Origin of the sequence: Pseudomonas sp. P42, assembly GCF_017973755.1 — a bacterium.
Taxonomy (GTDB): Bacteria; Pseudomonadota; Gammaproteobacteria; order Pseudomonadales; family Pseudomonadaceae; genus Aquipseudomonas; species Aquipseudomonas iridis.
On sequence record NZ_JACOPU010000002.1, the window covers coordinates 397,836 to 626,362 of the forward strand.

Annotated in this window: 200 protein-coding genes, 6 tRNA genes, 12 pseudogenes and 1 riboswitch (2 of these 219 cut by a window edge); of the genes and pseudogenes, 110 read left to right on the forward strand and 108 right to left on the reverse strand. The window is 57.5% G+C overall.

Features of this window, described 5'->3' with window-relative positions; genetic code table 11:
• From aspS to nadA, 16 genes are all read left to right on the forward strand, one after another.
• On the forward strand, positions 1-131 hold the 3' end of the coding sequence (aspS, locus tag H8B20_RS06705; RefSeq protein WP_150592862.1) for an aspartate--tRNA ligase. 1,645 nt of this gene lie to the left of the window's left edge; 131 of the gene's 1,776 nt are visible here — the last part of the coding sequence; its start codon lies beyond the left edge, outside the window; it ends in the stop codon at positions 129-131.
• A gap of 133 nt (positions 132-264) precedes the next feature.
• Positions 265-1,011: a YebC/PmpR family DNA-binding transcriptional regulator gene (locus tag H8B20_RS06710; RefSeq protein WP_042560640.1), complete on the forward strand. Its 747-nt coding sequence runs from the start codon at positions 265-267 to the stop codon at positions 1,009-1,011.
• Positions 1,012-1,169: 158 nt separating this feature from the next.
• The gene (gene ruvC / locus H8B20_RS06715) at positions 1,170-1,697 is read left to right on the forward strand and encodes a crossover junction endodeoxyribonuclease RuvC (protein WP_007912737.1); all 528 of its coding nucleotides are present in this window, start codon (positions 1,170-1,172) and stop codon (positions 1,695-1,697) included.
• A 115-nt stretch (positions 1,698-1,812) separates the two neighbouring features.
• Positions 1,813-2,421 carry a Holliday junction branch migration protein RuvA gene (ruvA, locus tag H8B20_RS06720; RefSeq protein WP_042560639.1) on the forward strand — a complete coding sequence of 203 codons (609 nt, stop codon included), beginning with the start codon at positions 1,813-1,815 and terminating at the stop codon, positions 2,419-2,421.
• The gene (ruvB, locus tag H8B20_RS06725; RefSeq protein ID WP_115146137.1) at positions 2,422-3,483 is read left to right on the forward strand and encodes a Holliday junction branch migration DNA helicase RuvB; all 1,062 of its coding nucleotides are present in this window, start codon (positions 2,422-2,424) and stop codon (positions 3,481-3,483) included.
• 127 nt (positions 3,484-3,610) lie between these two features.
• On the forward strand, positions 3,611-4,078 hold the full coding sequence (gene ybgC / locus H8B20_RS06730) for a tol-pal system-associated acyl-CoA thioesterase (RefSeq protein WP_042560637.1): 468 nt from the start codon (positions 3,611-3,613) through the stop codon (positions 4,076-4,078).
• On the forward strand, positions 4,068-4,763 hold the full coding sequence (gene tolQ, locus H8B20_RS06735; RefSeq protein ID WP_008080223.1) for a protein TolQ: 696 nt from the start codon (positions 4,068-4,070) through the stop codon (positions 4,761-4,763). Before ybgC ends, tolQ begins: the two co-directional genes overlap by 11 nt.
• A 23-nt stretch (positions 4,764-4,786) precedes the next feature.
• Positions 4,787-5,239 (forward strand): protein TolR, encoded by a 453-nt coding sequence (gene tolR / locus H8B20_RS06740; protein ID WP_161806672.1) that lies wholly within the window; start codon positions 4,787-4,789, stop codon positions 5,237-5,239.
• Positions 5,239-6,318 (forward strand): cell envelope integrity protein TolA, encoded by a 1,080-nt coding sequence (tolA, locus tag H8B20_RS06745; protein ID WP_210622691.1) that lies wholly within the window; start codon positions 5,239-5,241, stop codon positions 6,316-6,318. Before tolR ends, tolA begins: the two co-directional genes overlap by 1 nt.
• Positions 6,319-6,335: 17 nt before the next feature.
• A complete protein-coding gene (tolB, locus tag H8B20_RS06750; protein WP_080896057.1) occupies positions 6,336-7,616 on the forward strand; it encodes a Tol-Pal system beta propeller repeat protein TolB in 1,281 nt (426 codons plus the stop codon).
• Positions 7,617-7,668: 52 nt separating this feature from the next.
• Positions 7,669-8,166 (forward strand): peptidoglycan-associated lipoprotein Pal, encoded by a 498-nt coding sequence (gene pal, locus H8B20_RS06755; protein ID WP_003178634.1) that lies wholly within the window; start codon positions 7,669-7,671, stop codon positions 8,164-8,166.
• Between the two features lie 6 nt (positions 8,167-8,172).
• On the forward strand, positions 8,173-9,009 hold the full coding sequence (ybgF, locus tag H8B20_RS06760) for a tol-pal system protein YbgF (protein ID WP_047302758.1): 837 nt from the start codon (positions 8,173-8,175) through the stop codon (positions 9,007-9,009).
• Between the two features lie 179 nt (positions 9,010-9,188).
• Positions 9,189-9,836, forward strand: a complete 648-nt coding sequence (queE, locus tag H8B20_RS06765) for a 7-carboxy-7-deazaguanine synthase QueE (protein WP_210622692.1) — start codon at positions 9,189-9,191, stop codon at positions 9,834-9,836.
• Position 9,837: 1 nt separating this feature from the next.
• Entirely contained in the window at positions 9,838-10,530 is a 693-nt protein-coding gene (gene queC / locus H8B20_RS06770; protein WP_042560633.1) for a 7-cyano-7-deazaguanine synthase QueC, read from the forward strand.
• Between the two features lie 62 nt (positions 10,531-10,592).
• Positions 10,593-10,668, forward strand: a tRNA-Lys gene (locus tag H8B20_RS06775).
• A 271-nt stretch (positions 10,669-10,939) separates the two neighbouring features.
• Positions 10,940-11,998: a quinolinate synthase NadA gene (gene nadA / locus H8B20_RS06780; protein ID WP_042560632.1), complete on the forward strand. Its 1,059-nt coding sequence runs from the start codon at positions 10,940-10,942 to the stop codon at positions 11,996-11,998.
• Positions 11,999-12,125: 127 nt separating this feature from the next.
• Here the strand turns inward: nadA and H8B20_RS06785 are convergent, their stop codons facing one another.
• The 12 genes from H8B20_RS06785 to arcD (H8B20_RS06840) all read right to left on the reverse strand — a co-directional run bounded on the left by H8B20_RS06785 (position 12,126) and on the right by arcD (H8B20_RS06840) (position 26,948).
• Complete coding sequence (locus H8B20_RS06785; protein ID WP_210622693.1) at positions 12,126-12,614, reverse strand: RDD family protein; 489 nt, start codon at positions 12,612-12,614, stop codon at positions 12,126-12,128.
• Between the two features lie 97 nt (positions 12,615-12,711).
• The gene (locus tag H8B20_RS06790) at positions 12,712-12,924 is read right to left on the reverse strand and encodes a cold-shock protein (RefSeq protein WP_003227496.1); all 213 of its coding nucleotides are present in this window, start codon (positions 12,922-12,924) and stop codon (positions 12,712-12,714) included.
• 404 nt (positions 12,925-13,328) lie between these two features.
• Positions 13,329-14,453, reverse strand: coding sequence for a glycine cleavage system aminomethyltransferase GcvT (gene gcvT, locus H8B20_RS06795; RefSeq protein WP_210622694.1), 1,125 nt, complete (start codon positions 14,451-14,453; stop codon positions 13,329-13,331).
• A gap of 139 nt (positions 14,454-14,592) precedes the next feature.
• Complete coding sequence (locus H8B20_RS06800) at positions 14,593-15,969, reverse strand: L-serine ammonia-lyase (protein ID WP_047302751.1); 1,377 nt, start codon at positions 15,967-15,969, stop codon at positions 14,593-14,595.
• 205 nt (positions 15,970-16,174) lie between these two features.
• Positions 16,175-19,027 carry an aminomethyl-transferring glycine dehydrogenase gene (gcvP, locus tag H8B20_RS06805; RefSeq protein ID WP_210622695.1) on the reverse strand — a complete coding sequence of 951 codons (2,853 nt, stop codon included), beginning with the start codon at positions 19,025-19,027 and terminating at the stop codon, positions 16,175-16,177.
• Positions 19,028-19,038: 11 nt separating this feature from the next.
• Positions 19,039-19,422, reverse strand: a complete 384-nt coding sequence (gcvH, locus tag H8B20_RS06810; RefSeq protein ID WP_042560627.1) for a glycine cleavage system protein GcvH — start codon at positions 19,420-19,422, stop codon at positions 19,039-19,041.
• Between the two features lie 429 nt (positions 19,423-19,851).
• Positions 19,852-21,360, reverse strand: a complete 1,509-nt coding sequence (locus tag H8B20_RS06815) for a sigma-54-dependent transcriptional regulator (protein ID WP_150592874.1) — start codon at positions 21,358-21,360, stop codon at positions 19,852-19,854.
• Positions 21,361-21,606: 246 nt separating this feature from the next.
• Positions 21,607-21,969, reverse strand: a complete 363-nt coding sequence (locus H8B20_RS06820; protein ID WP_042560624.1) for a DUF5064 family protein — start codon at positions 21,967-21,969, stop codon at positions 21,607-21,609.
• Between the two features lie 62 nt (positions 21,970-22,031).
• Positions 22,032-22,961, reverse strand: coding sequence for a carbamate kinase (arcC, locus tag H8B20_RS06825; protein WP_042560623.1), 930 nt, complete (start codon positions 22,959-22,961; stop codon positions 22,032-22,034).
• Positions 22,962-23,149: 188 nt separating this feature from the next.
• Positions 23,150-24,160, reverse strand: coding sequence for an ornithine carbamoyltransferase (locus tag H8B20_RS06830; protein WP_042560622.1), 1,011 nt, complete (start codon positions 24,158-24,160; stop codon positions 23,150-23,152).
• A gap of 69 nt (positions 24,161-24,229) precedes the next feature.
• On the reverse strand, positions 24,230-25,486 hold the full coding sequence (arcA, locus tag H8B20_RS06835) for an arginine deiminase (protein ID WP_210622696.1): 1,257 nt from the start codon (positions 25,484-25,486) through the stop codon (positions 24,230-24,232).
• 34 nt (positions 25,487-25,520) lie between these two features.
• Positions 25,521-26,948 carry an arginine-ornithine antiporter gene (gene arcD, locus H8B20_RS06840; protein WP_210622697.1) on the reverse strand — a complete coding sequence of 476 codons (1,428 nt, stop codon included), beginning with the start codon at positions 26,946-26,948 and terminating at the stop codon, positions 25,521-25,523.
• 421 nt (positions 26,949-27,369) lie between these two features.
• Here arcD (H8B20_RS06840) and arcD (H8B20_RS06845) point away from each other — a divergent pair, with 421 nt between their 5' ends.
• Positions 27,370-28,797, forward strand: a complete 1,428-nt coding sequence (gene arcD / locus H8B20_RS06845) for an arginine-ornithine antiporter (RefSeq protein WP_042560619.1) — start codon at positions 27,370-27,372, stop codon at positions 28,795-28,797.
• A 161-nt stretch (positions 28,798-28,958) separates the two neighbouring features.
• Here arcD (H8B20_RS06845) and H8B20_RS28225 read toward each other — a convergent pair whose 3' ends face one another.
• The 8 genes and pseudogenes from H8B20_RS28225 to gap form a co-directional block, all read right to left on the reverse strand.
• Positions 28,959-29,714, reverse strand: coding sequence for a methyl-accepting chemotaxis protein (locus H8B20_RS28225; protein ID WP_395599692.1), 756 nt, complete (start codon positions 29,712-29,714; stop codon positions 28,959-28,961).
• Positions 29,715-29,816: 102 nt separating this feature from the next.
• Positions 29,817-31,163, reverse strand: a pseudogene (locus H8B20_RS28230) (methyl-accepting chemotaxis protein); the annotation flags it as partial.
• Between the two features lie 149 nt (positions 31,164-31,312).
• Entirely contained in the window at positions 31,313-31,708 is a 396-nt protein-coding gene (locus H8B20_RS06855; RefSeq protein WP_210622699.1) for a YbaN family protein, read from the reverse strand.
• Positions 31,709-31,875: 167 nt separating this feature from the next.
• Positions 31,876-32,472, reverse strand: a complete 597-nt coding sequence (locus tag H8B20_RS06860; protein WP_042560616.1) for a biliverdin-producing heme oxygenase — start codon at positions 32,470-32,472, stop codon at positions 31,876-31,878.
• Positions 32,473-32,584: 112 nt separating this feature from the next.
• On the reverse strand, positions 32,585-35,170 hold the full coding sequence (locus H8B20_RS06865) for a TonB-dependent receptor (RefSeq protein ID WP_210622700.1): 2,586 nt from the start codon (positions 35,168-35,170) through the stop codon (positions 32,585-32,587).
• 122 nt (positions 35,171-35,292) lie between these two features.
• Positions 35,293-36,258 (reverse strand): FecR family protein, encoded by a 966-nt coding sequence (locus tag H8B20_RS06870; protein WP_210622701.1) that lies wholly within the window; start codon positions 36,256-36,258, stop codon positions 35,293-35,295.
• Positions 36,259-36,359: 101 nt separating this feature from the next.
• A complete protein-coding gene (locus H8B20_RS06875) occupies positions 36,360-36,887 on the reverse strand; it encodes an RNA polymerase sigma factor (protein ID WP_042560613.1) in 528 nt (175 codons plus the stop codon).
• Positions 36,888-37,088: 201 nt separating this feature from the next.
• On the reverse strand, positions 37,089-38,090 hold the full coding sequence (gene gap, locus H8B20_RS06880) for a type I glyceraldehyde-3-phosphate dehydrogenase (RefSeq protein ID WP_047300149.1): 1,002 nt from the start codon (positions 38,088-38,090) through the stop codon (positions 37,089-37,091).
• Between the two features lie 220 nt (positions 38,091-38,310).
• On the opposite strand from gap, the gene edd reads away from it, so the two are divergent.
• The 11 genes from edd to H8B20_RS06935 all read left to right on the forward strand — a co-directional run bounded on the left by edd (position 38,311) and on the right by H8B20_RS06935 (position 51,934).
• On the forward strand, positions 38,311-40,137 hold the full coding sequence (gene edd, locus H8B20_RS06885) for a phosphogluconate dehydratase (protein WP_042560612.1): 1,827 nt from the start codon (positions 38,311-38,313) through the stop codon (positions 40,135-40,137).
• Positions 40,134-41,084: a glucokinase gene (locus H8B20_RS06890; protein ID WP_210622702.1), complete on the forward strand. Its 951-nt coding sequence runs from the start codon at positions 40,134-40,136 to the stop codon at positions 41,082-41,084. Before edd ends, H8B20_RS06890 begins: the two co-directional genes overlap by 4 nt.
• A 166-nt stretch (positions 41,085-41,250) precedes the next feature.
• Positions 41,251-41,982: a response regulator gene (locus tag H8B20_RS06895; protein WP_042560610.1), complete on the forward strand. Its 732-nt coding sequence runs from the start codon at positions 41,251-41,253 to the stop codon at positions 41,980-41,982.
• The gene (locus H8B20_RS06900; protein ID WP_200612271.1) at positions 41,972-43,441 is read left to right on the forward strand and encodes an ATP-binding protein; all 1,470 of its coding nucleotides are present in this window, start codon (positions 41,972-41,974) and stop codon (positions 43,439-43,441) included. The genes H8B20_RS06895 and H8B20_RS06900 overlap by 11 nt, the downstream gene beginning before the upstream one ends.
• 185 nt (positions 43,442-43,626) lie before the next feature.
• On the forward strand, positions 43,627-44,886 hold the full coding sequence (locus H8B20_RS06905) for a D-mannose isomerase (RefSeq protein ID WP_210622703.1): 1,260 nt from the start codon (positions 43,627-43,629) through the stop codon (positions 44,884-44,886).
• Positions 44,887-45,005: 119 nt separating this feature from the next.
• The gene (locus H8B20_RS06910) at positions 45,006-46,307 is read left to right on the forward strand and encodes an ABC transporter substrate-binding protein (protein ID WP_042560607.1); all 1,302 of its coding nucleotides are present in this window, start codon (positions 45,006-45,008) and stop codon (positions 46,305-46,307) included.
• Positions 46,308-46,453: 146 nt separating this feature from the next.
• On the forward strand, positions 46,454-47,362 hold the full coding sequence (locus tag H8B20_RS06915; protein WP_042560606.1) for a carbohydrate ABC transporter permease: 909 nt from the start codon (positions 46,454-46,456) through the stop codon (positions 47,360-47,362).
• A complete protein-coding gene (locus H8B20_RS06920; protein WP_042560605.1) occupies positions 47,355-48,200 on the forward strand; it encodes a carbohydrate ABC transporter permease in 846 nt (281 codons plus the stop codon). The genes H8B20_RS06915 and H8B20_RS06920 overlap by 8 nt, the downstream gene beginning before the upstream one ends.
• Before the next feature lie 2 nt (positions 48,201-48,202).
• Positions 48,203-49,363 (forward strand): ABC transporter ATP-binding protein, encoded by a 1,161-nt coding sequence (locus tag H8B20_RS06925; RefSeq protein ID WP_042560604.1) that lies wholly within the window; start codon positions 48,203-48,205, stop codon positions 49,361-49,363.
• A 193-nt stretch (positions 49,364-49,556) separates the two neighbouring features.
• Entirely contained in the window at positions 49,557-50,906 is a 1,350-nt protein-coding gene (locus H8B20_RS06930; RefSeq protein ID WP_210622704.1) for a carbohydrate porin, read from the forward strand.
• A gap of 173 nt (positions 50,907-51,079) precedes the next feature.
• Complete coding sequence (locus H8B20_RS06935) at positions 51,080-51,934, forward strand: D-hexose-6-phosphate mutarotase (protein ID WP_210622705.1); 855 nt, start codon at positions 51,080-51,082, stop codon at positions 51,932-51,934.
• 147 nt (positions 51,935-52,081) lie between these two features.
• Here H8B20_RS06935 and H8B20_RS06940 read toward each other — a convergent pair whose 3' ends face one another.
• Entirely contained in the window at positions 52,082-52,942 is an 861-nt protein-coding gene (locus H8B20_RS06940) for a MurR/RpiR family transcriptional regulator (RefSeq protein WP_171057240.1), read from the reverse strand.
• 226 nt (positions 52,943-53,168) lie between these two features.
• On the opposite strand from H8B20_RS06940, the gene zwf reads away from it, so the two are divergent.
• From zwf to H8B20_RS06960, 4 genes are all read left to right on the forward strand, one after another.
• Positions 53,169-54,635: a glucose-6-phosphate dehydrogenase gene (gene zwf / locus H8B20_RS06945; protein ID WP_210622706.1), complete on the forward strand. Its 1,467-nt coding sequence runs from the start codon at positions 53,169-53,171 to the stop codon at positions 54,633-54,635.
• Positions 54,622-55,335 carry a 6-phosphogluconolactonase gene (gene pgl / locus H8B20_RS06950; RefSeq protein WP_210622707.1) on the forward strand — a complete coding sequence of 238 codons (714 nt, stop codon included), beginning with the start codon at positions 54,622-54,624 and terminating at the stop codon, positions 55,333-55,335. The genes zwf and pgl overlap by 14 nt, the downstream gene beginning before the upstream one ends.
• 17 nt (positions 55,336-55,352) lie before the next feature.
• Positions 55,353-56,018, forward strand: coding sequence for a bifunctional 4-hydroxy-2-oxoglutarate aldolase/2-dehydro-3-deoxy-phosphogluconate aldolase (locus H8B20_RS06955; RefSeq protein ID WP_042560599.1), 666 nt, complete (start codon positions 55,353-55,355; stop codon positions 56,016-56,018).
• 312 nt (positions 56,019-56,330) lie between these two features.
• Entirely contained in the window at positions 56,331-57,056 is a 726-nt protein-coding gene (locus H8B20_RS06960) for an intradiol ring-cleavage dioxygenase (protein WP_210622708.1), read from the forward strand.
• Between the two features lie 5 nt (positions 57,057-57,061).
• Here the strand turns inward: H8B20_RS06960 and H8B20_RS06965 are convergent, their stop codons facing one another.
• Together H8B20_RS06965 and H8B20_RS06970 are read right to left on the reverse strand one after the other, a co-directional pair.
• Positions 57,062-58,243 (reverse strand): aminotransferase class V-fold PLP-dependent enzyme, encoded by a 1,182-nt coding sequence (locus H8B20_RS06965; protein ID WP_210622709.1) that lies wholly within the window; start codon positions 58,241-58,243, stop codon positions 57,062-57,064.
• 31 nt (positions 58,244-58,274) lie between these two features.
• The gene (locus H8B20_RS06970) at positions 58,275-58,511 is read right to left on the reverse strand and encodes a DUF3820 family protein (protein WP_003227425.1); all 237 of its coding nucleotides are present in this window, start codon (positions 58,509-58,511) and stop codon (positions 58,275-58,277) included.
• 204 nt (positions 58,512-58,715) lie between these two features.
• Here H8B20_RS06970 and H8B20_RS06975 point away from each other — a divergent pair, with 204 nt between their 5' ends.
• Positions 58,716-59,183 (forward strand): ferritin-like domain-containing protein, encoded by a 468-nt coding sequence (locus H8B20_RS06975; RefSeq protein ID WP_047300134.1) that lies wholly within the window; start codon positions 58,716-58,718, stop codon positions 59,181-59,183.
• 87 nt (positions 59,184-59,270) lie between these two features.
• Here the strand turns inward: H8B20_RS06975 and H8B20_RS06980 are convergent, their stop codons facing one another.
• Complete coding sequence (locus tag H8B20_RS06980) at positions 59,271-59,741, reverse strand: MaoC family dehydratase (RefSeq protein WP_003227420.1); 471 nt, start codon at positions 59,739-59,741, stop codon at positions 59,271-59,273.
• A 42-nt stretch (positions 59,742-59,783) separates the two neighbouring features.
• Complete coding sequence (locus H8B20_RS06985) at positions 59,784-60,728, reverse strand: alpha/beta hydrolase (protein WP_210622710.1); 945 nt, start codon at positions 60,726-60,728, stop codon at positions 59,784-59,786.
• A 199-nt stretch (positions 60,729-60,927) separates the two neighbouring features.
• Here H8B20_RS06985 and fadD2 point away from each other — a divergent pair, with 199 nt between their 5' ends.
• Together fadD2 and fadD1 are read left to right on the forward strand one after the other, a co-directional pair.
• A complete protein-coding gene (fadD2, locus tag H8B20_RS06990; RefSeq protein ID WP_210622711.1) occupies positions 60,928-62,616 on the forward strand; it encodes a long-chain-fatty-acid--CoA ligase in 1,689 nt (562 codons plus the stop codon).
• A 348-nt stretch (positions 62,617-62,964) separates the two neighbouring features.
• Positions 62,965-64,662, forward strand: coding sequence for a long-chain-fatty-acid--CoA ligase FadD1 (gene fadD1 / locus H8B20_RS06995; RefSeq protein WP_042560593.1), 1,698 nt, complete (start codon positions 62,965-62,967; stop codon positions 64,660-64,662).
• Between the two features lie 170 nt (positions 64,663-64,832).
• Here fadD1 and H8B20_RS07000 read toward each other — a convergent pair whose 3' ends face one another.
• The gene (locus tag H8B20_RS07000; RefSeq protein ID WP_042560592.1) at positions 64,833-65,210 is read right to left on the reverse strand and encodes a hypothetical protein; all 378 of its coding nucleotides are present in this window, start codon (positions 65,208-65,210) and stop codon (positions 64,833-64,835) included.
• A gap of 195 nt (positions 65,211-65,405) precedes the next feature.
• Here H8B20_RS07000 and H8B20_RS07005 point away from each other — a divergent pair, with 195 nt between their 5' ends.
• The 3 genes from H8B20_RS07005 (at position 65,406) to def (ending at position 67,254) form a co-directional block, all read left to right on the forward strand.
• A complete protein-coding gene (locus H8B20_RS07005) occupies positions 65,406-65,597 on the forward strand; it encodes a CsbD family protein (protein ID WP_042560591.1) in 192 nt (63 codons plus the stop codon).
• Between the two features lie 164 nt (positions 65,598-65,761).
• A complete protein-coding gene (locus H8B20_RS07010) occupies positions 65,762-66,718 on the forward strand; it encodes a YihY/virulence factor BrkB family protein (protein WP_200612258.1) in 957 nt (318 codons plus the stop codon).
• On the forward strand, positions 66,715-67,254 hold the full coding sequence (gene def / locus H8B20_RS07015) for a peptide deformylase (protein ID WP_042560589.1): 540 nt from the start codon (positions 66,715-66,717) through the stop codon (positions 67,252-67,254). Before H8B20_RS07010 ends, def begins: the two co-directional genes overlap by 4 nt.
• 125 nt (positions 67,255-67,379) lie before the next feature.
• Here the strand turns inward: def and H8B20_RS07020 are convergent, their stop codons facing one another.
• Positions 67,380-67,790: a GNAT family N-acetyltransferase gene (locus tag H8B20_RS07020; RefSeq protein ID WP_210622712.1), complete on the reverse strand. Its 411-nt coding sequence runs from the start codon at positions 67,788-67,790 to the stop codon at positions 67,380-67,382.
• Between the two features lie 754 nt (positions 67,791-68,544).
• Here H8B20_RS07020 and H8B20_RS28235 point away from each other — a divergent pair.
• Positions 68,545-69,321 (forward strand): annotated as a pseudogene (locus H8B20_RS28235) (PAS domain-containing protein); the annotation flags it as partial.
• Between the two features lie 114 nt (positions 69,322-69,435).
• Positions 69,436-69,864, forward strand: a pseudogene (locus tag H8B20_RS28240) (methyl-accepting chemotaxis protein); the annotation flags it as partial.
• Positions 69,865-70,038: 174 nt separating this feature from the next.
• On the opposite strand, the gene H8B20_RS07030 reads toward H8B20_RS28240, so the two are convergent.
• Complete coding sequence (locus H8B20_RS07030) at positions 70,039-70,479, reverse strand: PACE efflux transporter (protein WP_042560586.1); 441 nt, start codon at positions 70,477-70,479, stop codon at positions 70,039-70,041.
• A gap of 122 nt (positions 70,480-70,601) precedes the next feature.
• Between H8B20_RS07030 and H8B20_RS07035 the strand changes: the two genes are divergently transcribed.
• Positions 70,602-71,474 (forward strand): LysR family transcriptional regulator, encoded by an 873-nt coding sequence (locus tag H8B20_RS07035; RefSeq protein ID WP_210622714.1) that lies wholly within the window; start codon positions 70,602-70,604, stop codon positions 71,472-71,474.
• Between the two features lie 251 nt (positions 71,475-71,725).
• Here H8B20_RS07035 and gntR read toward each other — a convergent pair whose 3' ends face one another.
• Complete coding sequence (gene gntR, locus H8B20_RS07040; RefSeq protein ID WP_210622715.1) at positions 71,726-72,757, reverse strand: HTH-type transcriptional regulator GntR; 1,032 nt, start codon at positions 72,755-72,757, stop codon at positions 71,726-71,728.
• A 216-nt stretch (positions 72,758-72,973) separates the two neighbouring features.
• Here gntR and H8B20_RS07045 point away from each other — a divergent pair, with 216 nt between their 5' ends.
• Both H8B20_RS07045 and H8B20_RS07050 read left to right on the forward strand, forming a co-directional pair.
• Positions 72,974-73,507 (forward strand): gluconokinase, encoded by a 534-nt coding sequence (locus H8B20_RS07045; protein ID WP_042560583.1) that lies wholly within the window; start codon positions 72,974-72,976, stop codon positions 73,505-73,507.
• An 82-nt stretch (positions 73,508-73,589) separates the two neighbouring features.
• Entirely contained in the window at positions 73,590-74,942 is a 1,353-nt protein-coding gene (locus tag H8B20_RS07050) for a GntT/GntP/DsdX family permease (RefSeq protein WP_210622716.1), read from the forward strand.
• Positions 74,943-75,118: 176 nt separating this feature from the next.
• On the opposite strand, the gene alaC is transcribed toward H8B20_RS07050, so the two are convergent.
• Positions 75,119-76,336 (reverse strand): alanine transaminase, encoded by a 1,218-nt coding sequence (gene alaC, locus H8B20_RS07055; RefSeq protein ID WP_210622717.1) that lies wholly within the window; start codon positions 76,334-76,336, stop codon positions 75,119-75,121.
• A gap of 138 nt (positions 76,337-76,474) precedes the next feature.
• Here alaC and H8B20_RS07060 point away from each other — a divergent pair, with 138 nt between their 5' ends.
• From H8B20_RS07060 to H8B20_RS07070, 3 genes are all read left to right on the forward strand, one after another.
• Positions 76,475-77,137 (forward strand): LysE family translocator, encoded by a 663-nt coding sequence (locus H8B20_RS07060; protein WP_042560580.1) that lies wholly within the window; start codon positions 76,475-76,477, stop codon positions 77,135-77,137.
• 68 nt (positions 77,138-77,205) lie between these two features.
• On the forward strand, positions 77,206-77,691 hold the full coding sequence (locus H8B20_RS07065; RefSeq protein ID WP_047299591.1) for a GyrI-like domain-containing protein: 486 nt from the start codon (positions 77,206-77,208) through the stop codon (positions 77,689-77,691).
• A 325-nt stretch (positions 77,692-78,016) separates the two neighbouring features.
• Positions 78,017-78,505 carry a GNAT family N-acetyltransferase gene (locus tag H8B20_RS07070; RefSeq protein WP_210622718.1) on the forward strand — a complete coding sequence of 163 codons (489 nt, stop codon included), beginning with the start codon at positions 78,017-78,019 and terminating at the stop codon, positions 78,503-78,505.
• Positions 78,506-78,617: 112 nt separating this feature from the next.
• On the opposite strand, the gene H8B20_RS07075 is transcribed toward H8B20_RS07070, so the two are convergent.
• Positions 78,618-79,223, reverse strand: a complete 606-nt coding sequence (locus H8B20_RS07075; RefSeq protein ID WP_210622719.1) for a pyridoxamine 5'-phosphate oxidase family protein — start codon at positions 79,221-79,223, stop codon at positions 78,618-78,620.
• 19 nt (positions 79,224-79,242) lie between these two features.
• On the reverse strand, positions 79,243-79,728 hold the full coding sequence (locus tag H8B20_RS07080) for a GNAT family N-acetyltransferase (RefSeq protein ID WP_042560576.1): 486 nt from the start codon (positions 79,726-79,728) through the stop codon (positions 79,243-79,245).
• A gap of 141 nt (positions 79,729-79,869) precedes the next feature.
• Here H8B20_RS07080 and H8B20_RS07085 point away from each other — a divergent pair, with 141 nt between their 5' ends.
• The 3 genes and pseudogenes from H8B20_RS07085 to H8B20_RS07095 all read left to right on the forward strand — a co-directional run bounded on the left by H8B20_RS07085 (position 79,870) and on the right by H8B20_RS07095 (position 81,917).
• Positions 79,870-80,295, forward strand: coding sequence for a YybH family protein (locus tag H8B20_RS07085; protein WP_210622720.1), 426 nt, complete (start codon positions 79,870-79,872; stop codon positions 80,293-80,295).
• A gap of 40 nt (positions 80,296-80,335) precedes the next feature.
• Positions 80,336-80,674: pseudogene (locus tag H8B20_RS07090) on the forward strand (YciI family protein); the annotation flags it as partial.
• Positions 80,673-81,917 carry an RNA polymerase sigma factor gene (locus tag H8B20_RS07095; protein WP_210622721.1) on the forward strand — a complete coding sequence of 415 codons (1,245 nt, stop codon included), beginning with the start codon at positions 80,673-80,675 and terminating at the stop codon, positions 81,915-81,917. The pseudogene H8B20_RS07090 and the gene H8B20_RS07095, both read left to right, overlap by 2 nt.
• A 131-nt stretch (positions 81,918-82,048) precedes the next feature.
• Here H8B20_RS07095 and H8B20_RS07100 read toward each other — a convergent pair whose 3' ends face one another.
• Positions 82,049-82,903: a LysR family transcriptional regulator gene (locus H8B20_RS07100; RefSeq protein ID WP_150592921.1), complete on the reverse strand. Its 855-nt coding sequence runs from the start codon at positions 82,901-82,903 to the stop codon at positions 82,049-82,051.
• An 89-nt stretch (positions 82,904-82,992) separates the two neighbouring features.
• On the opposite strand from H8B20_RS07100, the gene H8B20_RS07105 reads away from it, so the two are divergent.
• Positions 82,993-83,430 carry a multidrug/biocide efflux PACE transporter gene (locus H8B20_RS07105; RefSeq protein ID WP_047299578.1) on the forward strand — a complete coding sequence of 146 codons (438 nt, stop codon included), beginning with the start codon at positions 82,993-82,995 and terminating at the stop codon, positions 83,428-83,430.
• 54 nt (positions 83,431-83,484) lie between these two features.
• Here H8B20_RS07105 and H8B20_RS07110 read toward each other — a convergent pair whose 3' ends face one another.
• Both H8B20_RS07110 and H8B20_RS07115 read right to left on the reverse strand, forming a co-directional pair.
• Positions 83,485-84,987, reverse strand: coding sequence for an inorganic phosphate transporter (locus H8B20_RS07110; protein WP_401188769.1), 1,503 nt, complete (start codon positions 84,985-84,987; stop codon positions 83,485-83,487).
• A 290-nt stretch (positions 84,988-85,277) separates the two neighbouring features.
• Positions 85,278-86,300 (reverse strand): transporter, encoded by a 1,023-nt coding sequence (locus tag H8B20_RS07115; RefSeq protein ID WP_210622723.1) that lies wholly within the window; start codon positions 86,298-86,300, stop codon positions 85,278-85,280.
• Between the two features lie 274 nt (positions 86,301-86,574).
• Between H8B20_RS07115 and H8B20_RS07120 the strand changes: the two genes are divergently transcribed.
• Complete coding sequence (locus H8B20_RS07120) at positions 86,575-88,197, forward strand: methyl-accepting chemotaxis protein (protein ID WP_210622724.1); 1,623 nt, start codon at positions 86,575-86,577, stop codon at positions 88,195-88,197.
• Positions 88,198-88,333: 136 nt separating this feature from the next.
• Here the strand turns inward: H8B20_RS07120 and H8B20_RS07125 are convergent, their stop codons facing one another.
• Positions 88,334-88,639: a PepSY domain-containing protein gene (locus H8B20_RS07125; RefSeq protein WP_210622725.1), complete on the reverse strand. Its 306-nt coding sequence runs from the start codon at positions 88,637-88,639 to the stop codon at positions 88,334-88,336.
• A gap of 162 nt (positions 88,640-88,801) precedes the next feature.
• Positions 88,802-89,929 carry a glycerophosphodiester phosphodiesterase gene (locus H8B20_RS07130; protein ID WP_210622726.1) on the reverse strand — a complete coding sequence of 376 codons (1,128 nt, stop codon included), beginning with the start codon at positions 89,927-89,929 and terminating at the stop codon, positions 88,802-88,804.
• Between the two features lie 222 nt (positions 89,930-90,151).
• Here H8B20_RS07130 and H8B20_RS07135 point away from each other — a divergent pair, with 222 nt between their 5' ends.
• The gene (locus H8B20_RS07135; RefSeq protein ID WP_115146165.1) at positions 90,152-90,478 is read left to right on the forward strand and encodes a DUF2025 family protein; all 327 of its coding nucleotides are present in this window, start codon (positions 90,152-90,154) and stop codon (positions 90,476-90,478) included.
• 192 nt (positions 90,479-90,670) lie between these two features.
• Here the strand turns inward: H8B20_RS07135 and H8B20_RS07140 are convergent, their stop codons facing one another.
• The 5 genes from H8B20_RS07140 to H8B20_RS07160 form a co-directional block, all read right to left on the reverse strand.
• Entirely contained in the window at positions 90,671-91,369 is a 699-nt protein-coding gene (locus tag H8B20_RS07140; RefSeq protein WP_210622727.1) for a CTP synthase C-terminal region-related (seleno)protein, read from the reverse strand.
• A 112-nt stretch (positions 91,370-91,481) separates the two neighbouring features.
• Positions 91,482-92,012, reverse strand: coding sequence for a DUF1003 domain-containing protein (locus H8B20_RS07145; RefSeq protein WP_210622728.1), 531 nt, complete (start codon positions 92,010-92,012; stop codon positions 91,482-91,484).
• A gap of 183 nt (positions 92,013-92,195) precedes the next feature.
• Complete coding sequence (locus H8B20_RS07150; RefSeq protein ID WP_210622729.1) at positions 92,196-93,515, reverse strand: methyl-accepting chemotaxis protein; 1,320 nt, start codon at positions 93,513-93,515, stop codon at positions 92,196-92,198.
• A gap of 177 nt (positions 93,516-93,692) precedes the next feature.
• The gene (locus H8B20_RS07155; RefSeq protein ID WP_210622730.1) at positions 93,693-94,769 is read right to left on the reverse strand and encodes a diguanylate cyclase; all 1,077 of its coding nucleotides are present in this window, start codon (positions 94,767-94,769) and stop codon (positions 93,693-93,695) included.
• Between the two features lie 155 nt (positions 94,770-94,924).
• Positions 94,925-95,533 (reverse strand): TetR/AcrR family transcriptional regulator, encoded by a 609-nt coding sequence (locus H8B20_RS07160; RefSeq protein WP_210622731.1) that lies wholly within the window; start codon positions 95,531-95,533, stop codon positions 94,925-94,927.
• Positions 95,534-95,748: 215 nt separating this feature from the next.
• Here H8B20_RS07160 and H8B20_RS07165 point away from each other — a divergent pair, with 215 nt between their 5' ends.
• Positions 95,749-96,804: an MBL fold metallo-hydrolase gene (locus H8B20_RS07165; protein WP_210622732.1), complete on the forward strand. Its 1,056-nt coding sequence runs from the start codon at positions 95,749-95,751 to the stop codon at positions 96,802-96,804.
• Positions 96,805-96,871: 67 nt separating this feature from the next.
• Here H8B20_RS07165 and H8B20_RS07170 read toward each other — a convergent pair whose 3' ends face one another.
• Together H8B20_RS07170 and H8B20_RS07175 are read right to left on the reverse strand one after the other, a co-directional pair.
• Positions 96,872-97,189, reverse strand: a complete 318-nt coding sequence (locus H8B20_RS07170; protein WP_210622733.1) for a helix-turn-helix domain-containing protein — start codon at positions 97,187-97,189, stop codon at positions 96,872-96,874.
• A 93-nt stretch (positions 97,190-97,282) separates the two neighbouring features.
• Positions 97,283-98,050 (reverse strand): AraC family transcriptional regulator, encoded by a 768-nt coding sequence (locus H8B20_RS07175; RefSeq protein ID WP_210622734.1) that lies wholly within the window; start codon positions 98,048-98,050, stop codon positions 97,283-97,285.
• 112 nt (positions 98,051-98,162) lie between these two features.
• On the opposite strand from H8B20_RS07175, the gene H8B20_RS07180 reads away from it, so the two are divergent.
• Together H8B20_RS07180 and H8B20_RS07185 are read left to right on the forward strand one after the other, a co-directional pair.
• Positions 98,163-98,978 (forward strand): sulfite exporter TauE/SafE family protein, encoded by an 816-nt coding sequence (locus H8B20_RS07180; RefSeq protein ID WP_210622735.1) that lies wholly within the window; start codon positions 98,163-98,165, stop codon positions 98,976-98,978.
• 63 nt (positions 98,979-99,041) lie between these two features.
• Complete coding sequence (locus H8B20_RS07185; protein ID WP_210622736.1) at positions 99,042-100,238, forward strand: hypothetical protein; 1,197 nt, start codon at positions 99,042-99,044, stop codon at positions 100,236-100,238.
• Between the two features lie 3 nt (positions 100,239-100,241).
• On the opposite strand, the gene H8B20_RS07190 is transcribed toward H8B20_RS07185, so the two are convergent.
• From H8B20_RS07190 to H8B20_RS07235, 10 genes are all read right to left on the reverse strand, one after another.
• A complete protein-coding gene (locus H8B20_RS07190) occupies positions 100,242-101,231 on the reverse strand; it encodes a hypothetical protein (RefSeq protein ID WP_210622737.1) in 990 nt (329 codons plus the stop codon).
• 180 nt (positions 101,232-101,411) lie between these two features.
• Positions 101,412-101,645, reverse strand: coding sequence for a DUF7683 domain-containing protein (locus tag H8B20_RS07195; RefSeq protein ID WP_210622738.1), 234 nt, complete (start codon positions 101,643-101,645; stop codon positions 101,412-101,414).
• A 61-nt stretch (positions 101,646-101,706) separates the two neighbouring features.
• Complete coding sequence (locus H8B20_RS07200; RefSeq protein WP_095191659.1) at positions 101,707-101,937, reverse strand: DUF7683 domain-containing protein; 231 nt, start codon at positions 101,935-101,937, stop codon at positions 101,707-101,709.
• The gene (locus H8B20_RS07205; protein ID WP_210622739.1) at positions 101,934-103,130 is read right to left on the reverse strand and encodes a colicin E3/pyocin S6 family cytotoxin; all 1,197 of its coding nucleotides are present in this window, start codon (positions 103,128-103,130) and stop codon (positions 101,934-101,936) included. Before H8B20_RS07205 ends, H8B20_RS07200 begins: the two co-directional genes overlap by 4 nt.
• A 179-nt stretch (positions 103,131-103,309) precedes the next feature.
• Positions 103,310-104,023, reverse strand: coding sequence for an HNH endonuclease (locus tag H8B20_RS07210; protein ID WP_210622740.1), 714 nt, complete (start codon positions 104,021-104,023; stop codon positions 103,310-103,312).
• Between the two features lie 116 nt (positions 104,024-104,139).
• Complete coding sequence (locus tag H8B20_RS07215) at positions 104,140-104,673, reverse strand: BRO-N domain-containing protein (RefSeq protein ID WP_210622959.1); 534 nt, start codon at positions 104,671-104,673, stop codon at positions 104,140-104,142.
• Positions 104,674-105,219: 546 nt separating this feature from the next.
• Entirely contained in the window at positions 105,220-107,709 is a 2,490-nt protein-coding gene (locus H8B20_RS07220) for a TniQ family protein (protein WP_210622741.1), read from the reverse strand.
• Positions 107,702-108,658: a TniB family NTP-binding protein gene (locus tag H8B20_RS07225; RefSeq protein ID WP_181643072.1), complete on the reverse strand. Its 957-nt coding sequence runs from the start codon at positions 108,656-108,658 to the stop codon at positions 107,702-107,704. Before H8B20_RS07225 ends, H8B20_RS07220 begins: the two co-directional genes overlap by 8 nt.
• 264 nt (positions 108,659-108,922) lie before the next feature.
• Entirely contained in the window at positions 108,923-110,812 is a 1,890-nt protein-coding gene (locus tag H8B20_RS07230; RefSeq protein ID WP_181643073.1) for an integrase catalytic domain-containing protein, read from the reverse strand.
• Positions 110,799-111,137: a hypothetical protein gene (locus H8B20_RS07235; protein ID WP_210622742.1), complete on the reverse strand. Its 339-nt coding sequence runs from the start codon at positions 111,135-111,137 to the stop codon at positions 110,799-110,801. Before H8B20_RS07235 ends, H8B20_RS07230 begins: the two co-directional genes overlap by 14 nt.
• 1,211 nt (positions 111,138-112,348) lie before the next feature.
• Here H8B20_RS07235 and H8B20_RS07240 point away from each other — a divergent pair.
• On the forward strand, positions 112,349-113,227 hold the full coding sequence (locus tag H8B20_RS07240; protein ID WP_181643075.1) for a hypothetical protein: 879 nt from the start codon (positions 112,349-112,351) through the stop codon (positions 113,225-113,227).
• Positions 113,228-113,268: 41 nt separating this feature from the next.
• Here the strand turns inward: H8B20_RS07240 and H8B20_RS07245 are convergent, their stop codons facing one another.
• Positions 113,269-114,225 carry a DNA-binding protein gene (locus H8B20_RS07245; protein WP_210622743.1) on the reverse strand — a complete coding sequence of 319 codons (957 nt, stop codon included), beginning with the start codon at positions 114,223-114,225 and terminating at the stop codon, positions 113,269-113,271.
• A 177-nt stretch (positions 114,226-114,402) separates the two neighbouring features.
• Here H8B20_RS07245 and H8B20_RS07250 point away from each other — a divergent pair, with 177 nt between their 5' ends.
• Together H8B20_RS07250 and H8B20_RS28120 are read left to right on the forward strand one after the other, a co-directional pair.
• Entirely contained in the window at positions 114,403-115,317 is a 915-nt protein-coding gene (locus H8B20_RS07250; RefSeq protein ID WP_181643077.1) for a site-specific integrase, read from the forward strand.
• Positions 115,318-116,118: 801 nt separating this feature from the next.
• Positions 116,119-116,370 carry a BPSL0761 family protein gene (locus H8B20_RS28120; RefSeq protein ID WP_338104089.1) on the forward strand — a complete coding sequence of 84 codons (252 nt, stop codon included), beginning with the start codon at positions 116,119-116,121 and terminating at the stop codon, positions 116,368-116,370.
• A 266-nt stretch (positions 116,371-116,636) separates the two neighbouring features.
• Here the strand turns inward: H8B20_RS28120 and H8B20_RS07255 are convergent, their stop codons facing one another.
• Positions 116,637-117,020, reverse strand: a complete 384-nt coding sequence (locus H8B20_RS07255) for a hypothetical protein (RefSeq protein WP_210622744.1) — start codon at positions 117,018-117,020, stop codon at positions 116,637-116,639.
• Positions 117,021-117,152: 132 nt separating this feature from the next.
• Positions 117,153-118,004 (reverse strand): annotated as a pseudogene (locus H8B20_RS07260) (IS3 family transposase); the annotation flags it as partial.
• Between the two features lie 276 nt (positions 118,005-118,280).
• Between H8B20_RS07260 and H8B20_RS27800 the strand changes: the two are divergent.
• Positions 118,281-118,676, forward strand: a complete 396-nt coding sequence (locus H8B20_RS27800; RefSeq protein WP_338104080.1) for a HAMP domain-containing protein — start codon at positions 118,281-118,283, stop codon at positions 118,674-118,676.
• 372 nt (positions 118,677-119,048) lie between these two features.
• Positions 119,049-120,242: a GGDEF domain-containing protein gene (locus tag H8B20_RS07270; protein ID WP_181643079.1), complete on the forward strand. Its 1,194-nt coding sequence runs from the start codon at positions 119,049-119,051 to the stop codon at positions 120,240-120,242.
• Positions 120,243-120,273: 31 nt separating this feature from the next.
• Here H8B20_RS07270 and H8B20_RS28455 read toward each other — a convergent pair whose 3' ends face one another.
• The gene (locus H8B20_RS28455) at positions 120,274-120,513 is read right to left on the reverse strand and encodes a hypothetical protein (protein ID WP_475492985.1); all 240 of its coding nucleotides are present in this window, start codon (positions 120,511-120,513) and stop codon (positions 120,274-120,276) included.
• A 107-nt stretch (positions 120,514-120,620) separates the two neighbouring features.
• The gene (locus H8B20_RS07275; RefSeq protein ID WP_210622745.1) at positions 120,621-120,872 is read right to left on the reverse strand and encodes an efflux RND transporter periplasmic adaptor subunit; all 252 of its coding nucleotides are present in this window, start codon (positions 120,870-120,872) and stop codon (positions 120,621-120,623) included.
• 124 nt (positions 120,873-120,996) lie between these two features.
• Between H8B20_RS07275 and H8B20_RS07280 the strand changes: the two genes are divergently transcribed.
• Positions 120,997-121,476, forward strand: coding sequence for an IclR family transcriptional regulator domain-containing protein (locus H8B20_RS07280; protein ID WP_185160042.1), 480 nt, complete (start codon positions 120,997-120,999; stop codon positions 121,474-121,476).
• 140 nt (positions 121,477-121,616) lie between these two features.
• Here H8B20_RS07280 and H8B20_RS07285 read toward each other — a convergent pair whose 3' ends face one another.
• Both H8B20_RS07285 and H8B20_RS07290 read right to left on the reverse strand, forming a co-directional pair.
• Positions 121,617-122,162, reverse strand: a complete 546-nt coding sequence (locus H8B20_RS07285; RefSeq protein WP_181643081.1) for a cysteine hydrolase family protein — start codon at positions 122,160-122,162, stop codon at positions 121,617-121,619.
• 97 nt (positions 122,163-122,259) lie between these two features.
• Positions 122,260-123,150 carry an MBL fold metallo-hydrolase gene (locus H8B20_RS07290; protein WP_181643082.1) on the reverse strand — a complete coding sequence of 297 codons (891 nt, stop codon included), beginning with the start codon at positions 123,148-123,150 and terminating at the stop codon, positions 122,260-122,262.
• A gap of 133 nt (positions 123,151-123,283) precedes the next feature.
• On the opposite strand from H8B20_RS07290, the gene H8B20_RS07295 reads away from it, so the two are divergent.
• Complete coding sequence (locus H8B20_RS07295; protein WP_181643083.1) at positions 123,284-124,312, forward strand: GlxA family transcriptional regulator; 1,029 nt, start codon at positions 123,284-123,286, stop codon at positions 124,310-124,312.
• 14 nt (positions 124,313-124,326) lie between these two features.
• Here the strand turns inward: H8B20_RS07295 and H8B20_RS27805 are convergent.
• Positions 124,327-124,915 (reverse strand): annotated as a pseudogene (locus tag H8B20_RS27805) ((Fe-S)-binding protein); the annotation flags it as partial.
• On the opposite strand from H8B20_RS27805, the pseudogene H8B20_RS07305 reads away from it, so the two are divergent.
• Positions 124,892-125,170, forward strand: a pseudogene (locus H8B20_RS07305) (EAL domain-containing protein); the annotation flags it as partial. The pseudogenes H8B20_RS27805 and H8B20_RS07305 overlap by 24 nt on opposite strands.
• A gap of 97 nt (positions 125,171-125,267) precedes the next feature.
• Here H8B20_RS07305 and H8B20_RS07310 read toward each other — a convergent pair.
• Complete coding sequence (locus tag H8B20_RS07310) at positions 125,268-126,581, reverse strand: sensor histidine kinase (RefSeq protein WP_181643084.1); 1,314 nt, start codon at positions 126,579-126,581, stop codon at positions 125,268-125,270.
• Positions 126,582-126,802: 221 nt separating this feature from the next.
• Here H8B20_RS07310 and H8B20_RS07315 point away from each other — a divergent pair, with 221 nt between their 5' ends.
• The 3 genes and pseudogenes from H8B20_RS07315 to H8B20_RS07325 all read left to right on the forward strand — a co-directional run.
• A complete protein-coding gene (locus H8B20_RS07315; protein WP_058419427.1) occupies positions 126,803-126,982 on the forward strand; it encodes a CsbD family protein in 180 nt (59 codons plus the stop codon).
• Between the two features lie 586 nt (positions 126,983-127,568).
• Positions 127,569-128,537 carry a hypothetical protein gene (locus tag H8B20_RS07320; RefSeq protein WP_181643085.1) on the forward strand — a complete coding sequence of 323 codons (969 nt, stop codon included), beginning with the start codon at positions 127,569-127,571 and terminating at the stop codon, positions 128,535-128,537.
• Positions 128,538-128,697: 160 nt separating this feature from the next.
• Positions 128,698-129,189: pseudogene (locus tag H8B20_RS07325) on the forward strand (IS66 family transposase); the annotation flags it as partial.
• 871 nt (positions 129,190-130,060) lie between these two features.
• Here the strand turns inward: H8B20_RS07325 and H8B20_RS28250 are convergent.
• The 19 genes and pseudogenes from H8B20_RS28250 to paaF all read right to left on the reverse strand — a co-directional run bounded on the left by H8B20_RS28250 (position 130,061) and on the right by paaF (position 150,548).
• Positions 130,061-130,657: a methyl-accepting chemotaxis protein gene (locus tag H8B20_RS28250; RefSeq protein ID WP_414704591.1), complete on the reverse strand. Its 597-nt coding sequence runs from the start codon at positions 130,655-130,657 to the stop codon at positions 130,061-130,063.
• Positions 130,649-131,416, reverse strand: a pseudogene (locus H8B20_RS28255) (PAS domain-containing protein); the annotation flags it as partial. The pseudogene H8B20_RS28255 and the gene H8B20_RS28250, both read right to left, overlap by 9 nt.
• Before the next feature lie 368 nt (positions 131,417-131,784).
• Positions 131,785-133,352: pseudogene (gene tnpC / locus H8B20_RS07335) on the reverse strand (IS66 family transposase).
• A 61-nt stretch (positions 133,353-133,413) separates the two neighbouring features.
• A complete protein-coding gene (tnpB, locus tag H8B20_RS28260) occupies positions 133,414-133,647 on the reverse strand; it encodes an IS66 family insertion sequence element accessory protein TnpB (RefSeq protein WP_414704590.1) in 234 nt (77 codons plus the stop codon).
• 78 nt (positions 133,648-133,725) lie between these two features.
• Positions 133,726-134,082: a transposase gene (locus H8B20_RS07345; protein ID WP_181643089.1), complete on the reverse strand. Its 357-nt coding sequence runs from the start codon at positions 134,080-134,082 to the stop codon at positions 133,726-133,728.
• A gap of 1,968 nt (positions 134,083-136,050) precedes the next feature.
• Positions 136,051-138,117, reverse strand: a complete 2,067-nt coding sequence (gene paaZ / locus H8B20_RS07350) for a phenylacetic acid degradation bifunctional protein PaaZ (RefSeq protein ID WP_210622746.1) — start codon at positions 138,115-138,117, stop codon at positions 136,051-136,053.
• 58 nt (positions 138,118-138,175) lie between these two features.
• Positions 138,176-139,822, reverse strand: a complete 1,647-nt coding sequence (locus tag H8B20_RS07355; RefSeq protein ID WP_181643091.1) for a cation acetate symporter — start codon at positions 139,820-139,822, stop codon at positions 138,176-138,178.
• Positions 139,819-140,127, reverse strand: coding sequence for a DUF485 domain-containing protein (locus tag H8B20_RS07360; RefSeq protein WP_181643092.1), 309 nt, complete (start codon positions 140,125-140,127; stop codon positions 139,819-139,821). Before H8B20_RS07360 ends, H8B20_RS07355 begins: the two co-directional genes overlap by 4 nt.
• A 79-nt stretch (positions 140,128-140,206) precedes the next feature.
• Positions 140,207-141,283, reverse strand: coding sequence for a 1,2-phenylacetyl-CoA epoxidase subunit PaaE (gene paaE / locus H8B20_RS07365; protein ID WP_181643093.1), 1,077 nt, complete (start codon positions 141,281-141,283; stop codon positions 140,207-140,209).
• A 34-nt stretch (positions 141,284-141,317) separates the two neighbouring features.
• A complete protein-coding gene (gene paaD, locus H8B20_RS07370; protein WP_181643094.1) occupies positions 141,318-141,851 on the reverse strand; it encodes a 1,2-phenylacetyl-CoA epoxidase subunit PaaD in 534 nt (177 codons plus the stop codon).
• Entirely contained in the window at positions 141,838-142,599 is a 762-nt protein-coding gene (gene paaC, locus H8B20_RS07375; RefSeq protein WP_181643095.1) for a 1,2-phenylacetyl-CoA epoxidase subunit PaaC, read from the reverse strand. Before paaC ends, paaD begins: the two co-directional genes overlap by 14 nt.
• Positions 142,600-142,607: 8 nt before the next feature.
• Positions 142,608-142,889, reverse strand: a complete 282-nt coding sequence (gene paaB, locus H8B20_RS07380) for a 1,2-phenylacetyl-CoA epoxidase subunit PaaB (RefSeq protein WP_007943393.1) — start codon at positions 142,887-142,889, stop codon at positions 142,608-142,610.
• Positions 142,890-142,916: 27 nt separating this feature from the next.
• Complete coding sequence (paaA, locus tag H8B20_RS07385; protein ID WP_181643096.1) at positions 142,917-143,906, reverse strand: 1,2-phenylacetyl-CoA epoxidase subunit PaaA; 990 nt, start codon at positions 143,904-143,906, stop codon at positions 142,917-142,919.
• Positions 143,907-144,354: 448 nt separating this feature from the next.
• Entirely contained in the window at positions 144,355-145,680 is a 1,326-nt protein-coding gene (gene paaK / locus H8B20_RS07390; protein WP_210622747.1) for a phenylacetate--CoA ligase PaaK, read from the reverse strand.
• A gap of 98 nt (positions 145,681-145,778) precedes the next feature.
• Positions 145,779-146,990 (reverse strand): 3-oxoadipyl-CoA thiolase, encoded by a 1,212-nt coding sequence (gene pcaF, locus H8B20_RS07395; protein WP_181643098.1) that lies wholly within the window; start codon positions 146,988-146,990, stop codon positions 145,779-145,781.
• Positions 146,983-147,432: a hydroxyphenylacetyl-CoA thioesterase PaaI gene (paaI, locus tag H8B20_RS07400; protein WP_181643099.1), complete on the reverse strand. Its 450-nt coding sequence runs from the start codon at positions 147,430-147,432 to the stop codon at positions 146,983-146,985. The genes pcaF and paaI overlap by 8 nt, the downstream gene beginning before the upstream one ends.
• Positions 147,425-148,942 (reverse strand): 3-hydroxyacyl-CoA dehydrogenase PaaH, encoded by a 1,518-nt coding sequence (gene paaH / locus H8B20_RS07405; protein WP_181643100.1) that lies wholly within the window; start codon positions 148,940-148,942, stop codon positions 147,425-147,427. Before paaH ends, paaI begins: the two co-directional genes overlap by 8 nt.
• A 3-nt stretch (positions 148,943-148,945) precedes the next feature.
• Positions 148,946-149,737, reverse strand: coding sequence for a 2-(1,2-epoxy-1,2-dihydrophenyl)acetyl-CoA isomerase PaaG (paaG, locus tag H8B20_RS07410; RefSeq protein WP_181643101.1), 792 nt, complete (start codon positions 149,735-149,737; stop codon positions 148,946-148,948).
• A gap of 37 nt (positions 149,738-149,774) precedes the next feature.
• Entirely contained in the window at positions 149,775-150,548 is a 774-nt protein-coding gene (gene paaF, locus H8B20_RS07415; RefSeq protein WP_181643102.1) for a 2,3-dehydroadipyl-CoA hydratase PaaF, read from the reverse strand.
• 348 nt (positions 150,549-150,896) lie between these two features.
• On the opposite strand from paaF, the gene paaY reads away from it, so the two are divergent.
• From paaY to feaR, 3 genes are all read left to right on the forward strand, one after another.
• Positions 150,897-151,493, forward strand: coding sequence for a phenylacetic acid degradation protein PaaY (paaY, locus tag H8B20_RS07420; RefSeq protein WP_181643103.1), 597 nt, complete (start codon positions 150,897-150,899; stop codon positions 151,491-151,493).
• Positions 151,494-151,635: 142 nt separating this feature from the next.
• Positions 151,636-152,559 (forward strand): phenylacetic acid degradation operon negative regulatory protein PaaX, encoded by a 924-nt coding sequence (paaX, locus tag H8B20_RS07425; protein ID WP_181643104.1) that lies wholly within the window; start codon positions 151,636-151,638, stop codon positions 152,557-152,559.
• Between the two features lie 93 nt (positions 152,560-152,652).
• Positions 152,653-153,564: a transcriptional regulator FeaR gene (gene feaR / locus H8B20_RS07430; protein WP_181643105.1), complete on the forward strand. Its 912-nt coding sequence runs from the start codon at positions 152,653-152,655 to the stop codon at positions 153,562-153,564.
• An 18-nt stretch (positions 153,565-153,582) separates the two neighbouring features.
• Here the strand turns inward: feaR and H8B20_RS07435 are convergent, their stop codons facing one another.
• The 7 genes from H8B20_RS07435 to H8B20_RS07465 form a co-directional block, all read right to left on the reverse strand.
• Complete coding sequence (locus H8B20_RS07435) at positions 153,583-154,104, reverse strand: cytochrome C (protein ID WP_181643106.1); 522 nt, start codon at positions 154,102-154,104, stop codon at positions 153,583-153,585.
• A gap of 97 nt (positions 154,105-154,201) precedes the next feature.
• Entirely contained in the window at positions 154,202-154,723 is a 522-nt protein-coding gene (locus H8B20_RS07440; RefSeq protein WP_181643107.1) for a methylamine dehydrogenase light chain, read from the reverse strand.
• Positions 154,724-154,742: 19 nt separating this feature from the next.
• Positions 154,743-155,363 carry a methylamine dehydrogenase accessory protein MauD gene (mauD, locus tag H8B20_RS07445; RefSeq protein ID WP_181643108.1) on the reverse strand — a complete coding sequence of 207 codons (621 nt, stop codon included), beginning with the start codon at positions 155,361-155,363 and terminating at the stop codon, positions 154,743-154,745.
• Between the two features lie 3 nt (positions 155,364-155,366).
• Positions 155,367-155,906, reverse strand: coding sequence for a MauE/DoxX family redox-associated membrane protein (locus H8B20_RS07450; protein ID WP_181643109.1), 540 nt, complete (start codon positions 155,904-155,906; stop codon positions 155,367-155,369).
• Between the two features lie 11 nt (positions 155,907-155,917).
• Positions 155,918-157,066: an amine dehydrogenase large subunit gene (locus H8B20_RS07455; protein WP_181643110.1), complete on the reverse strand. Its 1,149-nt coding sequence runs from the start codon at positions 157,064-157,066 to the stop codon at positions 155,918-155,920.
• A 194-nt stretch (positions 157,067-157,260) separates the two neighbouring features.
• Positions 157,261-159,387, reverse strand: coding sequence for a methyl-accepting chemotaxis protein (locus H8B20_RS07460; protein ID WP_181643111.1), 2,127 nt, complete (start codon positions 159,385-159,387; stop codon positions 157,261-157,263).
• A gap of 59 nt (positions 159,388-159,446) precedes the next feature.
• The gene (locus H8B20_RS07465) at positions 159,447-160,769 is read right to left on the reverse strand and encodes an alginate export family protein (protein WP_181643112.1); all 1,323 of its coding nucleotides are present in this window, start codon (positions 160,767-160,769) and stop codon (positions 159,447-159,449) included.
• 286 nt (positions 160,770-161,055) lie between these two features.
• Here H8B20_RS07465 and H8B20_RS07470 point away from each other — a divergent pair, with 286 nt between their 5' ends.
• Complete coding sequence (locus H8B20_RS07470; protein WP_181643113.1) at positions 161,056-161,445, forward strand: c-type cytochrome; 390 nt, start codon at positions 161,056-161,058, stop codon at positions 161,443-161,445.
• A 46-nt stretch (positions 161,446-161,491) separates the two neighbouring features.
• Positions 161,492-162,982 carry an aldehyde dehydrogenase family protein gene (locus H8B20_RS07475; RefSeq protein ID WP_181643114.1) on the forward strand — a complete coding sequence of 497 codons (1,491 nt, stop codon included), beginning with the start codon at positions 161,492-161,494 and terminating at the stop codon, positions 162,980-162,982.
• An 819-nt stretch (positions 162,983-163,801) separates the two neighbouring features.
• Here the strand turns inward: H8B20_RS07475 and H8B20_RS07480 are convergent.
• The 3 genes and pseudogenes from H8B20_RS07480 to H8B20_RS07490 form a co-directional block, all read right to left on the reverse strand.
• Positions 163,802-164,049: pseudogene (locus tag H8B20_RS07480) on the reverse strand (transposase domain-containing protein); the annotation flags it as partial.
• Between the two features lie 553 nt (positions 164,050-164,602).
• Positions 164,603-165,382 (reverse strand): SIR2 family NAD-dependent protein deacylase, encoded by a 780-nt coding sequence (locus tag H8B20_RS07485; RefSeq protein WP_181643115.1) that lies wholly within the window; start codon positions 165,380-165,382, stop codon positions 164,603-164,605.
• A 60-nt stretch (positions 165,383-165,442) separates the two neighbouring features.
• A complete protein-coding gene (locus H8B20_RS07490) occupies positions 165,443-165,949 on the reverse strand; it encodes a hypothetical protein (RefSeq protein WP_181643116.1) in 507 nt (168 codons plus the stop codon).
• Positions 165,950-166,042: 93 nt separating this feature from the next.
• On the opposite strand from H8B20_RS07490, the gene H8B20_RS07495 reads away from it, so the two are divergent.
• On the forward strand, positions 166,043-166,276 hold the full coding sequence (locus tag H8B20_RS07495) for a helix-turn-helix domain-containing protein (RefSeq protein WP_181643117.1): 234 nt from the start codon (positions 166,043-166,045) through the stop codon (positions 166,274-166,276).
• A 346-nt stretch (positions 166,277-166,622) separates the two neighbouring features.
• Here the strand turns inward: H8B20_RS07495 and H8B20_RS07500 are convergent, their stop codons facing one another.
• Both H8B20_RS07500 and H8B20_RS07505 read right to left on the reverse strand, forming a co-directional pair.
• Positions 166,623-167,873 (reverse strand): ribonucleotide-diphosphate reductase subunit beta, encoded by a 1,251-nt coding sequence (locus H8B20_RS07500; protein ID WP_042560552.1) that lies wholly within the window; start codon positions 167,871-167,873, stop codon positions 166,623-166,625.
• Positions 167,874-168,423: 550 nt separating this feature from the next.
• The gene (locus H8B20_RS07505) at positions 168,424-168,684 is read right to left on the reverse strand and encodes a DUF2790 domain-containing protein (RefSeq protein ID WP_042560551.1); all 261 of its coding nucleotides are present in this window, start codon (positions 168,682-168,684) and stop codon (positions 168,424-168,426) included.
• Positions 168,685-169,148: 464 nt separating this feature from the next.
• On the opposite strand from H8B20_RS07505, the gene acs reads away from it, so the two are divergent.
• The 7 genes from acs (at position 169,149) to argR (ending at position 177,215) form a co-directional block, all read left to right on the forward strand.
• The gene (gene acs / locus H8B20_RS07510; RefSeq protein ID WP_210622748.1) at positions 169,149-171,104 is read left to right on the forward strand and encodes an acetate--CoA ligase; all 1,956 of its coding nucleotides are present in this window, start codon (positions 169,149-169,151) and stop codon (positions 171,102-171,104) included.
• Positions 171,105-171,832: 728 nt separating this feature from the next.
• Positions 171,833-172,606 carry an ABC transporter substrate-binding protein gene (locus H8B20_RS07515; RefSeq protein WP_042560549.1) on the forward strand — a complete coding sequence of 258 codons (774 nt, stop codon included), beginning with the start codon at positions 171,833-171,835 and terminating at the stop codon, positions 172,604-172,606.
• Positions 172,607-172,697: 91 nt separating this feature from the next.
• Positions 172,698-173,387 (forward strand): ABC transporter permease, encoded by a 690-nt coding sequence (locus H8B20_RS07520; protein ID WP_007912702.1) that lies wholly within the window; start codon positions 172,698-172,700, stop codon positions 173,385-173,387.
• Positions 173,384-174,082, forward strand: coding sequence for an ABC transporter permease (locus tag H8B20_RS07525; protein ID WP_042560548.1), 699 nt, complete (start codon positions 173,384-173,386; stop codon positions 174,080-174,082). The genes H8B20_RS07520 and H8B20_RS07525 overlap by 4 nt, the downstream gene beginning before the upstream one ends.
• Before the next feature lies 1 nt (position 174,083).
• Positions 174,084-175,196, forward strand: coding sequence for a M14 family metallopeptidase (locus tag H8B20_RS07530; RefSeq protein ID WP_115146177.1), 1,113 nt, complete (start codon positions 174,084-174,086; stop codon positions 175,194-175,196).
• A 27-nt stretch (positions 175,197-175,223) separates the two neighbouring features.
• The gene (locus H8B20_RS07535; protein WP_003227281.1) at positions 175,224-175,988 is read left to right on the forward strand and encodes an ABC transporter ATP-binding protein; all 765 of its coding nucleotides are present in this window, start codon (positions 175,224-175,226) and stop codon (positions 175,986-175,988) included.
• Between the two features lie 246 nt (positions 175,989-176,234).
• Entirely contained in the window at positions 176,235-177,215 is a 981-nt protein-coding gene (gene argR, locus H8B20_RS07540; protein ID WP_210622749.1) for a GlxA family transcriptional regulator, read from the forward strand.
• Between the two features lie 10 nt (positions 177,216-177,225).
• Here the strand turns inward: argR and H8B20_RS07545 are convergent, their stop codons facing one another.
• Positions 177,226-185,013 (reverse strand): leucine-rich repeat domain-containing protein, encoded by a 7,788-nt coding sequence (locus H8B20_RS07545; RefSeq protein ID WP_210622750.1) that lies wholly within the window; start codon positions 185,011-185,013, stop codon positions 177,226-177,228.
• 304 nt (positions 185,014-185,317) lie between these two features.
• Here H8B20_RS07545 and H8B20_RS07550 point away from each other — a divergent pair, with 304 nt between their 5' ends.
• The 7 genes from H8B20_RS07550 (at position 185,318) to astE (ending at position 193,164) form a co-directional block, all read left to right on the forward strand.
• Positions 185,318-186,538, forward strand: coding sequence for an aspartate aminotransferase family protein (locus tag H8B20_RS07550; protein WP_210622751.1), 1,221 nt, complete (start codon positions 185,318-185,320; stop codon positions 186,536-186,538).
• 202 nt (positions 186,539-186,740) lie between these two features.
• Positions 186,741-187,760, forward strand: a complete 1,020-nt coding sequence (gene aruF, locus H8B20_RS07555) for an arginine/ornithine succinyltransferase subunit alpha (RefSeq protein WP_042560545.1) — start codon at positions 186,741-186,743, stop codon at positions 187,758-187,760.
• Positions 187,761-187,812: 52 nt separating this feature from the next.
• Positions 187,813-188,838, forward strand: coding sequence for an arginine N-succinyltransferase (gene astA / locus H8B20_RS07560; protein WP_042560544.1), 1,026 nt, complete (start codon positions 187,813-187,815; stop codon positions 188,836-188,838).
• On the forward strand, positions 188,835-190,304 hold the full coding sequence (astD, locus tag H8B20_RS07565) for a succinylglutamate-semialdehyde dehydrogenase (protein WP_210622960.1): 1,470 nt from the start codon (positions 188,835-188,837) through the stop codon (positions 190,302-190,304). The genes astA and astD overlap by 4 nt, the downstream gene beginning before the upstream one ends.
• Positions 190,305-190,446: 142 nt before the next feature.
• Entirely contained in the window at positions 190,447-191,793 is a 1,347-nt protein-coding gene (gene astB, locus H8B20_RS07570; RefSeq protein ID WP_042560542.1) for an N-succinylarginine dihydrolase, read from the forward strand.
• A gap of 57 nt (positions 191,794-191,850) precedes the next feature.
• Positions 191,851-192,141, forward strand: a complete 291-nt coding sequence (locus tag H8B20_RS07575; protein WP_042560541.1) for a topoisomerase II — start codon at positions 191,851-191,853, stop codon at positions 192,139-192,141.
• Between the two features lie 12 nt (positions 192,142-192,153).
• Complete coding sequence (gene astE, locus H8B20_RS07580) at positions 192,154-193,164, forward strand: succinylglutamate desuccinylase (RefSeq protein ID WP_210622752.1); 1,011 nt, start codon at positions 192,154-192,156, stop codon at positions 193,162-193,164.
• Positions 193,165-193,304: 140 nt separating this feature from the next.
• Here the strand turns inward: astE and H8B20_RS07585 are convergent, their stop codons facing one another.
• Positions 193,305-193,814 carry a 6,7-dimethyl-8-ribityllumazine synthase gene (locus tag H8B20_RS07585; RefSeq protein ID WP_115146184.1) on the reverse strand — a complete coding sequence of 170 codons (510 nt, stop codon included), beginning with the start codon at positions 193,812-193,814 and terminating at the stop codon, positions 193,305-193,307.
• Positions 193,815-193,917: 103 nt separating this feature from the next.
• Positions 193,918-194,090, reverse strand: a riboswitch (FMN riboswitch).
• Between the two features lie 198 nt (positions 194,091-194,288).
• On the opposite strand from H8B20_RS07585, the gene ltaE reads away from it, so the two are divergent.
• From ltaE to H8B20_RS07625, 8 genes are all read left to right on the forward strand, one after another.
• On the forward strand, positions 194,289-195,293 hold the full coding sequence (gene ltaE, locus H8B20_RS07590) for a low-specificity L-threonine aldolase (RefSeq protein ID WP_042560538.1): 1,005 nt from the start codon (positions 194,289-194,291) through the stop codon (positions 195,291-195,293).
• Between the two features lie 146 nt (positions 195,294-195,439).
• Positions 195,440-198,058 (forward strand): alanine--tRNA ligase, encoded by a 2,619-nt coding sequence (alaS, locus tag H8B20_RS07595; RefSeq protein ID WP_210622753.1) that lies wholly within the window; start codon positions 195,440-195,442, stop codon positions 198,056-198,058.
• Positions 198,059-198,148: 90 nt separating this feature from the next.
• Positions 198,149-199,390: an aspartate kinase gene (locus H8B20_RS07600; RefSeq protein WP_042560536.1), complete on the forward strand. Its 1,242-nt coding sequence runs from the start codon at positions 198,149-198,151 to the stop codon at positions 199,388-199,390.
• 187 nt (positions 199,391-199,577) lie between these two features.
• Entirely contained in the window at positions 199,578-199,766 is a 189-nt protein-coding gene (csrA, locus tag H8B20_RS07605; RefSeq protein ID WP_002554426.1) for a carbon storage regulator CsrA, read from the forward strand.
• Positions 199,767-199,828: 62 nt separating this feature from the next.
• Positions 199,829-199,919 (forward strand) — tRNA-Ser (locus H8B20_RS07610).
• Positions 199,920-200,026: 107 nt separating this feature from the next.
• Positions 200,027-200,103, forward strand: a tRNA-Arg gene (locus tag H8B20_RS07615).
• A 71-nt stretch (positions 200,104-200,174) separates the two neighbouring features.
• Positions 200,175-200,251: transfer RNA gene (locus tag H8B20_RS07620), tRNA-Arg, on the forward strand.
• Between the two features lie 72 nt (positions 200,252-200,323).
• Positions 200,324-200,400, forward strand: a tRNA-Arg gene (locus H8B20_RS07625).
• A 19-nt stretch (positions 200,401-200,419) separates the two neighbouring features.
• On the opposite strand, the gene H8B20_RS07630 is transcribed toward H8B20_RS07625, so the two are convergent.
• Entirely contained in the window at positions 200,420-200,938 is a 519-nt protein-coding gene (locus tag H8B20_RS07630; protein ID WP_210622754.1) for a cell envelope protein SmpA, read from the reverse strand.
• Between the two features lie 321 nt (positions 200,939-201,259).
• Between H8B20_RS07630 and mgtE the strand changes: the two genes are divergently transcribed.
• Complete coding sequence (gene mgtE / locus H8B20_RS07635) at positions 201,260-202,702, forward strand: magnesium transporter (protein WP_042560534.1); 1,443 nt, start codon at positions 201,260-201,262, stop codon at positions 202,700-202,702.
• A 121-nt stretch (positions 202,703-202,823) separates the two neighbouring features.
• Here the strand turns inward: mgtE and H8B20_RS07640 are convergent, their stop codons facing one another.
• Complete coding sequence (locus H8B20_RS07640; RefSeq protein WP_003178899.1) at positions 202,824-203,150, reverse strand: Arc family DNA-binding protein; 327 nt, start codon at positions 203,148-203,150, stop codon at positions 202,824-202,826.
• Between the two features lie 388 nt (positions 203,151-203,538).
• On the opposite strand from H8B20_RS07640, the gene phnN reads away from it, so the two are divergent.
• Positions 203,539-204,108: a phosphonate metabolism protein/1,5-bisphosphokinase (PRPP-forming) PhnN gene (phnN, locus tag H8B20_RS07645; RefSeq protein ID WP_210622961.1), complete on the forward strand. Its 570-nt coding sequence runs from the start codon at positions 203,539-203,541 to the stop codon at positions 204,106-204,108.
• Here phnN and H8B20_RS07650 read toward each other — a convergent pair.
• Both H8B20_RS07650 and H8B20_RS07655 read right to left on the reverse strand, forming a co-directional pair.
• The gene (locus tag H8B20_RS07650; protein WP_042560533.1) at positions 204,083-204,262 is read right to left on the reverse strand and encodes a PA3371 family protein; all 180 of its coding nucleotides are present in this window, start codon (positions 204,260-204,262) and stop codon (positions 204,083-204,085) included. The two genes, phnN and H8B20_RS07650, sit on opposite strands and share 26 nt — an antisense overlap.
• A gap of 20 nt (positions 204,263-204,282) precedes the next feature.
• A complete protein-coding gene (locus tag H8B20_RS07655; RefSeq protein WP_210622755.1) occupies positions 204,283-204,519 on the reverse strand; it encodes a hypothetical protein in 237 nt (78 codons plus the stop codon).
• A gap of 295 nt (positions 204,520-204,814) precedes the next feature.
• On the opposite strand from H8B20_RS07655, the gene H8B20_RS07660 reads away from it, so the two are divergent.
• Together H8B20_RS07660 and H8B20_RS07665 are read left to right on the forward strand one after the other, a co-directional pair.
• Positions 204,815-204,891, forward strand: a tRNA-Arg gene (locus tag H8B20_RS07660).
• Positions 204,892-205,031: 140 nt separating this feature from the next.
• A pseudogene (locus H8B20_RS07665) lies at positions 205,032-205,405 on the forward strand (c-type cytochrome).
• A gap of 66 nt (positions 205,406-205,471) precedes the next feature.
• Here H8B20_RS07665 and H8B20_RS07670 read toward each other — a convergent pair.
• On the reverse strand, positions 205,472-206,848 hold the full coding sequence (locus tag H8B20_RS07670; protein ID WP_210622756.1) for a lysozyme inhibitor LprI family protein: 1,377 nt from the start codon (positions 206,846-206,848) through the stop codon (positions 205,472-205,474).
• A gap of 218 nt (positions 206,849-207,066) precedes the next feature.
• Here H8B20_RS07670 and H8B20_RS07675 point away from each other — a divergent pair, with 218 nt between their 5' ends.
• The 4 genes from H8B20_RS07675 to H8B20_RS07690 all read left to right on the forward strand — a co-directional run bounded on the left by H8B20_RS07675 (position 207,067) and on the right by H8B20_RS07690 (position 212,278).
• A complete protein-coding gene (locus H8B20_RS07675) occupies positions 207,067-208,671 on the forward strand; it encodes a tetratricopeptide repeat-containing response regulator (protein WP_115146189.1) in 1,605 nt (534 codons plus the stop codon).
• Positions 208,668-209,360: a sensor histidine kinase gene (locus tag H8B20_RS07680; protein WP_210622757.1), complete on the forward strand. Its 693-nt coding sequence runs from the start codon at positions 208,668-208,670 to the stop codon at positions 209,358-209,360. Before H8B20_RS07675 ends, H8B20_RS07680 begins: the two co-directional genes overlap by 4 nt.
• 200 nt (positions 209,361-209,560) lie before the next feature.
• A complete protein-coding gene (locus H8B20_RS07685) occupies positions 209,561-210,802 on the forward strand; it encodes a glutamine synthetase family protein (protein WP_210622962.1) in 1,242 nt (413 codons plus the stop codon).
• Positions 210,803-210,871: 69 nt separating this feature from the next.
• The gene (locus tag H8B20_RS07690) at positions 210,872-212,278 is read left to right on the forward strand and encodes an MFS transporter (RefSeq protein ID WP_210622758.1); all 1,407 of its coding nucleotides are present in this window, start codon (positions 210,872-210,874) and stop codon (positions 212,276-212,278) included.
• Positions 212,279-212,343: 65 nt separating this feature from the next.
• Here H8B20_RS07690 and H8B20_RS07695 read toward each other — a convergent pair whose 3' ends face one another.
• From H8B20_RS07695 to flgA, 4 genes are all read right to left on the reverse strand, one after another.
• On the reverse strand, positions 212,344-213,090 hold the full coding sequence (locus tag H8B20_RS07695; RefSeq protein WP_115146191.1) for a flagellar brake protein: 747 nt from the start codon (positions 213,088-213,090) through the stop codon (positions 212,344-212,346).
• Positions 213,091-213,182: 92 nt separating this feature from the next.
• Positions 213,183-213,650: a flagella synthesis protein FlgN gene (locus H8B20_RS07700; RefSeq protein ID WP_210622759.1), complete on the reverse strand. Its 468-nt coding sequence runs from the start codon at positions 213,648-213,650 to the stop codon at positions 213,183-213,185.
• Between the two features lie 48 nt (positions 213,651-213,698).
• Positions 213,699-214,025, reverse strand: a complete 327-nt coding sequence (flgM, locus tag H8B20_RS07705) for a flagellar biosynthesis anti-sigma factor FlgM (protein WP_042560523.1) — start codon at positions 214,023-214,025, stop codon at positions 213,699-213,701.
• Between the two features lie 161 nt (positions 214,026-214,186).
• Positions 214,187-214,948 (reverse strand): flagellar basal body P-ring formation chaperone FlgA, encoded by a 762-nt coding sequence (gene flgA, locus H8B20_RS07710; protein WP_210622760.1) that lies wholly within the window; start codon positions 214,946-214,948, stop codon positions 214,187-214,189.
• 81 nt (positions 214,949-215,029) lie between these two features.
• On the opposite strand from flgA, the gene H8B20_RS07715 reads away from it, so the two are divergent.
• From H8B20_RS07715 to flgE, 6 genes are all read left to right on the forward strand, one after another.
• Positions 215,030-215,962, forward strand: coding sequence for a chemotaxis protein CheV (locus H8B20_RS07715; protein WP_042560522.1), 933 nt, complete (start codon positions 215,030-215,032; stop codon positions 215,960-215,962).
• A gap of 46 nt (positions 215,963-216,008) precedes the next feature.
• Positions 216,009-216,836 carry a CheR family methyltransferase gene (gene cheR / locus H8B20_RS07720; RefSeq protein ID WP_210622761.1) on the forward strand — a complete coding sequence of 276 codons (828 nt, stop codon included), beginning with the start codon at positions 216,009-216,011 and terminating at the stop codon, positions 216,834-216,836.
• Positions 216,837-217,205: 369 nt separating this feature from the next.
• Positions 217,206-217,616, forward strand: coding sequence for a flagellar basal body rod protein FlgB (gene flgB / locus H8B20_RS07725; RefSeq protein ID WP_042560520.1), 411 nt, complete (start codon positions 217,206-217,208; stop codon positions 217,614-217,616).
• A 3-nt stretch (positions 217,617-217,619) separates the two neighbouring features.
• Positions 217,620-218,063 carry a flagellar basal body rod protein FlgC gene (flgC, locus tag H8B20_RS07730; protein ID WP_042560519.1) on the forward strand — a complete coding sequence of 148 codons (444 nt, stop codon included), beginning with the start codon at positions 217,620-217,622 and terminating at the stop codon, positions 218,061-218,063.
• 15 nt (positions 218,064-218,078) lie between these two features.
• Positions 218,079-218,807, forward strand: a complete 729-nt coding sequence (flgD, locus tag H8B20_RS07735; protein WP_210622762.1) for a flagellar hook assembly protein FlgD — start codon at positions 218,079-218,081, stop codon at positions 218,805-218,807.
• A gap of 30 nt (positions 218,808-218,837) precedes the next feature.
• Positions 218,838-220,172: a flagellar hook protein FlgE gene (flgE, locus tag H8B20_RS07740; protein ID WP_210622763.1), complete on the forward strand. Its 1,335-nt coding sequence runs from the start codon at positions 218,838-218,840 to the stop codon at positions 220,170-220,172.
• 461 nt (positions 220,173-220,633) lie between these two features.
• Here the strand turns inward: flgE and H8B20_RS07745 are convergent, their stop codons facing one another.
• Entirely contained in the window at positions 220,634-223,528 is a 2,895-nt protein-coding gene (locus H8B20_RS07745) for a ribonucleoside-diphosphate reductase subunit alpha (RefSeq protein ID WP_210622764.1), read from the reverse strand.
• A gap of 771 nt (positions 223,529-224,299) precedes the next feature.
• Between H8B20_RS07745 and H8B20_RS07750 the strand changes: the two genes are divergently transcribed.
• Together H8B20_RS07750 and H8B20_RS07755 are read left to right on the forward strand one after the other, a co-directional pair.
• Complete coding sequence (locus tag H8B20_RS07750; RefSeq protein WP_042560515.1) at positions 224,300-225,022, forward strand: response regulator; 723 nt, start codon at positions 224,300-224,302, stop codon at positions 225,020-225,022.
• Positions 225,019-226,629: an ATP-binding protein gene (locus H8B20_RS07755; protein ID WP_210622765.1), complete on the forward strand. Its 1,611-nt coding sequence runs from the start codon at positions 225,019-225,021 to the stop codon at positions 226,627-226,629. The genes H8B20_RS07750 and H8B20_RS07755 overlap by 4 nt, the downstream gene beginning before the upstream one ends.
• Before the next feature lie 511 nt (positions 226,630-227,140).
• On the opposite strand, the gene H8B20_RS07760 is transcribed toward H8B20_RS07755, so the two are convergent.
• Entirely contained in the window at positions 227,141-227,866 is a 726-nt protein-coding gene (locus H8B20_RS07760; RefSeq protein ID WP_210622766.1) for a 4'-phosphopantetheinyl transferase family protein, read from the reverse strand.
• A gap of 149 nt (positions 227,867-228,015) precedes the next feature.
• On the reverse strand, positions 228,016-228,527 hold the 3' portion of the coding sequence (locus H8B20_RS07765) for a dienelactone hydrolase family protein (protein ID WP_210622767.1). Its footprint extends 280 nt past the window's final position; 512 of the gene's 792 nt are visible here — the last part of the coding sequence; its start codon lies off the right edge, out of view — the gene reads right to left on this strand; the stop codon is at positions 228,016-228,018.

Here is a 228,527-nt window from a genome sequence, read left to right on the forward strand (position 1 = left end):
TCCGTGAAGTGATCGCTTTCCCGAAAACCCAGAGCGCTGCCGACGTCATGACGCAAGCACCGGGTGTAGTGGATGCCAAGGCATTGCGCGAATTGCACATTCGTTTGCGCGAAACGCCAAAGGCTGAGTAAGACGGGCCTGAAGGCGCATCTTCGGATGCGCCTTTTTTCTTTCTTATGGTCTGAAAGCTGTTCAAGATTTTTTGTTTGCCGGCCGCTGCAAGTGCAGGGCGGGCAACGTTTCAAAGAGAATTCGGAGCGAGTTATGGCGGGTCATTCCAAGTGGGCGAACATCAAGCACCGCAAAGAACGTCAGGATGCCAAGAAAGGCAAAATCTTTACCAAGTGGATTCGTGAGCTGACAGTTGCTGCCCGTCAGGGGGGCGGTGATCCGGGTTCCAACCCGCGTTTGCGCCTGGCCCTGGACAAGGCCCTTGGTGCGAACATGAGCCGCGATATCATCGATCGCGCGGTTGCTCGTGGTGCCGGTGCCGCCGACACCGACGACATGGTCGAGCTGAGTTACGAAGGTTACGGCCCGGGCGGCGTGGCGGTGATGGTCGAGTGCATGACCGACAACCGCAATCGCACCGCAGCGGCTGTGCGCCATGCGTTCAGCAAGTGCGGCGGTAACCTGGGCACCGACGGTTCGGTAGCGTACCTGTTCGAGCGCAAGGGCCAGATCTCCTTCGCTCCGGGCGTTGATGAGGACGCACTGATCGAAGCGGCGATGGAAGCAGACGCCGATGACGTGGTTACGAACGAAGATGGTTCGATTGACGTGTTCACTTCGTTCGCCGGTTTCTATTCCGTGCGTAACGCGTTGGAAGCCGCGGGTTTCAAAGGTGATGACGCGGAAATCGTCATGCTGCCGACCACTAGCGCCGAACTGGACCTGGACGGCGCGGAGAAGGTGCTCAAGCTGATCGACATGCTTGAAGACCTGGACGACGTGCAGAACGTTTATTCCAACGCGGATATTCCAGAAGACGTCGCTGCTCAGCTCGGTTAAGAGCGACTAGGCTTTCATGTGGGAGCTGGCTTGCCAGCGATGGCGTCGGCACATCAGAAAATGATGTGGTCTGACACTCCGTCATCGCTGGCAAGCCAGCTCCCACATTTGTTATTTGTTGTACCGAATTTCGTGCTTTTTCCGAACCCGCAGGCGTTATGACTTTAATTCTTGGTATCGACCCCGGTTCGCGCATCACCGGTTACGGCATTGTTCGCGATACCGGACGTGGCGGCTGCATCTACGTCGCCTCTGGCTGCATCCGCACCGGCGCTGGCGAGCTGCATGAACGACTGCAAATCGTCTATCGCGGCGTGCGTGAAATCATTCAGACCTACGGCCCGGTCACCATGGGCATCGAAAAAGTGTTCATGGCGAAAAACGCCGACTCGGCGCTCAAACTCGGGCAGGCCCGTGGCGCGGCGATTGTTGCCGGTGCCGAAGAAAGTCTGGAAATTGCCGAGTACACGGCCACCCAGGTCAAACAAGCCGTGGTCGGCACGGGCGCGGCCAATAAAGAGCAGGTGCAAATGATGGTCATGCACATGCTGAAGTTGACCAGCAAACCGCAAATCGATGCTTCGGACGCCCTGGCCATTGCCATTTGCCACGCTCACACTCGTTCCAGTCTGCTGCCGCATGGCCTGGGAGCGGCACGCAGTCGTGGCGGGCGCCTGCGTCTCTGATAGCATCAGCAATCAAATTTTCCGGAATGCGGGTTTCGCGCCTGGGTCGTCGGCCTGAAACACGCCTTCCGTCAGTCGCCAGCCCACGGCTGGCCAACGCTCAAGGATCTGAAACGTGATTGGACGCTTGCGCGGCACCCTGGCTGAGAAACAGCCGCCGCACCTGATTCTCGATGTAAATGGCCTCGGGTATGAGCTGGAAGTGCCCATGACCACCCTCTATCGCCTGCCGCCGGTCGGTGAACCGCTGACCCTGCACACGCACCTGGTCGTACGCGAAGACGCGCAGTTACTCTATGGTTTCGCCGGCAAGCGTGAGCGAGACTTTTTTCGCGAGTTGATCCGTCTCAATGGTGTCGGGCCGAAATTGGCCCTGGCATTGATGTCGAGTCTGGAAGTCGATGAGCTGGTCCGCTGTGTGCAGTCCCAGGACACGTCGGCGCTGACCAAGGTGCCGGGCGTCGGCAAGAAAACCGCCGAGCGTTTGCTCGTCGAGCTGAAGGATCGCTTCAAGGCCTGGGAAACCTCGCCGGCCATGTTCGCCCTGGTGCCAAACCAGCCGGACGGCCCGGCGCCGGTCAATACCGCCGAGAACGATGCGGTCAGCGCGTTGATTTCCTTGGGTTACAAGCCGCAGGAAGCGAGCAAGGCAATTTCGGCCATCAAGGACAAGAATTTGAGCAGTGAAGACATGATCCGCCGCGCCCTGAAGGGAATGATTTAAGTGATTGAAGCTGATCGTCTGATCGCCGCTGCGCACATTCCGCGTGAGCGCGAAGAAGTCCAGGACCGCGCCATTCGCCCGGTCAGTCTGGCTGACTACATTGGCCAGCCGACGGTGCGCGAGCAGATGGAACTGTTCATTCAGGCTGCTCGTGGCCGTAGCGAATCGCTTGATCACACCTTGATCTTCGGCCCGCCGGGGCTGGGTAAAACCACGCTGGCCAACATCATCGCCCAGGAAATGGGCGTGTCGATCAAGAGCACCTCGGGCCCGGTCCTGGAGCGTCCGGGTGATCTGGCGGCATTGCTGACCAATCTTGAGCCGCATGACGTGCTGTTTATCGATGAGATCCATCGTCTGTCGCCGATCGTCGAAGAAGTCTTGTACCCGGCGATGGAAGATTTCCAGCTCGACATCATGATCGGTGAAGGGCCGGCAGCACGCTCGATCAAACTCGACCTGCCGCCGTTCACCCTGGTCGGTGCGACGACTCGTGCAGGCATGCTGACCAACCCGTTGCGTGACCGCTTCGGTATCGTCCAGCGTCTTGAGTTCTATAGCACCGCGGATCTGTCGACGATTGTCAGTCGTTCGGCGAATATTCTTGGTTTGCCCCTGGACCCGGAGGGCGCCTTCGAAATCGCTCGACGTGCCCGTGGCACACCTCGAATTGCCAATCGATTGCTGCGCCGTGTACGCGATTTCGCTGAAGTACGGGCCAAGGGCCACATCACCAAAGCGGTGGCGGATCTGGCGTTGAACCTGCTGGATGTCGACGAGCATGGTTTCGATCATCAGGACCGGCGCCTGCTGTTGACCATGATCGAGAAGTTCGATGGTGGGCCCGTCGGTATCGACAGCCTTGCAGCAGCCATCAGTGAAGAACGCCACACGATTGAAGACGTGCTGGAGCCGTATCTGATCCAGCAGGGTTACATCATGCGCACGCCAAGGGGCAGGGTAGTGACACGGCATGCGTATCTGCATTTCGGTTTAAACATTCCGTCACGAATGGGTGAGACGCCCGTGGTAGACGAGTTTCTCGATGCCGTGGACGATTAATACACATTTGTTGTCGATTTATTCAGGGTTTGTACTGTCAGAGGACGGTACTTTTGCGGTAAAGCCCTGAAACAACGAAAAACAGTTGTCTGGCCGGATTGGCAACATGAGGAGTAAGCACTAGAGTATGCGCGCGCAAAACGGGCTTGAGCCGTTCGCACATCGTTGTCGCGTTTATTACGAGGACACCGATGCGGGCGGCATCGTGTATTACGTTAATTACCTCAAGTTTATGGAACGGGCTCGAACCGAGCGGCTCCGCGAACTGGGCTTTGCCCAATCGCAGCTTGCCGGGGAGGATCTGTTGTTTGTCGTGCACTCCAGCGAAGCGCGTTACCACGCGCCGGCGCGACTGGACGACGAGCTTCTGGTAAGTGCTGAAGTAATCGAATTGAACCGTGCCAGCCTGCGTTTCAAACAGCAGGTCAGGCGGGCAACGGATAATGTGCTGCTCTGTGAAGGGCAGTTTTTGGTGGCCTGTGTGCGCACTAACAGTTTGAAACCCCGGGCCCTTCCCGAAGACTTGCGTGCGGCTTTCGCCGACGCGGTCGGCCCGGGTAAACACTCAAAGCAGGAGATAAAGCGTGGAAGCTAACGTCGTCGACCATTCCTCCATGTGGAGCCTGGTCAGCAATGCCAGCATCGTGGTGCAGTTGGTAATGTTGACTCTGGTGGCCGCATCGGTGACCTCATGGATCATGATCTTTCAGCGCAGCAACCTGCTGCGTGCCGGTCGACGCGCCCTGGAGAGCTTCGAAGAGCGCTTCTGGTCGGGTATCGATTTGTCCAAACTGTACCGTCAGGCCGGCAGCAACCCTGATCCGGATTCGGGCGTCGAGCAAATCTTCCGCGCCGGTTTCAAAGAGTTCTCCCGTCTGCGCCAGCAGCCAGGTGTCGATCCTGAAGCGGTAATGGAAGGCGTGGCTCGCGCCATGCGTGTGGCCATCTCCCGCGAAGAAGAGAAACTGGAGCAAAGCTTGCCGTTCCTCGCCACTGTGGGTTCGGTCAGCCCGTATATTGGTCTGTTCGGTACCGTATGGGGCATCATGAACTCCTTCCGCGGTCTGGCCAGCGCCCAGCAAGCGACCCTGGCCACCGTGGCTCCGGGTATCGCCGAAGCACTTATCGCCACGGCGATCGGCCTGTTTGCGGCAATCCCTGCAGTAATCGCTTACAACCGTTTTGCTGCTCGCAGCGAAACCCTGCTGGGCCGCTACTACACCTTCGCCGATGAATTCCAGGCGATCCTGCACCGCAAAGTGCACACCAGCGAAGAATAAGCAGGTAATTTCCAATGGCTTTAATCGCTCGAGCTCGCAAAAAGCGCAAGCCGGTCGCCGAGATGAACGTGGTGCCTTACATCGACGTGATGCTGGTACTGCTGGTCATTTTCATGGTGACCGCGCCGATGCTCAATCAGGGCGTGAAAGTTGATCTGCCCAAGGTTTCCAGCGAAGCCTTGCCGCAGGACAACAACACCCAGGTCCTGACCATTTCGATCAAGGCTGACAAGACCTATTACTGGAACCTTGGCAGCGAAGTCGACACCGAGAAGCAACAGGACAGGGCCATGACCCTGCCGCAGATGACCGACGCGGTGACCAAGATTATTCGCGCCGGTACCGAAGGCGGCAAGCGTACCCAGGTCTTCATCCGCGGCGACAAAACCGTCGACTATGGTTCCGTCATGGGCGCCATGGGCGGATTGCAGAAAGCCGGGGTCGGTAACGTTGGTTTGATTACCGAGGCCCCCTGATGCAGCCACTGCGAGAGCCGTCTGCCTCGGAAAGCTACTTCTGGCCTAGTGTTCTGGCGATTGTCCTGCACGTGCTGGTGTTCGGCATGCTGTTCGTCAGTTTCGCCTTTACACCAGAGCTGCCGCCGGCCAAGCCGATTGTCCAGGCGACCCTGTACCAGCTGAAATCGAAAAGTCAGGCAACCACCCAGACCAATCAGAAGATTGCGGGTGAGGCGAAGAAATCCGCCGCGCGCCAGACTGAAGTCGAGCAGATGGAACAGAAAAAGGTCGAGCAGGAAGCGGTGAAAGCTGCGGAACAAAAGAAAGAAGAAGCGGCTCAAAAGGCCGAGGAAGCCAAGAAGGCCGACGAGTCGAAAAAAGCGGACGAGGCGAAAAAGGCTGATGAAGCCAAAAAAGCCGATGACGCGAAGAAGACCGCCGAAGCCAAGAAGGCAGAAGAGAAACAATTGGCTGATATAGCCAAGAAGAAATCTGAAGAAGAAGCCAAAAAGGCTGCTGAAGAAGAGGCCAAGAAAGCGGCCGCTGAAGAAGCGAAGAAAAAGATCGTCGAAGACGCGAAGAAGAAAGCCGCCGAAGACGCCAAGAAAAAGTCTGAAGCTGAAGAGGCGAAGAAGAAAATCGCCGACGAAGCGAAGAAGAAAGCTGCTGCCGATGCTGCGAAGAAGAAAGCGCAGGAAGCGGCACGTAAATCTACCGAAGACAAAAAGGCTCAGGCCTTGGCAGATTTGCTTTCCGACACGCCGCAGCGTCAGCAGGCCTTGGCCGATGAACAGGGTGACGAAGTCGCGGGCAGTTTCGATGACCTGATTCGTGCGCGGGCAGCGGAAGGCTGGGCTCGTCCACCTTCGGCACGCAAAGGCATGACGGTCGTGTTGCAAATCGGCATGTTGCCGGACGGTACGGTGACTACGGTCAGCGTGTCCAAATCCAGTGGCGATGGTCCGTTCGATGCTTCGGCAGTAGCGGCGGTCAAGAATATTGGACGTTTGACAGAAATGCAGGGAATGAAGCCGAGCGATTTCGCTCCGTATCGTTCATTCAAGATGACATTCACACCTGAGGATCTAGCCTTGTGAGAAACCTTCTTCGAGGAATGCTGGTCGTGATCTGCTGCATGGCAGGGATCGCGATGGCTGATGAAAAGAACATTCTGGTCACCAGCGGCAGCGATCGGGCTACTCCGATCGCCGTCGTACCGTTCGGTTTGCAGGGCGGTGCCGTCCTGCCGGACGACATGGCTGAAATCATTGGTAACGATTTGCGTAACTCGGGCTACTACTCGCCGATTCCAAAGCAAAACATGATCAGCCAGCCAAGCCAGGCGAGCGAAATCATCTTCCGTGACTGGAAGGCGGTAGGTGCTCAATACATGATGGTCGGCAGCATCGCACCAGCGGGCGGTCGTCTGCAGGTGCAATGGGCACTGTTCAACGTGGCCACCGAGCAGAAAGTGGCTGACGGCAGTGTTTCCGGTACCACCGAGCAGTTGCGCGATATGGCGCACTACATCTCTGACCAGTCGTTCGAGAAACTCACCGGCATCCAGGGCGCGTTTTCGACCCGCCTGCTGTACGTGACGGCTGAACGCTTCTCCGAGAAGAACACCCGTTACACCTTGCAGCGTTCGGACTATGACGGTGCTCGCGCCGTGACTCTGTTGCAATCGCGCGAGCCGATCCTCTCGCCGCGTTTCGCACCGGATGGCAAGCGCATCGCTTACGTGTCGTTCGAGCAGAAACGCCCGCGTATCTTCATGCAGAACATCGACACGGGTCGTCGTGAGCAGATCACCAACTTCGAAGGCCTGAACGGCGCACCGGCCTGGTCGCCGAATGGTGATCGTCTGGCGTTCGTGTTGTCTAAAGACGGTAACCCGGATATCTACGTGATGAACCTGGCTACGCGTCAGATCAATCGTGTAACAGCGGGCCCAGGTATCAACACCGAACCGTACTGGGGCAAGGATGGTTCGACCATCTACTTCACCTCGGACCGCGGCGGCAAGCCACAAATCTACAAAACCAGCGCCAGTGGCGGTGGTGCCGAGCGTGTAACGTTCGTAGGTAACTACAACGCCAACCCGAAACTTTCGGCAGATGAAAAGACGCTGGTGATGATCCATCGCCAGGATGGTTTCACCAATTTCAAGGTGGCAGCCCAGGATTTGCAGCGAGGTAGTGTAAAGATCCTCACTGATAGCACTCTGGACGAGTCACCCACTGTTGCACCCAACGGCACCATGGTAATCTACGCCACCCGCCAGCAGGGCCGGGGAGTCTTGATGCTCGTGTCCATTAATGGACGCGTTAGGCTCCCGCTTCCTACCGCTCAAGGCGAAGTCAGAGAACCGTCCTGGTCCCCTTACCTGAAGTGAGCGGGCGCTACACGTTTTACTTAACACACTGGGGTTCATTAGGAGTTTCACGATGGAAATGCTGAAGTTTGGTAAATTTGCTGCGCTGGCTCTGGCCATGGCTGTAGCTGTAGGTTGCTCGTCCAAAGGCGGCGACAACGCCGGTGAAGGCGCTGTTGATCCAAACGCTGGTTACGGCGCAAACACTGGTGCCGTTGACGGTTCCCTGAGCGAAGAAGCTGCTCTGCGCGCAATCACCACCTTCTACTTCGAATACGACAGCTCGGACCTGAAGCCAGAAGCCATGCGCGCTCTGGACGTTCACGCCAAAGACCTGAAAGCAAACGGCGCTCGCGTTGTTCTGGAAGGCAACACCGACGAACGTGGTACTCGTGAGTACAACATGGCACTGGGCGAGCGTCGTGCGAAAGCCGTTCAACGCTACCTGGTACTGCAAGGTGTTTCCCCAGCTCAGCTGGAACTGGTTTCCTACGGCGAAGAGCGTCCAGTTGCTACCGGCAACGACGAGCAGTCCTGGGCTCAAAACCGTCGCGTCGAACTGCGTAAGTAATTCGATATGCGAACGTGCCGTCGTGCTGTAACTGTTCTGGCTCTCAGTCTCGCACCGCTTGCGGTGTGGGCTGCGGTTCCTGTGGTCGATGACAACTCCGGTTATAACAATAGCGGGAGCAGTTATCCGCCTGCGGGTTACGGTACGAACGGCGCCTATGCCGGGGGAGCGGCTTCGGCCCCTGCCTCGGCACAAGGCATGCTGTTTAACCAACTGCAACAGATGCAGGATCAGATATCCCGCCAGCAAGGTGTGATTGAAGAACTGCAGAACCAGGTTGCGCGTATGAAGCAAGAATCCCTGGAGCGATACCAGGATCTTGATCGACGCATAGGATCCGGTGTTGCACCTGCCGCGACTCCTGAGAATTCTTCTGCCGGTGGCGATGCAAGTGCTGCTGCCGGTGCTGCCGCTGGCGCCGGGGCTGCTGCCGCCCAGGCACCTGCTGCGGGTAGCGAACCGGCTGATCCGGCCAAGGAAAAGCTGTATTACGATGCCGCTTTCGACCTGATCAAAGCCAAGGATTTCGACAAGGCCAGCCAGGCTTTCTCGGCATTCCTGCGCAAATACCCGAACAGCCAGTACGCGGGCAACGCCCAGTACTGGTTGGGCGAAGTGAACCTGGCCAAGGGTGATCTCCAAGGTGCAGGTCAGGCTTTCGCCAAGGTTTCGCAGCTGTATCCCAAGCACAACAAGGTGCCGGATTCGCTGTACAAGCTGGCTGATGTAGAGCGCCGCCTCGGTCACACCGACAAGGTGAAAGGGATTCTGCAACAGGTGGTGGCCCAATATCCGGGTACATCCGCCGCTCAGTTGGCGCAACGCGATTTGCAGCGCATGTAAGCCTGAGCTTTTCAGGTGCTGCACCCGTTTAGAAGAAACCCGCGCCTGTCGCGGGTTTTTTCGTTAGAATTCACGCCCTTTTTCTGAAACACGCTTCTTGTGGTCCGCGCGTTGGCGCGATTGCCTGAAGTGCCTGACGGAGGCGGACAGCCTGTTTAGCTGTTACGCCCGTGGCGACTATGCAAGACACATTGAGAATTACCGAAGTTTTCTACTCTTTGCAGGGGGAAACGCGGACTGCCGGGCTGCCCACTGTTTTTGTGCGCCTGACCGGTTGCCCATTGCGTTGCCAATACTGCGACAGTGCCTACGCGTTCAGTGGCGGCACCGTCCGCACGCTCGACGATATCCTCGAGCAAGTGGCCGGGTTTCGTCCGCGTTACGTCTGTGTCACCGGCGGTGAGCCGTTGGCGCAGCCGAACGCCATTCCCTTGCTCAAACAGCTGTGTGATGCCGGTTATGAGGTCTCGCTGGAAACCAGCGGTGCTCTCGACATTTCGGCGGTCGATCCGCGCGTCAGTCGCGTGCTTGATCTGAAGACACCGGGTTCGAAAGAAGCCCATCGCAACCTTTACGAAAATATCGAACTGCTGACGCCCAACGATCAGGTGAAGATTGTCATCTGCTCGCGGGAAGACTACGACTGGGCGGTGTCCAAGCTGATCCAGTACGGGCTCGACCGGCGTGCCGGCGAAGTTCTGTTTTCTCCAAGTCACCATGACCTCAACGCAAGGGAACTGGCGGATTGGGTGGTGGCGGACAACCTGCCAGTGCGGTTGCAACTGCAGCTGCATAAATATCTATGGAATGATGAGCCGGGGCGCTGAAATGACTGAACAACTGAACACAACCGAAAAACGTGCGGTGATCCTGCTGTCCGGTGGTCTGGACTCGGCAACGGTCGTGGCCATGGCCCGCGCTGAAGGCTACGCCTGCTACACCATGAGTTTCGATTACGGCCAGCGCTCCCATGCTGAATTGCATGCCGCTGCCCGCGTTGCTCGCGACCTGGGTGTGGTCGAGCACAAGGTGATCGGCATCAACCTGAATGGCATGGGCGGCTCGGCACTGACCGACACCAGCATTGATATCCCTGAAGAGCTGGGTGAAGGCATCCCGGTCACTTACGTGCCGGCACGCAACACGGTGTTCCTGTCACTGGCGTTGGGTTGGGCAGAGGTGCTTGGCGCACGCGACATCTTCATTGGTGTGAACGCGGTGGACTACTCCGGCTATCCGGATTGCCGTCCCGAGTTCATCGAGTCGTTCGAGCGCATGGCCAATCTGGCGACCAAGGCCGGCGTCGAGGGTGATGGTTTCCGCATTCAGGCACCGCTGCAGAACCTGAGCAAGGCGCAGATCGTCCAGGCGGGCGTGAAGCTGGGCGTTGATTACGGGCTGACTGTTTCCTGTTATCAGGCCGATGATGAAGGCCGTGCCTGCGGTAAATGCGATAGCTGCCGCCTGCGCGCAGAAGGCTTCGCAGCGGCCGGTGTGAGCGATCCAACACCTTATTTTTGATTATTTTCAAAAAGGTGTTGAATAGTCCTTAAAAATCAGTATTATACGCGCCACCACACAGCGGGTCGTTAGCTCAGTTGGTAGAGCAGTTGGCTTTTAACCAATTGGTCGTAGGTTCGAATCCCACACGACCCACCATTTTTGGCGGTTTAGAAAATCCGGAAGGCCCACGCAAGTGAGGATTTCCGGGTTTTTTTTTGCCTGTGATTTGGACGTGCGTTGTTCCAGTGCAAGTTGCGCTGACGCAGGTCAGAATCATCTTTTGTATCCCCGGGATATTCTGTAGCCTTGCGCAGCTTCAACGCTGTCCGTGCCTGATAAAACTCACTCTCCCGGCGGTACCCTCAAGCGGTCCGGAGCCGGGTGTATACTCGACTTTCGCGCGAAAGCGCCTGCAGGTCTTGCGAACATGACGCAGATTTCCGAACGCCTTCTGGTTCAAGCCCACCTCGACGCCAAACAGCCCAAACCGCTGACTGCCGAGGAAGAGGCTTATTACCGTTCCGCCATCGCCGCCGAGCTCAAGGCTCAGGACGCGGTGCTGGTTGCCCACTTCTATTGCGATCCGGTGATTCAGGCCTTGGCCGAAGAAACCGGTGGCTGTGTATCCGACTCTCTGGAAATGGCCCGCTTCGGCAATGCCCATCCGGCCAAGACCGTGGTAGTCGCCGGCGTAAAGTTCATGGGTGAGACCGCCAAAATTCTCAACCCGGAAAAACGCGTGCTGATGCCAACCCTGGAAGCGACGTGCTCGCTGGACCTGGGCTGCCCGGTTGACGAATTCTCGGCGTTCTGCGATCAGCACCCGGAGCGCACGGTGGTGGTCTACGCCAACACCTCCGCTGCCGTCAAAGCCCGGGCCGACTGGGTGGTGACGTCGAGTTGTGCACTGGAAATCGTCGAAAGCCTGATGGACAACGGCGAGACCATCATCTGGGGGCCTGACAAGCATCTGGGCACCTACATTCAGCGCAAGACCGGCGCGGATATGTTGCTGTGGGACGGAGCCTGCATCGTCCACGAGGAGTTCAAGTCCAAGCAGCTTGAAGACATGAAGGCCTTGTACCCGGACGCCGCCATTCTGGTGCACCCCGAGTCGCCGACTGCCGTGATCGAACTGGCAGATGCCGTGGGCTCCACCAGTCAATTGATCGCCGCGGCGCAGTCCCTGCCGAACAAGACCCTGATCGTTGCCACCGACCGCGGCATCTTCTACAAGATGCAGCAGCTGTGCCCGGACAAGGTCTTCATCGAGGCGCCAACCGCCGGTAACGGCGCCGCGTGCCGCAGTTGCGCACATTGTCCGTGGATGGCCATGAATACCCTTGAGCGTACGCTCAAGAGCTTGAAGGAAGGGACGAACGAGATCTTTGTTGATCCGGCGTTGATTCCGCAGGCGATTCGACCTTTGAAGCGGATGCTGGATTTCACCCAGGCGGCGCGGATGAAGCTGGCCGGTAACGCCTGAGATCTATAAGCAAAGCACAAAACCTGTGGAGCGAGCCTGCTCGCGAAGGCGGTGTGTCAGTTCAAGTCGACTGACACACCGCCTTCGCGAGCAGGCTCGCTCCCACATTGGTTTGTGGTGTGAAGAGTTACTTGGTCTTCTTCGGAACCCGCACCACGCAGGTGTCCGAGTAGATGTCATGCCACGTGCGCTTCTGCTTGTCGTACAGCGACCAGAAGAAACCCAGCCCCACGCACAACCACGACGCAATCGACACCATAAACCGCAGCAACGCCTGCCACAGGCTGATTGCGGTGCCATTGGCGTTCTGCACGCGAATGCCCCACACCTGCATGCCGAGCGTCTGCCCACCATGGGTCCAGAACTTGGCGAAGAATCCAAACAACACCAACAGCAGCACGGTCGAGTACAGCGGATCACCGTCGAGCTGTCCGGCGTCGGTCAACACCCGCAGGCGTTCTTCACCGATGATCAAACCCTGGATGAGCTTGTAAACGAAGCCGGTCACGATCAGCAGGGCGGTGCACAACAGAAAGTCGTAGAACATCGCGGCCAGACGACGGCCGAGGCCAACGGCAGGAAAATCGCCCTGGGGAGTGAGCAGGTTTTTCGACATGGCAGCCTCTGGACGCTTTAAGGAATTGCCATTTTACGGATTCGCGCGCACAAAAAAGCCCCTGATATCAATATCAGGGGCTTTTTCGTTACACAGATCAGGCTTCTGCTTGTACTTCGTCAGCCTGCATGCCTTTTTGGCCTTGCACCGCAACGAAGGTCACTTTCTGGCCTTCTTTCAGGCTCTTGAAGCCGTTGCCCTGAATGGCGCGGAAATGCACGAACAGATCCGGACCGCTTTCTGGAGTGATAAAACCAAAACCTTTCTCGTCGTTAAACCACTTGACGGTACCGCTCTGACGTGTGGACATTTCTTATTTCCTTTGACGCAATAAATTAATGACAGCCTCTTTCTCATGAAAGAGTACTGGGGCTGGTTGCAGGAGAGTAAGAAGACGTCGAACGGGATGTAGCTAACTTGTAGGCTACTGCCCAGGTCACGATTCCAAGCTGACCCATGCAAACACAGTGGGGAAACTCTACGCCAACTACCGGAGAAAAAACAAGCCCCTTGCAGGCCCGGTTTTGCTGCGCTTGATGGCACTTAGTCAATCCACTAGTGCGGGCTTAGACGATTAGCTTGTTCAAATGTTTTCGAAGGTTATAAGTAAAGTTCATATTCGAATCGGTTGTTAGGAACTGCACTGTTTTATGGCGATTGCGTTACACATTAGTGCACGCATAACGCAATCGCGTTACTTATAGAAACAGTCAATCAACCACGGTAGTAGCGTTGTGGAACAAATGGCATTTTGCTTACAAGCATTTGCACCTTTTTCCCACGAACGATTGCCCACACTGGCGTATCTAGCGAGACATAAGCACTGTCGAGGTAACCCATTGCCAATGGCCCGCCCAGCGTCGGACCGAAGCCGCCACTGCACACCCTACCGATGATGTCGCCGGCTTCGTTGACGATTTCCGTGCCTTCGCGCACTGGCGTGCGTTCCTGCGGCAGCAGGCCGACGCGTTTGCGTGCGACGCCATTTTGTTGTTGGGCGAAGATAGGTTCTGCCCCCGGGAAACCGCCGGCCCGTGCGCCATCGGCGCGGCGTGGCTTGGACATCGCCCACAGCAGGCTGGCTTCGATGGGCGTGGTTTCGGTGTTCATGTCGTGGCCGTACAGGCACAGACCGGCCTCCAGGCGCAACGAATCGCGAGCGCCGAGGCCGATGGCCGCTACTTCAGGTTCGGCGAGCAGGGCGCGGGCGAGTTTTTCTGCGTCGGCGGCCGGCACCGAGATTTCGAAACCGTCTTCACCGGTGTAACCGGAACGGCTGACGAAGCAATCCACGCCGAGTAGCTGCACGCGGTTGAATTGCATGAAGGTCATCTTCGCCACTTCCGGAGCAAGACGCGCCAGTGCTGTTACCGCCGCAGGACCTTGCAGCGCAAGCAGTGCGCGCTCCTCGAACAGCGCCGTAATGGTGCACTGATCGCCAATGTGTTTCTGCAGATGCGCCAGGTCCTGAGCCTTGCACGCGGCGTTAACTACCAGGAACAGTTCATCATTGCCGAGGTTGGCAACCATCAGGTCATCGAGAATGCCGCCGTGCTCATTGGTGAACATCGCGTAACGCTGCATGCCCACCGGCAAGTCGATGATGTCTACCGGCACCAGGGTTTCCAGGGCTTTGGCGGCATTCGCGCCGGTCAGGTGGATCTGGCCCATGTGCGAGACATCGAACAGCCCGGCCTGCTCACGGGTGTGCTGGTGCTCTTTCATCACGCCGAGGGGGTATTGCACCGGCATGTCGTAGCCGGCGAACGGCACCATACGGGCGCCGAGTTCGATGTGCAGGGCGTGCAGCGGGGTTTTCGACAGTTGTTCGGTGGACATGCGTGGCTCCTTGAATAACGGGTCAGGATCAAAAGCCCCTCACCCCAGCCCTCTCCCGGAGGGAGAGGGGGCTAAGTACGATCCTCTCCCAAAGGAAGAGGGCATCAAATTCACTTTCTCCTGACGGAGACGACGTCAATCAGCATTCGATAATGTTGACCGCCAGACCGCCGCGGGCGGTCTCTTTGTATTTGCTTTTCATGTCAGCGCCGGTCTGGCGCATGGTGCGGATGACCTTGTCGAGAGAGACGAAGTGTTGTCCGTCACCCCGCAGTGCCATGCGCACCGCATTGATCGCTTTCACCGAGCCCATGGCGTTGCGCTCGATGCACGGCACTTGAACCAGCCCGCCAATCGGGTCACAGGTCAGGCCGAGGTTGTGTTCCATGCCGATTTCCGCCGCGTTTTCGACTTGCTGCACGCTGCCGCCGAGGACCTCACACAACGCACCCGCCGCCATTGAACAAGCCACGCCGACCTCGCCCTGACAACCGACTTCGGCGCCGGAGATCGAGGCGTTTTCCTTGTACAGAATGCCGATTGCCGCCGCCGTGAGCAGAAAACGCACAACGCCGTCGTCATTTGCACCGGGAATAAAGCGAATGTAGTAGTGCAGCACCGCCGGGATGATCCCCGCTGCGCCGTTGGTAGGCGCGGTCACTACGCGCCCGCCATTGGCGTTTTCTTCGTTGACCGCCAGCGCGTATAGGTTGACCCAGTCGAGTACCGACAGCGGATCACGCAGCGCGGATTCCGGGTTTTTGCACAGTTGCCGATGCAGCGCCGCCGCACGGCGTTTGACCTTCAACCCTCCCGGCAAAATGCCCTCGTTGCGGCAGCCGGCGTCCACGCAATCCTGCATTACTTGCCAGATTTTCAGCAGGCCCGCGCGGGTTTCCGCCTCCGGACGCCAGGCGCTTTCGTTGGTCAGCATTACCTGGCTGATCGACAGGCCATACGTGCTGCAATGAGCGAGCAAGTCCTTGGCGCTTTTGAAGGGGAACGTCAGTGGGGTGACATCTTCGACAATGCGGTCAGCGCCGGCCGCGTCCTCGTCGACAACAAAACCTCCGCCGACCGAGTAGTACTCGCGGCTGCGGATCTGAATCCCCGCCGCGTCGAACGCACGGAAGATCATGCCGTTGGGGTGATAAGCCAGCGGCTTGCGGATCATCGCCAGATGTTCTTTCTCGTTGAACGCAATGCTGTGTTCGCCGAGCAGATTCAGGCGTGCGTTGCTGCGAATTTCTTGTAAACGCGCGGCGACGGTTTCGGTATCAACGGTGTCGGGGTGTTCACCTTCGAGGCCTAGCAACACGGCTTTGTCGCTGCCGTGACCTTTGCCGGTGGCGCCGAGAGAACCGTACAACTCGACGCGAACGCTGGCGGTAGCAGTCAGCAGGTTTTCACGACGCAAACCCTCGGCGAAACGCGCAGCGGCGCGCATCGGGCCGACGGTGTGGGAGCTGGAGGGGCCGATGCCAATCTTGAACAGGTCGAACACGCTTAACGACATGAGTGGTTCTCCGGTTTCTTGTTATAGGAATTGGCGAAACATCAGGCTTGGTACATCCCCCTGTGGGAGCTGGCTTGCCAGCGATGGCGGTGTATCAGGCAACAAAAATGGAGACTGATCCACCCTCATCGCTGGCAAGCCAGCTCCCACAGGGATTTGTGGTGTTCTTGAAAGTGGGGGCAGGTACGCCTGCCCCCTCATTCTATTAAGCGTAGCTTTCGATCGACGGGCAGGCGCAGACCAGGTTGCGATCGCCGAACACGTTGTCGACGCGACCGACCGGTGGCCAGTATTTGCCTTCGATCAACGAGGCCACCGGGTAAACGGCTTGCTCGCGGCTGTACGGGTGAGTCCACTCGCCGACCAGTTCCGCTGCGGTGTGCGGAGCGTTTTTCAGCGGGTTGTCTTCCTTGTCCAGTGTGCCGTTTTCCACTGCGCGGATTTCTTCGCGGATGCGGATCATGGCGTCGCAGAAGCGGTCGAGTTCTTCCCTGGATTCGCTTTCGGTCGGCTCGATCATCAGCGTGCCGGCCACCGGGAACGACATGGTCGGGGCGTGGAAGCCGAAGTCGATCAGGCGCTTGGCGACGTCATCAACGCTGATGCCGCTGCTGTCTTTCAGCGGACGCAGGTCGAGGATGCATTCGTGCGCCACCAGACCGTTGCTGCCGGTGTACAGCACTGGGTAGTGCTCTTCGAGGCGACGGGAAATGTAGTTGGCATTGAGGATCGCCAGTTGCGAAGCGCGCTTCAGACCGGCGCCGCCCATCATGCGGATGTACATCCAGGTGATCGGCAAAATGCTTGCGCTGCCGAACGGTGCCGCGCAGACCGCGCCTTCCTTGCGTTCCATCTGGCCGTGGCCTGGGAGGAATGGCGTCAGGTGCGATTTGACGCCGATCGGGCCGACGCCCGGGCCGCCACCGCCGTGGGGAATGCAGAAGGTTTTGTGCAGGTTCAGGTGCGACACGTCGCCGCCGAACTTGCCTGGCGCGCAGAGGCCGACCATCGCGTTCATGTTGGCGCCGTCGATGTACACCTGGCCGCCGTTGTCATGAATGATCCCGCAGATTTCGCGGATGCCTTCTTCGAACACGCCGTGGGTCGACGGGTAAGTGATCATCAGCGCGGCGAGATGATCGCGGTGCTCGATGGCTTTGGCGCGCAGGTCTTCGATGTCGACGTTGCCACGAGCATCGCACGCGGTCACGACCACGCGCATGCCGGCCATGTTGGCAGTAGCCGGGTTGGTGCCGTGGGCGGATGACGGGATCAGGCAGATGTCGCGACGGTCATCGCCACGGCTCTGGTGATAGGCGCGGATCGCCAGCAGACCTGCGTATTCACCTTGCGAACCGGCGTTCGGTTGCAGCGAGATCGAGTCATAACCGGTGGCGGCGCAGAGCATCGCTTCCAGTTCATCGGTCAGTTGCTGATAACCGGCACTTTGTGCGGCTGGCGCGAACGGGTGCAGGGCGCCGAACTCGGCCCAGGTCACCGGGATCATTTCGCTGGCGGCGTTGAGTTTCATGGTGCACGAGCCCAGCGGGATCATGGTGCGATCCAGTGCCAGGTCCTTGTCCGCCAGTTTGCGCAGGTAGCGCATCAGCTCGGTTTCGGAGTGATAACGGTTGAACACCGGGTGGCTGAGGATCGGCGACTGGCGCACCAGCGCAGCAGGAATGGTGCTCTGCACGGTGGCGGCGAGGGCGGCGAAGTCCGGCAGGGTTTTGCCGTCGGCGAAGACGCTCCACAGGGTTTCGATATCAGCCTGAGCGGTGGTTTCGTCAACCGACAGACCCAGACGCTGGGCGTCAATGACGCGCAGGTTGATCTGCTGGGCGTGAGCCTTGTCGTGCAGCGCAGCGGTTTGCGCGCCGGTAGCCACTGTCAGGGTGTCGAAGAAGCTTTTCTGCTCGACATTCAGACCCAGCGCAGTCAGGCCCTTGGCCAGAATCGCGGTCAGGTGATGGATGCGGTTGGCGATCTGCGTCAGGCCTTTCGGGCCGTGATACACGGCGTACATGCTGGCGATGTTGGCCAGCAGCACTTGCGCGGTGCAGATGTTCGACGTGGCTTTCTCGCGGCGGATGTGTTGCTCGCGGGTCTGCATTGCCAGGCGCAGGGCAGGCTTGCCGAAACGGTCAACCGAAACGCCGACCAGACGTCCCGGCATGTCGCGCTTGAACGCATCTTTGGTGGAGAAGTAAGCCGCGTGCGGGCCACCGAAGCCCAGCGGCACGCCGAAGCGTTGTGCGGAACCGATGGCAACGTCAGCGCCGAACTCGCCCGGGGCAGTCAGCAGGGTCAGGGCGAGCAGGTCGGCGGCTACGGCAACCAAGGCGTTGGCGGCGTGGAAGCGCTCGGTCAGTTCGCGGTAGTCGAACACATCACCGTTGCTGGCCGGGTATTGCAGCAATGCGCCGAAGAATGGCGTTACATCGGTCAATGTGTGCTCATCGCCCACGACCACTTCAATGCCCAGCGGCTCGGCACGGGTGCGCAGCACGTCGAGGGTTTGCGGGTGGCTGTGGATCGAGGCGAAGAATTGGTGGCTGCCCTTGTTCTTGCTCAGGCGTTTGCAGAAGGTCATCGCTTCGGCAGCGGCAGTCGCTTCGTCGAGCAGGGAGGCGTTGGCGATCGGCAGGCCGGTGAGGTCGCTGATCAGGGTCTGGAAGTTCAGCAGCGCTTCGAGACGGCCCTGGGAAATTTCTGGCTGGTACGGGGTGTAAGCGGTGTACCAGGCGGGGTTTTCCAGAAGGTTGCGCAGGATCGGCGACGGCGTGTGGCAGTTGTAATAGCCCTGGCCGATGTAGGTCTTGAACAGCTGGTTCTTGCCGGCGATGCCCTTGATCATGGCCAGTGCATCGGCCTCGCTCAGGCCATCGTCCATGCCGAGCACGCTGGTGCCCTTGATGCTTTCCGGGATGACGCTGGCGCTCAGGGCTTCGAGCGAGTCGAAGCCGAGGCTGTTGAGCATGGCTTGCTCGTCACCGGCGCGCGGGCCGATGTGACGGGCGATGAATTCGTTGGCGGTGCCCAGGTTTACTTGTGTCATGTCGGTTCTCCTCAGGCTTCGGCTTGGGCTTTGATCAGACGGTCGTAAGCGTCTTGATCAAGCAGTTTGCCGACAGCGGCGGCGTCGCTTGGTTTGAAGCGGAAGAACCAGCCTTGGCCCAGTGGATCTTCGTTGACCAGCTCAGGGCTGTCTTCCAGCGCCGGGTTCACTTCCAGCACGTCGCCGTCGAGGGGCATGTACACGCCGCTGGCAGCTTTCACCGATTCGACGGTGGCGGCTTCGGCGCCTTTTTCGTAAGCCTGCAGTTCAGGCAGTTGCACGAATACCACGTCGCCCAAGGCGTTCTGCGCGAAAGCGGTGATGCCGACAGTAACGCTACCGTCAGCTTCGGCGCGCAGCCATTCGTGATCTTCAGTAAAACGCAACTCGCTCATGGAAACTCCTCAGGGACCAGACTCGTCTGGTGGACGCGGTGGAAGGCTTGGGCCGGGAAGCCCTTATTTATGAGGAATTAATTAGCAAGATCGCGGCCAATGTAAATTTATCTATATAAAACAATGGCTTATTGATTTTTGATGGTGTGGCTGAGGGCGTGCGTGTAGCGAAATCGCTACAGCATGAGGTGAGGAAAAAAGCTGAACGGGATCAAAGCCTTGCACAGCGGTGACGGGAGGAGGGTGTAGCGATATCGTTCCGCTGTAGCGCTTTCAGTACAGATGGAGGTCGTTTTTGAACGGATTTCGAATACGTCACATTCCCTGTGGGAGCTGGCTTGCCAGCGATTGCGGTGGATCAGTCACCCTCAATCGTGGCCATGCCGACGTCATCGCTGGCAAGCCAGCCCCCACAGGTATGCGGTGTTCTCAGGATTTGTTGGGGATGCCGTACTTGCGCAAACGATGGGCGATGGCGGTGTGCGACGTTTGCAGGCGGCTGGCCAGTTGGCGGGTCGAGGGGTAGCTGGCGTAGAGTTTTTCCAGCAGCGATTTCTCGAAGCCTTCGACCGCTTGTTCAAGGCTGTCGACATCACTGTCGGCCTGGCGCGCAACGGACGTGCCGGCGATGTCGAGGTCGCCGATGTCGACCAGGCTGCTTTCGCAGATCGCGGCAGCGCGGAAGATCACGTTCTGCAGCTGCCGCACGTTGCCCGGCCAGCGATTGCCGAGCAGTGCCGGGTAAGTGCCGGGTGCGAGGCGGCAAACCGGGCGCTGAATCTGCGCACACGCCTGCTGCATGAAATAACGCGCCAGCAACAGAATGTCCTGACCGCGTTCGCGCAGCGGCGGCACCTCAACATTGAGCACGTTAAGGCGGTAGAACAGGTCTTCGCGAAACGAACCTTCGCTGACCATTTTTTCCAGGTCGCGGTGGGTCGCGCTGAGAATTCGCACGTTGACCTTCACCTCACGGTCACCGCCGACCCGACGGAAGCTGCCATCGTTGAGAAAACGCAGCAATTTGGCCTGCAAGTACGGTGACATCTCGCCGATCTCGTCGAGAAATACCGTGCCTTGGTTGGCCAGTTCCATCAGCCCCGGTTTGCCGCCGCGCGCCGCGCCAGTGAAGGCGCCGGGGGCGTAGCCGAACAGTTCGCTCTCGGCGAGGTTCTCTGGCAGCGCCGCGCAGTTCAGTGCCAGGAACGGCGCACTGTGCCGCGCACTGATCGCGTGGCAGGCACGGGCGACCAGTTCTTTACCGGTGCCGGTTTCGCCCTGGATCAGCAGGGGCGCATCAAGGGCGGCAACGCGCTGCGCACGAGCCTTGAGGGTGCGGATCGCCGGGGATTCGCCGAGTAGCGCGTCGAAACCTTCAGCGTGGTCGTGGTGCAACGCCGAGAGCTGTTCGCCGATGCGGTTCGGTTGATACAGCGTGAGCAGGGCGCCAGCGTCGGTGATCGGCGTAGCGTCGAGCAACAGCGTCTGGCCGTTGACGGTGATCTCGCGCAGCGGCAGGCGAAAACCGTGTTCGAGCAGGGTCTCCAGCAGACCGGGATCGTTGAACAGCTCAGAAACGCCTTCGCCCGCCGGCTCACGCCCGTACAACGCGATCAATGCCGGGTTGGCCAGCAGTACTTTGCCCGCACTGTCGAGGGCCAGCACCGGGTCGGTCATCGCCGCGAGCAAAGCATCGAGTTGCAAGTGCCTACGCTGGCCGGGGAGGATGTCGACCACCGTTACCGCTTCCACGCCGAGCACGCGAAACAGCGCATCTTTGAGTTCTTCGAGCACTTGCGGGCTCAGGGTCGGGGCGTCGATGTAGACGTTCGGCGGGATCATCTCCACGGCATCCAGATTAAGGTTGCGCCCACCGAGAATGGCCAGTACTTCCTGGGTGATGCCGACGCGGTCGATGAAGCTGACGTGGATACGCATGGGACGGTTTCGGGTTCTGGAGTGCGGAGGGGGGCAAGTATGCCTTAAATCAAAAGCACCCTCACCCCAGCCCTCTCCCGGAGGGAGAGGGAGCCGATTGTGGGATGCTCACGAGGTACGCCGACTTGAAAATACGCTTGTGAATCCACAATCGACTCGGTCTTTCAGGTCGATGTCTGCCGTCAGACACCCCAATCAGTCCCCTCTCCCTTTGGGAGAGGGTTAGGGTGAGGGGCTTTTGAAGGTTTACTCAAAATGCTCAAGATTGACCGGATCGCCGGATTTCATATCCAGCTGCTTGCGGATGTCTTCAAACATCATGTCGTAATGCTTGTGAACCGAGCCGATCTGGCTGTGAGTCTTGGGAATGCCGTACTTCTCGGCGATTTTCGTCACATTGTTGGCAAAGTTGTAGGCCTCCTCTTTGGGCAGGAAGAAGGTCTCTTTCATGTCCTTGCCCTGAAGGTTGCCATGCATCGTGAACTGGATGCCTCTGCCTTTTTGAGGATCGGTGAACACCTCGTAGTCGAGGTGCACGTTGTAACTGACGTCGTCCGGGGTCAACGCGTGCCGCTCAATGTGCAAGTGACCAGGTTCAAACTGGGCCATGGATTTCTCCTTTCAAGGCATGGGAGAAGGGCAGACCCTGGGCCTGCCCCCGGCGTTTCTGATTATCGATAGGTGATACCGGGTTTCGCCGTGCTGATCCGCGTACCGGCTGTGCCCTGGACAATCGCTTCGATGTCCGCCAGCGAACCGATCACCGCGACCTTGCCAGTATGGCGCGCGAATTCGCAGGCTGCCTGAACCTTTGGTCCCATGGAGCCCGCGGCGAAGCCCAGGCGTTCGAGTTCATCCGGGTGGGCCTCGGCGATGGCTTTCTGCGTTGGCTTGCCGTAATCGATGAACGCGGCGTTGACGTCAGTGGCAATCACCAGCAAATCCGCCTCAAGCTGTTCTGCCAGCAGCGACGAGCACAAGTCCTTGTCGATCACCGCTTCGATGCCCTTGAGGTTGCGGTTTTCGTCGTACATGGTCGGAATCCCGCCGCCACCGGCGCAGATGACGATGCTGCCCTTGTCCAGCAGCCACTTGATCGGACGGATTTCGAAGATGCGTTTTGGTCGTGGACTGGCGACCACACGGCGGAACTTGTCGCCGTCCGCAGCGATGGCCCAGCCTTTTTCGGCGGCAAGTTTTTCTGCCTCGGCTTTCTCGTAGACCGGGCCGATCGGTTTGGTCGGGTTCTTGAAGGCCGGGTCATTGGCGTCGACTTCGACCTGGGTGAGCAGGGTGGCGAACGGTACTTCGAAGTCCAGCAGGTTGCCCAGTTCCTGTTCGATGATGTAGCCGATCATGCCTTCGGTTTCGGCACCGAGCACGTCCAGCGGGTAAGGGGTGACGGAGGTATAGGCCGCTGCTTGCAGCGATAGCAGGCCGACTTGCGGGCCATTGCCGTGGGCGATGACCAGTTGGTTGCCGGGATGGATCTTGGCGATTTGCTCGGTGGCGATGCGGATGTTGGCGCGCTGGTTGTCAGCGGTCATCGGCTCACCACGGCGGAGCAGGGCGTTACCGCCCAACGCTACGACGATACGCATGGTGCATGTCCTTTTGAGCAGAGAAGTTTTGACCGACGCAATCTTTCTATGTGTACTCGATCCATGTGGGAGCTGGCTTGCCAGCGATGGCGTCACCACGGGTTGTCTGAAAGCCCGGGTTGATCCCATCGCTGGCAAGCCAGCTCCCACAGGATCGGTGATCCTGCAGGAAAGATTGCGTCAGGCTTTTAGATATCCGCCAACGCCGACACGATAATCGCCTTGATCGTGTGCATGCGGTTCTCCGCTTGCTCGAAGGCGATGTTGGCCGGGGATTCGAAGACTTCTTCCGTTACTTCGACGCCATTGGCCAGGTGCGGATAGCGCGCGGCGATGTCTTTGCCCACCTTGGTTTCGCTGTTGTGGAACGCCGGCAGGCAGTGCATGAATTTGACCCGTGGATTACCGGAGGCTTTCATCATCTGCGTGTTGACCTGGTACGGCAGCAGTTGCTCGATGCGCTCGTCCCACGCTTCTACCGGTTCACCCATCGACACCCAGATGTCGGTGTGGATGAAGTCGACACCCTTGACCGCTTCTTTCGGGTCTTCGGTGATGGTGATGCGCGCGCCGCTTTCTTCGGCGAACTCTTTGCATTGAGCGATGAAGTCAGCGTGTGGCCACAGGGCTTTCGGCGCAGCGATACGCACGTCCATGCCGAGTTTGGCGCCGATCATCAGCAGCGAGTTGCCCATGTTGTAGCGGGCGTCGCCGAGGTAGGCGTAGCTGATGTCATGCATCGGCTTGTCGCTGTGTTCGCGCATGGTCAGCACGTCAGCGATCATTTGCGTCGGGTGGAATTCAGCGGTCAGGCCGTTGAACACCGGGACGCCGGCGTACTTGGCCAGCTCTTCGACGATTTCCTGTTCAAAGCCACGGTACTCGATGGCGTCGAACATCCGGCCGAGGACGCGGGCGGTGTCTTTCATGCTTTCTTTGTGGCCGATCTGGGACGACACCGGGTCGATGTAGGTGACGTGAGCCCCCTGATCGTGGGCCGCGACTTCGAACGCGCAACGGGTGCGGGTCGAGGTTTTTTCGAAGATCAGCGCGATGTTCTTGCCTTGCAGGTGTGGACGTTCGGTGCCGGTGTACTTGGCGCGTTTGAGGTCGCGGGACAGGTCGATCAGGTAATTCAGTTCGCGAGTGGTGTGGTGCATCAAACTCAGCAAACTGCGGTTGCGCATATTAAAAGCCATGATGGATCTCCTTCGGTATCGGTTATCCCCCTGGCCGCACGTTGTAAGTGCCGGCCAGGGCTCAGAGGTTTAGTAATCGATTGGGTCGCGGATGATCGGGCAGGTCATGCAGTGGCCGCCGCCACGGCCACGGCCCAATTCACCGGCGCTGATGGTGATGACCTCCACGCCTGCCTTGCGCAGCAGAGTGTTGGTGTAGGTGTTGCGGTCGTAGCCGATGACCACGCCCGGTTCCACGGCCACCACGTTGTTGCCGTCGTCCCATTGCTCGCGTTCGGCGGCGAAGCTGTTGCCGCCGGTTTCCACCACGCGCAGCGCTTTGAGATTGAGCGCGGCCGCGACGGTGTCGAGGAAGCTGGTTTCTTCGCGGCGAATGTCGATGCCGCCCTGTTTGCTTTCATCAGGTCGCAGGGTGAACGCGACGATCTGGTTGACCACTTCCGGGAAAATCGTCACGAGGTCGCGGTCGCAAAAGCTGAACACGGTGTCCAGGTGCATCGCGGCGCGAGACTTCGGCAGGCCGGCAACGATGACTTTCTCCACGGCTTTGTTCTTGAACAGATTCAGCGCCAGTTGACCGATGGCCTGACGGGATGAGCGTTCGCCCATGCCGATCAACACCACGCCGTTGCCGATTGGCATGACGTCGCCGCCCTCAAGGGTGGAGTTGCCGTGGTCCTTGTCCGGGTCGCCGTACCAGATCTCGAATTCGGCGTTGGTGAACTGCGGATGGAATTTGTAGATGGCGGTGGTCAGCAGGGTCTCCTGGCGACGCGCCGGCCAGTACATCGGGTTCAGCGTCACGCCGCCGTAGATCCAGCACGTGGTGTCGCGGGTGAACTGGGTGTTCGGCAGCGGCGGCAAAATGAAGCTGGAGTGGCCGAGGAAATCGCGATACATCTCGATGATCTTGCCGCCGAAGCTGTCCGGCAGATCATCGGCGGACACGCCGCCAATCAGGAATTCGGCGATGTGCCGTGGCTCAAGGCTTTTCAGCCAGGACTTCACTTCGCTGATCAGGCCCAGGCCGACCGAATCGGCGGTGACCTTGCGATCGAGAATCCAGTCCAGCGCTTCGGGAATGGCGACGATGTCGGTCAGCAGGTTGTGCATTTCCAGCACGTCGATCCCGCGCTCACGCATCTTGGTGACGAAGTCGAAGTGGTCGCGCTTGGCCTGGGCAACCCACAGCACATCGTCGAACAGTAATTCATCGCAGTTGTTCGGGGTCAGCCGCTGATGGGCCAGACCTGGGGAGCAAACCATGACTTTGCGCAGTTTGCCGGCTTCGGAATGGACGCCGTACTTAACTTTTTCCGTGGTCATTGCAGTGATCCTCCAGAGATAAAACCTTTGGCAATTACAGAGTCAGGAAGCCGTCATACAGTCCGTAGGCAGCCACCAGGGCGCCTGCGACCACTGCGGCGAAAATCAGCTTCTCGACGTTGGTGAAAACCGGTTGTTTGAGTTCGAGCTTGGCCTTGGCGAACAGGATCGCGCCGGGCGCATAGAGCAGGGCCGAGAGCAGCAGGTACTTCACGCCACCGGCGTAAAGCAGCCACACCGCGTAGATCAGGGCAATGCCGCCGATGATCAGATCCTTGCGCCGCTCGGCCGCAAAACCTTCATAGCTTTCACCGCGCACTGCCAGCAGCAGGGCGTAGGCGGCCGACCACAGATAGGGCACCAGAATCATCGACGTGGCGAGGTAGATCAGCGACAGGTAAGTGCTGGCCGAGAACAGGGTGATGACCAGGAAAATCTGCACCATCGCGTTGGTCAGCCACAGGGCGTTGACCGGTACGTGGTTGGCGTTTTCCTTGCGCAGAAACTCCGGCATGGTGTGGTCTTTGGCGGCGGCGAACATGATCTCCGCACACAGCAGCACCCACGACAGCAGCGCCCCCAGCAGCGAGATGATCAGACCGACGCTGATCAGCGCTGCGCCCCACGGACCGACCACGTGCTCAAGCACGGCCGCCATCGACGGGTTCTGCAATTTGGCCAGTTCTGGCTGAGTCATGATGCCCAGCGACAGCACGTTCACCAGCATCAAAAACAGCAGCACGGTGATGAAGCCGATCACGGTGGCTTTACCCACGTCGGAGCGTTTTTCAGCGCGGGCCGAGAAAATGCTCGCGCCCTCGATGCCGATGAACACCCACACAGTGACCAGCATCATGTTGCGTACCTGGTTCATCACGCTGCCCAGATCCGGGTTTTTCAGGCCCCAGATGTCGGCGGTGAAGATGTCCAGTTTGAAGGCGAAGACGGCGATCAACACAAACAGCACCAGCGGCACGACTTTGGCGACGGTGGTCACGAGGTTGATGAACGCCGCTTCCTTGATCCCGCGAAGTACCAGGAAATGCACCGCCCACAACAGAATCGAAGCACCAATGACCGCAGCAACCGTATTGCCTTCACCGAAAATCGGGAAGAAATACCCCAGGGTGCTGAACAGCAGAACGAAGTACCCGACGTTGCCCAGCCATGCACTGATCCAGTAGCCCCAGGCGGAAGAGAAACCCATGTAATCGCCGAATCCGGCCTTGGCGTAGGCGTAGACACCGCCGTCCAGGTCAGGCTTGCGATTGGCGAGGGTTTGGAAGACAAAAGCGAGGGTGAGCATGCCGACAGCGGTGATCGCCCAACCGATCAATACCGCGCCGACGTCGGCACTGGCGGCCATGTTTTGTGGCAAGGAGAATATCCCGCCACCGATCATTGAGCCGACGACTAATGCAACCAGTGCGCCGAGTCTTAGTTTTCCGGGAGCTTCAGACATTGCATGACTCCATTGCAGGAAGAGATCACAGCGTAGTTCCGTTGTCTGTTCAAATAGCTGACATAGATCAGTTCATGGTCACATTCCATTGTTAATGAATGACTTAGGGAATCGCTTCAGGCATAAAGCGACCGTCTGCAAGGCCCGTTCTAGAAGGGTTTTCGCGATGTGGTTGGGAATGGCTATTATTACTTTGGAGTTATGACGCTAGTTCTTTTTCCGGGTTTGGCAAATTTTTCCCTTCTGTTTTCAGTACAGAATTGATTTATCAGGATCAGCGCACAAAACTGTCTTAACGTGGTAGGCATTAGCTTTATCCGCTATATATTTATTGGCTTTAACTGATAGGCGTCATCCTGTTTTATTCATCTAATTAATTGTTGTTATAAATAATCGCTCACCACATTAGAGGGAGACTGGAATGTCGCAACCGACGCAAAAGCTGCGCCTTGGTGCGTTGATCGCCCTGGTGGTGGGGTCGATGATTGGCGGCGGAATTTTCTCGCTGCCGCAGAACATGGCGGCACGCGCCGATGCGGGGGCGATCCTGATCGGTTGGGGGATTACTGCCATCGGCATGCTGACCCTGGCCTTCGTGTTTCAAACCCTGGCCAATCGCAAGCCCGAGCTGGATTCCGGCGTCTACGCCTACGCCAAGGCCGGGTTTGGCGACTACATGGGCTTCTCGTCGGCCTGGGGTTACTGGATCAGCGCCTGGCTGGGCAACGTCGGTTACTTCGTTCTGCTGTTCAGCACCCTCGGTTATTTCTTTCCGGTGTTCGGCCAAGGCAATACGCCGATCGCCATTGGCTGCGCGTCGGTGCTGCTGTGGGCTGTGCACTTTCTGGTGATGCGCGGGATCAAGGAGGCGGCGTTCATCAACCAGGTGACCACCGTGGCCAAGATCGTGCCGCTGATCATGTTCATCGTCATCGCCGCGCTGGCGTTCAAGGCTGACATCTTTACCCGCGACATCTGGGGCCGCAGCAACCCGAGTTTCGGCGGGGTGATGGATCAGGTGCGCAACATGATGCTGGTGACGGTGTTCGTCTTCATCGGCATCGAGGGCGCCAGCGTGTACTCGGCACGAGCGGAAAAACGCAGCGATGTCGGGCGTGCCACGGTGATTGGCTTCATCGGCGTACTGGCGCTACTGGTGCTGGTCAACGTGTTGTCACTGGGGATCATGAGCCAGCCGGAACTGGCCAACCTGCAAAACCCGTCGCTGGCGGCGGTGCTTGAGCACATCGTCGGGCCGTGGGGGGCGCTGGCGATCAGCATCGGTTTGGCGATCTCGCTGCTCGGGGCATTGCTGTCGTGGGCGTTACTCTGTGCCGAAATCCTTTTCGCCACGGCCCGTGACAAAACCATGCCGGCGTTCCTGAAAAAGGAAAACGCCAACCATGTGCCGGTCAACGCGTTGTGGCTGACCAACGTGATGATTCAGATATTCCTGCTGATCACGCTGTATTCCGCCGGCACTTACACCAGCCTGATTTATCTGGCGTCATCAATGATTCTGGTGCCGTACCTGTGGTCGGCGGCCTACGCGGTGTTATTGAGCGGGCGCGGCGAAACCTACGAACATGCCTCGGCCGAGCGCACCAAAGATCTGCTGATTGGCGGCATCGCTCTGAGTTATGCGGTGTGGTTGTTGTATGCCGGCGGGATGAAATATCTGCTGCTGTCGGCGTTGCTGTATGCGCCGGGGGTGATCCTGTTTGCCAAAGCCAAACATGAGCAGGGCGAGCCGCTGTTCACCACGGTCGAGAAAGGTATTTTTACCTGCGTGATCATTGGCGCGGGGTTGGCGGCTTATGGGTTGTACAGCGGTGTGTTGTCGCTGTGAGAACGCTCCCCTCACCCCAGCTCTCTCCCGGAGGGAGAGGGAGCCTTCGACCCTGTGGGAGCTGGCTTGCCAGCGATAGCGGTGCGTCAGTCGACCTCTGTATCAACTGACCCGCCGTCATCGCCGGCAAGCCAGCTCCCACAGGGACTTGAGGTGATCCACTAGACGCGGAACTGATCCATCAACTTCATCTGCTGACTGGCCAGCGCATTGAGCTGGCTGCTGATCGCCGCCGACTCCGTCGCTTGCCCGGTCAAGGTTTCAGTCACCGTACGAATCGCCGAGACGTTACGGTTAACCTCTTCAGCCACTGCGCTCTGCTGTTCGGCGGCGCTGGCGATTTGCAGGTTCATGTCGCTGATCACGGTTACCGCATCACTGATCTTGCCCAGCGCATCCACGGCCTGGCGGATCTGCCCGGCGTTGTTGTGCGCCTGGGTCTGGCTCGAATGCATGGTCGCAACCACGCCGCGAGTGCCGGTCTGAATCTTCTCGATGACGATGCGAATTTCTTCCACCGAATCCTGCGTACGCTTGGCCAGGTTGCGCACTTCATCCGCAACCACGGCAAAACCGCGACCGCTTTCACCGGCGCGGGCGGCTTCGATGGCGGCGTTGAGCGCCAGCAGATTGGTCTGTTCGGCGATGCTGCGGATCACTTCCAGTACCGAACCAATCTGCTCGCTATTGACCGCCAGTGCTTCGACTTCGGTTACCGCTTTGCTGACTTCATCGGCCAGTTGATTGATGTCGCGGGTGCTGCGCTCGATGATCGACATGCCGTCCTTGGCCGACTGGTCGGCACCTTTCGCAGCGTTGGCCGCGTTCGATGCGCTGTTGGCGACATCGTGGGCGGTGGCGCTCATTTCGTTGGAAGCGGTGGCGACCTGGTCGATTTCGCGGAACTGCACCTGCATGCCTTCGCTGGTCTGACGGGCGATTTCCGAAGACTGGTCGGCAGTGCCGCGAGCCTCGGTGATGCTCTGTTTGATCTGGGCGATGGTCGGTTGCAGCTTGTCGAGGAAGCGGTTGAACCAGTTCACCAGTTCGCCCAGTTCATCCTTCTTGCTGTAGTTCAGGCGTTGCGTCAGATCACCTTCACCGCTGGCGATGTTTTTCAGCATCTCGGCGACGCTGTTGATGGGACGAGTGACGCCGGAAGCGGTGAGCCATATCAGCAGCAGGCCAATCAGACCCGCGACCACAGCCACTGCCAGCGCAGTGATTACACCGGTTTGCTGTGCTTCGTCGAGCACCGCTTGCAGCTTGACCGAGTCGGCCAGCAGCACTTGTTTGGGCAGGTCGATGACCACGCCCCAAGCGCGCGAGTTGCCAATCGGATCGACCGGATACACCGCCCGGATCAGGTCGCCCTGTTCAAGGATTTTCGGCGTTGCGCTGCCGAGCAGTTGCAGCACTTCATTGCCATCGGCACCGAGGGTGTCGCTGATCTTTTTGCCGACCTTGGCCGCGTCGGAACTGTCGGCAGCCAACACGCCGCTGCCTGAAACAATCAGCATGTGCCCGGCGTTGTTGAACAGGTAGCGCTGCGACTCGACGGCCGCTCCTTGCAAGGCATCGAGGGCGATATCGACGCCAGCGACCCCGATGGTTTTACCGTCGACGATCAATGGCACGGAAATGGTCGTCATGAGCATTTCCTTGGTGCCCACGGTGTCTGAATACGGGTCGAGCAAGCAGGTGCGCTTGCTGTCGCGAGGGCAGGTATACCAGCTGTTATAGGGCGTACCGCTGACGCTGAGGGTGGTTTTGGTCAGGTCCTCTTCGACCATGATCGTGTTCAGTGATGCGCCACCGGCGCGGCTCCAGTAGGTGGCGAAACGCCCGGCTTCGTTGGACTGACGCGCGGCGTCGTTGACGAACTCGCTGTCCTTGCCATCGAGGCCATCGGGTTCGAAAGCGAGCCAGATGCCAAGCACTTTGTCGTTGCGTTCGAAGGCGGTTTTCAGGCTCAGGTTCAACTCTTCACGCAGGGCACCGGCGTCCAGCGAACGCTTGGCGGCCATCACGCGCATGTCCCTGATCTGGTCAGCGAGGGCGGTGATTACCGACAGGCTTTCGCCGAAGGTTTTCTGCACCCGCACCGCCTGTTCGGCGGCTTTGGCCTGCAGCAAGTCTTGCACACTGGCGGTGAGCATCTTGCTGCTGGAATGGCTGACCAGTTCGTCGTTCTGGTTGGTCTGGTAAATGTTCATGCCGACGATCAGCGCAACCACGCCGATCAGGCACAGGCCGGAGAGCAGAACGATTTTCAGGCGAATGGAAAGAGAGTCGAACATAGGGCGATCTCGCGAATGAATAAACGGGGGGCTGTGGGTACGAGGTACCCGAATCGCCAAATCCATTCAGCGCCATTCAATGCTCATCGGCGTGGAACGAGAGCGCATGAGGTATTTGCCGACGGACGGTCAGTGCTAAACGTTTGCGCAGGGGAATGTGCTGAAAAGGGGATTAATTACAGGGATGTTTCAGCTGTGAGACGCAGTGCGTTGTATCAGGAAGGATGTGCGCGGGACTCGGGCCGCGACCAGATCCACAGATTGCCCAACCCCATCCCGGCCATTGCCAGATAGATCGGCCAGCCGTGATCGAGCATCACCAGCATCAACGTCGCACACAGCAACATGCTCACCGTGGCGCTGACTTTGGCCTTGCGCGCGATGATCTTGCCGTTGCGCCAGTTACTCAGGATTGGCCCGAACAGCCGATGATTTTCCAGCCAGGCACTCAGGCGCGGCGAACTGCGGGTGGCCGCCCAGGCGGCGAGGAGGATGAACTCGGTGGTCGGCAATCCGGGTACGACAATAGCGATCAGGCCGATGCCGAGGCTGACATAGGCCAACAGACCGAACAGCAGGCGGGCGAGTTTGGAGGAGGCTGGTTGCGGCATGGGCTCGGGATTGCTGTGAGGCGAGATGGGGATCTTACAGACTTGCGTTGTTCCCTGTGGTAGCTGGCTTGCCAGCGATAGCGGTGGGTCAGGCAACATAAATGGAGACTGACCAGCCCTCATCGCTGGCAAGCCAGCTCCCACAGGGTTTTGTGGCGTGTCGGGTATCAGGCCATTTCGGCTTCTGTGGCGTAAGCCTGTTCCAGCAGCACGGTGAAGCGGTTGAACGCATCGAGCGCGCCTTGCTCGACTTCAGCCTCTTCTTCAGCGCTGAACTGCAGCGAGTCGAGAGTACGCACAAAGCGCTTCCAGCCTTCAGCACGGCCACCTTCAGGCTCGCCCAGGTGACGGGCACCAAAGGTTTCACTCAGCTCCAGCGCCACGGCGCGTTTGATCAGGAACGCAGCACCGAGCTTCGAACCTTCAGAAACAAAGATCCAACCCAGTGCACGCGCCTTGCTCGGATTCTTCACCGCACCGGCGACCGGGCCCGGCACTTCGGTGTCGAGATCTGCCAGGTCGGCCTTCGCCGCGTCGGCGCGGCAACGGGCGGGCAGGTCAGGGACGATCCTGATCAGTTCGGCATCGTTGTAGAGCTCAACCAGTTCCGACTGGAACAGGTATTGCGCGACCACGAAACGGGCAAAGTTGGCGCGGGTTTCAAACGGCGCATGGGCTTTGACCAAGGTGTCGAGTTTGCTGTGCGGCTCGTGGGTGATCTGGTTCAGGCGTTGTGAACGCAGGGCTTTTTCCGAAGAGGTCATGACGTGTCCTTGATAAATGAGGCGCTTGATAACGAGACGAACGGGCAAGCGCCGGACAGTAAAAAAAGCCTCACGGCGCGGTGCTTGAACACGCGCAGTGAGGTGGGTGGGGTCAGATGTCCCAGATCAGATTGATCGCGAAGTTGCGACCCGGTTGGGTCAGGCGATCAAGGTTGGCCGGTTGCGTCACCGAAGCTTCGCCGACGCTGTCGTAACCGCGCACGTCATCCCACAGCCAGTATTTCTTGTCGGTCAGGTTGTAAATGCCGCCGCTGACGGTGAAGTCGTTGGTGACTTTGTAGAAGCCGGTCATATCAAGAATGCCGAAACCCGGCGACTTGAACTGGCTGCTGACGCCGTCCGGCGACTTGAAGTTGCTGTCGTCGACGCGATCTTTCTTCTTCACCACGGTCCAGCTCAGCAGGCCACCGTAGTTGTCCTGGTCGTAGCCCAAACCGAACACACCGGTCAGCGGGTTAACGCTGTTGAGCGGCTCGCCGCTGTCGTTGTTGCGACCGTAGGCATAGGCAATCGAGCCTTGGGTGTAGAGGCCCTGCGGTGCGCCGAACGCGTCAAGGTTCAGACGACCTTTGACTTCAGCACCCTTGATGGTCGCGTGCTTGATGTTGCTCGACTGGAAGGTCAGCTCGTTGTAACCCGGCGACACCGCGTCTTCGTTGATGAAGTCGCGGTACTTGTTATAGAACACCGCCACATCGAATGAGCCATGCTCGAAGTTACCGCGCAGGCCGGTTTCGTAGCTTTTGCTTTTTTCCGGTTCCAGGTCCGGGTTCGGCGCGACGTGGTAACCGGTGGTGCCGTTCTCGAAGCGGCCGTACAGGGCTTTCGCGGTGGGCGTGCGGAAACCTTCGGCGTATTGACCGTACCAGGTGTAGTTTTCGCTCAGGGCGTAGGTCAGGCCGAATTTTGGCGAGACTTTGTGCCAGGTCTTGTTCTTGTCGCTGACCGTGCCTTGGCCATCGGCCGCCACGGTATTGAGGAACTCCTGAGTGATCTTCGGCTTGAGCTGGGTGTAGTCGTAGCGCAGGCCTGGCAGGAAGGTCCAGTCATTCCAGCTGATCTGATCCTGGGCGAACAGGCTGTAGGTGTTGATGGTCGGGTCCGGGAAATCGGTGGCCTTCACCAACACGTCAGCGGTACTGGTCGCGCCGATCGCGGTGCAGCCACGGCCAACCGCCAGGCACTTGCCGTCGCCGCTGCGCGAACCGGTGACTTTCTGTTGCTTGATGGTGGTGCCGTAGGTCAGGACGTGATCGGTGTCACCGATGGCAAAAGCCTTGTCCAGTTGCGCGTCGAATACCCACTGTTTTTCTTCGTAAACGGTATCGCGGGTGCGCAGTACTTTTCGGGTGATGGGGTAGTAATACTCTTCGGTGCTCTGGTCTGTCTTGGCGATCTGGTGGTTGAGGCTCCACTTGACGTTGTCCACCAGCAAGCTGTCGAGCGCGAAGCGGTGTTCAAGGCCGAAACGCTCACGGGTAATGGTGTCGTTGCCGGTGCGCCACTGGTACATGCCGCCGGGCAATACGCTGTTGGGGATGGTTGGCGCGCCATTGAAGTACGGGCCGCCGTACGCGCTTTTCTGATCGGTGTCGCGATCATCCTTGTACTTTTCGTAAGTCAGGCCCAGGCGCGAATCTTCGTTGTAGTTCCAGCCGATCTTGGCCAGCACGTTGCTCGCCTTGGCGTCTTCCGGGTTAGCGGCGGTGCGCTCAAGGCCGGTGCCGTTGTGGCTGCCGTAGGAGTCGGTTTCGTGACCGTCGCGCTGGCTGTAGTGCAGCAAACCGTCGAATTGATCGGCACGGCCGGCGACGGTGGCGGATTTCAGCCAGCTCTCATCGGCCGAGCTGTAACCGGTTTTCAGGCGCGCGCCAACATCGTTGCCAGGCTTGATGATGTCGTCCGGATCGAGCGTGTAATAGCTGACGGCGCCGCCAATGGCGTTGCTGCCGTACAGCACCGACGCCGGGCCACGGAGAATCTCGACGCGTTTGACGATTTCCGGGTCGACGTAATTGCGCTGAGTCTTGGCGTACGGACCGTTGAAGAAACCGTCCGGCACTTCGACGCCGTCAACCTGAGTCAGGATTCGGTCGCCGTCGATGCCGCGGATGTTGTAACCGCTGATGCCGCCACGCTGACCGGCGCCGCCGACAGACACGCCCGGCTCATAGCGCACCAGATCCTTGATGGAGTTGACGTTGTTGCGATCGAGTTCTTCACGGGTGTGCACGGTGACAGTGCTTGGCACGCTGTTCACCGACTGTTCCTGGCGGGTGGCGCTGATGGTCACCTGATCCAGATTCAGTGCGCCGCTGCTGCTGCGCTTCTCCAGCACGACGTTGTTGTTGCTCAGCTTGCGGAAGCTCAGGTTGGTCCCCACCAACAGACGCTCCAGAGCTTTTTCCGGTGGCAGTGACCCGCGCACACCCGGCGACGATATGCCCTGACCCAGTTCTGCCGGCAAGCCGATCTGCCAACCCGTCACGGTGGTGAAAGCGTTGAGCGCCGACACCAACGGCTGCTGACTGATGGAGAAAGAGTAATCACCCATGTTGCGCGCCGGTTGCTCGGTCGCAGCCATCAGTGGCGCGGTGCCGGCCATGAGGATGGCCGCGGTCAGCAGCGACAATACGCGGGAAGGGGAAGAAGTCTGGCGGGTAAGGCGAAGGGACATCGATAGCGCTCCGTGTCGCACGAATCTTTATAGTTGCTGATTCTCATCCGAGGATGCGAATCAATTGCATTGGCTATAACTAGACGAACGCGCTCACGCTATCGAGTAAAAATAATTCTCATTTAGTTCAAGATGACCAGCGCCGGGAATTCCTGCAAACGCGCCGAGGTGATGTGCGCGAGAGAACGCACCACGTCGAGCGGCTGATCGAGGCGGTAATTGCCGGTCACGGCAACGTCGGCCAACTGCTCGTTGTTGTTGATGATCCAGCCTGGATAGTAACGGCGCAATTCGGCCAGCACCTGATTCAGCGGGCAGTTCTCGAACACCAGTCGGCCTTGCACCCACGCCAGTTCGGTCGCCGCGTCGAGTTTGGCCGGGCGATCGAAACCGTTGGGGCCGATGCGGATACTTTCTCCGGCAGACAGGCGCATCCGCGCATCGTTGTGGGTGGCGCGCAAATCGACATCGCCACGCTGCACATTGACCTGCGCGATCCCGTCCAGATAGCGCACGGCGAACGCGGTGTCGCGCACGCTGGCCTTGACCGGGCCGGCGTCAATTTCCAGCGGTTGAGTGCGATTGGCTGCGACCTCGAAAAACGCTTCGCCCTGATACAACCGCGCAACGCGCTGCTGATCATCGATGGTGCTGGAGAACGCCGAGTTGGTGTTGAGCAGGACCTGCGAACCGTCCTCCAGTTGCAAGCGCTGACGTTCGCCGACCACGGTCAGGTGATCGGCCTGCAACCGCATCGGCAGGTTGCTGAAACTGAACAGACCAAGCACCAGAGCGGCGGCGGTGGCCAGCGGTTTCCAGTGTGGACGCAGGCGCTGGAGGAAGGTGACTTTCGCGGGTTTCAACGCCAGGTTTTGCGCGCACTGGGCGATTTGCGGACCGTCCCAGATCGCCTGAGCCTTGGCGAACGCCTCGGCATTCAACGGATCCGCCGCCAGCCAGGCATGGAACTGCCGGGTCTGCTCCTCATCCGGGCTGCCGAGCACGATGAGCCAGTCCAGGGCCTGGTCCATTGCCAGTGCGGCATCCTGCGCCGATGAGGGCGAAGGCGAGCGATGGGTGTCCGTCACGGTGTTTCCTCGGGCTTCTGGCGAAGCAGTTTCAAGTTTCAAGCTGCAAGCTGCAAGCCAGACGCGTGAACTGCTTTTCGTTTTTACTTGGGGCGTGAAGCTTACAGCTTGCCGCTGCTGTCGTGTCGTTCGGCGACGCCGATGCAAATGCTCATGATCAGTTTGAGTTCTTTCTGCACGGTGCTGAGGGACACGCTCAGTTCTTGCGCGATTTCCTGATAACTGTGCCCGTGCAGGCGGCTGAGGATGAAGATCTGCTGCTGGCGCGGGCTGAGTTGACTGAGACTCACGTTCAAGCGCTCCAGCATTTGTTCGGCGTGGGCGGCGTCTTCGGCGCTACTGGCCGGGGCGGCGATGCTGTGCACAATTTCTTGCGGCACGTCATCGACCATGGTTCGCGAATGGATCTTGCGTGCACGCAGATGATCGAGCGCAAGATTGCGCGCGGTCTGGAAGACAAAGGGTTCGAGGTGATCGATGGCCCGCTCGTTCAGCGCCCGTGCCACGCGCAGATAGGTCTCCTGCAACAGGTCTTCAGCGGTGCTGTGATTGTTGACCATCCGTTCCAGCGTACGCAGCAAAGAAATGCGCTGGGTGAGGAAGACGTGGTTGAAGCGCGATTGACTCACGGGAGGACCTGATCCATTTCAAGCGAATGATAATGCTTATCATCTAGCTGAATGGTCAAGTATTGATTTTGAATTGGAATAACCGACCTTGTGGGAGCTGGCTTGCCAGCGATGGCGATGGGCCAGGCAATATCCATGTTGGATGTGCCTGCCTCATCGCTGGCAAGCCAGCTCCCACAGGGATCAGGGGTGGGGCGGGGATTACTCGGCGTTACACAGCGCCAGGCAGTTATCCAGCATACGGTTGGAGAAGCCCCACTCGTTGTCGTACCAGGCCAGCACTTTCAGCAGTTTGCCGCTGGATTTGGTGTGGTTGGCGTCGAAGATCGACGACAGCGGGTTGTGGTTGAAGTCGCTGGAAACCAGCGGCAACGTGTTGTAACCAAGAATTTTCGAGTGCTGACTCGCCGCTTTCAGCAAAGCGTTGACTTCTTCGGCAGTGGCCTCTTTCTTCAGCTGCACGGTTAAATCCACCAGCGACACATTGATCACCGGCACCCGCACGGCCATGCCGGTCAGTTTGCCCGCCAGTTCCGGCAGCACCAGGCCCACTGCTTCAGCGGCGCCGGTCTTGCTCGGGATCATGTTCTGCGTGGCCGAACGCGCGCGGTACGGGTCGGTGTGGTAGACGTCGGTCAGGTTCTGATCGTTGGTGTAAGCGTGGATCGTGGTCATCAGACCGCTTTCGATGCCAAGTTCGCGGTGCAGCACTTGCGCCACCGGTGCCAGGCAGTTGGTGGTGCACGAAGCGTTGGAGATGATCTGGTGCGACTGGCGCAGAATGTCGTGGTTCACGCCATAAACGACGGTGGCATCAGCACCTTTGGCCGGGGCCGAGATGATCACTTTGCGCGCGCCGGCAGTAATATGCGCAGCGGCTTTGGCACGGTCGGTAAACAGACCGGTGCATTCGAAGACTACATCGATTTTTTCCGCAGCCCATGGCAGCTCGGCCGGGTTGCGAATGGCGCTCACCGCAATGCGGTCGCCGTTGACGGTCAGGCTTTCGTTGTCATGCGCCACTTCGGCGTCGAACGTGCCATGAACGGTGTCGTATTTGAGCAGATGCGCATTGATCGAGCTGTCGCCCAGATCGTTGATGGCGACAATCTGCAGATCCTGTCGATAGCCTTGGGTATACAGTGCGCGCAGGACATTACGGCCGATGCGGCCAAAACCATTGATTGCAATTCGAAGAGTCATGGAACAGCGCCGCCGTCGTTTTGTTGTTGGAATTACAAGATTATTCGCATAAAAATAGAAAACAAGCCTTTTTAGTGGCAATATTTTGTTTTATCTACAACGAGTGACCTGAATCAACTGGTCCGAATGATCAAGAAAACCGTCCGTCATCCCGAATGTGCGGGCCCTTGATCAGCATAGACAATCAGGTCGCCATTTCCGTTAGCCTGGAGTTCTACACATGCATCCCCGCGTCCTTGAGGTCACCGAACGGCTTATCGCCCGCAGCCGCGCCACGCGTCAGGCTTACCTTGCGCTGATTCGCGGCGCTGCAACTGACGGCCCGATGCGCGGCAAGCTGCAATGCGCCAACTTCGCCCACGGTGTGGCCGGGTGTGGCACTGAAGACAAGCACAGCTTGCGGATGATGAACTCGGCGAACATCGCCATTGTTTCTTCGTATAACGACATGCTTTCGGCACACCAGCCGTACGAGGTCTTCCCTGAGCAGATCAAAAACGCCTTGCGTGAGATCGGTTCGGTCGGCCAGTTCGCTGGCGGCACTCCGGCGATGTGTGATGGCGTGACCCAGGGCGAGCCCGGTATGGAACTGAGCCTGCCGAGCCGTGAAGTGATCGCCATGTCCACGGCGGTGGCGTTGTCCCACAACATGTTCGACGGCGCGCTGATGCTCGGCATCTGCGACAAGATCGTGCCGGGCCTGATGATGGGCTCGCTGCGTTTCGGTCATCTGCCGACAATCTTTGTGCCGGGCGGGCCGATGGTCTCGGGCATATCCAACAAGGAAAAAGCCGACGTTCGGCAGAAGTACGCCGAAGGCAAGGCGACCCGCGAAGAGCTGCTGGAATCGGAGATGAAGTCCTACCACAGCCCGGGCACCTGCACGTTCTACGGCACCGCCAACACCAACCAGTTGCTGATGGAAGTCATGGGCCTGCACTTGCCGGGCGCCTCTTTCGTCAACCCGAATACGCCATTGCGTGATGCGCTGACCCGCGAAGCGGCGCATCAAGTCACGCGTCTGACCAAGCAGAACGGCAACTTCATGCCGATCGGCGAAATCGTCGACGAGAAGTCGCTGGTCAACTCGATCGTCGCGCTGCACGCCACTGGCGGCTCGACCAACCACACCCTGCACATGCCGGCCATCGCCATGGCAGCGGGCATTCAACTGACCTGGCAAGACATGGCCGACCTCTCCGAAGTCGTGCCGACCCTGAGCCACGTTTATCCGAACGGCAAAGCCGACATCAACCACTTCCAGGCAGCGGGCGGCATGTCGTTCCTGATCCGTGAACTGCTGGGTGCCGGCCTGCTGCACGAAGACGTCAACACCGTGCTCGGCCACGGCTTGAGCAAGTACACCAAAGAGCCGTTCCTCGATAACGGCGAACTGGTATGGCGTGAAGGCCCGGTCGACAGTCTCGACGAAAACATTTTGCGCCCTGTGGCACGCGCGTTCTCGCCGGAGGGTGGTCTGCGGGTGATGGAGGGCAACCTCGGTCGCGGTGTGATGAAGGTGTCTGCCGTGGCTCTGGAAAACCAGATTGTCGAAGCGCCGGCCATGGTGTTCCAGGATCAACAGGATCTGGCCGATGCGTTCAAGGCCGGTTTGCTGGAGAAAGATTTCGTCGCCGTGATGCGCTTCCAGGGCCCGCGCTCCAACGGCATGCCCGAGTTGCACAAGATGACGCCGTTCCTTGGCGTGCTGCAGGATCGCGGCTTCAAAGTGGCGCTGGTGACTGACGGGCGCATGTCGGGCGCCTCGGGGAAAATCCCGGCGGCGATCCACGTCAGCCCGGAAGCTTATGTCGGTGGTGCTTTGGCTCGCGTGCAAGAGGGCGATATCATCCGTGTCGATGGCGTCAAAGGCACTTTGGAAATTAAAGTGGACGCCGACGAATTTGCAGCGCGCGAACCCGCCAAAGGCCTGTTGGGCAACAACATCGGCAGCGGTCGCGAACTGTTCGGTTTCATGCGCGTGGCCTTCAGCTCGGCGGAGCAGGGCGCCAGCGCCTTCACTTCTGCCCTGGAGACGCTTAATTGAAACTGGCTTTGGTCGGTGACATCGGAGGCACCAACGCACGGTTCGCGTTGTGGAAAAACCAGCAACTGGAATCGATTCAGGTGCTGGCCACGGCCGACCATGCCGGCCCGGAAGAGGCCATCAGCCTCTACCTTAGCGGGCTCGGTCTGGCGCCGGGCGCTATCGGGTCCGTGTGCCTGTCGGTGGCCGGCCCGGTCAGTGGCGATGAATTCAAGTTCACCAACAACCACTGGCGGCTGAGCCGCGAAGCGTTCTGCAACATTTTGCAGGTCGAGCAGTTGTTGCTGGTCAACGACTTCTCGGCGATGGCGCTGGGCATGACTCGTTTGCAGCCGGGTGAATTCCGTGTGGTTTGCGAAGGCACCCCAGAACCGTTGCGTCCTTCGGTTGTGATTGGTCCGGGCACCGGCCTTGGCGTCGGTACTTTGCTCGATCTGGGCGAGGGTCGATTTGCGGCACTGCCGGGCGAGGGTGGTCACGTTGATCTGCCGTTGAGCAGCCCGCGTGAAACACAGCTCTGGCAGCACATCCACAACGAGATCGGCCATGTCAGCGCGGAGACTGCGTTGAGTGGTGCTGGTTTGCCGCGTGTCTATCGGGCGATTTGTGCGGTAGATGGCCATGAACCGACGCTCGAAACGCCAGAAGCCATTACGGCCGCAGGCCTTGCAGGCGATCCGATTGCCCTGGAAGTGCTGGAGCAGTTCTGCTGCTGGCTCGGCCGCGTGGCCGGTAACAACGTGCTGACCACGGGCGCACGGGGTGGGGTGTTTATCGTCGGTGGGGTGATTCCGCGCTTTGCCGACTTCTTCCTTGAAAGTGGTTTTGCCCGCAGTTTTGCCGACAAGGGCTGCATGAGCGATTACTTCAAAGGCATTCCGGTGTGGCTGGTGACGGCACCGTATTCCGGGCTGGTTGGCGCCGGCGTGGCGCTCGAACAGGCTTGATACCGAGTTGCTCTCATCGCTGGCAAGCCAGCTCCCACAGGTTGTGTGAACGACAAAGATCTTTGTGGGAGCTGGCTTGCCAGCGATGGGGCCATAACAGACAACAAATTTCCAAGGTTCATCAGGCATAATCCGCCCCAATTCCAACAACAAGGATGCCTTCGAAGTGAGCTCAGTCAACAAGTCGATATTGTTGGTCGATGACGACCAGGAAATACGCGAGTTGCTGGAAACCTATCTGACCCGCGCCGGGTTTCAGGTACGGGCCACAGCCGATGGCGCCAGTTTCCGTCAGGCCCTCAACGAGGCGCCGAGCGATCTGGTGATCCTCGATGTCATGCTGCCCGACGAGGACGGTTTCAGTCTGTGCCGCTGGGTGCGTCAGCATCCGCGTCAGGCGCAGGTGCCGATCATCATGCTCACCGCCAGTTCCGACGAGGCCGACCGGGTCATCGGTCTGGAGCTTGGCGCCGACGATTACCTCGGCAAACCTTTCAGCCCCCGCGAACTGCAGGCGCGCATCAAAGCGCTGCTGCGCCGTGCACAATTCGGGCAAGAACGCAGCGGCAGTGAAGTGCTGGCGTTTGACGATTGGCGGCTGGACATGGTCAGTCATCGGCTGTTTCACACCGACGGCGAGGAAGTGATTCTGTCCGGTGCCGATTTCGCTCTGCTGAAACTGTTCCTCGATCACCCACAGGAAATTCTCGACCGCGACACCATCGGCAATGCCACCCGCGGCCGCGACCTGATGCCGCTCGATCGCATTGTCGACATGGCCGTCAGCCGCTTGCGCCAACGTCTGCGTGACACGGAAAAGCCGCCACGGCTGATTCGCACGGTACGCGGCAGCGGCTATCAACTGGCAGCCAACGTGGTTGCCGGCAATGGTCACTGAGTCGCTGCGCCGGCTCGCCAGCAAAGTGCCGGTGCCGCGTTCGCTGCTGGGGCGGATGTTGCTGCTGACCTTGCTCGCGGTGCTGTTTGCGCAGACCTTGTCGAGTGTGATCTGGGTTTCGCAATTGCGCGCCACCCAGCTCGAAGGCCTGGTCACCAGCGCTCGCAGCCTTGCTCATTCGATGACCGCCAGCGTCAGTTATTTTCGTTCGTTGCCGGTGGCCTATCGGCCGCTTGTGCTCGATCAATTGCGCAGCATGGGCGGCACGCGATTTGTCGTAACGCTCAACGACAAGCCGCTGGGCATGGACGTGCTGCCGGTCACTGCGCGTAAAGCCGCGGTGATGAAAGCGGTCGACGAAGTGCTGCGTCAGTCTCTCGGGCAAGACACCGACATCTCTGTGTCTTTCGTCAGTCCCGAGGATCTGCGCATCTTCAACGCCGGGCTGAAACTCGATGAATTACCGCGCTCCTGGGCGCACTACGCCCTGACCCTTGAGCCGGTGAATCCGCCAGTGCTGGTCACGCAGATTCAGATGGCACCAGGCGAATGGCTGTACATCGCCTCGCTGTTGCCCGAGCCCTACACCAGTCTTGAAGAGCAAGGCCTGCCGTCGCAGCAAGTGTGGTTCATCGTCCTCACCAGCGGCTTTCTGCTGCTGTTCATCGGTGTGCTGGTGCACTGGCAGAGCCGGCCGCTCAAGCGCCTGGCCCGCGCCGCGCGGGATCTGTCGCTGGGCGCCGACGTCGAACCGGTGGCCGAGGGTGGCGGCAGTGAAGTGGTCGAGGTCGGCCGCGCGTTCAACACCATGCGCGAGCGCATCAGCCGATACCTGACCGAACGCAGCCAATTGTTCAGCGCGATTTCCCATGACTTGCGCACGCCGATCACCCGCCTGCGTTTGCGCGTCGAATTGCTCGAAGACGAACAGCTGCAAATCAAGTTTGGTCGTGATCTGGATGAGTTGGAACTGCTGGTCAAAGGCGCGTTGCAATGCGTGAAAGACACTGACATCCACGAAAACATTGAACCGGTCGATCTTAACCATGTGCTCGATTGTCTGGTGGAGCCGTATCTGGCGCCTAACGGCAATGGTCGCGTGACCCAGCATGGACGGGCGCTGGCGGCGTATTCGGGCAAACCTTTGGCGTTAAAGCGCTGTATCGGCAACCTGATCGACAATGCATTGAAGTACGGACAGAACGCGCATCTGCACATTGATGACGATGAAAGTGCATTCGTCCTGCACGTCGATGATGAAGGGCCGGGCGTGCCGGAGCAGCGGCTGGAGCAGGTGTTTGAGCCGCACTTCAGGTTGGCGGGGCAGCAGCAGGGTTATGGCCTCGGCCTCGGGATTGCGCGCAATATCGCTCATAGCCATGGCGGTGAGGTGACGTTACAGAACCTGCGTGAGGGCGGGTTGCGGGTGACGTTGCAGTTGCCACGGTCGATGGATTGAGGATCAAAAGATCGCAGCCTTCGGCAGCTCCTACACCGATCCCTGTAGGAGCTGCCGAAGGCTGCGATCTTTTGACTTTGCTTTTCATGTCACGAATCAGTGACAAAACCCGTCCCCTTCGTTACAAGCCCACCCCGGCCCGTTGTTTAGACTCCCCGCAGTCATAACAACAAAAAAGGCCCCCCATGGACCACTTCGAACCCGGCTTCAGCAGCTGGCTCAATGCCCCCGCGCACCAGCAATGGCTTGCCGCCGAAGGCCTGCGCCTGCTGGATTTCGCCAGGGCGTCACGCCTGCCCGAAGGCTTCGGCAACCTCGACGAACGCGGCCGTTTGCCTGCGAACGCACGAGCCGAAACCATGAACACCGCACGCATGACCCACAGCTTCGCCATGGCCCACATTCAGGGTTTGCCGGGATTTGCCGAACTGGTCGATCACGGCATTGCCGCCCTGCGCGGGCCGCTGCGTGATGCGCTGCACGGTGGCTGGTTTGCGGTGGCCGAGCATCGCGATGACAACATGGGCAAGAACGCCTACCTGCACGCCTTCGTTGCACTGGCGGCGAGCTCGGCGGTGGTCGCACGACGTCCCGGTGCGCAGGCGCTGCTGGATGATGCGATCGACATCATCGACACCTATTTCTGGAGCGAAGAAGAGGGCGCCATGCGCGAATTCTTCAATCGTGACTGGAGCGAAGAGGAAGCCTATCGCGGCGCCAACAGCAACATGCACGCGACCGAAGCGTTCCTCGCCCTGGCCGATGTCACTGAAGACCCACGCTGGCTGGTGCGCGCCCAACGCATCGTCGAGCGGGTAATTCATGGTCATGCTGCTGCCAACGATTATCGGGTGATCGAGCACTTCGACCGCGATTGGCAACCGCTGCGCGAATACAACCATGACAATCCCGCCGACGGTTTCCGTCCTTACGGCACCACGCCGGGACACGGTTTCGAGTGGGCGCGGCTGTTGCTGCACCTCGAAGCGGCGCGAGTGCAGGCCGGCATGCTTACCCCCGGCTGGCTCGCCACCGACGCGCAGAAACTCTTCGAGCAAAACTGCCGTTACGGTTGGGATGTCGATGGCGCGCCGGGCATCGTCTACACCCTCGACTGGAACAACGAAGCCGTGGTCCGCCATCGCTTGCACTGGACGCATGCCGAGGCCAGCGCTGCGGCCAGCGCTTTGCTCAAGCGCACCGGCGATGAGCAATATGAAACCTGGTACCGCCTGTTCTGGGATTTTTGCGATGTGAATTTCATCGATCGCTGCGACGGCAGTTGGCACCACGAACTCAATCCGCAAAACATTCCAAGTGCCGATATCTGGCCGGGCAAACCCGATCTGTACCACGCCTGGCAGGCGGTGCTGATCCCGCGTCTACCCTTGGCACCGAGCATGGCCACTGCGCTGGCGCGCTTGTCCCAGAGCATTCCTGTGTAACCATGTGGTGACATTCGCGCGTCCCTTCGTTACCTGCGAGGGGAATCGCCCTGTTTAAACTCCTGTGCAGCGCAAGCACCAGACTTGCAATGCATAACAACAAGAAAGGTACATCTCAGATGAATGCGATTTCTCGCCTCGCTACTGTCATTTCTGTCGCCTCCCTGTTCCCGCTCGCAATTCTGCCTCTCAGTGTTTCCGCTGCCGAATCCAAAGGTTCGGTGGAAGTCGTGCACTGGTGGACCTCAGGTGGCGAAAAAGCTGCCGTTGATGTGCTCAAGGCCCAAGTCGAAAAAGACGGTTTCACCTGGAAAGACGGCGCTGTCGCCGGTGGTGGCGGTGCGACTGCCATGACTGTGCTGAAAAGCCGTGCAGTGGCCGGCAACCCGCCAGGCGTTGCCCAGATCAAAGGCCCGGACATCCAGGAATGGGCGTCGACCGGCCTGCTCGACACCGACGTTCTGAAGGACGTTGCCAAGTCGGAAAAGTGGGACAGCCTGCTCGACAAGAAAGTCTCCGATACCGTGAAGTACGACGGTGATTACGTGGCCGTACCGGTGAACATTCACCGTGTGAACTGGCTGTGGATCAACCCGGAAGTTTTCAAGAAAGCCGGCATCGAAAAAGCCCCGACCACCCTCGAAGAATTCTACGCCGCTGGCGACAAGCTCAAGGCTGCGGGCTTCATCCCGCTGGCTCACGGCGGTCAGCCTTGGCAGGACAGCACCGTGTTCGAAGCCGTTGTGCTTTCGGTCATGGGGGTTGATGGCTACAAGAAAGCCCTGGTCGACCTCGACAACGCAGCGCTGACTGGCCCGGAAATGGTCAAGGCGCTGACCGAGCTGAAGAAAGTCGCGACCTACATGGACGCCGACGGCAAAGGCCAGGACTGGAACCTGGAAGCGGCCAAGGTCATCAACGGCAAGGCCGGCATGCAGATCATGGGTGACTGGGCCAAGTCCGAATGGACCGCCGCGAAGAAAATTGCCGGCAAGGACTACCAGTGCGTAGCGTTCCCGGGCACCGATAAGGCGTTCACTTACAACATCGACTCGCTGGCCGTGTTCAAGCAGAAAGACGCGGGCACCGCGGCGGGTCAGCAGGACATCGCCAAAGTCGTGCTGGGTGAAAACTTCCAGAAAGTCTTCAGCATCAACAAAGGCTCGATCCCGGTACGAATCGACATGTTGAACGACATGGAGAAACTCGGCTTCGACTCCTGCGCACAAACGGCTGCCAAGGACTTCCTGGCGGACTCCAAGTCCGGCGGCCTGCAGCCGAGCATGGCGCACAACATGGCGACCACGCTGGCCGTACAAGGCGCGTTTTTTGACGTAGTCACCAACTACATCAACGACCCGAAAGCCGATCCGGCCGACACCGCCAAGAAACTCGGCGCGGCGATCAAGTCGGCCAAATAACCAAAAGCAGGCTCGATCCTTGTGGGAGCGAGCCTGCTCGCGAAAGCGGTGTGTCAGTTAATCGATGTGTCGACTGATACCACGCCTTCGCGAGCAGGCTCGCTCCCACCAGGGAATGCCTTTGTCATCTTATTCTGGATTTCCCCATGAGTTCTGTTGCTGTGTTCAGCAAAGCCTCGCCGTTCGATGCATTGCAACGCTGGCTGCCCAAACTGGTGCTGGCGCCGAGCATGTTCATCGTGCTGGTGGGCTTCTATGGCTACATCCTGTGGACGTTCGTGCTGTCGTTCACCACCTCGACATTCCTGCCCAACTACAAGTGGGCCGGTCTGGCGCAATACGCGCGGTTGTTCGACAACGATCGCTGGTGGGTCGCGAGCAAGAATCTCGCGATGTTCGGCGGCATGTTCATCGGCATCACCTTGGTGATCGGCGTGTTGCTGGCGGTGTTCCTCGACCAGCGTATCCGTCGTGAAGGCTTTATCCGCACCATTTACCTGTACCCGATGGCGCTCTCGATGATCGTCACCGGTACCGCTTGGAAGTGGCTGCTCAACCCGGGCATGGGCCTGGACAAATTGTTGCGTGACTGGGGCTGGGAAGGCTTCCGTCTCGACTGGCTGATCGACCCGGATCGCGTAGTGTATTGCCTGGTGATCGCTGCTGTATGGCAAGCCTCGGGCTTCATCATGGCGATGTTCCTCGCCGGCCTGCGCGGGGTTGATCAATCGATCATCCGTGCCGCGCAGATCGATGGCGCGAGCATGCCGCGCATCTACTGGAAAGTCGTGCTGCCAAGCCTGCGTCCGGTGTTCTTCAGTGCCGTGATGATTCTGGCGCACATCGCGATCAAGAGCTTCGACCTGGTTGCGGCGATGACGGCCGGTGGTCCGGGTTATTCCTCCGACCTGCCAGCCATGTTCATGTACTCCTTTACCTTCAGTCGCGGCCAGATGGGCATGGGCTCGGCCAGTGCGATTCTGATGCTCGGTGCGATTCTCGCGATCATCGTGCCTTACCTGTACTCCGAGCTGAGGACCAAGCGTAATGACTAGTCTCGCTGCCAAATCCCCCATCAGCCTGAGTCGCATCGCGATCTACGCGGTGCTGATCCTCGCGGTGCTCCTGTATCTGGTGCCGCTGGTGGTCATGCTGCTGACCAGCTTCAAGACCCCGGAAGACATCGGCACCGGCAACCTGCTGAGCTGGCCGACCGTGGTCACCGGCATCGGCTGGGTGAAAGCCTGGGCCACCGTCGACGGCTACTTCTGGAACTCGATCAAGATCACCGTCCCGGCCGTGATCATCTCCACCGCCATCGGTGCGTTGAACGGCTATGTGCTGTCGTTCTGGCGCTTCCGTGGTTCGCAACTGTTCTTCGGCCTGCTGCTGTTCGGCTGCTTCCTGCCGTTCCAGACCGTGCTGCTGCCGGCCTCGTTCACCCTCGGCAAGATGGGCCTGGCGAGCACCACCACCGGCCTGGTGTTCATTCATGTGGTTTACGGCCTGGCGTTTACCACGCTGTTTTTCCGTAACTACTACGTGAGCATTCCCGATGCATTGGTGAAAGCCGCACGCCTTGATGGCGCAGGGTTCTTCACCATTTTCCGGCGGATCATTCTGCCGATGTCGACGCCGATCATCATGGTTTGCCTGATCTGGCAGTTCACCCAGATCTGGAACGACTTCCTGTTCGGTGTGGTGTTCTCCAGCGGTGATTCGCAGCCGATCACGGTGGCGCTGAACAACCTGGTCAATACCAGCACCGGCGCCAAGGAATACAACGTTGATATGGCAGCGGCGATGATCGCCGGCCTGCCGACCCTGCTGGTCTATGTGGTCGCAGGCAAGTATTTCGTGCGCGGGCTGACGGCCGGCGCGGTCAAGGGGTAATCATGGCAACGCTCGAACTTCGCAACGTAAACAAGACTTATGGCCCCGGCCTGCCGGACACCCTGAAAAACATCGAACTGTCGATCAAGGAAGGTGAGTTCCTGATCCTCGTCGGCCCGTCGGGCTGCGGCAAGTCGACCCTGATGAACTGCATTGCCGGGCTGGAAACCATCACCGGCGGCGCGATCATGATTGGCGATCAAGACGTCAGCGGCATGAGCCCCAAGGATCGCGACATCGCCATGGTGTTCCAGTCCTACGCCTTGTACCCGACCATGAGCGTGCGCGAGAACATCGAGTTCGGTCTCAAGATTCGCAAGATGCCGCAGTCGGCGATCGACGAAGAAGTCGCTCGCGTGGCCAAGCTGTTGCAGATCGAACACTTGCTCAACCGCAAGCCGGGCCAGCTCTCCGGTGGTCAGCAACAGCGTGTGGCGATGGGCCGTGCGTTGGCGCGTCGGCCGAAGATTTATCTGTTCGACGAACCGCTGTCCAACCTCGACGCCAAGCTGCGCGTCGAGATGCGCACCGAAATGAAACTGATGCACCAGCGTCTGAAAACCACCACGGTGTACGTGACCCACGACCAGATCGAAGCGATGACCCTGGGCGATAAAGTGGCGGTGATGAAGGACGGCATCATTCAGCAGTTCGGCACGCCAAAAGAGATCTACAACGACCCTGCCAACCTGTTCGTGGCGAGCTTCATCGGTTCGCCGCCGATGAACTTCATCCCGCTGCGTCTGCAACGCAAGGACGGTCGTCTGTTGGCGCTGCTCGACAGCGGCCAGGCCCGTTGCGAACTGCCGATGGGCATGCAGGACGCCGGTCTTGAAGACCGCGAAGTGATCCTCGGCCTGCGCCCGGAACAGATCGTTCTGGCGAACGGCGAGGGCAACGGCCTGCCGAGCATTCGCGCTGAAGTGCAGGTTACCGAGCCGACCGGTCCGGACACGCTGGTGTTCGTCAATCTGAACGACACCAAGGTCTGCTGCCGTCTGGCGCCAGACGTGGCGCCGCAAGTGGGCGAGAGCCTGACGCTGCAATTCGATCCGTCGAAAGTGTTGTTGTTTGATGCCAAGACTGGCGAGCGGTTGGGTGTTGCCGGTCAAGCACAGACCGATGCGCGGTCTGCGAACGTGGCCCAATTCAAAGGCCGGTGAAGAACAAATGTGGTAGCGAGCCTGTTCGCGAAAGCGGTCTGACATCCAGCACTGATGTCGCCTGATACACCGCATTCGCGAGCAGGCTCGCTCCCACAAAGGAGCACGCGGTGGATTGCCTGTAATCCATCGCACTTTATGTAAACCGCGTTAGATAAAAACAGTTAATAACAATAAAGACGAGGATGTAGGGATGAAAATGAAACACGTCAATGCCCGGTTGATCTGCCAAGTGTCAGCTGCGGCAGCACTGGTGCTGGCCGGCAATGCGATGGCGGCGGATGCTTTCAGCTCCGACTCCAAATGGATGACCGGTGACTGGGGTGGCGAGCGGACCAAGCTGATCGAGCAGGGTATCGACATCAAGGCCGACTACGTTGGGGAAGTCGGTGGCAACCTGAACGGTGGCTTCAACGACGACAAGACTGCGCGTTACGCTGACCAGTTCGGTCTGGGCGTGGCACTCGATCTGCAAAAGCTGTGGGGCTGGGACAACACTCAGGCCAAGATCCAGCTGACCAACCGTAACGGCTACAACATCTCCAACGACCGTGTTGGTGATCCGCGTGCCGGCACCTTGAGTTCGTCGCAGGAAGTCTACGGCCGTGGCCACATGGTGCGTCTGACCCAGTTGTGGATTCAGCACCAGTTCTTCGACAACAAACTCGACGTCAAGGCCGGTTACTTCGGTGAAGGCGAAGACTTCAACACCTTCCCGTGCGACTTCCAGAACCTGGCGTTCTGCGGTTCGCAAGTGGGTAACTGGGCGACCAACATCTGGTACAACTGGCCCGTCAGCCAGGCCGCGATCCGTGTGAAGTACAACATCAATGATGAGCTCTATGCTCAGATCGGTGCGTACAACCAGAACCCGTCGCAACTGGAGCACGGCAACGGCTTCAAACTCAGCGGCAGCGGCACCAAAGGCACCGTTTTGCCGGTCGAACTGGTCTGGTCGCCGAAGGTTAACAGCCTGCCGGGCGAATACCGCGTCGGTTACTACAAGAGCACGGCGGACGCTGATGATGTTCGTGAAGACATCAATGGTTTCGACGCTGCCACTACTGGCGACGCCTACAAGACCCACAGCAGCAAAAGCGGTTACTGGTTCGTGGCGCAACAGCAACTCACCAGCCATAACGGTGATGCGACCCGCGGCCTGAACATCGCGGCCAACGCCACGTTCCACGACAAGGACACCAACTTCATCGACAACTATCAGTCGCTGATGTTTGTCTACAAAGGCCCGTTCGACGCGCGTCCCAAGGATGACGTCGGTATCGGCGCGGCGCGTATCCACGTCAACAAGGACGTGAAGCGCAACGCTGAACTGTTGAACGCTTCCAACGGTGTGTCCGACTACGACAATGCCGCGTTCTCGCCAATTCGTGAAACCGAATACAACTACGAGATCAACTACGGCTTCCACGTCACCAACTGGCTGACCGTGCGTCCTAACCTGCAATACATCACACACCCGGGCGGTGTTGATGAAGTGGACAACGCTCTGGTCGCCGGCCTGAAAATTCAGTCGGTGTTCTAACGCGTCTGCGATAAGCTCCTCTCTATGTGCGCATATTTGCGGACAGCGAGGGGCGTTCTCAATTGTTTGTACCCGCCACGGTGGGAAAACCAATTGAGAACGCCCCTTAGGCTGTCCGCTTTTTTTTGGGGCAGGCGCCGCCCTGTGAAAGACGATTTCAGGACTGTGGTCCCATGCATGAGCATCCGCTGCAACGCTTCTTCAAATCCCTGCGCGAGCAACCTGTTTTCGCTTGGGAGCGCTATCAGATGCGCGACGTGTTGGTGATCGATCATCCGCTGTGTCAGGCGGTGTTCAGTCGTCAGGGCGCGCAGTTGCTGCACTTTCAGCCGCGCGGGCAAAAGCCGTGGTTGTGGTGTGCGGCGAAGTGGCCGCATGTGGGTGCGATTCGTGGTGGCGTGCCGGTGTGCTGGCCGTGGTATGGCCGCCATCCAAGCGAGAACGCGTGGCCGTCCCATGGTTGGGCGCGCCTGCTCGACTGGAAGTTGCTAGACAGCAGCAGCGCTGAAGATGGCGTGCGCCTGCACTGGCAATTGCAATTGTGCGACTGGCAGGTTGAGCTCCATGCTCACCTTGGCGAACGCATGGAATTGCGCTTGAGCACCGAGCATCAGGACGACATGGCATGCCAGTTGAGCCAGGCTTTGCACGCTTACTGGCGTATTGGCGATGTCGGTGAGATAGCGCTGTCTGGACTCGAAGGCGCGCAAGGTTATGACCAGTTGAACCGCCAGGCTTGCCAGCAGGAAGGCGAGTTGCGGGTCGACGGCGGCTGTCAGCGGGTGTTCCAGCACGATGGCGAATTACAGCTCAAGGATCACGCCTGGCAGCGCGAGTTGTGCATCGATACGGGTGACAGTGCAGACACGGTGGTGTGGCATCCGGGCTCGCGGCCGTTGCTGGGCGTTAGCTGGGATGAGGTGTTGGAGTTTGTGTGTGTTGAAGCCGCGGCGGGGGGCACCGACAGTCTGCATCTGGCGCCGGGGGAGAAGGCGCATTTGAGTTTGCAGGCGTGGGCGGCTGCCTGAATTTGTACTGTTGCTGCTGGCCCCATCGCTGGCAAGCCAGCTCCCACAGGTTCGGTGGTAGTCATCGATTTTGCGTACGACGCCGACACTGTGGGAGCTGGCTTGCCAGCGATGAGGCCGGATCATTCAATAAAGAATCATCAGACCTCAGTTGAACTCATCCCCAACCGGATACCGGCTCGCATTCAAGCTCTCTTTGATCTTGCGCAGATGCGGCTGGAAATCCACCCCGCGACGCAACGTCATCCCGGTCGCCAACACATCCAGTACGGTCAACTGAATGATCCGCGAAGTCATCGGCATATAAATGTCGGTGTCTTCAGGCAATGGGATGTTCAGGCTCAAGGTACTGGCCTTGGCCAGCGGCGAATTCTCGGCGGTCAAACCCAGCACCGAAGCACCGTTCTCGCGAGCAATGCGCGCCACTTCCACCAGTTCACGGGTGCGGCCGGTGTAGGAGATGATCACGAACAGCTCGCCGGTGTGCGCCACCGAAGCAATCATCCGCTGCATCAACACATCGGCATGCGCTGTCACCGCCAGGTTGAAACGGAAAAACTTGTGCTGCGCATCCAGGGCCACCGGCGCCGAAGCCCCGAGGCCGAAGAAGTGAATCTGCCGCGCCTGAATCAACAGGTCGACGGCACGGCTGATCAGGTTCGGATCAAGCGCCTGACAAGCGCTGTCCAGTGAGGCAATGGCACTGCCGAAAATCTTCTGCGTGTACGCTTCGGGATTGTCATCGGCCTCGACCGCCCGGCTGACATACGCCGCGCCGCTGGCCAGGCTCTGCGCCAGTTGCAGCTTGAGCTCGGGGTAGCCGCTGACGCCGAACGAGCGGCAAAAACGGTTGACCGTCGGCTCACTCACCGACGCAGCCTGGGCGAGGGCGGCGATGCTGAAGCGGGTGGCCTGCTGCGGGTTGAGCAGGATCACTTCGGCGACTTTGCGTTCGGCCTTGTTCAGGTCTTCAAGGCGACTCTGGATCTGTTCCAGTAAATTTCGCACGCGATCCATATGGAATTCCTAATTCACCTGCGCAAAGGTGCGCCGGGCTATGCAAATTGGGCCTTTGATATCGCCCGTAACGGTGGCCTATCCTACTGATGGCTCCGACCGACCACCACTCGGAATCTATATTTTGCGAAAATGTTGTGTTTATTACTACATTTTCCCTTGAGTGATGCCTTGAAAAAAGGTATTTGTAGCTTAACTTGATAAAAGAACAAACATCATGCCTTCGATTACGGTTGAACCGTGCACCTTTGCCTTGTTCGGCGCTCTTGGCGATCTGGCCCTGCGCAAGTTGTTTCCTGCCCTTTATCACCTCGATGGCGCTGACCTGTTGCACGAGGACACGCGCATCATCGCGCTGGCCCGTGAAGACGGCTCCGAGCAGCAGCACCTGGCATTCATCTCCGCCGAATTGCGCCGCTACGTCGGCAACGAGTTGAACGAGGCCGTCGCCGAACGTTTTCTGGCGCGCCTGACCTACCTGCACGTCGACTTCCTCAAGGCTGAAGATTACGTCTCGCTGGCCGAAATGGCCGGCAGCACGCAACGCATGATTGCCTACTTCGCCACTCCGGCGGCGGTGTACGGCGCGATCTGCGAGAACCTGGCGAATGTCGGGCTGGCAGAAAACACCCGCGTGGTCCTGGAAAAACCGATCGGCTCCGATCTGGAATCCTCGCGCAAGGTCAACGACGCCGTGGCGCAGTTCTTCCCGGAGAACCGCACCTACCGAATCGACCACTATCTGGGCAAAGAAACCGTTCAGAACCTGATCGCCCTGCGTTTCGCCAACAGCCTGTTCGAAACCCAGTGGAACCAGAATTACATCTCCCACGTGGAAATCACCGTGGCCGAGAAGGTCGGTATCGAAGGCCGCTGGGGCTATTTCGACAAGGCCGGCCAACTGCGCGACATGATCCAGAATCACCTGTTGCAGCTGCTCTGTCTGATCGCCATGGACCCGCCGGCCGACCTGTCCGCCGACAGCATCCGTGACGAGAAAGTCAAAGTGCTCAAGGCGCTGGCGCCGATCAGCCCGGAAGGCCTGACCACTCAGGTCGTGCGCGGCCAGTACATCGCCGGTTACAGCGAAGGCAAATCCGTACCGGGCTACCTCGAAGAACCGAATTCCAACACCCAGAGCGACACCGAAACCTTCGTCGCCCTGCGTGCCGACATCCGCAACTGGCGCTGGGCCGGCGTGCCGTTTTACCTGCGTACCGGCAAACGCATGCCGCAGAAACTCTCGCAGATCGTCATTCACTTCAAGGAACCGTCGCACTACATCTTTGCCCCCGAGCAGCGCCTGCAGATCAGCAACAAACTGATCATCCGCCTGCAACCGGACGAAGGTATTTCCTTGCGCGTGATGACCAAAGAGCAGGGCCTGGACAAAGGCATGCAATTGCGCAGCGGTCCGCTGCAACTGAATTTCTCCGACACCTGGCGTAGTGCGCGGATCCCCGATGCCTACGAGCGGTTGTTGCTGGAAGTGATGAACGGCAATCAGAACCTGTTTGTCCGTAAAGATGAAATCGAAGCCGCGTGGAAGTGGTGTGACCAGTTGATCGCCGGGTGGAAAAAATCCGGTGACGCGCCCAAGCCGTACGCGGCCGGGTCGTGGGGGCCGATGAGCTCCATTGCATTGATCACGCGGGACGGGAGGTCGTGGTATGGCGATATCTGATGTGAAACTGCCTGCGGGCGTGAATGCCCACGCATTCAAGAGCCCGGTGCTGTTGGCCGAAGGTCTGGCGCTGAATGTGGCCAAGCAACTGAGCGATGCCATTGCTGCACGCGGCAACGCGGTGCTGGTGGTGTCCGGCGGTCGCAGCCCGGTGGCGTTTTTCCAGCATCTGGCCGAGCAGGAGCTGGACTGGTCGAAGGTCGTCGTGACCCTCGCCGACGAGCGCTGGGTGCCGGTTGAACATGCCGACAGCAACGCCGGTCTGCTCAAGCAATATTTGCTCAAGGGCCCGGCCGCCAAGGCGCAATTCCTCAGCCTCTACAGCGCTGCGGCGAATGTCGAGCAGGCTGCCGAACAGGCTGACCGTTTGCTCGCCGAGTTGCCGCCGATTGATGTGCTGGTGCTGGGCATGGGCGATGACGGCCACACCGCGTCGCTGTTCCCCGACAGCCCGAACCTGGCCCAGGCGCTGCAAACCGACGGCTCGCGTCGTTGCTGGCCGATGCTGGCGCCAAGTGTGCCGCGTCAGCGCCTGACCATGAGCCGTGCGCTGCTGGCTTCGGCCAAACACAAGATTCTGTCGATTTCCGGTCAGTCGAAACTGACCACCCTGAATGCCGCGCTGGCATCCGATGACGTCGCGGCCATGCCGGTGCGCGCGTTTCTGCAACCTACGTTAGAGATTTACTGGTGCCCATGAGCCAAGGAACAGCCGCTATGACAACCCCATCCCCGACCGTTTCCATGGCGGACAAAGTTGCCCTGATCGACAGCATCTGCGCCAAGGCACGGATCCTGCCGGTGATCACCATCGCCCGCGAACAGGACGTGCTGCCGCTGGCCGACGCCCTCGCTGCCGGTGGTCTGACCGCGCTGGAAGTCACCCTGCGCTCACAGTTCGGGCTCAAGGCCATCCAGATCCTGCGTGACCAGCGCCCGGAGCTCATGACCGGCGCCGGCACTGTGCTGGATCGCAACATGCTCGCGGCAGCTGAGGCGGCCGGCTCGCAATTCATCGTCACCCCAGGCATTACCCGTGACCTGCTCGAAGCCAGTGTCGACAGCCCGATTCCGCTGTTGCCGGGCATCAGCAACGCCTCCGGGATCATGGAAGGCTACGGTCTGGGTTATCGCCGCTTCAAGCTGTTCCCGGCGGAAGTCAGCGGCGGCGTGGCCGCGATCAAAGCCCTCGGCGGTCCGTTCGGCGAAGTGAAATTCTGCCCGACTGGCGGCGTCGGCCCGGCCAATATCAAGAGCTACATGGCGCTGAAAAACGTCATGTGCGTGGGCGGTAGCTGGATGCTTGATCCTGAGTGGATCAAGAACGGCGACTGGGCCCGCATTCAGGAATGCACCGCCGAGGCGTTGGCGCTGCTGGACTGATCAATACCTGACACTTCGTTGTGTGTTCTACGGCTTTACGGTGCGCTTGGTCGGTGCACCGTTTTTTTTTGCCTGTAGAAAACGGGCGCTCCCTTGTTTAAAAACAGCATCAAAGGATCGCAGCCTGCGGAAGCTCCTACAGGTGGCGTGACAGTTTTTCTGTAAGAGCTGTCGAGTGAAACGAGGCTGCGATCTTTTGATCTTGCTTCTAATGAACCAGGTCATCGGTTACTCAGCGATACATAGTTACCGCACCGCAAATTTTTCGTGGCGCTAACCTTGCGTTCATCCTATGGAAGAGAGGACGTACTCATGGAGCGAGATCTCGCATCAACCGCACAGCAGTCGCTGTATCAACTGGCCCCCGAGCAAATCGCCGGGCCATTCTTTCGCAACCCCAAACTCTTGCGGCGCAACATCAGCGAGGGTGCTGAAGGGTTGCCGCTGATCCTGCGTCTGACCATCGTTGATGCCATGACCGGCGAGCCCGTCAAAGGTGCGCTGGTGGATATCTGGCATTGCAACGCAAGGGACGCGTACTCGGGCTGGAGCCGCCTCAATCCGGACGCGGAAGTCGATGTCGCGGCCATCGGCTCTATCCCGCGCACGGACGATGACACTTACCTGCGCGGCAGCCAGTTCTGTGATCACATGGGCCGCGCCCGATTTACCACCGTCTATCCCGGGTTCTATGCCGGGCGCGCGCTGCACATCCATGTGGCGGTGCGCATCGTTGCCGGTAACGAATACCTGGAGGAGCGCAATGTCGCCTGGGTCGGCCAGCTGTATTTTCCCGAGGTGGTTTCCCGGTCAGTGCTCAATGCCCAGGCCTACCGCGGGCGAGCGTCGTTACCGCTGAACAACGCCGAGGACGTGCTCTATGCCAGCCAGAACGGTGAAGCTTCGACGCTGGCGGTCTGGCCGATCGGTCGAGAGTCGCACGAGGACGGCTTCTTCGGCCACCTGACCATCGGCATCGACACCTTCGCGGTGTCGTCGCAGATCAAACCCGAGGACTTCGACAAGTACACGGTTTGAGCCAGTCAACGCAGCTCGTTGAGCGCGCGGGTCAGTAACTGCATGTCGATGGCGGTGGTGGTCACCCCCGGCGTAATACGGATGCATGGCCCGCACGCGGCGCCGGTGCGCACCACGGTGAACAGCTTGTATTTATTGAGCAGTCGCTCGGCCATCAACTGTTGATCGTCATGGCGGGTGAAGCGCATCGCCGTGATCCCGCAATACAGTCGCGGATCATCCGGGGTCATGACTTCGATACCGGGCAAGTGGCGCACGGCGCTGACCCAAAGATTGCGCAGGTAGTTGAGCCGCGCACCTTTGGCCGCAGCGCCTCCAAGTGAACGGTGTTCCTCGAACACCAGCGGCAAAGTCATCAGCGCCGGGATGTTCGGCGTTCTGTACGACGTGCGTGCGCGGATGTCGTTGCGTGGGTAATGCATCTCGCCCATGTCCGGATCGATATCAGCCAGGCGTTGCGGGGCGATATAGAGAAAGCCGAGGGTCAGCGGCGCGCCGATCCATTTGTGCAGGTTATAGCCGGCGAACGCGATACCCATGGCTTCGAGATCGAATTCCATCTGCCCCAGCGCGTGGGCGCCGTCGAGGATGATATCGACGCCATGTTCCTTGGCCAGCGCGGCAATCGCCTGTACCGGCATTACCAGGCCGGTGCGGTGGGTAACATGGGTCAGCGCCATCAACTTGAGTTTCGGGTGGCGAATGAACGTCTCGCGATACGTCTCCAGCAGGCTGTCGAAACTGGCCGGATGCGCGTGCGCTATCTCGATCACCTCGACGCCGCGATGCCTTGCCAGCCAGCGCATGGCCCCCTTGACCGTGTCGTACTCCAGATCACAGATCAACACCTCATCGCCCGGTTGCAGGCGGTTGTAGTTGCGGATCAGCGATTGCAGGCCTTCGGTGGCGTTGCGGGTGAACGCGATACTCTGCGCACGCACGCCGATCAGCTCGGCCAATTGTGCCCGGATCTCGAGGTTGTCGTGCTGTTCGAAGCGTTGGCGTACATACACCGAGTTGCTGTTGTTGATCATCTCGATGTTGCGCTGATACTCCTCGATCACCGTGCGCGACATGCGCCCGAAGTAACCGTTTTCCAGGTTTATCGGCGCGGATTGAGCGTCGTAGCGATTGCCGAACGTTTGCCAGAAGTCTTCATCACGGGCGCGGCGGGTGTTATCAGGCATGGTCGGCTTAACTCTGATAGAGAAGGGCGCTTCAGTGGCGCGGGGCAGGTTTGCCGTGTTTGGCGCGCAGTGGTTCGAGCAAGTCCGAGAGGCCGTTGTGGTCGATCTCCTGCATCAATGCCAGCAAGCCACCGAGCTCGCCGTGGGGAAACCCCTCTCGGGCAAACCAGTTAAGGTAAGGCCCTGGCAGGTCGGCAATGATCCGGCCCTTGTATTTGCCGAAGGGCATTTCGCGGGTGATCAGCAGTTCGAGTTTTTCTGGATTCATCGGTTTTCGTCTGGATTCAAATCAGATTGAAAAATACAGGCATTCTGCATGCAGGCCAAATGACAGATCATGCAAATTACCGAGATACAGATAGTTCATTTATCTTTAACTTGTTGATTTATAACGTTTTTTAAAAAACAAAAAAGCTGGCACGCACTCTGCAATATCCCTTGCATCTTTCATCAACCCGCAAGGAATTGAAAAATGACCGACGTTAATAAAGAAGCCATCTCTGTACTGAACGACCTGATCGAAACCAGCAAAGACGGTCAGGAAGGGTTCAAGACTTGCGCTGAAGACATCAAGCATCCTGAACTGAAAACCCTGTTCGCGACTCGCTCCGCCGATTGCGCCACTGCCGCTGCCGAGCTGCAAGCTGAAGTTCGCAAACTGGGTGGCGATCCGGAAACCTCCACCAGTGTCAGCGGTGACCTGCACCGTCGCTGGGTCGACGTCAAAGCCATGTTTACCGGCAAAGACGAAGAAGCCGTGCTGAACGAAGCCGAGCGCGGTGAAGACCACGCCCTCAAGGCTTATCGTGAAGCCATCGAAAAAATCAACAAACACAACCTGGTCGGTATTCGTGATCTGGTTGAACGTCAGTACCACGGCGTACAACGTAACCACGACCAGGTGAAAGCCCTGCGTAACCAGGCCCGCGCACGCTCGTAAGCGTCCGTAGGCTGTATAAAAAACGCCAGCTAGCCTGGCGTTTTTTTATGTCTGGGTGGAAAGATTTTCCTGACGCAGCGCAATCAATCAGCCAATGCTGATCGCCGGCAACGTCGGCAGCGTCACCGTCTGCTGCTTGCGCGGCGCCAGAATCTCGGCCTCGCCATCCACGACCAACTCATCACGCTGGTTGAACACGCGAGTGGCAATGCGCACGCGAAACTTTGGCAGCTTCTCGAGAATTTCCAGACGTACAGTCAAGGTATCGCCAATCTTCACCGGCTTTTGAAAGCTCATCTGCTGACCGATATAAATGGTGCCCGGCCCAGGCAGTTCGCAGGCCACCGCCGCACTGATCAGCGCGCCGCTGAACATGCCGTGGGCGATGCGCTCCTTGAACATGCTGGCGGCGGCGAACTCGGCGTCCAGGTGCACCGGGTTATGGTCGCCCGACATCGCGGCGAACAGCTGAATGTCACGCTCTTCGACAGTCTTGCTGTAGCTGGCGGTCTGGCCGACTTCGAGGGCTTCGTAAGGGATGTTGGTAACCTGGGTCATCGGTCTCGATTCCTGTGATGGATTGGATCAATCCACAAAAATTTATTCGCTGCGCTGAGGGCGTGGATGGCTCAGGGTCTGGTCGATCCAGGCCAGCACATCGGCGATCACTTCGTCGCGATTGGTTTCGTTAAACAATTCGTGCCGCGCCTGCGGGTAGATCTTCAGTTGCAGGTTCTGGCTGCCGGCCGAGCGCAATGCATCAGCCAGATCTTTCAGACGTTTGCCATCGCTCACCGGATCACATTCACCACCGATTACCAGCAGCGGCAGGCCCGGAGCGATCTGGGCGAGATTGGACGCTTTGCTGATTTGCTGCAAGCCGCCGAGCAAGTCGATCCACAGCTGATTGGTGCAGCGAAAACCACACAGTGGGTCGCTGGTGTACTTGTCGACTTCAGCCGGATCGCGGCTCAGCCAGTCGAAAGGTGTGCGCACCGGTTTGAATTTTTTATTGAACGAGCCGAACGACAGCCACTCGATCAGCGCGCTGCGTCCCTTGCCGCCCTGGCGCAGCTTCTCCAGACGGGCGATTTGCCGCGCCGCACCATAGAGCGCCACTGGTTGAAAATTCGAGCCACTGAGAATTGCCCCGTGCAGACTGGCGCTGTGATGCAGCAGATAACCCTGGGCGAGGTAACTGCCCATGCTGTGGCCGAGCAGGATGATCGGCACGCCGGGATGCTGCTGGCCGATGTGTTGGTTGAGACTGGCCAGATCACCGACGACTTTGCACCAGCCGTCGTCATCGGCGAAATGTCCGAGGGTGCCGTTATCGGCGGTTTTACCATGGCCGCGAAGATCCGGGGCATACACGCCGTAACCTTTGTCGCAAAACGTGTCGGCTAATCGGGCATATCGAGTGCTGTGTTCCGCCATGCCGTGGGCCAGCAGGATCACCGCTTTGAGTGGCCCGGGCGGCAGCCAGCGATTGACGTACAGGCGGCTGCGGTCACTCGCGTCCAGCCATAAGGTGTCGTGGGTCATGGCGATTCCTTTGCTCAGAGTCGGCACATTGTATAGCGCGTCTGATCAGCCCACGCCACGGCACGAAGATTCACACGATCAATGAGGACCACGCCCATATTTGCCTGAATGGCCATAACTGCTAGTGTCCGTGAAGCTCCGCTTTTTCAGAAATGACAGAAAGCGGCCCGGATCGGCTCAGGTAAAGAGGACAAGAACAATGCAACCTGATTTCTGGAATGACAAACGCCCCGCCGGCGTGCCGCTGGACATCGACATGGGGGAGTTCAAGTCGGTGATCGAGGTGTTCGAGCGTTCCTGCAAGAAGTTCGCGGATCGCCCGGCGTTCAGCAACATGGGCGTGACCTTGACCTACGCCGAGCTTGAGCGCCAGAGCGCAGCCTTCGCCGGTTACCTGCAGGCGCATACCGATCTGGTGCCGGGGGATCGCATCGCGGTGCAGATGCCCAACGTCCTGCATTACCCGATTGCCGTGTTCGGTGCGTTGCGTGCCGGGCTGATCGTGGTCAACACCAACCCGCTGTATACCGCGCGGGAGATGCGCCACCAATTCAAGGATTCCGGCGCGCGAGCGTTGGTCTACCTGAACATGTTCGGCCAGAAAGTCCAGGAAGTGCTCCCCGACACCGACATTCAATACCTGATCGAAGCGAAGATGGGCGACCTGATGCCCACCGCCAAAGGCTGGCTGGTCAACACTGTGGTCAGCAAAGTGAAGAAGATGGTCCCGGCGTATTCACTGCCGCAGGCGATCTCCTTCAAAAGCGCGCTGCGCATGGGCCGCGGTCTGGGCATCAAGCCGCTGAAGGCCGGCCTCGACGATATCGCCGTGTTGCAATACACCGGCGGCACCACAGGCCTTGCCAAGGGGGCAATGCTCACCCACGGCAATCTGGTGGCGAACATGCAGCAAGTGCGCGCCTGCCTTGCGCAACTCGGCCCGGATGGTCAGCCGCTGCTGCGCGAAGGCCAGGAAGTGATGATCGCGCCGCTGCCGCTGTACCACATCTATGCCTTCACCGCGAACTGCATGTGCATGATGGTTTCCGGCAACCACAACGTACTGATCACCAATCCACGGGACATTGGCGGGTTCATCAAGGAGTTGAAGAACTGGAAGTTTTCGGCGCTGCTGGGCCTCAACACCCTGTTTGTCGCATTGATGGAGCATCCGGATTTCAAGACCCTGGATTTCTCCACACTGAAACTGACCAACTCCGGTGGCACGGCGCTGGTGAAGGCGACGGCCGAACGTTGGGAGCAGATCACCGGTTGCCGCATCACCGAAGGTTACGGCTTGACCGAAACCTCGCCGGTGGCCTGCACCAACCCGTACGGCGACCAGTCGCGTCTGGGCACAGTCGGTTTGCCAGTGCCGGGCACGCTGTTGAAAGTGATCAACGATGACGGCGTCGAGCAGCCCATGGGCGAGCGTGGCGAGTTGTGCATCAAAGGCCCGCAGATCATGAAAGGCTATTGGAACAAACCCGAAGCCACCGCCGAAGTGCTGGATGCTGAGGGCTGGTTCAAATCCGGCGACATCGCGGTCATCGATACGGACGGGTTCGTGCGCATTGTGGATCGCAAGAAAGACATGATCATCGTTTCCGGTTTCAACGTGTATCCGAATGAGATTGAGGACGTGGTCATGGCCCACCCGAAAGTCGCCAACTGCGCGGTGATCGGTGTGCCGGACGAGCGTTCTGGCGAGGCGGTGAAATTGTTCGTGGTGGCGCGGGAAAGCGGGGTCAGCCTTGAAGAGCTGAAGGCTTATTGCAAGGAGAATTTCACAGCGTACAAAGTGCCCAAGCACATTGTGTTGCGTGAGTCGTTGCCGATGACGCCGGTCGGGAAGATTCTGCGGCGTGAGTTGCGCGATATCGCATAAAGGGCAAAAGCGCAAAGATCGCAGCCTTCGGCAGCTCTTGCATGGGAATGCGTTTCCTGTAGGAGCTGCCGAAGGCTGCGATCTTTTGCTTTCAAGGCCCAAAATTCAGGGGCTTTAGGGGTGTTCTAGGATTTTTGCTCTAAAATGACTGCTAGAAAGTCTTGAGTCATCAATGTGACTGTAGGGGCCGCTTTTGGCTCTAGTCGACCCTCGGCAAAGCTGCTACTCTCGGCGCGCTTTGTGACTTCTCGGCCTATATACAAGCCAGATTCACCAATACAAAACACACACCAATAATAATCGCATCAAATGCGGTGAAGAATTCGCGTTGCTGAGGAGTGGGCTTCCATGATCGAAGACTTTTGGAAGGATAAATACCCGGCTGGAATTGCTGCCGACATCAATCCAGACGAGTATCCGAACATTCAGGCAGTGTTGAAGCAATCCTGCCAACGCTTCGCCGACAAACCGGCTTTCAGCAACCTGGGCAAGACAATCACCTACGGTGAATTGTATGAATTGTCCGGCGCGTTTGCCGCGTATCTGCAACAGCATACCGATTTGCAGCCCGGTGATCGAATCGCCGTGCAACTGCCCAACGTTCTGCAATACCCGGTGGCCGTTTTCGGTGCCATCCGCGCCGGGCTGATCGTGGTCAACACCAACCCGCTGTACACCACGCGGGAAATGGAACACCAATTCAACGACTCCGGTGCCAAAGCGCTGGTGTGCCTGGCAAACATGGCGCACCTGGCCGAAGCCGTGGTGCCGAAAACCGGCGTCAAACACGTCATCGTCACCGAAGTCGCCGATCTGCTGCCGCCGATCAAGCGCTTGCTGATCAACAGCGTCATCAAGTACGTGAAGAAAATGGTCCCGGCTTATCACTTGCCAAAAGCCGTCAAGTTCAACGACGTGCTGAGCAAGGGCCAGGGTCAGCCTGTGGCTGAAGCCAACCCGCACAGCGGTGATGTGGCGGTGCTGCAATACACCGGCGGCACCACCGGCGTGGCCAAAGGCGCGATGCTGACCCACCGCAACCTCGTCGCTAACATGCTGCAATGCAAGGCGCTGATGGGTTCCAATCTTAACGAAGGTTGCGAGATCCTGATCACGCCGCTGCCGCTGTACCACATCTACGCGTTCACCTTTCATTGCATGGCGATGATGCTGATCGGCAACCACAACATCCTGATCAGCAACCCGCGCGACTTGCCGGCGATGGTCAAGGAACTGTCGAAGTGGAAGTTCAGCGGTTTCGTCGGCCTGAACACGCTGTTCGTGGCGCTGTGCAACAACGAAGGTTTCCGCAAGCTGGATTTCTCGGCGTTGAAAGTCACCCTGTCCGGCGGCATGGCCCTGCAACTGGCCGCTGCCGAACGCTGGAAAGCGGTCACCGGTTGTGCGATCTGCGAAGGTTACGGCATGACCGAAACCAGCCCGGTGGCCACGGTCAACCCGATCCAGCACATCCAGATCGGCACCATCGGCATTCCGGTGCCATCGACCCTGTGCAAGGTCATCGACGATGCCGGTGTCGAGCAGCCGCTGGGTGAAATCGGCGAGCTGTGCGTCAAGGGCCCGCAGGTGATGAAAGGTTACTGGCAGCGTCAGGACGCCACCGATGAAATGCTCGACAGTGACGGCTGGCTGAAAACCGGTGACATCGCGCTGATACAGCCGGATGGCTACATGCGTATTGTCGATCGCAAGAAAGACATGATTCTGGTCTCCGGTTTCAACGTGTACCCGAACGAGCTGGAAGACGTGCTGGCAACCCTGCCGGGCGTGTTGCAGTGTGCAGCCATCGGCGTGCCGGATGAGAAGTCGGGCGAGGCGATCAAGATTTTCATCGTCGCCAAACCAGGCGTGACGCTGACCAAAGAACAGGTGATGGAGCACATGCGCGCCAACGTCACCGGTTACAAGGTGCCGCGCTCGGTGGAGTTCCGCGATGCGCTGCCGACCACCAACGTCGGCAAGATCCTGCGCCGCGAACTGCGCGACGAAGAGCTGAAGAAGATCAAGGCGAAAAACGCCGCGTAAACAAAAAGCCCCGCAGATGCGGGGCTTTTTGTTGGTGCAGACTGTAGATGTGCGTTGCCTGTGATGGCGTCTTCGCGAGCAGGCTCGCTCCCACTTTTGACCGTATTTCAACTGACGGAGCGCGGTTGAATGTGGTAGCGAGCCTGCTCGCGAAGCTTTGGCTTTTTCTGTTACTGACGAAACGGCGCGAAATTCACGTTAGTCCCCGTCGGACGCATGTCCTGCAGATACGAATCCTTGTCCGCACTCAATTCCAGGCTCAACGCAGCCTTGCGCTTGCCTTCGTTACGAATCACCAGCCCTTCGAGCTTCTCACGCAGAAATACGGTCGGCACTTTCAGGTGCAGCAGTTCGTCGGTAGCCGGTGTGTGCATCAGCAGGTGAATCCACTCGTACTGACCGACGGCCAGACGCGCCACCGGCAGGTCGAACCACCAGATGTTGCGGTTACGGTTCAGTTCGGCGAAGTGGCAGTTGTTGACGCCGAGCACGGCACCGCCCAGTTCCTGGTTTCTACGGGCAATGGCCAGCTTTTTATCGAGTTTCATAACATTCCTGCGGGATCGGTTCTCTGGCGCACGGCGCCCATAGGTGCGCATTCTCGGGGCTGGGCGAGCAAACATAAAGCCCAACCTGCACGCCGCGACGAAATGAGCCGCTAAAAATAAATGAAACTTGGCGCAAAAGCGGCCTGTCAATGATTACGTAATGACTTTCCCCTAACTGCACCAAGGAGAAACACCATGAGTAGCACAGGCGATAAAGTAAAAGGCATGGCCAACGAAGCAGTCGGCAACGTCAAGCAAGGCATCGGTAAAGCTACCGACAATGACAAAATGCAGGTCGAAGGCAAAATCCAAGAGAAGAAAGGCGAAGCCCAGCAAGCTGTTGGCAAAGCCAAAGACGCAGTGAAGAACACTGTCGACAAGGCGTAATCCGGCCTTGAACGTAGGACACGAGCGGCCATCCAAGGATGGCCGTTTTTGTGTCAAAAGACTGCGGTTATCCTGCAAGGGTCGCCAAACAGGCTACCGTGATGTAAAAAACGGCCCCTGAGTCGCCACGACTTCAACCTGTATTGCGGCGAAAGGAGACGCGAATGATTTTTCCGGACATGAAAGGTCTGCCCCTGCACCGGGTGATGGTGCGCACGGTCACTGAATTCATCGACGACGAGATGTCGACCTACGCCTCGGCACTGGCCTACCAGATGCTGTTCTCGCTGTTCCCGTTCATCCTGTTTCTGATTGCCCTGATCGGTTTCCTGCACCTGCCGGACTTCTTCTCTTGGCTGCGCCTGCAGTCGGAGCTGGTGCTGCCGCCACAAGCGCTGGAGCAGGTCAACCCGGTGATTGATCAGTTGCAGCAGTCCAAGGGCGGCTTGCTCTCGGTGGGTATCGTCATTGCCTTGTACACCGCGTCTGCCGGTGTGCGCCTGATGATGAGCGCAATGAACGCCGCTTATGACGTTGTCGAAGGCAGACCTGTCTGGAAGCGCTTCCCGTTGTCGATCGTCTACACCGTCGGCATTGCCGGCATGTTGCTGGTGGCGGCGGCGCTGATGGTGCTCGGGCCGCAGGTGATGGGCTGGATCGCCGCGCAGGTGGGGCTTGAGGAATTCATCGTCACCCTGTGGACCATCGCGCGCTGGCCGGTCATCGTGATTCTGATGATGGTCGCCGTGGCACTGATCTACTACGTGATGCCGGACGTCAAACAGGAATTTCGCTTCATCACGCCGGGTTCGGTATTGGCCGTGGTGGTGTGGATCATTGCCTCGTTGGGCTTTGCGTTTTACGTAAAAACCTTCGCCAACTACAACGCGATGTATGGCAGCATCGGGGCGATCATTGTGCTCTTGCTGTACTTCTACATTTCCGCTGCGGTGCTGCTGCTCGGCGCGGAGATGAATGCGGTGATCGAGCACATGTCGAGCGAAGGCAAGGACGCGGGCGAGAAAGTCCCCGGCGAACTCGATGAAACTCCCAAACAACACGTCTCGGGCCTGGGTCGCGATCACTCGATCAAGCCGGACACTGACGAAGCCAGATCATGATTCGTGAAATTCTTAAAATGGGCGACGAGCGCCTGCTGCGTATCGCCCCCCCGGTTCCGCCCGAAATGTTCGACAGCCCTGAGCTGTGGCAACTGATCGACGACATGTTCCAGACCATGGAAAGCGTCGGCGGCGTCGGCCTGGCCGCGCCGCAGGTCGGTGTCGATCTGCAACTGGTGATCTTCGGTTTCGAGCACAGCGAACGTTACCCGGACGCCGAAGCGGTACCGCAAACCATCCTGATCAATCCGCTGATCACGCCGCTCAATACGTTGACGGAAGAAGGTTTTGAAGGCTGCCTGTCAGTGCCCGGTTTGCGGGGGGCGGTGGATCGCTTTCAGCTGATTCGCTACGAAGGGTTTGATCCGAAGGGCGAGCCGATTGTGCGGGTCGCTTCAGGTTTTCATGCACGGGTGGTGCAGCATGAATGCGACCATTTGATCGGCCGGTTGTACCCGTCGCGGATTACTGATTTCAGCAAGTTCGGTTTTACCGAAGTGATGTTCCCCGACCTTGATCCCGCAGCGGACGAATAAACCGAGTCCACAAATAATCCCCTGTGGGAGCGAGCCTGCTCGCGAATGCGGTGCATCAGTGACAGAAACTGGTCTGGTGCACCGCTTTCGCCAGCAGGCTCGCTCCCACATTGGTTTTATCAGTTTCAAGGGTTCAACCCCATCGCAATCATCGTTTTGCTCCGCGCATACCGGCTCAACCGTTCCGCCATCGCCTGGGGCAGGGCGGGGTCGACACTGAACCCGCGTCGCTCATAAAACCCGCGCAAATCCGGATGGCAGAACAGCCACACCGGCTCTGTCACATCCTTCACCGCAATGCTGATCAACTGCGCAGCAACTCCCTGCTCACGGCATTGCGGATCAACAAACAACCCCGTCAACCAATGCCCACCCGCCACCGGCCGCAGGCATAGCGCCGCAACAATGTCGCCACGTCGCGCCACCCACAGCTGCGCCTCGCGCACGGCTTTCATCGAAGATTGGTGGCGGCGGTAGAACTTGTTCATCAAGGGCCATAACGATTCGTCGAGCAGGCTGTACTGGGTGTCGGGCATGGGATCGGACTGGCGGTGGAGGAGGCGGCGATTATAAAAGAACGTACGTCACTGGATAGGTGTATACCTGAGCCTACAGTCATGTGAGTGGAGTCATCATCATGTCCAAAGGTATGGATTCAAAGAAAGCCGCGAAGAAGAAACCGGCCAAGACCGCGATTGAGAAGCGGGCGGAGAAAAAAGCCAAGAAAGTAGACGTATTCGGTCACTGATCACGCCCTTCGGCAGTCCGGTTCTCGGGCTCCTGCCTCTATCAGAAATAATTTGCCTATATCTCGCTTGCCATTGCACAAAAGCCTCCTGGAGGCTTTTTTTGTTTCTGGCTGAACCGATTTTTGTGCAAAAAATGCCAGATACTGGCCGACTAGTGGCCTTGCATCAGGCTTTGCGCTGGCTATGCTGACCCATAACTAACTATGTCGACCGTCGTGCCAGGCATGCCGAGTGCATAGGGTTAGTTCGTGATTCATGCTGCCAGAGTGCGCAACCCGAGGCACCGACACTGAACCAACAAGGAGCGTTATCTAAATGGACTTTCTTCAAAACGTTAGGGCTGGCCCTCAACCGGGCTATCAAGAGAAGGATGTCTTGATTAGAGCGTTGCTGCATGGACGCTCCGATTAATCATCATTTATCACCTGACAACTTCCTCCCGTGGAGGAATGCGTGTGCCTGTTCTGTGGAACGTAGTGGTGGATTCTGAAAGACCTGAACTTTCATCAAATCAAAAGAACGCGCGGAAGGTGATACAACCATGTTCAACCTACATCACAAGGCTGACCTGAAGGAAATCGAGCGCTTCAGCTGTGCCTTGACTGAAGCCAATGCCAAGTTGGCAGCGATCAGCCGTTCGATGGCGATGATCGAGTTCAGCCCCGATGGCATCGTTCTGGATGCCAATGAAAACTTCTGCAAGACCATGGGTTATGGCGCCGAAGAAGTGCGCGGCAAACATCACCGGATCTTTTGCGAAGAAGCGTTTTATCGCAGCGAGGAGTACGCGAAGTTATGGCGCGACCTGGCCCGGGGCGAGCCGATCAGCGGGACGTTCCTGCGTTTGAACAAGAGCGGCAAGGAGGTCTGGCTCGAAGCCAGTTACATGCCGGTCTATGGCCAGGACAAACAAGTAAAAAGTGTGATCAAAGTGGCGTCGGACATTACCGCGCGGATCAATAAGGAACATGAAGAGGAAAGCATGCTGGCGGCGATTGGTCGCTCGATGGCGGTGATCGAGTTTACGCCGGAGGGCAATGTGATTACCGCCAACGAAAACTTCCTGAAGACCACGCAGTACACGCTCAGCGAAGTCGTCGGCCACCACCACAGCATGTTCTGCCATCGGGCCGAAGCCGAGTCGGTGCAATACAAGGCATTCTGGGCTTCGCTCAATCGCGGCGAATATCACTCCCATCGCTTCGAGCGCAAGAACAAGTCCGGGCAGATGGTTTACCTCGAAGCTTCGTATAACCCGTTGTTCGACGCCAAGGGTCGCTTGTACAAAGTGGTCAAGTTCGCCAGCGACATCACCCATCAGATGACCACGTTGCAGAACGCCGCGGAATCGGCCCACAGCACTTCGGTACAAAACGACGCCTGCGCGCAAAAAGGCTCACAGGTCGTGCAGCAAACGGTGCAGATCATTCAGGATATTTCCCGCGATCTCAACGAAGCGGCGGTCAGCATCGATGCGGTCAGCAAGCAGTCGGACATCATCGGCACTATCGTCCAGACCATTCGCGGAATTGCCGATCAAACCAATTTGCTGGCGCTCAACGCGGCCATCGAAGCGGCGCGGGCCGGCGAACACGGGCGGGGTTTTGCGGTGGTCGCGGATGAGGTGCGCAGTCTTGCTGCCCGCACCAGTCAGGCGACGCTGGAGATTGTCGAGGTGGTGCGCAAGAACCATGATCTGTCGCTAAGCGCGGTATCGAGCATGCAATCGAGTTTGAGCCGCACCGGGCTTGGGGTTGAGTTGGCGAACGAGGCGGGCGAGGTGATTCTGGAAATCCAGCAAGGCTCGCGGCATGTGGTAGATGCGATCAGCCAGTTCAATGAGACCCTGCAACTGAACTAGCACCGCATAAATACTGTAGGAGCTGCGGCACGCTGCGATCTTTTGATCTTTAAATTCAAGATCAAAAGATCGCAGCGTGCCGCAGCTCCTACATCATGTTTCATGCTGCCTTGAGGTCAAAGTGCAGCAAGAAACTTGTCGCCTGTCCTTGACGTCACTGCAGTGGCTGACGATTTATGTCGCCGCCGCAGAATCCGGCAACGCCGAAGCAGGCAGACCAAACACCCGATCAAACAGCCAGTTGAAGGCAAACGTGTAGCAAGGGATGAAGATGATCAGCGCCAGATCCAGCAGGAAAGCCTGCACCAGGCTGATATTCATCCACCACGCGATCAACGGAATCAGGAACACGATCAACGTTAGTTGAAAACCGATTGCGTGGGCGATGCGTCGTTTTACGGTGCGGGTGCGTGATTGCTGACGACTTTCCCAGTGCTCGAACATCGAGGTATAGATGAAATTCCAGGTGACGGCGATGGTCGTGATGATCACCGCCAACGGCCCGGTGCTGCCCGGCGAGGTGCCCGACAACAGCGCCAGACCAAGGGCGGAAAAGGTCATGCCGATCACTTCGTAGAGCGACACATAGACCAGTTTGCGTTTGACGCCTTGCATGCAGATTTGCCTCTTTCTTGCGATTTGTTGGCCAGTGGGACTGGCGGAGACGGCGAAAGATAGCTTCAATAGGGTTGACAGAAAAAGTCAGAAGCTTTCAATTCTATTGATAGGTTGATCCATTGAATTTCAACAGCGACAGCATCGAACTGTTCCTTGCGGTGATTGAGCGCGGCTCGTTTTCCGCCGCCGCCCGCGCATTGGGCAAAGTCCCATCGGCCGTGAGCATGGGCATCGGCAACCTTGAGGCCGAACTGGGTTATTCGCTGTTTGATCGCAGCCATCGTGAACCGCAACCGACGGCAATGGCGCTTTCACTGGTCCCTCATGCCCGGCTGATCGCCGGGCAGCTCAAGCAACTGCAAGTACACGCGGTGGAGTTGTCATTGGGGCTGGAGAGCAAGTTGTCGATCGGCGTGGCTGCGGACATCGACCGTCGGCGTTTGCTGGCGGCGATCAAGGCTATTGCCGAGCGCCATCCGCTGCTCGACATCGAAGTACTGACGGCGCCGCAGGATGATGTGCTGGCGATGCTGCACAGCGGCCGCGTTAGTGTGTGTCTGGCGTTCGCCGGGTTGAGCATGAACGTGCTGGAGCGCTTTCAGTTTGTCGGCAGCGAACGGATGATCGCTACGCTGGCGGCGGACAGTCCGCTATTGCAGGGTCAGGATCTGTTTCTGGAAGACCTGGTGCACGTACGGCAAATCTTCGTCGCCAGTCGTGACTTGCCGATCAGTGAGACGCGGCCATTGGTGGCTGAATCTCACTGGCGCACCGATACGCTGGAAACAGCGATGGAGATGGTCGAGGCGGGATTGGGCTGGGGCAATTTCCCGCTGTCGGTGGTGCAGTCGCGACTGGATGCCGGGCGTTTGAAACGGCTGAATTTTCGCAACATTGAAAATGGCCTGGTGCTGCCGGTGCACGCGGTTTGGCTCAAGAGCCAGCCGCTACAGAAAGGCGCATTGGCCCTCGTTGACCTGCTCAGTCACTAGAGACGGTGGAGATCCAATGTGGGAGCGAGCCTGCTCGCGAAAGCGCCGTGTCAGTCGTCAATTGCTTATCTGACACGACGCTTTCGCGAGCAGGCTCGCTCCCACCGGGATTGTAATTCAACCTTGAATTTTGTGAACACCACAAAACCTGTGGGAGCTGGCTTGCCAGCGATAGCGGTGTATCAGCCAAAAATGTATCGACTGACCGGACGCCATCGCTGGCAAGCCAGCTCCCACAGGAATTTCAGGGGTTATGTGCTTTCGCGGACCTTCAGTTCGAAGCCCATGTCTTCCACCGGCCGCGCCACCTTGTTCCCGGCCATCAACGTCAGCATCTGCTCCGCCGCGCGCCGGCCAATCGCCTCACGCGGTGTGTTGATGCTGCTCAGGCGCGGCACCATGTGCTCGGACATCGGCAAGTCGTTGAAGCCCAGAATCGCCACTTGCTCAGGGATTTTGATGCCGTGGCGCAGCGCCTCCAGCAATGCGCCCTGTGCCAGGTCATCGTTACCGAAGAAGATCGCATCGACATCCGGGTGCGCCGCGAGCAATTGCAAAAACAACTCGCCACCCAATCCCACTGACGAAGCGCGAGGCGTCAGCACTTCCAGATCCGGGTCATAACGCCCTGCCTTCTGTAACGCTTTGCGAAAACCTTCGCCACGCAGCAACGTGCGCTGATCAAGTTGCGCACCGATGTAAGCCAGACGTTTGCGCCCTCGCGAGAGCAAATGCTCAGCCGCCGTTTCGCCGGCGCTGAGCTGGGAGAAGCCGACGCAATTCACTCCGGCGGCGCTGTCCAGTTCCATCATGTACACGCAGGGAATGTTGCTGGCCTCGATCATCCGCCGCGAACTTTCGGTGCGATCAAACCCGGTCAGCAGAAACCCGCGCGGCTGATAGGCCATGTAGTTGCGCAGCAGGTTTTCTTCTTCATCACGGGAGTAGTGGAAGTTACCGATCAGCACTTCAAAGCCCTTGGGCGTCAAAACCCGATGAATGGCTTCCAGCGTATCGATGAACAACAGGTTGGACAGTGACGGCACCAAAACCACCACCGAATGGCTCTGCGCCGAGGCCAGGGCACGGGCGGCAGGGTTGACCACGTAGTTGAGTTCGAGGGCGGCCTTGCGGACTTTGTCCACCAGCTCGGTGGCCACGGTGCTGACCCCGCGCAAGGCTCGGGAAGCGGTAATCGGGCTGACGCCGGCAAGGCGAGCAACTTCATTAAGGGTGGGACGGCCGGTGGTGCGGGTATTTTTATCGTTTTTAGGAGTGGTCATCGGGCGGCTTGCCAAACAAAAATCAAGGCACTAAGGTAGCGCTGTCCTGATGCAGCTGCAAATGCGTAAGCGAGGTCCTGCCTGATCTTCGCTTTTTGGTGTTGGGAACAAACCTGCTGCAACCCAAAAAAACGACAAGAAGGCGTCGGCAACTTCTATCTGTGCACTAGAGTCATAGCTTGCAAAGGTAGCGCTGTCTGCGCGCTGAGGTGTTTCATGAATCATCCCATCACCGCCCTGGTCATCATGGGCGTTGCCGGTTGCGGCAAGACGTGCGTCAGCGAGGCCCTGTGCCAATTGAGCGGCGCCACTGCCATTGAAGGCGATACTTTCCATCCGGCCGCGAACATCGAAAAGATGAGCGCGGGGATCCCCCTGAACGACGACGACCGTGCCGGCTGGCTCGACAGCCTGTGCGAGGAGCTGCGTCGCGTTGACGCCACGGGCCAGCGCCCGGTGCTGACCTGCTCGGCCCTCAAACACAGTTATCGTGAAGTTTTGCGCAGTGCCCTGCCGGGCCTGGGCTTCGTGTTCCTTGAATTGACCCCTGAAGTTGCCGCCGAGCGTGTGTCCCATCGTCCGGGCCACTTCATGCCGGCCACGCTGATCGAAAGCCAGTTCGCCACCCTCGAATCGCCCAAAGGCGAGCCGTTGACCCTGGCGTTGAACGCTTCGATCCACAGCGTCGAAGAACTGGCAGAGCAAGCTCACGTCTGGTGGCAGGCCAATGGCCTGAAACAGGCGGTATGAGTGTGTTCATGCAGACAGCGCTGTCCTTACGACTTCTGATTAACCCGCTTTAATAACAACAACAAACCAGGAGACACCCCCAATGTTTGGCATGTCCCACGACGCCTACCTGCTGCTTGATGCAGTGGTCACGGTGATCGGACTTATCGTCCTGATCACCAAGTTCAAGATTCACCCTTTCATTGCCCTGACCATCGCCGCCGCATTCCTCGGCCTGACGTCCGGCATGCCGATCGGCACCATCATCAAAGCGTTCCAGGACGGCTTTGGTGGCGTGCTCGGTTTCGTCGGCATCATCCTCGCGCTGGGCACCATGCTCGGCAAAATGATGGCCGAGTCGGGCGGGGCAGATCAGATTGCCCAGACCCTGATTCGCGCGTTCGGCAAGGACAAAGTCCAGTGGGCAATGATGTTCGCCGCGTTCCTGGTGGGCATTCCGTTGTTCTTCGAAATCGGCTTCGTGCTGCTGATTCCGCTGGTGTTCATCGTTGCCCGCCGCACGGGCGTGTCGATCATCAAGATCGGTATCCCGTTGCTCGCCGGCCTGTCCGCCGTGCACGGTCTGGTGCCACCGCACCCGGGCCCGCTGCTGGCCATCGGCGTGTTCGGCGCTGACATCGGCAAGACCATTCTCTACGGTCTGATCGTTGCGCTGCCGACTGCAATCATTGCCGGGCCGATCTTCGGTACGTTCATCGCCAAGCACATTCCGGGTCACCCGAATCAGGAACTGGTCGATCAACTGGCCCGCGAAAACGATACCGCTGTCCTGCCGAGCTTCAGCATCACCCTGATCACCGTGCTGCTGCCGGTGTTCCTGATGCTGCTGAAAACCTTCGCTGACGTGGCGTTGCCGGACGGTAACTTCTTCCGCACCTGGATGGACATGATCGGTCACCCGATCTCGGCACTGCTGCTGGCATTGCTGCTGTCGCTGTACACCTTTGGCTACAAGCAGGGCATCGGTTCCAACCAGATCCTCAAGTGGCTGGATGCGAGCCTGGCGCCAACCGCCGCGATCATCCTGATCATCGGTGCCGGCGGTGGCTTCAAGCAGATGCTGGTCACCAGCGGCGTGGGCGATGTGATCGGCCACATGGCGGTCAGCGCACAGATCTCGCCGATCCTGCTGGCATGGCTGGTGGCGGCGGTGATCCGTATTGCCACCGGTTCGGCAACTGTTGCGACCATCACTGGCGCGGGCATCGTGGTGCCGGTGGTCGGGATGGTTCCGGGCGTCAACCGTGAACTGCTGGTGCTGGCCACCGGTGCCGGTTCGTTGATCCTGTCCCACGTCAACGACGCCGGTTTCTGGCTGGTGAAGCAGTACTTCAACATGACCGTGGCCGAGACGTTCAAGACCTGGACGGCGATGGAAACCATCCTCTCGGTGGTCGCGTTGGGCTTTATCCTGCTGTTGTCGATGTTCGTTTAACAGCAAACGCCACTCACAAAAAAACCGCAGCGATGCGGTTTTTTTGTGGGGGATGATTCGTGACACAGACAAACCAATGTGGGAGCGAGCCTGCTCGCGAATGCGATGTGTCAGTCGATATGGATTTCAGCTGACTCGACGCTTTCGCGAGCAGGCTCGCTCCCACAGGTAAGGTGTCAGATGCTGGATTTCGGGGCTAACCCATCCGCCCGGAACATCCCGCGAATGCCGCGTACAGCCTGGCGAATGCGGTCCTGGTTTTCGATCAGTGCGAAGCGCACGTGATCGTCGCCATACTCACCAAACCCCACCCCCGGCGAGACGCAAACCTTGGCCTCGGACAGCAGTTTCTTGGCGAATTCCAGCGAACCCAGATGCGCATAAGCCTCAGGGATTTTCGCCCAGACGTACATCGAAGCCTTCGGGTTTTCGACCATCCAGCCCAGTTCATGCAGGCCTTTGACCAGCACATTACGGCGCTGGCGATACTGCTCGGCGATGTCTTTCACACACTGCTGATCGCCTTCCAGCGCAGCAATCGCGGCGACTTGCAGCGGGGTGAAAGTGCCGTAGTCGTGATAGCTCTTGATCCGCGCCAAGGCGTTGACCAGTTCTGGATTACCGACCATGAAACCGATGCGCCAACCGGCCATGTTGTAGCTTTTGGACAGGGTGAAAAACTCCACCGCGATGTCTTTGGCGCCCGGCACTTGCATGATCGACGGGGCTTTCCAGCCGTCGTAGACGATGTCGGCGTAAGCCAGGTCGTGGATGACCAGCACATCGTATTGCTTGGCGAGGGCGATCACCCGTTCGAAGAAATCCAGTTCCACGCACTGCGCAGTCGGGTTCGACGGGAAGCCGAGGATCATCATCTTCGGCTTCGGGATCGAGCCGCGAATCGCCCGTTCCAGTTCGTCGAAGAAGTCCACGCCCGGCACCAGCGGTACAGAACGCACCTGAGCGCCGGCAATTACCGCGCCGTAGATGTGAATCGGGTAGCTGGGGTTTGGCACCAGTACAGTGTCGCCCTGATCCAGGGTCGCCAGCATCAGATGCGCCAGGCCTTCCTTGGAACCGATGGTGACAATGGCTTCGCTTTCCGGGTCGATATCGACCTCGTAGCGTTGCTTGTACCAATTGGAAATCGCCCGACGCAGACGCGGAATGCCCTTGGACGTGGAATAACCGTGGGTGTCGTCACGCTGGGCGACTTGCACGAGTTTTTCGACAATGTGCGGCGGCGTGGCCCCGTCGGGGTTGCCCATGCTCAAGTCGATGATGTCTTCACCACGACGCCGCGCGGCCATCTTCAGCTCGGCGGTGATGTTGAAAACGTAAGGGGGGAGTCGATCTATGCGCGCAAAGCGGCGCGGCGAACCTTGTTCAGCCATTGTTGCCTCGGATAACGTAAGCGCCCGGAACCGTCCGAGCGACGCTGGTCACTGCGGTGACCTGTTGGCGAAGATAAGGGCTGTGATGGCAGACTGTCCAGCCTGCGCGTAAACAAATTTTTCCAAGGAAATCGGTTGATGGAATTCACCAGCGGCTTTTTGCTGAGCCTCTCGCTGTGCCTGGATATCGGCGTGGCCAACATCGCAATGATCACGCTGGCCATGCAGCGCGGTTATTTCCAGGGCTTCGCGCTGGGCCTCGGCACCTGTGTCGGCGATCTGATTTACGCGGTGCTGGCACTCGCCGGGATGACCGTGTTGCTGCAATACGAAACCGTGCGCTGGGTGCTGTGGATCGGCGGTTCGGCGCTGCTGATCTACTTTGCGGCGAAGATGATCTATTCGGCAATCCATCACGAGGCGCTGCTGGCCGAGACGGCTGAGGTAGGGCAGAACTCCCATCGCAAGGAGTTCTTGCGGGGGATCTTCCTCGCCATGTCCTCGCCGAGCGCGATTCTCTGGTTCGCTGCGGTAGGCGGCACGTTGATCGCCCGCTCGGGCGGGGGCGGACCTTTGAGTTCGGCGTTGTTTCTCGGTGGGTTTCTGTGCGCCGGGCTGTTGTGGTCGGCCGGTTTGTGCTTCGCCGCAAGCCATGGTGGCAAGCTCCTGGGCGATAAGCTGCTGCGCTACTCCTATATGGCATCTGCAGCGATCTTCTGCTATTTCGCGGTTTACGTGATCGTATCTGGCTACAACGAGTTTGTCGGGTCAGGTGCGGCCGAGGCCCTGCATACGCTCTGATGTTGCGAATCGGGTTTGGCTTCTATACTCCCAGCCGAACCCACTTTTTTCGTTCCAGGAGTCGAGTCATGGATGAGCAAACACGCGTCGAAGTGGCAGAACCTCGCTTCGAACATGGACAATTCCTGCTGATAGCAGGGCTTGGCGGACGATTTACTCAGGACACCACCGATGGCATCCCCGAGCTGTGGGAAAAATTCATCCCGCATCTGGGCAAGATTCCCGGGCAAAAGAACGAAGTGACATTCGGCGTCTGCTGCAATGCGGACGGCAAGGGTGGTTTCGAATACATCGCCGGGGTCGAGATCAGCAAACTCGATGACCTGCCGGAACAGTACCGTTGGATCGAGGTGCAACCGCAGGATTACGCGGTGTTCGAGCACAAAGGTTCACTGGATCAGTTGCCAGAGACCTTCCAGTACATCTGGAAAACCTGGCTGCCGCAGTCCGGACGCGAAGCCGCCGATGCGCCGGAGTTCGAACGCTACAGTGAGGATTTCAACCCCAAATTGCATACCGGCACGCTGGAAATCTGGTTGCCGCTCAAGGCCTGACGCACGTTGACTGGACGGATCAGCGATCCGTCCAGTCAACGTTTTCAGCCGCGCTTGCCCTTGCCCACACGTCGCGCCCGCAACAGGTCGATGCCCAGGGTTATAAAGCCGAACGTACTGATGCCCAACACCATCAACAGGCCGATTTCTACGCTGCTCATAAACGGTTTCCCCCAAGGGTAATCAGAGACACGCCACAGAAATAGCCGCCCGCGAGGCGCAAGAAAAGCGCTTATACGCAGGCTTTACGCCGCCCGCGCGGATCGATATGCACTCCTTATTCCTTTATGCTCTGCGCACTTTTCCCGCTGATTTCAGAGCTGCCATGAACACCGTTATCCGCAACGTCACCGCCACTGACCTGGATCGCTGCTACGCCATCGAAACCGTTGCCTACGAAGGCGATGAAGCCGCCACCCGCGAGAAGATCGCCACGCGCATTGCGACCTGGCCGGAAGGCTTCATCGTTGCCGAGGTCGATGGCGAGGTCGCCGGGTTCGTCAACGCGGGCGCGGCATTCGATGTGCAGATGTCGGACGAGGCGTTCAAGGAACTGATCGGGCATGATCCGGCGGGGCCGAACGTGGTGATCATGTCGGTGGTGGTACACCCTGATTACCAGGGGCAGGGGCTGGCTAAGCGCTTGCTGGCCGAGTTCATCGAGCGCATGCGCGGGATGGATAAAGCGACGATTCATTTGATGTGCAAGGAACAGCACATCCCGCTGTATGCCGGGTTCGGCTTTGCCTACATCAAACCGTCGGAATCGGATCACGGCGGGATGGCGTGGCACGAGATGATTCTGACCCTGTAAATACTTCCCCTGTAGGAGCTGCCGAAGGCTGCGATCTGTTGATCTTGCTTGTAAAAAACAGGATCAAAAGATCGCAGCCTTCGGCAGCTCCTACATGGAGGGGCGTGGTGCGTCAGTAAAGGCTATCGCGGACCCTGATCGGCGCTTCGCGGTCGTACGTGTCGGCGTCGAATTGCCCATCGTTCAGGCGTTTATGAAAGGCGCCAGCCGTGGGCAGTGCCGAGCGCGGCAGATGCGTTTCAAGGTTCCACGCGTCCGAGCGCACAAACGCTTTCGAACAATGGAAAAATGCCGCTTCCACCGTCACCAGCAACACCGTTTTCGCCGGTTTGCCGTTCACCGCAAAACTCTCCAGCAACGCCGGTTCATCACTGATCAACGCCGTGCCGTTGACCCGCAACGTCTCGCCAATCCCCGGAATGATGAACAACAGCGACACCCGTGGATCGTGCAGCACATTGCGCAAGGTATCGATGCGGTTGTTGCCCGGGCGGTCCGGCAGGGCCAGCGTGCGTTCATCGACGATCCGCACAAACCCCGGGGCATCACCGCGCGGCGAATTGTCGAGACCATCGGCACCCACCGAGCTGACGATTACCAGCGGCGAGACACGCACCATCGCCTGATAGTCTTCGTTGAGAAAAGTGATCTGCTTGCGCACCGCACGTTCGTGCGGCAATCCGTAAATAGCTTCCAGTGCTTCGATTGAATCGATCATCGTGCATCCCCTCGATGACTTAAAAAAACAGACCCATGCGCCGCTCGTAACCGATTCGGCCCTTGTACGCTTCGCCGCTGTCGACGTAGCCGTGTTTGGCGTACAGCGCGATGGCAGCCTCGTTGTCGGCGTCCACCGACAGTTCCAGCCCCTTGATCTCCGGCCATGCCTGGCGGGCAACCTCGGGCAGCGCATGCAGACACGCCTTGCCGTAACCCTTGCCCTGCGCCCGGCGATCGACCTGCAACGCATGCAGCGTGGCGCTGTGTTCATCGGCCCATGCCGGTAACACCGGCGGACGCTTGAGCAGCAGGAACGCCACCGGCACCTCATCGGCCAGCAGTGCAAAACCCTTCACGCCAGGGCCGGGTTTCGACAGCAAGGTGTGCAGGGCGCCGTGGATGTCGCCGGAGAACTTGATTTGTTCGGGATGGATTTCAATCGCCTCGACTTGCTCACGCTGCTGGGCGTTCAGGCTGTCGTACGGCACGAGTTGGGCTGACACGGGAATTTCCTTTTTCCTACAAAGATGAGCCTCGGATTCTAGCGACTTTGCTTCCTGCGGAATTTTTTTGTTTCAGTTGTCGATCGACCGATGCGCCGAACGACTAAGGGTGTCTTTCCAACAAAAATCACGGAGAACACCATGAGCGCACAAGCTGACATCCAAGCTCTGATCAATACCTACCGCGACGCCGTCATGACCAAGGACGTGGAAAAAGTCATGGCGTTGTATGCCGATGACATCGTCTCGTTCGACGCGATCAAGGCCCTGCAATTCAAGGGCAAACCGGCCTACCGCGCGCATTGGGTGGACTGCATGCAAATGTGCCCCGGCCCGCACATCTTCGAGTTTCAGGAAGTCGTCATCGAAACCGCCGACAACATCGCCTTCGCCCACTGGGTCGCCAATTGCGGCGGCACCAACGAGAAGGGTGAAACCCAAAGTTGCTGGATGCGCGTCACCGCCTGCTATCGGCAAGTCGACGGCGCGTGGCGGATTGCCCATGAACACTGGTCGGCACCGTTCGATCCGATGAGCGGCGCGACGCTGTTCGATGTGCAGCCGTGATCTTCAGCCATAGTTGATCCGTTCGAATCAGGAGAGCGCCATGAAATATCTATGCCTGGTCTACAGCGATGAACGTCTGCTGCACTCGTCGCCCGACAGCCCCGAAGACGCTGAATGCTGGGCCTATGCCGAGTCGATTCAGGGCAGCGGGCGGATGGTTGCCGCCGAGGCGCTGGAGTCAGTGCAGACCGCCACCACGGTGCGCATGCGCAACGGCAAATTGTCGATCACCGATGGGCCGTTCGCCGAAACCAAGGAGCAACTGGCCGGCTTCTACCTGATCGACGCCAAGGATCTCAACGAAGCGATTCAGGTCGCCGGGAACATCCCGGCAGCCCGAGTGGGCAGCGTTGAAGTGCGCCCCGTGCGGCAGTTGAATGTCTGGGGTCGCGGCGCGGGTCGAGCAGGTCTATCGCGAAGACTCGCGGCGAATTCTGGCGACATTGATCCGCCTGCTCGGCGATTTTGACCTTGCCGAAGAAGCCTTGCACGAGGCGTTCTTCGTTGCGGTCGAGCGTTGGCAGCGTGACGGCGTGCCGGACAATCCGCGCACCTGGCTGGTGTCGACCGGGCGCTTCAAGGCAATCGACGTGCTACGCCGCCGTGCACGCTTCAAAGCCTCGCAGCCATTGTTGCTGGCGCAACTCGAAGAGCTCGAAGATGCCGACTGGAGCGACGAAGACGTGGAAGACGATCGCCTGCGGCTGATCTTCACCTGCTGTCACCCGGCGCTGGCGGCGGATGCGCAAGTGCCGCTGACCTTGCGTGAAGTCTGCGACCTCACCACCGAGGAAATCGCCCGCGCCTTTCTCTCGGCGCCGGGGGCCATTGCCCAGCGCATCGTGCGCGCAAAAGCCAAGATCCGTGACGCGAAAATCCCTTATCAAGTCCCCAGCCTGAGCGAACTGCCCGAGCGACTGGACAGTGTTTTGCGGGTGATTTATCTGGTGTTCAACGAGGGCTATTCGGCGTCGATGGGTGCTGAGCTGACTCGCGAGGACCTGACCCGTGAGGCGATCCGACTCGGGCGATTGCTGATGGAATTGTTGCCGGAACCCGAGGTGATGGGGTTGCTGGCATTGATGCTGCTGCACGAGTCCCGGCGTCCGGCGCGCACCTCGCCCGATGGCGAATTGGTGCTGTTGGACGATCAGAATCGCTCGCAGTGGGATGCTGAGTTGATGGCTGAAGGTTGTGCGTTGGTGGAACGGGCGCTGACCACACGACGATTCGGGCCGTATTGCCTGCAAGCGGCGATTGCCGCCGTGCACGCCGAGGCGCCAACCGCCGAGGAAACCGATTGGCAGCAGATCGTCGGGCTGTATGACGTGCTGCTGCGGGCGATGCCTTCCCCGGTGATCGAGTTGAATCGCGCGGTGGCGGTGGCCAAACGGGATGGGGCGTTGGCGGGGTTGACGTTGATTGAAGGGATTCTGGATCGCGGCGAATTGCAGGACTACCACTTGGCGCATTCGGCGCGGGCGGAGTTTTGTCGGCAGTTGGGCCGGGTCGAGGTGGCGCGGGTGGCTTATTTGCGGGCGTTGGAGTTAACCCGGCAAGAGCCTGAACGGCGTTTTATCGAGGCGCGCTTAAACCAACTACCGACACCCAACCCCCTGTAGCAACTGCCGAAGGCTGCAATCTTTTGATGTTGATTTTCTTCAATCAACAACAAGATCAAAAGATCGCAGCCTTCGGCAGCTCCTACATGGGTTGCAACTGTAGGAGCTGCGGCACGCTGCGATCTTTTGATCTATTCCAGCATCTTGCTCAGCAACCAGCTCCCCGCCGGCCCCGGCGGATAAAGCCGCGACCACAAGGCATCGACAAACACCGGTTTCGGCCAGCCGCGCACTGTCAGCTCCACCAGCGTGCCATTGCCGAAACGCCCCACCAGCCAGCGCGGCAACGGCGCCCAGCCGAAACCCATTTCGGCCATTTCCATCAGCATCAGGTAACTCGGCGCCGACCACACGCGGCCCTTGGCGCGACTGTCGTAAGGATTGACGATCGTCGCCAGACGCAACTCGCGATGCTGCTCCAGGATTGGCTGATCGACGTGTTCCAGTGTCGCCAGCGCATGTCCACGACTGACGAACAGGGCGATATCGGTGCGCTCGGCCACAGTCGAGGTCACAAGGTCCGGCGGGTAATTGTCCTGCATCTCGGCAAACGCCAGATGCGCCCGACCGCGCTGCACCAGTTCAATCAAGTCATCGCATTCGGCAATCAGGCATTCGAGTTCCAGATCCGGATAGCGCTGTTCAAAACCGAACAGCGCCGCTTCGAAGCGCGCGGATTGATAAGTGTCGGAAATCGCCACGGTCAACTTCGGCTCAACGCCTTGGGACAATTGCCGCGCGGTCATTTCCAGGCGACTGTTGGCCGTAAGGATCGCCTCGGCGCGTTGCAGCATGACGTGGCCGGCGGGTGTCAGCGTTGGTTTGCGGCTGCTGCGATCAAACAACACCAGGTCCAGATCAATCTCCAGACTCGCCACCGCCGCACTGATGGTCGACTGACTGCGCCCGAGTTTGCGCGCTGCCGCCGAAAACGATCCCTGGGTCGCCGCCTGGACGAATGCCAAAAGCACTTCTTGCGATGCCATGAACTATCGCCTCAATCGATGGTTATTGGTTTTTAAGTATCGATGCGAGGATGGATCATGGCAACCATCTTCACTCAAGGAGTCAGGCCATGACTGCCCAAAAATCCATCACTGAACGCATCTTCCAGGCTGTTGGTTTCGAATTGCTGGCGATTCTGATCTGCACGCCACTGCTGGCGTGGATCATGAAAAAACCGCTGCTCGACATGGGCGCGGTGACGGTTTTGATCGCGATGCTGGCGCTGGGCTGGAACGTGGTGTTCAACCGGTTTTTTGACCGCATGCTCGAGCGCATGAATGTTGCCCACAACGCTTGGGTGCGGGTCGTTCACGCCTTGCTGTTCGAGGGTGGTTTGATCGTGATGGGCGTGCCACTGATTGCCTGGTGGCTGTCGGTCAGCCTGTGGCAGGCGTTCTTGCTCGACATCGGCGTGTTGCTGTTTTTTCTGCCGTACACCTACGTGTATCACTGGGGCTACGACGTCCTGCGCGAGCGCTTCCTTATGCGCAACGCCTGCCAGGGCTAACCCTCATTTCCGTGCAGGAGCTGCCTTCCGCAGCTCCTGCAGTGGGATTTTCGGTTAGAAGATCTGGGTGAACAGCCAGTAGAGGCTACCCGACAGCAGGATCGCCGCCGGCAGCGTCAGCACCCACGCCATCAGCAGATTACGGATAGTCCTCATCTGCAATCCACCGCCATTGGCGACCATGGTCCCGGCCACGCCCGAGGACAGCACATGCGTCGTCGACACCGGCAAACCAAACATGTCCGCTGCACCAATGGTCAGCATCGCCACGGTTTCCGCCGAGGCGCCTTGCGCGTAGGTCAGGTGGGTGTTGCCGATCTTCTCGCCCACCGTCACCACGATGCGTTTCCAGCCGACCATGGTGCCGAGCCCCAATGCGATAGCAACGGCGATCTTCACCCACAGCGGGATAAACCGTGTGGCGTTGTCGATCTGTTGCTTGAACAGTTGCAGCTTGCCTGCGGTGTCGGCGTCGAAGTTGCCGACCTTGTTCTTGTCCATCAGGCGAATCGATTCGCTGGCCAGGTACATGTCATTACGCACGTTGCCCATCGCCTCGGCCGGGACTTTCGCCAGTGAACCGTAGCCTTTGACTTCCTCGCCAATGTGCCCGGTGAGGGCGGCGAGGGCGGGGATCAGTTGCGGCGTGGCTTCCTTGCTGCGCACGTAATCCGAGAGGATCGGGCGCGGATCGGCAGGTGCCGGCTGCGGCGCACTCTTCACCAGGGCTTGTTGGGTGACTTGCGCCACGGCGGCGAACTGCAGCGATTGTTCTTCGGGCATGGTGCGGTTCAATGCATAGGCCATCGGCAAGGTGCCGACCAGAATCAGCATGATCAGGCCCATGCCTTTCTGGCCGTCGTTGGAGCCGTGGGCGAACGATACGCCGGTGCACGTCAGGATCAGCAGACCACGAATCCACCATGGCGGCGGGGTGTTGCCTTTCGGTGCCTTGTACAGCGCACGGTTCTTCACGAATGCGCGCAAGGCCAGCAGCAACAGCGCCGCACAACCGAAACCCACCAGCGGTGAAAGCAGCAACGCATAACCAATCTTGGTGGCCTGCGCCCAATCGACACCGCTGGTGCCGTCGCGGCCATGCATCAAGGCATTGGCCACGCCGACGCCGATGATCGAACCGATCAAAGTGTGCGACGACGAGGCCGGCAAACCCAGCCACCACGTGCCGAGGTTCCACAAGATGGCTGCGATCAACAGGGCGAAGATCATCGCGAAACCAGCAGACGAACCGACCTGCAGAATCAGCTCCACCGGTAGCAGTGCGATGATGCCGAATGCCACCGCACCGCTCGAAAGCAACACGCCGAGGAAGTTGAAGAACCCCGACCAGACCACCGCAACATTCGGCGGCAGCGAGTGGGTGTAGATCACCGTAGCCACGGCGTTGGCGGTGTCGTGGAAACCATTGACGAACTCAAAACCCAGCGCAATCACCAACGCCACGCCGAGTAGCAGAAATGGCGTCCAGGTGGTGACCACCGTGCCGAGCTCCTGCACGTCGTGCATCAGACTGTAGGCGGTGAACAGCATCCCCATGGCCAGCACTGCGAAAAACAATACGTAGGTGAACGGGCTGGTTTTCTTGTCGAGGGAGGGCCTGCCGCTGGCGGCGGATGCTGGGCTGGCGGTCAGGGAGGGAGTAGCCATGAGAGGACAATCCTGAGCGAGGGAAGGAATGTCGCCCATGATCGTTGCAGAATGTTACAGAGAGACTGCCTCAGGTCAGTGTTTGGATGAATCGCTGGAGGCAAAGTCAAAAGATCGCAGCCTTCGGCAGCTCCTCCAGTGGCCTTGTAGGAGCTGCCGAAGGCTGCGATCTTTTGATCTTAATAATCTCCACGCTTACGAAATGCCCACCGCCCCGCAATCACCGTAAACGTCGCCACCAACGCGACCAGTATCCAGAACCCATGCGCGTCCTGCGACAGCGGCACGCCGCCGACATTCATCCCGAAGAAACCGGCAATGATGTTGATCGGCAGCGCCAGCACCGTCACCACTGTCAGGGTAAAGAGCGTGCGGTTGCTCTGTTCGTTGAGGTTGGCGGCGATTTCTTCCTGCAACAGTTTGATGCGCTCGCCGAGGGCCGTGAGGTCATTGATGATCAGCGCAAACTCCTCGGTGGATTTGCGCAGTTCCTTGACGTCCTCCTTCTGCAACCACGGCGGCGGGCGGTTGAGCAGGCGCAGTAGCGAACCTGGCTCCAGTGCCAGCAGCCGTTGCAATCTCACCAGCACTCGGCGGTTGGCACCGAGTTCGGCGCGGTTGGTCGACAGGCGCGAGGAGAGCAACTCGTCTTCGACCGTATCAACGCTCATGCTGGTCTTGCGCACGATCTGCGTCAGCACTTCGCCCTGATCGCGCAGCAGGTGCACGAGCAATTCCGAGGGCGAACGAAAACGCTCGCCGGCCTTCACCGACGAGCGCAGTTTATCCACCGAGTGCAGCGGTTGCAGGCGTGCACTGACGATCAGTTTGCTGCGCACGCACACCCACAGCGTCGACACGTCCGACGACACCATGCTGCTGAGGTTGAACACCACATCGTTGACCACTGCCAGCAACGCCGAGTCAACGTGCTCGATGCGCGTCGAGCGCGAACCTTCGTGCAGCGCCTCGAAAAATTCTTCGGGTAATTGCAGATGGCTTTTCATCCAGCGCTCGCATGCCGCGTGGGCCAGGTTCAGATGCAGCCAGAGGAATTCGCCGCTTTCGTTGTCGTCTTGCAGGCAACGCAATGCAGTTGTTGAATCGACTTCGCGACCCCGTTCGCCGGGCAGGAAACGAAAGCCGTAAAGCAAACCGAACAGGTCCGGATCGCGATGGCTGATATCGAGGCTGTGGTTCATGGAGGCTCGCTGCGAGGAGGGCGCTGGGCGGGATTTTCAGATTCACCTGTGCCGAATCATCGCAATGTCACATGACGTTTGTGTGACAGCTAAATGACGTCAAATCAAAGTGTTACCGGCGGTCGGGATTTGTTCAAGAAGCACTCTGGCGCGCCGATCTCAGGTGAGTTAGGTTGCGCGCCACTGGCCGTTGGCCAAGGTTCGCCGACAGGGACGTCCGGCACTATTTCACGCCTTTTGCTGGCGTGCCTCATCCCTGTCCTGAGTATCTGCGATGCTGCAAAAATCCCTGAGAGCGCAAATTCTCGCCCTGCTGAGCGGCAGCCTGCTGGCGGTCTTGTTGATCGCGTTGGCGTGTTTCCATTTCCTCTCGAATGGCGTGCAAAGCTACAGCCAATTGATTGCCGGCCCGTTGCACACCTCGCAATTGATCGATGAAGCCAACCTGCAATTCAAGGTGCAGGTACAGGAATGGAAAAACGTCCTGCTGCGTGGCAAGCAGCCGGCGGATCTGGCCAAGTATTGGAGCCAGTTTGAAGATCGCCAGCGCGATGTGCAGAGAATCCTCGGCGAACTGGCCAGCCAGAAAGGCATTGAGCCAAGCCTGAAAACCCGCATCGAACGCTTGCAGGAAGAGCATCGTCAGTTGGCAGGCGCCTACCAGAAGGGCCGTGATGCCTACGTCGCCGCGGGTGGCGATGCTGCTGTCGGCGACGCCGCTGTCAAAGGTGTCGATCGCGCTGCCAGCGATCAGATGAGCGAGCTGGTCGCCGAATTGCGCAAGCAGGGCACCGAGCAGTCGGCGCTGATCAGTGCTGATGCCGATCGCACCGTATGGCTGGGGCTATTGGTGATGCTCGCTTCGGGTCTGTTGATCGGGCTGTTGAGCCTGTGGCTGGTCAACCGTAACCTGATCGAACCGATCCGCAAACTCATCGACTACGTCACCCAACTGAGCCGCGGCAAACTGGCCGAGCGGGTGGTCAGCGACCGTCAGGATGAGCTGGGTAACCTCGCCGCCGCAGCCAATACCCTGCGCGACTTCCTCGCTGATACGTTCACCCGTTTGCAGCGCAGCGCCAGTGATCTGGACAGCGCCAGCGGCGAATTGAACGCCATCGCCACGACCATGGCCGGCGGCACCAACGAGCAGTTCAACCGCACCGACCAGGTGGCCACGGCGATGAACGAAATGTCCGCCACCGCCCAGGAAGTCGCGCGTCACGCCGCCGATGCCGCGCGAGCCGCCGACGATGCCGACCAGTCCGCCCAGCAGGGTGAAAAGGTCATGCAAAGCACCATTCACTCCATCACGCTGATGCGCAGCGAAATCGCCAACACCGCCACGGTCATTCGTCGTCTCGAAGCCGACAGTGGCCGCATAGGCAAAGTGTTGGAAGTGATTCGCGGCATCGCCGAGCAGACCAATCTGCTGGCGCTCAACGCTGCGATTGAAGCGGCGCGTGCCGGTGAGGCCGGGCGCGGTTTTGCGGTGGTCGCTGACGAAGTACGTAACCTGGCGCAGCGTACGGCGGAGTCGATCATCGAGATCAACCAGATCATTCAGAGTGTGCAGACTGGCGCGATAGACGCGGCGCAAGCCATCGATAGCGGCCAGACCCGCAGCGACGAAAGCGTTGAGCAAGTGACGCAGGCAGGCGCCATGCTGGAGCGCATCACCCACGCGGTGGAAGCGATTCGCGACATGAACCGTCAGATCGCCACGGCGGCCGAAGAGCAGACGTCGGTCGCCGAGGATATCTCGCGCAACCTGACCGAAATCACCTCGATTGCCAGCACCAACCTGGACAACGTGCAACGCACCGAAAGCGCCAGCCAGAATCTGCACGGCCTGTCCGGGCAACTGAACGAAGTCACCGCCCGCCTGAGCGCGTGACGCCATTTCCCCTCACCCTGGCCCTCTCCCGGGGTGAGGGGGGACGATCTTTCTTGCGACACATCATCCAGGCCAGCCCCCAGACGTAAAAAAGCCGCACGATCTTTCAATCGTGCGGCTTTGGTTAAACGGTGTATCAAGTGTCTTGCTTGTTGCTCAACACTTTGCCGGTGGTGGCGTCGAAGTCGACATCGAACTCTTTGCCATCAGCCGTTTTCAATTCAACTTCATACTCGTAACCGTTGAAGTGATTGTCCAGGTCAGTGTCAGTGATGGTTGCACCCGGATGCAGTTTCAATGCCTCGGCGTTCATCGACTCCAGCGACTTGATCTTGCCGGACTTGACCAACTCAGGGATCTGATCAACGCGTACATCAGCCTGAGCGATACCAGCGGTGAGGGTCAGGGCAGCAGCGGTAAACAGGGCAGTCAAAGTTTTCATAAGTTCATTCCTTGGTTTGTTTAAGTGCGTGTTCTGTTGAAGTGAGTTCAGATTAGCCAGCGCAACTTAATTCACCCTTAAATTTGCAAACTCTGGATACAACGCGGGCATAGAACCTGTGGGAGCGTACTTTGCCCGCGATGACGGCGCCTTGGTAAGCGATCAGAAACCGTTGCGCTTTAACACCTGATCAACACTACCGGCCGCCGGGCGTTTGTAGAACTTCAACAGTTCACTGGCGCGGTTGGTGAAAATGCCGTCGACGCCTGCGGCCATGACTTTGTCGAAGTCCACCGGTTCATCGACCGTGTAGACATGCACCAGCATCCCTTGGTCGTGGGTGTACTGGTTCATCCACGGTTGCACCAGATCCGAATAGCTCTGGTCGCCACCTTGGGTGAGCTTCGCCGAAGGGCCTGTGCCGATAGCGCCCTGAGCCTTGGCGTAATCAACCCATTTTTTAAATTCAGCTTCGGATTTCGGCTCCTGCTTGCCGTAGAAAGTGTTTTTTTCTTTCTCACCGGACTCGGCAAACGTCACCTTGGATTTCGGCTCGATGCTGCCTTCGCCGACCCACAGCAGCAGGATTTTCGGCACCTGCGGCATTTCCTTTTGCAGCAGCTCGAGGCTGTTCTTCTCGAAGGTCTGCAGGATCACCTTGCCTTTGCCCTGACCGACACCCAGCGCACTTTTCGCCAGTTTGGAGCCGGCCGGGCTGAGCCAGCCGCGATCCTGCAGTTTCTCCTTCAGGTCTTTTTCGAGGCCGGGGAACAACTGCGGCTCTTTGGTCTCGATGTACAGTCCCGGTTTGTGCTGCGGATTGGCTTGGGCGATGTCGATGACTTCATCGAGGGTGAGGATTTTCAGCCCGGCGTAGGACGGGCGCGCGCGGTCCGGGTATTTGGTGTTGTACCAGGTGCCGGCATCGAGGGTTTTCAACTCGGCCATGGTGAAGGCGTTGGCCGGGCTGTCCTTGCGATCCGGGAATTTGCTGGCAACGTCGGTGGTGCGCTGCAGATTGTCATCGTGCAGCACGAACAGCACGCCGTCCTTACTGCGTTGCAGGTCCATTTCCAGATAGTCGGCACCGAGGTCGCGGGCCAGTTTATAGGCGGCAGCGGTGGATTCCGGTGCATCGAAGGACGCGCCACGGTGAGCGATCACCGCCGGGTGCGGGATGCCGTGGGCCGCAGCCACGGCGTTCGGATCGCTGTGCGTGGCGGCATGCGTCTGACTGAAGCCGAGCAACAGGCTCAGCATGAGGGCGCTTTTGGTGAAAGTGGCGGGCATGGTCGAGTTCCTTTCGCAGGGCATTTTAAAAGACGTACCTTTTAACAACTGAATCGATTGCATGCTATCGCCAGACCGACATAAACCTATTAAAAGCGATATTTCCTGCACTTTTGTGGTGCTGTTTGCAGTACGCTTGCCCTCGGCAGACGTCCCGGCAGAGGGCGCGCCGTTCAGTTGTCCTGCGTGTAAACCATCGATCAACATTTCGTGAGGTTTACCATGCGCATCACCTCCCAACTCATCTGCCAGGCGGCCGACGACCTCAAGGGCTTTGTCGGCCTCAACCGCAAAACCGGCCAGTACATTGTGCGCTTCAGCGAAGACTCGTTCGGCATGGACGTGGCGGATGACGGCATTATCCCGACCAGCGAATTCGTCTGGGCCCCGATTTCGCCAACGACCATGACGTTGAAGCGTGAGCTGATTCAGCTGCTGCTGGATCAGAATATCGATGACCGGATCAACATCACCGAGCCGTTGCGGGTGTATATGAGCAAACGTGAAGTGCCGGAGATTGAAGCTGTGCGGAGTTTGGTGCGGGGCTGAGGTTTTTGCTGTTGCTGTCAGGGCCTCATCGCTGGCAAGCCAGCTCCCACAGGTAATAGGGTGATCTGTCGATCACGCTGTACTTGTGGGAGCTGGCTTGCCAGCGATCAGGTTGGTGAGTGCGCCGCTGGCATAACCGTTGTCATCCTCGATGCGGGTCGAGGTAAAAAATCACCGCGAAGCAAGACGTCATCAACGTGGCTCCGCGCAGGCTTCAATAAATGCCCGAACCAGCGGCGGCATCTGTCCCTTGAGTGCCGCACGCTCCGGTTGAAATAAAGTCGCGACAAAAAAACGATGATCCTTGAGTTCGATCGCCCGCAAGTCCCCCGCTGAATCACGACCCACTGCCTGTAGCTGATGTTTTAAAAGCTCCGCTTCGAACTGCGGATTCACACCGAAGCGGCAGCGATAGCCTTCTTGAATCTCCGACGTTTCGTACGCCTTGGCGATCAACGACCCGGGCAGTAGATGAATGCTGTCGATGGCTTCCACCAGCGAACAGGTCAACGGGGAGAGGATTGCTCTTTCGGCGTTGGGGGACGTTTCGCCATGTTCGGCATCCATCCAGCCCAGCACATCGCGGGAAAACTCCAGTACCGCATGTTGAAAACCGCCGCAGGTGCCGAGGAAAGGGCGTTGTTGCTCGCGGGCAAAACGAATCGCCCTCAGCGCACCTTGTTCGCTTTTGTAAGGGCTGGCAGGCACGCACCAGAAACCGTCGAACTTGTTTAATGGTGTATCAGCGTGGATTTGATCCGTGGCCAACCATTCGAATTGCACTTGGCGATCGAGCTGTTCGGCGACCAGAGCAAGGGCCACAGGGATGGCTTGGTGGGCAGTGACTTGCGGGTCGTAATCGCCGATCAGGGCGACGGAAATGGCGTCCATGGGATTTCCTTTTCAAGAGAGTGGCAAACGTGATTGTCCTGAGATCGTGGCCATTATGCGCTGGCCGGCCACATTGGACGATGAACCAGGGCAGGCCTTGCGTTTGCCCTGATCAGCGCTGTGGGTTCTGGCACACGTGAGCGTGCAATTCGCTGGTCAGGCCTTCGATGCGCTCCGTGAGGTTTTTCGTCATTTCGGTAAGGCGGGTGTTTTGTTCAAGCAACGCCAGCAATTGCGCGGAGTTCTTCGCCGCGTCAGCCTGACGTTCGGTATTGGCCTGTGCCAGCGCTTCACGGTGCTGCGCATCGGCGTCGGCCTGCGCTTTGTCTCGCGCGGCCTGACGGGTTTGTGCGAGCAGGATCAGTGGCGCCGCGTAGGCCGCCTGCAGGCTGAAGGCCAGGTTCAGCAGGATGAACGGGTAGACGTCGAATTGAGTCACGCCCCATACGTTGAGGCCGATCCACACCGCAACAATCAAGGTTTGCGCGCCAAGGAACAGCGGCGTGCCGAAGAACCGCGCAAAGGCTTCGGCGCGCAGGGCGAAGGCGTCGTTGCCGAAAGTCGTGTTCAGGTGGGCGTGGGGCCGGTGAAAGCGCAGGTGATCGATGGGGGCGGGGGATGTTTCGGGTTTTTCGCTATTCATGGTGTGCTCGGCAGGGCTTCGGACGTGCCGTCACTATAGCTCTGCGTTGTGGCCGCCGGCCTCTTCGCGGGCAAGCCCGCACAGGTTCAGCAGTCGTACACAGCATGTGTGATTGACTCATTCCCTGTGGGAGCGGGCTTGCCCGCGAAGGTCGCGACTCGGTCTATCGCTCCTGCACAACCCTCAATTCGGCGCCCGCTCATTGGCAAACATGCTCACCGCCTGCACCGCTTCACTGGCGCCATCACGAATCTGCAAGATCACCGTACCCGCCTGATCCGCCAGTTCCACGCCCTGGGCCGCGCGATCGCGGGTGCCGTCCATGCTCTTGATCGCCTGGCGGGTTTCGCTCTGGATCAAACCGATCATGTTGGAAATTTCCGCTGTGGAGCCGCTGGTACGCGCCGCCAGTTGCCGCACTTCATCGGCCACCACCGCAAAACCACGGCCCTGTTCACCGGCGCGCGCCGCTTCGATGGCTGCGTTGAGCGCCAGCAAATTGGTTTGGTCGGCAATCCCGCGAATGGTGTTGACGATGGTCGTGATCTGCTCCGAGCGTTCACCCAGGTGGGCGATCAACGTCGAAGACGCGGCAATGTCCTCAGCAATTTCGCGCATTTCGCTGGCCGCTTGTTGAATGACCTGAGTGCCTTGTTCGGCGACTTTCCGCGTCTCGACCGAGATGTGATAGGCGGCGCTTGCACTGCGTGCGTCTTGCTCGTGTTGTTCGACTCGAGCGGTGACGTCCGAAGCGAATTTCACCACTTTGCACAACCGGCCAGAGGCGTCGTAAACCGGGTTGTAATTGGCCTCCAGCCAAACGGTCTGGCCGCGCTTGTCGACGCGTTCGAACAGGCCTTGAAAGAACTCCCCCTGATTCAACCGTCGCCAGAAATCCTGATACGCGCTGCTGTTGACCAATTCTGCGGTGCAGAACAAACGGTGATGTTTGCCCTTGAGCTCGGCGAGTGTGTAACCCATGCGCGTCAGAAAATTCTGGTTGGCCGTGATAATGCTGCCGTCGAGGTTGAATTCAATCACCGCCATCGCCCGGTCGATCGCCTCCAACTTGGCGTTGGCCTCGCTTTCCTGCTGCACCTTGGCCGTGACGTCCATCGCGTACTTGACCACTTTCACCACGTGTCCGGCGGCATCCTTGATCGGGTTGTAACTGGCTTCGAGCCAGACCGATTCGCCTTTGCTATTGATGCGTTCGAACGTGCCGGACTGAAATTCACCTCTTTTCAGGCGTGACCACAACTCGCTGTACTGAGCACTGCGGCCAAACTCAGGCGTGCAGAACATACGATGGGGTTGGCCAATGGCTTGTTCGGCGCGGTAACCCATGGTTTTGAGGAAGTTGTCGTTGGCGCTCAACACCACTGCGTCGAGATCGAATTCGATCACCGCCATGGAGCGGTTGATTGCATCGAGCAGGCCGTTCTGTTGAGTGAGGGTCTGTTGAAGGTCGTCGAGGGCTGATTTGTGGCGATTGAAAAACATGGCGCATACCTGGAAGTAGGGGAAGACGGGGTTTTGTCCCTGTTTCCGCGGGGCAGACCAAGCTGAGGGTTATTGGCATTGGCTGCAAAGTGCCAGCATCCAGGCTGACCAATGAATCTTATACAGACTTATAGGTTCTGTACAAGAAACTGCTGCTTCGAAATTGTACGAACGTGCTCAGATGCCAAGCAGACTGGCGTCATTTGAGGCCGGATCGCTCATCGCCACGCCGATGGTGTTGCGGCCGGCGTGCTTGGCGGTGTACAGCGCCTTGTCGGCGGCATCCAGCCAGACAATCGCATCGCAATACGAAGGCTGAAACTGCGCCAGACCGATACTGAGGCTGACCCGCAGTTGTGGCACATCGGGATGGCGATACTGATCCAGCGCCTGGCGTAGTTGCTCCATCAGTGCTTCAGCCTTGTACAACGGCAGGTTCGGCAGAATCACGCAGAACTCATCGCCGCCGTAGCGTCCGGCCGGTTCATTTTCGACCAGCAGACGTTTCAACTCGCGACTCAACTGTTGCAGCACGGCATCGCCGACGATATGCCCGTAGCTGTCATTGATGACCTTGAAATGATCAATGTCGATCAGCGCCACAATGGCTTGGCTGTTGTGCTGGTGACATTGTTGAAACTTCAGGTGCAGCACATCTTTCCAGGCCCCGTGATTGAGCAATCCGGTCAGGCTGTCAGTGCGGCTCAGGGCGCTGAGCGCGCGTTTGTGTTGGGCCAGTTTGATCGCCAGTTGGTAACAGACCATGCCCAGTGCCAGCGGATACAGGGTCAGCATCGGCAAGCAGGCCAAGACCTGGATTTGCGTCATGATCGGGTTGAATTTGAAGCCCAGCAGCATTGCGCCGAGCAGCACGCCGGCCACTTGGGCGAGAGCGCCGAAGACGAACAGGCGACGGCCACCGGCCGCGACATTGTTCATGGTCATCATCGACAAGACGGTCACGCTGGTCAGCGGACTGAACTGGAAACACGCGACCCAGAAACCGCCACACAGCGAGTCGTACAACAGGTTGCGGCGTTCGGCCTGATAAGGAAACGCCGAGTGGGTCGACATTTGATAGGCCACATGCGGCCAGAAAAATCCGTTGAACACCAACAGCACCCATAGCCAGGTCGGCGTGCTCAGCGGATACAGCGCGGCGGCGACACTGAAAAAACCGACACCCAGCCCAATGGCGCGTGGCAGGTAAATACGTCTGGAGAATGACAAGCCTTTGCCGCGTTGGTTTTCCATGATGTCCTGCGCCAGATCGCCCTGAAATACTTTGCAGTATTTTTATCGAATTGACCGTTCGTCGGTCATTGGCGGACATTGTCATTTATTCCAGCGGAAATAATCAGTGTCCTTTCGAGCCATTTGATTTGGGGTATGCGCAGGGGAGGGTCGATCTAGAGCTGATAGTGCGCCAGAAACATCTCCAGAGCCGATTCGGCCACGGTGTTCTGCATGGCCTCATCGAGCGGTGGCCGCCCCATGGAAATCTGTGGCCAAAAGCCGAACGACTTCAGCAGACCCTGCAACTGTTGCGCGGCAAAATCCGCATCAACGGCTTTCAACCGGCCATCTGCCTGGGCGGCACGAATCCATACGGTCAGGCCTTCTTCCCGCTCTCCCATGCGCGCCACCATGTTCTGCGCGCGTTCCGGGGAGTGAATGGTCGCGGCAATCGCCACGCGAGCCAGGCTCAGAAAATTGTCATCAGCCAACAATTGCAGTTTGGCCAACAACATCTGCCGCAACTGATCGCGCAGCAGCTGATCGGCTCGGTAAATGACCGACTGCTCGGCGCTGATCCGCGCCCACAACTGGTTGAGAATTTCGGCGAAAAGCTCTTCTTTGCTGGGGAAATGGTTGTACACCGTGCGCTTCGACACACCGGCGGTCGCTGCGATTTTGTCCATGCTGGTGATCTCGAAACCGTTGGCACGGAATTCGGCAATCGCCGCTTGAATGATGGCTTCGCGTTTGCGGTCGGTGAGGCGCTGTGGAGCTGTCATAAGTACGCTTCGGCAGGAAAAGGGTGAAGTTACACTTGGCAGTTTACTTGTCATCTCGTTTGATGCAACCTAGAAACTACACCGTCGAGTGTAATGTTGCGTTAATCCTCGCAACCTAAAAACAGACCGTTCGGCTGATGCGTGCGTGCTTTGGCCATTTATCGTCCCACCGAGGAAAACCGTGAATCGCACGGGTTTTCTGGAGTCACTCAGTCATGGCCAATCCAGTTTCCGTTCCGGATAAAACATCCACGCCTGAAGCCTCTCGACAGGATCAAGGGCTGTTCCGCAATCATGCGCCGGTGCAACGCGAAGGTGTGCGCAAAATGCTGCGGATCATGTGGAACATGATTTTCCACAAACCGAGCAACACCCGACCTGCCGCGGCAATCCCGGTGCAACCGCTTACCCGTGAAGATCTGCTGGCAGCGCCAAACCACAGCGTCTTTCGCCTAGGTCACTCGACCCTGTTGCTGAAGATGCAGGACAAATTCTGGATCACCGATCCGGTCTTCGCCGAGCGCGCCTCGCCCGTGCAATGGGCCGGCCCGAAGCGTTTCCATCAACCACCGATCAGCCTCGACCAGTTGCCACCGATCGAGGCCGTGATCCTTTCGCACAACCACTACGACCACCTCGATTACGAGGCGGTGCTCAGGCTGGCGGTCAAAACCAATCTGTTCCTGACCCCGCTGGGCGTCGGCGACACGCTCATCAAGTGGGGCATCGACGCGAACAAGGTGCGCCAGTTCGACTGGTGGCAAGGTACTGAAATCGCCGGTGTCCGCTTCATTGCCACTCCGTCGCAGCACTTTTCCGGTCGTGGCCTGTTCGACGGCAACAGCACCTTGTGGGCGTCCTGGGTGATGATCGACGGTGATACACGAATCTTCTTCAGCGGCGACAGCGGCTACTTCGACGGCTTCAAACGCATCGGCGAACAGTTCGGCCCGTTCGACCTGACATTGATGGAAACCGGCGCCTACAACGTCGAATGGCCGCATGTGCATATGCAACCCGAACAAACTCTGCAAGCCCACATCGACCTAAAGGGCCGCTGGCTGTTCCCGATCCACAACGGCACTTTCGATCTGGCGATGCATGCGTGGCATGAACCGTTCGACCGGATACTGGCGCTGGCCTGGGAGCGCAGCATTTCGATCACGACGCCGCAAATGGGGGAGGCGTTCAACATCAGTCAACCGCAGCGCGGCAATGCCTGGTGGTTGGGGGTTGAAGGGGAGAGTGAGGGCGTTGTGCAAAACGCCTGATCCCCTTCAGTCAGTGCTGATGTTGATTTTCGTGGTGACGAGGAATCTATCCCGTCGCCACAAACCCTCACTCAGCCATCGCATATTCCCCATGCCCTGCTGATTCCGAAGCTATCGCGTTCAAACTCGCACTACGGCCCGGCGCAAACCCGGGAAAGAACACCAGCCCCCGCGACTCAAACCGGTAGGCCAACGCCAGGCGTGCCGCATCCGCCACTTCTTGCTGCGCTTCAAACCGTTGAATGTCGCCTACCGAAACTTCAGCCTCCCGCGATAGCTGTTCCACGCTCCAGCCCAGCATTACTCTGGCCTGCACGCAGTGCGTCGGGGTGAACTGGAAAAGGGCAATGCGTTCGAGGATGTGGTTCATCGCAAGAGAGGCCATGGTGTGCTCCGGGCTCAAGAGTGCTGATTGAAAATGTACTGTGTTTTTGTACAGTTGTTTTCAGTCGGGATCAAACGCATTTTTTGATTTTGCCTAATTTGCCGCCTCCAACCAGACGGACGGTGGCTGACCGAGGATGCGCCGGAACATCGTCGAAAACGCTGCGGGGCTTTCGTAGCCGAAGTCCAGGGCGATCCGAGTCACCGTTTCATCCGCCGCCAACCGTGCCAGTGCGAGCACCACGCAGGCCCTTTGCCGCCATTCGCTGAAGCTCATTCCGGTCTGCTGGCGAAACACTCTGTTAAAGGTCCGTAAGCTTATGTGTAACTGCTCGGCCCAATGTTGTGGCGACTGATGGGCGTTGGGCTGATGCAGAAAGTTCTGACACAGCGCGAGTAGTTTTCCGTCGTTCGGCAATGGAATGTGCAGGGGCAAAGGAGCACTGCGTGTAACTTCGTGCAGCAACAAATCGATCAGCAAACCGTCGCGCCCACTCGGGTCGTAGGCCTGCGGAACCTCCACCGCTTCCATGAGCAGATGGCGCATCAACGGTGACACGTCGATAACCTGACAGCGCTCGCCCAAATCAATCGCCCCCGGTTCGATGTACAAACTTCGGGTACTCACCCCAAGCATCACTACCTCATGCGCCACCCCCGGCGGAATCCACACCGCCCGTTGCGGCGGCACCACCCAGTTGCCGTCATGGGTACTGACCTGCATCACTCCCGTCGCGCCGTAGAGCAATTGCGCTCGACGATGCGTATGAAATGGCAGCAGATGGCCGTGGGAATAATCCGTACCGATCGCCACCACCGGGCGCGGTGTGTCATCCAGCAAATTGATTGAAACATTGCGCATCGAACGGCACTCAGCGGTTGGCGTAAACGCAAACATTATTGGCTGATTTGCTGAAGCAGGCCAACCTATGTCGCTCTATCGTCGACCGCTCCCCATCACCGGAAGACGCGCCATGTTCTACCTCCTGCTAACCCTCTTTGGCTGTCTGACCGGCATCACCGCCGTGCTCTTCGGCTTTGGTGGCGGCTTCGTCGTTGTGCCGCTGCTTTACCGCATGCTTACCGCCATTCACGGGGCCGGCGACCCCATCGGCCAATCAGCGATGCACATTGCCGTCGCCACTTCGACCTGCGTGATGATCGTCAACGCTCTGATAGCCACCGACAAACACCGCCGCGTCGGCAATCTCATTCGGGATTACCTTTGGCCGTTGGGCGGGTTCATCGGATTGGGCGCGATCCTCGGCGCGATCGCCGCCGTGTGGGTCAGCGGCGAAGTCATCCGCTATGCGTTCATCGCCTACCTTGGCGTGACCATCGTTGATTGCCTGCTGCGACGCGGATTTCTCACACACGCCGCAGACGTCATCCCGCGCCTACTCGGCAATACGGAAACTTCTGCCGGCGGTGTAGGCATTGGCGCCATCGCGACGTTCCTTGGTGTAGGAGGAAGCGTCATGACCGTGCCGCTCCTGCGCCGCAGCGGGTTGAGCATGTCGCAGGCGACGTCCATGGCCAATCCGCTGAGCGTGCCGGTGGCAGTGGCCGGGACCCTGACGTATATGGCGCTGGCCGGTTTTAGCGAGACAGATCTCGGGCCGTGGTTCATCGGGTATATGGATCTGCTGGCGTTTGCGCTGTTGACGGTGGGGTCGTTACTGGGGATTCGATTGGCGACGCGATGGATCGGGCGGATACCGGATCGTGTGCATGCATGGGTTTATGTTGGATTGTTGATAGTCGTGATGCTGGGGATGCTGCTCAAGTAGAGCCTCGATTCCTGCGCGCATCCTCTGCATACTTCGCAGCCTCATTCATTCAGGGATCGATTCATGCTCAAGGGACTGTCGCGCCTGGCGCCGTGCGCCGCGGCGCTGTTCACACTGATTTCCGCCGCCCATGCTGAAGATGGCCGACGCGTGTTCACCGGTACGTTGGGTAAAACACCGATTGTGGTGGAGCTCAATACCACGCAGCCGGACGAAGTGAATGGCCGCTATTTCTACGAGAAATACCATCGCGATCTGGCACTCAGCGGTTCGTTGCACGAAAGCACTTTGACGCTGGTAGAAGGTGAAAACCGCTATGGCGAAGATGAGCCGTTACCAACTTTGAAGCTGGAAGAAACCGGCAACGGCTGGCAGGGCGAATGGCAAAGTCCACAGGGTAAAAAACTGCCGGTGAAGCTGGCTGAGGCCAAACTCCCAGCGCCGACCTCAATGACTTTGCCATTTATTGCCACGCTGCCCCAAAGTGCACCGTATGAGTATTTGCGCCTACAGGGACTCAAGCTCAAACCCGCGAAGAAAGAAAACTTCATGGGCTACGACCTGCAGTGGTGGACTGAGCCAGAGTCGAAGATCTCCTTGTTCAGCGTGGAATCCGGTTTACCAAAAGATGACCTTCAGCGGGTCAATCAGCAGTTGCTCGGCAGGTTGTGGCGCGAGGTGATCAGTTATCACGGCTGCCTGCTGCAAGGCGGCGTGAACACCGACTTCATGCAACAAGCAGAACTGAAGATGATCTCGCCAGCGGTGGTCAGTCTTAACATCTCCACCAGCTATTACTGTGGCGGTGCACATCCGGACTTCGGCGATTCACCCCTCAATATTGATGTGCGAACCGGCCATCCGTTGTCTTTGGCAGACGTGTTATGGGTCGGAGCGGGCAAGCCACTGTCACATGCCGACCGCGACAGCACAGGTGACCAGCCGTTGAGTGCTTCGGAAAGTGCAGCGTATTCAACTTATCAGCGCGAAGTGCTGGTGCCTTGGCTGATCAAGCAGTTCATCACGCTTTACCCCAATGAAATGAAGAAACCAGCGGAGGACGACGACAACGCTTGCGACTACAGCGACGAAAGCATTTGGGGATACTCACCCTGGTACTTCACCACGAAAGGTCTCTATCTCGGCCCTTACTTTGCTCGTGTGGCCCGCGCTTGCGATGCGCCAGACTGGTCGATCCTGCCGTACTCCGTCGTCAAACAACACCCCGGTGCCGTCAAACTGCAACTGCCACAAGGCTAACCGTCACTCCAGCCCCGGCGCTTCGCGAATGATGAAGTGATCCAGGTTCTCGATATTGGCATTGAAGACCTCGAAAGGCTTTTCGGGGTTCTTCTTGCCCGGCACCTGCTTCAACTCCGGCGTCACACCATAGAAAAAACAGAACAACGCCTTGTCGCTATCAGCGGCGTGCTTGATCTCCTCCAGAAACGCCTTGCGCTTGCGGTAGTTGTCGATCAGCTTCTTGTTCAGATAAACACTGACCGCATAAGGCTTCTTCTTACTGTCCTCCGGCTTCTTGAACCAGACCTTGTCTTCGAAATCGATCCGGAAACTGGCGCCGCTGTGAAAGTCTTCAATCTTCTTGATCCGCCCCCAGTAAATCAGCCCCTTGTTGTCCGTCAGATATTCAATCTTCTTGAAGAACGAACTGTACGGCGCCGAATGCTCACCGACCTTCAACGGCATCCGCTTGAGCAACTCCTTGTCGGCGAAGTTCGAAACAAAGCACTCCACCGGATGCGCGAAAACACTGGTCTTGTCCGGCGCCGACTCGCGACTTGCGGACTCTTTACCATTGTCCACCGTCACTCGTACCGGATCATCGCGCGACACATCCGCAGCTCCCGCTGGCGCGACAGGCTTGCGCACATACTCACGCCGCGTCAGCAGCAACTCCGACGGGAAGTGTTCCTCGCGACCGTCATCCGCCTCGCCATCCGCCGTTTCAACACCCGAGGCTGAAGCTTTCAAGCTCACATAAGGACAACCCACCACATGCTGCGTCGTGGGCAGGTTCTTGAAGTGCGGCGTGCGAACGTAATTCACGTTCTTGGCGTTGAACGTACCCAACTCGTTGGAGGCCTCGAACGCAGAGCGACAGGCATCGTTGGGGCACTGGAAGTGTTCTTTGGCAGAATCGAACGCCACCGTCTCATCGAAATTGAGATCGCGAACATCATAGATCGACAACTTGTCGTCGAGGCTGAGGCAGTAGGCGAGATCGAATTTCATGGTGGGGCTCGGATCCTTGAGTGGGGGAGGGGTATTAATAGCGGGAGGCGGCGCGGGTTGCACTGATTGTTTTCAGGATGATGCGGAATCTGTGGGAGCTAGCCTGCTGGCGATTGGTGGGATCAACTCAATCGTTGATCCCGACAGCAACCTCGCATGACACGATAGGCGACTAAATTTTTAGTTTCCGTAGCTAGCGAGTTGGTAATCGTATTGAGGATCGTAGAAGAATCTTCCGGTTAGCGTTTCCAGTTGTGCTAGCTGCTGAAAATCAAGATCGCAACCGTAGAGTTCGTCTTCTGCGTCATTCCATTTCATGATGACTCGCAGCTGCTCGATATCCTCTGCCGAGATAGGTACTTCGAAAATCAGGGCTTCGGTGGATCGATCAAACGCATAAATTACGTGAGTCATGGTTCTATCCTTCTCTTTGCAGAGGCCGGTTTGTTCTGCTCACCGGTGTCAGAACCATCGTTTACACATTGCAGCTGAGCTGGAATTTATAAGCAGGGTTATAGATTTCTTTCCCCAGTAGTTTTTCCAGGGCTCCAAGCTGTTCGTGCGAGAGATCGTATCCCTCCCATCCTTGCTGTTCCACCGTCCATCCCATGATGGTTTTTATCGCCTGATCTGATCCACTTGGGAGTTCCTCTTCAAAAGCCAGGAAACCGCTTTCTTTATCAAATGCCTCGATTAGATAGATCATGGTTCTACTGTCCTCGTGCCGTCCGCTGGTTTGGTTTGCGCGCCAGTTGCTGGGTCATACTCACCGAGATGGCGACCTCGTTTGTCATACATCTCGACAGTACCGTGTTGTGAGTCCCATTCAAAAATCAGTCCTTTTCTGGTTTTCCATCGCTTTCTAAGCCCCCCGCCTCCTTTAACGGAAGTCTTACGATCTGCCTTAATCGCATCCGGGAACGCTGCAAGTCCAGGCGGTGCCGGATGATATTTGTGATCAGAAACACTCACCACAATATAAACCGGCCTGACCCCCGAACTCTCTGGAAACACCAGAATGAAATCCTTGTACTCCGGTGGGTAAACCGGATTCACAAGGATGTCGTTCGCCGCTTTTGTTGGCGGGTAAACCCAGATGTGCGGGGCCTGCGGGGCGGCTTCCAGAGCAGGAATGCCGAGAATGTCGGAGCCGTCTACGGCGGGTGTCCAGATCAGTTCGACACCTTCACCCAGATTCGCGACGTACTGGCTGTCGCGGGTTTCCAGCTTCACGACATCGACCATTTCCCAGTCGCGATTCTTGCCGGTGTAGAAGGCATAACCTTTGAGAGCGCCGTCGGTTTGTTGCTCGATGCGCAGGCGAACACGGGTTCGGGCCTGCTTGAGGGCGCGCAATTGTTCCTCGGTGTAGAGAGCGCTGTCACCCAGGCTGGGCGTCCAGAGCAAAGCGACCATGCCGGTCATGAGTGCGGCACCGGTAGCGCCAATGGCGGCTCCAAGACCTATTGCTGGCGTGGCGAGTGTCGGGCTTCGCAGAGCAAGGCGCCCGAGGCCGAGTGAAACGGTACTGCCGCTAATGGTTTGCAGATTCAGCAGCCCGGCATCATCGGCCTCACGGGTACCGAGCAAAGCGAATTCGCCGTAATCCCTCAGGCTGTCGGTCGGCACCATCCCGGAAGGATTCGAGTAATCAATGATCGCGTCCGGCAGCTTGCAAGACTTCGCGAACACGCACCCAGCCCGAACCGCCTCGACTTTTTTGACAGCAACCTGCCGGCTGCGCTCAAACGCATCCTGCCGAGCCAGCATGGCCTCGTAAGCGTTCTGCCTGGCTTCGCGCTCGGCCAGTTCGGTCGTGCTCATGAACCGGTAGGTGACGTGATGCCCGTCGCCTGAAGGTGGGTTCCTGACCCGGGGAATATCCTTTTTGCCAGCCACTGATCATCCTTTCGTTCATTTATCGGTCGCACCGGAAAGAAGCCGGGCGACGTTAACGAAGGTGATGCATTGAGGCTGTAGGACGGGTCTTGGATCAGGTTAGGAATTGTCGCTGTTTGATTTGGAGGTCAGTGCAGAGCCTTTAGGACGTTGGGATTCCTCGGCACAAGTTTGATCCTCTATTCAGGTCTCAACCGCTCGACTTTCTTATAAAACTCAGCGGTGAACTCTTTTCTATCGCTGGAGTGGTGGCAACGACGATGGCAGTTCGGGCACAGCGCGACCGTGTTGCATATGCGGTCGGTACCGCCATCAATAAGGTGCTTAACATGATGGACTTCAAGAAAGGGGCGGCCGTTTGCGCTAACGAATGGTGCGGTTTGCCCGCAACCTTCACAAATGCCTTGGGAGTGCTTGAGTACCCATTTCTTTACGCTCTGGGCGCGGGCAAGTCTTACGACAGTGGATGTCGTCTCTTTAGGGTTTAGAACGCCCACTGGCGCTTCATTTTGTTGAGGTGCAGTGACCTGGACCAACTGAAGCGGAGTAAATGTAGTGGCCCGTTGTTCGCCTTTTCGTAATGCGTGGATGCCCCTCTTCGCGAGGAATTCCTTGATCCGTTTACTAACGCCAGAACCAAGGTTCTTTGCCGAAACGTAGCCAGTAATTCGCTGCTGCCCCAATTGCTCCATCACCGCAGAGATGTTCTGCATGCGGTACTCGACGGAGGAGGCGCTGCGTTTGTTTAGCGGGCCTTCACGCAATAGACGGTTTTCGTCTGCCTTTTTGAATGGCTGCTTTTTCTGCTCAAGAGCAAACATCTTCAGGTACGCGTCTACCGAAGCCTCTAGCTCCTCATCGCTCCAGCCAGTCTTTTCTTTCGAGGTATCCATACAGTCGCCGAGGGTTGAAAACCCTCGGACGATACTGAGTGGCCATTACTGCTGTCTACGAAAATTCCTACAAAAAATAGCGACGGATCTCGCATGTGATCCTACAAGCGCATCGCTCACCCCATCGAATGCTTCGACGACTGAAACGCGTGAGCGAGCCTTCGCCACCAAGGCTTCGTCGCCATCGCTTTTCGTGGTGTCTGATCGCTCAACAGATAAGGCATGTCCCGCAGCCGAATCCAACTTTCATCCTGCCAATTCAACAGACTCAATGACATCTCCGGCCAATCCAACAAACTCAACAGCGGCCGATCTGAATGGCCTAAATGTTCAGCATCGCGCAAGGCCGGCACCACCTGATGAGTCAACCACTCACGCAACAATCGATTCCCCGGAACGTAGTGATACACCAATAGCGCGTAGACGCCGGACTCGCTGAGCATCAGTTGTTTTTCGGGTTGCCGGAAATACTCAATCCACAAAACGCGACGCTGATCCTTGTCCAGTTTGTTGACCATGCGCTCGCTCAGATGAACACCCATCAAACGGCCGATATCGCGAGCGCAGAACCATGGTTGGTTTTCGAGTAGAAGGGCATGAAGAGCGAGGTTGTGGCGAGAGAAGACGGTTACAGAAAAAGGATCGGGCATATCCATGACCTCTACATTTAGATATTGGAGAGCCTGGCCCCAACGTAGAGTGGACTTAAGAAATCCCAACGAGCAGGCAACCACTACCGACGCCGTGTGCGTCTGTGGGTTGACCATGCTTTCTACGTTGGGCGTTTCTTAGGCACCTGCGATTGAGCTTAGAGGTGCTTGTGGAGGGTATCAATGCGGAAGCGACTGTAACTGTTGTAGGACATTTAACGCTGCGGTGTAGGGATGGAAACGGATTACCCATCGCCCATAAAAAAGCCCCGATTAAATCGGGGCTTTTTGCATTCTCGACTTGTCGACTCAGACCGCAACAGTCAAATCGTGGCGAGCGAGACTCCCCATTTTTCATTAACGCCTGAACTCACAAGCGTTGATTCTGTTGGTTTTTGTCAAAATCACAGATTAAACGATGTCAAGATTTCTCGATTTTTATCTGTTTTAGGCAAAATAAGCTAGCAAATATTACAAGGCTTAGCAATAAACCAGTCGAGCTAATAGTTAGTTATATTGGTAGGGTGTTAGTGGAGGAGAGGGGAGTTATATGAGATGATGTTTTACCGCATAATCCTGCAAAGCCGCCCGTTCAACCATCGGGTAGTCTGTATAAGGCAATAGCGGGTGGGCTACACTTAGCTTTTTCGTTCGGATCAGGTTGTGCGCAAGGTTAGGATGCCCTAAATATTTGTTGGCTTGTGAGGCGATGCAGTACTTTTCCATTATTAGTGAAATTTTTTGGATGTCACCTTCCAGCAGATAAATTGGCTGATTATTTCCAATCGCGTTAACAAAGCCGGACGCTATGAAGAGTCGAAAGAATGGTACTGCTGCAAGTTGGTGCCGTTTTCTCACGGTCGAGACTTTTTCTAGCAATAGCGCTCTTCCCGACTTGTAACCATTTGAGTTGGGGCGGCAGGGTAGTGAAAAAACTGCGGCAACATCGTCTATCTTATAGATTTGAGTTTTGAAAGAGGTGTTCGTTGCTTCAGGTAATGGATTTATTCCAAACCTGGATAATGTTCGGACTACGCATCGGATGGGGATGTTCAACCACTGGGCAATGATCAGTTCTGTGGTGTAATGATCATAGAATTCATCCACGCTTTTTTTCTTTAGTAGTTTTTTCAACCGGTTTGTTGTGTCTGCGAGATCCAATACTTTGGCATGGATCAGCTTCATTATCAATGCAGGTGGGAGGTGTAACTGGCGACTTGCCTCATAGTTGGTAATGCCCGATGCGTTAGCTTCAAAAGTCTCATCAGTAGTTATTAATGTAAGCACTTGAGAACGCAAAAAATGGTAAGAGGGATTTCTATCTACTCCGGGCCCCGTAACTGGAGCGATGCCAGCCTGTTTAAGGACAGTACTGCTGGAGTGCAGCGTTAAGCCCAATAACTGTGCCGCTTCGGTGACACTTATGTAATTGAGTTTGAATTGGACTAGCGTCTTCTCCTCGATTAGGTAGGCATTGTTTTTGGATCCGCCCACCGACGCTGAAATGAGTCCGGCGGCTATAAAATAACCAATTTGTGGCGGCCCGACCCCCAAAAATTTTGCTGCTGCCGAAGAGTTCAGCCAGATTCCCGACTGGAGTGGGTCATGTTTCGGAAGCCCGAACCAACTTGCGTCACGCTTCTGATATTTTTTAGGGTGAGGGGTGCACCACTCAATCACTGCTTTGCTTGTTTCTATACTCATCACATGCAAACATAATCTTTGATTTCTGAATTCGGAGTTGCGCGCTTCTAAGTATCGAAGCGCTCGGTGTATTTTGTGTACGGGAATTAGAGTGTTGGCTGACAGCTTCTGCGTGGAAATGTATTGTTGGGAAAAATTTTCCACGTCAGCAGAATCAAATAAAATGGAATTTTTCTGCCGTCTAATCGGGTGCAGTAGGATTTCGTTTATGGCCTCCCGTAATCCGGGTGTACTTATCATCAGAGTTCTTTTTAGTTCCCCAAGCGTTATGCCTGCAATATATTTTTTTTGGCTAAACCCGTTTTTTAGTTTTAGTTGAAGTATGTGAGCATTCATCGTTTGCACTTCCTTCCAATGGAAGCGACCCGTTGGCGGCAAATTGTTAAATGTTTGGCGAGCTTTTTTCCATTGATGTGGGTTTAAGTTTTGCCAGGCGCGAATTTGGCGTCCCGTTAAGGAAAATGATGACAATGGTTTTTGTGTGAGATCTCGTTGTACATTGTCACTTGTAGCCTTTTGACATAGGAAAGTTTTTATGCAGTCCTGATATTGCTCCGCTGGGATTAGAGAAAGTTTAGCGCAAATAATTCGTTTTGGTACGTCGGGATAAAGTGCGTGCAGTTTTTCTAGATTGTACATGACCGCCTTCCGGTCCCTGTCCAGCAACGCCAGCGCTATCATGACCAAGGTTCTTACTGCGCTGCACTCGTGTTGATCTTTTTTTAAAAACTCCAGAAGCAGCAGGTATTCTTCAAATTTTCTGAATTGTCCACAATCCCCTTGTCTAAACAAGTTCAAAAGCTTACGTTCAATGATCGCATCTTCAGGCCTGCACTGCGGTGACGTTGGCAGCTCTTTGCATCGGCACCTGCCGGATAACAGGTTGCACCAATTTAGATCCGTCCCACAGTGGGGACATTTATCCAGATACAGGCGTAAGTGATAAGGACAATAAACGGCAAGTCTCAGATCTTTGATGAAATACTCCTGGCCGGTTGCCCAGCATTCCGAGCAGAAGGCAGATCGTTCCTTTCGCACCATCTCTGCTCTGACCACCTGCCCGCCGATTTTCAATGGTGGTGCTATTGGTAACGGCCCCACCGGCTCGTAGAACCCGCTCAGAAAGCGTTCCGTGTTCCAGCCAGATTGCGTTGCAATGGCCTGGATAATGGGGTGCGTGCGAGCTAATATCGGCCTGTAGAAGTTGGCTTCTCCAAAAAGGTCCTTAAGATCCGTTCTAACTGTACAACCATGCCGGATCGCCATACGTCTCAGCACGCTGGTCGGACTTTCTTCGGGAAGCGGGGCAGGCAGGAACAGTATCTTACTCATCCTCCGTCTCCTCACAGTCCAAAATGAGTTTCAACGCGTCGTCATAAGACAGTCCGAAGGGATTTCCGTTTGACAAGTTTTTCGGCATGTCTGCGTACTGACAAGCCGTAATGAAATCATCCATCCTCAACTCGAGCTTCTCATTGCGGTACAGGCATGTCTTCAGCGCATCGTTGATGACCAAACGCATGCGTTTTAAATTGCCTCTGGTACCCACATACAGAGGAGCCGCGATCGTTGGATCATTAAGGTGGACACCTCTTTCGAGCGGAGCCACCTGATACATCGCCCTGTCCAGATGTTTCAACGTCGCGTAGTAGTCGGAGTTATCTCCCGTTTCATAGCGGAAGTTTGAAAGCTCGGCGAAGTATGGATATCTGTTTTCAAAGGCTTCGTCTTCGCGGCGAATGTTACGGCACAGGCAGGTGCCTGAAAGGATTACCGGAATTCCGGAGCCGTTGAGCAGCGAAACAATCCATTGCAGGGAATCCAGTCGTACCTTCTCGGCCACAGTGGTGAAGCAGAGGCGTTGAATTTCGTCGAGAAAAATCACCCTTACCTGAGATGTTTTAAGACACGTGATGAGCTGATGGGTTAGCTTCTCAACGGTACCACTAGGGGTAGCGTTAATCAGCATGCGCAACATGTTCGTGATCAGGCCTTTGACGGTGGCCGGTGAGGGGACCTCGCAATAGAAGACAGGAAGATTGGAGTAAGTGCCGTCTTTACGATGAGTTTCTGCGTCCGCGACATAATGCTTGCGAAAGTAATTACACAGCGTGGACTTCCCTGTCCCGCTTGGGCCGCAAAGCAGGGCGCACGCTGGTTCACCTAGTGCCTCCGTATTCTCGATCGCATTCTGGATTTGCGAGAATGCGTGCCGGTACCGCGGATGGAAGACAATTTTGCTTTTGAACGCTTTAAGTACTTGCTGACGCTCGAGCTCCATGATAGTGGACCTTTTGTGCGTGCGGACTGACGGATTATCAGGGCGTTGGGGACACTGATGTCGGGGAGGTAGCCCGGCTGTGGCTCACTCCAAGAAGTGTTGCCGGCAGCCGGCTACATCGCTTTTCGCTAACAGAGACGGAGATTGGCGCAGCCCGTGTGGCTGACAGGGCAATGCTCTGCGAGTGGTCGTGATCGCTGGCTGGCACCGAGCTGGGTCTGAGAGGGCACAGGCGAGTGCCTCGACATTGGCATGTGCATGGCCTTAGATCTCCTCAGACGAATAGTCGTCGGGTGTGTTGTCGTGGTAACGGTAGGTCGTGGGCTGCGGTTTCAGCGGCTGCTGTTCGCCGCCGCTGGCAGCGCGCCGGGTTTTGGTCTGCAATGAGCCCTGTTCTTCGGCTCGGCTGTGGTTACGCCGTTGGGCCGGCGTCTTTACTAGGGCCAGCTCATGCAGCAGTGCCACCCTGGCGCGGCGCGCCTTGTGCGAGTCGAAGCTTTTACGCTCGGCCCTCAGACGTTTAAGCGTCAGTTGATGAAGATGCATGGTCAAGCCTTGCTGGTAGTCAGGCTCTACAGCTTGCAGCTCCAACACCTCGTCGGGATAACTGGGATGGCAGGCCCAGGCCAGACCGAGGTCACTCGGGTCGTAGTAGACCAGTAGCTTCTCTGCTTTGGGCTCGCGGTTGGCCAGATACCCTACCGCCGGCCCGGTCCAAAACAGGGAGTTGTAGCGCAGCCGCCCCTGTTGGGGAGAGGCTTGGAACGCACTGAGAAAGTGCTGACGTAATTCGGACTGTGAATAGCGCCGGGGCGGAAACATCTCGGAGTACGCCGCTTCCCAAGCCCGATTGGGAGACGTGTTCAGACTGCTGTGCACGCGTTCGCAGTACACCTGCGTCACCCAGCGGGAAAAGGCGTCTCTGACGTCGTAGATGGTCATGCAAGCGTTTTTTTCGGAGCTGTAGTCACCCCGTGCGCCGATGTTCGAGAAAGTCGTGCCTCGCATCACGTGGGCGATTTCTTTCGACCAAGTTCCGAAGAACGCTTCCACGTGAGGCTTCTGATTGCCGGTAGCAGGCTCGCAATAGCACACCTCACCGCCCAGCATGGCGATAATTCGACGCAGATTCTGCGCGATGAACTCGGCGCCGCTGTCGAAAACGTAGCGGATGGCTACACCGGCGTATGTGTTATCACTGGATAACGATCGCTTGAGTGCCTGGAGGGTCGTGTCCAAAGAGGGGGGATTAAATCCGATAGACCAGGCATACGGCATCCGCGTGTAAACCTCTAGGAACACCGTCAGGTAGGGGCGGCCAATGACCTCTCCATCACTGCCCACTACCATCACGTGCATCTGCTGCGTGTCGGCCTCGACGAGTTCGAACAATCGTCCAGGCCGATCCCGCTTGCGAGTCCATCCCTGGTGTTTCTGGGCATATTTGCTGCCATGCTGAGCCAGCGCTCTTTCATAAGCGTCGAGCTCTCGCAGGATACGGTTGAGGGTCGATTCCGATGGGATCTTCAAGCGATCGTGGCTGGGTCTGCCGTCGTTAAAGGCTTCCAGCTCCAGGACAATGGCATCGATCACTTCAGTTTTACAGGCCGGTTCAGCTTTCAGGTAAAACTGGCTGACCTGTTGATTGATCACCTGCTGAACCTCCCAAGGCTGGAGGGCTAAGCGATGTTTCGCTCTCTGCCGTCGGCCGGGTATCAGGGCAAGGCTGCTGTGCCCCGATTTGCAGAAAGCCCGTACCCAACTGCGTGCCGTGCTGAAGCTGGGGGGACTGATGTCCTTAATGTCCTTAGCCAGAGCGCTGATCATCTGCGAGCTCCGCTCCCTCGGCATTTTCCCTCCAAACCGTTTGGTGAGCGCATGCACATAATGCCAGCGTCGGTCGAATGCAGCCGCGTAAGGCTTGGGGAGCCCCGCAAGGACTTTCTGTGGATCCTTCTCGATGGGCGCCTCCTGATCTTTGACCAGGTCACAGCGCTTCATCGCACGTAGTAGAACTTCCCGGGTTTGGCGCAATACGATCCGGCGGCCTTCGACGGCGCGCAGTTGCACGGTTTCACCTTGTTGATCGACGACCTGAAAGCGCTGGCCGCGGTAGCGGTAGTGTTCACCGATTTTAAATTCAGAGATGTCCATCATGGCCTCCGTAGATCCTGCTTTCGGGCGTGAGCTTCTGCTCAAGGTTGACCCGCAACTCATTCAGAAAGATGGCGTGGCTGATATCTGCGGGAGCGATACCCCTAGCCAGCAGTGCTGCAATGGTCGTCTGTTTTCCGGCATGCGCGACGACCTGAGCACGCACTTCAAGTGCTGCCCGTTTAGAACTGCTGAAGCTGTGGTGATAGAGGTACCGCAGGTTTTGAGTGACCAGACGCTGAGTCAGTTTGTCGTGAATGAGCCACCGGAATAGCACTCCATGCTCCAGCAGCATGGCTTCGACCGCCTTCGTCCAGTCACGCATGTGTGGTCTGGCCTGGTCATCCGGTAGCAGAAACTTGTGGTACACCGACGGTCCGTTGCTGAGCGCAACGAGAAAGTCGGCCTTGTAGCGTAGTTCACCCTTGCACACGGTTGGAGGGCGGCACTGGTAGGTGCGGACATCGTGGTGATACTCGAGGTGAACGCAATAATCAGCCTGCATGAGGTTGCCGCAGGTGATCGGGCCATGGTTTTTTCGTGACGGGAAAAACGTTACTCGACTCCCTGGGCGTCCTTTGCTCAAGGGCGCACGGGGCCGGTTTTCGAGACAATCCCTAGATGTTACAAGCATTATCGTGTTCCTCCGGGGGGCGCGCTGAGTTAAGCAGTCATGACTGTCAAGCAAGCTGACCTCCACGCAGCACGCCATGGGATATAAGTGCCCAATTAGCGCTAGCAGGGTCTTCGAGGAGACCATCGTCGTGACAATAGGGGGCTGAGCGCCGCGAAGATCCGGCCGATGATCTGTGCACGGTGCCGGACTCCTGCGTGGGGAATACGCAGCCCGGTGTCGTTCAGTGAAGTGGCCAACGCTGCGAGAAGATTGCGTTGGTGCATAGTGTGCTCCCCGATATTACTAGGCGCCTCCGCACGATCGGCCTGTTCGGGGCGTGCTTGGACGCAGTGGTGAGAGAGGCTGGTGCGCCAAGGCGGGGCACCGAATTGTCTATGCGAGGTGTTATCTAGGGCTATAGGCCGCCGTAAGGGCGGGATACTGCGCAGGTACAATCGATGGCGATGCATGGTCATGTCCTTCAGATAGATCCAAGCAAAGTGCCGGATCGCCAGCTCACTGTAGGCCGGTACGTACATTCATACTGCTAACAGAAATTCCTTTAAATTTTGAGATAGATATTGGCTATGGCCATAAGGATCAACGGCTTACACTCACCGAGGTTGCGCATTAGCTGGCGAGAGATGACAGGCCGTCAAACGACAAAATTGGCGCTAAATTCACGATAGGCATTGTATATATCTAGACACGTCAGAGACTTAGCGCGACCCAGTTTTCGCATTGCTCTGTCATGAACGGTTATAGCCTGTGACGTCGGCATGGGTGACGAGATGCGCTGGCTTCTGTTTCGTAGCGTTCTATAGTTATGTACTGGGGCTACGGGCCGCAGGAGTGACAAAGTGTCGACACTTTCGAGAGTGGCAATATGCCGCTGTCGCAACCGTTTCCTAGGCGCCCAGATGTACCAGATATCGGGGGCTCGTGACCGGAACGAATTTGCCCGGTGGTGCGACTATCTGGATCGTCCGTATCTCTATGCCGTACCGGGCGGTCAAGTGATCGCTGGCGCAGGCGTAGCCAATCCCAAATGGCTGCGCCTACTGGATGACGGGAGCCAGTTGCAGACCCATTGCCTAAAGCGTCTGATTGCAGCCTTCCCGGTGCTCAATCAGGTGTTGCAGAATCCGTTGTGGACGTTGCTAACTTGGGACTCGGAAGACGCTGAGAGGCCTGCGGCCTTTCTACAGGACCTTCTGCCCAGTTGCCGTGCCCTAGTCCCTAGTTCCTATCGCTGTCGCGTCAATGCGCGGATGAGTTGGGCGCTGGGTATACCGGATTGGAGCAGGCTGGCGATGCCACTGGCCCTGCTAGGCTGCAGTTGCCCGCGCCGGATGCCGCAGCGCATGTGGTTGCATAAATATTTCAACGACTACCTGACCCTCGCGTCGCTCTCGCCTGAGTGCCAAGGCTGTTTTGCTGACCTGTGGTTACTCATTGACAATTGGTTACGCGCCAGAGGGCTGGAGCCCAATCCGTCACAGCCTGATTGGCCGGTCGACGCCGCCGCGTTTGCTGATCAATGTGTTTTGTGCAACGAACGGTTCGCCGATCTGAAGGAGTGGGGATGGTTGCCCGCCGATGATCGCAGCGCGCGGTGCGCTATTGCGATGCTCTGGTGTCTCTGTATTGGTGGCAAAGCGTTTGAAAAAAAGCTGCAGGGCAGTCTGAACCATGGCGTGCGTCGGTGCCCGCCCTTACTAATGAGAGCGATGAGGGCGTTGGATCCACGGCTCGACGTGCCCAGTGCGGTGCGAGTAGACCGATCTCTCGAGGGCTAACACGTGGCAAGGCCCCGAACACTGTTTGCATAGGAAAGGTTTCATGCGCGATGCGTCGACGTGTCTAACAGGCGTTGCAGTTGAAGAATCTGCCGCTGCTCATGCCGTCGGTACAGAGCATCGCTGCGCTGCTTGAGCAGAGCCGCGCGCAGACGTTCGCGTAATTCTGCCTCCTCCGTTTGCCACTGGGCCTGTGCCTGCTGATGACGATGGGCGAGTTGTTGCCACTCGTCTCTGGCCTGGCTGTAATCCCGCGAGTCGGTAAGTGCCTGTCGGCTAGCCAGGCGCGACTCGGTGAGCAGCCGTTCGTTGGCTCTATTGAGAGTGGCTAGTTCTTCCTGTTTGGCGAGCAAGGATGCCTGCAGGGTCCGAAGTTGTTTGGACAACTGCTGGACCTGCTGATCGTGACGAGCCAGTTCCTGTTCTCGCTGAGTCCGTTGTTGCTCCTGATAGTGATCCCGCGAAGCTTTGAGGTGATCGTAACGCTCACTCAAGGCGGTAAGGTGGGCCTTGCGCTCATCTAGCGTGTGCTGCGCGTGAGTCAATTGCCGTTGCTGCGCCTCGAACTGGGTCTGCAGGTCCCGGGCATAGCTCTGCGCCGCCAATTCGCGCTGGCGGTGCTCTTCCACCTGTGCATCCAGGCGGCGGACCTGATCCCTTAACGATTCCACTAGTTCGCGTTGTTGCTCCTGAGCTTGCGCGTGCCGCTGCCAGGCTTGATCGACTCGGGTTTGATCGTTCGCGACTGCTTGTTTGGCTGACTCTTGCAGCCGCTCGGCTACACTGCTGATCAGGCGCACCAGTTCGTCTTCCAGAGCTACCGGATCTGAGGGCGCCTGCACGGCACTGAGCTCCTGCAGATAGCGCAGGATGGTGCTTTTGGAGCCCGTGTTGCCCAACTCGACTCGCACCGCGTCAATGCTGGCCCGGATGCCTCGAGCCTGCAGTGCGTCGCGAGCCTTCTGGACCAGCGCCTTGTTGATGCCACCACGTGCCATGAGATGTCTCCTACGATTTCGTAGCTTGTTATGGAGTATGTAAGTACGGGTGTACTTCTGTCCTCTGGTACGTGCGAACAGGCGACGGACTGACGTTCGAGAATCCTGATTTCTTGAACGTGATACGCATTTTTAACGGAGTTGCGTGCAAACGCGGTACGCGAGGAGGGCAGGGGCATGAGTGCCAAGGTTGATCGATACCTTAACGCCGCCCGTCGTGAAAGCACCGCGCGGCGGTATCAGCAAGTTATTGAGCATTTTGAAGGTGCCTGGGGCGGACTGCTGCCGTCTTCCAGCGAGGCCGTGGTGCGCTACCTCGCCGACCATGCCGAGAGGATGTCCAGCAATACCTTGCGCACTCACTTGGCCGCATTAGCGCAGTGGCACAAGAGTCATGGTTTTGCCGATCCCACCAAGGCAACCAGGGTGCGTGACGTGCTGCGTGGTATTCAGGCCGAACATCCAAGGCCGGTGAAGCAAGCTGAGGCCTTGCAATTGCAAGCGCTCGAGGCATGCATCATGGGGTTACAGACCCAAGTGACTTCGGGCAGCGACTGCCAGCGATTACGGGCGCTGCGCGACCAGGCGCTCATTCTGTTGGGTTTCTGGCGAGCCTTTCGCGCCGACGATCTGTGTGGCTTGCGCGTCGAGCATATAAAGCTGCGCAGCGCGGAAGGGCTGGAGTTGTTTGTGGCCAGCAGCAAAACTGATCGAGAGCATCAAGGTCGGACAGTCACGGTACCTGCGCTGAAACGACTGTGCCCCGTACAGGCTTATGAGGAGTGGTTACAGGCGAGCGAACTTAAGGAAGGGCCGCTATTTCGCTCCATCGATCGTTGGGGTCACATCGGTGTTGAGCCGCTGAACTCCAACAGCATCTCGCGATTGTTGCGTTTAGCTTTTGCCCGCAGCGGGTTAGATGGCGAATGCTACAGCGGTCATTCATTGCGCCGGGGCTTTGCCACCTGGGCCAATCGAAACGCATGGGGCACCAAAGCATTGATGGATTATGTCGGCTGGCGGGACGTCGCCTCGGCGATGCGCTATATCGACAGCACCACATTATTTGGTGAGTGGCGCGGTGACAGGTGATGTCGACGATAACGAGTAGACAGCAGTGGCGTATTTTCGAGCCCGCCACAGCGAACGGCGAAATGCAGTGAACAGGGGGAAGCGCTCCCATCTAGCACGAAGGATGTAGGCAACCACAAACCCACCATCTTCAAAAACGCTTTGATAGGCATCTGGGGGCATTGATGTTGCGATACGCCGTATTAGGTGAGGAGCCAGCATGCTCATCTCCCGGAGAGCAGGCTGTGACGTTGTTCCACTGGCGCGCGAGTCTTGAGCTATATGGATATCGATTTACTGCGCAGGATGATGATTCGATGCCATCGCGTGTAGAACGAGATGGTCGGCGTGTCGCCGTTGGCTGTTTTCCCGGGTTGATTAATACGCCGGCGTTTTCTCACCCCGTTGCGTCAGTCGTTGGAGTGATGGACGCGTAGCTTTGAATGAATACTTGCTCCGATCAGATTTGCCCAGAGCGAACTTGAAGGTGAGGCAAGGCTTTTTCGAGAGTTAGAGCAAAATATGGGGGAGCTGGCAAGACTATTCGGCCGAATGCGGTAAATGTGTTTGGTAGGAGTGTTTTCGAATCTCCATAAACTTTTAGCAACGGGGTGTCTATTAGGGCAATTTGGTTCTTGAGATTTTCCATGCGACCAACTCAGGGCCCAGATCTTCTGAAATTGTCCACGTAGCTATTACGTTGCGCACAGAGAATGCCAGCTGGTATCTGGTTAGGAGTCAGTCAGTCTTTCAGTCATAATAGTGGTCTAGACCATTTAGCGGTTGATCACGGAAAAGCCAAGGGGGAGGGATAAAGTGAGTATGCCGAGTGAACGCACCCGAAGTGTGATCCAGACAGAAGCGTTTTTACGAGAGTTGACAAAGAGCCCCTTCATTCCTGAGGAGTACCGTAATGAGGCGACGCGCCTTCTAAGACATTATCCTCAGTCGTCGTATGTCCTATTCGCCGGCAAGCTGGATGACATTATTCAGCGTGCAGAACCTGGAGATCGAAGGAGGGAGTTAGCCATCAGCGGTTATCATCCTATGTTCACTGGGGAAATAGAGCTTTAGGCCAGTTCTGAAATAAGCTCTGCTGTTCGTAAAGCAGATGCGATTGCCGAGACTCGTTGTGTCTTATCGGTCCTGGCGAGTGATGTCGTGTGGAATTCAAGCATCGAATGCCCATCGCATCGACTGCGGCCAGTTCGTCACATTGCGGCCATGACGATGAGCTTTTGGCCGATTGTTGTCAGTAGAGGCCATGTGGACGCAGGATTGTGGCTCCCCCCATCAGCGAAAAGAGCCGCTCTCCATGAAAGAGCCCGTGCGGACACCCGTCAAATGCCAAGACCGGTAATGGTTCTGGGGATGTCATCGTTGACCTCCCTGACGACATCCTCAACTGCATGGGTCTCAACCTTGCTGACTTCCTGACCATAGAATTGGTGGGCTGGAGCATAGCGCTCAAGCCAGTTCGTGATGCAGATGTCCAGCACTAATACAGCTATCACACCGCAGATACTCTTAGCGGTTGGCAGCAATAGGCCGATTCTGTTGAAAAAGCCGGTTCTTCCAGACTGCCCGCATACTGACCGCTGAAAACGCCTTATCTGCGTGCCACTACGCGAAATCTGAGCCCGGAATCCTCTGCTCAATGTAAAGAACTCAATCTCAAGCGCGTACTTTTCTACCGTGAAAACCGTGGTCGTCTTTTTCAACATGATGAGCCAAAAGCGGACAGTTATGCAGGGTTAGCGAACCTTCCTTGTAGCTTGATGGCATCTAAGAAACTAGGGGCGATTCAAAGCTCGCATGATTTGGTGATAACCTCGTGCTGAATCGCCCCGGATTCTTTAGACACCTTGCAAACTCATTGCGTAACGCTTTTCAAACTCTACCGGTGACAGCTGATTGTTGAAACCATGGCGGCGTTTTACGTCGTAGAACATCTCGATGTAATCAAACACATCACTCCGAGCATCTTCCCGCGTGGTGTAGATTTTTCGCTTGATCCGTTCCCGTTTCAGAAGCTGGAAAAAGCTCTCGGCCACGGCGTTGTCATGACAGTTGCCTCGGCGACTCATGCTGGCAACCAAATTGTTTGCCTTCAAAAAGCTGCGCCAATCGGAGCTGCTGTACTGGATGCCTTGGTCGGAATGAACCATCACCTCTTGCTTCGGTTTACGCCTCCAAACCGCCATCAACAACGCATCAATAGCCAAATCACTGGTCATCTTCGACTTCATTGACCAGCCAACGACCTGCCGAGAAAGCAGATCCAGCACCACTGCCAAATACAGCCAGCCTTCATACGTACGAATGTAAGTGATGTCGGTGACCCAAACTTTGTTGGGTGCTACGACATCAAACTGGCGCTTCAGTAAATTGGGTGAGGCGACCGCAGGCTTACCGCCGTACTTTCCAGGGCGACGTCGATACCCTGTCTGAGAGCGCAGCCCTTCAAGACGCATCAGCCTCGCCACACGATGGCGACCACAATCCTCACCGACTTCGCGCAGATCGTCATGGACTTTGCGATAGCCATAAACGCCGCCGCTCTCCAGCCAGGAATGCTTGATCAAGCCCAGCATTCGCTGGTCGTCTTTGGCGCGTACAGATTGCGGCTCAGACAGCCAGGCGTAATAACCGCTGGGATGGACTTTCAGCGTCAGGCAAAGCCGTCGAATGGAATATCGGCCACGTCGGGCATGGTGTTGGATGAAGATTACGCATCGCTTTTCATGATCGACCAGAGCACCTTGAGGCTGCCATGGCAAATCAACATCGTCGTGCAATTGCGCGGGCTTGCCAGCGGACTGCATGACGGACAAAAGTTGAGTTCGGGTGCGCGCAGCGTTATCAAGTCGATGCTCAAAAATGAGTAACTCATCCACAAAGAACTTCAACAAAGCCTGGCCCTGTTGCGTCGCAGAGAACCTGCCCTCGCTGATAGTATTCAGGCACCGATCACCAGTGCTTTTGTGAGCCTGGACAGTTTCCGTGCCGACCTTGAAGTATTGATTGACGCGCCAAGCGACACCATCACCGGCGTTCAGAGTCTGCCAGCCAAAGGCACTGCGGTGGTGGCTGAGTTGTACAAGGCGCAAGACACACTGCAGGAAGCACTGCTGAATGCGCTTGAACGCCGAGTTCAGGAAAAAACTTCGGAACGGCTATTCATTCTAGGCATGTTTGACGTTCTTGGCATGCTGCTGGTGTATGTGTTCAGCGGTATCTACAGCGCCATGCGTCGCACGATAAACGATGTTTTGATCGCCACCCAACTCATTGCGAAGGGCGACCTGAGCGTGCGCATTCAAGTGCGCGGCAAAGATGAAATGGCCGACGTGGGCAACGGCCTTAACCATATGGTGTAAGCCTTTAGGGGCCAGTGATGGCCCTTTTTTGGGCTTAACTTTTGGTTCGCCGGCAGCGCTCTCAGCATTACCAGACTTCCTCTCAGCAGCGCGCCCATTTTTTCTCCAGGTAAATGGAACCCCGCACGTAAGGTAGGTTTTAGAAGAAGCTCACTCTTTCCATTGCTTCACCTATACGAACTGCTAGGTGGGTTGTGGAAATACCAGCGATGCGAAGTTGCAGAAATCCTTTTCCCGACGAGTTAATGGCTTAGTACAGGTATCTCGATACCAGTACTAAGCATCGAAGCTCAAAGGGCTTGGTAGTGGCACTCGGCCATTTCGGCTAAACTTGCGCCTAAGAGGTGCTAGTGCAGGCGCCAGGTGAACCCTATGATTGCTCACACCCCTACGCTTTTCGCCTGTGTCGCTTTGGTAGCGACGATTATGGCTTTTTGTTTGATCCTAGTCGGACAGTTCAACCAGCGTGACGGCCTTCTAACGATAGGCTTCGGTCTGTTAGCGCATGCATTAGCCTACATCGGCTATACGTTCTATGGTCACGCACCGTTGTGGTTGACCTACGGCTCCGCCAACACCCTATTGGCAGTGGCACTATCCTTCTATGGGGCCAGTGTCTTCCGGGTTGTCGAGCTTCCTGTCGCATGGTGGGGAGTGTTTGCTCCAGCAGCATTGATGCTGGTGTTGATGGTCACTTTGATCGATACGCTCGAACCGCGAATGCTGGCTGCCACGGTGGTGTTGATGGTGCAGTGCTCATTGATCATTTACTGGACTCACCGGCACATTCCCGTTCAGGGGCGTGCACGCATGTTGTTGATCATCGGATCAAGCATTAGCTTGATCGGTTTGGGTATGCGAGTCGTGGCAGTGCTTGGCGGAGGCGCTGCGGAAATGCGTTACGACGTGAGTAACCTCAAGCAAACGATCTCGGTCAGCATTGGTACCTTCACTGCGATGATGATCTCCCTGGGCTTGGTGCTCCTGGCTAAAGAGCGCAGCGAGGCTTTGCTTCAGCACATGGCGCTGCGAGATGTGCTGACCGGTATCCTAAATCGTCGAGCCATCCTTGATCAGTTTTCGACGGAGTTGGAGCGTGCGCGCCGAGACGGTTCGAGCCTGGCAGTTGCTATGGTCGATATCGATCACTTCAAACACATCAACGACAGGTATGGCCATCTGGCAGGAGACGAAGTTATTAGGCACTGTGCCAATCATCTAACCCAGCGTATTCGCCATTCCGACAGTATTGGTCGTTATGGGGGGGAGGAGTTTTTGATCTTGTTGCCGAGCACTAATATTGAAGGGGCCTTGAGTGTACTAGATAAGTTGCGCACCTCTTTAGCCGAGTCGTCAGCTCAATATGGTGAGGCAAAAATTTCGGTGCGCATCAGTATTGGTGTTTGCTGCGTTGTACCCGATGAGGGCGACGCGATAGCCAATTTGCTTGCCAAGGCGGACGCTGCGCTTTATGAAGCAAAGGCGTCAGGGCGCAATACTTTGAAGCTCGTGCAGTCATACCCCCAACAGAATGAAGCGCCTTTAATACTGAAGCCGCAGCACTAAAGAACTTCCTCCCAGTAACATGATCATTCTCCTACACGTCCTTATTGATCGTATGCGCCGGATGAGACTGGCCCGAAGCGAGTAGTAAGGTTCTACGATTCAGGGGCGGAGCTCTTGGCCGTCCCGGTAGCGAGCGAGGTTCTCTTGCGACATCAAGATTAGCCCGCTGAGGTAGCAAAATTGGATCTGCTTGTGTGTTGGTGTTGGCGACGCCTCTGGCGATGCTTTGGACGCGACTGCTAATCGATGGCCCTCCGGACATGAGCGACACATCGGCCAAGTCCCCCTCGCGAATGTCCAAGAGATTGGTTTCCTCGAAGTAAGCCGTCTAGTAGAGCGAGTCGTTTTTGATGAGTGAGAAGGCGGGAGCCCCCTGGGCTACGTAGTTGCCTTCCTGCAACTGACGTTGGTGATCGTACCGTCAGATGGCGCAATCACGGATTTACGGGCGAGGTTGATCCTCGCGGTTTCCCACTGCGCCTTGTTGACCTCATATTGGGATTTGGCCAGCAAGACTTGGGAATGTGCGTTATCCAAATCCTCAGCGCTGATGGCGTTGATCCTGGCCAATGGAACACGGCGGCGCTCTAGAAGTACTGCAAGCTCCCACGCATGCTTTGCGTGTTCCATTTTGGCTTTCGACTCGTTCACAAGGGAGCGATAACGGGCGCATCAATCTCAAAAAGCACATCGCCTTTTTTTACCGCCTGGTTATCTCTCACTTCAAGCTTGGTTAATTTTCGTTTGCCCTTGGCTGCATAAGCTGAGCGAGACGGTTCAGGAGACCGTTGTCTTTTCGAGGTCTGCAGGCATTCAACTAATCGTTGAGGATCGTGTTGTTGCTGACCGTGAGTTGCAGGTGATGCCGCGTCTTGGCCAACTGGATACGCCGCTCTATGGCACATCAGCTGGACGGGCTCTTTTGGCTCTGGACAAAGATGAAGATGTGAGTGCTTTGCTTGCAGTTGGAAACACCGCGAAGCACAAAGCAGTGTTGCCTCAAGCTCTGTCGGTTCAGCTGGACGGTATTCGAAAGAACGGGATTTCCAGTGACCACGGTGAGCATATCGAGGGAATCACGACAACCGCCGTTGCTTTGGATACGATACTGGGGCGTTTCGCAATTTCAATGCCCATTCCGACGTTCCGTTTCGAGAGGAATCGCGATTCCTACATAGAGGGGTTGTTGCGCTGCAAGGCCGGATTGCTCAAAGAAATCGGTATAGACGGCTAACGCTCAAAGGCAGAAGTCTTGAGACGTTAGCCGTTTGATTCTGCGGCTAGGGAAGTCTAGTTCGGTACCGGCGCCATCAGATCATTGTAGAGGGTGAGAACACGAGCCCCCAGTGCCCTGAACATTAACTCGTCACGCGGTCAGGCCGAGAGGTAATCTTCCACCGACTTGACGGTGGCGTAACCGAACTCAAACGCTGCCATCATCGTGGCGTGTGCGTGAGCAGCAGGAACGTTAACACCACCAAATGTGAGATCCAGGGTGGCGCAGGCGTCATGCAGCACCGTAACGGGATAGCCCATGTCTGCCGCCGCGCGCACTACGGCATCGATGCACATGTGGCTCATTGCACCGATTACCACGAGTTCCTCGATGTCCGCTGCTTCCAACTGCTGCTTAAGATCTGTTTCTCGGAAGGCGTTGATGTGTGCTTTTACAATCACAGGCTCATTACCCAGAGGTGCAACAGCAGGCTGAGTTTGCGCACCGTTCGAGCCTTTGACGAAGATTGGAACGCCTTCATCATTGGACTCATGCCGTATGTGAAAAACCGGAGCTCCTATATCGCGCGAGTGGCTGATCACTCGGACAGCATTCGCTACAGCAGCTACGATGCCGTCTAACGGCAATTTGCCTGTGGGCAGGTATTCATTTTGCAGGTCAACTACTACAAGGCCACGTTTCATGAACGATCTCCGGTCGAATTATCCGAGCTAAGCATGCGGCTTGAGGGTTGAAGTCGACAGATAGAACACCTGGATTTCCAACCTCAAAAAATTTAAGTCAGAACTCCAGCGAAGCGCCGTCTTCCGGTATATCTACGCGACTTTCGATACCGTGCTGTTTGACGTAAGCGCGCAATTCCTTTCGGGTCAGCGACATATGGTTGACCGCGTCCATGTGCACCGCGACGATTTTCGCGTCTTTGGCCGCCTTGGAAGCGCGGAGTACATCTTCCTCGCCCATGATGATCGCACCCTCAAATCCGTTCACCTTCGCTTTTCCGGCGTTGAGTACGATGACTTCGGGGTGATATTTCTCAATGGTTCGGTCTACCTCTTTACGCCAGATAGTGTCGCCAGCTAGGTAGAGAGTTTTGTAGCCTGGCGCTTGAAATACAACGCCCATAGCCTCGCCCAGAAGTTTCGCGAGTGGGGGAGCGGCATACATATTGTCTGTGCCGTGCTGGCCACCCGTCTTGGTGATTTTCACGCCGCCGAATTCCGCTTCGTCAGTAAGAACGCGTACGTTCTTGAAGCCTTGGGAGCGAATCAACGTCGCGTCTTCCTCGTGCTGTGTGAACAGCGGTATGTCTTTCGGAAGCGCTTTCTGTGCGGCATCGTCCCAGTGGTCAAGATGCGTATGAGTGACGATGACAGCGTCTACACCAGAGATTACGTTTTCGGGCGACTCAGTCAGATCAACCAAAGGATTGCGTAGGTCACTACGGTAGGTATTTTCAAATCCTGGGTAGGTTCCTTTTTTGGACAGCATCGGGTCGATCAGAAAGGTCGTGCCTCCGTAGGAGATTTTTACCGTTGCGTTGCGAACTTGCTGCAAGTCGACTTTATGGGCCGCGTCCGGGGACTTGGGGGCGTCGGAGCTCGCAATTGCCGATGAGGTCGCGGCAGCCCAGGCGAGGCCAAGGGCTATTGGAAGTGTATTGAAATTCATCTCGTTAATCCTGTAATTGCATCAGTGACTCTATTCTTGCCCAATGCCTTGGGACTCAACAGTGGCCTGAAGGACAGAATTCGATATAATTGGGCCACTAAGCCTGCGCTGTTTTCGAATATGAGGCTGACTGATGCAATCCACACGCGTTGCTGTTCTGGCTTTTGACGGTGTCAGCTTGTTTCATCTTTCCGTGCCTGGAATGGTTCTAGGAACAGCTCAATCCGCACCCGGTGAACCTCATTACGAGGTCAGTTACTGTGCAGAGACGCCGGGAATGGTGATAAGCGACCAAGGCATAGGCCTAGCGGTCGATCATGGCCTGGAACTGATGGAAGCATCCGACGTAATTGTCATTCCGGCGTGGGGCGATCATTCTGTCGCAGCGTCTGCGCAGCTTGTGCAAGCCTTACAGAGTGCAAATGCCCAAGACAAGCTTATCGTCGGGCTATGTCTGGGAGCATTCGTGCTCGGCGATGCAGGACTTCTTGATGGCAAAGAAGCAACCACTCACTGGGCAGTCAGAGACGAGTTTGGGCGACGTTTCCCAGAAGTTCGTTTCAGGCCCGAAGTGCTGTATGTCAGTGATGGCAACATCATTACCTCTGCGGGAACCGTGGCAGCGATTGATTGTTGTCTGCATCTAATACGTCACCGACTCGGTGCTGACGTTGCCAATCGCACTGCAAAGATGCTGGTGACGCCGCCGCATAGGCAGGGAGGTCAGGCTCAGTACGTAGAGCATCCTCTGCCGCAGCTGTCTAGCGAGACTCATTTGTCCAATGTACTGGCGTGGGCCCGAATGCACCTGGCGAGTGATCTGTCGCTCGATGTTCTGGCGGACATGGCGAAAATGAGTCGGCGTACTTTTACCAGGCGATTTAGGGAGGCGACCGGCAGCACTGTCTCAAAATGGTTGAATGCTGAGAGAGTCGCCAGAGCACAACAGCTGCTCGAAACGACCGATTTACCTATCGAGTGTGTCGCCGGTGAGGCGGGTTTCGGAACGCCTTTGTCGTTGAGACAACAGTTCGGCGTTCACCTTGGCACTTCACCCTCTGAGTATCGGCGAATGTTTTTCCGTGAAATGAAGCCAGGCCCGAAGGCGGGCGGCAATCAGCACACTGCCGAGTCATTTACCCATTCCCAGGTAAAAGTTTAATCATGCCTCGTGGCTCAGGCAGCAAGACTTCTGACGACAGCGAGCAGCGCTTGTAACGGATGTAAAACGGTAATTCCATCCTGTCGTTTCACCTGACTTCGGCAAGCATATCCGTCGGCTAACAAACGGCCTGATGCATTGAATTTCGTCACAAGCGGCGCCCAGGACTGCTTGTAAATAACCGTGGACGTGTCGGCGTTCTTTGTCTCATGCACCATAGGTGCCGGACATGCCGCAGCACCCGCTGGCCTATACGCTCATTTTCAGTCCCATGCGCTCATAGACTTGTTGCCAAAGGACGATGCTGTTTGGCTCATTTGTCTTTTCAGTGCAGAGGGGAAGGAAATGATAGGGATCGGCATCTTTCACAATCTGCGACTGTGGAAGCGTATTGGCGAGCCACTCCTGCGGCAGTAGTACGGTAGGAACCTTGTGACTGCCAAGCGTCTTCGCATATTCCTGGTGATACACCAACGTCATCGCCGGATCGAGGCCCACCAGCGGTATTTCGTACTCCTGAAGCTGGTGCAACGCTTCACCGTTGAAACGTGCGGCCTCTTCAAAAGCTTTGATGAAGCCTTGTACCTGCGGCGATTTCCCATCGACAAACTCAAGATTGACATCGCTTTCATACGCGAAGTGACGAGCAATCCCCAAGACGCTGCTATTGCCAAGACGATTATTGAATTGGCGCACAGTCTAGACCTACAAGTGATAGCCGAAGGAGTCGAGACCGTTGAACAGCTTGCATTTCTTACGGAAAATGGCTGTGATCAAGTGCAGGGTTACCTCTTCAGTAGGCCACTGCCGATCAGTGAGTTGCATGAACTTCTGCGTGAACGAACCTGTTTTACTTGAGCTTTACGGCTTTCGGGGGGGGCAGCGTTGAATTGGTTGGTTCTTGGCGGCACTTTTTCACATGGAAGGTGCCTACCAAATCCCGAAGCCACGAAGGTTATGTGGGGTCGATCACTGAGTCGATTCGACCTAACGCCTTTAGGTATAGGGACACTGTTGTCCCTTTGTCAGGTGCTGTATTTACCCTAACTGTGCCCCCAGCGTTCTCTGCGAACTCACGGACTTGCGATAAGCCCAAACCCGTACCTTTTCCTCTTTCCTTTGTTGTGAAAAAAGGCTCAAAAATTTTAGCCGCAAGGTCAACCGGTATACCCGGCCCAGTATCAGTGACGCTGAGCACGATGTAATTGCCTCCAGCCAGCGCAACGTCACCCTCAACACATACCAGTCGCGTTGAAATGCAGATACGGCCTGCCGCCCCAAGCGCATCTCTCGCATTCGTGAGAAGGTTCAAAACCGCCGCATTCAATTGGGCTTCTTCGCACATTACGACTGTGTTTGGAGCCGACAAGTCGAAAGCCAAGTCAATACTTTCAGTAGCTGTGCGAAGCAATAAATCACGCATTTCTTCAAGCCGAGCGTTAACTTCTAAGCAGACTAGATTCGGGCTGTCCAAGCGAACGCTGGATAGCAGGTGACTGACCAGATGCCGCCCTTGGTCTACCGCCTGCAACCCGGTATCGCTGAATTGCTCAACATCCCCCGGGCGTCTTGCTCGTAATCTTATCATCTGCAGGCTTGCGCTTAGCGCCTGAAGGATGTTGTTGAAGTCATGTGCGATACTTGCGGTCACCATACCCAGGGAGGAGATACGCCTTGCGTGATGCAGTGACTCTTCTGTCAGTTGATTCAAAACCTTCGCCTGGGCGAGTTCTTTCTCCAGGATCTCTGCTCGATACTCACGTTGATGTCTAAGCAGTCGTAATTGCAGCAGTGAAGATGTCTGTCGAGCCAAAGCCAACAACGCTGTCCGCTGCTGCTCCGTTAACTTTCTCGGCTTTGTATCTATCACGCAAACCGTGCCAAGCGCGTGTCCCGTATCGTCAATAATAGGAGCTCCCGCGTAAAAGCGGATATGCGGAGGGCCAAGCACCAGTGCACTATTTTGAAATCGCGAGTCCAGTTTGGCGTCTTCCACAATCAACACGTCAGCGGGAGCCAGGATCGCATGGGCGCAGAAAGCCAAATCCCGATGAGTCTCCCTCACGTCCAGTCCAACGCAAGCCTTGAACCACTGACGCTCTCTGTCCACGAGGGAAACCAGCGAGACAGGAACGTCGCACAATGTGCTCGCGATCATAACGATGTCGTCGAATTCTTTCTCCGGAGCTGAGTCCAGCACGCCGAGATGCTCCAGCGACAGCGCTCTTTCATCCTCGCTTGGAGGAAATGGGGCAGGAATGTGGGGCATCTGACTACGCATCGCTGGGGGGAGTAGGGGCGATGATGCTGTTTCGACTGCTCGTACAGCAAGGAATTGTTTCTTCATCCAGGCATTGCGAAACCTGCATCAAGGTAGCGCTCGACAGATGTGCGACGAGTGGTCGTCATAAAAAGTGGAACTCCTGTTCACAGCCGCCAGTCAACTTTTCTGTCCAGACAGGACACGTATTCCTCACCGGGAGAAAACTCATGAGTGGCACATCTGACAAGATCAAAGGCCTGGCCAATGAAGCCATCGGTAATGTGAAGCAAGGTGTCGGCAAGGTCACTGGTAATGAGAAGCTGCAGGTAGAAGGGGCTGTCCAGGAAAAGAAAGGTGAAGCCCAGCAGGTGGTTGGCAAAGTCAAAGACGCCGTAGACAAGAAGTAACCTTAGGCGGGTAATACCTTCGCTGCGATGGCTATCAGTTGGTAGCCATTGTAGCTAGGTTACAAGTATCGGAAGATGACTCCACCCACTTCTGTTCCGGCCAGACTAAATATAACTGACCGCTATCTATCTCTCTATTAACAGGCTGTCACGATGAGTGAACAGTCTTATCGGTTTTTTAATATTTGGCTTGGCACTGCACGCCCCCTTCGCTTTGCCGACTTGTAACTTGTTGCGCATTGGTCGTAGCCGCTGCAATCGCTGTTGAGGCTTCAGATCCCTGGTGATTCAATCCTCTCTATAGGCCGATTAGGACGACAGCGCTTACTTCATACTGACGCACCAGGCCGCTTTTCATTGAGCCGGCTTGTAGATTTTGGATGTCAAAAATCTAAGGGCACAGGCGACGTCAAGCTTACAGCCGGCTGCCGGAGTATGAGAAATAGGATTTAAGTAAAAATTTTCTGGTGCATTTGATTCGGTTCTTATGGTGCATTTGGACTATCTTTGAGCGTATGTCCATTCGCCATACTCAGACTTGTTAATGCACATAGCCTTGCTCCCAAAACTAATAAAGGGCGTCTGTATGACCACTGTCTATGAAGCGAATCGTTCGTTATTCCGCGTGTCTTGGAGTTCGGTATTGGCAGGTAGTGCGATTGCACTGGTGACGTACGTAGTTCTGAGCGTTTTGGGAACCGCCATCGGCGCTAGCGCAGTGTCCCCGATGGAATCTGGTAATCCGCTCAGTGGTTTCGGTACTGGTGCTGGAATCTGGTTGTTCGTTTCTACTCTGGTGGCAATCGGAGTCGGAGCTTTCGTTTCTGGCAGGACGGCACCGGATCGCGGCGGCTTGCATGGTTTACTGACTTGGACAGTAACAACCTTACTGACGACTTGGCTGCTGGCTGGCCTGGCCGCAAGCGTAGTTGGAACTGCAGGCTCCGTCGTTGGTAAAGGATTGTCCGCCGCAGGAAGTGGCATCGCTGCTGCCGCGCCAGGTATTGGTGACAGCGTCAAAAAACAGTTGAATGAGCAGGGCGTCCAACTCGATTGGAACAGCCTTCAGGGTGAACTAGAGACGCTCCTTAAGCAGAGTGGCAAACCTGAGTTGGCTCCCGAGACCGTAGAGCAAAAAACTGATCAGGCCACCGCTGAAGGCAAGGAATCAGCTTCAGATGTCGCAACTAATCCTGTTCAGGCGGGGGATGAGTTGAAGCAATGGTTTGAACGCGTAAAAGCTTCCGGCGAGCCAGCGCTTAATGCTGCCGATAAAGACGCTCTCGTTAACATCGTTGCTGCCCGTACAGGCAAAAGCAAGAAAGAGGCTACTCAGATCGTTGATAACTACGCTCAGGCCTATCAGCAAGCGATGCAGAAATTTGAAGACTTGAAACAACAAGCTGAGCAAAAGGCACGTGAGGCTGGTGAGATTGCTGCGAAGCAAATTTCGCGCGCGGCATGGAGCACATTGGCGATGCTTCTGTTGGGGGCGGCTCTTAGCTTCTTTGTTGGTCGCATGGCTCTGACCAACCGTCGCATTCCTACAGCTTGATATCGAAAAGAGATAGGAGGGCGGCAGGGATGTCGCTTTTCCTTTGTTTTGGGCGGCGACCTGAAAGCTCTGCTACGCAGCTCATCAGAATTGAACTAACCACCTAGTGACGATGCCCAAGGTGCTCGTGATGGCCTATTAGCTCTTATTCGAGAGACGCAATTCGCGCCGCAAATTCTTCGAACTGCATGTAGCCAATAAAAGCCGGTTGGCGGAGCAAGCATTGCACTCAATCGTCGGTCTGCACGAGGTCGAGTGACATGGAAGGGAAATTAGCGACGAAGACCGTTGGCAATTAAGCCAAGATACAGCGGTGCCCATCGTTGAAAAGCTGCATGAGTGGATGCTGGCCCAGCTTGAACTTGTGCCGGAGGGTTCGGCCACGGCTAAAGCTCTGGTTTACAGCCTCAAACGCTGGGTAGCGCTGACGCGCTACTTGGAAGATGGTGCTGTGCCAATCGAGAACTACCAGATCGAGAATTTGATGCGGACGTGGGCGCTCGGACGGTCTAACTGGTTGTTTGCGGGATCGCAGCGCATCAACGGGCATAATCCGTATGCTTATGTAAAGGATGTGCTGACGCTGCTGCCGACGCAGCGGGCGAGTGAAATCCATGATCTAATACTTCACGTATGGAAGGGATTCGAGTAGCACTGTCCATACTTTGCAGATCTGACGCAGCATCAAACTGGTGAGGTAAACATGGAAGTACGGCCTATCAAAATTAAAGATCTCCACGCGTTTTACCCCGTCTTTTGTGAGGTGAGCGCTGAGGGTCGTTACTCGGCACGGCCAAACCCGCCACTATTCAAGTAATAGAACGTGCGTTAGCGCAGGTGTTGGAAAATCATTGGCCGGTATATGTGAACGAGCATGGTCGTCGGCTCAGCTGAAGCCTATCTAGATAGTTTTCGCCCGCCAGGCGGAAGCGAATTGATTGGAGTTCTGGGAATGCAGGGAAAGCGAGAGTACCGCCGAAGTGGTTATGGATTTGCTCTAACTTTAGCGGTGATAAGACATTGTCGGAGGAGGTGTTTTTAACTCTGTGGACACGCAGTGTTTTCAAGTCAAACACGGCAGCCAGATCACTTTACAAAAAGCTCGGTTTCACGTGGGTCGAAGATCTCCCGCCTTGCAAACTTACATGCGGTAGAGTTGAGCAGCCAATCAAAGTGCGGCTTGCACTCTGATTGCAAGGTTGTGGCAGACACCGCGAAACCATTGACAACGTGTGACGCCGACACGCGCAGTGCGCAAGCTCGTTCGCTGGCCGCTTACCTTCCTCAGCGCTCATAAATCATCTCCATATAAATCAAGACTGGCTTCTGCTTGCGGATTTCGCCGTGCCGATACTCAAATAAGGAAGTGGGTGGAGCGAGCGTTGGCCAAGATAGTTGATAGGGCCGCCGAGTCAGCTGTAGGTTAGAATTGCACGCAACGAACTAGAATCCATGGAGCATGATCCATATGCTCATTTTAAATGATATTAATCAGCGGAAGCCCGACTGTAGGTGGGGGCAGGTCAGCCCACCCAGCCTACTGCTGTCTTAGGGATCACCTCAGACTCATCCAGCTTGGAGGCAAACATGCTGACAGCCTCTACAGCATCACTTGTGCCCGTACGGATTTGCAGAATCACCATTCCCGCTTGGTCAGCAAGCGAGACTCCCCTCTGGGCACCTTCGTGGGTGGCATTCATGCTAGCGACTGCTTCTCTGGTCTCGGATAGAATTTTACCGATCATCTCAGCAATCTCAGTCGTGGAACGACTTGTTCGGCCCGCCAGCTGACGTACCTCATCGGCCACAACTGCAAAGCCGCGTCCTTGGTCGCCCGCCCGGGCTGCCTCAATTGCTGCGTTAAGCGCTAGTAGGTTGGTCTGATCAGCGATGCCCCGTATCGTGTTAACGATGGCCGTGATCTGCTCTGAGCGATCTCCTAGCTGGCCGACCAATCGTGCGGAAGATTCAATATGATCCGCTATGAGTCGCATTTCTCTGGCGGTTTGCTGAATAACTTCAGCACCTTGTTCGGCGACTTTTTCAGTTTCTGCAGAAATATGATAGGCACGTGAGGCACTGCGGGAGTCCTCTTCAAATTTCTCTACCCGCTCCGTGATGTCGCTGGCAAATTTGACTATCTTCGCCAGTTTTCCTTCTGCGTCATAGACTGGGTTGTAAGTTGCCTCCAGCCACACGACGCGTCCATGCTTGCCAATCCGCTTGAATTGTCCGCTAAAATACTCGCCAGAGTTCAACCGCCTCCAAAAATCTGCATATTCGTTGCTGTTTACCAGTTCAGTATCGCAGAACATTCTATGTTGTTTACCTTTGAGATCGCTATGAGCGTAGCCCATGGTGCTCAGAAAATTTTCATTGGCATTGAGAATGTTACCTTTCAGATCAAATTGGATGACCGCCATGGCGCGATCCAATGCTGCGAGCTTGCTGCTAGCTTCAGAATCGTTGATGACCCTCTGGGTTACGTTAAAGGCGTATTTTACAATTTTGCCTACCTTTCCCTCTCGATCCAGAATTGGATTGTAACTGGCCTGAAGCCATATCGTTTGTCCCTTCGCGTCCACGCGCTGAAACGTTCCCGATATGAATTTACCTGCCCGTAGTTGGCTCCAAAACTCAGCATACTCCGGATGGCTGACGAGCGAGGGTTTGCAAAAATCCCTGTGTGAGATGCCGGTGATCTGATCAGCACGATAACCCATCACCGTGAGGAAATTGTCGTTCGCGCGAATCACCTTACCATCGAGACCAAGCTCGACGATGGCCATTGAGCCATCCAGAGCGGAAATTAATCCTTTATATTCAGAAACTTCTACAGATTTTGACGCGAGCTTTTTCTTGATATTTGAGTTGAACATACCGTAATCTCTCGTTGGTTTTTTCCTCTATCTGATATCGGCCGTAATTAAAAATCCTTTATAGGCGCTGTCAGGCTTACCGTAGAAGTGACTTTGGCGTCGGGGCCAGGAAGGTTAGTTGGCCGGACGCTTAGTGCGCCAGTTAAAGCTGGCGGAGGATAGTCGATGAAAGTTCGATACTGGTAAGAAATGGCGAATCAACCAGACCCCGAGTCATGCATGTTGCACCCTGAGGTGCAGGGTGAAGCGTTGGGCGATGGTGTCCGCGTATTTTGAAGCGGAGGCGATCACCCTTATCGTAAGGATTTCCATACGTCAACGAAGCTCTTACTCGAAGCGTATGAATCCGACCATCACGCCTCGCATGATTAAACCGGTTGCCACTTATGCGGCAGCAAATGATGTCGCTCGCCCGCTGCGTCGGCAGGCGCGTGAGCAGGTCATTCAAATAAGCATATGGATCATACCCATTCAGTCGCGCAGACTGAATCAAACTCGTGATCGCCGCCGCCCGTTTGCCACTGCGCAGCGATCAGGCGAAGAGCCAGTTATTGCGTCCAAGAGCCTATGGCCTGATTTGATTTCCACACCAATTATTGTCTATGGGGACGGCACCAACATCCAGGTAGCGCGACAGCGCTGTCCAGCGTTTCAGACTGTAATCCAGCGTTCTGCTGATGGCTGAACCTTCGGACACGAGATCGCGCTGGGGGATAATCCAGGCATGCAGCCTATCCATCAACCGTACCGCTTTTTCCTGCCGTATTTGGCGCCGTAAATCCGGTTCCAGGTCGCGGACTTCGCTCTCGATTTCGTACAGCAACTGGATGTGCCGCAAGGCCTGCTCGGCGATCTGGCTCTTGTTGGTCGCGTGCAGTTCGAAGAACTTGCGCCGGGCATTGGCCATGCAGCCGATCTCGGTCACGCCGAGTTCGGAGCTGGCCTTGTAACCGCCAAAGTCATCGCAGACCAGCTTGCTCCTCCAGTCTTCCAGAAAGTTGCAAGCATGCTCTCCAGCGCGGCAGGGACTGAAGTCATAAACCACTGCTGCGACGTCCGAAAACTGGCTGGAGGCGTAGGCCCACACATAGGAACGGTGGGTTTTCTTTGTGCCTGGCGCGAGCCTCTGCACCGGCGTTTCATCAGCTTGGACGACCTGCGGCCCTAGCACCACTTCGCGCAGCGCGTCGACCAGAGGCTGCAACTGCACGCCGGTTGCACCCACCCACTGAGCAAGTGTTGAACGTGGAATCGCCAGGCCGGCTCGACCGAAAATCGATAGATGGTCGGCAAACTTGGCGATCATGACGTGGTCCAACAGCCGAGCAGTCCGTATACCCTTGTCGATGACCTGCGCCGGAACCGGTGGCTGAATCAGCGTTTCGCAGTCATCGCAGACCCATTTGCCACGAACATGGCGCTCAAAGGTAAATACGCCTGGCGTGTAGTCTAGCTTTCCGCTGACGTCCTCACCGATGCGCTTGAGGGCGCAGACGCATGGGCAGTGAGTGTTGTCCGGTTCTTGGTAGATCAGCGTGCGTGGACACTCAGCCGGTAACGCGTTGCGTTTGGGCTTCTGCTTTTTTTCAGGCGCAGTTATCACTGTCTGCAAGCTTTGAAGCTCGGCTTCAATCGCTGCGATATCGGTGTCGATCAGATCATCAAGCAGGCTAGCCTGCGCCGGATTCATATGCTCGCTGCGCTTAGCAAATTTCAAACGCTTGAGTTAGGCGATCTCATAGGTCAGTTTTTCGATGAGCGTTTGGTCGCTATGGATCTTATTACCCAGGGTCTCAACGGTTTGCCATATCGACTTGACGGTCATACCCAACGTGCTGACCTGATGGTCGAGCGTCCCGACATGCTGCATCAACTGCGTCGCCAAGGCGCGCTGTTGTTCAGGGGGCAAGTGATAGAGGTCGCGAAGCGAAGTCATAGTACGGATTGTGCCAGACTAGGCAATTTGCGGCGATAAATCGATAGGCTAATGGTTGCCGTCAAAGCAGTGTGATCGAGCCGCAAGCACCTGCACGTTGCCATGGTAGGCCCAACACCAATGCCTGAAGCTGCTCGGCATCGCGTTCTATTTCTGATCCATGTCGGATGCCAGGCCGGTGAAATCTGCCTTGATTCAATCGGCGAGCCGTTAACAAGACCCCAAAGCCGTCATGCGCCAGCACTTTCATCCGAGTGGCGCGGCGATAGGCGAACAGGTAAGCACAGTGCGGCAATCACCCGGGCCAATACGGTTTCAGTGCCTGCGCGCATGTCCATGGGCTCGGTGGCAAGCCAGATGGAATCGATGCGGATCATTGGGCAAGCTCACGGGTAAAACGGGCACATCCATCAGGGTCTAAAGATGGCCATTTCACCGTGAGCTTTTGCTGACCGAAAGGGATCTCGATGCTGACAGGCTGTTGCTGAATGGGCTGCTTTAACGACTCAAGTTTCATCGGAACAAAAGCGGGCAGCGCCGGCGGCTGACCATCGCGATAAACAGGAATACATTTTCGAACCAAGTTGGCGTTGATACCGTGGCGCAGGGCAACGCTGGCCATCAATACGCCCGGTTGCAGGCATTCCTGGACGACTTGAGCGTTAAAGGGTTTGGGATGAGAGGTTCTTTGGCGCATGGAAATCCGGAAGATAAGGGCGATGGTATCCACGTATTTTTAAGTGGAGAACAGAAGTGATACATAAGACGGCAGCAGTATGGGTTGTCTGGTTGAAAATCCCAATGCTGCTAGCATTCTTTTGCTAATTTAAATTGTTGAATGAGCATAGGGTTCATACACTATCCAGATTTTTAGTTTTTTTAAAGTTTTATATCAATAAATCACTTGTTTTTTATATCAGCTGAATCGGCCAGCGCTTCTATATTTCTCTCTCTAATTTGGAACGGGGCTCGAAATATATTAACCATTTGACTGAAGGTTGTGCGTCTGTAAGAACCATGTTGCGCCTGGTAATGGAGTTGAGACCGCTTTAGCCGTCGTTCTTAATAGAAATTAGAATTTCACTCGTCCGCGCAGGCTTTTGGATAACGGCTATTTAGATGCTTGAATTCGATAATTTCCATTAGGCGTGTTCGCTGGCTTTCGTAAAACTAATAATCAAGCGGAAATCAATGTTGGCGTGATTGATTTAATTCGAATGGGTGGTTGTTCTATGGTCAGTGGAGTTTGATTGGTAAATCGCACCTGTGCACAAATTTTAGGGGTTGGTCTTTATTAATGAGGCCAAGTTTTAGGGGTTGATGCTAGTAACTCAGCTGTTGTATGAGTAGCTTTTTAGGTTGGATTTAAAAGCATCACGGATGCTGTCTGAACTCGTTGCTACGCTAACGCTAAAATTGAAAATCTCGCGTTAGCTTCTGGGGGGGCGGTGCGCCACACGTGTAGTCAAGTGATTTTAGTGTTGCTAAGTTGTTCCGCTAGTAAGCAAATTTCTTAAGCAGCATGGTCGGCGGCGTGATACTCGATAATTTTTCGTTTAGACCGTTAACGGGCTATAGTTTCTGCGCTTTAGGGTGTCGGGATGGTCGTTGGTAATTTTATAGACGGCAGGTTGGTAACTGTGCATTTCTGTCCGCCATGTTCCATACTATAATTTTGGTGCTTCTAAATCTTGGTATCCTAGAAAGGCGTTCAGCGCTTATATTTAAGCTCCGCAGTGAAACTCTCAGCCGAAAATCTGCGCTTACGGTCAACGCTCTTTTGATGACGTCTAAAAAAGTCTGCTGAGGGATAAAATGATCCTCGGCAGCTATGGTGTATGGTCGGCGGCCAATGTAGAGCTGAACTGTTTGTCCTTTTGCGTTAGATAAAAACTTTTGTGTTGCGATGCTGTAGATTTGGTAGTGGATACAGTCCATCAAAGGGTGCGTAGAAAATGTTGGTCATTGTTTCTACTGTGCGAAGGTGTTAGTTGTAGAGATATCCGGTCTCGTTTTTTTTCTTCTTGATTACGCAATGTTTCATTGCGTCGGAGTGATCGTTGTTGCGCTAAATGCCAGCAATGAAAGTGCGGAAGTTAATCTATTAACTGATTTAAGATCAATCGCTTGTCTTGCTTCGTATGCATCAGCTTCGATGGTTGCGCAAAGACGATCGCTGCCAATCACAGACCGCGATCCGATATAAAATTTCGATAAGCTTTCGGCGAGTATTCCGTCGATGAATATTGCTGGCGAAGTATGCTGCGTTTATCTCGTAGTCAACAAAAGTATCGGGCGCTGGCTGGGCTTCTGCAAAATACCAATGTCGTCAGGTTCGTAAGTTTAAAGTTTTATTATGTATTGAGCCAGCGAGTGCATAGTGCTGCCATTCGACTGTGGCTAGGTGCATAGTCGAGTGTCGTATTAGAAAGTGCCAATAAAGAGCTGGGCGGTATCGCTTTGAAAGCGGCTGCCTGCAGAGGTAATTACCGTGTTCCATTATCGCCGTTGAGTGCTTCGACTTGAACGGGGCGATTATCTACGCGTTTACGCTAATTGCAAGCAGTATGCTAACGCTGGCTTAGGAGTCGCCAGCGTTGCGGTTGGTTCGGTTCAGCAAGGATTTCCCGTCTTGCTACCTGCTCAGCAGAGTGTGCACCAAATCGGATCTAAGCGTCGATTTGGTCAACTAGATTCGCTATTCGCGTTTCACAACCAGCGTAAGAATGTCGTAACTGGCAACCAGCTCTCCCAGTTGATTGGTCACTTCCACATCCCACGCCACTACACCTTGCGGTATACCCTGTGGACTCTTTTTGCCCTGGTCGATCTTGCGCTTGCAGGTCAGGCGCGCCTGGATGGTGTCGCCAATCCCCACCGGGTTGATGAAGCGCAGGGTATCGAGACCGTAGTTGGCCAGTACCGGGCCTACGCCGGGGGATACGAACAAACCGGCCGCTGCCGACAGCACGAAGTAACCGTGGGCGATACGCTTGCCGAACTGGGATTCCTTGGCCGCGATGTCGTCGAAGTGCATGTAGAAGTGATCGCCCGACAGGCAGCCGAAATTCACCAGGTCCGATTCGGTGACCGTGCGACGGTGGGTCAGTAACGACTCGCCGATCTGCAAGTCCTGGAAATAGCGGCGGAACGGATGCACCTCGGTTTCAATGACCTTGGCGCCACGCACGAATTCGCCGGTCACAGCTGCCAACATTGTTGGCGAACCTTGTACCGCCGCTCGTTGCAGGTAGTGCTTCACCGCGCGCAGGCCGCCGAGTTCTTCACCGCCGCCGGCACGACCTGGGCCACCGTGTTTCAGCTGCGGCAGCGGCGAGCCGTGACCGGTGGACTCACCCGCGCAGTTGCGATCCAGCACCAGCAAACGGCCGTGCAATGCCGCTGCCACCGGAATCGCTTTGGCGGCAATTTGCGGATCCTTAGTTACCAGGCTGGCCACGAGGCTGCCTTTGCCGCGCGCGGCTAGTGCCAATGCTTCATCGAGATCGCCGTAAGCCATCAATGTGCTGACCGGACCGAACGCTTCGATATCGTGAGCGCCACCTTCGGCGTGCGGATCACGGGCCTGCAACAGCGTCGGCGCGAAGAACGCGCCTTTATCCACGTTCTCGCCGCGCGGTTCAAAACCATCACGACCGCCAAACAGCATGTCGCTGCTCTGTAACAGGGCTTCCAGTCGCTCGGCCACGTCTTTTTGTTGATCGTGGGACGCCAGTGCACCCATGCGCACGCCTTCCACCGACGGATCGCCGACCACTACTTTCTTCAGACGATCACGCAGGCGGGTAGCGACCGCATCGACGTGTTTCGCCGGTACAATGGCGCGGCGAATGGCGGTGCATTTCTGCCCGGCTTTGGCGGTCATTTCCCGTGCGACTTCTTTGATGAACAGCTCGAACTCATCATCATCCGGCGTCACGTCCGGGGCGAGGATTGCGCAGTTCAGCGAGTCAGCTTCGGCGGTGAACGGCACCGAATTGCGGATCAGGTTCGGGTTGACCCGCAGCTTGGCGGCGGTTTCCGCGGAGCCGGTAAAGGTCACCACGTCCTGGCCTTGCAGGCGATCGAGCAAATCGCCGGTGCCGCCGATGATCAATTGGAGACTTCCCGCCGGCAGCAGGCCGGATTCGTCCATCATGCGGACCACGGCTTCGGTCAGGTAGCTGGTGGCGCTTGCCGGTTTGACGATGCACGGCATGCCTGCGAGGAAGCTCGGGGCGAATTTTTCCAGCATGCCCCAGATCGGGAAGTTGAAGGCGTTGATGTGCACGGCCACGCCACCGCGAGGCACTAGGATGTGGGTGCCGGCGAAGGTGCCCATCTTGCTCAGCTGCATGGCCGGGCCTTCATGGACGACGTTGCCCGACGGCAATTCGCGGGAACCGAGGCTGGCGTAGGTGAACAGCGTGCTGTTGCCGCCTTCGATGTCGATCCAGCTATCGGCGCGGGTCGCGCCGCTGTGATGAGAGATCACGTAGAGCTGTTCCTTGCGCTCGCTCAGGTACAGGGCTAAGGCCTTGAGACGCTGGGCGCGTTGCTGGAAGTCCAGTGCCATCAGGCCACTGACGCCTTCTCGGCGGCCGTGTTCGATGGCTTCGGCGAAATCCGGGCGTTCTTCGTGGATCCGAAAGATTTCATGACCGTCTAGTGCGCTGCGCAGGACTTGTGCGCCGTGTTGGCCGATCCAGCGACCGGCGATGAAGCTTTGCAGGGTAGGGGCATGCAGTGTAGGTGAAGAGGACATCACAATTGCTCCGATGGTCAGTGTCTGGCGCAGTCGCAACCGCGCCTCAAGTTAAGGTTCAGTGTTGGCTGGCGCCCGAGGCGCCGATGCCGGTCATGGAACGGATGAACTGCGCCAGATAACGGCCACGTTCAAGGGCTGCACGGGGGGATTTGTCGGTGACGGAAAACAGCCAGGCACTGAAGAACGCCAAGCTCATGGAAAACAGCGCTGGGTTGGAGTAGGGGAAAAGCGCCTTTTCGTGATGCAGCACGTTGACCCACACCGCCGGGCTCAGCACCAGCAGGACTATTGCCGAGACCAGCCCCGCCAGGCTGCCGGTGACCGCACCACGGGTGGTCAGGCCTTTCCAGTACATCGAAAGGAACAGCACTGGGAAATTCACCGACGCGGCGATGGCCAGCACCAGGCCGGACAGGAAAGCGATGTTCTGTGATTCGAACAGCAGGCCCAGAATGATCGCCAGCACGCCGATGCACAGCGTGGCGATGCGCGAGATGCGAATTTCCTGTTGCTCGGTGGCTTGGCCTTTGCGCATTACGCAGGCATACAAATCGTGGGACACCGCCGAGGCGCCGGACAGCGCGAGGCCGGCGACCACCGCCAGGATGGTGGCAAACGCCACTGCCGAGATGAAGCCGAGGAACAGGTTGCCGCCCACCGCTTGCGCGAGGTGCACGGCGATCATGTTGCCGCCGCCGATGATCGCGCCGTTGGCGTCGCGGAACGTCGGATCGGTGCCGACCATGACGATGGCGCCGAAGCCGACAATGATCAGCAGCAGGTAGAAGTAGCCAATGAACCCGGTGGCGTAAAACACGCTTTTGCGGGCTTCCTTGGCGTCGCTGACCGTGAAGAAACGCATGAGGATGTGCGGCAGTCCGGCGGTGCCGAACATCATGCCCAGCCCCAGCGAGATAGCATCGATCGGGTTCGACAGCAGGCCACCTGGGGCCATGATCGCGTTGCCCTTGGCGTGCACGGCGGTGGCGCCGGCGAACATCGCTTCAGTGCTGAAACCGAAATGCTTGAGCACCATGAACGCCATGAACGTGGTGCCGAACAACAGCATTACCGCTTTGATGATCTGTACCCAAGTGGTGGCAAGCATGCCGCCGAAGGTCACATAGAACACCATTAACACGCCGACCAGCATCACCGCGTAGAGGTAGTCGATGCCGAACAGCAATTCGATCAACTTGCCGGCGCCGACCATTTGTGCGACCAGGTACATCAGCGCTACGGTCAGGGTGCCGAAGGCCGAGGTCAGGCGCACCGGGGTTTGTTCAAGGCGATAGGAGACCACGTCGGCAAACGTGTATTTGCCGAGGTTGCGCAGGCGTTCGGCAATCAGGAACAGGATGATCGGCCAGCCGGCCAATACGCCCAAGGCGTAAAGCAAACCGTCGTAGCCATTGAGGAACATCATTGCCGAGATGCCCAGGAAGGACGCTGCCGAGATCATGTCGCCGGCGATTGCCAGGCCGTTTTGGAAACCGGTCATGCCACCGCCCGCGGTGTAGAAATCGCTGGCGGAGCGGGTACGCAATGCCGCCCAACGGGTCACGCCGAGGGTGAATAAAACGAACACCAAGAACATGCCGATGGCGTTCCAGTTCAATGGTCGCGATGCGCCGTCGGCAGCGACGGCAAGGTCCGTGACCACTGCCAGCGGCAGCAGGTACAACGCGAGAAGGCGACTCATCGGGCGCACTCCTGCTTGAGTTTTTCATTCAGCGGGTCGATCACGTTGTTGGCGCGATAGACGTAGAAACCGGTCAACGCAAAGGCCAACACCACAATCAACACACCCACCAGCATGCCCACGGTGGTCACGCCGCCGCTTAGCGAGTGGCCGAGGGTTGAAGGGGAGAATGCCACCAGCAACACAAAGCCGAAATAGATCGCCAGCATGATAAGCGACAGCGACCAGTAGAGCTTTTGCTTACGTCGCACCAACTCGATGAAGTCGGGGTGCTGGCGGATAAGTTCTATGTCTTGGGGGGTCATGGAAGCGCTCTCCTTATTGTTTTTTTAGGAACGAACGTAATGCCTGGCTTTTGTGGATCATTCGATTGAGGCAGAAGAATCAGAGCTGGTCGAAATCCAGCACCACTTTGTCGCTGATCGGGAAGGCTTGGCACGACAGCACATAGCCGGCGGCCACTTCGTAGTCTTCCAAAGCGTGGTTGCTATCCATTTCCACTTCGCCTTCGATGACCTTGCACTTGCAGGTCGAGCACACGCCGGCCTTGCACGAGTAGGGCAGTTCGGCGCCTTGGGCGTTGCCGGCGTCGAGGATGCTCTGGCTGTTGCGCGGCAGGTCGAAGGCGAGGGCGCGGCCGTCGCTGATCACGGTGATCTGGCTGACCGCCGCATCCACCTGCCGCGCCGCTTCGCGGGCCTCACGTTTTTGCTGGCTGCCGGCGGCGGCGAACAGTTCGAAGTGAATGCGTTCCGGTGCCATGCCCTTGGCATTGAGGCTGTCGCGCACGGTCTCGGTCATTTCTTGCGGACCGCAGATGAACGCGGCGTCGAGGGCTTTGACGTTGAGCCAGCGGCTAAACAGTTGCTCGCATTTCTCGGCGTTGATCCGGCCGTTGTACAGGTCGACGTCCTGCTGCTCGCGGCTGAACACGAAGATCAGGTTCAAGCGTTGTAAGTAGCAATTTTTCAGGTCTTCCAGTTGCTCGCGGAACAGCGCGCCAGAGCTGGAACGGTTGCCGTACAGCAACGTGACGCGGCTGTTTGGCTCGGTTTCCAGGGTGGTCTTGATGATCGACAGAATCGGCGTGATGCCGCTGCCGGCCGCGACGGCCAGGTAATTGCCATGGCGCGCCGGGTCCAGTTCAACGCAGAAATGCCCGGCCGGTGGCATCACTTCCAGGGTGTGCCCAGCTTTCAGCTGTTCGTTGGCAAACGCCGAGAAGCGCCCACCCGCCACACGCTTGATGGCGACACGCAGTTCGCCGTCGTTGACCCCGGTGCAGATCGAATAGGAGCGGCGCACTTCTTCGCCGTCCAGTTGGGTGCGCATCACCAGGTGCTGGCCCTGGGTGTAGTGAAAGCTGTCTTGCAGTTCCTGCGGAATGTCGAAGGCGATGGACACCGCGTCACGGGTCTCGGTGCGCACATCCTTGATGGTCAGGCTGTGAAATTTGCTCATTGTTATTCTCCAGCTAGGACGGCCGATTCGCCGCTCAGATGCACTTGAAATAGTCGAACGGTTCCCGGCAATCGATGCAACGATACAGGGCTTTGCAGGCGGTAGAACCGAACTCGCTGAGCACCTCGGTGTGGGCGCTGCCGCATTGCGGGCACACAACGTGCGGGCTTTCACCGAGCAGGCTGCGTTTGCTGGTGCTGCCCTCGGGTGGCGCGATGCCGTAGGCGCGCAGGCGTTCGCGGCCGTCGGCGCTGATCCAGTCCGTGGTCCAGGCCGGGGTCAACTTGCGCTCCAGTTGCGGTGCCTTGAACCCGGCGAGTTCCAGGGCTTCGCGGATGTCGCTCTCGATCACTTCGGTGGCCGGACAACCGGAGTAGGTCGGCGTAACCACCACGTGAAGGTGACCGGCCTGCCAGTCCAGATCGCGGACGATGCCGAGGTCGACGACACTGACCACCGGCACTTCCGGGTCCATCACTTCGGACAGGATCGCCCACGCGGCAGCCAGGTCGGTCGGTTGAGCCGGCCGGGCGCCGAGGTCGCTGGCGATCAGCTCACCAGGTTGCATCGGGGTACGCTCGTGGCAGGAACTGCATTTCGGCCAGCAGAATGCCCAGGTGTTCGGTGTGCAGACCTGTGCGTGCATTCAGGTAGAAATAGCTCGGCGTCGCGGGGACGGGCAGGGTGGCGTGGCTGAAGATCTGCTCGACTTTGGCTTGCCACTGGGCGGCGACGCTGGCGATGTCCGGGGTGATGCCGGCTGCGCACAGTCGCTGTTCGCTGTCATCGGCGGCGATTAATTCAACGGTGAAGCGCCAGACCTCGGGAATCGCGGCAAGCATGCGCCGATTGCTTTCCTCGGTGCCGTCGCCCATACGCTCGATCCATTCGCCGGAGCGGCGCAGGTGATAGGTCACTTCCTTCACCGCCTTGGCGGCAATCCCGGCGATGCGCTCGTCGCTGGACTGGCTCAGGCCCTGCAGCACTGGCAAGTGCCAGGCGTCGTAGAGGAACTGTTTGAGCATGGTCACGGCGAAGTCGCCGTTGGGTTGTTCGACCAGCAGCAGGTTGCGATAAGCGCGCTCGTCACGGCGGAACGCCAGGTGATCGGCATCGCGGCCGTCGTCCAGCAATTCGGCGGCGTACTCCAGCCAGTTGCGCGCCTGGCCCACCAGGTCGAGGCCGACGTTCATCAGTGCCAGTTCTTCTTCCAGCGCCGGCGCCTTGCCGCACCATTGGCACAGGCGCTGGCCTTGGATCAGGGCGCTGTCGCCGAGGCGCAGCAGGTATTCGATCAGATCGGTCTTGTTGTTCATGGTCGACCTCACATGTGCCCGACTTCGGCCGGCAGCTCGTAGAAGCTGGCGTGGCGGTAGACCTTGTCGTCCGACGGATCGAACAGCGGGTCTTTTTCATCCGGCGACGAAGCGGTGATCAGCGCCGAAGGCACGACCCACAGGCTCACGCCTTCGCTGCGACGGGTGTAGAGCTCGCGCGCGTTCTCGATGGCCATGGTGGTGTCGGCGGCATGCACGCTGCCGACGTGCTTGTGGTTGAGGCCGTGCTTGCTGCGCACGAAAACTTCAAATAGGGTCCACTCGGACATTTCAGTTACTCCACATCAGTGGCCGACTCAGGCGGCGTTCTTGTTTTGTTTTTTGCGGGCTTGGGCGACGGCGGCTTCACGCACCCAGGCACCGTCTTCAATCGCCTTGCGGCGGGTGGCGACGCGTTCCTGGTTGCACGGGCCGTTGCCCTTGAGCACTTCGTAGAATTCGCTCCACTGGATTTCGCCGAAGTCGTAGTGGCCGCGTTCGGCATTCCACTTCAGGTCCGGGTCGGGACAGGTGCAACCCAACAGCTCCAGTTGCGGGATGGTCTGGTCGATGAAGCGCTGGCGCAGTTCGTCATTGCTCTGGCGCTTGATTTTCCAGGCCATGGATTGAGCGCTGTTGGGCGAGTGTTCGTCGCTTGGGCCAAACATCATCAGCGACGGCCACCACAGGCGATTGATCGCGTCCTGGACCATGTTTTTTTGCGCTTGATTGCCGTGGCGCATCATGGTCAGGAGGATTTCGTAGCCCTGACGCTGGTGGAAGCTCTCCTCCTTGCAGATTCGCACCATGGCTCGGGAGTAGGGGCCGTACGAGGTGCGCTGCAGCACCACCTGGTTGACGATGGCCGCACCATCCACCAGCCAGCCCACCGCGCCCATGTCGGCCCAGTTCAGCGTCGGGTAATTGAAGATGCTCGAATACTTGGCTTTGCCGCTATGCAGCTTGGCGATTTCTTCATCGCGGTCTGCGCCGAGGGTTTCCATCGCGCTGTACAGGTACAGGCCGTGACCGGCTTCGTCCTGGATCTTGGCCATCAATTGCAGTTTGCGTTTGAGCGATGGCGCGCGGGTGACCCAGTTGCCTTCGGGCAGCATGCCAACGATTTCGGAGTGGGCGTGCTGGGAAATCTGCCGGATCAAAGTCTGGCGATAGGCATCTGGCATCCAGTTCTTGGCTTCGACTTTGATTTCTGAATCGATTTTTTCTTGAAAAGCGCGTTCCTGTTCAGACATTTCCGACAGGTCTTTGATGCGCTTTACGCCTGTTTCTACGAGCTGTGCGTACATTTGGGGTCTCCCGCCTAGAATCTTGTCGAGGGCATGGATAACTTTATAAGCGATACAGAAATTAATTTCAAACATAAAATGACGTGTCGTATTTGTTTTCTGTATCGGTTTTGGGGGGGGGGGCGAGGGGGTACTTGTCGGTTTCGGTAGCTGCCGCTTGTTTTCCCGAGCTGCTGCCGAGCGAGTGGATCGGGATCAAAGACGAGAGGCACGGCAACGCTAGGCCTTTGGAATGATTAGGGTGTACGCTTTTCTGTTTTCTTTGGGAGCCGGCCTGTTGGCGCTTGCGTGCGAACGCAAAACCCTTGTGTGATCGCATTTCGACGTGGACACCCATCCCAAGCAGATTTAATTCCACGGAACAGCGGATCGCCGTAGATCTCCAAACCCCAAAAAAAACCCCGCAAAAGCGGGGCCATAAGGGGTGCAGCAGTCATGCTTTAGGTGGTCATGCCTTTGGACGTTTATCCAACACGTGGCAAGCCTTGCCTTCGGATCGTTTGATCGAATGGAACGGCTGCAAAACAATTCGCGAACTGATCCCGATGTACGTCTTGATGTTTTTGCTCAATTCCCCGCAAACAGCCTTCTGCTGTTCATCAGTCAGGTGATTGTGCTCGGCCTTGAGCTCGACATGCACGTCAACGCTGTCGAGGTTGCCATTGCGATACAGGTGGATCTCATAGCACTCGGCAAGTTGTTTAACTTTGAGTACTTGTTCCTCGATTTGCGTCGGGAACACGTTGACGCCGCGGATGATCAGCATGTCGTCGCTGCGCCCGGTGATCTTGTCGATGCGGCGCATCGGGCGTGCGGTGCCGGGCAGCAAGCGGGTCAGGTCGCGGGTGCGGTAGCGGATCATCGGCAGGGCTTCTTTGCTCAATGAGGTGAATACCAGTTCACCCATTTGACCGTCCGGCAGCACTTCCCCAGTGACCGGGTCGATGATTTCCGGATAGAAGTGGTCTTCCCAGATGGTCGGGCCGTCCTTGGTTTCGGCGCATTCCATTGCTACGCCAGGCCCCATGATTTCCGACAAGCCGTAAATGTCCAATGCGGTGATGCCCAGGCGCGCTTCAATGGCGCTGCGCAAATCGGCGGTCCACGGCTCGGCACCGAAAATGCCCAGGCGCAGGGCCAGTTTATGCGGGTCGATACCCTGGCGCTCGATTTCGTCGGCGATGTTGAGCATGTAGGACGGCGTGACCATGATAATGTCCGGCTGGAAATCCTTTATCAGTTGCACTTGTTTTTCGGTCTGGCCACCGGACATCGGGATCACCGTGCAGCCCAGGCGTTCAGCGCCGTAGTGCGCGCCGAGGCCGCCAGTAAACAGGCCGTAGCCATAGGAAATGTGGACCTTGTCGCCACGTCGACCACCGGCGGCGCGGATCGAACGCGCCACTACGTTGGCCCAGGTGTCGATGTCGTTCTGGGTGTAGCCCACAACGGTCGGTTTACCGGTGGTGCCGCTGGATGCGTGCAGACGAACGATGTCGTTCATCGGCACGGCAAACATGCCGTAGGGGTAGTTGTCGCGGAGGTCGGATTTCGTGGTGAAGGGCAGCTTTGCCAAATCTTCCAGGGACTTGATGTCGTCCGGGTGCACTCCCAGCGCATCGAAACGCTGACGGTACAGCGGCACATTGTTGTAGGCGTGGTTCAGGCTCCAGCGCAGACGCTCCAACTGATGCTGTCGCAACTCGTCGATACTGGCGGTTTCCAGCGGATCCAGCACAGGGGTCAGCACGTCTTTGGCAATTGGCATGTTCATGTGTTCACTCGAATTGTTTTTGTGTTCCAGCCCCGTACACGGGGGCTTTGAGTGCATGCCCCAAGGATACCTCTCGGCTCCTCGGGAATCGCGACTATTTAGTGGGTTAGACGCTCGATGATCAGCGCGATCCCCTGGCCGACACCGATGCACATGGTGCACAGGGCGTAGCGGCCTTTACGTTCTTCCAGTTCGTGCAGGGCGGTGGTGACCAGTCTCGCACCGCTCATGCCCAACGGATGGCCGAGGGCGATGGCGCCGCCGTTCGGATTGACCCGTGGGTCGACGTCATTCAGACCTAGTTCGCGCAACACTGCCAAGCCTTGAGCGGCGAATGCTTCGTTGAGCTCGATCACGTCCATGTCGGCCAGGCTCAGGTTGGCCACTTCCAGCACTTTGCGCGTGGCGGGGACAGGGCCGATGCCCATGATCCGTGGCTCGACGCCAGCGGTGGCCATCGCCACGACGCGACCACGGGCGGTCAGGCCGTGGCGTTTGGCGACTTCAGGGCTTGCTAGCAGCAATGCACAAGCACCGTCGTTGACACCAGAGGCGTTACCGGCGGTGATACTGCCGCCTTCGCGGAACGGCGTGCCGAGTTTGGCCAGCTGTTCAAGGGTGGTGTCGCCGCGCGGGTGTTCGTCATGCTCGACCACTCTGGTCAGACCTTTGCGCTGGGGAATTTCCACCGCGACGATTTCCTTGGCCAGGCGCCCATTGGCTTGGGCGGCAGCGGCGCGTTGCTGGCTGCGCAGGGCGAAGGCATCCTGGTCGGCGCGAGAAATGTTGAACTGTTCGGCGACGTTCTCCGCGGTTTCGGGCATGGAGTCGATGCCATATGCCTTTTTCATCAGCGGATTGACGAAGCGCCAGCCGATGGTGGTGTCGAAAATCTCTGCCGAACGGGAAAACGCTTGTTCGGCCTTGCCCATCACCAGCGGTGCGCGGGACATGGACTCGACGCCGCCAACCAGCATCAATCCGGTTTCGCCGCTGCGAATCGCCCGGGCAGCAGTGCCGATGGCATCCAGCCCGGAACCGCACAGACGATTGAGGGTGGTGCCCGGCACGCTGACCGGCAATCCGGCCAGCAGCGCCGACATGCGCGCGACGTTACGGTTGTCTTCGCCGGCCTGGTTGGCGCAGCCGTAGATCACATCGTCCACGCTGTTCCAGTCCACTTGCGGGTGGCGGCGCAGCAGTTCGCGCAGGGGGACCGCGCCGAGGTCGTCGGCGCGGACGCTGCTAAGGACTCCGGCGTAGCGACCGATCGGGGTGCGGACCGCGTCGATGATCAGGGCGTCATTCATTGGGGATCTCCTGCGCCAGCACTGAGCCGCGCACTTTGTAGGATTTACCGTGGAATAGGGCAATCAACTGGCTCTGCTGGTTTTCAATGCGTACGTCGTAGTTGCCGTTGCGCCCGGAGCGGCTTTGCTCGGTGCAGTCGGCAGTCAGCGTGTCGCCCAGGCGTGCCGGGGCGATGTAGTCGACGCTGCAGCCGATGGCCACGGTGGCTTCGTTGTAGCTGTTGCAGGCAAAGGCGAACGCCGAATCGGCCAGCGCGAACAGGTGGCCGCCGTGGCACGTACCGTGGCCCTGGAGCATGTCGGCGCGCACGGTCATGCCGACGCGGGCGCAACCGGGGCCGGTCGAGAGCAGGCGCATGCCCATCGCTTGGCTGGCGGCATCACGCTGGAACAAGGACTGGGCGCATTTGCTGGCCAGCGTCATCGCTTCGTGGTTAGTCATGGAAGTGTTTCCCTTCGGCGACGCGACGGCGCAGCAGCAGTGACGGCCGGTAGCGTTCTTCGCCATAACTGGCTTGCAGGTTTTCCAGCACGTTCAGGATGTGCGCCAGACCTATCGCATCCGCCCAGGCCAGCGGCCCTTGTGGATAGTTGACCCCGGCGCGCATGGCCAGATCGATGTCGGCGGCCGAGGCCACGCCTTGCAGCAGGGCGTCGGCGGCTTCGTTGGCGAGCATGGCGACGGTGCGCAAGACCGCGAGGGCCGGGCTGTCACTGAGCAGGCTGACCTTGAGGCCGGCCCGTTGCAGCAGGGCCACGCCTTGTGCGAGTGCCAGCGGATCGATGCCGGCCGCATGGCTGATGGCGATACGCTCGGCTTTGCCGTAGTCGAACGCAAGGTCCAGCAGGATCAGGTTGCGCAGCCCGTCCTCGCGAGCACGCTGACAAGCCATGCGCCCGTCGCTCAAGGCCAGCACGGCGTCACCGACCCGCAACAAACCCTGGCCGTCACGCTGGATGATCTCGACGCCTTGCTCGTGCAAACGTACGAGCAAGCCTTGAGCGATACCGAGGTCACCTTCCACGGCACACACTTCGACCGTCGCTGTGCTGCTGGTTTCAGCTGCGAGAGGACGTTCCACGCCGTGGGCATAGCTGTAGAAGCCCTCAGCGCTTTTGCGCCCCAGGCGTCCACCGTCCACCAACTCTTTCTGGATCAGCGACGGCAAGAAACGGGTGTCCTGGTAGTAGGCGTCGAATACGGAGCAGGTCACGGCGTAGTTGACGTCGTGGCCGATCAAATCGGTCAGTTCGAACGCACCCATGGCAAAGCCACCGGCCTCGCGCATCAATGCATCGAGGGTCTGGCAATCGGCAGCACCTTCCTGCAGCAGACGCAGGCTCTCGGCATAGAACGGCCGGGCCACGCGGTTGACGATGAAGCCTGGCGTGGAGCGGGTGTGCACCGGCTTTTTGCCCCAGGCCTTGGCGGTGTCGTACAGACACTCAGCCAACGCCGGATCGCTTGCGAGACCCGAGACGATTTCCACCAGCGCCATCACCGGCGCTGGGTTGAAGAAGTGCAGGCCGAGCAGGCGTTCTGGATGATCAAGCTGAGCGGCGATGCTAGTAATAGACAGCGACGAGGTGTTGCTGGCGAGGATGCAATGTTCGCCGCAAATACCTTCGATCTGGCGGAACAACGCGCGCTTGACCTCAAGGTTCTCGACGATGGCCTCTATGATCAGCTCGCAGTCGGCCAGGGTTTCGATGGCCTCCGCCGCGTGAAGGCGGGCGATGGTTGCACTGCGTGATTCGGCCGACAGCTTGCCTTTTTCGACCTGCTTACCCAGTTGCCGATCAATCCCTTCAACGGCTTGCGCAGCAGCGCCGGGGCGGTTATCCAGTAGCAGCACCGTATGCCCGGCGTGTGCCGCGACTTGGGCAATGCCTGCTCCCATGGCTCCGGCGCCGATCACAGCGATGCGTGCGTTGTTATTCAGTGCGGCCATGGCTCAGCGTCCCTTGAAACTTGGGGTGCGTTTTTCCATGAAGGCACTGACGCCTTCGCGGTAGTCCTCGCTGCGCCCGGCCAGGCGTTGCAGATCGCGCTCGAGTTCCAGCTGTTCGTCGAAGCTGTTACTTAGACTGGCATTCAGGCTGCGTTTGATCAGTGCCAGGCCGTAGGTCGGCTGGGTCGCCAGGTGGCGGGCCAGTTTCAACGCTTCGTCGCGCAGGTCGGCGTCATCCACACATTGATAAATCAAGCCCCATTGCTCGGCTTGCTCGGCGCTCAGGCGATTGCCTAGCAGGGCCAAAGCCTTGGCTCGAGCCATGCCGACAAGGCGCGGCAGCGTCCAGGTGCCGCCGGAATCGGGTATCAGGCCGATCTTGCAGAACGCCTGGATGAAGCTGGCCGAACGTGCCGCCAGCACCAGGTCGCAGGCCAGCGGAATGTTGGCGCCGGCACCGGCCGCTACGCCGTTGACCGCGCAGATCACCGGCAGTGGCAGGTCGCGCAGCTGGCGGATCAGCGGGTTGTAGAACTTCTCGATGGATTCGCCGAGATCCGGCACCGCGCTGCCCGGCGCGACATTGCGGTCGCTCAGGTCCTGTCCAGCGCAGAAGCCGCGACCTTCGCCGGTCAGCAGCAGGACGCGCACGTCCGGGTTCTGCCGCACTAGCTTGAGCGCTTCCTTCACTTCGCCATGCATCTGCGTATTGAAGCTGTTGAGCTGTTCCGGACGGTTGAGGCTGAGCAGGGCGACGCCGGCCTCGATGGAAAACAGGATGTGTTCGAAGTTCATGGTCTTGGCGCTCTCTTGGCGATCTCGAATTCGGGGATTACTGGCCGGTGAAGGTCGGCAGGCGTTTTTCCTGGAAGGCGGCGATGCCTTCATTGCGGTCGCGGGTGCCGGCCAGCACGGTGAAGGCGTGGCGCTCGAAACGCAGGCCGCTGGCCAGATCGGTGTCCATGGCCTTGAGCAGCGCTTCCTTGGCCAGGCGGACCGCCAGCGGGGCTTTGGCGGCGATAGTGCGGGCGATGTGCAAGGCGCGTTCGACGGTCAATTCCGGTTGGGTGACTTCGCTGACCAGTCCGGCACGCTGCGCCTGACGGGCGTCGATCGGCTCGCCGGTCAGGACCATCTGCATGGCCAAGGATTTGCCGACGGCGCGCAGCAGGCGTTGGGTGCCACCGGCGCCGGGCATGATCCCGAGGTTGATTTCCGGTTGGCCGAAACGGGCGTCTTCGCCTGCAATAATGATGTCGGCGTGCATCGCCAGCTCGCAGCCACCGCCGAAGGCGAAGCCGTTGACGGCAGCGATCAGCGGCTTGCTGAAGTTGCTGATGGCCTGCCACGAAGCCTGGCGCGGATCGTTGAGGATGCCGACCAGATCGCGCTCGGCCATTTCCTTGATGTCGGCACCGGCGGCGAAGGCTTTGCGGTTGCCAGTGAGGACTACAACGCGGGTGTCCGGATCGGCCTGGGCGGCGCGCAGCTCGTCCGCCAGTTCACCCAGTATTTGGGTATTGAGGGCATTCAATGCTTGCGCACGCTGCAGGGTAATCAGGCGGACGCCAGGCTCGATCAGCTCGACGGCAAGGGTTAGAGGCATGGCGGATGCCCTCAAGGTGCACGCTCGGCGTGGGTGCCGGCTCGTTATTGGATCGGCCGCAGGGGCCGGTTTTGCCCAAGTATAGCTGTAACATGATACGCAAACGCAACAAAAAATTTTATTGAATGTGTCCTATTGGTTGGGTGATGAGTTTGTATTATCTTCGTTTTAACGGAGCTGCTGATGATTTTCACCCCGATTTTATTGGGTTAATGCTGATTTATGGGGGGGCTAGGCCCTCATCGGGAAGGCTGGCTTCAAGTGATACGGTTTTTGGTCTTTGTGTTGGTAAAAAAGACGTGATACAAAATTACTCATTATTTGCATCGCTTTGTAAAGGACGCCTCCATGACCTGCTACAGCCTTGATGGCCTGACCCCAGTGGTAGACCCGACTGCTTATGTGCACCCCTCCGCCGTGCTCATCGGTGACGTGATCATCGGCCCGCATTGCTATGTCGGTCCGCTGGCCAGCCTGCGCGGCGATTTCGGACGGATCGTGTTGGAGGAGGGTGCCAACCTGCAGGACACCTGTGTGATGCACGGTTTCCCGGACAGCGACACCGTGGTTGAACGCAACGGCCACATCGGCCACGGCGCGGTGCTGCACGGTTGCCGCATTGGTGTCGATGCGCTGGTGGGCATGAATGCGGTGGTGATGGACAACGCCCGGATCGGCCCGCGTTCTTTCGTTGCGGCGGCGGCGTTCGTCAAGGCGGGGTTCGAATGCCCTGAGCAGTCGCTCATCATGGGCGCCCCGGCCAGCGTCAAGCGAACCCTCAATGATCAGGAAGTGACGTGGAAGCAGGCGGGAACGCGTGAGTATCAGCAACTGGCCAAGCGCTGTCTGGAACAGATGCAGGTCTGCGAACCGCTGAGCGAACCGGAGCCAGATCGCCCGCGCATCAGTGACCGTGGGTTACGGCCCAAGGGCAGTACTTTGTGAACATGGCCCTTACTCGAGAAGGTGTGTCAGTCGACACCCGGGTGGCTGACACACCCTCGCGAGCAGGCTCGCTCCCACAGGTGTATGCGATTAACTTGCAGACATTCGGTATATTCCTTTTCTTTTTTCGCTCGGTACGCCCATGTCGTCCCTGACACCTTTGAACCATCTGATTACGCGCTTCCAGGAGCAGACGCCGATTCGCGCCAGCTCCCTGATCATCACGTTGTACGGTGATGCCATCGAACCCCACGGCGGCACCGTGTGGCTGGGCAGCCTGATCCAATTGCTCGAGCCGATCGGTATCAATGAACGGCTGATCCGTACCTCGATTTTTCGTTTGACCAAGGAAGGCTGGCTGACCGCCGAGAAGGTCGGACGCCGTAGCTATTACAGCCTGACCGGCACCGGTCGCCGGCGTTTCGACAAGGCCTTCAAACGGGTCTACAGCACCACGATGCCGGCCTGGGATGGTTCCTGGTGCCTGGTGATGCTCACGCAGTTGACCCAGGACAAACGCAAAAAAGTGCGCGAAGAACTGGAATGGCAAGGTTTTGGTGCGATCTCGCCCGCCGTGCTGGCCTGTCCGCGCACTGATCGGGCTGACGTCAACGCGACGTTGGTCGATCTTGGCGCCCAAGAAGAAACCATCGTCTTCGAAACCACCTCACAAGACGTGCTAGCCTCCAAGGCCCTGCGTTTGCAGGTGCGCGAGAGCTGGAACATCGAGGATCTGGCGGCCCATTACAGCGAGTTCATTCAACTGTTTCGACCGCTTTGGCAAGTGCTTCGCGAACAGGAGAGCCTGCAGCCATTGGACTGTTTCCTGGCACGGGTCCTGCTAGTTCATGAGTACCGCAAATTGCTTTTGCGCGACCCTCAATTGCCCGACGAATTGTTGCCGGGCGATTGGGAGGGACGCGCCGCGCGTCAGTTGTGCCGCAACATCTACCGGTTAATCTACGCTAAGGCTGAAGAGTTGTTGAACAGTGCACTGGAAACCGCCGATGGTCCTTTACCAGATGTGGGCGAGAGTTTCTATCGACGTTTTGGCGGGCTTAATTAATCCGTGTGGTTCCGAGGCAGCGTGACTGTTTGAGGAGCAGGAGACCCCGGGGATTTGCGTAGATAATAAAAACAAGCCTGCGTGAGGGCAGATATGATTTCTTCAATTGCACAGCACCGTGATGGCTTCGATCAGTGGGTTCATCAGATCAACCAGATCTGTGGCGCCTTCAATGCGAAAACGCTAGGTGACGAATTTGCCGGTCAGATTCGCGAACACAAAGACGGCGCCCTGAAGCTCAGCTTCGTGGATGCCCGGCAGGCACGGTTGTACCGCACACCTCACGAGGTCGCGGCGGGTGAGGGCGGCAAGTACTTCGCAGTTTTTCAACTCGATGGCACCGCCGGCATGGCTCAGGGCGACAGTAAGGTGTTGCTGTCGGCCGGTGATATCACGCTGATCGACGGCTCGCGTCCCAGCGACTTCACCTACAGTCAAAACTCCCGGCAGTTATCGTTGATTCTGCCGTCGCAAATGGTCGACCAAACCCTGCGCTTCAGTCAGGTCAAATGTGGCCACCGGATTGCAGCGACATCGCCCATCGCAATGCTGTCGCACCGTTTGATCTTGGATGTAACTGAGCAAAAATGTCTCACTTGGCAGGAAAGTGAGGCGACATTGGAGGCTATTGTGACTCTATTGCGACCGGCCATCTGTCAAGTCGAAGAGGCTGATATGCATGAACGTATCTTCCGCAAAACGCTTACATTTATCGACGCAAACGTTCATTCGGAAGAGCTTTGCCCCGAATGGCTGGCACACGAGATAGGCATATCGACTCGCGGTCTTTACCGAATGTTCGCCAAAAAAGGGCTAGTGGTTGCGCGGTATATCAAAAATCGACGCCTTGATTTGTGTGCTGAATCACTGCGTCAATCTGTGATGGATCAGAAGTTGTCTGCTCTTGGCTATTCTTGGGGCTTCCCTGACTCCAGCCATTTTTCCACCGCGTTCAAATCGCGCTTCGGCGTTTCTCCTGGGGAGTATCGCAAACAACACACTTGAGAATAGTCTTTGGCGAAGTCAATTGTTCATCCCATCCTCAATGGCGATGCCTTGCGAGCGCATCGAGTTGATCAGCTCAGCACGGGTGCCAGGAAGGTTGAGCATTGCTTTCTGCCGTAGTCTTGATACTTCTTCGGCAGTGTATGGCTGGAAGTTTGCGGGTGTGCTTTTCCCCGCCATACCGTCTTCACGAATCAACCAATTCATCAAATCTGCGACTTGTTTGTTGTTTAGAGCGGATTGAGACATTCCTGGCACTCGTACCAGAAACTCACGACCACCCGGTACTTTCAAAAAGTTGCCGACGAACCCCGTCATACGCGGAGTGTCGTTGGCTGGTGAACCCATACCGTTGCCCAGATGGCAGCCGGCACATTGTAATTGGTAGTTCACGGCATTGCTGTAACCAGCCTGGTCAATTGGCGTTTGAGGTGCTTCGTTGCCTTGTGCCTGGCGCTGTGCCGGGTTGGGGATTGCTCTAGCATGGGCAAGCGGTGTGCTGATGGCGCAGACCAGGCTAAGAAGCAGTGATATACGCATGAGCGAGTACCTTTCTTTAGTTGCCGGTGACGATAATTAGAAAAGGCCGCCGATAAAAAACCGCCGATTGTGCGAACAACCGACGGCATGTACTGGCTTATATAGCGACGCCGCGAATGACCGCAACTGTACAATGGTAAATGTTCGATTTGGCCGCTAAGCACCAGTTCACGTCGTTGTTGTTAAACGGACGATAGGCGGGTTCTTCGCTGTCGTTGCGAGTGCATGCACATTGCGCACAACTTTGTTTACCACAGCAATCGTTGTAAGAAATGATGTAGTCCTTGCCATCGCCAGGGTTGCGGCAAGTACCGATCCAGGTGACCTGAGACACTTCTGTGCCTGGCGGGCAGGAAGTGACCGAGCCCCCGCAGCAACTGCACAAAAAACCGTCGATGGAGCAGTAGCGCCAGTAGTCGCAGGTGTTCGGATCACCAGGGTCTCCAGCTTTAGGATTATCTGCGGCAAGGGCTTTACCGGTGCGATCAAGCGGCAGGAGCACCGGCAGCGCGGCACCAACCACTATCAATGACCCCATGCGCGCGAGAAGCTTGCGTCGCGATGTGGTGTCCGCAACACGGCGAGTCGAACGCTCAAATAATAGATCCAGCAGTTTCATAGAGGTCTCCCTGCCTTAATCAGTGGGTATGGCCGTGGCTGTGGTCGTGGGGGCGCGGCTGGTTGTTGAGATATTCCTGCAGCGTTGCGCTTTTGAGGTGCTCAACTTCGAACAAGCTGTCGAGGTGCTCGCGCGAGTTGACCAGGCCCTTGGCGCGCAGAGTGCCAGCCTTGTCGATCAGTGCGGCGTAAGGGAGCTTGCCTATCTGGTAAGTCATGCCTACTTCTGGTCCGACCACATAGATTGCGTCGTCCAGCTTGTGTTCGCTTATCAGTGCTTGCTGAGCTTCCATGTCACCGTCGCTGATGAATACTACGTCCAGACGATCGGCCTGTTCTTTGGCTATGGACTTAATCGCTGGCAACAGGGACTTGCAGATCGGGCAGGTCGGTGAGAGGAAGAATAACAATTGGGATTTTTCTGCGGCGTAACCGAAGTTCACTGGCCGGCCGTGACGGTCGGCGGCAGTTACTTGTGGAGCAGCTTCGTTGACGGCCACGCCTTTATCTACCATCAGTGCCCCTGCCGGAGCGATGCGCCCATGCAGTACACCAATTTGGCGCACCAAGCCCATGACTGCGAATGACAAGGCTAAAAGAAGTAACCAGAGCAAAACGTTGGAAATAATTAAGCCGTCCATTTATCACCTACCAATCAGTTTGAGCAGAAGAGGAGAATTCGCCAGCAAGCCATCGGCTGCTGCGTAAATAAGCAACGCGACTGCACTTGCGAGCAGCGTCACAAAGCTGTCAAAAACGGTCAGTTCACGTACCAGTGGCGTAACGCCAGCAACCAGAGCCAAGGCTATTAACACGCTATTTCGCAGCAGCAGAACAGGCCGCAGTGGTTGCGCCTGATCTGGTCCGGCACAGCCACAATCTATGTCCCGCCGGCCACGCCACAAGTTGATGCCAATCGCCGCTGCATAGAGCGTGATCAGGCTAACAGCACTCAGTGCCGCCCATGCTCGGGTCATAGGAACCAGTAGCGTGAAGGCGATGATCAATTCCAGTATCGGGATCATTTTAGCGATGGGACGTGCCAACGGATCGGGTACCAATTGGTAGTCAGTCAATTGCCTGGCGAAGCGCGTAGGTGCACGTAATTTATGGGTCGCCGCGCTGGCCAGCAACACGGCAATAGCGAGCGCGCTGGCGATGACGATGATCGGATCAATAGGCATGGCCGAACCTCTTAGTAGGTCATGATCTGAGTGGCTGTTTTCGCGACTTTTTTCATACTTCCGCTGAGTTGATTGGTCTTCAGATCGAAAATCTGCAAACCACCTTCAATATCGCTGCCCAGCAGCACCGGCTTGTCGTCGCCCGTTGCCTGTAAACTCCACATCGGTATAGGCGCCTCTAGGGTCGCGATTTTCCTTTGTGTTTTGAGGTCATATGCCCAGATTAGTTGGCTTGGGTCTTCCCATTTCATGGGTTCGTGGGAATCGTGCATTAGCACGTACAAGCGATTGAGCTTGGGGGCGATGGCCATCAATTGCCAGCCGCCCGGTGCCCAACCGTCTTTTTTCTCGGCTTCAGTGATCAGTGACCAGCTCGGCAGGATTATTGGCGCATCACCGGCAAAGTCCACAGGGCGAACGGTCCCTGTGGTGGTAGTGAAGTAATAGGTGTCACCTACGTTTACTGCACGCTCTACCAGTTTCTCAGCGTTCGGGTCGAAGAACGGCGTACGGCTACGTGCAGATTCCTGGCCCTGCTCGTTGATCGTCACGACCTGCACGCTGCCATCACCGCATAAGGAAGCGAACCGACGCTTGCCCACAGGGTAGTTAAGCACGCAACCGGGGATTGCGATTTCGCCGACCACAGCTTTGGACTGCGTATCCACTACGGTCACTGACGTTGACGGGGTGAAGTTGTATATGTATACAAAACGGTCATCACTGCTGGTTTTCAGGCCGTAGCGCTGAGTCAGCATTTGGGCACGCTTGTTCGGAATCAGCACTTCCCATGCTGGTGAAAGCGTTGAGCTGTCCCAGGCTGCTAATACGTCGGTGCGGTTGCCGCGAGTGCCACGAGAATACCAGATGTCGGCCGTGTAGATGGTCTTGCCATCATGGCTTAGGGCTGATGGGGCTGCAAAGCCAGTAGGTATCATACCTAGTATGCGTTTATTGTCCGGGTCGACCACGGTGATTCGCCCTATCGCAAAACTTTCGAATTCAACATCGACAATAAAGGCTCTATGCGCTTCAGCTGGGAATGCCAAAGTGGTTTGGCCGATCGTGTCTGCCGGCAGGTCTGCATTGGCACTTTTTAAACCCAGTACCAGAAGGCTTAGGCCGAGCGCCGATTTTACGGTGATCCTGGTGGCTCGCATTTGCGGGAACTCCCTGAATTATTGTTTTTTCACATAGCGGATGCATTAACAGACTTCTGTAGCTTAATTTTGCCCTGTCAGGAAAAGGCGGGGTTTGTTGTGGCTGCCAACTGTTTGGTTGTTTGTGCCAGCTTTATATAACGTTTTTTGCGCTGTGCCTGGCGTCGATCCTCCTGCTTGGTCAGCACGGGCTTTTATATTCGAAAACTGGCCACTAACTGCTTAAGGCGATCGGCTTCGCGTTCCAGTTCGGTACACGCGCGTAACGTAAATTTCAGGTTCTCAACACCTTGCTGGTTAAGGGTATTGATTTGGGTAATATCCACATTCAATGCCTTTACCACAGAGGTCTGCTCCTCGGTTGCTGCGGCTACCGATTGATTGACGTTGTCGATCTCGCTAATACTCTGGGTCACACTGCCAAGTCTCTGTCCTGCTAGGTTGGCGATATTGACGCTTTCGTCGCTGTGTTGCTTGCTCTGGGTCATAATAGCTAACGACTCCCTCGCGCCCACTTGCAGTTCTTCGATCATTTTTTGAATTTGCCCCACTGAAGATTGCGTGCGTCCTGCTAGGCTGCGCACTTCATCGGCGACCACCGAAAAACCGCGGCCCGCATCACCTGCGCGCGCAGCCTCAATGGCAGCGTTGAGTGCTAATAGATTGATCTGTTGGGAGATGCCTTTAATTACATCGAGAATCTGCCCGATGTTTAGTGTTTTGCTGTTCAGTACTTCTATGTTGGCACATGATGTGCTGATTTTCGTTGATAATTGGTTCATCGTCTCTATTGTGCGCTCCACCACTTGACGCCCTTGTTCAGCCTGTTGGCGCGCGACATTGGCTTGTTGGGAGGCATCGCTGGCGCTGATCGCGATTTCCTGAGAAGCGGCTCCTAGCTCATTGATTGCGGCCGCCACACTGCGGGTTCGTGTGGATTGCTCATCAGAGTTAGTTAGTGACGAGTTCGACGCCAGCAATACTCGTTTCGCGCCCTCGTTGACGCCCATAGCCGCCTGCGATACTTCGCACATCGAGTGATGGATGCGCTCCACAAAGCGATTGAACGCGGTTGCCAATTGGCCAATCTCATCTTTCGATTGTACGACCAAGCGCCCTGTCAAATCGCCCTCGCCCAAAGCGATAGTCTCCATGGTTCGTGTCAGTAGTTTCAGTGGTCGAGTGATGCTATGCGCGGCGTACCAGACCAATGCCAGGCCAAGCAGGGCCGAACTGCCACCCAACAACAATGCCATTGCGATGCTTTTCACGGACTGTGCATCAAGATGCTGTTGCAGCTTGGCAGCGGGCGCTAGCAGCACGTCTTGCGCGACGGTGACCAGCACTCCCCAAGGAGCGGCACCGGCAATAGGTGGCAGCGGTTCGAGGACGCTGATATGTTTTCGGTCGACCAACACTTTTGGCTGGCCCAGGCGCAGGGTTTCCATGATCTGGTGGTTGTTCAGCGCCTGTCCGAGATGATTGACTTTGTGGCTGTCGGCGGAAACGACTCCCCGAGGGCTAACGATAATGATTTGCCCATTACCGTCGAAGAGTTGTAGTGCGCTGGCTTGGCTGTTCTGTTGCAGGGCTTCGAGACTAATATCCAGCCCGACCACCGCGATCACTTTACCTTCGATAATTAAGGGGAACGCGATGCTGGTAACCAGTTTACGGCTGCCGGAGGTTTCGTCGAAATAGGGTTCAAGCACGCAGGACGTTCGCCTATTCCGCGCGCATGTGTAAAAAGCGTTGTGCGGTTCGCCACTAGGGCCGGGCGCGGTATCGGCCAGCAGCGTTTCGTCACCGATGATCGCTTGTAGTTCTCCTGGTTGGCTTTGCACCCAATAAAGGGAAAAGCGTCCGGTCTCGTTGCTGCCCAATGCGGTCTGATTAGCGAAGCTGGTGTCGATGCCGTCCAGCGAGTCGGGCTCGAAAATGACATAGAGACCAAGTAGATCAGGCTTGTTGATCAAGGCTTGGTGCAACTGTTGGTTCAGCGCCAGGCGCAGTTCTGCACGATTCAGTTTCCCCTGCTGTTGCAATTGCCGCAGGTTCAGTAAGTGGCGGGATAATCCCTGGCCGTATTCGTACGTTTGCATAAAGGTGCGTTGTACTTGCATTGCTTGCACTGTACCTAGTGCTTGCATGCGCTCCTTGGCGGCATTGGCAAGCATCTCGCTGCTGGTCTGCGCGACTTGTTGGCTGTTTTGGTGAGTTTGGTAGAGTGATAACCCTACTAGGGCCGCGACCACCAACAAGAGGCAGAGGCCAGCCAGCAGTGCGATTTTGCTCTGAATAGTCAGAAAGCTTCTGTGCATTGCAAATGCCTTTTTTTCGCCAGAGCAGTGGACGCGCCACTGCCCTGGCCTGGCCTAGCTTAGAAAGTAGTGGCGAACACTACCTGGCTATAGAGGTTTTTGTTGTTGTTGCCGAGCTGGGTGCCTCCTTGGTCGGCGCTCTTATCCGGCTGGAATAGCCCGATCAGCGGCATAATCGTGAGATGCTCGTTGAAGCGCCATTCACCGTAGAGATCGAGCTCATGACCATCTGTGTTGCCGAGGTTGCGATCAATTGTGTCGAAGTTGAAATACATCGCACCGACAGTCAGGTTTTCTAATGGAGAAACCTTGAAGGTGACGTTCTGGATTCGCGAGTTGCTATTGAAGGGCCCGGCATAGTTACCCGCAACTTCTCCTTGGAACCAAGTACCAAAACCACGACTGAATCCGTAGAAAAGCGTGTCGTAGCCTTGCGAGAAACGGCTATAGCGGTAGCTGGTATAAGGTGTCCAGGCCACGTCGGCGAAGGTCCAACCAGCTTCTAGATACCAGGCGTCTTCGTTGTCGGCATTGGGTTTGTTCTGCTTGGCATATTCACCAGACAGGAACAGATTTTTCACCCCGGCATCGCCAGTCGCACGCACGCTGTATGTTTTCATGCCGTCGCGCTCGAGTTGTGCAGGGGAGGCGAATGTTTTTTCGACATCGGTGGTATTGATGTAGGTCAGGCCGACTGTAGCCTCTTCGGCTACGTGCTCGAGGGTGCCGACGTACATTTGGGTTTTGGCTTGGGCGCGGTTATCTGACTTTAGCCACATCAAGTCGCCGCGCCAGCCATCCTTGCCTCCTATGCGCAATACGGCTGTTTCGTCAAAAGCCTTGCGTGCAGCTAGCCAGTAGGCACCGCCGCGGTTGAATTCGCCATCACCCAGGCCATTACCTAAGTTGACGGCGTCACCGTTAATGAGGAACCCATCACCCACGATAATGTTCTGTCGTCCAAAAGACAGGTCGAGACCGTCCTCTCCCAGCGTCTGAAACAATGTGCCTGAGCGCCAGCCGAGATAAGCGTCTTCAAACTTGGTTCTACGCTCGGAGCCGTCACTTGACCCTGTTGCATCGCCGTCGCCCCACGTGCCGGAGCTCAATAGATTAGCCGCGCCGTAAGCAGTGCCTTGGCCTCCCAGCCCTTGGTCGAAACTCAGACCATATTTTATGTAGCCCTCGCGCCACGACGAGGAACCTGGGCTTAGACGGCCGGATATTCCGTAGTTTTCCTGGCTGTGGAAAACCCCGAATACTGCTTCCAGCGTGGCATTCACATGGCTGTCATCGTCAGCGTACAGCTCATAGGCGCTGGCGTTTGTGCTGCTTACCAGCAGCACTAGAGTCGATAGGGCAAGCAAGGGAGGCTTGAGCATAATTGGCATCCGTTTATGTTCTTGTTCTTGAGCGCAGGGTTGCGTTCTTTTTGGATACTAAAGCCCGGAACTTTTTCATCCTTTTGTATGCTTGCCAAAACTTTGGTCTTTCTTGCCAGAATCTGCGATTTGGCAGTTTTTACAATACGATTGGCATGCATGGCAAAACCTGGTGGGCTATGAGTCCCGACAATAGTTATCAACTCAGCCGAAGCGCTTGTGCGTCGGTATTTTCAGTGTGGACGCTTGTTTGCTGGCAAACGCACTAATATTCAAGGTGTTTCCTATGCTCACTTCTCTGCGATTACCGCTTTTCTGTGCGCTTTTGTCTTGCCTGACACAGGCTGCACTGGCTGAAGAATGCTCCTCTGACCGAAGCCGCGGCGCGCAGTTATTTGCCAATGAGTGCTCTGCCTGCCATTCGGTGACGAAGGGGGTGACGGGAATGATGGGCCCCAGCCTTGCTGGTGTGATAGGGCGCAAATCCGGTGCGCTAGCAGGTTTCAATTATTCACAGGCCATGCGTGGCAAGGACTTTAATTGGCAGGTTGAGAACATTGCGCAACTGATAGAGCAGCCACAGGCGTTTATGCCGGGCACTTACATGCCGTATGCGGGGATGGCCTCGGCGCAAGATCGCCAGGCCGTCGCCTGTTTTGTTAAAGAACAACAGTAATCAGCCTTCATCTGGCTTAACAATGTGTTCAAACCTAAGGTGATCTATGAGCAACGTTGAAATTCTGCCGCAAGTCGCTGCATTTCTTGGACGCCGCCATGGCTGTTTTATTGACGGCCAAACGGTACTAGCGGAAGGCAATTATATCACTGTGGTCAACCCGGCCACCGGCGAAGCCTTGTGCGAAACTCTTGATGCGCCACTGGATGTGGTGGAACAAGCCGTACAGTCTTCGCATGAAGCTTTCAAATCAGGTGCATGGTCGGGCCTGCGCCCTGCTGACCGGGAGCGTATTCTGCTGAATTTCACCGCGTTAGTTGAGGCGCACGCCGAAGAACTGGCTCAACTGGAAACGCTGAATCAGGGTAAGTCGATCAACGTGGCGCGCGCATTCGATCTGAGCGCCACCGTGGAGTTCATGCGTTACATGTCTGGTTGGGCCACTAAGATTGAAGGTCAGACTTTCGACGTATCAATTCCGGTGCCAGTGGGAGCAAAGTTCACCGCTTTCACTAGGCGCGAGCCGGTGGGCGTGGTGGTCGGGATTGTGCCGTGGAATTTTCCGCTGCTTATCACTGCATGGAAACTAATGCCAGCACTCGCCACGGGCTGTACGGTGATCATCAAGCCTGCAATGGAAACGCCCCTGACTGCTTTGCGTTTGGCGGAACTCGCGCTTGATGCGGGGATTCCTGCCGGCGTATTCAACGTTATAACCGGTGGTGGTGTTTCTGTTGGTGGCGTGCTGACTGCGCATCCGCTTGTAAGCAAGGTGTCGTTCACCGGTTCCACCTCTGTGGGTAAAACGGTGGGTGTGGCCTGTATGGATAACATGACACGGTTCTCGTTGGAGCTGGGCGGCAAAAATCCGATGATAGTGTTGGCTGACGCGGACATCGCTAAAGCTGTCCAAGGCGCCATCCTGGGTGGCCTTCTAAATAGTGGGCAGGTGTGTGCCGCGGCATCGCGCTTCTATGTACATCGCTCAATTTATGACGCGTTCATTGAGGGGCTTGCAGAAGCTATCTCTACTATGCCGATCGGTTCTGGAATGGATGGCGCGGCAGTAATCGGTCCGCTGGTCTCGCGTAAACATCAGCAAAGCGTTCTCAAACATATTGAATTAGCTCGCCAAGAGGGAGCTCGCATCGTCTTTGGTGGTGAGATCCTAGAGAACAAAGGTTTTTATGTACAGCCAACTATTCTGGCTGACATTGATCACAGCATGTCAGTGTCTCGCGAAGAAGTGTTCGGTCCAGTACTGGCAGTGATTCCATTTGATGACGAAGAGGCGGTTATCGGGTTGGCTAACGACAATCGATATGGGCTAGCAGCCAGTTTGTGGACCAACAATTTGACCAAAGCCATGAATATGATACCGCGTATTGAGGCCGGTACGGTGTGGATTAACGCCCATGTTTTGCTTGATCCGGCAATGCCGTTTGGAGGAGTTAAACAATCTGGCATGGGGCGTGAGTTTGGTCGCGCGGTCATCGAGGCTTATACCGAGCTGAAATCTGTCTGCATCACCCATTAGTGTTTTACGTTGCGGTAAATACTTGCGGCCTGCATCGGCGGGCCGTTTTGTACCAGTCGGAAATTCGCAGCACTGCTCTTTGCGTCAATTTAGTGAGTGTATAAAAGTTTTTTGCGGAATTACCGAACTCGATGTAATAGAAAGTAACGCTTCTAAGGTTTGGTCGCTCCTCCTCCGTCCATCACCGAGCAGGGTCCGAAATTCGCGCTTCATCCGAGATAACGACCTCTTCAAATTTAATTTTTTGTCAATCAGCTTGAGCTCTGGATCTGAGTAAGTTTCTTTGATCTGAGCGTTCCAGACGTATATAGATGAGTTCGGCAGTTCAGCTGCTCCGAATATTACAAAATTTTGATCTTGTATACCGCGCAGCGCAGAGCTGTGTTGAAGACGAACGTCACGCTGTATGGACGGATGGTGCGACAATTCGCGATGTGTCTTTATCTGCATTCGGTTCGATCTGGTCAGTATTTATCCCTGACGATTTAGATTTCGAAACTGCCCCAGAAGAAATTAAGATATGTCTTCGGAGCGCGCGATCAAGCTGCGTAGGTAGCCTATGGCGAAATAACTGAACTGTATTGAGGTTCACGCGCAAACCTTCAGTGTGGCAGTTATGGGGCTAGCCGCATAGGTATAAGGCTTGGCCAGCGAGGCATACCGCGTCGTCTGAGAGATTGGAACGTTGGTTAAGGTGGTTACAGGTGACTTTATCGAATTGGCCCTCGCAACGGCGCTTCCCACTTTTGGCGACAACATAATCTAACACGCCGAAATAAGCTCCCAGCTCTGAAATCAATCTCTTCCGTTCTAACATAGTCACTCCTTAGGTAAAATATATGCGTCGGGCCAACCAATCTTGCGTGACCAAGGCTGACGCCACCGATGTGGTAGCAGTTCCTTAACCTCACTGGCCCTTGCGTCGTCAAGCGCGTCAGTACGTCTTTGAGATAGGAATACGGATCGTGCCCATTGTTACGCACCGACTGGATTAAACTCAAGATTGAAGGCGCGCGCTTGCCACTGTGAAGCGACACGGCAAAGAGCTGGTTCTTTTGCCCGAGAGACATTATCTTCGTGATCCTGGCTGTCCTCGCTGACCAGATCCTAAGTTCGCCGCTCCCGCTGAGGTAAGCCTATGCTTGCAAGAAGCTATCATTGCGCAGGTGCAGTTCACAGTGCATCCCGTCATGGGGGGCTATGACCCTAGTGTGCTTGTAGCTTGCCAAACTGATTCGCTCCAGTATCCATCCCCGGTGGAGCAGCGGCATATCGCAGACCACGCCAGTAACAGTCTCGACTTCGACTATTCCAGTTATTTTCATCGCGAACTTCTCCAAGAGCTCTGATTTTTTGTTTCCAAACAGGCTCCAAGGAGGAATGTTGGCTAGCTATTATGGTATTCACTAGGCGAATCAAGAGTCGCTCCTATTTCTGGTCATGATTAATAAAATGGCGTAGCGAGTTTCATTCAAATGGGTAGACCGGTCGAGTGACTTATGATCTTTGCTAGTTTCTGCAACGAGGTGTATTGGGTAAAGGGGGGGGGCAACTCTCTAGAAAGGGTTGCCAAAAAATAGCCTGATTTCACTTTGCTTCGCATGCGTCCACAGGCCAATTTTATCGTGTCTGGACCTCTTTCAACATCATCGAATACAGCCGTGTGAGTACTTCAGTAGATTTACCAACTAGCGAGATTTCGTTGAGTTCGTGTTCCTCCACACCCTGATCGATCGTGTTCACATGAATCACCGTTTTGTACAACCCAAACGCAATATCAGGAAGATCCGAGGCCGGGGTGACGATCCCCGATGTGCCAACGGAAACCAGAACGTCGCAATCTTTAATCAATGACATCGCTGTCTTCCAGGCGCCTTTGGGGAGTTCCTCTCCGTACCAGACCACTCCAGGACGCAACTTTCCATTACATTTTTTACACCTAGGTGGCTCGATTAGGGCGCCGAAATCCGTCACGTGTACGTTATCTGGCGACAGGGCGGCAGGCCGGTGGCATGCAAAGCATTTCGGTGTAGCCAAACTGCCATGTAGGTGGAGAACTTCTTTCGAGCCTGCTTTTTCGTGCAAATCGTCGATGTTTTGCGTAATGATGGAGACCTTTCGCCCCAGAGTAGCCATCTGGTGTAGAGCGATATGACCTGCATTGGGTTTCGCTCTTGCGACCTGCTGTCGACGCCACAGATACCATCCCCATACCAGTTGAGGATTCTCGCGAAAAGCGTTGGCTGTTTCCAAATACTGTGGATTGTGCCCGGCCCATAATCCGGTGAGTCCGTCTCGATACGTGGGAATTCCGCTCTCTTGTGAAATTCCTGCGCCTGTTGAGATAACGATTTTTTTGGCTTCTATAAGGGCCTTTACTGCTTGCTCGTAATCCGTCATTAATTTGTTCATAGGTAATGGTTGAGTTTTAATAGTCTGAGGTTTACTGTTTGTTCTAATTTACCTATCACCCTTTTTTGGCGTTGGGATAGAGCTACTGTTTCGAGAGGGAGAAGCAACATTTTTTAATATGATTCTTTGGTCGGGAGGTGTTGCTTCAGCAGTTTCTAAAAGTAGATATCTATAAGAGTGCATAATTGTCTTATATATTATGTATGTTGGGCGGCCTTCAATCCTCTTTTCAATGACGGCCTCTATAAACTCCTCTAGGATCCATCCGCGTCCGCTTGCAACGTCAGGAGGGAGTACTATCGATATTTTCTCAATTCCAAGATTTTTACGGTTTAAATTTTTTGCCGAGAAATCTCGCATCCTAAAATAGCTATCCATAATCGAGATACTATGATTTACACCCATTGAGTTTAGGTGCCAATGAAAGATCATGAATAGCGGGTGCGTCCCTGTATGCTCGAATCGATCTAATGCGATTTGGCCATCCAAATATTTTGAGATGTCTTGACCCTCAAGCCCTGATTCGTCCACGACCGCGATCATCAATTCAGGCAAATCTAGATTCCTCCATCAGTTAAATATTCACAGTATACTGTGAAGACGATTGCAGCGCTCTACCTCACAGTTCCCTTCTGATAGGAGGGGTGAGTGGATATCGCAGTTGCATTTGGTAAGGTCTTGCGTGAGGCGAGATTAAGTCAGCAGGTTACGCAAGAGGCTTTAGCTGCCCAAGCTGGGTTGCAGCGCAATTATGTGAGTCTTATGGAGCGAGGTCATCACCAACCGACATTAGCTACGATCTTTGCTCTGGCCGCAGCACTCAATAGCTCCCCATTGGACTTGGTGAAGTCGACGATGGAAAAAATATCGGCTTCCGAATAGTACCTGACTAACAAGTCTTGGCTTTTTCATCTAACCTATTTTCCTGAAGCTCCAGTGATAAATCAGGATGCAGTGTGCGTGCGTGCGGCCCTTTGTTAACCCACCTATGCGAAAAAAACGCCGAGTCTATGGCTTTGCCTTCGTATGATAATTTGGCGTGATTGATTCTTTCATATCAGCATATAGCCGCAACTCGGTCCTACAGCGCATCGTTACGGCTATTTCAGTCAAAGCTCAAGCCCGATCCGAAAGCCTGAAAAAATCAGGCTTAGACGAATCGGGAGCTGGCGTGCTAAGTCATCGTGACAACGTGTCAATGCTTCGTGACAAGTGGGGAGACTATTAGTTAGTCCCAGCTCAGAGCACCACCAGTTTGGTATTCGATCACACGAGTCTCAAAGAAATTCTTCTCTTTCTTCAAGTCCATAATCTCGCTCATCCAAGGGAACGGGTTAGTCGTCCCTGGATATTCCTCTTTAAGACCGATCTGCGACAAACGACGGTTAGCGATGAACTTCAGGTAGTCCTCCATCATCGCCGCGTTCATGCCCAGTACGCCGCGAGGCATGGTGTCACGGGCGTATTCGATTTCCAGCTGCGTACCCTGCAGGATCATCTGGGTCGCTTCTTCCTTCATCTCGGCATCCCACAAGTGTGGGTTTTCGATTTTGATCTGGTTGATCACGTCGATGCCGAAGTTCAGGTGCATGGATTCGTCGCGCAGGATGTATTGGAACTGCTCGGCGACGCCGGTCATTTTGTTGCGGCGGCCCATGGAGAGGATCTGGGTGAAGCCGCAGTAGAAGAAGATGCCTTCCAGAACGCAGTAGTAGGCGATCAGGTTGCGCAGCAGCTCTTTGTCGGTTTCGACGGTGCCGGTTTCGAACTTCGGATCGGAGATCGAACGGGTGTATTTCAGGCCCCAGGTGGCTTTTTTCGCGACCGATGGGATCTCGTGGTACATGTTGAAGATCTCGCCTTCATCCATGGCCAGCGATTCGATGCAGTACTGGTAGGCGTGGGTGTGGATCGCCTCTTCGAAGGCCTGGCGCAGGATGTACTGGCGGCATTCCGGGTTGGTGATCAGGCGGTACACGGCCAGCACCAGGTTGTTGGCAACCAGCGAGTCGGCGGTGGAGAAGAAGCCGAGGTTGCGCATCACGATGCGGCGCTCGTCGTCGGTCAGGCCTTCCGGGTTTCTCCAGAGGGCGATGTCGGCGGTCATGTTGACTTCTTGCGGCATCCAGTGGTTTGCGCAACCGTCCAGGTACTTCTGCCAGGCCCAGTCGTACTTGAAGGGTACGAGTTGGTTGAGGTCGGCGCGGCAGTTGATCATGCGCTTTTCGTCAACGGCGACGCGGGCGGAGGCGCCTTCGAGTTCGGCGAGGCCTTCGGCGACGTCGAGGGAGTTCAGTGCAGCCTTGGCGCGGGCCACGGCAGCCGAGTCACTGGCCGTTACGGCGCGTGCCTCGAGGGCGGCGGCACCGCCGGCGCTGTCGAGGCGGTCCATGTTGGCTTCAGTAGCGTGGCCGGCGTTGGCGCCTTTCACTGCTGCTACTTCACTGTCTTCTTTGTCGAATTCGTCCCAGCTCAGCATGACGTGTCGTCTCCTGCGTGAGGGCCTGTCGCCCGTGTGAAACCTGATGGTTGGTTTTTCACACGGCCATACAGACCGCGTTGGATCTAAAGGAATCGTTTTTTGCAGCAGCTAAGGCAGGCAATAAAACAGAATTTTGTTCGGGGTTCCGAGAGCCTCTGACGGGCGCAATCAGCGTTGAACGCTGCTGCGGGGCTTCAGACTGGCTTTTCATCCCTGTAAGGGAATATTGCTGTCCCGATTAGGGCGGCATTATAGGGAAAAAAACACGGCTGTGCTGAGGCGAATCCGCACATGGAGCGGTCGAGGAGGATGGTTTTTCGAGGAGAGTGAGGGTTTACAGGGCTTTGCCGGGGAAAGATTTTTTTTTGGAAAAATATCGCAGTTGTGGATTTGATCAAAAAACGTACAAAAAATCGCGGTTTTCACTACATCTAGTGTTTTGCAACCCTTTTGAACGACTTCAGACACAACTGAGCCCGACCGAAGTCGGGCTGGAATCGACCCTCAATGTTGCGCAGAGCGGTTCAATTCGGTGCAGTCTCAATCATCAATTGGTACAGCCGTTGCCCATCACGCTATAGCGCAGGATGTGACGCTGGCCTTTGGAGTCGTCGTACTCCATTTTCGCCGGTACCACTTCGCAGACATTTGGAATCTCGCTCATGGATACAACGTTGGCGATGTCCAGGTGGGTCGAGTAGGTGTATTCCTCGATGATCGGTTGTTGCTGTGCGACATCAGTCGGGACCTCGTCTGCCATGGCGGTTACGCACAGACTGCTGAGGGCCAGAACCAATAAAGCTTTCATTTCAAAGTTACCTTTTTGAGGTCGAGTGGGGTCACGCAACCTTTTTGGGGTTGCGTGTGGAGCTTGAGTATTTGATGCATTACCTGGAGAGCTGGATTAACGGCCTTCGTGGGGGCTGTAACGTTGTTAATCGCGTTTGCCGTGTTGGCGAGGTGAATTTTAGGGAGGTAGGGCAGGGGTAAACAGAGCGGGTTTTGATAAACACTTTTGGCAGATTTGGTAACAATCGCCGGATGTCGTGTCTGCGGCGATGCGGTGCGTCTGATAGACCGAGTCGTCTGAATCGCTGGCAAGCCAGCTCCCACAGGGGGGCGCGGTGATTTGACCGAACGGTGTAAGGCCTGCGCGAGGGGTATCTGGACGTTTTGTAGGGGCTTGTTACTACCATCGTCGAATGGTTCTATGGGCCCGGCCCCGTTACAACAGGGTCATACAAAAACAACTATTACACCGAGGTAGGAAAGATGAGTGCGGCTTCTCTGTATCCCGTTCGTCCCGAGGTTCTGGCTAACACGCTGACTGACGAGGCGACCTACAAAGCCATGTACCAGCAGTCGGTCGTCAACCCTGACGGTTTCTGGCGCGAGCAGGCCAAGCGTCTCGACTGGATCAAACCTTTCACCACGGTGAAACAGACGTCGTTCGACGATCACCATGTCGACATCAAGTGGTTTGCCGATGGCACCTTGAATGTTTCCTACAACTGCCTCGACCGTCATCTGGCCGAGCGCGGCGATCAAGTCGCGATCATTTGGGAAGGTGATGATCCTTCCGAAAGCCGCAACATCACCTACCGCGAACTGCACGAACAAGTGTGCAAACTCGCCAACGCCCTGCGTGGTCAGGACGTACACCGCGGCGACGTGGTGACCATTTACATGCCGATGATTCCCGAAGCCGTGGTCGCCATGCTGGCCTGCACCCGGATCGGCGCGATTCACTCGGTCGTGTTCGGCGGTTTCTCGCCGGAAGCGCTGGCCGGTCGCATCATCGACTGCAAATCAAAAGTGGTGATTACCGCCGACGAAGGCATCCGTGCCGGCAAGAAGATCCCGCTCAAGGCCAACGTCGACGACGCGCTGACCAATCCGGAAACCAGCAGCATCCAGAAAGTCATCGTGTGCAAGCGCACCGGCGGCGACATCAAGTGGAACCAGCATCGCGACATCTGGTACGAAGACCTGATGAAAGTGGCGGGCACCGTTTGTGCGCCGAAAGAGATGGGCGCTGAAGAAGCACTGTTCATCCTTTATACCTCCGGCTCGACCGGCAAGCCGAAGGGCGTGCAACACACGACTGGCGGTTACTTGCTGTACGCGGCGATGACCCACGAGCGCGTGTTCGACTATCGCCCGGGCGAAGTTTACTGGTGCACCGCCGACGTCGGCTGGGTCACTGGCCACAGCTATATCGTCTACGGCCCGCTGGCCAATGGCGCGACCACGTTGCTGTTCGAGGGCGTGCCGAACTATCCGGACATCACCCGGGTGGCGAAGATCATCGACAAGCATAAGGTCAACATCCTCTACACCGCGCCGACCGCGATCCGCGCCATGATGGCGTCGGGTCAGGCAGCCGTTGAAGGCGCTGATGGCAGCAGCCTGCGTCTGCTGGGTTCGGTGGGCGAGCCGATCAACCCGGAAGCCTGGGACTGGTACTACAAGAATGTCGGCAAATCGCGTTGCCCGATCGTTGATACCTGGTGGCAGACCGAAACGGGCGGCAACATGATGAGCCCACTGCCGGGGGCTCACGCGCTCAAGCCGGGTTCGGCGGCGCGTCCGTTCTTCGGTGTGGTGCCGGCGCTGGTCGACAACCTCGGTAACATTATCGAGGGCGAGGCCGAAGGCAATCTGGTGATTCTCGATTCGTGGCCGGGTCAGGCGCGCACGCTGTATGGCGACCATGACCGCTTCGTCGACACCTACTTCAAGACCTTCCGTGGCATGTATTTCACCGGTGACGGTGCGCGTCGTGATGCCGATGGCTACTACTGGATCACCGGGCGTGTCGACGACGTGCTCAACGTGTCTGGCCACCGCATGGGCACAGCCGAGATCGAAAGCGCCATGGTTGCCCACCCGAAAGTCGCTGAAGCAGCGGTGGTCGGTGTGCCGCACGACATCAAGGGGCAGGGCATTTATGTCTATGTCACGTTGATTGGCGGTGAAGAGCCAAGTGAGCAACTGCGTCTGGAATTGAAAAACTGGGTGCGCAAGGAGATCGGGCCGATCGCTTCGCCGGACGTGATCCAGTGGGCGCCGGGCTTGCCGAAGACGCGTTCGGGCAAGATCATGCGCCGGATTCTGCGCAAGATTGCTACCGCGGAATATGACGGGTTGGGCGATATTTCGACCCTGGCTGATCCGGGTGTGGTGCAGCATTTGATTGATACGCACAAGACCATGAATGTTGCGTAAGTAGCAGGTCTGAAGAGAAGAAAGCCCTGTCCGGTGTATGCCGGGCGGGGCTTTTTTGTGTCTGGAGGTTTTGTGGTGGTTGGGCTGGCCCCTTCGCGAGCAGGCTCGCTCCCACAGTTTGACCGAGTACCTTCAGACAAAATGCAGATCCCTGTGGGAGCGAGCCTGCTCGCGAAGGCCATCTGGCAGACGCCGGTGCAGTCCGCTGTCAGTCCGCAAACCCACCCAACCAATAATTATCGATCTGCGCCGTAAGACATTTCCCACTGTTACCGGGCCAGATCCACGTAACCGAATATGTAACCGCTGGCGCCAAACCGGGGCATAGGGAAACGCATCGCCCCGTTTTAGAGCCTCAAACCCTCCAGTGAAAAATAAGACATAACGCTGCGCTTGCCGGATTAGAAGGGTTTGCGAATAATAGGCCCGCAATTTGCAGCATAGATCGGTTCACAATCGTTCGCTCTTGCATGAAAATGCGGGGCTGTCAATGTGCTCAAGCGGGTTTCTCTGTGCATCTGTAATTAGTTGTCGCATTGAAGAAATATCGGCTTCGGGCCTGTCGTTAGAATGCCGATCACCCGCTCATCGTGGCTGACGTTGAAACCTGCGACGGTTTCAATGGGAAATTTCCCACCGATGCAGCAACCGATTTCTAGATTCACCCATTCGCATATTGGGCTGTCGCTCACTCTGCCGTTTTTGCCCTTTACCGATGGAGTCCCAAGATGAAGAAACTTGTGCTGCTTGGCGCCCTGGCACTGTCCGTGCTGTCGCTGAATTCCTTCGCAGATGAAAAACCTCTGAAAATCGGTATCGAAGCGGCTTACCCTCCGTTCGCGTCGAAGTCGCCGGACGGCAACATCGTCGGTTTCGACTACGACATCGGCAACGCCCTGTGCGAGCAGATGCAGGTCAAGTGCGTGTGGGTCGAGCAAGAATTCGACGGCCTGATCCCGGCACTGAAAGTGCGCAAGATCGACGCGATCCTGTCGTCCATGTCGATCACTGAAGATCGCAAGAAGTCTGTGGACTTCACCAACAAGTACTACAACACTCCGGCCCGCCTGGTCATGAAGGCCGGCACTCAGGTCAGCGAAGGTCTGGCTGAGCTCAAGGGCAAGAACATCGGCGTGCAACGGGGTTCGATCCACGAGCGTTTTGCCCGCGAAGTCCTGGCCCCACTGGGTGCCGAGATCAAGCCGTACGGTTCGCAGAACGAAATCTATCTGGACGTGGCCGCCGGTCGCCTAGACGGCACCGTGGCTGACGCGACGCTGCTGGATGACGGCTTCCTGAAAACCGACGCTGGCAAAGGTTTCGCCTTCGTTGGCCCGGCATTCACCGACGTCAAATACTTCGGCGACGGCGTAGGCATCGCAGTGCGCAAGGGCGACGCCCTGAAAGACAAGATCAACACCGCTATCACGGCTATCCGTGAAAACGGCAAATACAAAGCAATCCAGGACAAGTACTTCGCCTTCGATATCTACGGCAAGTAATACGTCTCTGCGACAAGTCCGAAATGGCGCAAGCAACAGGATCTCTGAGGTTTGCGCCATTTTTTCATCCCAACTTTCGAGGACCTGAATCATGTTGAAAGGCTACGGGGCTGTCATCCTCGATGGCGCATGGCTGACGCTTCAGCTCGCCTTGTCTTCCATGGCCCTGGCCATCGTTCTCGGGCTGATCGGTGTCGCGTTGCGCCTGTCGCCGGTGCGCTGGCTGGCCTGGCTGGGCGATCTGTATTCCACGGTGATCCGCGGCATTCCCGATCTGGTGCTGATCCTGCTGATCTTCTACGGTGGTCAGGACTTGCTCAACCGCGTCGCGCCGATGCTGGGCTATGACGATTACATCGATTTGAATCCGCTGGCCGCCGGTATCGGTACCCTCGGTTTCATCTTCGGTGCGTACCTGTCGGAAACTTTCCGTGGTGCGTTCATGGCCATTCCCAAAGGCCAGGCCGAGGCGGGCATGGCGTACGGCATGAGCAGTTTTCAGGTGTTCTTCCGGGTGATGGTGCCGCAGATGATTCGTCTGGCGATTCCGGGCTTCACCAACAACTGGCTGGTACTGACCAAGGCCACCGCGCTGATTTCCGTGGTCGGTCTGCAAGACATGATGTTCAAGGCCAAGCAGGCGGCTGATGCTACCCGCGAGCCTTTCACCTTCTTCCTTGCAGTGGCGGCGATGTACCTGGTCATCACCAGCGTTTCGTTGCTGATACTGCGTCAACTTGAGAAGCGCTACTCGGTAGGCGTAAGGGCGGCTGATCTATGATCTTCGACTACAACGTCATCTGGGAGGCTCTGCCGCTGTACTTCGGCGGCTTGGTGACCACCCTCAAATTGCTCGCGTTTTCGCTGTTTTTCGGTTTGCTGGCAGCGTTGCCACTGGGCCTGATGCGCGTCTCGAAGAACCCGGTCGTCAACGGCGCCGCGTGGCTCTACACCTACGTGATTCGCGGCACGCCGATGCTGGTGCAACTGTTTTTGATCTACTACGGTCTGGCGCAGTTCGAGGCAGTACGTGAAAGCTTCCTCTGGCCATGGCTGTCCAGCGCGACGTTCTGCGCGTGCCTGGCGTTCGCGGTCAACACCAGCGCCTACACCGCTGAAATCATTGCCGGCAGCCTCAAGGCCACGCCGAACGGTGAGATCGAAGCGGCCAAGGCCATGGGCATGTCGCGCTTCAAGCTGTACAAACGCATCCTGTTGCCGTCGGCCCTGCGCCGGGCGCTGCCGCAGTACAGCAACGAAGTGATCATGATGCTGCAGACCACCAGTCTGGCGTCCATCGTGACCCTGATCGACATTACCGGTGCGGCCCGTACCGTCAACGCGCAGTTCTATCTGCCGTTCGAGGCGTACATCACCGCTGGCGTGTTCTACCTGTGCCTGACCTTTATTCTGGTTAAGCTGTTCAAGCTGGCCGAGCGCCGCTGGCTGAGCTACCTGGCCCCGCGGAAGCACTGATATGGAACGCATCGATCACGTATTACCGTGGAGCCATCTGGGCAGCGAGCGCAAGATTTCGGTGTTCCGTTTCGGCGGCGGCGAGCGCAAGGCCTACATTCAGGCCAGCCTGCACGCTGACGAATTGCCGGGCATGCGCACCGCCTGGGAGCTGAAAAAGCGCCTTGGCGAACTCGAAGCAAAAGGCTTGCTCAACGGCGTGATCGAGTTGGTCCCGGTGGCCAATCCGCTGGGCCTGGGGCAATTGCTGCAAGGCAATCACCAGGGCCGTTTCGAGGCGGGCAGTGGCAAGAACTTCAACCGTGATTTCGTTGAGCTGAGCGCGCCGGTTGCGGCTGCTTTGGCCGACAGCCTCGGTGATGATCCACACGCCAACGTTCGCCTGATCCGTCAGGCGATGGCTGATCATCTGGCGGCGTTGCCTGCGGCGAGCAGCCAGTTGCAAGGCATGCAACGCGTCTTGCTCAGCCACGCCTGCAACGCTGATGTGGTGCTCGACTTGCACTGCGACGCCGAAGCCGCGCTGCACATGTACGCGCTGCCGCAGCACTGGCCGCAGTGGCGTTCGCTGGCAGCGCATTTGAATGTGAAAGTCGGTTTGCTGGCGGAAGATTCCGGCGGCAGCTCCTTCGACGAAGCGTGTTCGCTGCCGTGGTTGCGTCTGTCGCGGCAGTTCCCCGATGCGCAGATTCCATTGGCGTGCCTGGCAACGACCATTGAGCTGGGCGGTCAGGCCGACACTGGTCGCGCTGAAGCCCAGGCGTATGCTGAAGGCATTCTGGCGTTCCTCGCCGAGCAAGGTTTGATTACCGGCGAGTGGCCGAATGCGGCGCACGAAGCGTGCGAAGGCATGCCGTTTGAAGGCACGCAATTGCTGTTCGCGCCCCACCCGGGCGTGGTGAGTTTTCTGCGTAAACCCGGCGAGTGGGTTGAAGCCGGTGACGAGATTTTTGAAGTGATCGACCCTGTGTCCGATCGGGTCAGCACGGTGTGTGCTGGTACGTCCGGGGTGCTGTTTGCCATTGAACGGCTGCGCTATGCCCAACCCGGTTTCTGGCTGGCCAAGGTGGCGGGGCGCGAAGCGCTGCGTCACGGGCGCTTGCTCAACGACTGACTGACTGTTTTTGTGAGAACCGACCGCATGTACAAACTTGAAGTCCAAGACCTGCATAAACGCTATGGCAGTCACGAAGTGCTCAAGGGTGTTTCCCTGAAAGCGGCAGCCGGCGATGTGATCAGCATCATCGGCTCCAGTGGCTCCGGCAAAAGTACTTTCCTGCGCTGCATCAACCTGCTCGAGCAGCCGCACGCGGGCAAAATTCTGCTCAACAACGAAGAGCTGAAACTGGTCGCCAACAAGGACGGCGCGCTCAAAGCCGCTGATCCGAAACAGCTGCAACGCATGCGTTCGCGCCTGTCGATGGTGTTCCAGCATTTCAACCTGTGGTCGCACATGACCGCGCTGGAAAACATCATGGAAGCGCCGGTGCATGTGCTCGGCGTCTCCAAGGCCGAAGCCCGCGAGAAAGCCGAGCACTACCTGAACAAGGTTGGCGTGGCGCATCGCAAGGACGCGTTCCCGGGGCACATGTCCGGTGGCGAGCAGCAGCGTGTGGCGATTGCCCGAGCGCTGGCGATGGAACCGGAAGTGATGCTGTTCGACGAACCGACGTCGGCGCTCGATCCGGAACTGGTCGGCGACGTCTTGAAGGTGATGCAGGCGCTGGCTCAGGAAGGCCGCACCATGGTTGTCGTGACCCACGAAATGGGCTTCGCCCGTGAAGTGTCGAACCAGTTGGTGTTCCTGCACAAAGGTGTTGTTGAAGAGAGCGGTAACCCGCGCGAAGTGCTGGTCAATCCGCAATCGGAACGTCTGCAGCAATTCCTGTCGGGTAGCCTCAAGTAAACGGGGCTGCCGATATGCACCGTAATAGTGCATGCTTCGCAGCCTGAAGGCTGGCTACAATTCCTGTGGGAGCTGGCTTGCCAGCGATAGCGGTGGGCCAGTTGGCATATCTGGTGCAGATACACCGCCATCGCTGGCAAGCCAGCTCCCACAATGGATCTGCGCCGGTTTTGCGATTTACGTTCATTTACGGGCTAGCATTGGCCCATGCCTTCATCACCGTTGTTCGTTTCGGATCGCTCACCCATGACTGCCCATCGAATTGGTTTCCTGATTTGGCCCAGCACTAAAGCGTTGACGCTGGCGCTGGCGGAGGAGGCCTTGCGTGTTGCTCAGCGTGTGCATCCGGACGTGGTCTACGAACTGTCGTTCTTGCAGGCCGAGCCGCCGAGCGACGGCGCCTGGCAATTACCCGGCGAACCGTGGGCCGGCAAGCTGGAAAACTTCCAGAAACTGTTTTTGGTCGCCGATGAGCCGCCGACTGCCCTGGCTCCGGCACTCAGCAGTGCGCTCAAGCAACTGGTGCGTACCGGTTGTGTGATCGGTGGTTTGTCCGCCGGTGTGTACCCGTTGGCGCAAATGGGTTTGCTCGACGGTTACCGCGCGGCGGTGCACTGGCGTTGGCAGGACGATTTCGCCGAGCGCTTTCCGAAGGTCATCGCTACCAGCCATCTGTTCGATTGGGATCGTGATCGCCTGACCGCGTGCGGCGGCATGTCCGTGCTTGATCTGCTGCTGGCATTGCTGGCCCGTGATCACGGTGCAGAGTTGGCCGGCGCCGTTTCGGAAGAACTGGTGGTCGAGCGCATCCGCGAGGGCGGCGAGCGTCAGCGCATTCCATTGCAGAATCGCCTAGGCTCCAGTCATCCAAAGCTCACGCAAGCCGTGTTGCTGATGGAAGCCAACATCGAAGAACCGCTGACCACCGACGAAATCGCCCAGCATGTGTGCGTGTCCCGTCGGCAGCTTGAGCGGATCTTCAAGCAATACCTCAACCGTGTGCCGAGCCAGTACTACCTGGAACTGCGCCTGAACAAGGCCCGGCAAATGTTGATGCAGACCAGCAAGTCGATCATCCAGATCGGCTTGTCGTGTGGCTTCTCCTCGGGGCCGCACTTCTCCAGCGCCTATCGCAATTTCTTCGGTGCCACGCCGCGGGAAGATCGCAACCAGCGGCGCAGCAGCAGCCCGTTTGAATTGTCGTCGGTGCCGTCAGAGCGCGGTTAACCGCCGCCGGTCATTCTGAAACATCGGATGAGTCGATCGACATGACTGATCCTTCCGTTTCTGTGGAAATGGATGTCGACTCGGACGGCGTCGGAACTCGCTCTGTTTGCCGCCCTGCCAGTGCGGCGTTTCTTCTGAGTCGATAACCTTCCACGCGTTGCTCACTTTGCGCGGATAGCGGATTACCGCTGAAATCGAACTCGGTAGTGCTGGCGTTCCAGAAGTTTTCGGGTAACTCGACAATCGCATTGTTGGAGAAATTGACGTACTCCAGGCGCTGCACGGGAAGCGTGAGCGGTGGTTCGCTGATGCCGGTGTTGCTCAGATCCAGCCAGGACAACTGCTCCAGGCGGCCGAGATCGGGGGTGAGGCCTAGCGGGTTGTCTCTTAGGATTAGCGTGTTGAGATTGCTCCTCGTGGCCAGCACCTCAACGCTGGCCGGGGTCAGCGTGATGTGGCAGCCCGACAGTCTCAATGCAGTGAGTTTTTCCATGGATGACACGACTGTTGCAATGTCGTTGAGCTGATAACCCTGAATCGCCAGCTTCTCTGCGTTAGGAAACAGCTTCAGAAACTCACCGAGACGCGACGGCGCGCCAGACCCGTTCAACAGGAAGACAGTGCGCACATGCGCGAAGTCTGCTGTAGGTGTGGGCAGGTCCCCCCTCACAGGGACGTTGAAGCTGAATTCGAATTCGTTTTGCCCCTGTGCAACGATCCGGCGCCAGCAGTTTTCCAGGGTTTGCTTGAGCGACTGTCTGTTGGCCTGTTCCTCTCGCAGGGCGTCGCCCGTCAGTGGACTGCGGTTGGCCGGATCCAGCGGTGTCTCGTTGGCCCATAAATCGAGCTCGTGTGTCAGCATGGCGAGTTCAGTGGTGCGGCGCACCAGTTCGACATGACCATCAGCCAGCGTGCCGGGCAAACTGTAGACAAGTTCGTTGATTTGGCTGTCAGTCAGACTTGGGTAAAGCGTAAGGGCCAGTTCCCTGTCCGTGGCTTCGACCGGCACGCTGAATGTGTGGCCGTTGGTTTGGTAGCAGACTTTGACGCGTTCCCGCGCAGCTGCCGAGATCGGGTTGTCATGCAAGTCGATAATCTGGGCGACGTCGGCGGGGAGGTTGAGCAGTTCATCAGACAGTTCGCTGATGTTGTTCTCAGAGAGCATTACGTCCTCCAGAAGGGGCAGGCTGGAGAGTCCGGGCGGTACACGGTTGATCGAGGTTTTGGAGAGATCCAGAAATATCATGTCCGTCAGCGCCGAGACGTCTGGCGCTTCGACCAATGGGTTGTTGTGAAGATCCAGTGCCCTGAGTCGCGACAGTGAAGAGAGCGCAGCTTGCCCCTCGGCATCGAAGATGACGCCGCAACTACTCAGCACCAGCGATCTGAGTGTAGGCATTCGATTGAGCACCGGGGGAATCCGCCCCAAAGCGAATGTGCGCAGCTCCAAAGCCTGTAGCCTGCTGAAGCCGCTCAGAAAGCCATCAGACACTGTCAGCGCATCGTTGCCCAGCAAAGAGAGCTGGGCGACATGACTGAAATCAGCAGTCAGTGTCGGCATGTCGCCGATAAACCTGAGTTCGGCAGCGAAGATATTGGAGCGTACTTCAGTTTTTTCGACATGTCGGCTGCGCCAGAAAGCCTGCAACTCCCGACTGAAATCCGTCCGGGCAAAATGCTGGCTGGCTCTTTCGACCGCATCGATGAAACGACCCGTGCTCGGGTCGCGTGGGGGAATGCGTTCGGCCCACTCGGCGAGGTCGCTGATCATCGTCGCTATCTCGGCTTCCCAACGCAGCAGTTGAGCGCTGCCAGCCGCCAGCGAGCCGGGCAGGGAATAGATCATGTTGACGGCGCCTTTGGACTTCAGTGCTGGAAACAGTACCTTGGCTTTGGCGATATCGGCCGTATCGGGGAGCACTCCGAAATTGTTGAGGGCGTGGTAATGCCCCTTGATTCGATTGCGACTGGTCGCAGACAGCGGATTGCCCGCCAGGTTGATGCCATCGGCAAGGTCGGGAACGACCTCAAAAAAGGAGTCGGGCAGATCGACGATCCCGTTGCCATCAAGCCTGACATCGCGCAGGTTGGGATGGTCAGCGAGACCTTCCGGCAAGCTGGAAATACCGGTATTGGAAAGGCGAAGATCATTGAGCAGCGGCATTGTCTCAACGTTAGGCGCGACCCCCAGCGGGTTGTTGCGCAGATCAAGCAGCTCAAGTTCACTCAATGATTCCAGAACGCTCTGCCCGTCGGCGGTCAGCGTAACGCCGCAGTTAATCAGCGACAGCTCCCTGAGCTCTTTCAGGCGAGTGAGGTTGTCTGGCATTTGACCCAGCGCGAAATCGCGCATTTCCACCACTTGCGCGTTGGGGAAGAGCTCTAGAAAACGGCCGACTTCGGTGATACCCGGATTGCCGGTGAAATCCACCGTCAAAACGTGACTGAAGTCGACCGTCAACCTTGGCATATCTCCCGAAAAAGCCAGGTTCGCTTCGAAGAAGTCGTTACGCATGTCGGTGCCGTCCGAGCGGCTTTCCCAGAGTCGTAAAATCTGTTCGCGAAAGTCCTCTCGCGCCCGGAAGTCATTGAGAAAATCCATGGGCGGGCGAGCTTCGCCGGTCACCGGGTGATGCGCCGAGCCTTGGGTGGTCCACGCAGAGAGATCCGCCCTCAGGGTTTCCAGCTCTGCTTGCCAATGCTGCAGTTGAATCCTGCCCTCTGCCAGGGTGCCGGGCAGGGAGTAGATCATGTTGCTCGCATCCTGCGCGTCGAGTGACGGAAACAGCTCTCTGGCGAGTTCGACATCGGCGGTGTCTGCTGACACTTCGAAGTCATGACTGGTCTTGCGGAAGTAGGTTTTTATCCGGTTGCGCGATTCGGTTGAAAGCGGATTGTCAGCAAAGTCGAATCCTCGTGTACGGTCCAGCGGTAGCTTGAACAGCGCTTCTGGCAACTGCGTGATGAAATTGTCGCGCAGAACCGCGATGTGCAGTTCGGGAGGATCGAGCAGCCTGGGCGGGAGTTCGTTGATGCCGGTCAGGGACAGATCGATGCTCCTGAGCATGGGCAAAAGATTCAAATCAAACAGGGAGCCTAATGGGTTGTCGCTCAGCTCCAGGATCTCGATCTGATTCATCTTCAGCAAGGCTGCCTGGTTTTCAGGCGTGAGTACGAAGCCGCAGCTCTTGAGCTCCAGTGCGCAGAGCCGGGGCAGGTCGAGGGTTGGCAGAAGACCCGGCTCCAGATCAAAAAAACGCAGTTCCAGAATGGTCAGACTCCTGAACCGTTGCAGGAACGATGACAACGCCGTAATGCTCTTGTTGCCGTTAAACGTCAATCGGGTCACATGGCTGAAGTCTGCGCTGAGCAAGGGCATGTCACCCATGAACTCAAGGGTCGCCACCAGATGGCTGTCTCTGGCGCCGGGTTGGCGAGGCGACCTGTTGCGCCAGAAGTGCTCAATTTTTCCGGCGAAGTCCTCCCTCGCCAGATGCTCACTTACCTGTTCGTTGTGATTCAAGCGTTGGCCACTGGAAGCCGAGTGCTCCGGGATCCGGGTTTTCCATTGAGCAAGATCAGTGCGTAATTGCGTGACCTCTGCCTCCCAGTTGGCGAGTTGGCTTCGGCCTTCGGCCAGTGAGCCGGGCAACTTGTAGAGCAGGTCATTCGCTTGCTCAGCGCTCAGTGCTGGAAACAGTTCGGTGGTGCGATGAATATCTGCCTGCTCGATCGTCACCCCGAAATTTTTCTGCGTTCGGTTGAAGAGGGTTTTGACTGACTCCCGAGTGGCGGCGGATAGCGGGTTGTTGGTAAAGCTAAGCTGCCCGGTCAAATAGTGTGATGACGTCAGCAACTCTTCGGGGATTTCAGTGATCTGGTTGCCGTTGAACTTGCCGGTAAACAGGTTCGGATGGTCGAGCAATCCCGGAGGCGTGGTGGTGATGCCGGTATTGTCGAGGTTGAGGTAGTGCAAGGCAGGCAGGGTGCTGATGTCGGGCGGCACGCCCAGCGGGTTGTCTTGCAAATCAAGGACCGAAAGCTGTTCCATGGGCGGGAAGCCAGCGGAGTCCGCGGTCGAAAGCCTTATGCCGCAGTTGCGCAGCGCCAGATGCTGCAGGTTCGGCATGTTGGCAAAGCTCTGTGGTAAATCGGGCACGTTCAGGTCATGCATGTCGAGGTAGCGTAGGGACGGGAAATACTGCAGAAAGCGCTCAACACCACGTGTACCGGCGCTGCCCTTGAAGGACAGCATGGTGACATGGCTGAAATCGGCATGCAGCGTCGGCAGTTCTCCCGCCACCGGCTCCAGAATCTGCAGCATGTAGTTGTCGGCCCCTCCTGGTTCTCTACGCCAGCAACCCTCTACGGCTTTCTTGAACAGCGCACGGTTCTGCGCGGCGGCCCGGCGCTGGATGTCCGTCAGTGCTACCCCGGTGTCCGGGTCATTCACAGGCGCCTCGTTCTTCCAGCGCCGCAGGTCATCCTTGAGCCGGCTGAATTCCGTCCGCAAGCGCGACAGTTCATTGCTCAGCCCGGCTCGATCGTGCTGAAACCGGGCTGCGAATGCCCGTGCATCTTCAGGGGTATAGGTCGGAAAAATCGCCCGTACCCGTTCTACATCCGTTGCTGCGGCATCCGGCGCGCCGAAAGAATAAGCCGCATCAATCCCGGCGCCGCCACCACGGCCACCGCGCCCCACAAGCCGCAGCGTGTCCACGGTCGGTTCCGGGATCGGCGCAAGAGAAATCGCGAGGCGCAACTCGCTTCGCTCCATCGGCCGCTTGCGGATCGCTGCTTTGAGACCGTCGCCCTGACCGATCTGGATACTCAGGTTTTGGCGTTCACTATCGGGCAGGGCGTAGAGAATGCCGGAGTACAAATCGGTCGCTGAATGCAGTTCCTGACCTCGCTCGTCATAGGGTTGATAAGTGCCGTCGCTTTGCCGCACCAGGACTTTTTGAACGGGCGCCTCCACGCTTCCGGTGCTGTCGACTAATCGTCCTTCGTAATGCCCGTCACGAATCTCCAGTCGCACCTCACCGCTCCAGCCGGGCAGACGTTTAAGGCTGTGCAGTGCCAGGGTGTCGGTATCCGGACTGTTGACCGAGTCCAGCTCCAGCCCCTCGTAAGCGCGGGTGACACGCAGCTCCTGATTGGCCAGTTGCATGAGCGCCTGTTGGCGCGGGGGCAACTGACCTTCGCTGATCTGCACCAGCTCCTCTCCGGTCGCGGTGCCGAGCAGTTCGCGCGTGACGCTGGCGGGTAATCCTGAATCGTGTTGTGCGAGCAGGTTGGCCAGCGGATCGTCATTGCGCTGAAGGGCGTCGTAGCGGGATTCGAAGATTGAAGTTCGTTGCAGTGTGGCGATCTCTGCCAGCTGCTGTCTCAACTTTTGGCTTCGCACATCCAGCGCCAGCGTCGGGCCGGCGAACGACTCGCCGAGCAGGGCCTTGGCTTGCTGTTCGTCGAGGAAGGAGAGCAGGGTCTTGAGCAGGTTGCCGTCCTTGAGGCTGCCTTGGGCAAGGGTTGTCAGCGGCAGGCTCTCATCGCTGGACGACTGCCAGACGAGTTCGCCCGCAAGGTCGAGCAGGCGCAAGCGCTGACCCTCCGGCCAACGACCCTGTTCGGTCAACAGCTGTAACTGCAAAACAGGATCGGCGCGCAAATACGCCTCGGGCGATTCGCTGTGTAAATCATCGGCAAAGCGTTGCAGGTCCTGATCGATCCTGAAGCGCTGGATGCTGTCCGCCAGCAGCGGCGGAACCGTTTCCTGATCGACGTGCATGGTGCGCAGCACCTCTTCGTCGAGGCCGCTGACCTGCAGGATCGTTTCTCGTTGGGCGGCTGAAAACGACTCGACCGAATGGCCGATGCGGCGCAGTGCCGTCGGTCTGTCCCACGTCAGCGGTTGTTCGAATTCGCTGTGCCAGGCGCCTTCGCCGTTATGGCGAACCCAAGGTTGATAGGCGTCGGCCTGGGTCGGGTGGGCAATCCGGTATTCACCGGCATCGGGTGTTTCGTTCACGGCAAAATGCGCGTTATCAAGGGGCAGCAGTTGACGGCCATCGTGTGCGTGCAGGCCCAGTTCATTCGGTGCGGAATTTGCGGCGGGAGACGCTGTGTGCTCGTACCTGGCCAGGTTCGGCTCCCAGTATTTGGTCTGGCCGCCGGGCATTTGCACAGGTTTGAAACGGTCGATGAACTCGACGATTTCCGCGGGCAGGACTTTGCGGAACTCACCGGCGCCAATCGCCCCGCCGATGGCGAAGATACCTAACTGAACCAGCGATTCGAGGGTGCCCATCAGGTAGGTAAACGCTTCGGTGGTTCGGCCTTGCGCCCAGGCAATGATCCCCTCGAACACTTCGTCGAGCAGTTGATAAGCCATGTAAGCCATCATCAGTTCGCCGAGGCCGGGCACGAACGGAGCGATGATGAACGCGACCGTCTGCAGGATCGTCGAGACAATGTTGACGACCGAGTCCCAAAACGCCCAGCGCACTTTCTGATCAACCGTTGCCGTGGGCACTGCGATGATCGCCGCATCATTGAGGATCTTGTTCAGCTTGCTCTGGTAGAGGTGCTGCCACAGTGGAGCGCTGATCGGCGTGACGGTCAGTTGCAGTTTGGGCTGCTCAAGTGGGGTCTCACGCCAGGGCGGCTCGCTGCTGCCGGCGACCGGTTCGTGCCATTTTATCCCGCTCAGGCGCGCGTTCAGCGTGGCGAAAAACACGCCGCGCTGTTCGAGATTGACGAACCGGCTGAAGAATTTCTGGTAATCACTGGTGCGCAGTTGTCGCGTCAGTTCGGTGTACATCTCGGCGGGCGAGGCATATTCCTTGACCGGATGCTCCGGGTCATCCGGTATGTAGGCCACAACGCGTGCCGACGTTCGCGGCTCGAGCAACTCGGGCGCAAAGACGACGATGCCGGTCAGGGGCGTTTCCAGCATCGACAGGTCCTGGCATTTCAATGCTGGCCTATCACCTGGCGCAGCCGGTGCTGCATCGAGCAGTACTTCTATCCGCAGGAAATAGTCCTCGCTGATGTCACCGCTCATCCGTGCCCATTGCAGCGCGGCCTGCATCGCGGCCTTCTGGCTCGCGTCGATTTTATGTCGCAGCACCGCCGCTGCAACGGGATGGCTGGAGCCAAGGGCTTCCCGCAGGTAGATCTGGTATCGGGCGCCGATATCCAGCTCGCGGCACAGTTTGGTGAACGCCACGATGCTCAGCCTGGCCTTGAGCAAGGGCAGGGTTTCAAACTGTCCTCTGGCGTCGGGTTGGGTGATGAAGGTCGACTCGGGTTCGTAGGCGTCGTCTTCGGTCTCGGCGAGTTCGAAGTTGTGCAGTGCGGCATCCAGCAACGAGACCGTCCAGGCGCGCGCCCCGGTTTTGATTGGGAACCATGGCGTCTTCGCGGGAATATAAAGGCGCACGAACGTGGTCCTGACATCCACATCCAGATCGAATTTCTCCTTCAGTTCGGCCTTGAGCAGCGGTTCGGCGAAGGCGCTGGCGTCCTGCAGATGTTCAAGGCGTTTCTCAACATCGTTTTGCGCGCGCCAATGCGTGGCGTTCAGCGCCATGAGGGCTTGATGCCTGACGTCCGGCTGCGTCTTCAGTTTTGGCGGCAGGAAAGGAGCCTGGCGCCCAAAGGCTTGGCGCCTGGCGGCCGAAGCGGTGCCGAGCCAGTCAGGGATGCCGGCTATGAGCGGGTGGAAGTGGGCGTCATGTATGTCGTCATAGTGTGGTTTGGGGAGCTTGGCAGATTGCCGATCTGGGATTGGGTGCATCGGGACCGTTCCTTGGTCTGGAAAGGTCCCAGCAAATCAGAGTCATGCGATGGCGGTGCGGTACATATATATACCGCTGGCACCGGGTTGAATTGATATCCTCCCGGGCCTGCCGCAAATCGGCGGCGGCAGTTTAAACTGCGCCTTTGCGACGTTATTTGTCGCATTGCCGTAAACCCGGAAAAATCCGGGGTTGGCGCTATAAGAAGTTGTCGCCTGGCGGCAAGGCCGGGCCGATAACTGTCCTTACAATCCCCCCATCGCTCGCCAGTTTCCGGCGGGTGGCCCTCATCAGGAGACTCCGATGTCCGTTGAGCACGCTGCGGTACAACGCGCCGATTTCGACCAGGTTATGGTTCCCAACTACGCGCCTGCCGCTTTCATTCCGGTGCGTGGCGCCGGTTCCCGCGTCTGGGATCAGGCCGGCCGCGAGCTGATCGACTTCGCCGGCGGTATCGCCGTCAACGTATTGGGCCATGCGCATCCGGCGCTGGTCGGTGCCTTGACCGAGCAAGCGAACAAGCTGTGGCACGTTTCCAACGTGTTCACTAACGAGCCAGCCCTGCGCCTGGCGCACAAGCTGATCGACGCCACGTTCGCCGAGCGCGTGTTCTTCTGCAACTCCGGCGCTGAAGCCAACGAGGCCGCGTTCAAGCTGGCCCGTCGTGTTGCATTCGACCGTTTTGGCAGCGAGAAATACGAAATCATTGCCGCGCTGAACAGCTTCCACGGCCGTACCCTGTTCACCGTCAACGTCGGTGGCCAGTCGAAGTACTCCGACGGTTTCGGTCCGAAAATCACCGGTATTACCCACGTTCCGTACAACGATCTGGCTGCCCTCAAGGCCGCCGTTTCCGACAAGACCTGTGCGGTCGTGCTGGAACCGATTCAGGGCGAGGGCGGCGTGCTGCCGGCCGAGTTGGCTTATCTGCAAGGTGCACGCGAGTTGTGCGATGCGAATGACGCGCTGCTGGTGTTCGACGAAGTGCAAACCGGCATGGGCCGCAGCGGCAAGCTGTTCGCCTACCAGCATTACGGCGTGACCCCGGACATCCTGACCAGCGCCAAGAGCCTGGGCGGTGGTTTCCCGATCGCAGCGATGTTGACCACCGAAGCGTTGGCCAAACATCTGGTCGTCGGCACCCACGGCACCACTTACGGCGGCAACCCGCTGGCATGTGCTGTCGCGGAAGCTGTGATCGACGTGATCAACACCCCTGAGGTGCTGAACGGCGTCAATGCCAAGCACGACAAGTTCAAGACCCGTCTGCAGCAGATCGGCGAGAAGTACGGCCTGTTCACTCAGGTGCGTGGCCTCGGCCTGCTGATCGGTTGCGTGCTGAGCGATGCCTGGAAAGGCAAGGCCAAGGACATCTTCAACGCCGCTGAACAAGAAGGCCTGATGATTCTGCAAGCCGGCCCGGACGTGATCCGTTTCGCCCCGAGCCTGGTGGTGGAAGATGCCGATATCGATGCCGGTCTCGACCGCTTTGAACGTGCCGCAGCGAAGTTGACGCAAACCTGATAGACCCTTCGGCGCCTGAGCATCTCGGGCGTCGATCAAAATTTTTGATACCGGGCGAATTCCATTGTGGGAGCGAGCCTGCTCGCGAAGAGGGCGTGTCAGTCAACATTTTTGCTGACAGATAGACCGCTTTCGCGAGCAGCCTCGCTCCCACAATATCCGGTGTTTTTTTCAGTAAATTTTAAGAGAAAGGAGTGACACCATGCTGGTGATGCGCCCCGCGCAAATGGCTGATCTGGGCGAGGTACAGCGTCTGGCTGCGGACAGCCCGATTGGTGTCACTTCCTTGCCGGATGACGTGGAACGTCTGAGCGACAAGATCGCGGCGAGCGAAGCCTCGTTCTCTGCCGAAGTGAGCTTCAACGGTGAAGAGAGTTACTTCTTCGTTCTCGAAGACACCGCCACCGGCAAACTGGTCGGCTGCTCGGCCATCGTTGCTTCGGCCGGTTATTCGGAACCGTTCTACAGCTTTCGCAACGAGACCTTCGTCCACGCTTCCCGCGAGCTGAAGATCCACAACAAGATCCACGTGCTTTCGCAGTGCCACGACCTGACCGGCAACAGCTTGCTGACCAGTTTTTACGTGCAGCGCGAGTTGGTCGGGTCGCCGTGGTCGGAGCTCAACTCCCGTGGTCGCTTGCTGTTCGTCGCCAGCCACCCGGAGCGTTTCGCCGATTCGGTGGTGACCGAAATCGTCGGTTACAGCGACGAGAATGGCGACTCGCCGTTCTGGGATGCCATCGGTCGCAACTTCTTCGACCTCAACTACGCTGCGGCTGAACGCCTGTGTGGCTTGAAAAGCCGTACATTCCTCGCCGAACTGATGCCGCATTACCCGATCTACGTGCCGCTGCTGCCGGATTCCGCCCAAGAGGCGATGGGCCAGGTGCACCCGCGTGCGCAGATCACCTTCGACATCCTGATGCGCGAAGGCTTCGAGACCGATCACTACATCGACATCTTCGACGGTGGTCCGACCCTGCATGCGCGCGTTTCGGGGATCCGTTCGATCGCCCAGAGTCGCGTCGTGCCGGTAAAGATCGGCGAGCCGGTCAAAGGTGCCGGGCGTCAGTATCTGGTGGCCAACGCGCAGTTGCAGGATTACCGCGCCGTGTTGCTCGAGCTGGATTACGCGCCGGGCAAACCGGTGACTCTGGATCTGGAAGCGGCCGAAGCCCTGGGCGTCGGTGAAGGTGCCAGCGTGCGCCTGGTGGCGGTTTAACGCCTTAGCGAGTTTTACGGGTGGCCGCAGGCGGCCCGTTTGAGGAGATAGCATGATTGTTCGTCCCGTACGCAGCAGCGATTTAGACGCGCTGATCGACCTGGCCCGCAGCACCGGTACCGGCCTGACCACGTTGCCGGCCAACGAAGAACGCCTGACCCACCGGGTTGGCTGGGCCGAGAAGACCTTTCGCGGCGAAGCCGGCCGTGGCGATGCGGACTACCTGTTCGTGCTCGAAGACGACGACGGTCGCGTGGTGGGGATTTCCGCCATTGCCGGCGCGGTCGGTCTGCGTGAGCCCTGGTACAACTTCCGTGTCGGCCTGACCGTCAGCGCTTCGCAAGAGCTGAACATCTATCGCGAGATTCCGACGCTGTTCCTGGCCAACGACCTGACCGGCAATTCCGAGCTGTGCTCGCTGTTCCTGCACGCCGATTACCGCAACGGCCTCAACGGTCGCATGCTGTCCAAGGCGCGGATGCTGTTCATCGCCGAGTTCCCGGAGCTGTTCGGTAACAAGATCATTGCCGAGATGCGCGGCGTGTCCGATGAAGCCGGCCGTTCGCCGTTCTGGGAAAGCCTGGGGCGCCACTTCTTCAAGATGGAATTCAGCCAGGCCGATTACCTCACAGGTGTCGGCAACAAGGCATTCATTGCTGAACTGATGCCGAAATTCCCTCTGTACACCTGCTTCCTGTCGGAAGACGCGCGCAGTGTGATCGGCCAGGTTCACCCGGACACCGAACCGGCGCTGGCGATGCTCAAGAGCGAAGGCTTCAGCTATCAGGGTTACGTCGACATCTTCGACGCCGGCCCGGGGATTGAATGCGAGACCAGCAAGATCCGCGCGGTGCGTGACAGCGAAGCGTTGGTGCTGGCCATTGGTACGCCGGGCGATGACGCTACGCCGTTCATCATCCATAACCGCAAACGCGAAGATTGCCGCATCACCGCCGCGCCGGCCCGTTTGGCTGCCGGCACGTTGGTGGTTGATTCGCAGACTGCCAAACGTCTTCAACTTAACGCAGGCGACCAGGTTCGCGCCGTGGCGTTGTCCGCTGCTCGGGAGTCGAAATAATGAATTCGCTATACATCGCAGGTGAGTGGCTGGCCGGTCAGGGCGAAGCTTTTCAATCGTTGAACCCGGTGACCCAGCAAGTGCTGTGGTCGGGGGAGGGCGCTACCACCGCTCAGGTTGAGTCGGCGGTGCAGGCTGCGCGTCAGGCGTTTCCGGGTTGGGCACGTCGAACGCTGGAGGAGCGCATCAGCGTTCTTGAAGCCTTTGCCGCCGCGCTGAAAAACCACGCTGACGAACTGGCTCGCACCATCGGTGAAGAGACCGGCAAACCGTTGTGGGAAGCCGCGACCGAAGTCACCAGCATGGTCAACAAGATCGCGATCTCGGTGCAGAGCTACCGCGAACGCACAGGCGAGAAGAGCGGCCCATTGGGCGACGCCACCGCCGTGTTGCGCCACAAGCCGCACGGCGTGGTGGCGGTGTTCGGCCCCTACAATTTCCCGGGTCACTTGCCGAACGGTCACATCGTGCCGGCGCTGCTGGCCGGTAACAGCGTGCTGTTCAAGCCAAGCGAATTGACGCCGAAAGTCGCCGAGCTGACGGTCAAGTGCTGGATCGAAGCCGGCCTGCCCGCAGGCGTGTTGAACCTGCTGCAAGGCGCTCGTGAAACCGGCATCGCGCTGGCCGCGAATGCCGGTATCGACGGTCTGTTCTTCACCGGTTCGAGCCGCACCGGCAATCATCTGCACCAGCAATTTGCCGGACGTCCGGACAAGATTCTGGCTCTGGAAATGGGTGGCAACAATCCGCTGGTCGTCGATCAGGTCGCGGATCTGGATGCGGCGGTTTACACGATCATTCAGTCGGCGTTCATTTCTGCCGGCCAGCGCTGCACCTGCGCCCGCCGTCTGCTGGTGCCGCAAGGCGCTTGGGGCGACAGCCTGCTCAAGCGACTGGTTGAAGTGAGCGCGACCATTGAAGTCGGTGCATTCGATCAGCAACCAGCGCCTTTCATGGGTTCGGTGATTTCCTTGGGCGCTGCCAAAGCGCTGATGGATGCTCAAGAACATTTGCTGGCCAACGGTGCCGTATCGCTGCTGGAAATGACTCAGCCGCAAGCGCAAGCCGCACTGCTGACGCCGGGTATTGTTGATGTGACCGCGGTTGCCGAGCGTCCGGACGAAGAACTGTTCGGCCCGTTGCTGCAAGTAATTCGTTACGCCGATTTCGCAGCGGCAATCAGCGAAGCAAACGACACCGCTTATGGCTTGGCCGCCGGTTTGTTGTCGGATTCTGAAGATCGCTACCAGCAATTCTGGCTGGAAAGCCGCGCCGGTATCGTCAACTGGAACAAGCAATTGACGGGTGCTGCGAGCAGCGCACCGTTCGGCGGTGTGGGTGCCTCTGGCAACCATCGCGCCAGCGCCTACTACGCAGCGGATTATTGCGCGTACCCGGTGGCGTCGCTGGAAACGCCGAGCCTGATGATGCCTGCGACGTTGACCCCCGGCGTGAAAATGGTGTGATGCCTATTCGCGAGCAGGCTCGCTCCCACATTGGAATGTATTTCCCTGTGGGAGCGAGCCTGCTCGCGAAGGCCGCGCCTCGGTCGCACTGAACAGTTAGTTACTGAAGCCTATAACAACAGATTCTCGTGGAGCCTCGCTGATGAAATCCTATGAAGTCAATTTTGACGGTCTAGTGGGGCCGACTCATAACTACGGCGGTCTGTCCTACGGCAACGTCGCGTCCCAGAGCAACAGCCAGCAATCCTCGAACCCGAAGGAAGCCGCGCTGCAAGGTCTGGCAAAAATGAAAGCGCTGATGGAAATGGGCTTTCAGCAAGGCGTACTGGCACCGCAGGAACGTCCGGACGTGGCCGCACTGCGCCGTCTGGGTTTCAGTGGCACCGACGCTCAGGTGATCGAGCGTGCCGCCAAAGAAGCGATGCCGCTGCTGGTTGCCAGTTGCTCGGCATCGAGCATGTGGGTGGCCAACGCCGCCACCGTCAGCCCGAGCGCCGACACCGCTGACGGTCGTGTGCATTTCACGGCCGCCAACCTCAACTGCAAATATCACCGCAGCATCGAGCACCCGACCACCAGCCGCGTACTCGGCGCGATGTTCGCCAATCAGCAGCACTTCGCCCATCACGCGGCGCTGCCGGCAGTGGCGCAGTTCGGTGACGAAGGCGCGGCCAACCACACGCGTTTCTGCCGTGAATACGGTGAAGCCGGTGTCGAGTTTTTCGTGTTCGGTCGCAGTGCCTTCGACAACCGCTACCCGGCGCCGCAGAAGTACCCGGCGCGCCAGACTCTGGAAGCCTCGCAAGCTGTTGCGCGTCTGCACGGTCTGCGTGACGAAGGCGTGGTTTACGCGCAACAGAATCCTGGCGTGATCGATCAGGGCGTTTTCCATAACGACGTGATTGCGGTGGGTAACGGCGAAGCACTGTTCTATCACGAGGACGCGTTCCTCGACACCGAGCAGATGCTGGCCGAGTTGCAAGGCAAGCTCGCCAGGGTCGGCGGCAATTTCCAGTCGATCTGTGTGCCGCGTTCGGCGGTAACCGTGGATGACGCGGTGCGTTCGTACCTGTTCAACAGTCAGCTGCTATCGCGTCCTGATGGCTCGATGCTGTTGATCGTGCCGCAAGAGTGCCAGGCCAATGAGCGCGTGTGGAATTACCTGCAAGGCCTGACCAGCTCCGGCGGCCTGATCCGCGAAGTGAAGGTGTTCGACCTCAAGCAAAGCATGCAGAACGGCGGTGGCCCGGCGTGCCTGCGACTGCGCGTCGCGCTCAACGAAACCGAACTGGCGGCGGTCAACCCAGGGGTTATCATGACGGCCCCGTTGTACGGTTCGTTGACCGCATGGGTTGAAAAGCACTACCGCGACCGCCTGAGCGAAACCGATCTGGCGGACCCGCAATTGCTGCTTGAATGCCGGACGGCACTGGATGAACTGACGCAAATCCTTAAACTGGGCGCGGTTTATCCATTCCAGATCAATTGATGGCCGGCGCGTCGCCTGAACGCGGCGCGCGGCTTGTCTTCACAAGAGAGTAAAAACATGAGCGATTCCCTGCGGCTGATCCTTGAAGACACCGACGGCAAGCAACTGGAAACTTCCTGCACCCGCGTCGCGGTCATGTGGCAAGGCAAAGAGCTGTGGATCCAGCAGGACGGCCGCGGCCAGCTGTTGATCGGCGTAGACGTCGAAGAAGGCGATGCCGAGTACGCCAACCTGCTGTTGCGCCCATTGGCGACTAATCTGGTAAGTCTGCAACTGGAAATGGAACCGGCCGAAGTCGGCGACGACGAAGAACACGTGCACGGCCCGGATTGCAACCACGACCACTAAGGAAACCGCTCTATGCTCGCTCTCGGCAAACTGCTTGAACTGACCCTCGCCGGCCGCGAACCGGCGGAGAAGACTCAACTGACTGTCGAAGGCGTGCGCATGCGCTGGTTGAGCGAGGGCGCGCTGGAAGTCCGGCCTCCCGAAGCTCGCGACAATGGCCTGGATCTGCTGCTCTCGGCAGGCATCCATGGCAACGAAACAGCGCCGATCGAGTTGCTTGATCGGCTGCTGCACGACATCGCTCGCGGCGATCTGAAGCCGCGCGCCCGTATTCTGTTCCTGTTCGGCAACCCCGAGGCGATTCGCAAAGGCGAGCGCTTTATCGAACAGGACGTCAATCGGCTGTTCAACGGCCGTCACGAGCAAAGCAGCGGCAGCGAAGCGCTGCGTGCCTGTGAGCTGGAGCGGTTGGCGGCGGTTTTCTTCAGTCAGCCGGATCGCCAGCGTTTGCACTACGACCTGCACACAGCGATTCGTGGCTCGAAGATCGAGCAGTTCGCCTTGTATCCGTGGAAGGAAGGTCGCCAGCATTCACGTCTCGAGCTGGCGCGTCTGCGCGCGGCCGGGATGGAAGCAGTGTTGCTGCAAAACAAGCCATCGATCGTGTTCAGCTCGTACACCTACGACAAGCTCGGTGCCGAGTCTTTCACGCTGGAACTGGGCAAGGCGCGGCCGTTCGGGCAGAACGACGGGGTCAACGTGTCGTTGCTGGAAACGCGTCTGAAGCAGATCATCGAAGGCAACGAACCGGAGCAGACCACGCAAGAATTGGACGGTTTGCAGTTGTTTAGCGTGTCGCGGGAAATCATCAAGCACAGCGATGCGTTCCGCCTGAACCTGCCGGCGGACATTGAAAACTTTTCGGAGCTGGAAGTGGGTTATGTGCTGGCCGAGGATCTGGCCAATACCCGCTGGATCATCGAAGAGCCAGGCGCGCGGATCATCTTCCCCAATCCCAAGGTCAAGAACGGCTTGCGCGCTGGCATCCTGATCGTCCCGGCCACCGACGAAAACCTCGCCTGATAACGATCTCTAAATCAGCACAAACCGATGTGGGAGCGAGCCTGCTCGCGAAAGCGATCCATCAGTCAATTAATCGTTGGCTGACAGTCCGTCTTCGCGAGCAGGCTCGCTCCCACATTTGATTTGAGTGAGGACCGACGTTACACCGCCAGAGCGCGCGGCTCGCTACGGCGCAGCGCACGAACCTTTTGCAGTGTATCCGCACACGTCTTCGCCGCTTCCTGGCCCTTGTGCACAAAGTGCTCGAAGAAGAATTTCTGGTGTTCTTCGCCGGCATGGAAGTGGTGCGGGGTGAGAGACACCGAGAACACCGGCACTTCGGTTTCCAGCTGAACCTGCATCAGGCCGCTGACGACCGACTGGGCGACGAACTCGTGACGATAGATCCCGCCGTCCACCACCAGGGCTGCCGCAACGATACCGGCATAGCGACCGGTTTTGGCCAGCAGCTTGGCGTGCAGGGGCATTTCAAAGGCACCGCCGACTTCAAAGAAGTCGATGTCCGATTCCTGATACCCCTGGGCAAGCATTTCGGTGACAAAGCCTTTACGGCTCTGGTCAACGATTTCCTTGTGCCAGCAAGCCTGGATGAACGCGACGCGCTCGCCGTGAGGGTGTTTGCTTTTGCTGTCGATAGCGGTGGGTTGCATGTTCTGACTCCTGTTTGTGTGAAAAACAGGGCGTTATGAATCGAAAGGGATTCAAGGGTGCGCACGCTGGCACGAATGCACGCGGACGGCCCTCTGGCGTTAATCCCGTTCTCTCTTCATCCGGACTATGACCGTCGGCCCCGGGATCACACCGGGTCTGCTGACCTTGCCGTCGATCACCGGCCAAAACCGTGTTCGTCGCCAAGCGCTCGCGGGCTATGCGCATTGCGCGCAATTACCGCCGGTGGGGAATTGCACCCCGCCCTGAGAACGTTTTTGCCGCCCCTTTTTGGGCGACGCAGCGTTTTTAACACAGATTGTGAGTCCGTGCATTGCGCCTATCTGATGATTGTTATCGAGTTTTTTAAACGCTCTCGTGGTGTTTTCCTGCGCCAAGGGTTGATTAATCGAGGCGATGACCGCAGTAATTCACCTTCGTAAAGGGATTTCCCCTGCTGACTTGAGGCCAGGTTCATGAGCGTTATCGATCTTCGCAGCGACACCGTCACCCAACCGACCCCCGCCATGCTCGACGCGATGACCGCGGCAGACACCGGTGACGACGTTTATGGCGAAGATCCGACGGTTAATCGTCTGGAAGCGGAACTGGCAAAACGGCTGGGTTTCGCTGCTGCGTTGTTTGTGCCGACGGGCACCATGAGCAACCTGCTGGGGTTGATGGCGCATTGCGAACGCGGTGACGAATACATCGTCGGCCAACAGGCGCACACCTATAAGTACGAGGGCGGCGGCGCGGCAGTGCTCGGTTCGATTCAGCCGCAGCCGCTGGAAGTTCAGGCTGACGGTTCGCTGGATCTTGCGCAGGTCGCGGCGGCGATCAAGCCTGATGACTTCCACTTCGCCCGGACCCGGCTACTGGCGCTGGAAAACACCATGCAAGGTAAAGTGTTACCGCTGGAGTATCTGGCCCGCGCGCGCAAATTCACCCAGGACAACGGTCTGCAACTGCACCTGGACGGCGCGCGGCTGTATAACGCGGCGGTCAAATTGGGCGTTGATGCCCGGGAAATCACCCAGCACTTCGACTCGGTGTCGGTGTGCCTGTCCAAAGGCCTTGGCGCGCCGGTTGGCTCGGTGTTATGTGGTTCGGTCGAGCTGATCGGCAAGGCTCGGCGCCTGCGCAAAATGGTCGGCGGCGGCATGCGTCAGGCCGGATTGCTGGCGGCGGCGGGGCTGTATGCGCTGGATCACAACGTCGAGCGTCTGGCCGAGGATCACGCCAACGCGCAATTTCTCGCCGAAGGCGTGCGTAGCGCCGGTTTCAGCGTCGAGCAGGTGCAGACCAATATGGTTTATGTGCAGATGGGCGACAAAGCTGAAGCGTTCAAGGCATTTGCCGCCGAGCGCGGGATCAAATTGAGCGCCGCGGCACGTCTGCGCATGGTCACGCACATGGACGTCAATCACTCGCAAATCGAACGAGTGATCGCGACATTCGTCGAGTTTTCACGCAAGTGACAGCGTTACCCGTCCAATTGACCGTTTCTATCGTATAAACACGCTGTACCCCGCGCGCAGGGCCGATATAATGCGGCCCTTTGCCGTCGCTTCGTCTGTTGACGTTTCGAACAGGCCTTTGGCCGCAGCCTCCGTGGAAGAACCTAATGAAAAGCGCAGAAATCCGTGAAGCCTTCCTTCGCTTCTTCGAAGAGCAAGGCCACACCCGTGTAGCCTCCAGCTCTTTGATTCCGGGCAACGACCCAACCCTGCTGTTCACTAACGCGGGGATGAACCAGTTCAAGGACTGCTTCCTGGGCCAGGAAAAACGTGCGTACACCCGTGCAACCAGCAGCCAGAAATGCGTGCGTGCCGGTGGCAAGAACAGCGACCTTGAAAACGTCGGTTATACCGCTCGTCACCACACGTTCTTCGAAATGCTCGGCAACTTCAGCTTCGGTGACTATTTCAAGAAAGACGCGATCACCTTCGCGTGGACTTTCCTGACCGGCGTGCTGCAATTGCCGAAGGAAAAACTCTCGGTCACCGTCTACGCCTCGGACGACGAAGCGTATGACATCTGGACCCAGGAAATCGGTGTGCCGGTCGAGCGCATGATCCGCATCGGCGACAACAAAGGCGCGCCTTACGCGTCCGACAACTTCTGGACCATGGGTGATACCGGCCCATGCGGCCCTTGCACCGAGATTTTCTACGATCACGGCGACCACATCTGGGGCGGCCCACCGGGTTCGCCGGAAGAAGACGGCGACCGTTACATCGAGATCTGGAACAACGTGTTCATGCAGTTCAACCGCACCGCCGATGGCGTGTTGCATCCGTTGCCAGCGCCGTCGGTCGATACCGGCATGGGCCTGGAGCGGATCAGTGCGGTGATGCAGCACGTCAATTCCAACTACGACATTGACCTGTTCAAGAACCTGCTGAAAGCTTCGGCTGAAGCGATCGGCTGCGAAAATGGCGATCAGTCTTCGCTGAAAGTTGTTTCCGACCACATCCGTTCGTGCGGTTTCCTGATTGCCGACGGCGTGCTGCCGTCCAACGAAGGTCGCGGCTACGTGCTGCGCCGGATCATCCGTCGCGCCTGCCGTCACGGCAACAAACTGGGCGCCACCGGCAGCTTCTTCTACAAGATCGTCGCGGCGCTGGTTGCCGAAATGGGCGAAGCGTTCCCGGAACTGAAGAAGCAGCAGAGCAACATCGAGCGCGTCCTCAAGGCCGAAGAAGAGCAGTTCTCCAAGACTCTGGAGCACGGCCTGAAGATTCTCGAACAGGATCTGCTGGAACTCAAAGGCACCGTAGTGCCGGGCGACGTGGTGTTCAAGCTCTACGATACCTACGGTTTCCCGATGGACCTGACCGCGGACATCGCCCGCGAGCGCAGCCTGACCGTCGACGAAGCCGGCTTCGAGCGTGAAATGGAAGCTCAGCGCGTCCGTGCACGTTCGGCCAGCTCGTTCGGTCTGGACTACAACACGTTGGTTAAAGTTGACGTGGCCACCGAGTTCACCGGCTACGCCGCCACCAGCGGTTCGGCCAAAATCGTGGCCATCTATAAAGAAGGCCAGTCGGTCGACGTACTGAGTGAAGGCGAAGAGGGCGTGATCGTTCTCAATCAGACGCCTTTCTACGCCGAATCCGGCGGCCAGATCGGCGACTGCGGTTTCCTTCAGGCCGGCAACGCACGTTTCGATGTGCGCGACACCACCAAGACTGGCGGCGCGTTCCTGCACCACGGCGTGTTGGCGTCGGGCAGCCTGATCATCGGCGCGCCGGTTGAAACCCACGTTGATGCCGAAGTGCGTCACGCCACTGCGCTCAACCACTCGGCGACGCACTTGCTGCACGCCGCATTGCGTCAGGTGCTGGGCGAACACGTTCAACAGAAAGGCTCATTGGTCGACAGTCAGCGTCTGCGCTTCGACTTCAGCCACTTTGAAGCGATCAAGCCTGAGCAGATAAAAGCACTGGAAGACATCGTCAACGCCGAGATTCGCAAGAACTCCGCGGTTGAAACCGAAGAAACCGACATCGAAACCGCCAAGAACAAAGGTGCGATGGCGCTGTTCGGCGAGAAATACGGCGACAACGTGCGCGTGCTGAGCATGGGCGGCAATTTCTCCGTCGAGCTGTGTGGCGGTATCCACGCCAACCGTACCGGCGACATCGGCCTGCTGAAAATCATCAGCGAAGGCGGTGTGGCATCGGGCGTGCGTCGTATCGAGGCAGTCACCGGTGCAGCCGCACTGGCCTACTTGAACGCTGCGGAAGAACAACTCAAGGAAGCGGCCAGCCTGGTCAAGGGCAGCCGTGACAACCTGATCGACAAGCTGTCGGCTGTGCTGGAGCGCAACCGTCTGCTGGAGAAGCAACTCGAGCAGTTGCAGGCCAAGGCTGCCAGTGCTGCGGGCGACGATCTGTCGGCTTCGGCACTGGATGTCAAAGGCGTGAAGGTATTGGCCGTGCGTCTCGACGGTCAGGACGCCAAGGCGCTGCTGGCGCTGGTCGATCAGCTGAAAAACAAACTCGGCCGCGCAGTGATCCTGCTCGGCAGTGTCCATGAGGAAAAGGTCGTTCTGGTTGCAGGCGTAACCAAGGACCTGACTGGCCAACTCAAAGCCGGTGATTTGATGAAACAGGCTGCTGCGGCAGTGGGCGGGAAGGGCGGTGGTCGTCCGGACATGGCGCAGGGCGGCGGTGTCGACGCCGGCGCGCTGGATGGCGCATTGGCGCTGACCGTCCCATTCGTCGAGCAGGGTTTATAAGACGGCCCGCCGGGCCCGCAGTCTAGTGGCGGGTCCGGTGGCTGTTCGAGAAATTATTGGGCGCCCTTCATGGGCTGAGGCGGCTTTGAAATGGCTTTGATCGTACAGAAATTTGGAGGCACCTCGGTCGGTACTGTCGAGAGAATCGAGCAGGTCGCCGACAAGGTTAAGAAGTTCCGTGATGCCGGCGATGACCTGGTGGTTGTGCTGTCTGCAATGAGCGGCGAAACCAACCGTCTGATCGATCTGGCCAAGCAAATCAGTGGTGACGGTCAACCGGTTCCGCGTGAGTTGGACGTGATTGTCTCCACCGGTGAGCAGGTGACGATTGCCCTGTTGGCCATGGCGCTGATCAAGCGCGGTGTGCCGGCGGTGTCGTACACCGGTAATCAGGTGCGGATCCTGACCGACAGCGCACACAATAAAGCGCGTATCTTGCAGATTGATGACCAGAAGATTCGCGGTGATCTGAAGGCAGGCCGCGTTGTTGTTGTCGCCGGATTCCAGGGTGTGGACGAGCACGGCAATATCACCACGCTGGGGCGTGGCGGTTCGGACACCACCGGCGTGGCATTGGCTGCAGCGCTGAAAGCCGATGAATGCCAGATCTACACCGATGTCGATGGTGTCTACACCACCGACCCGCGTGTCGTGCCGGTCGCTCAGCGTCTGGACAAGATCACCTTCGAAGAGATGCTGGAAATGGCCAGCCTCGGTTCCAAGGTGTTGCAGATCCGTGCGGTGGAATTCGCCGGCAAGTACAACGTACCGCTGCGCGTACTGCACAGCTTCAAAGAGGGTCCGGGCACCCTCATTACTATTGATGAAGAGGAAACCATGGAACAGCCGATCATTTCCGGCATCGCTTTCAATCGCGATGAAGCCAAGCTGACCATCCGTGGCGTGCCAGACACCCCGGGTGTGGCGTTCAAGATTCTCGGCCCGATCAGTGCCGCGAACATCGAAGTCGACATGATCGTGCAGAACGTTGCGCACGATAACACCACCGACTTCACCTTCACCGTGCACCGCAATGACTTCCAGGCCGCACAGACCGTGCTGGAAAACACCGCTCGCGAGATCGGTGCCCGTGAAGTGGTTGGCGACATCAAGATTGCCAAGGTCTCGATCGTCGGCGTCGGCATGCGTTCCCACGCAGGTGTGGCCAGCCGCATGTTCGAATCGCTGGCGAAAGAAAGCATCAACATCCAGATGATCTCGACGTCGGAAATCAAGGTTTCCGTGGTAATTGAAGAGAAGTACCTGGAATTGGCCGTGCGCGCCCTGCACACGGCTTTCGAACTGGATGCTCCGGCCCGCCAGGGCGAGTAATTCCGCTTCTTGAAGGGCGCGGTCTGACCGCGCCCTTTATTTTTTGAATGGCGCGAGCCCTGATCTGTTCTTTTGCTCGCGCTGGTCAATACTCAGGCATGTAGGGCTACGATCGCTCTGGTTGTAGGTCGGGTGCCTTTTTTTTGCAGACTGTTGTCCCTGAACTGAATTGCGTAAGGAGAAAGGTATGCTGATTCTGACTCGTCGGTGCGCAGAAAGCCTGATTATCGGTGATGGCGAAATCACCGTGACCGTGCTCGGCGTTAAAGGAAATCAAGTGCGTATCGGCGTCAACGCCCCGAAAGAGGTTGCCGTGCACCGTGAAGAAATTTACCTGCGTATAAAGAAAGAGAAGGACGAAGAACCAAGCCATTAATTTTTATCGATTTTTATGTTTGCAAACGGGGAAGAAGCTGGTTAATATACGCCCCGTGTTGCGGAGAGCTGGCCGAGTGGCCGAAGGCGCTCCCCTGCTAAGGGAGTACACCTCAAAAGGGTGTCGGGGGTTCGAATCCCCCGTTCTCCGCCATTATTTGCTTAGTACGTCGTAATCTGGCTTTTTCGGTAAGTTGTTGAAATTACTAGAAAAAGTGGTTGGAATAGAGATTAGACGGGCTATAATGCGGCGCAACAAATGCACTCGTAGCTCAGCTGGATAGAGTACTCGGCTACGAACCGAGCGGTCACAGGTTCGAATCCTGTCGAGTGCACCATTTAAGAGTCAGTTACAGCTATGTAAGTGACTTGCTTCAACCAGGTGTGATCTGGTCTAAAAAACACAAATGCACTCGTAGCTCAGCTGGATAGAGTACTCGGCTACGAACCGAGCGGTCACAGGTTCGAATCCTGTCGAGTGCACCATTTAAGAGTTAGTTGCAGCAATGTAAGTAACTCGGTTTCAGCCAGTTGTGGTCTGGTCTAAAAACACAAAATGCACTCGTAGCTCAGCTGGATAGAGTACTCGGCTACGAACCGAGCGGTCACAGGTTCGAATCCTGTCGAGTGCACCATATACTGAAAAGCCCGCGTTTAACGCGGGCTTTTTGCTGTCCGGGATTTGGCTTTTGCCTTCACGCAGCCTCGCTCATCAAAATCGACTTGAGCACTTCGGCCTCGTTTGAGGTCGTATCGATAGCTTGTTGTCGACGTCCGAATATTCACCTTGTCCGGTTTGCCGAGCGCGCTTTCTACATCCTGCTGACTCATGCCGGCAATCACGCGTCGATTGATGATTGCTTCGCGGCGTTGTCTGGCGTCGATCAGATTTCCGCATTTGTCTTGTGTGTGGCCAACGATGCCCGGTTCGCGGCCCGTGTTTTTCATACCGGATATTTCTTCGTGGTTGTGCTCCGGCATGATTGCCGCGACCGATCCGGGGAGGTAGGGGTGAACCTCCTGTACTGAAAGTTTTTCACCGTTCGCGCAACTCATCGACGTGAACGTGATGCTGCCGTCAGGGGCTTCGCAGCGATGAAGGCTGGTTGCAGCGCCGGCAGGTGTTAGGAAGAGCAGGCTGGTCAGTACAAAAAGGGATGTTTTCGATGGCATTCGACGTCCTCCATGACGATCTCCGTTCAAGGGTAGTCGCTACAATCTTCCCTGCTGGTGTGTTTTCTTTTCAGGATGAGTCGTCGCACTTACATGGATCAGGATGGCGCTCAGGTTTGTCTCGCAAGCGCTTGTTTCAGCCACGATTTTTTAGCGTGTTAAACCGTTAGGCGGTGTATCATTGCGCCCGTCAGCCCCGCCGGGGCTTATGGAAAACCTCCATGGACTTACCCAGTAGCTACTCAGTACCCCGTTTTTCCAATCATGAATTGACTGATTGATCCTTCCGGCGTGCCCCGCTGCTGGGAGTGGAGTTCGCCTATGTCTGAAATCGAAGTAAAGAAAACACAGGAAAGCCTGCAGGACCGCCTGGCTCAGGTCGTCGAGTTGCTGCAGCGCCAACGGGTCGTCGAAGACCTGACTCACCGCCAGGAAGGCGCGCATCACGACCGGGTGGAAAACCTGGTTCACCGGCAAAATCTGGTCGAGCTGCAACGCAAGCTCGATGATCTGCACTCCGCCGATGTCGCCTACATACTTGAAGCCTTGCCGCTGGACGATCGTCTGACGCTTTGGCAACTGGTCAAGGCCGATCGCGACGGCGACATTCTTCTCGAAGTATCCGATTCCGTCCGTGAAACGCTGATCGCCGACATGGACGATCACGAGCTCCTGGCCGCCGCCAAGGACATGGACGCCGACGAACTTGCTGACTTGGCCTCCGAGCTGCCGCGAGACGTCGTTCATGGGCTGATGGAGAGCCTGGATAACCAGCAGCGCGAGCGTGTGCGTTCGGCCCTGTCTTATGACGAGGATCAGGTCGGTGCGCTGATGGACTTCGAGATGGTGACTATCCGTGAGGATGTCAGCCTTGAAGTGGTTCTGCGGTACCTGCGTCGTCTAAAGGAGCTGCCGGGGCACACCGACAAGCTGTTCGTGGTCGATTACGACGGCGTGCTCAAAGGCGTGCTTCCGATCAAGCGTCTGCTGGTCAATGATCCGGAAAAGCAGGTTGCCGAAGTGATGGCCAGCGATCCGGTGAGTTTCCACCCGGACGAAGACGCCTACGACGCCGCACAGGCGTTCGAGCGTTACGACTTGATCTCCGCCCCTGTGGTCGACAAGACCGGCAAGCTGATCGGTCGTCTGACCATCGACGAGATGGTCGACCTGATTCGTGAAGAGAGCGAAAGCGAAGTTCTCAACATGGCTGGTCTGCGTGAAGAGGAAGACATCTTCGCCTCCGTGTGGAAATCACTGCGCAACCGTTGGGCATGGTTGGCGATCAACTTGATCACCGCGTTCGTCGCCTCTCGAGTGATTGGTTTGTTCGAAGGCTCGATCGAGAAGCTGGTAGCGCTCGCGGCGCTGATGCCGATTGTGGCGGGTATCGGCGGCAACTCGGGTAATCAGACGATCACCATGATTGTGCGAGCCATGGCGCTGGATCAGGTGAGCACCGGCAACACTTCACGGTTGATGCGTAAAGAGTTGGCAGTCGGGCTGATCAACGGCCTGGTCTGGGGTGGGGTGATTGGCGTAGTCGCTTACCTGCTTTATGGCAGTTGGTCGCTGGGCGTGGTGATGACGGCGGCGATGACGCTCAATCTGTTGCTCGCTGCACTCATGGGTGTATTAATTCCCATGACCTTGGCGAAGATGGGCCGCGACCCCGCAATGGGTGCGAGTGTGATGATCACCGCAGTAACGGACAGTGGCGGCTTCTTCATTTTCCTGGGCCTGGCAACAATCTTCCTGCTCTGATCTGCTGCAATTAAACAGCCCGCTAAATTGGCGGGCTTTTTTATGTCTGCGAAAACTGCCAAGCCAAATTCCGGGCAAAAAAAAGCCAGCAATAACGCTGGCTTGAGATGTTCGATAGGGCTCAGGACGCGTCTGCGGCCATTTCGGCGTCGTGTGCAATCAAGGACACCAGTGCGTTCTGTTGACGGTGAGACAGCTGGCGGAAGCGTTGCAGCAGTTCGCGTTCGTGCAACGACAGCTCGGGGCTGTCCAGGCGCATGCTCAGTTCTTCGCCCAATGCACCTTCCTGAATAAGACTCTGCTCAAGGCGCGCAATGATTTCAGAGTTCATGCTGCGATGATGATTGCGAGCCACCTCGGCAATGCGTTCACGCATTCCGTCTGGCAGACGTACGACAAACTTGTCAGCCGTACGGCTGGAATAAATTGCCTGTTTCAATGGGCGCATATATTTAACCGGTTAGTTCAGGGGAGCGGTTCTCGGGATTGGCCGCAGGATGTGTGGTAGGACACGCATTTGCGCCAAATGGTTCAACCTGAATTGTTAAGAGGCCCGCATCATGCCTCAAAATTGCCGGATCATTGGCGTCAATTCTGTGACAAATATTGATCCGGATAAAGGCTTAATGCCAGCACCAATTATCAGAAATGCGGACTGGTTTGAAAACTTTGTCCTGAGTCGCATTGCTGCTCGCTTCCTGACGCACACCAGTTGATGTCCAAAGACGTCAGACGGTGCATGCTATGTGGCTTTCGATCCTTGTCCCTTATCTATACAGGATAGTGGCATTTTGCCGATTTACTAGCGCTGAAGCATGCCGGAGGGCGTTTTCGAGATGGATGGCAGGCTTATTTATCTGATGGGACCGTCCGGTTCCGGCAAAGACAGCTTGATTGAGGCTGCACGTGAGCCATTGCGCGCGCTCGGCTGCGAAGTGATACGCCGGGTGATAACGCGATCGGCCGAATCGGTAGGCGAGGATGCGATCGGCGTGACGCCGCAAGAGTTCGAAAGACGTCAGCGCGCAGGAGACTTTTCCCTGGCGTGGCAGGCCAATGGCCTTGCCTATGGCATTCCTGCGCAAATGGATCAATGGCTCAAGGATGGGCGGCACGTGCTGGTAAACGGTTCTCGCGCCAACCTTCGGCAAGCCCTGGAGTGCTATCCGACGCTGTTACCGGTTTTGCTGACAGTCAAGGATGAGGTGTTGCGTGAGCGTCTGCTCAGACGTGGCCGTGAGACGTCTGAGCAAATTGATGCGAGGCTGGCCCGCAACGCTCTGTTCAAGGACAGGCGATCAATTGACGAGGTTGTTTGCCTGATAGACAACTCGGGTGACCTGGCTGACGCGGTCAGCCATCTACTGGACTTGGTCCGACTCAGCGCAGAACCGGATCAAACTTGAATTTGCGCCCGGCCACCAGTGCCAATACGAACAACACCGCAAATACGCCACAGCCAACCAGAGGCAGGGTGATTTCGGTTTCCTCGAACAGCGAAAAATGCAAAACGCCACTGACTAAGGCGAGGATCAGAAATCCTGCAGCTGATTTGGACATGCTGTACTCCTGAAGATATTTCAAAAAACCAGACGTTCGGTAGCGTGAGTTGGCAATGCCTGCTCAGGCTCGCTGACCGCCTGTGGGACGAAACTGTGCTGATCGCTCAACACCGCTAACTGCGGCGCTTTTTGCACCTGCAAGTAATGCGGCATGCGTTGAGCCACCGACTCCGGCGCAGCTCGCTCCGGGATGAAGTGAAAACCCATCAAAACCGCGAATGCAATTGCGTTTGCAAGCAAGAGAGTGCTGTTCATGGGACGGTGCTCCGATTGTTCTTCTATGGAACAGACAAAGCAGCCGTCGTGCCAACAGTCTAACCGCTGTTAAGTCCTTTAAAAACAAGGATTTGAGCGGGTTTGTCGGATGTTGCGGGTTGCAATCTGCAATGCTGGCATTTTGCAGTAGTGCAAAATGCACGGTAAAGCTTCCCGCAACATTGCGAGGCGCCTGCCTACACTCAAAAAGCCCTACGGATGACATGACAAATCGGGGCCCGGCCGTTAACATGCACGCCGTCCGTCGCGCAGCGTCTGCTGCCGACAACTCAGTGTCTCAGTAGCTCAATTGGATAGAGCATCCCCCTCCTAAGGGGAAGGTTGGCAGTTCGAACCTGCCCTGGGACACCATATAATTCAGGCCTTCTGGCCACTCCTCTGCCAGCCGCGTTCACTGCGATAGCAGCGCGGCAGCAGCAGGATAAAATAAAGCCCCTTTCAGAATGATCTGGAAGGGGCTTTTTCGTATTCACGGTTTAAGGATGTTGCCAATGGATGGCCTGAAAATACTGTTCATCGTTTCGCTTGGATTTTTATCGCAGATGCAAAAGTCGCGGTCCTTTGCAGATGATGTTAGCGGGAAGAACCTCTATTCACAGCGTTGCGCCATGTGCCACGGGGCAGATCTCAAAGCAACAGGGCCATTGGCTGATAGGAGCAATCCACCCAAACATCCGCTTTCAAACAACGACTGAAGGCTTATCCGGGCGTTATCGTGTCCTCAATAATTCTTCGCCCAAACGGGGATTTGATCCCGCGGACCTTGCAAGAGAATGGTGTAAAACTGGCGCCGCACGTTTGGACGGTTAAGGATTTTCGCGATTTGAATCAGTACATGAGTGGTGTGATTTCGAAGAGCCGATGATTTCAGATCAAGCAAAGCCCCGCGTAGCGCCGGTTGTCGGGGCTTTTTCATGCGCGGGCATCGAGACTACTCCTCGGCGCCACCTCCGGGTTTGCCGATTGAAGTGCTGATCTCGGTAATGCGCCGACGGCCGTTAACCTTGTAGTCACGTTCTTGTTCTGCTTCGCCCGGTTTGCGCACAGTCATTTGCGCATACAAGCCGTCCTTCGCACTGTAGGTGCCGAACCAGTTATTCATCCTCGCAATAAAACACTCGCCACCGATGATCACCGGGAAGTCGGCGACTGGTTCGATGGCGTAATAGCCTGCTCCGTAGCCGTAATACTCCTCGCTGTCTGTGGCGGACTCAGGAATGGGGCAGAGGGGCTTTCTTTCTTGTGCGGTGTCGGGCGTGTGTTCTTCGACGGTAGCCAGGCCTTGGGCAAGTGCATGGTGCAGGTCTGGCTTCAGCTTATAAGTGGTTTTGTGATCATCATCAGACTGAATGCGGGGGATACTGAGTCGATAGCGATAGCGAACCGTCAGCTTCGGCACTTCGCGGTTTACCTGCAACGGACTGAGCAGGTAGACATCATCAATGCCGTACCCGCTGTCGCGATAGGCGGCATAGACCTTGCCGCGAATGCTGATCCAGTTCACGGACTGGTTGGCGCCGCGATCACTAGTGGAATAGAGGACGCCGCCAATTGATTCTCCGTCCGACGCTGGGGTCCTGCGGGTGAACTTATCGCCGTCACGGCGATAAGTTCCAACGGAAGTGTACAGACTGGTACCGCCGTTATAAGTCTGAACAATCAGGTCACGTTGCCCGTCACTGTCGAGATCCCGCAGCGTAAAGGATGTCGGGCCCAGTGCGGTGTCAGCCTCGAAATTAGTGGCGCTCAAGGCCTTCCACTCATTCCGCGAAACGCCTTTGGGGATGGTTTTAGGGAAGTGCGTTTTATCAGAATATTGATCGGCGTCCGGCTCTGCAGAAAATGTGGTTTCAGTGTTTTTTAACGACAGTGAAACGAGTGCTCGTTCCAGAGCAAACTCCGGATCATTTTTACTGATTGCCCGAATACTGTTTTGCAGATCATCCAATACCTGTTTGTCGACGCCACTCGGCTGATGGGCGACAACTTCTTTCCACTGCGCCTGCAAAACCTTCAGTTGCTCGCGGTAGTGTTGATCCAGACAGGCGACATCTTCAACGCATCCGTTGCGCGCTTTCAACCAAAGCCGCTGAGTACGTTTGAGCTCGGGTTGTGCCTCGACAGAGGCCTTCATCAACCCCCGATAAACCGTCCCCATCTGTGCATCCAGTTCATACAAAACGTTATTCGCGCAGATAGTGTTTTCAACGGCATTCGCCGCTTTGCTGCAGTCCATTGCGTTCGCCATTGCCTGCTGGAGAAACAGCAACGCACAGGCGGACACGATGTAGCGTCCTTTGATGTACACGAAGTAAGCCTTGTAGTGAAAGTTGTGCAGGCGCGCAGACTAATCGCAGTGCGAGGAATGTTGAAGCACCCGCTTCAGAGAACGCGACTTCTGGCCGATAACCCAAACGGTGAGTTCAGACTTGCGTGAAAACGCTTGATAGCATTTTGCCGGCAGTTATCATCTGCGCGCCTGAAATCGTCCTTGGTTCATCTACTTCAATTGCCTGGAAATCCTCGATGCTGTCGTATCACCAAAAGCGTTTTCTGATCGTCGATGATTTCTCGGATTTTCGCAGTTCCGTGCGTTCGATGTTGCGCGAGCTGGGCGTCAAGGACGTGGATACGGCAGACACCGGCGAGCAGGCGCTGAAGATGTGTGCGCAGAAGTCTTACGATTTCATCCTGCAGGATTTTCACCTCGGCGACGGTAAAAAGAACGGCCAGCAAGTCCTCGAAGACTTGATGGTGGAAAAGCTCATCAGCCATGAAGCGGTGTTCGTCATGGTGACCGCCGAGACCAGTCAGGCGATGGTGCTCAGTGCTCTTGAGCATGAGCCGGATGCCTACCTGACCAAACCGTTCAACCGCTCGGGTCTGGCTCAGCGCCTTGAGCGTCTGGAGCAGCGCAAGACGTTGCTCAAGCCGATTCTGCAAGCGCTCGATCGTGGCAAACCGGTCGAGGTGCTCAATGCCTGCATCGCCCTGTGCAAGCAGGACATCCGCTATTCGCCGCTGTGCTTGCGTTACCGCGCCGATGCGCTGCGCGATCTGAATCAGAACGAAGCGCTGGAGCGTTTGTACGACGGCATCATTGCTGACCGGCCGCTGCCTTGGGCATTCGCCGGGCTGGGCAAGTTGTTGTTCAAGCGTGGCCAGGTTGCCCAAGCCAAGGGTGTGTACGAGAAAGCCCTGAAAGCGTTCCCGCTGATGCCGTCGCTGTATGACGGCATGGCCGATGTGCTGGTTGCCGAGGGCGATACCAAAGGCGCGCAACGGGTACTGGAAGAGGCGATCCGGTTGTCGCCACTGGCGGTGCGTCGACAGGCGTTGCTGGGCAAACTGGCGATGGCCAACGAAGATTTCGACACCGCCTCGCGCGCTTATCGTCAGGCCGTGGCGCAAGGCGCACAGTCGCGATTCAAGGATGCGGAAAGCAACCTCGGCCTGGCCCACGCATTGATCAGCAAGGGCAGCGAGCGCGGTCTAGACACTCGCACGCGGCTTGAGATCAACACCACGCTCAGCGCCGTGGCCAAAGAAAACCCGAGCGATCCGGGCCTGCAGATTCGGGCGCGTCTGATGAAGGCCACCAGCCTGCTGCTCAACGATGCCGAAACCGCTGACAAGCTTACCGAGCAGGCGATGATGCGCCTCGACGGCATGGAGCAGTTCATGAGTCCGGAGGCGGCGTTGCTGGTCGCCAAGCAGTTGCAGATGCTCGGTCAGGCCGAGGCGGGTAACTCGATGCTCAAGAGCTGTGCGGAAATCTACGGCGACGATCCGGCGGTGATGAAAGATATCGCCAAGCTCACCGATGACCCGACTATCCTCAGTTCCAGCAACGCCGCCGCCGACCTCAACCGTCAGGGGGTGCGCGTGTACAAGACCGGCAATCTGGTGGAGGCCCGCGAGGTGTTCCGCAAGGCGCTGAAGATGCAACCGAAGAACATCAGTATCGCGCTGAACATGGCCCAGTCGTTGCTGCACGGCACCGACACCAGTGTGCCGTCGGCGGAGCTGGAAGAATGTCGGGCCTGCCTGAAAATGGTCGGCCTGATGCCCGACACCGACGCGCGTCATGCGCGTTATCAGAAGCTGAAAAGCAAGGCGTTTGGCGAATGAACAACGACGAGCAGGCTCTCGATTTTTCCACGGTGATTGCCTCCACCGTCCACGACATGAAGAACTCGCTGGCCATGCTCATGCAGGCCCACAGCCAATGGCTGGCGCGTTTGCCGCAGGGGCAACGCGAAGGCGCGGAGCAGGGCGTGATCGACTTCGAGTTCGCCCACCTCAATGGCATGCTGGTGCAACTGCTCGGGCTGTATAAGCTCGGCGTCAACCAGATGCCGTTGCAGCCGGCGTATCACGAACTCGATGATTTCATCGAGGCGCAACTGGCGGCGCATCAAGAGGTGTTTGCCAGTCGCGGGATCATCGCGACCTATGAAGTTGATCCGCTGAGCCCGCTGGGCTTCTTCGATCGTGAATTGGTCGCTTCGGTGCTGGGCAACTGCATCAACAACGCCATCCGATACGCCCGGGAGTCGTTGCTGATCACCGTCAGTGACGAGGCCGGGCAATTGGTGATCAGCATCAACGATGACGGCGACGGTTATCCGGCCCAGATGCTCGAGCGTCAGGCCGACTACGTGCAGGGCATCAATCACAGCAGCGGTAGCACCGGGTTGGGCCTGTATTTCGCCAATCGAATTGCGGCATTGCATCAGCGCAATGGCGTTGAAGGGCGCACCGAAATCGGCAATGGCGGGCCGCTGGGTGGCGGGGTTTTCAGCCTTTATCTACCGTGACGCGGGATTTTGTTTGACGCTGCTTGATATTGCGAACAGCCGGAGCCTATTTTGTACGGGTCGCCGTTCGCGGCTCGCAAAATAACAAGGATTGCGTCATGACAACCGATGGCCAGCGTTCACTCGCACAGCGACTGACGGGCATTGATGAGATTGAATGTGTCACGCCGGATTTGAACGGCGTACCACGGGGCAAGGTAATGACTGCCGAGGGTTTCCTCGAAGGGCGGCGTTTGCAGTTGGCCCGGGGTGTGTTGCTGCAATGCATCATGGGCGGATATCCGCCGGCGCGGTTTTACGGCAGCGATGACGGCGACCTGGCGCTGATTGCCGAGCCAGGCCAGATTCATCGCTTGCCGTGGAGCGACGAACCGCGTGCCCTGGCGATTTGCGATGCTGATGAACTGACCGGCGAAAGCTCCAATCTGTCGACCCGCGGCCAGCTCAAGGCAGTCATCGCCCGTTACGCGGCGCGCGGCCTGGCACCGGTGGTGGCGACCGAGTTGGAGTTCTTCGTGTTCGCGCCTAACACCGATCCAACCCAACCATTTCGCCCGCCAGTCGGCCTCGATGGTCGCCGCGAGGACGGTTTGTCGGCGTTCAGCGTCAGCTCCAATAACGGTCTGCGGCCGTTCTTCAGCGAAGTGTACAAATGCATGGCGGCCCTTGGTTTGCCGCGCGATACCTTCATGCATGAAATGGGCGTCAGCCAGTTCGAGATCAACCTGCTGCATGGTGATCCGCTGCTGTTGGCCGACCAGACGTTCCTGTTCAAGCATCTGCTCAAAGAAGTCGCGCTCAAGCACGGCTTGACCGTGGTGTGCATGGCCAAGCCGCTGGCGCACACGCCGGGCAGCTCGATGCATATTCACCAGAGCATCGTCGACATCGCTACGGGCAAAAACGTCTTCAGTGACAATCACGGCGAGCCGACCGCGATGTTCCGCCACTTCATCGGTGGGCAGCAGGCGGGGATGGCCGACTTCACTGCACTGTTTGCACCGAATGTGAACTCGTACCAGCGTCTGTGCCATCCGTACGCGTCGCCGAACAATGCCTGCTGGTCGCACGATAACCGTGCGGCCGGGTTGCGGATTCCGGCCAGTGCGCCGGTCGCTCGTCGGGTGGAAAACCGTTTGCCGGGCGCCGATGCCAACCCCTATCTGGCGATCGCCGCCAGTCTGGCCGCCGGTTTGCATGGCATCGAGCATGAGCTTGAACCGAGCGAAGCGATCCAGGGCGAGTTCGAGGTGCCGGACAATCTTTCGCTGCCATGTACCTTGCACGCCGCGCTCGAGCGTCTGAAGCGTAGTCAATTGGCGAGGGAACTGTTTGGACAGGAGTTCATCGAAGGCTACATCGCTTCGAAGACCATGGAACTGACCAGCTTCTTTGATGAAATAACTCCCTGGGAACGGCGTGTTCTAGCAGCCCAGGCCTGACGTACCATCGTCACCGGGCTATCGTTCTGGTAGCCCGATCTTTACTGCAAGGAGCCGCTCGGAACGCCGATGCGCCAAATCTGGAAATCCTTTCGAGCGCTGTATTTCGCCTCGCTGATGATGTTGATCGGCTCGGGCCTTTTGTCTACGTATCTGGCGTTGCGCCTGGCGGCCGAGAATGTCGACGGACTGTGGGTCGGTGCGCTGATGGCGGCCAACTATTTCGGTCTCGTACTGGGCGGCAAGATCGGCCATCGGTTGATCGCCCGCGTCGGCCATATCCGGGCGTATTCAGCGTGTGCCGGGATCGTCGGTGCGGCGGTCCTTGGCCACGGCATGGTCGATTGGTTGCCGGCGTGGCTGGTGCTGCGGACCATCGTCGGTCTGGGCATGATGTGCCAATACATGGTGATCGAGAGCTGGCTCAATGAGCAGGCCGATGCCAATCAACGTGGGCTGGTGTTCAGCGGTTACATGATTGCTTCGTACCTGGGGCTGGTGCTCGGTCAGCTGATTCTGGTCATGCACCCGGGGCTGGGTCTGGAACTGCTGATGCTGGTCGCGCTGTGCTTTGCCCTGTGTCTGGTGCCGGTGACGCTGACCCGGCGGATTCACCCGGCGCCACTTCACCCGGCACCGATGGAGCCGCGCTTCTTTATCAAGCGCGTGCCGCAGTCGTTGAGCACGGTGCTCGGTGCGGGATTGATCATCGGCGCGTTTTACGGTCTGGCACCGTTGTATGCGTCGCAGCAGGGGCTTTCGACCGAGCAGGTCGGTCTGTTCATGGGTAGCTGCATCTTTGCCGGACTGCTGGTGCAGTGGCCATTGGGCTGGCTGTCTGATCGTTATGACCGCGCATTGCTGATCCGTTGCTTCGCCGGTTTCCTCGCGGTGGCGGCGTTGCCATTGGCGATCTTGCCGCAGGTGCCGCTGGAGGTGCTGTTCGTGGTCGGCTTCCTCTGTTCGCTGGTGCAGTTCTGTCTGTATCCGTTGGCGGTGGCGTTTTCCAACGACCACGTCGAGGGGGATCGGCGCGTGTCGCTGACGGCGATGCTGCTGGTCACTTACGGGGTTGGTGCGAGTATCGGGCCGTTGCTGGCGGGGGTGCTGATGAAGTTTCTCGGCAGCCAGAGCCTGTATGCGTTCTTCAGCTTCTTTGCGCTGGTGCTGGTGTGGCGAATCCGCCCGAAAGCCGTGACCAATCTGCATCAGGTCGACGATGCGCCGCTGCATCACGTGGCAATGCCGGACAGCATGTCGAGTTCGCCGCTGGTTGCTGCGCTTGATCCGCGAGTGGATGAGCAGGTGGTGCAGGAGCAGATGCAGAATCCGGTGCCGCCGGAACCAGAGCCCGATCGAGAGCGCGATCCAGAGCCGGAACCAGAGCCTGAAAAAGAACCAGAGCCTGAGCCAGCAACAAGCCCGGATGAGGACAGCGACAGACCCACGCCGGATATCAGTGGCGCCAGACCTTGAAAATTGGTCGTGCATAAAAAAGGGCAGTCCCGTCAAGGACTGCCCTTTTTATTTGCGCGTGCGACTCACATATCGTCTTTGTCGAAACGCCGTGCTTCACGTTGCAACTGATAGACGAAACGCTCGACGTTGCGCGCGGCCGGGCCACTGATGTTGTGGAAGCGCAGCCCGGCGAAGGTGATGTTGAGTTTTTCTTCGAAGTGCAGATAGCGCAGTTCGACGGAAATCGGCTGATTGCCGAACAGTGGCGGGGCGATCATGCGGTCGTAGACCTGGCCCAGTTGCAGCCTGTCAGTGATGTCGCCTTCGAAGCGCAGTTTGCAACCGGTGGCGGAAATATCCAGCAGTTTGCCTTGGATCGGCGCCTTGAGCTTTTCGCCACCCAGTTCAACGCTGACCAGATCGGTCAGTTTCAGTGCTGCGCGAAACGCGTTGCGGCGCTGGTGGTAAACCACTTCGCTCGGGAGCTCGCCGGTGTAAAAGCGGTCGCCGTCGGATTCTTCGATGTTCAGCGTACCGTTGCATTCCCAGGCGATGCGCACACCATCATGGAAGCCTTCAACCCTGAACGGTTCGCCGGCGAGCAGAAAGCGTTCGCCGTCGCGCGGGATCATTTCATCGAGGGTAATCGAGGCGCTGTCGCGGTCGACTTTGATCAGGTAGCTCTGGAAGCGCTGGCTGCGTTCATGGAACGTGATGATCAGCGGGTCGTGACTGTCTTGCAGTTGACGCAGGTTGCTGGAGATTTCCAGTGGCGTGGTGAGCACCTTAGGGGGCTGCGGAGCATCATCCGCGCTTAGGGCGTTTGGCACGTTCTCTCAATCTCCAGACAAAATTTGACGATGAATTGCCAGCATTTTGCCAGCATGTTCCGCGTGTTGATAGTGCAGGCACATCGAATGGCTCACGCCTGGCTGAAGGTGCGCGGCTTGACGGGTCTGGCGAAAGTGCCGCTCGCGTCATACAACGCTGGCGGTTCGCCCCCGGTGAGGATTTTCAATTGATTGGACGTCGCGGCCTGCTGAATCTGGATCGACTGGCCGTTTTTGGCGTTGGCTGCCTGACACTGGCTGATGAGTTCAGTGAGGGCATCGCCCTGCGTCATCAACTGCTCGCCAATGCTCGACTGGCTGGCCAGTTGCTCGAGCCCTGTGCGGTCAGTCGGCAGGTTCAGGCTGGCGAGGATTTCGCTGCGCTTGCGGCCATGCTGTTCAAGCAGAATGATCAATGCCTGTTTGCGCGCCAGAATTTCTTCCAGCAAGGGCATGTCGCGACCGTGCAAAGCGAGGGCCTCGGTTTGCAGTAACTCCAGCAATTGTTGAGCTGGAGCAAAGTCGTCGTTGATCAGTTGCAGTAAATTAGTGTCGTGCATGGCTGGCCTTGGGTTTTAAGCGTCCAAAAGCCTGGCGCAGGCGAAGGCCTAGCGCTGGGCTTCGAAGTTGAGCAGTTTGCTGGCTACACGGTTGCTGTCGACTTTATAGCTGCCATCGGCAATCGCGGCTTTCAACTCGGCCACACGGGCTTTGTCGACAGCAGGTTGATCGCGCAGCTTGTCAGTGACCTTCTGCAACTGTTGAGCCTCATTGCTGAGGTGTACCGATTCCCCGCTTTTAGCGGTACTGGCCGATTCGGCCGGGGTATTCAGCGGCGCGGAGGTGCCGTTTTCGGCGGTTTCCTTGGCGTTGCTGGTACGCGTACTGCCCGTAAGTGACGAGGAGCTGTTCAAACGGCTGAAATCGATGACCATGATAAAAACCTCTGGGAATTTGGACGCTTGCCATGTTTTCGGCTATCCCCTGGAAAACTTTAGGCCCATTTGCGAATGAGTCTGCATGCGCCGGCGCGTGTCCTGCTGCGGCACAGTTTAGGGAAGCGACGGGGTCCGCGCCAGTTTTCTCACGAGGGCTTCTACATGGCGACTTCCACTTGGCCCGGCGCGGTGACTTGCGCCTTGATGACCCGTTGCGAGTTGAGGTTTTTTACCCGGATCTGTTCTCTCAAGCCGCCATTGGCCAGGGCTTCACCGGGCATGCGCACGGCGAGTGTGCCGCTGCGGGCGATGATGACCACGTGATCGCCCTTGCGCACAACTTCCGCCTGTTCCAGATGCACCAAGGTAATGACCTGATCGGCTACCGTTGGTCGGGTTAATTTCTGCCCGATCGCTTCGTCTACCGACGTCAAAAAACCTTGGTTGATTGTGCTGACGTCGCGCTCGCGCAATGTCACGTCCTGAGGCTCGATAATTCCGGCGCGCTTGAGTGGCCGGGTAGTGGTCACAATCTCGCGAAACAGGCGGACTTGAGCGGGTACGAACACGGTCCAGGGGGATGCGCCCTCACAGCGAATCTTGACCGTTACCCGGCCCAAAGGACGTGCCGGACTCTCCAGCGAGGCTGTCAATTCCTTGTCGCACATGGGCATGCGCATGCGGGGATCCAGCTGGTTCACTTCGATTTCGTAGCGGCCTTCCGTTTGACTGGTTGCCAGATAGTCTTCTACGGTGAACTCAAGAAAGCCCTGAGTGACGCCGATAAGCATGTCAGGCATGGTAACCGCATCAGCAATGGCAGGGCTGCCAGCGAAACAGCAGCAAATGGCGGACACCGCGCAAAGCCCTCTGCGGAGGGAAGATGTCAGGCGTCGGAAAAATGTCGTTTGAGCGTTCATACGAGTTAAAAAGCAAGCGCCGTGCCGTTTAGCAATGAATGTGCGTCGCAACAACACTTGGCGTTGGTTTAGGAGTCTGGCATGGCTGGTGTAATGGATTCGGTGAACCAGCGCACGCAACTGGTAGGGCAGAATCGCCTGGAGCTGTTGTTGTTCCGTCTCGACGGTCAGCAGCTCTACGGGATCAATGTGTTCAAGGTTCGGGAAGTGCTGCAATGCCCTTCGCTGACGTTGATGCCCAAGTCCAGTCCTGTCGTGTGCGGGGTGGCAAGTATTCGGGGGGCGACCATTCCGATCCTTGATCTGGCAATGGCGACCGGCTCCGGTGCGTTGAAAGACAAGAAAAACCCGTTCGTGATCATCACGGAATACAACACCAAGACCCAGGGTTTCCTGGTCCGCTCGGTGGAGCGCATCGTCAACATGAACTGGGAAGAGATTCATCCGCCGCCCAAGGGCACGGGTCGCGATCATTACCTGACCGCTGTGACTCGGGTGGACAATCAGTTAGTCGAAATCATCGACGTCGAGAAAGTGCTGGCGGAAGTCGCGCCGACGCCGGAAGCGATTTCGGTCGGCGTGGTCGATGTCGAGACCCAGACCAAAGCGTTGTCGCTGCGGGTGCTGACGGTCGATGACTCGTCGGTGGCACGCAAGCAGGTCTCGCGGTGTCTGCAGACGGTCGGTGTTGAAGTCGTGGCGTTGAACGACGGCAAGCAGGCGCTGGATTACCTGCGCAAGCTGGTCGACGAGGGCAAGAAGCCGGAAGAAGAGTTCCTGATGATGATCTCCGACATCGAGATGCCGGAGATGGACGGGTACACCCTGACGGCGGAAATCCGCAGCGACCCACGCATGCAAAAGCTTCATATCATCCTGCATACTTCGTTGTCGGGAGTGTTCAATCAGGCGATGGTCAAGAAAGTCGGTGCCGATGACTTTTTGGCCAAATTCCGTCCTGATGACCTGGCATCCCGGGTAGTCGACCGGATCAAAGCAGCAGATATCAGCTAGGGGCCTTCTGCCCCTGGCGGTCAACACGATTTAAGAGGCGGCATCATTGTCTACGGGTAATTTGGATTTCGAACAGTTCCGGGTATTTCTGGAAAAAGCCTGTGGCATTTTGCTCGGTGAAAACAAGCAGTACCTGGTCTCGAGCCGTCTCAACAAACTGATGGAAGTGCAAGGCATCAAGTCACTGGGTGAGCTGGTTCAGCGCATCCAGACCCAGCCGCGCAGCGGTTTGCGCGAACAGGTGGTCGATGCAATGACGACCAACGAAACCCTGTGGTTTCGTGACACCTATCCGTTTGAAGTCTTGAAGAACAAGGTGCTGCCCGAAGCCATCAAGGCCAGTCCCAACCAGCGTCTGCGGATCTGGTCGGCGGCATGCTCGTCGGGCCAGGAACCGTACTCGCTGTCGATGTCGATCGACGAGTTCGAGCGCAGCAATCTTGGTCAGTTGAAGATGGGCGTGCAAATCGTTGCCACGGACTTGTCTGGTCTCATGCTGAACAACTGCAAGACCGGCGAGTACGACAGCCTGGCGATCGGTCGCGGTTTGTCCGCCGACCGCTTGCAGCGTTATTTCGACCCGAAAGGGCCGGGTCGCTGGGTGATCAAGGCACCGATCAAGAACCGGGTGGAATTCCGCTCGTTCAACTTGCTCGACAGCTATGCGGCGCTGGGCAAGTTCGACATCGTGTTCTGCCGCAACGTGTTGATCTACTTCTCTGCCGAAGTGAAGAAAGACATCCTGTTGCGCATTCACAGCACGTTGAAGCCGGGCGGTTATCTGTTCCTCGGCGCTTCCGAAGCGCTGAACGGTTTGCCGGATCATTACCAGATGGTTCAGTGCAGCCCGGGGATCATTTACCAGGCGAAGTAACTGGCATCGGCAACACAAGAACGGGAGTCCTCAGGGGCTCCCGTTTTTTTGTGCCTGGCGTTTAATCCGAAATCACCGCAAAACCCTGTGGGAGCGAGCCTGCTCGCGAAAGCGGTTTCCCAATCAGCATCATTGGTGGCTGACCCACCGCCTTCGCAAGCAGGCTCGATCCCACATTTGCTCTCTAGTGTTCTTGAGGGCAGGGGCAAGCGGCAGAAAAGCGGCATCTGGCGGAAACCGGTTGCCGCTTTTCTGGCATTGCCGCTTTGCCGATAGCCCGCAAGGCCCCGGTTTATGGGGGTTTCTCGCATTGGCACGCAGCTTGCTAAAGCTCAGTTACGAAAAACCGGTCACCTGAAGGTTCCCGACATGAGCATCAGCTTCGATAAAGCGCTCGGCATTCACGAAAAGGCTTTGGGCTTCCGCGCCCAACGCGCCGAAGTGCTGGCCAACAACATCGCCAACGCCGATACCCCGAACTACAAGGCTCGGGATCTGGACTTCTCCAAAGTGCTGGAAGCACAGACCGAGAAAACCAAAAGCGGCGGCCACTTCGCCCTGAACATGACCAATAGCCGTCACATCGAGGCTGAAGGCTTGGGCAATGGCGACGAATCGCTGCTGTATCGCACGCCGATGCAACCGTCGATTGACCAGAACACCGTTGACGCTCAACTGGAACAGTCCAACTACGCGGAAAACGCCGTGGGCTTCCAGGCCAGCTTCACACTGCTCAACAGCAAATTCAAAGGGCTGGTTTCAGCCCTGCGCGGAGAGTAATTCATGTCCCTGTCCAGCGTTTTCAACATTGCCGGCAGCGGCATGAGCGCACAAACCACGCGTCTGAACACCGTGGCATCGAACATCGCCAACGCCGAGACCGTCTCGTCGAGCATCGACCAGACCTACCGTGCCCGTCACCCGGTATTCGCCACCATGTTCCAGGGTGGCCAGAGTGGCGGCAGCAACTCGCTGTTCCAGAATCAGGACGCTGCGGGTCAAGGCGTGCAGGTGCTGGGTGTCGTCGAAGACCAGAGCAACCTCGAAGCGCGCTACGAGCCGAACCATCCGGCTGCCGATGGCAAGGGCTACGTCTACTACCCGAACGTCAACGTGGTGGAAGAAATGGCTGACATGATTTCCGCGAGCCGGTCCTTCCAGACCAACGCCGAAATGATGAACACCGCCAAAACCATGATGCAGAAAGTACTGACCCTCGGTCAGTAATAAGGTGCGACTGCCATGAGCGTTACCGATACCACCAATAACCTCAGCATGAAAGACATCCTGGCGAACTCCTCGAAGAAGACGAGCAGCACTACTTCGGGCGGCATCGCTTCGGCCACCAACAGCGCCACCGGCGGCCAGGCCTTGGGCAAGGATGCGTTTCTGCAACTGCTGGTTACCCAGCTGAAAAACCAGAACCCGCTCGATCCGCAGGACAACAGTGCGTTCGTTGCACAGTTGGCGCAGTTCAGCAGCCTGGAAGGCATTACCACGCTCAACAGCACCGTTAGCGGGCTGGCCGGCAACTACAACTCTTCGCAAGCGTTGCAGGCGTCGTCTCTGGTTGGCCGCAACGTAATTGTGCAGACCAACACCGCACAGCTCGACGATCCGACCAAAGGCCTGACCGGTTCGGTAACCGTGCCATCGTCCATCGCGGGCGGCACCGTGACCATCACCGACAAGGACGGCAAAACGGTGCGCACCATCGACCTGGGCAGCCGCGCCGCTGGCGCCGCCAGTTTCACGTGGGATGGCAAGGATACCAGCGGCACCGTGGTGCCCGTCGGTACCTACACCTTCAAGGCCAGCGCACCGATCAACGGCGCCGCGACGGACCTGGCGACTTACCTGCCAGCCACGGTCAACAGCGTGACGATCAGCCAGACCGGTGGCGAGCTTATGCTCAACCTGGCCGGCAAGGGCTCCGTCGCCCTGTCCAAAGTACAAACCATTGGTATATAGAGCCGACTAACCGGCACAAAGGAGTGGAATATGTCTTTCAATATCGGCCTTAGCGGTCTCTATGCAGCCAACAAACAACTGGACGTGACCGGCAACAACATCGCCAACGTCGCGACTGCCGGTTTCAAATCTTCCCGTGCAGAGTTTGAAGACGTCTATTCGGCGACCAAACTGGGCACCGGCAGCAAGGTCATTGGTAACGGTGTGCGCCTGGCCAACGTTTCGCAGCAGTTCACCCAGGGTGACATCAGCAACACCGGCAACGTGTTGGACATGGGCATCAACGGCTCGGGTTTCTTCACCATGAGCAACAACGGTTCGATCTCCTATACCCGTGCCGGTACATTCAAGGTCGACGACGCCGGTTTCATCACCAACACCGATTACACCTCGCGTCTGCAAGGCTACGGCGTGGATGCCAACGGCAAGGTCATCAACGGTGTGTTGACCGATCTGAAAATCGACACCTCGAACCTGGCGCCGAAGTCGACTTCGGCCGTTGGGTCGAGCATTAACTTGAACTCTTCGTCCCCTGTGATCGTTGATACTGGCGCCAACGCCGTCATATTCGATCCGTCCAAGGTCGAGACCTACACCAAGTCGTTCAGCACTCCGATCTATGACACGCAGGGCAACAAGCACGACATGGATCAGTATGTGGTGAAGACGGGCGAAAATACCTGGAAGGTTTACACGTTGGTGGACGGTCGTAACCCGGATGCAACGGGTAGCGATCCAAAAATCACTCCGCCAGTGGCATCGACCCTGACCTTTGACTCTGCAGGCAAGTTGACTCAGGTCAGCACACCAAACCCGGCAGATCCGGCCAATCCGATCATCAGCAGCGACCTGACGCTGAAAAGCTGGAGACCGGGCACGGTGACCAACGGTGTCTTTACGCCCAACGGCGCATCAGCAAACCCGGCTGGCGTGACCATTTCGATGGCCAAGACCACCCAGTACAACGCGGACAACTCGCGTACGATTCCGACTCAGGATGGTTACGCCACTGGCCAGATCACCAATCTGACCATCGACGGCACCGGTACTCTGTTCGCCAACTTCAGCAACAATCAGAACAAGGCCATCGGCCAGGTTGCGCTGGCCAGTTTCACCAACGAGCAGGGTTTGCAGGCTGTTGGTGGTACTAGCTGGAAAGAAACCTTTGCCTCGGGAATCCCGGGTTATGACGCTCCGGAAACCGGTACTCTGGGTTCCATTCAGTCCAACTCGCTGGAAGAGTCGAACGTTAACCTGACCAATGAGCTGGTTGATCTGATCAAGGGTCAATCGAACTATCAGGCGAACGCGAAAACGATTTCGACTCAGAGCACGATCATGCAGACCATTATTCAGATGGCTTGATTCTGGGTTTTTGGCTGTAAAGGGAGCCCCTCTTTTGAGGGGCTTTTTTGTGGATGGCGTTTTTGGGGGCGGGGGGTATCCGTTGCAGCGATGATGGCTGCTTGAGGTTGTGCCCTGACGTCGGGGCCACGTTGGCAAGCGCCGGAGTGCCGGCCCAGTCCAAAGTAACCAAAGGTCTGTGCCCTGACGTTCGGCCCTCTCCCGAGGGAGAGGGAGCGGACTTGTGGGCTATTCAGAGCTTGAACTCGACTCGGTATGTCTCTACCAATCACCACGGTCAGTCCCCTCTCCCTCGGGGAGGGCTAGGGTGAGGGGCTTTTGATCTTTTGCCCCTTCAGCACACCGAGCGAAGGCGATGCCCCCAACCCCAAAAAACAAAACCCCCGACAAACCAGAAGTCTGTCGGGGGTTTTTTTTGCCTGGAAGAATCAGGCGTTTCGCAACGCCTGATTCAGCTCAGCTTATTGGCAAGCTTCGCAATCCGGCTCGTCAATCGCGCAAGCCTTTGGCACTGGAGCAGGACCGGCCGGAGCTGCCAGGACCGAATCTTCACCGTGGTTGCCGCCGCTGGAAACAGCGTTCAGCTTGCCGGTGTTGATGGTCGACTTCTCGGTGCTGGTCGCGGCCAGGGCACGGAGGTAGTAGGTGGTTTTCAGACCACGGTACCAAGCCATGCGGTAGGTCACGTCAAGCTTCTTGCCCGATGCGCCGGCGATGTACAGGTTCAGCGACTGGGCCTGGTCGATCCACTTCTGACGACGGCTGGCCGCGTCAACGATCCACTTGGTGTCCACTTCGAACGCGGTTGCGTAGAGCTCTTTGAGTTCTTGCGGGATGCGCTCGATCTGCTGAACCGAACCGTCGTAGTACTTCAGGTCGTTGATCATGACCGAGTCCCACAGACCGCGAGCCTTGAGGTCGCGAACCAGGTACGGGTTGATCACGGTGAATTCGCCCGACAGGTTCGATTTCACATACAGGTTCTGGTAGGTCGGTTCGATCGACTGCGATACGCCGGTGATGTTGGCGATGGTCGCGGTCGGTGCGATGGCCATGATGTTGGAGTTACGAATGCCTTTCTGTACACGGGCGCGAACCGGTGCCCAGTCCAGGGATTCGTTCAGGTCAACGTCGATGTACTTCTGGCCGCGTTGTTCGATCAGGATCTGTTGCGAATCCAGCGGCAGGATGCCTTTGGACCACAGCGAACCCTGGAACGTCTCGTAAGCGCCGCGCTCGTCAGCCAGGTCGCAAGAGGCCTGGATGGCGTAGTAGCTGACCGCTTCCATCGACTTGTCGGCGAACTCGACGGCAGCGTCGGAGCCGTAGGCGATGTGCTGCAGGTACAAAGCGTCCTGGAAGCCCATGATGCCCAGACCTACCGGACGGTGGCGGAAGTTGGAGTTCTTCGCCTGCGGTACCGAGTAGTAGTTGATGTCGATCACGTTATCGAGCATGCGCACGGCGGTGTTCACGGTGCGTTGCAGTTTAACGGTGTCCAGCTTGCCGTCGACGATGTGGTTCGGCAGGTTGATCGAGCCCAGGTTGCAGACCGCGATCTCGTCCTTGTTGGTGTTCAAGGTGATCTCGGTGCACAGGTTCGAGCTGTGAACCACGCCGACGTGCTGCTGCGGGCTACGCAGGTTGCACGGGTCTTTGAAGGTCAGCCATGGGTGGCCGGTTTCGAAGAGCATGGACAGCATTTTGCGCCACAGGTCTTTGGCCTGGATGGTCTTGAACAGTTTGATCTTGCCCGGGTACTGGGACAGGGCTTCATAGTATTCGTAACGCTCTTCGAACGCCTTGCCGGTCAGGTCGTGCAGATCCGGTACTTCGGATGGCGAGAACAGGGTCCACGGGCCGTCATCGAAGACGCGCTTCATGAACAGGTCAGGGATCCAGTTGGCAGTGTTCATGTCGTGGGTACGACGACGATCATCACCGGTGTTCTTGCGCAGCTCGATGAACTCCTCGATGTCCATGTGCCAGGTTTCCAGGTAAGCACACACAGCGCCTTTGCGCTTGCCACCCTGGTTAACGGCTACAGCGGTGTCGTTCACGACTTTGAGGAACGGAACCACGCCTTGCGACTTGCCGTTGGTGCCTTTGATGTACGAACCCAGCGCACGGACCGGAGTCCAGTCGTTGCCCAGGCCGCCAGCAAATTTCGACAACATGGCGTTGTCGTGAATCGCGTGGTAAATGCCCGACAGGTCATCCGGCACGGTGGTCAGGTAGCAGCTCGACAGCTGAGGACGCAGGGTACCGGCGTTGAACAGGGTCGGAGTCGAAGCCATGTAGTCGAACGAGGACAGCAGGTTGTAGAACTCGATCGCACGGTCTTCTTTGTTCTTCTCTTCGATCGCCAGGCCCATGGCCACGCGCATGAAGAAGATCTGCGGCAGTTCGAAACGCACGCCATCCTTGTGGATGAAGTAGCGGTCGTACAGGGTCTGCAGGCCCAGGTAGGTGAATTGCTGATCGCGCTCGTGGTTGATCGCCTTGCCCAGTTTTTCCAGGTCGAAGGTGGCCAGCACAGGGTTCAGCAGTTCGAACTCGATACCTTTGGCGATGTAAGCCGGCAGGGCCTTGGCGTACAGGTCGGCCATTTCGTGGTGAGTGGCGCTCTCGGCCACTTCCAGGAAGTTCAGGCCTTCGGCACGCAGGGTGTCCATCAGCAGGCGGGCGGTCACGAACGAGTAGTTCGGCTCGCGCTCGACCAGCGTACGGGCGGTCATCACCAGGGCGGTGTTGACGTCGGTCAGGGCCACGCCGTCGTACAGGTTTTTCAGGGTTTCGCGCTGGATCAGGTCGCCGTCGACTTCAGCCAGGCCTTCGCAGGCTTCGGTGACGATGGTGTTCAAGCGACCCATGTCCAGCGGCGCCAGGCTGCCGTCGGCACGGGTGATGCGGATCGACGGATGCGCATTGACGGCTTCTTCGACCGGGGCGTGGGCAGCGCGTTCTTTCGAACGACCGTCGCGGTAGATCACGTAGTCGCGAGCGACTTTCTGCTCACCGGCACGCATCAGGGCCAGTTCGACCTGGTCCTGGATTTCTTCGATGTGGATGGTGCCGCCCGAAGGCATGCGACGCTTGAAGGTCGCGGTGACCTGTTCGGTCAGGCGGGCAACGGTGTCGTGGATTCGCGACGAAGCGGCAGCGGTGCCGCCCTCAACTGCGAGAAACGCTTTGGTGATAGCGACGGTGATCTTGTCATCGGTATAAGGAACGACAGTGCCATTACGCTTGATCACGCGCAGTTGACCAGGCGCGGTGGCTGCCAGATCCGAATTCGAATCAGCGGCCTGCGGCAAGGTGCCCTGCGGGTTCTCGCGAGTTGTGTCGGTTTGCATGAGGGATTGTCTCCACATTCTCTATGTTTGTTTGGGCACCATCATGGTGCTCACCGTTCTGTCCCGAAGCACTACAACCGACGAGAGTCGGCATTCACAACTTCGGAGCAGTAGGAAAAAGGCTACGACGCCGCATCCTTGCCGAAGTTTTTGGTTGCGAGCACAGGCTCGAACCGGATTCCTTTCGGATGACAGTAATGACTGCAACACCCATACCGTTTTGCCCGTTCGGAGCTATAAAAACGGTGCCATCCGCCAGTGCGGTTTGGTCTTCGAAAAACTTGCTGCGTTCAAGCTGAAACTCGCCATAAATCGCTTGAGTTTCAGCTCTGAAATGTGGTTGGCCTTTTAAGGCGAAAACCCTACATGTAGGGTCTCTGTTTTCGCTGCGCTACAAGATAATGCGTTTTAAGGGGTGTTGCAACGTACGGACTGTGGATAAACCTGTGCGTAAATTGTGTAAGAAACCTGGAATTCCCGTGTAGGCCGCGAACCTGCTGACCTAGACCGTTTGTCACTGTTTTTCCGCCGACAAAATCGCTTCAGCGGTTTTTTAAGGGCGCGAACCCTATCACAAAATCTGGCCTTGTCCGAACGCATTTACCGACTTGTGTTCTGGCTGTACGCCGTTTATACAATCGGCCCAAGCAGAGGCATTCTTATCCTCCCAGGACATGACAAATGAACGGGAGGATTTAGAAAAATGTAGGACCGTGCCTGGCAGGGCATCGCCTTCCTTCTATTAATAAAAACAGCAAGCAGAGGTCACCGGTGGAGCAACAAGCCTTTCAGATATTGATAGTCGAGGATGATCAACGTCTGGCCGAACTCACTCGGGACTACTTGCAAGCCAATGGATTGCGCGTGGAGATCGAAGGCAACGGCGCGCTGGCGGCGGCGCGGATCATCGCCGAGCAGCCGGATCTGGTGATCCTCGATCTGATGCTCCCCGGTGAAGATGGCCTGACGATCTGCCGCAAGGTGCGCGACCGTTATGACGGGCCCATCCTGATGCTGACCGCGCGCACCGACGATGCCGACCAGATCCAGGGGCTTGACCTCGGCGCCGACGATTACGTGTGCAAACCGGTGCGTCCGCGACTGTTGCTGGCACGCATTCAGGCATTGCTGCGACGCAGTGACACACCCGAGCCGAGCGCGGAAAAAAGCCGTCGCCTGCAATTCGGTCCGCTGGTGGTCGACAACGCCTTGCGCGAGGCCTGGCTGAGCGACAACGGCATCGAGCTGACCAGCGCCGAATTCGACCTGCTTTGGCTGCTGGTGTCCAACGCCGGGCGCATCCTGTCGCGGGAGGAAATCTTCACTGCGCTGCGTGGCATCGGTTACGACGGCCAGGACCGTTCGATCGATGTGCGTATCTCGCGCATCCGCCCGAAAATCGGTGATGACCCCGATCACCCACGCCTGATCAAGACCATCCGCAGCAAAGGCTATCTGTTTGTCCCTGAAGCCTGCGTAGACCTGACGCTGTGAACTCGATCTTTCTGCGCATCTACGGCGGCATGTGCGCAGCGCTGATTCTTGTGGCGGTGCTCGGGGTGTTGGCGCTGAACCTGCTCAATCAGGTGCGCAGCGAACAATATCGCGAGCGTCTGGCCCACGGCACGTTCTCGCTGATGGCTGACAACCTGCAGCCGATGAACGAAACCGAGCGCCATCGTGCGCTGCTGGTGTGGGAGCGACTGCTGGGGATTCCGCTGGCCCTGAAGACATTTGCCGAAACCGATCTCGATCTGTCTCAGCGCGCGCGGGTGCAGCGCGGGCAGGCACTGGTCGAACAGACCGGGCCGCACGCGGCGAAAGTTTATCGACTGGTCAGCGACAAGGAGCAAATCGTCCTCACCGGCGAAGTGCAACAGATCAGCGAGCAACTGGCCCGGGCGACGATTTACCTGCTGGCTGATGAACTGGTGCGCGTGCCAGTGGCCGAGCAACCGAAACGGCTGGCGCAGATAAAGAAAGACAAGGGTTTTGGTTTTGACCTGCGGCTGGTCACGATCAGTGACGCCGACATGGACGAAGACCAGAGCCGGCGCGTATCCGAGGGCGATACGGTGATGGCGCTGGGCAAGGGCGGCGATTCGATCCGGGTCTTTGCCGGCATGGTCGGGACGCCATGGGTGCTGGAAATCGGCCCGCTGTATCAGATGAATCCGTACCCGCCGGAGTGGCTGGTGCTGATCGCTGCGCTCGGTCTGAGTTTGATCGGCCTCATCGTTTATCTATTGGTGCGTCAGTTGGAGCGGCGTTTGCGCGGTCTCGAAGCAGCGGCCACGCGCATCGCCAAGGGCAGCCTGGAAACCCGCGTGCCGGCGCGCGGTGCCGACTCGGTCGGGCGCCTGGCCTCGGCGTTCAATGGCATGGCCGAGCACTTGCAGCAGTTGCTGGCGATCCAGCGCGAACTGGTGCGCGCGGTGTCTCACGAATTGCGCACGCCAGTGGCGCGCCTGCGTTTCGGCCTGGAGATGATCGGCTCGGCGACCACCCCGCAAGCACTGGAAAAGTACCGTGAAGGCATGGATCACGACATTGAGGACCTCGATAAGCTGGTCGATGAAATGCTCACCTACGCTCGGCTGGAGCAGGGTTCGCCGGCGCTGACGTTTCAGCGCATTGACCTCGACGCGTTGGTTGATCAGGTGATCGAAGAGCTGGCGCCTTTGCGCGCCGAGGTCACGGTGCAGCGTGGGTTGTGCCTGTCGGCTGCCGACAACGATGATGCCTGGGTCGAGGCTGAGCCTCGGTATCTGCACCGCGCCCTGCAGAATCTGGTGGGTAACGCGATGCGCCACGCGCACTCGAAGGTCACGGTGAGTTATCAGGTCGGGCAATTGCGTTGTCGGGTCGACATCGAAGATGACGGGCCGGGTGTGCCGGAGGTGGCGTGGGAACGGATTTTCACGCCGTTTCTACGTCTGGATGACAGTCGCACGCGGGCGTCGGGCGGGCATGGGTTGGGGTTATCGATTGTGCGGCGGATCATCCACTGGCATGACGGCCGGGCGATCATTGGCAAAAGCAAAAGCCTGGGTGGGGCTTGCTTCAGTTTGAGTTGGCCGAGGAATCAGGAACGCCGCTGAGTCTTGAGCTGGCCGGGCTGGCCCCATCGCTGGCAAGCCAGCTCCCACAGGTATGAGGTGGGCCCATAAGTTCAGCCACAGGTGTGAGGTGGGCCCATAAGTTCAGCCACAGGTGTGAGGTGGGCCCATAAGTTCAGCCACAGGTATGAGGTGGGCCCATAAGTTCAGCCACAGGTGTGAGGTGGGCCCATAAGTTCAGCCACAGGTGTGAGGTGGGCCCATAAGTTCAGCCACAGGTGTGAGGTGGGCCCATAAGTTCAGCCACAGGTGTGAGGTGGGTCCATGAGTTCAGTCACAGGTGTGAGGTGGGCCCATGAGTTCAGTCACAGGTATGAGGTGGGTCCATGAGCTCAGTCACAGGTATGAGGTGGGCCCATAAGCTCAGCCACAGGTGTGAGGTGGGCCATGAGCTCAATCAGAGGTTTGAGGTGAGTCCACAATATCTGTGTTCATCACCGACACTGTGGGAGCTGGCTTGCCAGCGATGAGGGCCCATCAGGCAACAATGATCTCAGGCCTCGATGCTGACCAGGCTCAACAACTGACCATCCTGCACCCCGAACTGGGCATCCAGCTCCGTGCCGTTGCGCCACTCAGCCGACAGATCGGTCAACAAGCGCAACCGAACGGATCCCGCCTCGGTCCACTCCAGCACCTCGGCGTGCTCAAAGTAAAAGCGTTTCTGCACGATCGGGTAGAGCGCCTTGAACAAACTTTCTTTCACCGAAAACGTCAGTGTCACCCATAGGGCCGTTTGATCCGGCGATGCCGCAGCCATGCGCTGCATTTCCGGCGTGGTCAGAATTTCTCCGGCCAGGCGCTCGGCGCGTTCGCGGTTGAGCAGGTTTTCCAGGTCCATGCCCAAACCGCGCCAATGCTGCTTGTTGGCGACAATCGCCGCCGCGCGGCCGGTGCTGTGGGTGATCGAGCCGCAGATGTGCGCCGGCCAGACTGGCGCGCGATCTTCGCCAATTGGCGGAACCACGCCGCTGCCCTGAAGTTGCTGCAACGCCGCGCGGGCGCAGATACGCCCCGCGAGAAACTCCGCCTGCCGCTTGGCCACCGAACGCTGAATACTCGGCGGCGGCTCGATGGCGCTGCGCTGGAAGTCATTGCCAAGCAGTTGTGACGGATCGAAATGCGTGCTGAGCAGCACCGTGTCGGGCAATACCGTCGGCAACGGCCAGTGAGCATCGAGCGGGGTGCAACAGGCGGGGAGGGCTGGAATTGGATTCATGACGGGCATTTTGCCGGTTAGTCGGGACAAGGTCGAGATCAGTGGCGCGGCTTTCGCGAGCAGGCTCGCTCCCACAGAGAATTAGTGATCAACGCAGATTCAAAGTGGGAGCGAGCCTGCTCGCGAAGGCCGCGCCGCGGTCTTTCTGATCAGCCAAATATTTTTTGGAAGAACGCTTTCATGTCCGCCCAGGATTTTTCATCGGCGGCCTTGTTGTAGCCGATATCCGGGCCACCGTGCTCGCCATGACTCAAGCGATCAGCATCCGGATTGCTGAAGCCATGCTTGGCACCCTCAAGGCTGACAAATTTATAGTCAGCGCCAGTCTTGTCCATTTCTGCTTTGAAGGCGCTGACGTTGTCCGGTGTGACCATGCTGTCGAGCGCACCATGTTCCACCAGAATTTTCGCTTTCACACTGCCAGGCGTGGCCGGGGTTTTGGTTGCCAGTGCGCCGTGGAAACTTACCACGCCCGCCAACGGCATACCCTGACGCGCCGCGTTCAACACCACCGCACCGCCAAAGCAGTAACCGATGGCCGCCAGTTTGTTCACGTCGGTCTGTGGCTGTTTCTTCAGCAAATCCAGCCCGGCTTCGAAACGCTTGCTGGCGGCCGCCGCGTCCGCGGTCGCTGCCTGCATGAACGCCATCGCATCTTTCG

What these genes read in the sequence shown, in the direction of transcription:
- H8B20_RS07535 (WP_003227281.1), top strand. Translation starts at nt 175,224, where the DNA reads ATGTACAAACTTGAAGTCCAAGACCTGCATAAACGCTATGGCAGTCAC.
- H8B20_RS07685 (WP_210622962.1), top strand. Translation starts at nt 209,561, where the DNA reads ATGACTGCCGAGGGTTTCCTCGAAGGGCGGCGTTTGCAGTTGGCCCGG.
- H8B20_RS07675 (WP_115146189.1), top strand. Translation starts at nt 207,067, where the DNA reads ATGCTGTCGTATCACCAAAAGCGTTTTCTGATCGTCGATGATTTCTCG.
- H8B20_RS07245 (WP_210622743.1), bottom strand. Translation starts at nt 114,225, where the DNA reads ATGGCACGTGGTGGCATCAACAAGGCGCTGGTCCAGAAGGCTCGCGAC.
- flgE (WP_210622763.1), top strand. Translation starts at nt 218,838, where the DNA reads ATGTCTTTCAATATCGGCCTTAGCGGTCTCTATGCAGCCAACAAACAA.
- H8B20_RS07110 (WP_401188769.1), bottom strand. Translation starts at nt 84,987, where the DNA reads ATGGGGATGCTGTTCACCGCCTACAGTCTGATGCACGACGTGCAGGAG.
- def (WP_042560589.1), top strand. Translation starts at nt 66,715, where the DNA reads ATGATTCGTGAAATTCTTAAAATGGGCGACGAGCGCCTGCTGCGTATC.
- H8B20_RS07175 (WP_210622734.1), bottom strand. Translation starts at nt 98,050, where the DNA reads ATGCGCAATGTTTCAATCAATTTGCTGGATGACACACCGCGCCCGGTG.
- H8B20_RS07470 (WP_181643113.1), top strand. Translation starts at nt 161,056, where the DNA reads ATGCTCACTTCTCTGCGATTACCGCTTTTCTGTGCGCTTTTGTCTTGC.
- nadA (WP_042560632.1), top strand. Translation starts at nt 10,940, where the DNA reads ATGACGCAGATTTCCGAACGCCTTCTGGTTCAAGCCCACCTCGACGCC.
- H8B20_RS07200 (WP_095191659.1), bottom strand. Translation starts at nt 101,937, where the DNA reads ATGATCTATCTAATCGAGGCATTTGATAAAGAAAGCGGTTTCCTGGCT.
- H8B20_RS07215 (WP_210622959.1), bottom strand. Translation starts at nt 104,673, where the DNA reads ATGCCCGATCCTTTTTCTGTAACCGTCTTCTCTCGCCACAACCTCGCT.
- H8B20_RS06790 (WP_003227496.1), bottom strand. Translation starts at nt 12,924, where the DNA reads ATGTCCACACGTCAGAGCGGTACCGTCAAGTGGTTTAACGACGAGAAA.
- H8B20_RS06900 (WP_200612271.1), top strand. Translation starts at nt 41,972, where the DNA reads ATGGTCACTGAGTCGCTGCGCCGGCTCGCCAGCAAAGTGCCGGTGCCG.
- H8B20_RS06710 (WP_042560640.1), top strand. Translation starts at nt 265, where the DNA reads ATGGCGGGTCATTCCAAGTGGGCGAACATCAAGCACCGCAAAGAACGT.
- H8B20_RS07165 (WP_210622732.1), top strand. Translation starts at nt 95,749, where the DNA reads ATGGCCAATCCAGTTTCCGTTCCGGATAAAACATCCACGCCTGAAGCC.
- H8B20_RS07185 (WP_210622736.1), top strand. Translation starts at nt 99,042, where the DNA reads ATGCTCAAGGGACTGTCGCGCCTGGCGCCGTGCGCCGCGGCGCTGTTC.
- H8B20_RS07360 (WP_181643092.1), bottom strand. Translation starts at nt 140,127, where the DNA reads ATGACCCCCCAAGACATAGAACTTATCCGCCAGCACCCCGACTTCATC.
- csrA (WP_002554426.1), top strand. Translation starts at nt 199,578, where the DNA reads ATGCTGATTCTGACTCGTCGGTGCGCAGAAAGCCTGATTATCGGTGAT.
- H8B20_RS07465 (WP_181643112.1), bottom strand. Translation starts at nt 160,769, where the DNA reads ATGCTCAAGCCTCCCTTGCTTGCCCTATCGACTCTAGTGCTGCTGGTA.
- H8B20_RS07355 (WP_181643091.1), bottom strand. Translation starts at nt 139,822, where the DNA reads ATGAGTCGCCTTCTCGCGTTGTACCTGCTGCCGCTGGCAGTGGTCACG.
- H8B20_RS07520 (WP_007912702.1), top strand. Translation starts at nt 172,698, where the DNA reads ATGTTGAAAGGCTACGGGGCTGTCATCCTCGATGGCGCATGGCTGACG.
- H8B20_RS07155 (WP_210622730.1), bottom strand. Translation starts at nt 94,769, where the DNA reads ATGGAAAACCAACGCGGCAAAGGCTTGTCATTCTCCAGACGTATTTAC.
- H8B20_RS07760 (WP_210622766.1), bottom strand. Translation starts at nt 227,866, where the DNA reads ATGAATCCAATTCCAGCCCTCCCCGCCTGTTGCACCCCGCTCGATGCT.
- paaK (WP_210622747.1), bottom strand. Translation starts at nt 145,680, where the DNA reads ATGAACATGCCAATTGCCAAAGACGTGCTGACCCCTGTGCTGGATCCG.
- H8B20_RS07515 (WP_042560549.1), top strand. Translation starts at nt 171,833, where the DNA reads ATGAAGAAACTTGTGCTGCTTGGCGCCCTGGCACTGTCCGTGCTGTCG.
- H8B20_RS07640 (WP_003178899.1), bottom strand. Translation starts at nt 203,150, where the DNA reads ATGCGCCCATTGAAACAGGCAATTTATTCCAGCCGTACGGCTGACAAG.
- H8B20_RS06955 (WP_042560599.1), top strand. Translation starts at nt 55,353, where the DNA reads ATGACAACCCCATCCCCGACCGTTTCCATGGCGGACAAAGTTGCCCTG.
- flgD (WP_210622762.1), top strand. Translation starts at nt 218,079, where the DNA reads ATGAGCGTTACCGATACCACCAATAACCTCAGCATGAAAGACATCCTG.
- H8B20_RS07270 (WP_181643079.1), top strand. Translation starts at nt 119,049, where the DNA reads ATGATTGCTCACACCCCTACGCTTTTCGCCTGTGTCGCTTTGGTAGCG.
- H8B20_RS07460 (WP_181643111.1), bottom strand. Translation starts at nt 159,387, where the DNA reads ATGCACAGAAGCTTTCTGACTATTCAGAGCAAAATCGCACTGCTGGCT.
- H8B20_RS06865 (WP_210622700.1), bottom strand. Translation starts at nt 35,170, where the DNA reads ATGTCCCTTCGCCTTACCCGCCAGACTTCTTCCCCTTCCCGCGTATTG.
- H8B20_RS07195 (WP_210622738.1), bottom strand. Translation starts at nt 101,645, where the DNA reads ATGACTCACGTAATTTATGCGTTTGATCGATCCACCGAAGCCCTGATT.
- alaC (WP_210622717.1), bottom strand. Translation starts at nt 76,336, where the DNA reads ATGGCTGAACAAGGTTCGCCGCGCCGCTTTGCGCGCATAGATCGACTC.
- H8B20_RS07235 (WP_210622742.1), bottom strand. Translation starts at nt 111,137, where the DNA reads ATGCGTGACTGGACGAAGGCGGTCGAAGCCATGCTGCTGGAGCATGGA.
- H8B20_RS06975 (WP_047300134.1), top strand. Translation starts at nt 58,716, where the DNA reads ATGACCGACGTTAATAAAGAAGCCATCTCTGTACTGAACGACCTGATC.
- H8B20_RS07700 (WP_210622759.1), bottom strand. Translation starts at nt 213,650, where the DNA reads ATGCACGACACTAATTTACTGCAACTGATCAACGACGACTTTGCTCCA.
- fadD1 (WP_042560593.1), top strand. Translation starts at nt 62,965, where the DNA reads ATGATCGAAGACTTTTGGAAGGATAAATACCCGGCTGGAATTGCTGCC.
- H8B20_RS06800 (WP_047302751.1), bottom strand. Translation starts at nt 15,969, where the DNA reads ATGTCGTTAAGCGTGTTCGACCTGTTCAAGATTGGCATCGGCCCCTCC.
- H8B20_RS07210 (WP_210622740.1), bottom strand. Translation starts at nt 104,023, where the DNA reads ATGGATACCTCGAAAGAAAAGACTGGCTGGAGCGATGAGGAGCTAGAG.
- tolA (WP_210622691.1), top strand. Translation starts at nt 5,239, where the DNA reads ATGCAGCCACTGCGAGAGCCGTCTGCCTCGGAAAGCTACTTCTGGCCT.
- H8B20_RS07435 (WP_181643106.1), bottom strand. Translation starts at nt 154,104, where the DNA reads ATGCGTATATCACTGCTTCTTAGCCTGGTCTGCGCCATCAGCACACCG.
- H8B20_RS07020 (WP_210622712.1), bottom strand. Translation starts at nt 67,790, where the DNA reads ATGCCCGACACCCAGTACAGCCTGCTCGACGAATCGTTATGGCCCTTG.
- H8B20_RS07150 (WP_210622729.1), bottom strand. Translation starts at nt 93,515, where the DNA reads ATGTTTTTCAATCGCCACAAATCAGCCCTCGACGACCTTCAACAGACC.
- H8B20_RS07310 (WP_181643084.1), bottom strand. Translation starts at nt 126,581, where the DNA reads ATGCCCCACATTCCTGCCCCATTTCCTCCAAGCGAGGATGAAAGAGCG.
- flgM (WP_042560523.1), bottom strand. Translation starts at nt 214,025, where the DNA reads ATGGTCATCGATTTCAGCCGTTTGAACAGCTCCTCGTCACTTACGGGC.
- H8B20_RS07530 (WP_115146177.1), top strand. Translation starts at nt 174,084, where the DNA reads ATGGAACGCATCGATCACGTATTACCGTGGAGCCATCTGGGCAGCGAG.
- H8B20_RS07240 (WP_181643075.1), top strand. Translation starts at nt 112,349, where the DNA reads ATGTACCAGATATCGGGGGCTCGTGACCGGAACGAATTTGCCCGGTGG.
- phnN (WP_210622961.1), top strand. Translation starts at nt 203,539, where the DNA reads ATGGATGGCAGGCTTATTTATCTGATGGGACCGTCCGGTTCCGGCAAA.
- H8B20_RS06905 (WP_210622703.1), top strand. Translation starts at nt 43,627, where the DNA reads ATGGACCACTTCGAACCCGGCTTCAGCAGCTGGCTCAATGCCCCCGCG.
- astB (WP_042560542.1), top strand. Translation starts at nt 190,447, where the DNA reads ATGAAATCCTATGAAGTCAATTTTGACGGTCTAGTGGGGCCGACTCAT.
- H8B20_RS07525 (WP_042560548.1), top strand. Translation starts at nt 173,384, where the DNA reads ATGATCTTCGACTACAACGTCATCTGGGAGGCTCTGCCGCTGTACTTC.
- H8B20_RS07000 (WP_042560592.1), bottom strand. Translation starts at nt 65,210, where the DNA reads ATGAAACTCGATAAAAAGCTGGCCATTGCCCGTAGAAACCAGGAACTG.
- H8B20_RS07505 (WP_042560551.1), bottom strand. Translation starts at nt 168,684, where the DNA reads ATGAAAGCTTTATTGGTTCTGGCCCTCAGCAGTCTGTGCGTAACCGCC.
- H8B20_RS06985 (WP_210622710.1), bottom strand. Translation starts at nt 60,728, where the DNA reads ATGACCCACGACACCTTATGGCTGGACGCGAGTGACCGCAGCCGCCTG.
- H8B20_RS07500 (WP_042560552.1), bottom strand. Translation starts at nt 167,873, where the DNA reads ATGCTGAGCTGGGACGAATTCGACAAAGAAGACAGTGAAGTAGCAGCA.
- H8B20_RS07160 (WP_210622731.1), bottom strand. Translation starts at nt 95,533, where the DNA reads ATGACAGCTCCACAGCGCCTCACCGACCGCAAACGCGAAGCCATCATT.
- pgl (WP_210622707.1), top strand. Translation starts at nt 54,622, where the DNA reads ATGGCGATATCTGATGTGAAACTGCCTGCGGGCGTGAATGCCCACGCA.
- H8B20_RS07220 (WP_210622741.1), bottom strand. Translation starts at nt 107,709, where the DNA reads ATGAGTAAGATACTGTTCCTGCCTGCCCCGCTTCCCGAAGAAAGTCCG.
- arcD (WP_210622697.1), bottom strand. Translation starts at nt 26,948, where the DNA reads ATGTCTGAAGCTCCCGGAAAACTAAGACTCGGCGCACTGGTTGCATTA.
- H8B20_RS07600 (WP_042560536.1), top strand. Translation starts at nt 198,149, where the DNA reads ATGGCTTTGATCGTACAGAAATTTGGAGGCACCTCGGTCGGTACTGTC.
- H8B20_RS07100 (WP_150592921.1), bottom strand. Translation starts at nt 82,903, where the DNA reads ATGGCATCGCAAGAAGTGCTTTTGGCATTCGTCCAGGCGGCGACCCAG.
- feaR (WP_181643105.1), top strand. Translation starts at nt 152,653, where the DNA reads ATGATTTCTTCAATTGCACAGCACCGTGATGGCTTCGATCAGTGGGTT.
- H8B20_RS07060 (WP_042560580.1), top strand. Translation starts at nt 76,475, where the DNA reads ATGGAATTCACCAGCGGCTTTTTGCTGAGCCTCTCGCTGTGCCTGGAT.
- H8B20_RS07030 (WP_042560586.1), bottom strand. Translation starts at nt 70,479, where the DNA reads ATGCAAGGCGTCAAACGCAAACTGGTCTATGTGTCGCTCTACGAAGTG.
- gap (WP_047300149.1), bottom strand. Translation starts at nt 38,090, where the DNA reads ATGACTCTTCGAATTGCAATCAATGGTTTTGGCCGCATCGGCCGTAAT.
- paaB (WP_007943393.1), bottom strand. Translation starts at nt 142,889, where the DNA reads ATGTCCGAGTGGACCCTATTTGAAGTTTTCGTGCGCAGCAAGCACGGC.
- H8B20_RS07145 (WP_210622728.1), bottom strand. Translation starts at nt 92,012, where the DNA reads ATGAATAGCGAAAAACCCGAAACATCCCCCGCCCCCATCGATCACCTG.
- H8B20_RS07190 (WP_210622737.1), bottom strand. Translation starts at nt 101,231, where the DNA reads ATGAAATTCGATCTCGCCTACTGCCTCAGCCTCGACGACAAGTTGTCG.
- H8B20_RS06785 (WP_210622693.1), bottom strand. Translation starts at nt 12,614, where the DNA reads ATGTCGAAAAACCTGCTCACTCCCCAGGGCGATTTTCCTGCCGTTGGC.
- H8B20_RS07140 (WP_210622727.1), bottom strand. Translation starts at nt 91,369, where the DNA reads ATGGACGCCATTTCCGTCGCCCTGATCGGCGATTACGACCCGCAAGTC.
- arcA (WP_210622696.1), bottom strand. Translation starts at nt 25,486, where the DNA reads ATGACCACGGAAAAAGTTAAGTACGGCGTCCATTCCGAAGCCGGCAAA.
- H8B20_RS07075 (WP_210622719.1), bottom strand. Translation starts at nt 79,223, where the DNA reads ATGATCGATTCAATCGAAGCACTGGAAGCTATTTACGGATTGCCGCAC.
- flgC (WP_042560519.1), top strand. Translation starts at nt 217,620, where the DNA reads ATGTCCCTGTCCAGCGTTTTCAACATTGCCGGCAGCGGCATGAGCGCA.
- ruvC (WP_007912737.1), top strand. Translation starts at nt 1,170, where the DNA reads ATGACTTTAATTCTTGGTATCGACCCCGGTTCGCGCATCACCGGTTAC.
- paaA (WP_181643096.1), bottom strand. Translation starts at nt 143,906, where the DNA reads ATGTACGCACAGCTCGTAGAAACAGGCGTAAAGCGCATCAAAGACCTG.
- paaF (WP_181643102.1), bottom strand. Translation starts at nt 150,548, where the DNA reads ATGCCTCTAACCCTTGCCGTCGAGCTGATCGAGCCTGGCGTCCGCCTG.
- H8B20_RS07585 (WP_115146184.1), bottom strand. Translation starts at nt 193,814, where the DNA reads ATGCAACCCACCGCTATCGACAGCAAAAGCAAACACCCTCACGGCGAG.
- arcC (WP_042560623.1), bottom strand. Translation starts at nt 22,961, where the DNA reads ATGCGTATCGTCGTAGCGTTGGGCGGTAACGCCCTGCTCCGCCGTGGT.
- gcvP (WP_210622695.1), bottom strand. Translation starts at nt 19,027, where the DNA reads ATGACACAAGTAAACCTGGGCACCGCCAACGAATTCATCGCCCGTCAC.
- H8B20_RS07320 (WP_181643085.1), top strand. Translation starts at nt 127,569, where the DNA reads ATGACCACTGTCTATGAAGCGAATCGTTCGTTATTCCGCGTGTCTTGG.
- H8B20_RS06860 (WP_042560616.1), bottom strand. Translation starts at nt 32,472, where the DNA reads ATGACCTCTTCGGAAAAAGCCCTGCGTTCACAACGCCTGAACCAGATC.
- edd (WP_042560612.1), top strand. Translation starts at nt 38,311, where the DNA reads ATGCATCCCCGCGTCCTTGAGGTCACCGAACGGCTTATCGCCCGCAGC.
- H8B20_RS07650 (WP_042560533.1), bottom strand. Translation starts at nt 204,262, where the DNA reads ATGTCCAAATCAGCTGCAGGATTTCTGATCCTCGCCTTAGTCAGTGGC.
- queE (WP_210622692.1), top strand. Translation starts at nt 9,189, where the DNA reads ATGCAAGACACATTGAGAATTACCGAAGTTTTCTACTCTTTGCAGGGG.
- H8B20_RS07120 (WP_210622724.1), top strand. Translation starts at nt 86,575, where the DNA reads ATGCTGCAAAAATCCCTGAGAGCGCAAATTCTCGCCCTGCTGAGCGGC.
- H8B20_RS07180 (WP_210622735.1), top strand. Translation starts at nt 98,163, where the DNA reads ATGTTCTACCTCCTGCTAACCCTCTTTGGCTGTCTGACCGGCATCACC.
- paaI (WP_181643099.1), bottom strand. Translation starts at nt 147,432, where the DNA reads ATGACTAACCACGAAGCGATGACGCTGGCCAGCAAATGCGCCCAGTCC.
- H8B20_RS06925 (WP_042560604.1), top strand. Translation starts at nt 48,203, where the DNA reads ATGGCAACGCTCGAACTTCGCAACGTAAACAAGACTTATGGCCCCGGC.
- H8B20_RS07450 (WP_181643109.1), bottom strand. Translation starts at nt 155,906, where the DNA reads ATGCCTATTGATCCGATCATCGTCATCGCCAGCGCGCTCGCTATTGCC.
- paaZ (WP_210622746.1), bottom strand. Translation starts at nt 138,117, where the DNA reads ATGTCCTCTTCACCTACACTGCATGCCCCTACCCTGCAAAGCTTCATC.
- H8B20_RS07285 (WP_181643081.1), bottom strand. Translation starts at nt 122,162, where the DNA reads ATGAAACGTGGCCTTGTAGTAGTTGACCTGCAAAATGAATACCTGCCC.
- astA (WP_042560544.1), top strand. Translation starts at nt 187,813, where the DNA reads ATGATTGTTCGTCCCGTACGCAGCAGCGATTTAGACGCGCTGATCGAC.
- H8B20_RS06920 (WP_042560605.1), top strand. Translation starts at nt 47,355, where the DNA reads ATGACTAGTCTCGCTGCCAAATCCCCCATCAGCCTGAGTCGCATCGCG.
- mgtE (WP_042560534.1), top strand. Translation starts at nt 201,260, where the DNA reads ATGTCTGAAATCGAAGTAAAGAAAACACAGGAAAGCCTGCAGGACCGC.
- H8B20_RS07455 (WP_181643110.1), bottom strand. Translation starts at nt 157,066, where the DNA reads ATGCGAGCCACCAGGATCACCGTAAAATCGGCGCTCGGCCTAAGCCTT.
- ybgF (WP_047302758.1), top strand. Translation starts at nt 8,173, where the DNA reads ATGCGAACGTGCCGTCGTGCTGTAACTGTTCTGGCTCTCAGTCTCGCA.
- H8B20_RS06855 (WP_210622699.1), bottom strand. Translation starts at nt 31,708, where the DNA reads ATGCCGCAACCAGCCTCCTCCAAACTCGCCCGCCTGCTGTTCGGTCTG.
- H8B20_RS07275 (WP_210622745.1), bottom strand. Translation starts at nt 120,872, where the DNA reads ATGGAACACGCAAAGCATGCGTGGGAGCTTGCAGTACTTCTAGAGCGC.
- H8B20_RS06830 (WP_042560622.1), bottom strand. Translation starts at nt 24,160, where the DNA reads ATGGCTTTTAATATGCGCAACCGCAGTTTGCTGAGTTTGATGCACCAC.
- H8B20_RS07010 (WP_200612258.1), top strand. Translation starts at nt 65,762, where the DNA reads ATGATTTTTCCGGACATGAAAGGTCTGCCCCTGCACCGGGTGATGGTG.
- argR (WP_210622749.1), top strand. Translation starts at nt 176,235, where the DNA reads ATGACTGCCCATCGAATTGGTTTCCTGATTTGGCCCAGCACTAAAGCG.
- queC (WP_042560633.1), top strand. Translation starts at nt 9,838, where the DNA reads ATGACTGAACAACTGAACACAACCGAAAAACGTGCGGTGATCCTGCTG.
- H8B20_RS07315 (WP_058419427.1), top strand. Translation starts at nt 126,803, where the DNA reads ATGAGTGGCACATCTGACAAGATCAAAGGCCTGGCCAATGAAGCCATC.
- H8B20_RS06915 (WP_042560606.1), top strand. Translation starts at nt 46,454, where the DNA reads ATGAGTTCTGTTGCTGTGTTCAGCAAAGCCTCGCCGTTCGATGCATTG.
- paaE (WP_181643093.1), bottom strand. Translation starts at nt 141,283, where the DNA reads ATGAGCAAATTTCACAGCCTGACCATCAAGGATGTGCGCACCGAGACC.
- fadD2 (WP_210622711.1), top strand. Translation starts at nt 60,928, where the DNA reads ATGCAACCTGATTTCTGGAATGACAAACGCCCCGCCGGCGTGCCGCTG.
- H8B20_RS07745 (WP_210622764.1), bottom strand. Translation starts at nt 223,528, where the DNA reads ATGCAAACCGACACAACTCGCGAGAACCCGCAGGGCACCTTGCCGCAG.
- H8B20_RS07255 (WP_210622744.1), bottom strand. Translation starts at nt 117,020, where the DNA reads ATGTTGAAAAAGACGACCACGGTTTTCACGGTAGAAAAGTACGCGCTT.
- H8B20_RS07130 (WP_210622726.1), bottom strand. Translation starts at nt 89,929, where the DNA reads ATGCCCGCCACTTTCACCAAAAGCGCCCTCATGCTGAGCCTGTTGCTC.
- H8B20_RS06930 (WP_210622704.1), top strand. Translation starts at nt 49,557, where the DNA reads ATGAAAATGAAACACGTCAATGCCCGGTTGATCTGCCAAGTGTCAGCT.
- H8B20_RS07290 (WP_181643082.1), bottom strand. Translation starts at nt 123,150, where the DNA reads ATGAATTTCAATACACTTCCAATAGCCCTTGGCCTCGCCTGGGCTGCC.
- H8B20_RS07135 (WP_115146165.1), top strand. Translation starts at nt 90,152, where the DNA reads ATGCGCATCACCTCCCAACTCATCTGCCAGGCGGCCGACGACCTCAAG.
- H8B20_RS07045 (WP_042560583.1), top strand. Translation starts at nt 72,974, where the DNA reads ATGAATCATCCCATCACCGCCCTGGTCATCATGGGCGTTGCCGGTTGC.
- H8B20_RS07440 (WP_181643107.1), bottom strand. Translation starts at nt 154,723, where the DNA reads ATGAAACTGCTGGATCTATTATTTGAGCGTTCGACTCGCCGTGTTGCG.
- H8B20_RS06980 (WP_003227420.1), bottom strand. Translation starts at nt 59,741, where the DNA reads ATGACCCAGGTTACCAACATCCCTTACGAAGCCCTCGAAGTCGGCCAG.
- H8B20_RS07225 (WP_181643072.1), bottom strand. Translation starts at nt 108,658, where the DNA reads ATGGAGCTCGAGCGTCAGCAAGTACTTAAAGCGTTCAAAAGCAAAATT.
- H8B20_RS06935 (WP_210622705.1), top strand. Translation starts at nt 51,080, where the DNA reads ATGCATGAGCATCCGCTGCAACGCTTCTTCAAATCCCTGCGCGAGCAA.
- flgB (WP_042560520.1), top strand. Translation starts at nt 217,206, where the DNA reads ATGAGCATCAGCTTCGATAAAGCGCTCGGCATTCACGAAAAGGCTTTG.
- paaX (WP_181643104.1), top strand. Translation starts at nt 151,636, where the DNA reads ATGTCGTCCCTGACACCTTTGAACCATCTGATTACGCGCTTCCAGGAG.
- ltaE (WP_042560538.1), top strand. Translation starts at nt 194,289, where the DNA reads ATGAGCGTTATCGATCTTCGCAGCGACACCGTCACCCAACCGACCCCC.
- H8B20_RS07070 (WP_210622718.1), top strand. Translation starts at nt 78,017, where the DNA reads ATGAACACCGTTATCCGCAACGTCACCGCCACTGACCTGGATCGCTGC.
- acs (WP_210622748.1), top strand. Translation starts at nt 169,149, where the DNA reads ATGAGTGCGGCTTCTCTGTATCCCGTTCGTCCCGAGGTTCTGGCTAAC.
- H8B20_RS07545 (WP_210622750.1), bottom strand. Translation starts at nt 185,013, where the DNA reads ATGCACCCAATCCCAGATCGGCAATCTGCCAAGCTCCCCAAACCACAC.
- H8B20_RS07125 (WP_210622725.1), bottom strand. Translation starts at nt 88,639, where the DNA reads ATGAAAACTTTGACTGCCCTGTTTACCGCTGCTGCCCTGACCCTCACC.
- H8B20_RS07680 (WP_210622757.1), top strand. Translation starts at nt 208,668, where the DNA reads ATGAACAACGACGAGCAGGCTCTCGATTTTTCCACGGTGATTGCCTCC.
- H8B20_RS06910 (WP_042560607.1), top strand. Translation starts at nt 45,006, where the DNA reads ATGAATGCGATTTCTCGCCTCGCTACTGTCATTTCTGTCGCCTCCCTG.
- H8B20_RS07095 (WP_210622721.1), top strand. Translation starts at nt 80,673, where the DNA reads ATGTCTGGGGTCGCGGCGCGGGTCGAGCAGGTCTATCGCGAAGACTCG.
- H8B20_RS28120 (WP_338104089.1), top strand. Translation starts at nt 116,119, where the DNA reads ATGCCGAGTGAACGCACCCGAAGTGTGATCCAGACAGAAGCGTTTTTA.
- ybgC (WP_042560637.1), top strand. Translation starts at nt 3,611, where the DNA reads ATGCGCGCGCAAAACGGGCTTGAGCCGTTCGCACATCGTTGTCGCGTT.
- H8B20_RS07105 (WP_047299578.1), top strand. Translation starts at nt 82,993, where the DNA reads ATGACTGCCCAAAAATCCATCACTGAACGCATCTTCCAGGCTGTTGGT.
- H8B20_RS07475 (WP_181643114.1), top strand. Translation starts at nt 161,492, where the DNA reads ATGAGCAACGTTGAAATTCTGCCGCAAGTCGCTGCATTTCTTGGACGC.
- H8B20_RS07085 (WP_210622720.1), top strand. Translation starts at nt 79,870, where the DNA reads ATGAGCGCACAAGCTGACATCCAAGCTCTGATCAATACCTACCGCGAC.
- H8B20_RS06970 (WP_003227425.1), bottom strand. Translation starts at nt 58,511, where the DNA reads ATGAATCCAGAAAAACTCGAACTGCTGATCACCCGCGAAATGCCCTTC.
- tolB (WP_080896057.1), top strand. Translation starts at nt 6,336, where the DNA reads ATGCTGGTCGTGATCTGCTGCATGGCAGGGATCGCGATGGCTGATGAA.
- H8B20_RS07655 (WP_210622755.1), bottom strand. Translation starts at nt 204,519, where the DNA reads ATGAACAGCACTCTCTTGCTTGCAAACGCAATTGCATTCGCGGTTTTG.
- pal (WP_003178634.1), top strand. Translation starts at nt 7,669, where the DNA reads ATGGAAATGCTGAAGTTTGGTAAATTTGCTGCGCTGGCTCTGGCCATG.
- H8B20_RS06815 (WP_150592874.1), bottom strand. Translation starts at nt 21,360, where the DNA reads ATGCGTATCCACGTCAGCTTCATCGACCGCGTCGGCATCACCCAGGAA.
- paaH (WP_181643100.1), bottom strand. Translation starts at nt 148,942, where the DNA reads ATGGCCGCACTGAATAACAACGCACGCATCGCTGTGATCGGCGCCGGA.
- H8B20_RS28225 (WP_395599692.1), bottom strand. Translation starts at nt 29,714, where the DNA reads ATGCAGGTGCAGTTCCGCGAAATCGACCAGGTCGCCACCGCTTCCAAC.
- paaG (WP_181643101.1), bottom strand. Translation starts at nt 149,737, where the DNA reads ATGAACTTCGAACACATCCTGTTTTCCATCGAGGCCGGCGTCGCCCTG.
- H8B20_RS07230 (WP_181643073.1), bottom strand. Translation starts at nt 110,812, where the DNA reads ATGGACATCTCTGAATTTAAAATCGGTGAACACTACCGCTACCGCGGC.
- alaS (WP_210622753.1), top strand. Translation starts at nt 195,440, where the DNA reads ATGAAAAGCGCAGAAATCCGTGAAGCCTTCCTTCGCTTCTTCGAAGAG.
- gntR (WP_210622715.1), bottom strand. Translation starts at nt 72,757, where the DNA reads ATGACCACTCCTAAAAACGATAAAAATACCCGCACCACCGGCCGTCCC.
- H8B20_RS07485 (WP_181643115.1), bottom strand. Translation starts at nt 165,382, where the DNA reads ATGACGGATTACGAGCAAGCAGTAAAGGCCCTTATAGAAGCCAAAAAA.
- H8B20_RS07250 (WP_181643077.1), top strand. Translation starts at nt 114,403, where the DNA reads ATGAGTGCCAAGGTTGATCGATACCTTAACGCCGCCCGTCGTGAAAGC.
- H8B20_RS07690 (WP_210622758.1), top strand. Translation starts at nt 210,872, where the DNA reads ATGCGCCAAATCTGGAAATCCTTTCGAGCGCTGTATTTCGCCTCGCTG.
- H8B20_RS06820 (WP_042560624.1), bottom strand. Translation starts at nt 21,969, where the DNA reads ATGGCCCAGTTTGAACCTGGTCACTTGCACATTGAGCGGCACGCGTTG.
- H8B20_RS07170 (WP_210622733.1), bottom strand. Translation starts at nt 97,189, where the DNA reads ATGGCCTCTCTTGCGATGAACCACATCCTCGAACGCATTGCCCTTTTC.
- gcvH (WP_042560627.1), bottom strand. Translation starts at nt 19,422, where the DNA reads ATGAGCGAGTTGCGTTTTACTGAAGATCACGAATGGCTGCGCGCCGAA.
- H8B20_RS07550 (WP_210622751.1), top strand. Translation starts at nt 185,318, where the DNA reads ATGTCCGTTGAGCACGCTGCGGTACAACGCGCCGATTTCGACCAGGTT.
- H8B20_RS07575 (WP_042560541.1), top strand. Translation starts at nt 191,851, where the DNA reads ATGAGCGATTCCCTGCGGCTGATCCTTGAAGACACCGACGGCAAGCAA.
- H8B20_RS07065 (WP_047299591.1), top strand. Translation starts at nt 77,206, where the DNA reads ATGGATGAGCAAACACGCGTCGAAGTGGCAGAACCTCGCTTCGAACAT.
- H8B20_RS06960 (WP_210622708.1), top strand. Translation starts at nt 56,331, where the DNA reads ATGGAGCGAGATCTCGCATCAACCGCACAGCAGTCGCTGTATCAACTG.
- H8B20_RS07005 (WP_042560591.1), top strand. Translation starts at nt 65,406, where the DNA reads ATGAGTAGCACAGGCGATAAAGTAAAAGGCATGGCCAACGAAGCAGTC.
- H8B20_RS07715 (WP_042560522.1), top strand. Translation starts at nt 215,030, where the DNA reads ATGGCTGGTGTAATGGATTCGGTGAACCAGCGCACGCAACTGGTAGGG.
- astE (WP_210622752.1), top strand. Translation starts at nt 192,154, where the DNA reads ATGCTCGCTCTCGGCAAACTGCTTGAACTGACCCTCGCCGGCCGCGAA.
- arcD (WP_042560619.1), top strand. Translation starts at nt 27,370, where the DNA reads ATGTCGCAACCGACGCAAAAGCTGCGCCTTGGTGCGTTGATCGCCCTG.
- pcaF (WP_181643098.1), bottom strand. Translation starts at nt 146,990, where the DNA reads ATGAATGACGCCCTGATCATCGACGCGGTCCGCACCCCGATCGGTCGC.
- H8B20_RS07050 (WP_210622716.1), top strand. Translation starts at nt 73,590, where the DNA reads ATGTTTGGCATGTCCCACGACGCCTACCTGCTGCTTGATGCAGTGGTC.
- H8B20_RS06965 (WP_210622709.1), bottom strand. Translation starts at nt 58,243, where the DNA reads ATGCCTGATAACACCCGCCGCGCCCGTGATGAAGACTTCTGGCAAACG.
- aruF (WP_042560545.1), top strand. Translation starts at nt 186,741, where the DNA reads ATGCTGGTGATGCGCCCCGCGCAAATGGCTGATCTGGGCGAGGTACAG.
- paaD (WP_181643094.1), bottom strand. Translation starts at nt 141,851, where the DNA reads ATGCAACCTGGTGAGCTGATCGCCAGCGACCTCGGCGCCCGGCCGGCT.
- gcvT (WP_210622694.1), bottom strand. Translation starts at nt 14,453, where the DNA reads ATGTCCACCGAACAACTGTCGAAAACCCCGCTGCACGCCCTGCACATC.
- H8B20_RS07295 (WP_181643083.1), top strand. Translation starts at nt 123,284, where the DNA reads ATGCAATCCACACGCGTTGCTGTTCTGGCTTTTGACGGTGTCAGCTTG.
- zwf (WP_210622706.1), top strand. Translation starts at nt 53,169, where the DNA reads ATGCCTTCGATTACGGTTGAACCGTGCACCTTTGCCTTGTTCGGCGCT.
- paaY (WP_181643103.1), top strand. Translation starts at nt 150,897, where the DNA reads ATGACCTGCTACAGCCTTGATGGCCTGACCCCAGTGGTAGACCCGACT.
- H8B20_RS07630 (WP_210622754.1), bottom strand. Translation starts at nt 200,938, where the DNA reads ATGCCATCGAAAACATCCCTTTTTGTACTGACCAGCCTGCTCTTCCTA.
- H8B20_RS07115 (WP_210622723.1), bottom strand. Translation starts at nt 86,300, where the DNA reads ATGAACCACAGCCTCGATATCAGCCATCGCGATCCGGACCTGTTCGGT.
- paaC (WP_181643095.1), bottom strand. Translation starts at nt 142,599, where the DNA reads ATGAACAACAAGACCGATCTGATCGAATACCTGCTGCGCCTCGGCGAC.
- mauD (WP_181643108.1), bottom strand. Translation starts at nt 155,363, where the DNA reads ATGGACGGCTTAATTATTTCCAACGTTTTGCTCTGGTTACTTCTTTTA.
- flgA (WP_210622760.1), bottom strand. Translation starts at nt 214,948, where the DNA reads ATGAACGCTCAAACGACATTTTTCCGACGCCTGACATCTTCCCTCCGC.